We start from the raw sequence: 200236 nt of genomic DNA, 5'->3' as shown, positions 1-200236 counted from the left end.
GTACCGACCCCCGCACCGGCAGAGGCTTCCACGCCCTGGTCCGGCACGCCGACGTGGTCGCCGCCAGCCGTACGCCCGAGGTCTTCGTCAGCGCCCCCGGCGTCACCACCCCCGAACCGGCCCGCTGGGTCCGCGCGCTGTTCGGCGACTCCATGGTCAACCTGGACGATCCGCGCCACGCCGACCTGCGCCGGATCGTCTCCCGGGCCTTCACCCCGCGCCTGATCGCCAGGGTCGAGGACGACATCCGGCAGGTGGCCACCCGGATCGTGGACGAGGTACTGGCCCGCCGCCCGGAGGATTTCGTCGGTGCCGTCGCCGCCGAACTGCCCTACCAGGTCACCTGCAACATGATGGGCATCCCGGAGCAGCAGCGCCGCGAGATCCTCCGGCAGGTCAACCACGCCTCCGAGCACACCGGCGTCGCCCGCAGCCGCCTGCGCGTCCCCGGGCGCGGGCTGCGCGCCCTGGCCCGGATGCAGGCCGTGATCGCCGCCCTCGGCCGGGAACGCCGGCGGCGGCCCACCGACGACCTGATCTCCGCACTGGTCACCGCCGATGTCGACGGCAAGCACCTCAACTCCCGTGAGCTGGGCGCCTTCTTCTCCCTGCTGCTGGTGGCCGGCGCCGAGACCACCCGCAACGCGCTCGCACACGGGCTCCACCTGCTGACCGACCATCTCGACCAGCGTGAACTGCTGCTCTCCGACCTCGATGCCCACCTCGGGAACGCGGTCGAGGAGATCGTCCGGTACTCGACCCCGATCATCCAGTTCCGCCGCACCCTGGCCGCCGACCACGAACTGGGCGGTCCCGGCGGCCCGCTGCTGGCCAAGGGCGACAAGGCGGTCCTCTTCTTCGGCTCGGCCAACCGCGACGAGGCCGTCTTCACCGACCCCGACACCTTCGACATCACCCGCTCGCCCAACCCGCACCTGGGGTTCGGCGGCGGCGGACCGCACTTCTGCCTCGGCGCCTACCTCGCCCGCCAGGAGATGAAGGTCCTGCTGCGCGAGCTCTACACCCGCCTGCCGGACCTGCGCTCGGTCGGCGAACCGGAGCTGATCCCGTCCAACTTCGACAACCGGGTCAGGTCGCTGCGCTTCACCTTCACGCCGCCGGGCCGCTGAGCCAGCAGCGTTTCGTACGGTTTGCCCGCGCCGGTTGTCCGTTCCGGCGCGGGCTGCGGGCCGCCGCCGCCGCTTAACGTTCCGGCACCGCCACGGGAGCAGCCGACAGTCGGCAGCAGCCGTGGCGAACGACGTCCGGAACCACCCCGTACGCGGGGGAGAGGCGGCCACGGTGCACCTGTCCACGCCTGACAGCCATGACTGGCTGATCCGCTGGTGCACCTGCCGTTGCGGACCAATCCGCTTCCGGTGGATGGGTGGCCGCAGGACAGGATGCGTCGGCTCGACCTGGTGCTGCTGCACCACTCGCTGCAGTTCGCGCCCGCGCGCTGGAAGGAGCTGCGCGGCCGGCTCGGCCGGGGCCGTCGGCAGAGCGTGCAGCTGCCCGACCCGGACCACCCGCACGACCTGCCCGTCGACCACCGGGCACGCCACTACCGGGAGAACCGGGACCTGTTCCACGAGCACCTGCACGCCGGGACGCTCTTCATGACCGGCAGCGCGAAGGCGTTCAGGGAGACCACCCGGAACTTCCTCGACATCGCCAGGCACGGCCCCGGCCATGTCCGCAGCCACCCGAACCACCCGCACTTCTGCACGGAGTTCCACTCCAACGACGGCATCCTCGGCCGGGCCCGCGAGATCCACGTCGAGTACTGCGACCGGTGGGACCCGCCGCGCTGAGACCGACCGGCCGCCGGTGGGTGCGGTCAGGCGGGCCGGCTGCCGACCGCGTCCCGGATCTGCTCGCCGAGGCCGCCGTCGCGGCGGGCGCAGTTTGCACAGCAGAAGAACTTGCCCGAGACCTCGACGCCGTGCCCGACGATCCGCACCTGGCAGTACTCGCAGCGGGGCGCCAGCTTCTCCATGGCGCACTCGAAGCTGTCGAACACGTAGCTGTCGCCGGTGACCGTCCGGATCTCGAAGGCCAGCCAGTAGTCGTTGTTGCACACCACGCAGACCGCCATGGGGGGTGTCCTCTTCCCTGCCTCGCTCGGGTTCCCGGTCCGGACTCGGCCGGTCGGTCCGAGTCTCGGGCGCCCCCGCAGGGGCGGCAATCGGCGCGCGGCCGAACGGATATCCGTCCGCCCGCTGCCGGGCCCGCCGGGTCTGCCCGCCGCCCGCCGGGGCGGAGGTGTCGGACCCCGGCGGTAGCGTCTGAAGGTATGGGCGACGTCTTCGAGCTTTCGATCGCGATGGATCTGCGTGGCGACCTCTCGGCGGGGGAGGTCGCCGAGCTCCGCTGGCACCTCGGGCTGGGGCCGATGCCGGAGAGCCCGAGCATCGTGCCCGAGTTCCCGTCCGTGGTGGCGGACGACGCCGGCGGGCCCGTCGTCGAGGACCGCCCCGGGCCCCTCCTGGGCCGGCAGGGCGAGGGGCTGAAGGTGCCCGGAGCGCTCGTCTCCGTGCTGCTCTCGCGCGAGGCGGCCCCGAACGGGGGCTGGGTGATGACCGCCCGGCAGGAGGTCCACCCGGACGAGTTCGACCGGGTCGGTGGGCTGCTGAGCTGGCTGGCGACCAGGGCCGGCGAGGGCCATCGGCGGTCCGACGGCAGTGTCCACGTGGGCTGGATCAGGTACTACGAGTCGGACCGGCCCGAACCGCTGACCGTCCGGGACGGCGAGGTCGGCTGGCCGTAGCGAGACCTGAACCGGTATCGGTGCGAACGCAAGTGCGATCGGTTACCCGCAAGCCACCCGTCGGACCGCTTCGATCAGTAGAATCCGACGATGACTCAAGAGGGGCGGGGGCCCGACCCGGTCGAGCAGTTCGCCAACCACTATGTGGTGTGCGGGGGGAACGCGCTCGCGCACCGGCTGATCCGTGAGCTCATCGAGCAGTACGACGTCCCGGTGGTGGCCCTGGTGCCGAACCTCGCCCGGGACCACGGCCCGCAGATCCTTCAACTCCAGGGCGTCAGCGCCGTCCTGGAGTACGCGACCATCACGGACGAGGCGCTGCGCGCCGCCCGGGTGGAGAGTGCCCGGGGGGTCGCACTGGTGGACGCCTCGGACCAGGAGAACATCCACGCCGCGCTGAACGCCCAGGGGCTCAACCCCGGGATCCGCGTGGTGTTACGGATGTTCAACCAGCGGTTGGGCGAGCACATCGAGCGGCTGCTGCACAACGGTTCGGCGCTGTCCGGTTCGGCCACCGCCGCGCCCGCCTTCGCCAACGGTGCGCTCGGGCGGCCCAACTCGGTCCGGGTGGGTGACCGTTACCTCTACGTCGCGTACGACGAGGACATCCACGCCAGCCAGATCTGCGTGGTGGCGGACGGGATCGACCGGCAGGACCTGGGCCGGCTGCGGCTGCTGCCCGACACGGCCGGACGGGCGGCCGAATTCATCGCGCTGGCCCGCCGGTTCGGCGAGGAGGGGCCGATAGAGCTGGGCGCCCGTCCCGGCGGCCCCGAGCCACAGACCGCCGGGGGGATCGCCGCCCTCCAGACGCTGACCAGCGAACCACCGCTGGCCATCCCGTGGTTGACCAGGCTGCGCTGGGGCGTGCTGGACGCGCTTCGGTTCTTCACCAGCGCCCGGCTGCGGCTGGTGCTGATCACCGCCATGGTGGCGGTGCTGGTCGGCGCGATGGTGATCTGGTACTTCAACGGGCACCTCGGCTGGGCGCTCTACTTCACCCTGCTGGACATGGCGGGTGCCGCGCAGCCGGACCAGCCGGGGGTGGCCGAGGCGGGGGCGCTCTGGCAGCGGGCGGCCCAGGTGGTCATCACCTTCTGCGGGATCACCTTCGTCCCGGTGCTCACCGCGATCGTGGTGGACGCGCTCTCCACCGGGCGGCGCGGCCTGCCGAGGGCTCCCGGCGCGGGAACCCGGGACCACGTCATCGTGGTCGGCCTCGGCAACGTCGGCACCCGGGTGGCGACCCTGGTCCGGGAGGCCGGGGTGCCGGTGGTCTGCATCGAGCGGGACCCGCAGGCGCGGGGCATCGCGGCCGCCAGGGCGCTGGGCATCCCGGTGGTGGTGGGCGACGGCCCGCTGGAGAGCCAACTGCGGCGCGCCCGGGCCAGGTCCAGCCGCGCGGTGGTGGCGGTCACCGACGACGACGCGACCAATCTGGAGGCGGCGCTGGAGGCGCGGGCGGTCCGCAGCGAGGTACGGATCGTGGTCCGGCTCTTCGGCGACGACTTCGCCCACCACGTCTACGCCACCCTGGGCAACGTGGTGTCCCGCTCGGTCTCCTACCTCTCCGCGCCGGCCTTCGCCGCCTCCCTGATGGGCCGCGACGTGCTGGGCACCCTCTCGGTCTACCGGCACGTGCTGCTGATCGCCGAACTCACCGCCGAGGACGGCACCGGGCTGGTCGGCCGGAACCTGCACGACATCGAGGAGCCGGGCGGCGTACGGGTGATCGCCGTACGGCTCGCCCGGCGGCCCGAGGACTACCAGTGGAACTACGCGGACCGGGTGCGGCAGCTGGCACCCGGTGACCGGATCGTGGTCGCGGCCACCAGGGCCGGGCTGGCCCGCATCAACGCCGTGGTACCCCAGGAAACCGCTCTGGAGCAAGGACAGAGCCGGTAGGGGCGCGGGGAACTGCGCAACCAGCCATGCACGGAGGTGAATGGTTTCTCGCGCAGTTCCCCGCGCCCCTCAGGGTTCACCCTTGTCCCTGGTGAGGGCTCGCTGCTGCGGCTGAGCTACCGGTGCTGGAAGGACGGCTTGCGCTTCTCGGCGAAGGCGGCCATGCCCTCCTTCTGGTCGGCCGTGGCGAAGGCGGCGTGGAAGAGCCGGCGCTCGAAGCGGACGCCCTCGGCGAGGGTGGTCTCGAAGGCCCGGTTCACGCTCTCCTTCATCATCACGGCCGCCGGGGTGGACATCGCGGCGACCTTCTCGGCGGTGGCCAGCGCCTCGGTGAGCAGGTCGGCGGCGGGGACGATGCGGGAGACCAGGCCGGCCCGCTCGGCCTCCTCGGCGCCCATCATCCGGCCGGTCAGGCAGAGTTCCATCGCCTTGGCCTTGCCGATCGCCCGGGTGAGCCGCTGCGAGCCGCCGATGCCGGGGATGACGCCCAGCTTGATCTCCGGCTGGCCGAACTGCGCGGTGTCGGCGGCCAGCAGGATGTCACAGAGCATCGCCAACTCGCAGCCGCCGCCCAGCGCGTAGCCGGCCACGGCCGCGATCACCGGCTTGCGCAGCCGGCCGAGCTCGTCCCAGGGCGCGAGCCAGTCGTCCAGGTAGACCTCGGGGAAGTGGTTGTCCTGCATCTCCTTGATGTCCGCACCGGCCGCGAAGGCCTTGGCCGAACCGGTGACCACCAGCGCGCCGATCTCCGGGTCGCGGTCGAAGGCCTTCGCGGCGTCCACGACCTCGTTCATCAGCCGGCTGTTCAGCGCGTTCAGCGCCTCGGGCCGGTTGAGCGTGATCTGCCCGACCCGGCCCTTGCGCTCCACCAGGATCGTCTCGTACTCGGTCATCGCCTCTGACTCCCACTACAGCTCGACGGCATCCGCCCTGACGAGCCAACAATCCCGGACCGGGCCACCGGGCGCCAGTCTCGACAGGCGAGATGATGGTCACCCGGGGGCCCCGATGGCCGGCCCGGCCAGCCAGTGGGGCCGGTCAGCCGAGCCGGGCGGTGAGCCCCAGACCGCCGTCCGCCTGCGGGGTGAAGAAGTGCCCGACCTCCTCGGCGGTGACCTCGGCGAGGGTGGCGGGGTGCCAGCACGGGTTGCGGTCCTTGTCGACCACCTGGGCGCGGATGCCCTCGACCAGGTCGTGGGTACTGAGCGCGGCGCAGGAGACGCGGTACTCCTGCTCCAGGGTCTCGGCCAGCGTGGCGTGCGCGCGGGCCCGGCGCAGCGCGGCCAGGGTCGCCTTGAGCGCGGTCGGGGACTTGGCCCCGATCTGCTCGGCGGCCTCCTTGGCCTCCGGCACGCCGCTGGCGAGCAGCCGGTCGAGGATCTCCTCCACCGTGTCGGCGGCGTAGCAGCTGTCGATCCACTCCCGCTGTTCGGCGATCTCCGCGGCCGGGGCCTCGGCGGCGTACGCGTGCACGGCCTCGGCGGCGTCGCGATCGGCCAGTGCGGCGGTGAAGGCGGCCAGCGACCCGGTGGGGACGAAGGTGTCCGCGAAGCCGAGCAGGACGGCGTCGCCGGGGCCCATCGAGGCGGCGGTCAGGCCGAAGTGGGTGCCCAGTTCGCCGGGGGCGTGGGCGAGCAGGTGGCTGCCGCCGACGTCCGGGACCAGCCCGATCCTGGTCTCCGGCATGGCCACCTGGGAGCGCTCGGTGACCACCCGGATGCCGCCGTGCGCGGAGAGGCCGACGCCGCCGCCCATGGTGATGCCGTCCATCACCGCGACGTACGGCTTGGCGTACCCGGCGATGGCGGAGTTCAGCAGGTACTCGTCCCGGAAGAACTGCCGGGCCCCGGAGCCGCCGAGCTTGGCGTCGTCGTGCAGGGCACGGATGTCCGCCCCGGCACAGAGTCCGCGCTCGCCCGCGCCGGTCAGCACGACGGTGGCGACGCGCCCGTCCTCGGCCCAGGCGTCGAGCGCCTGGTGGATCCGCAGCAGCATGTCGTGGGTGAGGGCGTTCAGGGCCCTCGGCCGGTTGAGCACGATGTGGGCGGCGCGGCCGTCGGTGTGCAGTAGTACGTCCGTGGTCATGGCGCGTCCGTCTCCTCGCTGTCCGGGCAGGATCACAGGGCTGTGCAAGATCCACGGACACCGTACTCACCGCGGGCGGCGCACACTATCCGGGGGCGCGGCAGGCGTCCGCGCCCCCGGGGCGGGCCGGCTAGGCGTAGGTGAACGGCCGGTAGGCGGTGAGCCGTTCGAAGTCCCTGGCCAGGGCGTCGAAGTCGTGGTTCCAGACCAGGAAGGTGCCGCCGACCGTCAGCAGGTCCGCGGTCTGCTCGACCCGCTGGCCGGGTGCCACCGTCCAGCGCATCTCGTAGGAGCTCTCCAGCTCCGGTTCGACCAGTGTGCTCACCACCCCGGCCTGCAAGGGGAGGCAGGCGTCGAAGCAGTACGCCTGCTCGCCCTCGTACGGGCGGCTGGGCACCCCGCTCTCGATCTCGAACGCCAGGTTGACCAGGGCCCTGCCGTAGTGGCGCTGCATCGCGGCGAGGCCGGACATGCCCTTGAAGCGGGCGCCGACCTCCAGGAAGACCAGCTCGTCCGCCTCGGTACGGAACAGCTCCAGGTGGGAGGCACCGTCGGGGCGGCCGAGGGCGTCCAGCGCGCGGTCGGCGAAGGCGACCATCCGGGCCACCCGGGGGTCCTCGTCGAGCAGGTTGATGTCGGCGTTGACCCGCCCGCCCGCCACCTCGGCCGAGTTGACCAGGTACTCGGTGACGCCGCCGAAGACCGTCCGGCCCCGGGCGGAGACGATGTTGACGCTGTAGATGGTGCCGGCGATGTACTCCTCGTACTCGTAGGGCCGCCCCAGCTCGCCGTCGGCGGGCAGCGCCGCGAAGTCCTGGTAGGAGTGGACGAACAGGACGCCGTTGGAGCCCGCCGAGTCGGTCGGCTTGAGGACGAACGGCAGCCCGACGAGCGCGGTGAGCTCGGCGAAGTACCGCTCGGCGCCAGCCCGGTGGCGCTCGGCCTCCCACGGCCCGTACACCGGCACCCGGACGCCCGCCGCCGCGACCCGCTGCTTCATCACCAGCTTGTCCAGGAACGGCACGATGTCCGCCGGACGCGGTCCGGCGAGGCCGAGGCGCTCGCGGACCCGCGCGGCGCCGAGCAGGTTCTGCTCCAGGTAGCAGTGCACGGTCAGCTCCGCCGCCGGGGTGTCGCGCAGCAGCTCGGCGACGACCGCGGTCGCCGCGTCGGCGTCGACCTGGGCGGCCAGCAGCGGCTCGGGCTCGGGCTGGGAGGCGGCTACCACGTGGACGCTCTCGAACCAGCCGCGCTGGTCTTCGGTGAGATGCGGCTCGTCCAGCGCGGTGCAGACCAGGATCAGCCGGACCGACTCCCGGTCCTCGAACAGACCGGGGTCGAAGGCCTCCAGGCCACGGGTGCCGACGATCACTGCGGTGTGCGGCGCGCGCCGCTCACGGGGGGTCATGCGGGTACTCCTTGCAGGGTCCTCAGCTGACGAGGAGCGGTCAGGTCGTTGTTGGGGTTGTCGCCGAGCGGCTCGCCGTTGACGACGGTGCGGCGGCGGGCGTCGAGCACGGCCCGGTGCAGCTGCTCGGGTGTCCCGGCGGTCACCACGAACATCGCCACCGCGTCCAGCTGGTCCGAGCGGCCGCTCAGCGGCTTGCCCAACTCCTTGGTGACCCGGACGAATCGGGCCGTGTCGGGGAAGGAGATGTCGCGCAGCTCGGTGGTGCCGGGCCGGGGCAGCACCAGGCACTCGGCGGTCCAGCGGACGTTGCGGCCGAGTGCGGAGGTGTCCGGGGCCAGACCGCAGCCGAGGTCGGTCAGCAGTTCCTGGTACCGGATGTCGTGGGCGAGCCCGAAGGTCACCGTGGCGGCCACCCCCGCCGCCCTGAGGTTGAAGTCGATCAGCTCGATCGGCCCCTCCTCGGGCACCATCACCTCCAGGTGGGTCGGCCCGTGGGTGATCCCCAGGAAGCGGTGGAACGCCACCGCCGCCTCGGCGATCTCGGCGTACCTGGGGTGCTGGTAGGGGAAGATGGTGCCCTGCTCGACCACCGGGTCGGCGGCCAGGACGTACCGGCCCATCAGCCCGACCACCCGCACCTCGCCGCCGAAGACCAGCGACTCGACCGACAGCAGCTCGCCCTCGGCCTTCTGCTCCAGCACGAAGGCCGCCGCCCGCCCCAGCACGTAGTCGCGGGTCACCCCGCCGGCCAGCGTGGCGCGCCCGATCTCCTCGGCGGCGGCCCGCAGTTCGGGCAGCGAGGAGACGGTGAAGCAGAGCGCGCTGCCGGTGCCGTGCACGGGCTTGAGGATCGCCGGGCCCGGGAAGCCCCAGCTCTCCCAGCCCAGCGCGGTGGCCAGGTCGGTGGAGCCCAGCCGGGAGAGCCCGGCACCGTGCAGCCGGCTGCGCACCGCGCCCTTGTCCAGGGCGTCGCGGATCACCGCCGCCCCGCTGGTGGGCAGGCCGACCCGCTCGCGCAGTTCGGCGTCGAAGGGCAGCGCGCCCTCGAAGGCGGCGTAGCTGCCCGCGATCTCGTAGCGGGCGCAGATCTCGTCCAGGACCGCCCGGATCTGCTCCTCGTCCGACCAGGAGTCGACCGGGAACAGCTCGTCGACCAGGCCGTCAGGAACCCTGAACGGCCCGCTGTGCGGCAGCGGGCTCCGGTTGACCACGACGACCTCCAGGCCGCGCGCCTTGGCCGCGGCGGCCACCAGCGAGACGTGGTTGACCAGTTCCAGCAGGACGAACGCTTTCTTCACGGGGACTCCCTTGTCGACTGGTGCGCTGGGACAGCTCCCAGCCGGTGACGGTCAGCGCGATGAGCAGCAGGTCGAGGCCGATCGCCCAGCCGCTGCCGAGCCGGTCCATCGCCCAGGAGAAGACGAAGCCGAGGACGGCCATCAGGCTGTAGCCCGCGGCGGAGAGCAGTCCGACCACCGAGGAGACCTTGGCGTCGGGCGTGTGGGCGATCAGCCGCTTGTACTGGTGGGCCCAGATGACCTCGCAGCCCAGGACCATCCCGACGAACACGGCCAGCGTCAGCGCGAGGCTGCCGCGGGACAGCGGCAGCGCTGCGTACAGCAGGGTGGCGGCGGTGGCCACGGCGAGGTTGAGCCCGCGCTGCCGGGCCTCCGGCACCAGGCCGCGCCGGCTCAGGTACTGGTACAGGAAGAGGCCCGCGATGACCGCCAGCGACTCCGCGGTGAAGAACAGCGCCGTTCCCGACTCGCCCATCGAGAACCAGAGTTGCGGCGCGGCGGTGATCAGCACCTCGTAGGTGGCCTGGAAGGCGCTCACCGACAGCACGATGTAGAAGACGGCGGAGGAGACCACCGGGCTGCGGGCGATGATCCGGGCGGCGGCCTTGACGCCCTGGACGACGCCCTCCCGTTCGCCCGCCGCGCTCCTGGCCTCCGCCATCCTGGCCGTGTTGGGCCTGACCAGGGCGAACAGCGCCGCGGCGATCAGGAAGGTGGACAGGTCGATCACCACCACCGTCGTCATCCCGACGAAGTGCAGGATGAAGGTGCCGACCGCGCCGGCCACCGCGATGGCGATGAACAGGCTGGAGTTGAAGACCGCCGAGTACAGGTTGGTCTGCTCCCGGTCGAAGAACTGCACCAGCGCCTTGACCCGAGCGGTGTTGACGGCACTGTTGAGCAGGGCCCGGGTGAAGATGACGCCGACTGCGACGGGGAACCGGTCCGGTGACAGGCAGGCCAGGAACAGCGCGGTGACCGCTGCCGCCGTCAGGTTCAGCCACAGCAGCAGCTTCCTGGCGTCGGAGCGGTCGATGCGGTGCGAGGCGAGCAGGCCGACGAACAGATTGGCGATCCAGTCGGCGGCGAAGACGGCGGAGGCGAGCGTGGCGCTGCCGGTCTCGCCGAACACGAAGGCCACGTACGAGATCATCAGCAGCTTCGAACCGAACAGCGAGATGAACGAAGCCGCGTAGCTCAACAGGAAGTTGCGGTTGAGGTAGACGCCCATGGGTGTGCCCTCCTTGGCGGGCGGGGCTCGGCGGGGGAGTGCGGCCGGGGCCCGCCGCCCGGGCAGGGCGGCGGACCCCCGAGCCACGGCGAGGGTTACGGGCGGTGGACGCTCTCCGGCCACTTCAGGTCCTCGTTCACCCGGGACACCAGCGGGATGTCGCGGATGTCGTGGTGGTTGAGGACCCACATCAGGAAGCGCTCCAGGCCCATCCCGAAGCCGGAGGTGCGCATCGGGAGTTCCTCCTTCATCTCGGCGTACCAGGCGTAGTCCCGCTCGGGGACCTTGTGCATGGTCAGCGCCTGGCGCATCTGCTCGGCGTTGCTGTGGCGCTCGCCGGAGCCGACGACCTCGCCCATGCCGAAGTACAGGTCGGCGTTGGCCGCAGTGCGCCCCTCCGGGTCGCCGAAGGCCTGGTAGAACGGCACCGACAGGTGGTCGAAGTGGGTGACCCACATGAACTCGTTGACCATCTCCATCAGCCGGTGCTCGCCCTTGCGGGTGAGGGTGCGCCAGCTGCCCTCGTCCCGGACGGTGCCCTCCTCGCCGTCGAGCAGACTCACGGCCTCCTCGAAGGTGATCCGGGCGAACGGGCCGCGGTGCTCGGCCATCCGGCTGAGGTGCGAGGTGTCGCCGGCGGCCAGCGCGATCCGGTCGCCGTAGGTCTCCAGGCAGGCCTTGGCGAGCGCCTTCACATAGCCCTCGACGTAGTCGATCAGGTCGTCGATGCCGCCGGGGATCTCGGCCTCGCTGTGGCTGTACTGGCCGAGGTGGGTCTCGTCCGGCTCCTCACCGCGCCACGAGGGCATGATGTTGTAGCAGCCGCCGGGGGCCAGGCGGGTGCCGTACTCCAGCATGAACTGGTTGGAGTCGGGCAGGTAGGTGTCCACCCCGCTGACGGTGACCGGCACCGGCTCGGAGTCGCTGCCCAGGCCGCTCGGGCAGGTGATGGTACGGACCGTCAGGGGCAGGTACAGGGCCTTCAGACCGCGCGAGCGGGCGTACTCGACCGTGGTCGAGAGCATCAGGTCCTGCAGGTCGGCGACCAGGGTGTACCAGGGCGAGCGCAGCGACTTCAGAAAGGCGCCCGGCTCGTTCCCCCAGCTGACGGGGGGGCGGATGGCGGTCTGGGAAAGGGCGCTGAAATTGTCTATCGTGGTCATGCTTCGACTCCGAATCATGGGGTCCGATGGCACGCTCATCGCGACGGCCGCCTGACGCGGCCGGGTGAGCGCCAAATAGTCCTCGGTGTTCAAGGCGATGGAGAGATCGAGCCGGGCGGCGTTGAAGAAGATCTCGTCGTGGCCGAGCAGGTCGGGGTCGACCACCAGTTCCAGGTCCTCGTGGAACGTGAACGGTGTGATCGATCCGCAGACGGCTCCGGCGAGCTGTTCCGCGGTCCCGCGGTGGGCGAAGGAGGCTTCCTTGCCGTCGTACAGTCGCCTGATCCCCTCCAGGTCCACCAGCCGGTCCCCGGGGACGACCGCGAGGACGTAGCGGGAGGTCCGTTTGGAGAGTTTGACCCGGATCACCATGCACTTGGCCGCCTGCTCCAGCGGGTGCCCGCGGAGCTTGCTCGCGATCTCGGTCCTGCCCTCGGGCGGGTGGGGGATCAGCCGGTAGCGGGCGCCCTCGGATTCGAGGAGTTCCAGAAGTCGCCCGCAGAGTCCGGTGGTTTTCTCGTGCTCCAGTAGTTCCAGGGACGGCCTCATCGTCAATTGCCCCTCATCCATGCGCGGTTCACTGACCCGGACGGAATTGTGGGGGTAATTCCGCTGGGCGGCACCGGTGTTGAGTTGTGCGCGACTACGTGGAAGACCGTACGTGCTGGCGCGGGGAGCGGAAATGCGGGCCGGGGGACTTCATCAGGTCACCCGACAACCTCCCGGTCGGTGGGGAACTCCATCAACTCCCTTGGCCGGGGCTTGAATCTGACGGAGCCGGCATGGCAGCGCCCCCGGCCTGCGGATTGCTCCACGCAGGACGGGGGCGGGACGGGGCGGGACAGGCGTCGGGCTCGCGCGGCCGCGCCGCTCAGCGGGCCGGGTCGGGGAGGGTGAAGGTGTACCCGGCGTCGATCAGGCGCGGCAGGTAGGTCTTGAGGGCGGCCACCGTCTCGGAGCGGTCGGCGAAGCCGCCGACCTCGCTCTCCCCGGGGGAGAGCAGGGCACCGTCGTGGTTGAGGATGATCGATCCGGGCTTGGCCGCGCTCAGCACCCGGTCGACGATGGCCTGGGTGCCAGGTCTCGACCAGTCCACCGGGTCGACGGACCAGGCCACCGGGTTCAGCCCGAGGGACGCGCACACGGCCATCGAGGTACGGGTGAAGTGGCCGCCGGGCGCGCGGAACAGGGTCGGGGGCCGCACCCGGCCGACCCGGGTGATGATCTCGCTGGTGCGCTCGATCTCGCTGCGGACCTGCGCCTCGGAGAGCGTGCCGAGGTCGGGATGGGACCAGGTGTGGTTGCCCACCCGGTGTCCGGCCGCGACGACCTGGCGCAGGATGTCCGGGTTCTTCTCGACATTGGCGCCGATCACGAAGAACGTGGCGGTGATGCCGTACTGCCGCAGGACGGCCAGCACCTGCGGGGTGTAGGTGGGACTGGGGCCGTCGTCGAGTGTCAGGGCCAGCTCCTTGGGCCCCGCGTGCACGTAGTACTCCGGCTCCTCCGGGATCGCGGCGAGCGGCGCGGGCGAGGGGAAGGAGGGCGCGGCCGCCGTGGACGCCGCGGCGGCGGGTGTCGGCTGCGCCGGGGCCCCGCCCGGGGCGCTCGTCCCCGGTGCGGCGGGCGGCGTGGCGTTCTCCTGGGCGGCCGAACCGCAGGCGGTGAGCAGGGACGCTCCGCCGAGCGAGAGCAACAGCCGCCGGGAGACGACAATCTGACGATCACTCATCAACGCAGTATCATCCGCGCCCCGGGGCAGGTGCGTTCGACCCGCCCCTGCCCGACCGGCTGTCCACCGCGTGGCGCAGCCCTCTTGGACCACCCGAGGGCGGTCCAAGAGGGCTGTCCGGGGCTCTGCGGCAGCGGCCTACGGGACGATCCGGCCGGTGACCTCGCCGAAGCCGATCCTGGTGCCGTCGGGGCCGGGCGCGGTGGCGGTGATGGTCACCTCGTCGCCGTTCTCCAGGAAGGTGCGGGTGGTCCCGTCCGGCAGCTTGACCGGGTTCTCGCCGTTCCAGGTGAGCTCGATCAGGGCGCCCCGGCTGTCGACCTCGGGGCCGCTGACGGTACCCGAGGCGAACAGGTCGCCCGGACGCAGCGAGGCACCGTTGACGGTCAGGTGCGCGAGCTGCTGCGCCGCTGTCCAGTACATCGCGGCGAACGGCGGCCGCGAGATCGGGTGCCCGTTGAGCCTGACCTCCAGGGCGAGGTCGAGGCCCCAGGGCTCGGCCTCCCGGTCGTCCAGGTAGGGCAGCGGTTCGACGTCGCGGGCCGGCGGCGCCACCCGGGCGCGCTCCAGGGCGTCCAGCGGCACCACCCAGGGGGAGACCGAGGTGGCGAAGGACTTGCCGAGGAACGGGCCGAGCGGGACGTACTCCCAGGCCTGAATGTCCCGCGCCGACCAGTCGTTGAGCAGCAGCACACCGAAGACGTGCTCGCGGAACGCCGCCAGCGGCACCGGGCTGCCCAGCTCGGTGCCGGCGCCGACCACGAAACCGACCTCGGCCTCGATGTCGAGCCGCCGGGTCGGCCCGAAGGACGGCAGCGGGTCGGCGGGCGCCTTGCGCTGGCCGTGCGGACGGACCACCGGCGTACCGGAGACCACCACGGTGCCGGCCCGGCCGTGGTAGCCGATCGGCAGGTGCTTCCAGTTCGGCGTGAGCGGCTCGGAGCCGGGACGGAAGATCCGGCCCAGGTTGGTCGCGTGGTGCTCGGAGGCGTAGAAGTCGACGTAGTCGGCGACCTCGAACGGCAGGTGCAGGTCGACCTCGCCGCGGGCCAGCAGGCAGGGGCTGACGGCGGTGCGGTAGGACTCCTCGCTCAGCCAGGCGGTGAGCGCGGCGCGGACCTCGGTCCAGGCCGAACGGCCCGCCGCGAGCAGCGGGTTGAGCGAGTCGGCGTCCAGCAGTACCGAGGGCTCGCCGACCGCGCGCGCGGCGGCGCCCGCGTCCAGCACGAACTCGCCGACGGCGACACCGATCCGCCGCCGACCGGGCTGGTCGGGCGCGGTGAAGACGCCGTACGGCAGGTTGTGCAGGCCGAACGGCGAATCCTGCGGCACGGCGAGCCAGGTGGTGGTCAACGGTTCTCCAAGGGGTGTTCCAGCAGGCCGAGTGCGGCCAGATCGGCGAGCGGGTCGACGATGCTGCAGGTGCCGAAGGCGGTGAACGAGCTGCGGATGCCGTCGATCTGACAGTCCGTCAGTTCACCGGCGACCGCGGCGAGGGCCTTCCCCGAGCGCTCCGCGAGCAGCTCCCCGGCGCGCTCCGGCGCCCCGGCGGCCAGCAGGACGTTCAGGAAGCCGTGGTACTCGGAGCCGGTCGCCGCGTCGGTGTGCCGCACCGCGTTGTGCAGTCCCGCCGTGCACTTGTACGCCAGCTTGCGCTCGGCGCAGCCGGACACGAAGGCCGCCAGCTCCGCCTCGCTCGGGAACGCCTGGGGCGTCAGCCCGCCGGTGCGGAACTTCGCCCGGTATGGCGTCCCGACCAGCGCATCCAGCGAGCGCGCCAGGTCGCCGCCGTCACGCAGGATCTCGACCGCCGCCGTGACGCCGTCCGGCAGGAGCCGGTCGAGGGCGGCCACCACCTCCGGGACGGGCGTGGTGGCGGCGATCTCGACGGAGACCAGGTCGACGCCGGACGCCCGGCTCGCCGCCAGGGCCGGGCCGAGCTGCCCGACACCGCCCGGCAGCACCAGCACGACCTGCACCCCGGCGAGGTCCAGCGTGGTCAGCTCGTCCAGCCGGGCCGCCCCGCAGAGGAACGGGCCGACCGCCTCGGCGTACCACGCGGCCCGGTGCACCCGGTGGGCGGGCACCGCCTCGGGCAGCGACAGGTCCCCCGGGGGGAAGACGGCCGCGTCGTCGAACAGCCCCCGGAACAGCGAAGGGATACCGGTCACTGGGCCGGCCCCCGTCCGCCCGACCAGGTCCAGGCGTACTTCGGGTCCTCGCTCGCCGTCGCGCCCTCGCCGAGCTCCAGCGGACGGAAGGTGTCCACCATCACCGCGAGCTCGTCGAAGAACTCCGCGCCGATGCTGCGCTCGTACGCGCCGGGCTGCGGCCCGTGGGTGTGGCCGCCGGGATGCAGCGAGATCGAGCCCTGGCCGATCCCCGAGCCCTTGCGGGCCTCGTAGCTGCCGCCGCAGTAGAACATGACCTCGTCGCTGTCCACGTTGGAGTGGTAGTACGGCACCGGGATGGACAGCGGGTGGTAGTCCACCTTGCGCGGCACGAAGTTGCAGATCACGAAGTTCTCGCCCTCGAAGACCTGGTGGGCCGGCGGCGGCTGGTGGATCCGCCCGGTGATCGGCTCGTAGTCGCCGACGTTGAACGCGTACGGGTAGAGGCAGCCATCCCAGCCGACCACGTCGAACGGGTGGTGCGGGACCACGTACCGGGTGCCGGCCACCCCGTTCGGACCCCGGTGCTTGACCAGGATCTCCACGTCCGTGCCCTCGGTGAGCAGCGGCCCGACCGGTCCGCGCAGGTCGCGCTCGCAGTACGGCGCGTGCTCCAGCAGCTGGCCGTACTTCGACAGGTAGCGCCTGGCCGGGGTGATGTGGCTGTTGGCCTCGATGCAGTACGCGCGCAGCGGGGCGTCGCCGGTCGGCACCCAGCGGTGGGTGGTGGCCCGCGGGATGATCACGTAGTCGCCCTCGCCGACCTTCAGCGAGCCGAAGACCGTCTCCAGCGTGGCCGTCCCCGACTCCACGTACACGCACTCGTCGCCGAGCCCGTTGCGGTAGAGCGCGCTCGGCGCACCGGCGGCCACGTACCCGATCCGCACGTCGCCGTTGCCGAGCACCAGGCGGCGGCCGGTGACGGCGTCGGTGTTCTTCCACTCCTCGCCCGGGAACAGCTCGTGCAGCTTCAGGTGGCGGGGCTTGAGCGGCAGGTTCGGGGTGGTGGCGAGGCCGGGCAGCTCCCACGGCGTGGCGTCCACCATCGCGGAGGGGATGCCCTTGTGGTAGAGCAGCGAGGAGTCCGAGAAGAACCCTTCCTCGCCCATCAACTCCTCGTAGTACAGCCCGCCTTCGGGCGTACGGTGCTGGGTGTGCCGCTTGCGCGGGATGCTCCCCAGCTGCCGGTAGTGCGCCATGGTCCGGATCTCCCTCGAATATTGCAGCTCAGAGGTTGCCGCGCTTGTCCTGCTCGCGCTCCAGGGACTCGAAGAGCGCCTTGAAGTTGCCCTTCCCGAAGCCCAGCGAACCATGCCGCTCGATGAACTCGAAGAACACCGTCGGCCGGTCGCCCTGGGGCTTGGTGAAGATCTGCAGCAGGTAGCCGTCCTCGTCGCGGTCGACCAGGATGTGGCGCTTCTTGAGCTCCTCGACCGGGACGCGCACCTTGCCGATCCGGGCCCGCAGCTCCGGGTCGTCGTAGTAGGAGTCGGGGGTGGCGAGGAACTCAACGCCGTTGGCGCGCAGGACGTCCACCGTGGTCAGGATGTCGTTGGTGGCGAGTGCCAGGTGCTGGCAGCCCGGGCCGCCGTAGAACTCCAGGTACTCGTCGATCTGCGACTTCTTCTTGGCGATGGCCGGCTCGTTCAGCGGGAACTTCACCCGGTGGTTGCCGCTGGCGACGACCTTGCTCATCAGGGCGGAGTAGTCGGTGGCGATGTCGTCGCCGACGAACTCGGCCATGTTCACGAAGCCCATGACCCGGTTGTAGAAGCCGACCCAGTCGTCCATCCTGCCGAGCTCGACGTTGCCCACCGCGTGGTCGAGCGCCTGGAACAGCCGCTTGGGGGCGCCCTCGCGGCGCGCCACCCTGGTCTCGGCGGCGACGAAGCCCGGCAGGTAGGGGCCGTGGTAGCGGGAGCGGTCGATCAGGGTGTGCCGGGTCTCGCCGTAGGTGGCGATGGCGGCGCGGCGGACGGTGCCGTTCTCGTCCGAGACGTCGTTCGGCTCCTCCAGGATCGTCGCGCCCTGGGCGCGGGCGTGCTCGATGCACTTGTCCACGTCCGGGACCTCCAGCGACAGGTCGACCACGCCGTCGCCGTGGCGGCGGTGGTGGTCCAGCAGCGGGCTGTCCGGGGAGACCCCGCCCTGGATCACGAAGCGGCAGGAGCCCGAGCGCAGGACGAACGCCTTGCGGTCCCGGTGGCCGGTCTCCGGGCCCGAGTACGCGACCAGGTCCATACCGAAAACAGCCTGGTAGTAGTGGGCCGTCTGGGTCGCGTTGCCGACCACGAAGACGACCGCGTCCTGTGCGATGACCGGGAACGGGTCGCCGGCCGGGTCGTGCTCGACCAGACCCACCAGACGGCGCAGCTGAGCGGCGTCGAGGCCCGCGTCCAGCTCCTCGGGAGTGAGTTCAACGGCGTTGGCGGTCATCGGTGTTCCTCCACGTTGAGGCTTCCGCAGATCAGGGGTGGTGTCTGCGGCTGTGCGCAGAGCTTGCTCCTGACAGAGTCGCTGGGCAACAGTGGGACGTTCGGCTGTTCAATCTGTGCAAGATGAGCAGGTCGGCGGCGTAGCCGCTGGGCATATTGCCCAGCAGAATCGCGGAGTCTTGCCCTCCGCTACCGGCGTGCGCTATCGGGCCCGCCGGCCCGCCACCTCCACGGTACGGCGGTGCGCGGCGGCGCGCGGTGATCACCGGGACCGGGGGAATCGTCCGGGTGTCCGGGTTCCGAGGAGTCTCATGGCTCGATGGCGTACGCCTGCTCCGGCGTGCACCGGGAGCACGCGCTGTGGCCCGTCCGGAACGGCGGTGAGGCCGTCCTGGTCTGCTGAGCCTTCCTCGCCATCGCCGTGACCGGTCCGGGCGGGCTCGCCGTCGACCGGCTCCGCCCGCAGCTGCTCGGCCGGACGTCCAGGGTCGCCGGGCCCGTGGACTGGTGGAGCGTCAGAAGGCAAGTGTGGCCGGTCCGGAGCCTTTCGGCGGCTCCGGATCGGCCACAGCTCTTGACGGGAGCTTTACCCAACCCTAATCATCATGGTCGCGTCAACTCTTCGCGCCCCTCCCCAGGGTGGCGGCGGGTCGGGCGCTGTCCTCCTTGCCCGTCCCCCCTTGCCCGTCCCGTTCTGCCCCACCAGAATGGAGCACCCCTTGCTTCAGCATGCCCTGCGCCGATCGGCCTTCGCGGCCGGAGCTGCCCTGGCCGTCACCGCGGCCCTGGTCGGCCCGGTCGCCGCGAGCGCCGACACGCGTGATGTGACGTCCAGTCAGACAGTCCCGGGTGCACCGGACATCCCGGTCGCCAACGTCAAGGCGCACCTCGCCCAGCTCCAGTCGATCGCCAACGCCAACGGTGGCAACCGGGCCCACGGCAGGTCCGGCTACAAGGCCTCGATCGACTACGTGAAGGGCAAGTTGGACGCCGCGGGCTTCACCACCACGCTGCAGTCCTTCAGTTACGGCGGATCCACCGGCTGGAACCTGATCGCCGACTGGCCCGGCGGCGACGCCTCGCACGTCGTGATGGTCGGCGCGCACCTCGACTCGGTGAGCGCGGGCCCCGGCATCAACGACGACGGCTCCGGATCGGCCGGCATCCTGGAGACCGCGCTCGCCGTCTCCCGCGCGGGCCTCAAGCCCGCCAAGCACCTGCGGTTCGGCTGGTGGGGCGCCGAGGAGTACGGCATGGTCGGCTCCCAGAAGTACCTCAACAGCCTGTCGGCCGCCGACCGTTCGAAGATCGACGGCTACCTCAACTTCGACATGATCGGCTCGCCCAACCCCGGCTACTTCGTCTACGACGACGACGCCAAGCTGGACGCGCTCTTCCGCACCTACTTCTCCGGCCTGGGCGTCGCGACCGAGCCGGAGACCGAGGGCGACGGCCGCTCGGACCACGCGCCGTTCAAGAACGCGGGCATCCCGGTCGGCGGCCTGTTCAGCGGCGCCGACTACATCAAGACCAGCGCCCAGGCGGGCAAGTGGGGCGGAACGGCGGGCGTCGCCTTCGACCGGTGCTACCACTCCTCCTGCGACACCTCGGCCAACATCGACGACACCGCGCTGGACCGGATGACCGACGCCATCGCGTACGCGGTCTGGACGCTGTCGGGCGAGAGCACCCCGCCGCCCGGCGGGACGGTCTTCGAGAACACCGCGGACGTCGCCATCCCGGACGCGGGCGCGGCCGTGGAGTCCCCGATCACGGTCACCGGGCGGACCGGCAACGCCCCCGCCGCCCTCCAGGTCGCCGTGGCCGTCAAGCACAGCTGGCGCGGCGACCTGGTGATCGACCTGATCGCCCCGAACGGCACCGCCTACCGGCTGAAGAACTCCGGCAACGACTCCGCCCCCGATGTCGACGCCACCTACACGGTGAACGCCTCGGCGGTGGCGGCCAACGGCACCTGGAAGCTGCGGGTCCAGGACGTGGGCCCGCAGGACACCGGCTACATCGACAGCTGGAAGCTCACCTTCTGACCGGTACGCGACTGCGGGGGCGGCCGGAACGGACCGCCCCCGCAGTGCTGTCGGCTGCTACGGCTGCATCTCGTAGCTGCCGGAGAGCGCGGCGACCGTCTGCCAGACCCGCTCCGCTCGGTCGGCGTCCGCGACCGGGCGGCGCACGTGCGCCAGCGCCCAGGCGGCCTGCGCCTCGGTGGTCGAGCTCTTGCCGTGCAGCTCGGTGGCGTGGGCGGAGAAGTCACGGACCAGGAAGTCGAAGATCCCGTCCAGCAGGTCCGCCTCCAGCCCGGTCAACTCGGCCTGCTCCAGCACCAGGTGGCCGTAGACCACCAGGGCGAACAGCTGGCCGATCTCCAGCAGGAAGTCCAGGTCCTGCTGCTGGGCCGCGTCCGGCGCGTGGGCGGCCAGCAGCGCGCACAGGCCGTCCGCCTGCTCGCGGAACCGCGCCACGTTCGGGATGTGCGCGTGCGCGTCGTAGGCGGTGCGCCAGTCGTGGAACCGGATCGCGCCCAGGCCCCGGGCCGGGCCCTGCTGGAACAGGAAGGCGTCGTCGGCGGCGTCCAGCCGGGTCGGCACGGCCGGGTAGTCGGCCGGGTTGAACAGGTAGTTGGCCATGAACTTGAGGATCAGGGCCAGGTTCACGTGGACCGTGCCCTCCAGCTTCGGCAGGCCCCGGATGTCGCGGGCGGCCTTGTCGAAGTAGGTGTCCGCCTCGAAGCCCTTGGCCGCGATGACGTCCCACATCAGGTCGATGACCTTCTCGCCCTCGGTGGTGACCTTCATCTTGGTCATCGGGTTGAACAGCAGGTACCGGCGGTCCTCGGGCGAGGCCGAGCGGAAGTAGTCCACCGCGCGGTCGCTGAACAGCTTCATCGCCACCAGACGGGCGTAGGCATCGGTCAACTCCCGGCGCACGTGCGGGAAGTCGGTGACCTTCTTGCCGTACAGCACCCGGTTCTGGGCGTGCGTCACGGCCTCGTACATCGCGTGCTCGCAGATGCCGATGGAGGCCGTGCAGAGGTTGAACTTGCCGACGTTCACGGTGTTCAGTGCGGCGTCGAAGGCGGCCTTGCCGGTGTGCAGCACGTCCTCGGCCCGCACCGGGTAGTCCGCCAGGCGGAACTCGCTGACGTACATCTGCGCGTTCACCACGTTCTTTACCAGGTGGTACGCCTCGTGCCGGCTGTCGGCGGCGAAGAAGACGTACCCCTCGGGCCCCTCGACGTCGGAACGGCGGCCGAAGACCGAGACCAGGCCCGCCACATTGCCGTTGCCGATGTAGTACTTGGAGCCGCTCGCGGTGAAACCGCCCTCGCCGTCGGGGGTGAGGATCATGTCGGTCGAGTAGATGTCGGCGCCGTGGGTGCGCTCGGACAGACCGAAGGCCATCACATGACCCTCCGACAGGAGCTGCGCCGCACGTGCCCGGACGGCCTCGTTCTCGCTCTGCCACACCGGGCCCAGGCCCAGGATGGTGACCTGCCAGGTGTACCAGTAGCCCAGGCCGTAGAAGCCGAGGATCTCGTTCAGCTCGGCGATCCGCGCGGTGTCCCAGCGCTTGTCGCCGTCGGCCGACGAGGGCGTCAGGAACTCCGCGAACAGGCCCTCCTTCGCGGCGAACTCGAGGAAGTCCCCGTACCAGGCACGGTCGACGTAGGTGTCGATCAGCGCCTTCTTGCCGCGCGACTCGAACCAGTCCACGGTCGCGCGCAGCAGGCGGCGGGTGGTGTCGTCGAACTGCGCGGGGTCGTAGGTGCGCGGGTTGAACAGCATGGTTCCGTCCCTGGGGAGTCGAGGGTTCAGTCGGCGTGGCGGTGCAGGCGGTGCAGGGTGGCGAGGACGTCGTCCAGCCAGGCGAGGGTCATCCGCTCGTACTCGATGCCGCCGCGCAGCACCACGTGCTGGAGCTGCTGCTGGGCATCGAGCGCGGACGGGTCGGGGAAGTCGCGCTGCTCGCCGGTCAGATACCGGGCCAGCAGGGCGGCATGGCCCTCCCGGTGCCGCTCGACCTCCGGAATCAGCGCGGACGGATCCTCGAAGGCGGCCGCACGGATCTTCACGGCCAGCTCGTGGCGGACCGTCTCCGGCTCCACGGGCTCGCGCAGCCAGGCGCCCAGCGCGGACCGGCCGGCCTCGGCGGCCGAGTACACCTTCTTGTCCGGCCGGCCGTCCTGGGTCACCGCCTGGGCGGCGATCCAGCCGTCCGTCTCCATCCGCCGCAGCACCCGGTAGATCTGCTGGTGGGTGGCGGTCCAGAAGCGCCCGATCGACCGGTCGAAACGCCTGGCCAGCTCATAGCCCGAGCCGGGCTGCTCCAGCAGCGAGACGAGGATCGCGTGCTCCAGTGCCATGACCCCATCCTGCAATAGAGCGAGCCCGCTATGCAACGAGTTGCATAGACATTGGTGCCGCCCGGGGTGAGACGCCGCTCACGCCCGAGCCGGGCCGCCACCGGCCCCGCCCGGGGGTCAGTCGCCGAGCAGAGCGGCGCGCAGCGCGGGATCGGTCCACTCGGCGTACTCGACGCGGGTGCCGTCGCTGCCGCGCACCATCGCGTAAACGGGCGACCGGCCCGGCCACCGGACCGAAGGTCACCAGACCGCCCGAGGCGATGGCCCGGGCCGACGACTGCTCCCCCGTCCTGCAGGCGTTCTTGGCCGTGGTGGCGGAACTCTGCCCCAGTCCGAGCACCGCACTGGCCCGGTGAACTCCACTGCGTCATGAAGGACTTCGGTGGCCATCGGGCAGGTGGGCGAGTCCGTGGGCGCCTGCCCCGTTCGGCACGCCGTTGGCTTGGCCGCCCAACTGCGAGTGCCCGCCCGCCCGGAGGCCCAGCTCGCCGGTCAGGATCAGGCCCCCGCTGGCGGTGTGCGCCGGCAGGGCCGCGCCCTCGGTCGGCAGGACCCGCTCGATCCGGCCGGTGGCGGTGTCGATGTCCGCGGGAGCTCGGGGGTGCCCGCCTTCCCCGCCCGCCGGACCTGCCCGCGCCGGCCGTCGGGATGGCCTGGCACCCGCGGAACCACGCGGACGGCGCCCGGTGGTGGCTGCGCGACCGGGTCCGCGAGGTGTTCGGCCGACCGGCCGATGCGGACGGGAGTGCGGGTATGCCGGGGCGCGGGCGGGGCTGACCCGATCGGCTGGCAAATAGGGACAAACCGTTATTTCTACCTCAGAATGGGTAGTGGCCAGGCGGTTGCCAAGGCCTCAGAACTAGGAGGTGGTCCCGGTGTCAACCCAGTTGCCGATGGGCATGGAGCACCATCCGGACATCCTGGAAATGCGTGAGCAGTACGAACGTGTCGCGGCGACACCGCGAGCACAGGGCGTCGAGGCGCTGGCGATGCTGGCCGGCCTCTTCCTGGCGGTCTCGCCGTGGGTGGTCGGGTTCACCGGCCTGTCCGCGCTCACCGTCAACAACCTGGTGCTCGGCCTCGCCTTCACGGTGCTGATTTCGGGCTTCGGCTCGGCCTACGAGCGGACCCATGCACGGGCCTGGGCCGCCACGGCGATCGGGATCTGGACGATCATCGCTCCCTGGGCGACGGCCGGCAACGAGTCGATCCGGCGGACGATCCTCACCAACGTGATCACCGGCGGACTGATGACCTGCCTCGCCCTCGCCGCCATCGGCGGCGTGCTCGCGCTGGCCGGTCCGGTGGCTGCCCGCCGCAGCCGGTCGGCCGATCGGACGGCTGCCGCCCGGCGGCCGAGGGGCGACGTCAAGTGACCGCACGGGGGTAGCGGCCCCGGCGCGTCCGGCACCGAGCAGAGCATCCGGCACCGAGCAGGGCAGGAGGGAACAAGGGGAAGGGCAAGGGGACAAGGCGCAGGTACGGGCCGGTCGCTCGGGTGACCGGCCCGCACGCTGCGGCCGGCGGGGCTCAGGGGCGGGTCATCCGCAGGACGTCCAGGGCCTCGTCCAGTTGAGCCTCGGTCAGCTTGCCCTCGGTCAGGTAGCCGCGCTCCACCACGACCTGCCGGATGGTCTTGCGCTCGGCCAGCGCCTGCTTGGCCACCTTGGCGGCCTCCTCGTAGCCGATGTAGCGGTTGAGCGGGGTCACCACGGACGGTGAGGACTCGGCGAACTCCCGGGCCCGCTCGACGTTGGCGGTGATGCCGTCCACCGTCCGGTCGGCCAGCAGCCGGGCGCTGTTGGCCAGCAGGCGGACCGACTCCAGCAGGTTGCGGGCGATCACCGGGAGCATCACGTTCAGCTCGAAGTTCCCGCTCGCCCCGGCCACCGTCACGGTGGTGTCGTTGCCGATCACCTGGGCGGCGACCATCAGCACCACCTCGGGCAGCACCGGGTTGACCTTGCCCGGCATGATCGAGGAGCCCGGCTGGAGATCCGGCAGGTTGATCTCGCCGAGACCGGTGCGCGGGCCCGAGCCCATCCAGCGCAGATCGTTGGCGATCTTCGTGAAGCCGACCGCGATGGTGCGCAGCTGCCCGCTGAGCTCCACCAGGCCGTCCCGGGCGCCCTGGGCCTCGAAGTGGTTACGCGCCTCGGTCAGCGGCAGGCCGCTGGCCCGGCCGACCTCGGCGATCACGGCGGCGGCGAAGCCGGGCGGGGTGTTGATGCCGGTACCGACGGCCGTGCCGCCGAGCGGGAGTTCGGCCACCCGGGGGAGGGACGCGGACAGCCGCTCGATCCCGTACCGCACGTGCGCCGCGTACCCGCCGAACTCCTGGCCGAGGGTGACCGGGGTGGCGTCCATCAGGTGCGTCCGGCCCGACTTGACCACCTCGGCGAACTCGGCGGACTTGCGCTCCAGCGCCGCCGCGAGCTGCTCCAGGGCCGGGATCAGCTCGCCGGTGACGGCCGCCGTCGCGGCGATGTGGACCGAGGACGGGAACACGTCGTTGGACGACTGGCTGGCGTTGACGTGGTCGTTGGGGTGCACCGGGCGGCCGAGGCGCTCGGTGGCCAGGGTGGCGATCACCTCGTTGGTGTTCATGTTGGACGACGTACCGGACCCGGTCTGGAACACGTCCACCGGGAACTGGTCGTCCCAGCGCCCGGCGGCGACCTCCCCGGCCGCCTCCTGGATCGCCGTCGCGGTCGCCAGGTCCAGCACGCCGAGCTCCGCGTTGACCTTGGCGGCCGCCGCCTTGATCAGTGCCAGGGCCTCGATGTGCGCGCGCTCCAGGTGCTGGCCGGACACCGGGAAGTTCTCCACCGCCCGCTGCGTCTGCGCCTGCCACTTCGCCGCCGCGGGGACCCGGACCTCACCCATCGAGTCGTGCTCGACCCGGTACTCCTGCTCGCCGCCCATGGTGCGACACCTCCCTGATTGCCGACATCTGATCATCAGAGCTCCCGGGCGGCCCCAGGTATTTCCGGGAGCCTGCCGCGGGTTCCCCGGGCGTGTGGAGAGCGCCCGGTCAGCCGAGTACGGCGGAGCTGCGGCGGGCGGGCGGGGCGTGCAGCGGGGGCTGGACCAGGACCGGGTCCTCGGCGCGGGCGCGGGCCAGCACCTCAGGGTCCAGGGTGGTGGTGGCCAGGCCGGGGTCGGCTTCGCCCGCGTCGGCGAGCAGGGTGCCGTCCGGGCCCCAGACGGCACTGTGGCCCCAGCCGACGTACGGGCCCGAGGGGCCGATGTGGTTGGCCAGCACGGTGTAGAGGGTGTTGTCCATGGCGCGGGCGGGGAAGAGCGTGCGGACCTGGCGCGCGCCGGAGCCCGTACCGAAGAGTGCGCCGACCAGGTAGGCGTGGGCACCGTCGAGCGCGGCGGCACGGGCGTGCTCGGGGAAGCCGGAGTCCCAGCAGATGCCCAGGCCGAGCCGCCAGTCGCGGAGCCGGACCGTGCAGCCGCCGCCCTCGCTGGGCGCGAAGCCCGCCGCGCGCTCGTTGGGCGTGGTGAACTGCTTGCGGTAGACGGTGGCCAGGGCTCCCGAGCCGTCCAGGACCAGGGCCGCGATGTGCAGCAGACCGGTGTCCGCGGCCCGTACCGGTGCGCCCACCACGACGGGGACACCGGTCTGTGCGCAGGCTGCGGCGAGCGGGTCCAGACGCGGGTCGTCGGGTGCGACGGTGAGCCGGTCGGGGTCGGCGGCGATACCGGCGAGCTCGTAGCCGGTGAGGAACAACTCGGCGAGCAGCAGCAGCTGCGCGCCCTCGTCGGCGGCGCGGCGGACCAGGGCGGCGGCGGTGGCGGCGTTCGCCGCCACGTCGAGCGGGGCGAGCGCGGCCTGCGCGGTGGCAACGGTCAGCGGCGCGATGGGAAGCGACTCGGTGGGCAGCGGTGCGGTGGGCAGCGGTGCGTCCGACGGTGTCTGTGCGGTGCTCTGTACGGTGGTGGTCACGGACTCCAATCCTTACCTATCGACCCCCGTCGACTCAAGATCCATGCGCGGCCGAAAGCCGACCGGGGGTGCCCGGCCGGGTTTCGGCCGTGACGTGAGGCAGAGCGGGCCCGCGCGGTGCAGCATGGCGGCATGACCGACGCAACCGATGCAACCGACGCAACCGACGTGACCGACCCGGCGGCCCGCTACGAGGAGATCGCCGAGGGGCTCGTACCGCACGGAGCCATGCGCTCCCAGATGTTCGGCATGCCGTGCCTGAAGGACGCCGGCGGCAAGGCCTTCGCCGGCCTTCACCAGGGCGAACTGGTCTGCAGGTTGGGCCGTGACACGTCCGCGCACGCCGAGGCGCTGCACCTGCCGGGGGCGCACCTCTTCGACCCGGCGGGCGGCCGTCCGATGCGGGACTGGGTGTGCATCCCGCTCGCCTCGGCCGGGCACTGGGAGAACTTCGCCGAGGCGGCCCTCGGCGCCCCGCGCTGAACGCGAGGGCGGCCGAGCTCGGGCCGGTGGCCGTGCGGTCACCGGCCCGAGCCGGCGCTCAGCCGTGGTACTTGGCGACGATCTTCGTGAAGGCGTACGGCGACTGACCGATCCCGCTGCACGAGTCGCCCGCGGAGGTGCCGGAGGCGCAGGCGCGGTCGCGGTTGACGGCCCAGAAGGTGAACCGGGCCAGATGGTGGGCGGTCGCGTAGTCGTAGATGGTCGTGAAGTCGCCCGTGGAGAGGGTCTCGTCGGCCTCGTCCGTCTTCCCGTTCATGGACGAGATCCCGATGTGCCGGTAGGCGGTGGCGGAGTCGTACCCGTAGGCGCTCGCCACGGCGCTCTTCAGGCCGTCCGCCGCCTTCGTGGTGACCGTGCCCATCGAGCCGCTGTGGCTGCCGAAGTCGAACGGCATGATGGTCCAGCCGTCCACCGCCAGCCCGGCCGCCGCGCCCTTCCTGATCAGGTCGAGCCCGTCGGAGTCGGGTCCGGTCGGGGTGGTGCCGAAGGTGACGTACTCCTTGAGGCCGGGGTTGGCGGACTTGACCTTCTTGAGCGCGTCGACCACCCGCTGCCGCACGGTCCCGTTGGAGACCTCGGTGTTCTCGATGTCGATGTCGATCGCCTTGAGCCGGTAGGCGTCGACGACCTTCTGGTAGGCCGCCGCCAGTGCGCTCGCCGAACCGCACTTCTCGCCCAGCTTGTTACCGCTCCAGCCGCCGAAGGAGACCACCACGTCGCCGCCGGCCGACCGGATGCCGTTGACGGCACTCTGGTCGCTGCCGCCGGTGAGCGCCCGGGTGCCGTCCCACTTGGGATTGCAGCCGCCGTCGCTGAGCATGAAGGCGAGCGTGAACTGCTTGACGCCGGTCGCCGCCATCACTTCGGTCGGCTTCTGCGGGCTTCCCCAACCCAGGTACTCGTAGGGGGCGTTGAGGCCGACCGGATCGGTGGCGGCCGCCGGTGTCGCAGCCGATCCGACCGGCGCGAGGGCGAGAGCGCCGCCGGCCAGCGCGGCCGTGGTCGCGAGGGTGAGGAGCGGGCGGAGCAGGGTTCGCGAACGCATGGGTCACCATCCCGGGAGTCCGACACATTAGGAAAGTTTCCTGACAGGGAAAGGAAGCGAACCAGTCGGGCGTGGCCGCGTCAAGATGCTGTACCGGAACGGTCGGTGACGGAAGACGGCGGTGTGGGCAGCGTCTCGTACCCCACCCGCGTCCCCGTACGCGATACTCGTCGCCGTGGCCCACCCCGCCGCGCCCGCCGCACCGTCCCGAGGAGCCCGAATGGCAACGACCCCTGCCCGCCTCGACCCGGCCGACCTGCTCGCCGTGGGGGAGCTGCTGACCGACGAGGAACGGCTGATCCGGGACACCGTACGGAAGTTCGCCGACGAGCAGATCCGCCCCTACGTGGGCGACTGGTTCGAACGCGGGGTCTTCCCGGCCCGTGAACTCGCCCCCGAACTGGGCCGCCTGGGCGTCCTCGGAATGCATCTGGACGGCTACGGCTGCACCGGCTCCTCGGCGGTCGCGTACGGCGTCGCCTGCATGGAGCTGGAGGCCGCCGACTCGGGACTGCGCAGCTTCGTCTCCGTCCAGGGCTCGCTCGCCATGCGCTCCATCCACGCCTTCGGCTCGGAGGAGCAGAAGCAGCAGTGGCTGCCGGACCTGGCCGCCGGCCGGGCGATCGGCTGCTTCGGGCTCACCGAACCGGACTTCGGCTCCGACCCCGCCAACATGCGCACCCGGGCCCGCCGCAAGGGCACCGACTGGGTGCTCTCCGGCAGCAAGATGTGGATCACCAACGGCAGCATCTCGGACGTCGCCGTCGTCTGGGCGCAGACCGAGGAGGGTGTCCGGGGCTTCCTGGTCCCGCAGGGCACCCCCGGGTTCACCGCCACCGACGTGCACGGCAAGCTCTCGCTGCGCGCCTCGGTCACCAGCGAACTGGTACTGGACGAGGTGGTGTTGCCCGCCGACGCGGTGCTGCCCGGGGTGCAGGGGCTGCGCGGCCCGCTCTCCTCCCTCGGCGAGGCCCGGTACGGCATCCTCTGGGGCACCGTCGGCGCGGCCCGCGACTGCTACACCACCGCGCTGGACTACGCGAAGAGCCGGATCCAGTTCGAGCGGCCCATCGCGGGCTTCCAACTCACCCAGCAGAAGCTGGTCGAGATGATGCTGGAGGTCGAGAAGGCGTACCTGGTCGCGGTCCGGATCGGCCGCCTCAAGGACGCCGGGCAGTGCCGGCCGGCGCACATCAGCTTCGGCAAGCTCAACAACGTCCGCACCGCACTGGAGATCGCCCGCAGCGCCCGGACCATCCTGGGCGCCAACGGCATCACCGTCGAGTACCCGGTGCTCCGGCACGCCAACAACCTGGAGTCCGTGCTGACGTACGAGGGCACCGCGGAGATCCACACCCTGGTGCTCGGCGAGGCGATCACCGGCGAGTCGGCCTACCGCTGACGCAGGGTCGGCCCACGGGTGCAGGCCCTGACCGAAAAGCGGAGGAACTGCCCGAGTTCAACCGGCACATCGTCGGCCCGATCGAGGTCGTCCACGAGTTCCGGCCCGCTGCCTGAGGCGCCGTCCGCTGTACCGGACCCTGCTACCGGAACCAGGCCGGACCCCGGTGCAGGACCCTGGTACCGGAGCCGGGGGGCCGACCGGCGGGTCGTCTCACGGGCGGGTACGCCCGTGGGTGGAGGGCGTTCGGTACCTGGTGCCTATCGCCGGGCGCGTTACCAGCCGTCAGGATGGAGGGGAAGCGCAGGCCGGAACGAGAGCCGAGGGTCGTCATCATGGGTAACGCGGGCAGGGCCTTCGCGGGCGTCGTGGCTGTCGGAGGGGTGGCGCTCGGGGCTGTCGCGATGGTCCCGAAGACCGCCGACCTCCTGGAGAGCAGGCATCGCGAGGCCGCCACGTACGCCACCGGCAGCGCTGCCAAGGCCGCTCGCGAGTCCGTGCCCGGTTGGCTGCCGGACGACGCGACCAAGGTGTCGTACCTGATGTCCACCACCGGCGACGACCGGCTGCTGAAGGCCTCCCTCCCGGACCGGAAGCTGCCCGAGGGATGCAGCAAGGGCACCCCCCAGGGTGCGGTGCACCTCAAGGCGTCCTGGTTCCCCGGTGACATCCCCGCCAAGGCCACCGCCCGGTGCGGCTACTACAACGTCGCCCTGGTCGGCAACGAGCTGTACGGCTGGCAGGACAACGCGGTCGTGATCGCGGCCCGCAAGGCGGGCGGCACCGCCGGCTGACCGGGCGGCCCAGAGCGGTGCGACCTGACACAGTACGGCCCGGCAGGGCGGGACTTGGCAGAGTGCGACTGGGAACAGTATCGGGTCCGGGTATCGGAGGACCCGCCCGCTGCGGTAGGACGGACGTACCCGACCAACCCGCAGAGGAGCCCCATGCCAGGCCCGACCCTGGGCGCCACCGGTGACCAGTCGTCCGACACGGCCGCCACCGGTGACCAGCCGTCCGACGCTGCCGCCACCGCCGCGAGCAAGACCGTCCTGACCGAGCCCCAGGGCGGACCGCCGAGCCGCGCCACCGTGGCCGTGCTCGGCGGCCTGGCCGCACTGGGCCCGCTCACCACGGACCTCTACCTGCCCGCGCTGCCAACCCTGACCACCGACCTCGGGTCCACCGCGGCCACCGCCCAACTCACCCTCACCGGCTCGATGTTCGGCATGGCCTTCGGCCAGCTCCTGTTCGGTCCGCTCAGCGACCGGCTCGGCCGCCGGTCCCCGCTGCTCGTCGGCATGACCCTCTACACCCTGGCCACCGTGGTCTGCGCGCTGGCCGGCTCGGTCCCGCTGCTGATCGCCGGACGCTGCCTGCAGGGCTTCGCCGGGGCCGCCGGTCTGGTGATCGCCCGTGCCATCGCCCGCGACCGGTACGAGGGCGTGGCGATGATCCGCTTCATGGCCTCACTGGGCGTGATATCCGGGCTCGCTCCGATCCTCGCACCCGTCCTCGGCGCCCAGCTGCTGCACCTCACCTCCTGGCGCGGCACCTTCGTCGCCCTCGCCCTGCTCGGTGCGCTGCTCACCGTCGGCGCCAGGCTCGCGCTGCGCGAGTCGCTGCCGCCCGGGCGGCGCCACGCCGACGGCATCGGCAGCACCGTCCACGCCATCGGCGACCTGCTGCGCGACCGGCGCTTCCTCGGCTACACGCTCACCAGCACCTTCGGCTTCGGCGCGCTCTTCGCCTACGTCAGCGGCTCCTCCTCGGTGCTGCAGACCGAGTACGCCATCTCGCCGCAGCTGTACAGCCTGGTCTTCGCCACCAACTCCATTGCGGTGGTGGGCTTCACCCAGCTCAACGGCCGACTGCTGATCCAGAAGCTCCCGGCGCCCACCCTGATGCTGATCGGTCTGGGCGGCGCCGGGATCGCGGGAGCCGCGGTCGTCCTCGTCACCACCGTCTGGCACCCGGGCCTGCCCGGGGTCTGGCCCGCGCTCTTCCTGCTGATGGCGAGCATGGGCATCGTGCTGCCCAACTCCGCGGCGCAGGCGCTGACCATGGCCCCGCACGCCGCAGGGTCGGCCTCCGCACTGATCGGCACCGGCACCTTCCTGTGCGGCGCGATCGTCGCCCCGCTCAGCAGCGCGGGAGGCAGCCCCTCGGCGACGCTGCTCGGTGCCGTGGTGCTGGGCTGCGCGGTGCTCGCCGTCGTCACCTTCACCACGCTCTGCCGTCCGTGGCGCAGGGAAATCTGATACATCATCAATCTATTGTGCTGCCACGGGCGTTCTCACCAGTGGTCACCGGGGGCTGCCCGGCCGGGGGCCTGCGCGGGCGTCCGGCCGCTGGTGTCCAGCGTCCGGGATGCCGGAGCGGCGCGCGGGGCGCTGATCCGGCCGTGTGTGCGGTCGGCCGATCAGCGCCCCGTGGCCCGGGGTGGTGGTGCGGTCAGGCGATCGAGAAGTCGTCGCCGTAGACGTCGCCCTGGCCGTACCAGCCGTGCAGGTAGACGGTCACCGTGCCGTTGGCGCCGGTGGTGAACGGGACGGTCAGCTTGGTCCAGCCGCTCGCCGAGGCCCAGGTGCTCGCGGTGGCACCGCCGTTGACGCCGAGGTAGGCGTAGTTGCCCTGCACCCAGCCGGTCAGCGTGTAGTTGGTGTTGGGGGCCAGCGTGACGGTCTGGTCGCACTCGCCGGTCCGGCTCGGACCGGCCGCCGCCGACAGCGCGTAACTGCCGGAGTGCACCGGGGTGGTGACCACGGCGCCACCGCTCTGGCAGGTCCACGGGCTGAGGCTGCCGCTCTCGAGGCCGCCGTTGGCCAGGGACTTCGCTCCGCCGCCGGATCCGGTCACGGTCAGCGTGTAGGTGGTGCTGTGGCTGCCCGAGGTCGCGCTGCCGGTGACGGTGAGCGGGTAGGTCCCGGGTGCCGCGGCGGAGGTGGTGGAGATGTTCAGCGTCGCGCTGCCCCCGGCGTTCACCGATCCGGGGCTGACGGCGGCGGTGACCCCGGCGGGCGCACCGCTCACGCTGAGGGCGACGGGCTGCGCCGAGCCCGCCGTGACGGCGGTCGCGATGCTGCTGCGCAGGCTGCTGCCCGGCGGGACCGAACCGGCGGCGGGGGAGGCGCTCACCGAGAAGTCGTCGGTGACCGGACCGGGTCCGCTGCCACCACCGCTGAACGGCTCGAAGACGTGGGTGAAGTCCCAGGTGTTCTGGCTGATCCCGGAGCAGCTGTCACTGCCCGCCGTGCCGACGCAGCCGCCGTTGTCGCGCTGCAGTGCCCAGAACGAGAGGGTGTTGATGCCCTTGCCGACGGCCCAGTCGTAGACGTTGCCGGCGTCGGCGACGGTGAAGGTCTCGGCCGCGCCGAAGTCGTCGATCCCGAGCATGTCGGTGACCCCGATGGAGCCCCACAGCTGCGCGGCCGTCCTGCCCGGGTCGAGCTTGGCGAGCTGGTTGTAGAGGCCGGTCGCCGCGTTCTGGGTGTCGTTGCCCATGTTGTGCGAGGCGTTGTCGTAGTAGTCGAACGTCATGATGTTGACGACGTCGATCCGTGCGTTGTTCTGCACGGCGTTCTTCAGTACGTCGAGTCCGCTGTCGGCCAGCCCGCCGGTGGTGGTCGGCAGGGTGTAGGAGAACTGGATGCTGCGGCCGTTGGCGGTGGCCCAGTCCTCGACCAGCTTGATCGCCTTGTTGCGGCGGTCGATCCCGGCGGTGTTGGTCAGCGAGTTGTCCTCGACGTCGAGGTCGATCCGGCTGATGCCGTACGTGGTGATGACGGACTCGAAGGCACTGGCGATCGCGTTCACGTCGGTGCAGCTGTCGGCGAGTTCGGTGCCGGTGTTGTCGGCCGTGTAGCCGCCGAAGGACGGGATCACATCGCCGCCCGCCGCCCGGATGGTGGCGATGTCCGCGCCGAACTGGGCCGAGGAGACGGGCATTCCGGTGTCGCCGTTCCAGTACGGCGTGCAGGTGCCCTTGCTCGCAGTCTGGATGAACGCCATGGTCAGGTACTTGGCACCGGACTGGCTCGCCAGCGCTGCCGGGCTCTGGCCGGTCCACGCCTCGAAGTACGGGGCGAAGACGTGCTGCGGCAGCGGGGTTGCGGCCGGGGTGACAGCGTGGGCGGCGGTGCCGCCCATGACGGTCAGCCCGACCGAGGTGGCCAGGGCGGCGCCGCCGGCCAGTAGCGCACGGATGGATCTGTGCAGGCGCATGGATGCTCCAACAGACGTGAAGGTGAAGACCGTTCGCCCGGACATGGGCATGACGGTGCCTGACGCGGGCCCAGCAGGGGTGGTACGGCGTGCGGGAAACAGCGCACAGCCGGCCGGTGTTCACACCCCCACAGTGCATCCCGGTCGGAACTACACCGCCTATGGTTGGTCTGGACCACTCGGCTGTCAAGCAATCTGACAGTTCGTCAACGATACGGCCGGGTCGGCGCGGTGCGGGTCGCCCCGCCCGGTGCCGGTCACGACTCGGCCCCGCAGCTCGGGAGTTCGAGGTGCGGGGCCGTCGTGAGGTGCCGTCGGGACGTGCTCCGGGGTCAGCCGAGGCCGTTGGACTTGAGCCAGTCCTTGGCCACCGCCGACGGGTCCTCCTTGTCGACGGAGACCCGCTTCATGAGCTGGGTCAGGCCCGGCGTGTCCAGCTTCGCCGAGACGGCGTTGAGGGCGCCGGCCGCCGTCGCGTCCACGCCGGTCTTGTTGATCAGCGGGGTGACGTTCTGCGAGCTGAAGAGGTTCTTCGGGTCGGTCAGCGGAACCAGCTTGAACTGGACGATCTTCGGGTCGGTGGTGAAGACGTTGCCGACCTGGATCGAGCCGTCCTTCAGGGCGTTCGCGGTGGTGTCACCGGTGGGCTTCCACTCCTTGAAGGCGAGCCCGTAGATGTCCTTGAGCTGCTGCTCGCGGCGGGACTTGAACTCCGGCGGCCCGCCGATGGCGAACTCGCCCGCCTTGGCGGAGAGGTCGGCGATGCTCTTCAGCTGGTACTTGTCGGCCGTCTCCTGGGTGACGCTCAGCGAGTCCTTGTCCTCGGCCGGGGCCGAGTCCAGGAGCCCCAGCGAGGACGGCAGGGCCTTCTGCAGCGCGGCGTTGACCGCCTCGGTGCCGGTGGCGGTGTTCTTGGCGTCCAGGTAGGCGAGCAGGGCGCCGTTGTACTCCGGCAGCACGGACAGACTGCCGTTCTGCAGCTGGCCGTAGAGCACCTCGCGGCTGCCGATGTTGAACTTCTCCTCGACCTTGACGCCCTTGGCCTTGAGGGCCTGCGAGTAGATCGAGGCCAGCAGGACGTTCTCCGGGAAGTTCGCCGAGCCGACCACGACGGTCTTCCCGCCGGTACTTCCGCTTCCGCCCGACGAGCCCGACGTGGCGTCCAACGGGTTGCTGCTGCCGGAGGAGGAGCAGGCCGCCGCTCCGAGCAGCAGGCCAACGGCGGTGACGGTCCTGAGCAGACGGGTGGTCATTGGGTTCCCTTTCGTGGCCCCGCGGCCGGGAGCGGCGCGGGAGGTGGTCATGCGGGCGGGCGCGGGAGGGCGGGCGCGGGAGGGCGGGTGACGGAGGGCGGGTGCGCCCGGTTCACGAGCTGCGGGCGGTCTCGGCGCCCGCCGCCCGCTGGGCGCGCACGCCGCGCGGCAGCGCGTACCGGATCAGTCCGGCGAAGAGCAGCTGGGTGGCGACGGCGAGCAGCACCACCAGCAGTGCACCGCCCAGCGTCGCCGGGAAGTCGCGGGTGGCCAGCCCGTCGATGACGTACCGGCCGAGTCCGCCGAGGCCGACGTAGGCGGCGACCGTGGCGGTGGCGATCACCTGGACGGCCGCCGTCCGCAGCCCGGAGAGGATGGTGGGCAGGGCGTTCGGCAGGCAGACCTGCCAGAGGACCTGGCGGTTCGTCAGGCCGATGCCCAGCGCGGCGTCCCGCAGGTCGGGGTCGGTGCCCCGGACGCCCTCGACCGTCGCCACCAGCACCGGGGGCGCGGCGAGTGCGACCAGTGGCAGCAGGATGGCGGTGTCGGTGACGCCGCCCACCAGCACCGCGAGCGTGACGAGTCCGAGGGTTGGCAGTGCGCGTGCGACGCCGGTGAGCGCGGTCACCGCGACCGCGCCGCGCCCGGTGTAGCCGATCAGCAGGCCGAGCGGGACCGCCAGCAGCGCCGCGTAGAACAGGGCCTCACCGGAGAGGGCGAGGTGCTCGGTGACCCGGTGCGTGATCGCGTCCGGTCCGCTCTGCCGGGCCGGCGCGGTGAAGAAGGTGTTGAGCCAGTTGATCCAGTTCATCGGGCGGCCTCCGGGCGGACGGCCCAGGGGGCGAGCAGTCGCCGCGCCAGGATCAGCAGCAGGTCCGTGACCAGGGCGAGCGCGGCGACCAGCACGATGCCCGCCACGATCGGGGTCGGGAAGGTGCGCTGGAAGCCGTCGATGAACAGGTAGCCGAGGCCGCCCCTGCCGATCAGAGCGCCGACCGCCGCCAGCGAGATGCTGGACACCGCGGCGACCCGCAGCCCGGAGACCAGGTACGGGACGGCGGCCGGGAGTTCGACGGCGGACAGCCGGTGCCAGGGCCCGTAGCCCATCGCGGTCGCCGCCTGCCGCACGGAGTCCGGCACCGAGCGCAGCCCGTCCACGGTGGTGGGCAGCAGCACGGCGAGGGCGTAGAAGGTGAGCGGCACCATCACGGTGGCGCGGGTGGCCAGCCCGGTGTACGGGATCAGCACGACGAAGACCGCGAGCGAGGGCAGTGCGTACACCACGTTGAAGACGGCGGAGAGCGGCTGGTAGAGCCGGGGGAAGCGGGCGCAGGCGAGGCCCAGCGGCACGGCGATCAGCAGGGCGATCAGGACCGGGACGAGGGCGATCACCGCGTGGTCGAGGGTGAGGTCGCGCAGGTAGGCGAGGTGGTCCCCGATCCAGTACCAGCGGACCAGCGGCTCACCGTCCATCGGTGCTCACCGGCCGTTCGTCCAGGCCGTCCGGGCGCTGCGGGTCCGGGCGTCGTGCTTCCGGCCGCTGGGGCTCCGGGTGCTGTGGGTCCGGGCGTTGTGGGCCCGGGTCTGCCGTGGCCGGGCCGGTGGGCCGGGTGCCGGTCAGGGCCGCGAGGACCGCCTCCCGGGTGGCGGTGCCGACGGCCCTGCCGTCCGCGTCGACGGCGACGACCGCACCGGCGGGGGAGAGCACGGCCGCGTCCAGGGCGCTGCGCAGGGTGTCGACCTCGGGGTGGAAGACCGGTGCGGGGTGCGGCTCGGCCGGTCCGCCGAGGTCGACCCAGCCGGTGGGCCGGCCGCCCGGGTCCAGCCGGAGCTCCCACCCGTTGTACCGGCTGCCCTCGGTGAGCGGGCGGACGGCGACGTCGCGGGCCGGGAGCAGGCCGAGGCCGCGCAGGCCGCGGTCGCGGCCCAGGAACGCGGCGACGCCCTCGTCGGCGGGGGCGGTCAGCAGGGTGTGCGGGTCGGCGAGTTGGGCGATGTGGCCGTGCTCGCGGAGCACGGCGACCTGGTCGCCGAGCCGGACGGCTTCTTCGATGTCGTGCGTGACGAAGAGTACGGTCTTGTTCAACTCGGCCTGAAGGCGCAGCAGTTCGTCCTGGAGCCCGGCGCGGACCACGGGGTCGACCGCACTGAAGGGCTCGTCCATCAGCAGCACCGGCGGGTCGGCCGCCAGCGCCCGTGCCACGCCGACCCGCTGCTGCTGGCCGCCGGACAGCTGGAAGGGGTACCGCTTGGCCAGCTCGGGTGCCAGGCCGACGAGTTCGAGCAGTTCGGCGGCGCGGGCACGGGCCTTCTTGCGGTCCCAGCCGAGCAGATAGGGGACGGTGGCGATGTTGTCGATGACCCGGCGGTGCGGGAAGAGCCCGGCCTGCTGGATCACGTAGCCGATCCCCCGGCGCAGCTTGGCGGCGGGCAGTTCGGAGACGTCGGTACCGTCCAGCAGTACCCGGCCGGCGGTCGGCTCGACCATGCGGTTGACCATCCGCAGGATGGTCGTTTTGCCGCAGCCGGACGGGCCGACCAGCACGGTGGTACGACCGGCAGGTATGTCCAGGTCGAGACCCTCGACGGCGATCGTGCCGTCGGGGTGGCGCTTGGCGGCGCCGTCGAATCTGATCACGGAAGGGATCCTAGCTTCGGCGCTCGAGCGCCGTTCGGTTCTTGGAGCGGATGTCGGGTCACAGCGAATCACACCCGACTCGAACTGATCTTCGGATCGTGACGGCTTTCCCCGTCCTCGGCGGGTGCAAACCTTCCCATTCCGTGCCTTGCGCTACGAATCGCCGTCTGTGCCGTCCACGGTCGGGAGGCCCGCCGCCGCCCAGGCGACGAAGCCGCCGTCCAGATCCGTCGCCCGGTGCAGTCCCAGCTCGCGCAGGCTCGCGGCGGCCAGGCTGGAGGCGTAGCCCTCCGAGCAGACCACGATCACCGCCAGCTCGTGCCCGGTCGCCTCCGGGATGCGGTGACTGCCCGTCGGATCGAGCCGCCACTCCAGCACATTGCGTTCGATGATCAGGGCACCGGGGACACCGCCCTCACGCGCCCGCTGCGCCGCCGGGCGGATGTCCACCAGCAGCGCGCCCTCCGCCGCCGCCCGGTACGCCTCCGCCGGTCCCGGCCGGTGCACCCCGGCCCGCGACCGCTCGACCAGCTCCTCGATCGTCATCACCACTGTTCCGGTCCTTCCAGCGCGGTGCGCACCAGGCCCTCGGCGCGCAGTTCGTAACGGGACATCGACTCCAGCGGCGGTGAGTACGCGTGGATGGTAACCGCCGGACCGCCGCCCGTGTTCCGGACATCGTGCAGGTACTCGGGTCCGAAGGCGCGGGCGGTGCCCGAGGTCAGCCGCCGGATCAGCAGCCCCTGCCCGGGGCCGCCCAGCGACAGCTCCTCCAACTCGCCCAGCGTCACCATGAAGGCGCCGCGCGAACCGCCGTGGTCGTGGAACCCGGTGGACTGGCCCGGCAGCCAGCTGATCAGCCAGATCTCGTGCTCCTCGCTACGCTCCAGCCGTTCGTACCAGCGGTCCTCGGCGGCGAGCCGGACCCGGGGCAGCCACCGGTCGGGCTGCTCGGCCAGCTCGCGGACGATGCTGCGCAGGGCGTTCGGCGAGAGCGGGGCGGACCGCGCCGCCCCGGAGGCGGCAGGGGCAGGGGCGAGATCAGGGCTCACGAGATCAAGGCTCATGGGGCATCCTCGGGAAGGCCGAAGGAGGCTGCCGGACGCGGATGCACGGGGAGCGCAGGAGCGTACGACAGGCGGGACGACGTGAAGAAGGGGGACGCGAGAGCGCGGCTCAGACCCTGGCAGACGTCACAGGGAGAGAAGAACCGTCAGCAGGCACACATATCGCTCGCCTGGCGTCGCAGATCGACGTGCAGGCGGCAGACCAGGGTGGTGCCGGTGTCCATGAGCTGATCGTTGCGGAGGCAAGCCCGGCACGTCAAGCGCGGACCGCCTGTCGGTCACCTTGCCGCTGTCCGGTACTGCCATGCAGTGCTGCCCGATTGCCGCCATCCGGTGCCGCTATCCGGTACCGCCCGAGTGGCCGAGTGTGGGCCCGCCCAGCACAGCAGACCGGCCTGCCCCGGGGGAGACGGGGCAGGCCGGTCGAAGGAAGGGCGGCGGCCTGCGACGCCCCGGTGGGCCGGATTCGGTCGGCGGGCCGGGTCGTGGGCCGGGTCAGTTGTCCTTGGCCGCGTCCGAGTCCGCCTGGGCGGCGGCGCTGTCGGCGGCATCCACCTTCTGCTGCATGTCCTTCAGTTGGGCGTCGTCGCTGCCGCCCGCCGCCTGCGTCGCAGGTGCCGCAGGAGTGGCCGAACTCGCGGGGTTCGCCGGCGCGGGCGCGGCGCTGGTCGGTCCGCAGGCCGTGAGCAGCGGAGCCGCGCCGAGGAGCGCCGCAGCGAGCAGGACGGCAGTCGCGGAACGGCGTACGGTCACTTGGCCGCCGCCGTGCCCTCGCCCTGCGCGCCGCACCAGGTCGCCACGGACTTCAGGTCGGCCTGCCGGGTCTGCAGGGTCGGCAGCAGGCTCTTGCGGAAGGTGAGCCGGTCGTTGAGGTACTTCTCGATCTCGGTGTGGCCGGCCGTCTTGGCGTTGGCCACCCGCTGCTCCAGGCGGGCGATCGAGCCGGGAACGGTGGCGTCGCCGTTCAGCCGGGTGATCGAGTCGGCGACCCGCTTCTCGGTCTTGGGCAGGCGCTTGCAGATGGCGGCAGCACCGTCGCCCTTCGGGGCCGTCCTGGTCGCCGCCTCAGCGGGAGCGGCGGCGAACAGGGCGCCGGCCAGGGTGAGTGCGCCGAGCGCGGCGGTGGCCTTGCGGTTCGGGAACATGGCTGAATCTCCTCCAGTGCCACGGGATGCCGACCCTTGGGCGAGTCGACGTGGCTGGAAGGTAGCGGGCGTTCTTGTGGATTCCCTGTGACTGGATTCCCTGGACTGGATTCCCTGTGATCCGGAGCCGGGCCGCTGCACGGGTGGCTCACGGGTCGGACCGGTCAGCCGTCCTACGGGTGCTGCCGCACCTTCGGGCCGCGCTCCTGGCCGGAGAGCCAGTCGCGCCGGGCGGGCAGTTGCGCGGGCGGGGCGTCGGTGGCCGACAGCGGCAGGCGGACCTCGAACCTGCAACCCACTCCGTCCGGAGGAGTCCCGACCGTCACCGTGCCCCGGTGCAGTGCCACCTGCTGGGCGACGAGGGTCAGGCCGAGCCCCGAACCCGGACTGCCCGGCCGGCGGTGGAAGCGGGCGAAGACCTTCTCGCGCTCGCCCGGTGAGATCCCCGGTCCGCCGTCGTCAACCGTGAGCACCGCGAACCCGCCCTCGGCCCGCAGCCGCACCGCGATCCGCGCCGTCGCCCCGGCCGGACGCGCACCCGCAGTGTCGGTCGGCCCTGTTGGTGCTGGTGCCGGGGTTGAACGGCCGTGCACCACGGCGTTGTTGAGCAGGTTCACCAGCAGGATCCGCAGGCCCGCCTCCCAGCCGAAGAACCGGAGCTCGGCGGGCAGCTCGGTGGTCAGTACCGCCTCGGGGCTCCGCCGTGCCGTCCCGCCCGCCACCGAGTCCGTCAACTCGGCCAGATCCAGCGGGTCGAAGGCCGTCAGCTCGACCAGGTCGCCCTGGGCCAGCGTGCGCAGCGCGGTCAGCAGATCCAGCAGCCGGGCGTGCTCGCTCCGCAGGTCCGCCGTCACCTCCGCCCGTTCCCCGGCCGGGAGATCGGGGTGTGCGGCCAGCACGTCCAGGTTGGTGCGCATGCTCATCAGCGGAGTGCGCAACTCGTGCGAGGCTGCCGAGGAGAACGACCGTGCGGTGTCCAGCGCCTGCGCGGTGCGCCCGGCCTGCTCCTCGTAGCGGGCGAGCAACCCGGCGATCGAGGCCGCGAGTTCGTCCACCTCGGCGACGTTGGCCCGCTCGGTGGCGAAGCCGGCCGCACCGGCTCCGGGGTCCAGCTCGTGCGCGCGGCGGCTGAGCCGGCGCAGCGAGGCGGTGGCCCGGTCGGCCAGGGCATAGGCCAGCAGTCCCGAGACGGGTGCGGTGAGCAGGGCCACCAGCAGCACTCGCCGCCGTACCGCGGCGAGCTCCGGCTCGGTGGCCGAGGCCGGGGCGAGCAGCCAGAGCGTTCCGGGCGCCTGGCCGTCCAGTGGTACCGCCAGAACCCGCCAGGCGTGGCCCTTGTCCCGGACGGTGGCCGGGCCGTCCGGGGTCGCCGCGGGCAGCCGCGCCGGGTCGGTGGGCTGCGGACCGCCGGTCAGGACCACCGTGCCGTCCGCCGCCACCACCCGGATCCCCGCGTCGAGGGAGTCGGCAAGCACCTTGCGATGCTGGCTCTGCTCGACCCGGGGGCGCCCGCCCCGGTCGGCCGTCAGCAGCGCCCGGACGTCGGTTCGGACGAGCGAGGCCCGGTCCTGGAGCCGGGTGTCCTGCTGATGCCGCAGGTCGCGGCCGACCAGTCCCAGCACCAGCAGCCCGGCGGCCAGCACCAGCAGCGGTACCAGGACGGTCACCGAGAGCGCGATCCGGGTCGAGAGTCTCATCGGCCGCGCGCCTCTCCGGCTCTGCGCCGCTGCGGCTGGACCGGACGGCCGGGCGGCTCCGGGACGACTCGGGTGCCGGCGGGCTCCTGGGCAACCCGGGGGCTGGGCGGGCGCAGCACGAAGCCGACGCCGCGGACGGTGTGGATCAGCCGGGGGCGTCCGCCCTCCTCCAGCTTGCGCCGGAGATAGCTGATGAACGTGTCGACGGCGTCGGTCCGCACCTCGAAGTCGTAGCCCCAGACCCGGTCGAGCAACTGGTCCCGGGTGAGCACCAGGCCGACGTTTCTGACCAGCTGCACCAGCAGCTCGAACTCCCTTCTGGTGAGCTGGAGTTCCAGGCCGTCGAGATGTGCCTGGCGGGTGGCGGGGTCGATCTCCAGCGGTCCGGCGCGCAGGACCGGGGAGGGCGGCGGATCGGCAGCTCCGGCTGCGGGCGGGGGTGTCCGGCGGCGGAGCAGCGCCCTGATCCGCAGCACGAGTTCCTCCAGGGCGAACGGCTTGACCAGGTAGTCGTCGGCCCCGGCCTGGAGCCCGGCGACCCGGTCCGCGACCTCGTCCAGTGCCGAGAGCATCAGCACCGGCGTGTCGTCGCCCTTCGCCCGCAGGGTTCGGCACACCTCGGTGCCGCTCAGGCCCGGCATCGAGACATCGAGCACCACGACGTCGGGCGCGGCTCCGACCGTGGCTCCGGTCGCGGCCCCGGTGCCGCTCCTGTTACCGCTCCCGGTGAGCAGTCGTAGTGCGCCGGGACCGTCCTCGGCGAGCAGCACGGTGAACCCGCTCAGCCGCAGCCCGCGCTCCAGCGAGCGACGGATGGCGGCGTCGTCGTCCGCGATCAGTACGCGTCCCGTGGTCATGGCTCTGCTTCCTTCGTCCTCGTGCCCTTGGCTCCGGCTGCTCCCGCGACGGCTGCTCCTTTGGGGGCTGGAGACCTGCGATGCCGCGCTCGTCGCGCAGGGCTCGGGGTGCCGGGACCGCCCGACCCTCTCATGACTTCATGAAGCCCCCGGATCCGGGCCCGCTGCTCGGGGATCGGGGTCATCGGCCACGGCGATGCTCGGGAGTCCTACCCCGGTCGGCTGCGGGCTGGAACCGATCCGGCAGCGGTACGCGTCCTCGGTGGCAGTACGGTTGCGCTCGGCAGCGCGGCGAAGGGTTGGAGAGACGTATGGGATTCATCAGCTGGATCATCCTCGGCGTGCTGGCCGGGGCAATCGCGAAAATCCTGCTGCCCGGACGTGACCCGGGCGGCCTCATCGGCACCACCCTGATCGGTATCGCCGGTTCCTTCGTGGGGGGCTGGCTCTCGGCGACCTTCCTGCACCGGTCGGTGGCCAAGCACTTCTACGACCCCGCCACCTGGGGCGCGGCAATAGTCGGCTCGCTGGTGCTCCTGATCGCCTACCGGCTGATCTTCGGCAACTCCCGCGACTGACAAGGCCGGTGGGTCCGCCGCGACGCGGACCCACCGTCCCTGCCGTTCGGGTACGGGCTCACACCCCGGCGACCCAGCCGGGCAGATCCTCCTGTGCGGCGGTCCAGCTCGACGGCACCTCGGCGCAGCCGGTGCGGGCGGCGACGACCCCCGCCGCGATGGCGCAGGTGGTGTCCATGTCGCCCCAGCCGCCGAGGGTGTCCCAGATCGCCTCCGGCAGTGAGTCCAACTGCCCTGCCGCGCACCAGAGGGCGAACGGCACGGTGTCCGGCGCGGAGATCTGCAACCCGGACCCGAGCACGGCTGCCGCATGCCGGACGGACGTACCCTCCGGGAACCGGGCCGCCACCCGTAGACCCGACCGTACGTCGGAGTCCGGCAGCGACTCGGCGATCCGGGTGAGCAACTCCACCCGGCCGGGAGCGGATTGGCCCCGGCTGCGGGCCGCGACCGCCGCCGCGAGCGCGACCGCCACCGCCCCGGCGACCGCCTCGGGGTTGAAGTGCGTGGTGAGCGCGGAGAGTTCGGCCTGCTCGGCGACCCGGTCGAGATCGTCGGCGAACCAGGCGCCGAGCGGTGCGACCCGCATCGCCGCCCCGTTCCCGTACGAGCCCTGGCCGTTGAACATCCCCGAGGTGACGGCCTGCCAGTCGCCGCCCTCGTGGATCGCCCGCAGCACCTGGTGCATGGACGGCCCGTACTTGCGCGCGGGGTCGGCGGTGTAGGCGTCGGCGAACGCCCGCGCCAGCTCCGCCTGCCTGATCTCGCCGTGCCGGAGCAGGTGTTGGAAGAGGACCAGCGCCATCGCCGTGTCGTCCGTCCAGTGCCACGGCGCCCGGCGTGGAATACGGGCGGCGAGTCGGGCGTCGGCCTCGCTGTTGTCGACGCTGAACCAGCGGTCGCCGAAGGCGTCGCCGAGGGCGAGACCCCGCAGACTGTCGAGGGCCGACCGGGGAGTGCGCACGTCATCCTCCGTTTGGGAGCAGCATCCGAGAGCTGCTGGAGCACGACATCGTGCCCGCTCGCGGCGGCTGCGCGCGAACGTATTTCCCGCTTTCTCCTCTCCGCGCCCCGCTGGTCCGCCTCGGCCGTGGTGGGCGGCCTCGGCGCGGCCGAGGTGTCAGCGGGAGCGGAGGCCGGCGAGGAGGAGGTTCCAGAGGGCCTCGAAGTCGGCCTCGGACTTCGGGTCGGTCCACTCGGCGGCGTGGGCCGGGTCGTGGAAGTGCGCGGTGGCCTGGAAGACGGCGCGTGCGGCGGTGGCCACGTGGGTCGGGTGGAACTCGCCCTGGTGGATGCCGTCCTGGATGATCGTGGCGATCTGGGCGGTCAGGGTCTCGATGTGCGCCTCGACGGCGGCCGAGAGCTCGTTGACCAGCGTCATGTAGGTGGCGAACATCTCGGGGTCGTCCAGTGCCTTCTTGCGCTTGGCGGCGAAGAGCGTCGCCAGCCACCGGTGCAGGCGCTCGGCGGCCGGGCCGCGCTCCACGGTGATCGCGGCGAGGGCGTGGTGCGCCTGGTCGAGCCACCGCTGGGTGACGGCCTCGCGGAGCGCGGCCTTGCTGGGGAAGTGGCGGTAGACGCTGCCGTGGCTGACGCCGAGCGCGCGGGCGATGTCCACCACGGTGGCCTTGGCCGGTCCGAACCGCCGCAGGACGTCCTCCGCCGCGCTCAGGATCTGCTCGGGAGTGAGTGTGCTGTCCGTGGTCACGGCGGGGTACGTCCTTCGGTGCGGTTACGGGCCGGCGGTCGGGTCGGTACTGGCGCCTCGCGGTGCGGTCCGACCGGTGTCAGTGCTCGCTGTCGAGGTGGGCCATCTGTGCCGCAGCGTACCTGTCGCCTGCGGCGGCGCCTGCCGGGACCGCTGCCTCGATGGCCCCGAGGTCGGCCGGGGTGAGGGCGACGTCCAGGGCGCCGAGAGCCTCGGCCAGGCGGTCGCGGCGGCGGGCGCCGACCAGCGGCACGATGTCCGAGCCGCGCGAGGCGACCCAGGCGATGGCGACCTGGGCGACGCTGGCGCCCTTGGCCCCGGCGATCGCGCGCAGGGCCTCGACCAGCCGGAGGTTGTGGGTGAGGTTCTCGCCCTGGAAGCGCGGGCTGTGGCCGCGGAAGTCGGTCGCGTTCATCTCGCGGCTGCTGGTCCAGTGACCGCTCAGCAGACCGCGGGAGAGCACGCCGTACGCGGTGATCCCGATGTTCAGGGCACGCGCGGTGGGCAGCACCTCGGCCTCCAGGCTGCGGGAGAGCAGTGAGTACTCGATCTGCAGGTCGCTGATCGGGTGGACCGCGGCGGCACGGCGCAGGGTCTCCGCACCCACCTCGGACAGGCCGATGTGGCGGACGTAGCCGGCCTTGACCAGCTCGGCGATGGTGCCGACGGTCTCCTCGATCGGGACCTTCGGGTCCAGCCGGGCCGGGCGGTAGACGTCGATGTGGTCGGTGCCCAGGCGGCGCAGCGTGTACGCGAGCGCGGTCTTGGTGGCGGCGGGACTGGCGTCGTAGCCGACCCAGCTGCCGTCCGGGCCGCGCTGGGCGCCGAACTTGACGCTGATCTCGACGCTCTCGCGGTTGCGGCCGCGCAGCGCCTCACGGATCAGCAGCTCGTTGTGGCCCATGCCGTAGAAGTCACCGGTGTCGAGCAGGGTGACCCCGGCGTCCATAGCGGCGTGGATGGTGGCGATGCTCTCGGCCTCGTCGGCCGGGCCGTAGAGGTCTGACATGCCCATGAGGCCAAGGCCGAGGGCGGAGGTGGTGAAGGCGCTGGCGCCGAGCGTGGCGCGGGCGGGGGTGGTGCTCACGGTGTGTGCTCCCTGGTGGCGGACGGTCGTCGGGTCGTGCTGGGCGGGGCGCCCTGGCGGTATCGACTATGGCATGTCGGATGACAGATTTCAATATCTGTCATCCGAAATCTGACATCTGATCTCCGCCGTCCGCCAGCTGCCAGCCGCCAGCCGTCATCCGCCGTCGGCCGGCTCCCGGCTGGTGCGCCTGGCGCCCGTGATTCCTGCGGTCCCCGTGGGTCCTGGTCGCGCCCGGCTCGAAGTCCCCAGGTCGCGTGAAGCGGTGCGCGCCGGTCGTCCTTCCCTCGATCGCCAATCTGGTACCAAACGCTGAGCGTTCATCACCCATCGGGCGTGGATCGGCCGGGTGTTGCGGCTTCGCGATGCAGTGATGCCGATGGAGGTCCATCGTGGAAGTGGGCGCGATCCCGGGACCGCGCTCGTGCGTTGCCCCAGGCCCGAGCTCTGTGCCCGACCGGGAACCGTCCCGCCGGGCCGCCGCCCTCGCCCGCCGGTCGACGCGACGTAGTACATGGGCCACCTCGCAGGGGAATGAACCAATCTTCTAGGCTCACTTCTCGGCTTCCCCTGCGCCGGTGCCTCAAGCGCGCCGATGGATCAGGAGGCTGCCGTCCACGGGGCCCCGGGTCCAGCCGGGGCCGCCGGACCGAGCGAGGAGGACCCAGTGTTGCCCAGCCCGAGGTCGCACCAACTGGCGTTGCCGGACCGAATCTGCGGCTGCCGGTGCAGGTATACCAGCGGTGGCCGGGGAGGCGTCCGATGAGTCCTGGTACCGGCCCGAGTCCCAGTCCTGTCCCCAGTCCCAGCTCCGTTCCCGGCGCTGCTCCCGGTCCCGTGTCCAGTTCCGGGCCCCGGCCCGCGAGTTCCCGTCCCGGCGGCCCGCAGACTGTGAGCGCGTACGCCGCAGCGAGCGCACGGGCGGTTGGTGTCCGTACTGTCCACGCCGACGGTGCCAACGCCGTTGGGGTGCACGTCGCCACCCGGCAGCCCGCGAGTTCGAGCAAGATCGTGTCCCGTACTGCGTCGAAAGCATCATCGACGTCGGCCTCGGCAGCAACGGCGTCGGCGCCGGCGTCGTCCGCCCGAGCGGCGGCCGCACGCCCGTCGGCGGCCGAGGCCGTAGTTGGAGCCGGGCCCGGGGCTGGAGCGGGGGCCGGGGCGGGGTTCGACGGTGCGGCCGAGGGCGGGGAGGCCGCCGGCACGGCCGCGCTGCCGGGGTTGCCGCAGGCGTTGAGCGCTCGTGCCCGCACGCTGGCCGGTGCCGTCCGCCGCCGCTGCGCCGACCTGGCCCGGATGGAGTCGCCGTCCGGGGACGCGCCCCGGCTGGACGCGCTGGCCGAGGAGTTGGCCGCCGGGTTCCGCGCCACCGGTGCCGAGGTGCGCCGCGAGCCGGGGCCTGCGGGGGACCACCTGCTGCTCACCTGGCCCGGCCGGGACGAGACCCTCCCGCACCTCCTGGTGGTGGGCCACCACGACACGGTCTGGCCGGTCGGGACGCTCCAGGACTGGCCGGTCCAGGAGCAGGACGGCCTGCTCAGCGGCCCCGGTGTGCTGGACATGAAGGCCGGGCTGGCGCTGCTGGAAGGTGCGTTCGCACTGCTCGCCGACCTGGGGGAGCGGCCGCATCGGCCGGTCCGGCTGGTGGTGGTCGCGGACGAGGAGATCGGCAGTCCCGACGGCCGACGGCTGGTGGAACGCCAACTTCCGGGCGCAGCAGCCGTCCTGGGCCTCGAACCGCCGCACCCGGACGGTCGGCTCAAGACCGCGCGGCGCGGCAGCACCAGAGTCCGGCTGACCGTCACCGGTCGTGAGGCGCACGCGGGCAACCACGCGGCCCAGGGCGTGTCGGCCGTGGACGAACTGGTCGACCAGCTGGTCGCCGTACGCAGTCTGGCCAGGCTGCCCGGCACCGAGCTCAACGCCGGCCGGATCACCGGCGGCACCAGGGCCAACGTGGTGGCCGGGCGGGCCGAGGCCGAGCTCGGCCTGCGCTTCGCCACGGCGGAGGCCGAGCGGAACACCCTCGACAACCTCGCGCACCTGACCGCTCTGCGACCCGGCGCCCGGGTCCGCACGGAGGTCCTCTCCAGCCGGCCGGCCTGGCCGGAGCGTTCGGGCAACCCGCTGCTGCGGCACGTCCGGTCGCTGGCGGCGGTTCTCGGCCAGAAGCTGGACGGCGCCCCGGCGGGCGGTGCGGGCGACACCAACCTGGCGGGTGCACGCGGCCTGCCCACCCTGGACGGTCTGGGCGCGGTCGGGGCCGGCCCGCACGCACGCGAGGAGCACATCCAGGTGGACCAACTCGCCCCGCGCATCGCCCTCCTGGCCGCCCTGCTCGCCGTCCCGCTGCCCCGACTGCGCGAGCGCCCGTAGGCCCCGGGCGGCCGCCCGGGGCCCTGTCCCGAGTCCCGCGCCCCGGAGTCCCGTGCCCGGGGCGCGCAGCGGGCGTGGAGGAGAACCACGCCTGGCTGATCGCGCCCCCGGGGTCCGCCGGACGGAGTCCCGGTGCCATGTCCCGCCCCGCCCCGCCCGGCGCCCGTGACCGCGACGGCTCGGGTGCGGGGCTCGGTGCGGTGAGACCGACGGCTCGGCGCTGCCGCCCGCTGCCGCTGCCGGGCGGAGCCGCCGAGCGTCGGACGGCCGAGAGCCGGAGATCGCGATCTCTTGTCATTCCACGCCTCGCCGCACACAATGGTACCGACCGAACGGTCAGTCGGGAGGTGGGTGCAGTGTCGGCATCGCAGATGGTCGATCAGCCCCTGGAGGGGCACTTCGAGACGGTGGTGGCCGCCGAACAGCGGATCGAGCCACGGGACTGGATGCCGGACGCCTACCGGGCGACCCTCGTCCGGCAGATCGCGCAGCACGCGCACTCCGAGATCATCGGGATGCAGCCGGAGGGCAACTGGCTGACCAGGGCGCCGTCGCTGCGCCGCAAGGCGATCCTGCTGGCCAAGGCGCAGGACGAGGCGGGCCACGGGCTGTACCTCTACGCCGCCGCCGAGACCCTCGGGGTGGACCGGGCGGAGCTCACCGAGAAGCTGGTCTCCGGCCGCCAGAAGTACTCGTCGATCTTCAACTACCCCACGCTCACGTTCGCCGACGTCGGCGTGATCGGCTGGCTGGTGGACGGTGCGGCGATCTGCAACCAGGTGCCGCTCTGCCGTTGCAGCTACGGTCCCTACGCCCGCGCGATGGTGCGGATCTGCAAGGAGGAGTCCTTCCACCAGCGGCAGGGCTACGAGCTGCTGATGACCCTGATGCGTGGCACCGACGCCCAGCGCCGCATGGTGCAGGACGCGGTGGACCGGTGGTGGTGGCCGTCGCTGATGATGTTCGGCCCGCCGGACGACGACTCGCCGAACACCGCCCAGTCGATGGCCTGGCGGATCAAGCGCCACACCAACGACGAACTGCGGCAGCGATTTGTCGACATGACCGTTCCGCAGGCCCAGCACCTGGGCGTCACCCTCCCCGATCCGGCCCTGAACTGGAACGAGGATCGCGGCAGCTGGGACTTCGGCGAGCCCGACTGGTCGGAGCTCAAGCAGGTGATCAAGGGGCAGGGCCCGTGCAACGCCCAGCGCGTCGAGCGCCGCCGTGCCGCCCACGAGGACGGGGCCTGGGTGCGCGAGGCAGCCGTCGCCTACGCCGCCAAGCGCAGAGCCGAGGGCGACCTGGCCGCCGGCGGCAGCGCAGCCGACGAGCACGCAGCCGACGAGCCCAAGGGCAAGGACGAGCCCAAGGAAAAGGGGACAGGACGATGACCGGGACCAAGGCCGACTGGCCGCTGTACGAGGTGTTCGTGCGCCCCAGGCGCGGCCTCAACCATGTGCACGTCGGCTCGTTGCACGCCTCCGACGACCGGATGGCGCTGCTCGCCGCCCGGGACCTCTACACCCGCCGCAACGAAGGCGTCAGCCTCTGGGTGGTCCGCTCGGACGCCATCACCGCCTCCGCTCCGGACGAGCAGGACCCGTTCTTCGCCCCCAGCGGCGACAAGGTCTACCGCCACCCGACCTTCTACGACATCCCCGAGGATGTCCCGCACATCTGACGGGGAGTACACGTCATGACCGACGCGACCACTGACGCGACCGCCGGTACCACCGCCGATCCGAGAACGGACGACGACCACGTCTACCTGACTCTCTCGGAGGCGTCCCCCGGACCGGAGGGCGAGGCCCGCTGGGCGTACGGGACGGGGTTCGCCGACCCGCTGCTCGGCGTGGACACCGACCTGCCGCCGGGCGTCGACGGCCCTGACCTCGGTGCCTACTGCCTGATGCTCGGCGACGACGCCCTGGTCCTGTCCCAGCGACTGATCGAGTGGTGCACCCGCGCGCCCGAGCTGGAGGAGGAGGTGGCGCTCGCCAACCTCGGGCTCGACCTGCTCGGCCAAGCCCGCCAACTGCTCACCCGCGCAGGCCAGGCGGACGGCACCGGGCGCAGCGAGGACGAGTACGCGTACTGGCGCGAGGAGCACGACTTCCGCAACGTCCGCCTGGTCGAGACCCCGAACGGCGACTTCGCGCACTGCGTCGCCCGACTGCTGCTCTTCTCGACCGCCCGCCTCGCGCTGTACCGGCGGCTCACCGGCTACGCCGACCCGGTGCTGGCGGCGGTCGCCGCGCGCGGCACCAAGGAGCTGGCGTACCACCGCGAGTACGCCACCGCCTGGACGCTCCGGCTCGGCGACGGCACCGACTACTCGGCGCAGCGGATGCAGGCGGCGCTGGACGGCCTCTGGCCGCTGCTGGACGAACTGTTCACCGCGCATCCCGTGGAGCTCCGGCTCGGCGTGGACCCGGCAGAACTGCGCGAACCCGTCCTGCGGGAGCTCGGCGAGGTGATCGCCGAGGCGGGGCTGACCGTGTCGCAGGCCGCGCCGCTCGCGTACGTCGGCGGGCGGGCCGGCCGCGACGGCGTGCACACCGAGGCGCTCGGGCCGCTGCTCGCCGAACTGCAGGTGGTGGCCCGCGCGCACCCGGGGGCGACCTGGTGATGGCCGGAACCGCACCCGCAGGAACCGCACCCGAGACCGGCGCAGGTGCACACACCGCGTCCGCACATCCCGCGTCCGCAGCCGTGCCGGCCGCCGATGGCGCGCGCCCGGGTGGAGCCTGGGAGATCGCGGCGGCGGTGCCGGATCCGGAGCTGCCGATGCTCACGCTGGCCGACCTCGGGGTGCTGGCCGAGGTCGAACAGGACGGCGGCGCCGTCACGGCCTGGCTCACGCCGACCTACTCGGGCTGCCCGGCGGTCGCCGAGATGGCGGCCGACGTCGACGCCCGGCTGCGCGCGGCCGGCTACTCGGAGGTGCGGGTACGGCTGCGCCTCGACCCGCCGTGGTCCACCGACCTGATCACCGAGGCCGGCCGTCGCAAGCTGGCCGAGGCGGGTATCGCCCCGCCGCAGCACGGGCCCGCAGGTCCGGGGGTGCTGCAGCTCGGGCCGATCCGGCGGGTCGTCCACTGCCCGCAGTGCGGTTCCGCCGACACCGAGGAGCTGTCCCGTTTCGGCTCCACCGCCTGCAAGGCGCTCTGGCGCTGCCGCAGTTGCCGCGAGCCCTTCGACCGGATCAAGGAGATCTGAATGTCCGTCCGTCGACCGGCCTTTCACGAGCTGTCCATTGGGACGGTGGAACCGCTCTGCGAGGACGCGGTCGCGGTCACCTTCGAGGTGCCGCCGGAGCTGGCCGCCGAGTTCACGTTCCGCCCCGGCCAGACGCTGACCCTCCGTCGGATGGTGGACGGCGCGGACGAGCGCCGCTCGTACTCGATCTGTTCGCCGGTCGGCGGTCCGCTGCGGATCGCGGTCCGGGAGGTGCCCGGCGGGCTGTTCTCGCGCTGGCTGGTCCGCGCGGCGGCGGCGGGCGACCGGGTCGAGGTGCTGCCGCCGTCGGGCCTGTTCAGCCCCGAACTGGGCGTCTCAGCCCGGCATGTGCTGCTCGCCGCCGGTTCGGGAATCACGCCGATGGTGTCCATCGCGGGGTCGGTCCTGGCCGCCGACGAGGGCTCGGAGGTCACCCTGCTCTACGGGAACCGGCGCAGCGACACGGTGATGTTCGCCGACGAGCTGGCCGACCTGAAGGACCGCCACCTCGGACGCTTCCAACTGCTGCACGTGCTCTCCCGGGAGACCCGTGACGCCGAACTGCTCAGCGGCCGGCTCGACCCGGAGCGGGTCAGGGCCCTGGTCGAGGCTCTGGTGGACGTCGAGCAGACCGATCACTGGTGGCTCTGCGGCCCGTACGGCATGGTCGAGGGGGCGAAGGAGCTGCTCGCCGGCCTGGGCGTGCCCGCCGAGCGGGTGCACCAGGAACTGTTCCACGCGGAGGACGAACCGGTTGCCGAGCGCCCCGAGGAGGGCGGCGCGGCGGACGGCGCGTCGAGCGAGGTGACGGTGGTCCTCGACGGCCGCTCGGGCACCCTCACCCTCCCGCGCGACCGCTCGATCCTGGACGGCGCCCAGCGGGCCAGGCCCGACCTGCCCTTCGCCTGCAAGGGCGGTGTCTGCGGCACCTGCCGGGCACTGGTCACCGAGGGCGAGGTCACCATGCGCCGCAACTTCGCCCTGGAGGAGAAGGAGGTGGCGGCCGGCTACGTCCTGACCTGCCAGGCCCGCCCGGTCTCCGACCGCGTCACGGTCGACTACGACCGCTGAACGCCCTGAACGCCGGGGCTGCCGTACTCATCGGACCGGGGCTCTCCACAGGTCCTGGTGATCACTGAGGTTCCGCCGTGACCGACCGCGTGCCCGGCGGGCCGTCCAAGTGATCACCACGGCTGCGCGGGGACCTGGGCCTCGGACGGTTCGCCGAGCAGCTTCACGATCGCGTTGACGGCGGCCCGGCCGGCCCGGTTGGCGCCGACGGTGCTGGCGGAGGGGCCGTATCCGACCAGGTGGATGGTGATGGACCGGATGGGCGGGGCAGACCGTCACTCCGAGGTCCCGGCAACCCCTTGAGCTCGCCGATGTCCTGGATGCCCGGTGCCCCTGGTCGACACGACGATGCCCCGACGGCTTGGGCTGCGGCAGGCTCCCGCCCGCGAAGGCCGCGTCCCTGGTCGTCCTGTCCCTCGGACAGCGGAGCCAGAACGGCCGGCATTGCCACCATCCGGGTGCTGGACGTCTTGAGCAGAGTGGCCCCGCACCTCGCTGCGCGCGTCCTGCGCGACAGCTGAGGCGCGGTCGAGCCGACGCCGGCCCGGGATGACTGTTCCTGCCAGACGGCGGCAGACACGCCGATGGTGCTTACGGGTGTTGGCTGGGCGTCGCGGTGGGCGAAGGGCTGGGTTGCGCCACCCAGGGCTGATCGACCGGATCGGAATAGGTGAGGGTGCAGGCCCGGCCGGCTGGTTGGACACCGCACACCTGCAGCGTCGTCTTCGGGTCGCTCGCGTCCAGCATGGTGGAGTAGTTGTCGAACCCCTGGTGGATCAGGGCCGTCTGCTGCTGTCCGGTACCCGTGGTGATGGTGGCGGTATCGCCCGGTTCACCGTCGGTGAGGGAGGACCAGGCGGCCTGGCACCTCGGGCTGTAGTGCAGGTACAGCACCACCTTGCCGTTGTTGGTCGTCAGGAGCGTGTGGTCGTCTGCCTCGCAGCCGGTCTGCGCCGGGTCCTTGCCGTTGCAGCCCACACCCCGGCACGGTGCGGGCTGTCCGGCGCCGGCGGTACTGACCGACTGGTGGGGCTCCGCCGGACGAAGCAGCAGCAGGGTGCACACCAGGACGACCAGGGCCGCCGCAGCGGTGGCGATCACGACCGGACGCCGCCGCCAGACGGGCAGTGTTCCCGAGGGCTCGGCGGGCAGGACGGACGTCTGTGAGGGCTCGGCGGTGACCGGGACGGTGGGCGGCTCGCTCGGCATGAGCTCCGCCGCCGATGGAGACGGCTCCTCGGCCTGGCCGACCGGCGCGGTCGTCGTGAAGACGATGCGCGCCCTCGAGTGCAATTCGAGCAGCTTCTGGAGATCGCGGTCCGTGACGGCGCCAAGGCTCTTCAATGCCTCCGGCGTAATAAGCCTCTTGCCGTTGAGCCATCGTTCCCACGATGCCTTGCTGTAATGCGTTTTTGCCGCCATCTCAGACAGTGAAAGGCCGGTTTCATCTTTCACGGCACGGAGCTGCTCCGTCAGCTGGAACGCCTCATTTGGCATGTCGGCCGGCAGTGCTCTCCAGGTGGTGCCCATCAGACCTCGCAAGACTTGGGAAATGACGGATCCGGTTCGGGGAATGGCGACTCCGGACGCAGGCGTCCGGAGTCGTCCGACAGCGCGCGACAGCGCCAGCGAGTAAACCCCGTTGTTCTCCGTGGCTTCCCACCCCCCGACCACTCGTCTCAAATGCCCGGTCAGGGCTTTGAGACGGGTCCGATTGTGTCATACGCCCGCTCCAGTGGGACCGGGTGAGCGTCTCACGCTCATCCCTCGGTTGTCTGCAAAACACCAGGTCACAGGTGTGAGACGGACCAGAGTCGATTGTGGGGACCTGAGACGCTCGAAACTCCGGGCCCGGCCACCCCAGAGTTGTCCGGGGCACAGCGGGCGGCCCAGGGCTTTGTCGAAGGCCGGCATGGAGGCACGGATCCGGACAAACCGGCCTTGTCCGCCAGAAGCATGACCGACCCGGGAAAACCTGGCCGGCTGCCTCGCGGTAGGCGGTCGATCGGACCTCCAGGTCGGATTCGAGCAGGTCGGATTCGAGGTCTTCTCGTGCCCGGATTGTTCCCGATGGAAAACCATTTCCACCGTGCCGTAGCAAGTAGTAGCGGAGATCAGGTCGATCAATCATGGACAACACGTTGATCAGGTTCGGAAGCCCTCGCAGGCTGGGCCGCCCACTGTGGCGTTCGGCGGTCCTGACGGCCCGGGCGGTCGGTGCGGCCGTCCTTGTCGTGGCCCCTGAGGACCAGGAGCTGCGGGATGAGCTGGAAGGCGTCGGCGTCGCCGGACAGTGGCTGGCGCCGGAGGCGGCCGAGTCCATCGGCGGGGCCCTGCTGGGGGAGTCCGTCCCGGCCGAGAGCGGTGTCGTGATGACGTCGGACCCCGACTCGGCGACACTGCGGGCCGCGTTGATGGCCGAAGCGGCGGGCCGCTACGACGCGTCGGCCCTGCGTCTGCTGCTGGACAAGGCGGCTACTCGTGAGCTTGCCGCCCAGGCCGGCGTGTCCACCGCACCCGGCGCGGTCTGGCACCCCACGGCAGCGGTACCGGCGGCGGTCCGGCAACTGGCCGACACCTCACCGGGAGGAGTGGTTCTCAAGGGGGCTCTCGCCTGGGCGGGCCACGAGCAGGCGAGGGCCACGACCGGTAGCGAGGCCATCGCCGCAGCCGAGGCACTCGCCGGGAAGTGCGGCACCCACATCGTGATCGAGGCCTTCGTGCCCGGCATCGAGTGCTCCCTGGAGCTGGTCCGGTTCCCGGACGGCAGCTGCCGGGCGACCGGCTGGAGCGTCAAGGGACGTACCGACGACGAGCGCCATCCGCTCTACCGGCCTCGGATCGCGCCGGCCGGCGAGCCGCCGGAGGCGCTGCTGCACGCTGCGGAGGCCGTGCTCCGCGAGGCGGGCTACCACGGGATCGCCGACTTCGATCTGGTCTGTACGGACGACGGTGACGTGGTCGTCCTCGAGTGCAACCCGCGTACGTCCTGGGCGACGCTGCTGCACTGGACGAGCCGCGGCTACTCCTCCGTCGACTGCGCGCTGGCCGCCGACCGGGACCTGGCAGGTGGCCGCGAGTCGCTGCTGGCCGCCGAGTTCCTGCTGCCCGACGACGCACGTGCGGCGCGCGCGGTGGCAGCGGTGGCCGAAGCCGACGGTTGGGTGCACCCGGTGGTCGAGGGCTTGCGGGCGCGCGGCTTCGTCCGAGCGCGCGATCTTGACGGCCTTGCCGCGGTAGCGGGCTTTCTGGAGCGCGCCTGCGGTGTCTCGCTCGCCTCCCACCTCGAGTTCGCCGAAGCCGCAGTGAAACTCGAGGCCGAGTTCGGCACCTTGTCGGCTCGACGACTGGCGGGCGCCGCGTGAAGGCCTCCACGGTTTCGAGCCTGGACGACGTCGCCGAGAGCGAGTGGGACCGGCTGGCGGCCGGAGCGGAGGCCGGGTTCTACCTCAGCCACCGCTGGCTGCGGAACGAGGAGAACAGCGCCACCGCCACTGCCGGGTACATCCTGATCACCGACGACGCCTCCCGGCTGGTCGGCGCGGCGCCGGTGTACCTGGTCCGTGAGGAGCCGAACGCGGGCTACCGCCCGCATGAGGCCCTGGCGGGTGTCCGCCCGGCGGACCGACTGCTGATCGCCGGAGCCCGGCGCGGATACCTGAACGCCCCGCTGCTCGACCCCGGCCTCGACGCCGGCACCCGGGAGGAGTGTCTGCGGCTGCTGGTCGCGGGAGTCGCCCAGGCCGCCCGGGAGTTGCGTGCGGACCAGGCCTGGTGGCTGTACGTGCACGACGGCGCCGTCGCCGAGCTGGCTGCGGCGACCGGTAGCCGGGTGCCACAACTCCAGGGACTGGACGCGGCCATCCAGCTTCCGGGCAGCAGCTTCGAGGACTACCTCGGTACCTTCCCGGTCAGGCGCCGGTACGCCATCCGCAAGGAGCTCAACAGCTTCCAGGCCGCCGGGTACGAGCTGCGTCAGCTGAAGCTGTCGGAGTGCTGGTCCGAGGCCGGCGACCTGTTGGCCCAACTGCAGGGCAAGTACGGTCACCCGGCCGATCCCGAACCGCTGAAGCAACTGCTGCGGCGCCAGGCGGACGGGCTGAGGGACAGCGGCACCGTGCTGAGCTGCTTCCGGGACGACCGGATGGTCGGCTTCGCCCTCATCTACGACTTCGCCGGCACCACCTGGCTGCGCGCCACCGGCTTCGACTATGACCGACTCGTGGGCGCGGCCGAGTACTTCGCGCTCAGCTGCTACCAACCGATCGAGCACGCCTACCGCTCGACCGACCTGCGGCGAATGCACCTGGGGAAGGGAACCGCCGAGGCCAAGGCCCGGCGCGGCGCACAGCTCAGCCCGCTCTGGGCGGTGCCGAACGACGACTCCTACGCCGACGCCGACGCCGTCGTCGCGGCGAATCACCGGCTGGCCGACGCCTGGCAAGCCGAACTGGGCCAGCGTGCCCCCTCGTTCAACTGACGATTCAGGAGATGACCCACATGACCATTGTCGATGACGCACGTCCTGCCGAAGCTCAGGCCGCCTCTCAGGTTCGGGCCCGCGTACACGTCCCGCTCAAGACGCCGCTCGGGCAGTGGCTGAAGGCCGACGTCTTCAGCTTCCGGGGGCTGGCCGACGACGGCGAGCACCTGGCCATCGGGCTCGGCGACTACGCGAACAGCGCCGAGCCGCTGGTCCGGGTCCACTCGGAGTGCCTGACCGGCGATGTCCTGGGCTCCGCGCGGTGCGACTGCGGACCGCAGTTGCAGGAAGCCCTCTGCGAGATCGAGGCGGCCGGTGGTGTGCTGCTCTACCTGCGCCAGGAGGGGCGCGGTATCGGTCTCTACAACAAGATCGACACCTATGTCCTGCAGGACAAGGGCCTGGACACCTACGAGGCGAACGAGCACCTCGACCTGAAGGCGGACTCCCGCGACTACCAGGTGGCGGCCGACATGCTCACCGCCCTCGGCATCACCCGGATCCGCCTGCTGACCAACAACCCGGAGAAGGTCGCCCAGCTGCGGCGGTGCGGCATCGAGGTCGTCGAGCGCGTCTCCACGGGCGTGTTCGTCACCCCGTACAACCGCCACTACCTCGAGACCAAGGCGCGGAAGACCAACCACGCCATCGATGTCCCACAGCACGCCGGCTGACCGACCGTCCACGTCGAGAGAGAGTCCGAACCGCCCAATGAGAGCTCTGCTCATCACCGGAAGTCCAAGTTTTCCCTCGGCCACCGCCGCCCTCGCCGCAGTCGCGGCGGACGCCCTGCGGGCCGCCGGTGCCGAGGCCGACACTCTTGACCTCGCACGCTACGGCCTCAGCCCGGTTCCCGGGCCGGACACGGCCGCCAAGGTGGCCGCCCTGCGCGAAGCCGTGGAGGCCGCCGAGGCCGTCGTCCTCGCGTCGCCCGTCTACCACGCGGGGTACTCGGCCGTTCTCAAGACCGCCCTGGACCACCTCCCCGGTGGCTCCTTCGACGACAAGGCGATCGCCGTCCTCGCCCACGGCAGCGGCCCGCGCAGCGGCAACGTGGTCTGTGAGCAACTGCGCACCGTGGCCAAGGCCCTGGGCGGCTGGCTGATCCCCACGCAGATCGCCAGTTGCCCGGACGACTTCGTCGCGACCGTGACGGGCGGGAACTCGCCGGCGGACGAGATCGTACAGCGGTGCGAGCAGCTCGCGGCCGAACTGTCCCGATGCGTCCACATGCTGCGCGGTTCGGTGACCCTGTGACCGGGGCGAAGGAGGCGTCCCCGGCAGAGCTGGAGGCCATGCGCCAGGCGATTCACCTGGCGTCCGAGCGGCTGGGCCGCACCACGCCCAACCCCTCGGTGGGTTGCGTGATCCTGGATCGCCACGGAAACGCGGTGGCCGAAGGCGCGCACGAGTTCCCCGGCGGGCCCCACGCCGAGGTGATCGCGCTGCGCCGGGCGGGGGAGGCCGCAGTCGGTGGATCGGCCGTGGTCACGCTGGAGCCCTGCGCCCACACCGGCCGGACCGGCCCGTGCGCGACGGCACTGCGTGAGGCCGGGATCGCCCGTGTCGTCTACGCGGTGGCCGACCCCAATCCGGTGGCGGCCGGCGGCCACAGCCGGCTGAGCGCTGCGGGCGTCGAGGTCGTGGGCGGCGTACTCGAACAGGAGGCACGGCGCGCCAACCGGTTCTGGCTGCACGCGACCACCCGCCACCGGCCGTACGTCACCTGGAAGTTCGGCACCACGCTGGACGGACGGGTGGCCGCCGCCGACGGCACCTCGCGCTGGATCACCGGGCCGGAGTCCCGCCGGGACGCGCACGAGTTGCGCGCCATGCACGATGCGGTGCTGGTGGGATCGGGCACCGTCCGGACCGACGACCCCCACCTCGGCCTGCGGCACGGTGTCACAGGCCGGGCGCCGGTCCGGGTGGTGCTGGCGAGTTCCGCGAACGACCTGCCGTCCACGGCTCGGATCTGGGACGAGTCCGCGCCCACGCTGCTCGCCCTGGCCGACCCCGGCGCGGCGGTGCACCTCCCGGAGCGGGTGGAGCGTGTCAGCGTGCCGACCGCCGCAGGGCGGGGAGTCGACCTCGAGGCGGTACTGAAGGAGCTCCACGCCCGGGACATCCACTCCGTGCTCGTCGAGGGCGGCCCCCGGATCGCCGGGTCCCTGCTCGCGGCAGGGTTGGTCGACGAGGTGATCGGCTACCTCGCCCCCGTGCTGCTGGGCGACGGCCCGTCGGCCGTCGCGGACACCGGTATCGCGACCCTCGCCGACCGGATCCGCCTCGACGTGCTCGACGTCCGGTCGCTCGGCCAGGACGTCCGGATCACCGGCACACCTGAGAGGACAGCGGTATGCGAATGAGAACCGGTCTCGTACTGCCCCTCTACGACGACCCGTGGACCGATCCGGTGGGTCGGATCCTGCATCTCGCGGACCTCGGCGTGCCGGGGATCTGGGTCCGGGACATCCCCCTGCTGCAGAACGACGGTGTCGACCGGGGAGCCGGATTCGACCCGGTGGCGCTGCTCGGCAACGCCCTTGGCCGCGGCGTGCCGTTCGATGAGGTCGGCACCGCCGTGCTCTGCCTGAGCTACCGTCAGCCTCTCACCCTGGCGAACGCGGTGGCCACGTTGCAGGCCCTCTCCGGCAACCGGCTCGTCGTCGGCGTCGGGGCCGGAGTGCGTACTCCGGTCAACGAGGTCTACGGGCTGGACCCCGAGCTCCGGCGCCGTCATTTCATCCAGGCGGTGCGGGTGCTGGACGACCTGCTGCGTCGCGGCGGAGTCGACCTCCCGGAGACGGTGCGATTCGAGCCGGCACCGGACACGAGTCCGCCCGCGCTGCTGCTGGCCTCCAACGACCCGGTCGCGCTGAGGGAGCTGACCGCGCTGGCCGACGGCTGGATGACGAACTACGTCACGCCCGAGCGGGTCGCGACCGAGCTCCTCGCGATCTGTCCGGAGGCGTCACCGCTGCCGTGCACCATGCAGCTCACCCTGGCGGTGAGCACCGCCGACCGGGACCTGCCGCCCACGCCCAGGCCGCACGGCCGGCTGACCCTGCTGGAGGTCGGTGCCCGGCAGCTGCCCGGGCTGCTGGAGCAGTACGACGAGGCCGGGCTGGACCGCGTGCTGGTCCACCTGCCGCTGGACGACGGTTCGGGCGACCAGCTCGCGATCCTCGGCTCGGCACTCCGGGCTACCGACCTCGCCGCCACCGGCGCGTAGCCGGGCCCGGGCGCCGGCTTCCTCGCGAACCGGCCGCCTGACACTTCATTCCCTGGAGGCACTACCCATGGCACCTACCCGACTCCTCGTGCTCGGCGCGGGGGACGGCCATCAGACGGCGTTCGCGACCTGGATCCGCGAGGGCATCCGCATCACCCTCGTCGACGGCTTCTCCAAGCCGCGCTACGAGTTCCTCGCCGACGAGTTCCAGGCGTTGGACGTCCGCCGGGCCGACGCCCGCCACCCCCGGTACGACTCCGAGCTCGCCGACCACCTGGTGCGGCTCGCCAAGGAGCACGACGGTGTGGTCACCCTCACCGAGGAGTGTGCGGCGGTGGCCGCGCTGATCGCGGAGCGTGCCGGATTGCCGAGCGTCGGCACCGACGCCACGAAGGTCGCCCGGGACAAGTACCTGCAACGTGCCTCGCTCGCGCGAGCCGGGTTGCGAGTGCCTCGGTATGCCGAACTCCGTTCTCCGGCAGACTTCCTGGACTTCCTGGCGGCTGCCGAAGGGCCGGTCGTGATCAAGCCGGTGGACAGTGGCGGGAGCGCCTCCGTCCGGTTGGTCCGGCATCCCGAGGTCGCGGCGGACGCCTGGGAGCGCGCGGTCGCCTACAGCGGATCGGGCCGGTGCATCGCCGAGGAGTTCATCGAGGGCCCGGAGATCAGCGTGGAAGCCGCCGTCCAGGACGGCCGGGTCAAACGGGTCGCCGTGACCCGCAAGGAGCTGGCCGGCCCGGAGTTCTTCCTGGAGCGGGGCCACATGGTCTCCCCGGCCGACGAACTCGACGGCCACAGCATGCTGGCCGTGCAGCGACTGGTCGACGCACACGGTATCCGGGATGCCTTCGTGCATGCCGAATACCGCATCAGCAACGGCGAATTGGTCAACATCGAGTTCGCGGCGCGGCCCGGCGGCGGTCACATCATGGATCTGGTGCTCAGGTCGCGCGGCTGGAACCCCTATGCCGTGCAGGCGTGGCTCGCCCTCGGCATACCAGTGGGGGACGCCGAGGACACCGACGTCCGGGAACACCACGCCGCCGTCCACTTCCTCATCGCCACCGGCTTCGTGCGCAGCTACGCGGAGCAGGCACCGCTGGTCGCGGGTCTGCCCCGGGTGGAGACCGTGCTCCAGAGCGTCCGCGAGGGACGCACCCTGCCGTTCCCGGAGGCCGGTTGGCACCGGGCCGGTATGGCACTCGGCTCCGGGCCGGACCCGGTCGAGCTGCGGGACCAGCTGCGGACCGCCGTGGGCCGGCTCGCCGAGACCATGGGGGTCACCGAGATCGGCGACCGGCGCATCTCGGAATTTCCCGCCGACGCCGAGCGGTCGGCGTGATGACGGTCGATCCGACACTTCGGCACTCCGGCTGGTCCGAGGACGACGGACCAGCCACGACTCTCCTGCTGCTCAGGCACGGCCAGACCGCCCTCACCCCGGAGAAGAGGTTCTCCGGTTCCGGCGCAGACCCGGTGCTCAGCGAGCACGGTCGCTGGGAGGCCGGGGCCGCCGCCCGTCGCCTGGCCACGCTGCCCGGCGCACACGGTCCGGTGCAGGCGGTCGTCTCCTCGCCGCTGCTGCGGGCCCGCGCGACCGCCGAGGTCTTCGCCTCGGCGGCCGACCTGCCCGTCCACCTCGACGTACGGCTCCGCGAGATGGACTTCGGCGCCTGGGAGGGCCACACCTATGCCCAGGTGAAGCACCACTGGCCGACCGAACTCGTGGCGTGGAGAGAGGACGAGCAGGAGGCCCCGCCCTCGGGCGAGAGCTTCGCCGCCATGACCGACCGGGTCCTCGCGGCACGCGACGCAATCCTCGACCTGCACCGAGGACGGACGGTGCTGGTGGTCAGCCATGTCGGCCCGATCAAGGCATTGATCCGCTCGGCCCTCGGTGCTCCGGCGGATGCCCTGTTCCGGATGGAACTCGGGCCCGCCTCCCTTTCCGCGATCCGCTACAACGCATCGGGTACCGCCTCCCTGCGTGTCTTCAACGACTCCTGCCATCTGTCCGACCCACACCACAGCTGAACCGGGGACCGAACCATGGCCATGTACACCAGTCAGAAGCAGCCGCGCTCATCGCGCGCAGACCTGGCGGATCGGCTGGGGTTGCCGGATCTCCGTGGCAGCGGCCGGTTCGTCACGGCCAACGTGATCGACAGCTTCGGCAACGGCATGATGATGTCCTTCGTGGTGGTGTTCTTCGCCCGCACCACCAGGGTGCCGCTGATCGAGGTCGGCGCCGCGCTCACCCTCGGCCAACTGTTCGCCGTACCGGCTCCGGCACTGATCGGTGCGCTCGTCGACCGGTACGGTCCCAGGCGCGTCGTCGTGACCGGGAACCTCGTCTCAGCCGCAGGGTTCGGTGCCTACCTGCTGGCGGAGTCCACCTGGCAGATCGTGCTGGCCGCGCTGGTGGTCCAGTTGGGTGCGAACGCCTACTGGACCTCCAGCAGTGCCCTTGTGGTGCTCGCCGCGAAGGAGGGCGAGCGCCCCCGCTGGTTCGCCTTCCTCCGAGCGCTGCGCAACATCGGCTCCGGCGCCGGTGGTGCGGGAGCCGCGCTCGCCGTCAGCATCGCCAGCTCGGCGGGCCTTCGGGCGGTGGTGACCGTCAACGCCGTGACGTTCCTCCTCGCGGCCTGGCTCATCGGCACTTGGCGCCCGCGGAAGGACCCCACCGATGGCGCGGCGGGCTCGCGCGCCACCAGGCCGGAGAGTCCGACCGGCTACCTCGGGGTGCTCCGCGATCGCGCCTACCTCCGGCTGGTCGCGGTGAATCTGGTCTTCGTCCTTGCGGCGATGGCGCCCACTGTTCTCCTCGCGGTCTACCTCACCGAGAACCTCCGGGCCGGCGCCTGGCTGGTCGGCGTCCTGGTCGTGATCAACACTGCGCTCGTCGCGTCCCTGCAGACCATCTCGGCCCGCTGGACGGGCCACCGACGGGCCGGCCGCCTGCTCGTCCTCGGAACCCTGCTCAACGCCCTCGCCTTCCTTGTCTTCGCCTCGCTCATCGGCCTGCCCGGCTGGGCGGTCACGGCCGGGGCGGTCCTGGCCATGGTCGTCTTCACCGCTGCGGAGATCCTCCGGACCGCGCCCGTCAGTGAGCTCAGTGTCGCCATGGCATCGGAGCGTGCCCTGGGGCGATACCTGGCGGTGTTCCAACTGTCCTGGACCATCGGCGGTGCCGTAGCACCGCTGCTCTTCACCTCACTCCTGTCCCACGGGCCGACCTGGCCGTGGATCTTCCTGGCTGTGATCTCCGTCCTCGCGGTGCCGGCCATGTCCGGTTTCGACCGGAACACGAGGTGACCCGGCAGCCATGCGTCAGGCTCGGGGCGCAGCCCGACGAAGTGGGCCGACGACGGTCCCGTCGGCGAAGGTCTCTGCCCAGCGGCCGAAGGGCTTGTCCGACGTGACGATCAGCGGGGCGGCGTGATCCAGGGCGTCTCGCTCTCCTTCTCGAACGCGGCCATCCTGCGCGCCCTCGCTTTTCGCGGCTTCGCCCGCAAGGACGTGCTGTCGCAACGGTCAGGGCCGAGACGGGGTTGCCGTCGGGCCCGACGGTGATGACGCCGCATGGCGAGCGCCACCCGCACGAGGTGATGCCGGACAAGCTCAAGGCATCGGAGAAGCTCCAGGACGAGCAGATGGGCGAGAACCTACGTCGAACGCCGCACCAAGGAAGGCCTGTCCAACCCCATGACATCGGGCCGACCGGAATCGTTCCCACCGGCGGAGGCAGGCAGGAGGGGGGTGCTCCCGCAACGGGAGCACCCCCCTCCTGGACGCTGGTTCAGGAAGCCGGGGCGATCACCACGGCCGTGCCGTAGGCGCAGATCTCCGTCCCGAGATCGGCCGCCTCGGTGACGTCGAACCGCATCATCAGCACCGCGTTTCCGCCGCGCGCCTTGGTCTGCTCGATCAACCGCTCCATCGCCTGGTTGCGGCTGTCCACCAGAGTCTTCGTCAGGCCCTTCAGCTCGCCGCCCATCAGGGACTTCAGCGAGGCGCCGATCTGGGTACCGATGTGGCGGCTGCGGACGGTCAGGCCGAAGACCTCGCCGATCACCCGCTCGACCCGGAAGCCCGGTACGTCGTTGGTGGTGACCACCAGGACGCCCGAGTTCTGCTCCTGCCCACCGCCATACTCTCCAAGAGTGCTCATACCGCCATCCTGTATGACCGGAGGGCCGCCACGCCGCAGACACGGCCGAACGGGCAGAAGATCCTCTCACGGCACCGGTGAACCGCCACCCGAAAAGGCCGTACGGTAGCCCCATGGGCGAGCGAAGCGATCATCCACAGGGGCCGGGTGCGGCGGAGGACTCCGAGGCACGGGAGATCGAGGCCACCGTGGTTCTCGGCATCCGAATCACCGACTGGCCCGCCCTGCGCGCTGCCGCGCGGGCGGTCGTCGAGGACCTGGTCTTCGAGGGCATCAACCCCGGGGAACAGCGTGAGGCACTGCTGCGCGAGGTGTCCGAGGACCCCAACGCCGCACTCGGTGCGCTGCTCCATCCGGACCGCCTGGTGTCCGCCATCCCCGGGGTGGAGGCGCTCGGCGGCACGCTGGAGATCAGCGCCACCGAGGACTTCGCCCCCGACTTCGCGGAACTCTTCCCGCTCGACCTGGAGGCGGAGGAGGGCGGCGGCAGCGTCGGCGACTGGACCCTCACCCCCCGTACCGCCTGCCTCCTGCACACCCAGCTGATCACGCTGGCCGACGCTGCCTACGATGACCTGGAGGAGCACGAGGGCGAGCCGGTCACCGACGAGGAGGAGCAGGACTTCGCCGTTTTCGGCCGCCTCCCGAGCCGGACCTGGGGCATGCACCGCAGCTGGCGCCGCGCGCTGGCCCGGACCTTCGACGACCTCGCCGAGGACCTGACGCTCGGGGAGTGGCCGCTGCCGCGCTGCCTCGCCGAGGACCTGGCCCTGCGGCTGGCCCTGGTCGACGCCCGCGAGCTGCTCGGCGCCCAGCCGCAGGCCGTCGCCGACATGATGGGCGACCTGCCGGTCGACCTGTACGACTACGACTGGGACGGCTGCGCGGACGAGCTCTTCGGCGTCTACGGCCCCGACGACGGCGACCCGGAGATGGACGCCGCCGACCGGACCGACCAACTCCTGGCCGCCACCCACCCGGAGGGGTGGTTCCTGCCGTACGAGGATGCCGAGGAGCGCGACCCGGCACGCGGCTACCGGCGCTGACGGCCCGGCGGAGCTCGCCGGAAGCGGAGCCGCGCACTGTCCCGGGACGGTGCGCGGCCGACCGCGCACCGGAGGGCCGAACGGGCCCCCGGAGGGGGCGCAGGGGCGGCCTGGCATCCTGGTGAGGTGATCTCAGCCAACGCCACGAACGCCACCGACACCGGCGATGCCACGGGCACCGACACCGGCGACACCGTCACTGCCGTGAACGGCTCCGGCCCTGCCGACACCCCCGAGCCGCAGCAGGCCGCAGCCGATCCCCGCGACGATCTCCCGCAGTACGTGCTGCCGCTGCTGGTCCGGATGGAGCGGGCCACCCCGCCGGCCCGTACCGATGCGCTGGAGACCTCGGCGCGCGCGGTGCTGACGCTGCTCGCCGACGAGCGGGTGACGGCCGCCGACGGGGAGTGGGCCGAGCGGGTCGCGGCCTGGGAGGACGCCCGGATCCGCAAGGTGGTCCGGCGGGCGCGGGGCGGTGAGTGGCGCAAGGCGGGTGAGCTGCCGGGCATCACGGTGACCGGGGAGAGCGCCGAGGTGCGGGTCTTCCCGCCGATCCCGCTGGACGGCTGGCCGAAGGAGCTGGCCAAGCTCCAGGTGTCGGGCACCGATCTGGAGGACGTCGAACCGGCTGCCGAACCGGCGCCGGGGATCCCGGTCCTGTGGCTCAACCCCGAGCTGGAGATGAGCGCGGGCAAGACCATGGCGCAGACCGGCCACGCCGCCCAGCTGGCCTGGTGGCGGCTGGACGACACCCGGCGCAAGGAGTGGGCCGAGGCCGGATTCCCGCTCGCCGTCCGTACCGCGAGCCCCGCAGCCTGGGGCGAGTTGGCCAACGGCGATCTGCCCGTGGTGCGTGACGCGGGCTTCACGGAGATCGCTCCGGGCAGCTGCACCGTCGTCGCCGACCATCCGGCACTGCGGGCGGGCTGACCGAGGGTCAGTCAGGGTCAAGGCGGGGTGACGGATGGTCAACTCCGGCTAAAAAACTTCGCAACCTATGCCCTTGCCAACCCGTCTCTGTGAGGGACAGTTGCTCACATCCTTATTCGGGAGACGGAACATGCGACGTTGGACGACAGTGCCGATGGTGCTCGCCCTCGCGGTGGCGGGGACGGCGGCGGTACCGGCGATGGCCTCTGCGGCAACCCGGTCGGCGGCCGTCGCCGACTGCTCGAACGGCTGGGGAAGTCTGCCGAAGAACGACCGCTCCTACCCCTCCGTCCAGTTGGAGAACATCCGGACCGGCCAGAACGCCTGCTACGACCGGCTGGTCTTCGACATCCCCGGCGCCTCCGAGACCAACCGGCTCGGCTACCACGTCAACTACGTGGACGTACTGCGCCAGGACGCCTCCGGGACCGTGATACCGGTCAACGGCGGCGCGATCCTGGAGGTCGTCGTCACGGCGCACACCTATGACTGGACGGCCGGCAAGTACACCTACCCGGCCAGTGCCGGTGACGCCCTGCCCGGGGTGGACCTCACCGGCTACCGCACCTTCGTGGACGCCAGGTTCGCCGGCAGCAACGAGGGCTACACCCAGGTCGGGCTCGGGGTGCGGGCCAAGCTGCCGTTCCGGGTCTTCCAGCTCGACAACCGACTCGTCGTCGACGTGGCGCACACCTGGGGTGCCGGCAGCTGACCCGCGCTGACCCCGCCGGGGCCGGTCCGGAGACGGTCCGGTCCGGCCCCTACGCTTGGGGCTGTGACGATCAAGATCCTGCCGGTGGACGACGAGTAACCGGTCCGAGTCGGACTCCGAGCCGTCCTGGCGGCCCAGGACGGGATGACGGTGGTCGGCGAGGCGGGGGACCGCACGCAGGCGGTGATCGCGGTGTACGAGTCGGGGTTCGTCTCGGCGGACGGGGTCCCCGACCGGTGCGGCTGAGCTCACAAGCTCACGTGCTCAGGCCGGGTAGGCGCGGGTCTGGGCGGCTTTGACGGAGGCCCAGACCATGGTGCCCGGGGCCAGGTCGAGTTCGGCGGCGGCGGCCGGGGTGAGGTCGGCGGTGAGCGGGAGTTCGCCGGTCAGGTCGACCCGGATCTGGTCGCCGTGCAGGTCGAGGCCGGCCACCTCCAGCTGCCAGGCGTTGCGGGCGCTGGACTCGGGGCGGGTGCGGTGCAGCGCCACCGCGGCGGGCGGGAACGCGACGAAGGCGGGCCCGGTCAACTCGTCGGTGGTGGCGAGCTTCTGGCCGTCCGCGAGGGTGACGGTGTGCCCGTCCGCCGTGCCCTGGTAGAGGTTGAGCCCGACCAGCCGGGCGATGTAGTCGGTCCGCGGATGGCGGGCGATCTCGGACGGCGTCCCGGTCTGCACCACCTGGCCGCCCTCGATCACCACGAGCCGGTCGGCCAGCACCATCGCGTCCAGCGGATCGTGGGTGACCAGCACCGCCACCGCCTCGAACTCGGCGAGGTGGCGGCGCAGTTGTGCCCGCACCTCCAGCCGGGTGCGGGCGTCCAGCGCGGCCAGCGGCTCGTCCAGCAGCAGCAGGCGCGGGCGGACGGCCAGTGCGCGGGCGAGCGCGACCCGCTGGGCCTGGCCGCCGGAGAGCGCGCGGGGCTTGCTCTCGGTGTACTCGGCCAGGCCCAGCCGCTCCAGCCAGGGCCGGGCCTGCGCCCGCGAGGTCTTCTTGTCGGCGCCCCGGCAGCGCAGGCCGAAGGCGACGTTGTCGAGCGCGCTCAGGTGCGGGAAGAGCAGGTAGTCCTGGAAGACCACGCCGACCGGCCGGGACTCGGCCGGGGTGTGCAGGCCGGTGGCCGGGTCCTCCAGTGCGGTGCCGTCGAGGTGCAGATGGCCCTCGGTGAGGGGGAGCAGCCCGGCCAGGGCGCGCAGGGCGGTGGACTTGCCGGCTCCGTTGGGTCCGAGCAGGGCGACGACCTCGCCCGGGGCGGCGGTCAGGGGCAGGTCCAGGCGGAAGGTGCCGCGGTCGATCCGCAGGTGGGCGTCGAGGGCGTGGGGCGGCGTCATGGGCTGCTCTCTCCCAGGTGTGCGGGCTCAGAGGTGCGGGCTCACTGATGTGCGGGTGGCCGATCGTGCACCACCGGAGCGCGGGGAGACCACGGGACCGGCTCTCTCGTGATGGTGCATGGTCTGTCGCGCGGTTCCCCGCGCCGCTAGGGAGTTGACATCCAGCGGTCGCGCAGACCCGCGAGGACGGTGATCGAGACCGCGAGCAGGACCAGGCTGAGCGCGATGGCCGCCTCCGGGTCGGACTCCATGGCCAGGTAGACCGCGAGCGGCATGGTCTGGGTCTGGCCGGGGAAGTTGCCGGCGAAGGTGATGGTGGCCCCGAACTCGCCCAGCGCCCGCGCCCAGGCGAGTACCGCACCAGCCCCGATGCCGGGGGCGATCAGCGGCAGGGTGACCCGGCGGAACGCGGTCAGCCGGGAGGCGCCCAGGGTGGCGGCGGCCTCCTCGTAGCGCGGGTCGGCGGCGCGCAGGGCGCCCTCGACGCTGATCACCAGGAAGGGCATCGCGACGAAGGCCTCGGCCAGCACCACGCCCGAGGTGTGGAACGGCAGGGTGATCCCGAAGGCGCTGTCCAGCCAGCGCCCGATGATGCCGTTGCGTCCGAGGACCAGCAGCAGGGCAACACCGCCGACCACCGGCGGCAGCACCAGCGGCAGGGTGACCAGCGCCCGGATGAACCGGCGCCCGGGGAAGTCGGTCCGGGCCAGCAGCCACGCCAGCGGCACCCCGACCAGCAGGGACAGGCCGGTCGCGGCGGTGGCGCAGATCAGGGAGAGGCGCAGCGCCTCCCAGACCTCGGTGCTGGAGAGCTGCCCCGGCAGTGAGCTCCACGGCGCGCGGACGAGCAGCCCGGCCAGCGGCAGGACGAGGAAGGCGAGCCCGAGCAGGGCGGGCAGCAGCAGGGCGTACGGGATGCGCGCGGAGCGCCGCCGCGCCCGAGTCCGTGAGGAGACGGCCGTATCGGGCGCGGCGGCAGTGGGAGGGGCGGGACTCACGGGGCCTGGAAGCCCGCCGCGGTGAGCACCTGCCTGGCCTCGGCGGACTGGATGTAGGCCACGAAGGCCGCCGCGCCGTTGGTGTTGGGCGCCTTGGCGAGGGCGGCGATCGGGTAGTCGTTCACGGCCTTGGCGGCCTCGGGGAAGTCCACACCGTCGATCTTGCCGGAGTCGGCCTGCACATCGGTCCTGTAGACCAGCGACGCGTCCACCTCGCCCAGCTCGACCTTGGTGAGCGCGGCCTTGACGTCCTGTTCGAGGGTGACGGGGGTGAGGTTGACGTCGCCCGTCTTGAGCGCGGTCGCGGCCGCCGAGCCGCACGGCACCTCCTTGGCGCACAGCGCGACCTTCAGGCCGGAGCCGGCCAGGTCCTTGAGCGAGGCGATGTGCTTGGGGTTGCCCTTGGGGACCGCGATCTCCAGGGTGTTGCGGACGAAGACCTTCGGGTCCCCGGCGGCGTCCTTGGCGTCGGTGACGGTCTTCATGGTCGCCGGACTGGCCGCCGCGAAGACGTCGGCCGGGGCGCCGGAGACGATGGACTGGGCGAGCGAGGAGCTGCCGCCGAAGTTGAACTTGACCTTGACGCCCGGGTAGGCGGCCTCGAACTTCTTGCCGAGGTCGGTGAAGGTGCCCTGGAGGGAGGCCGCGGCGAAGACCGTGACGGTCCCGGAGAGCTTGGGGGCGGCGGCGGAGGAGGACGCGGAGGCCGACGCGCTGCTGGAACTGCCACTGCTGCAGGCGCCGAGCCCGGTGGCGAGCGCGAGAGCGGCGACGGCGGAGATCGCGGTACGGCGCATGGTGCTGGTCATTCGATGGTCCCCTCTGCCGCGCCACGGCCGACGCGGGAGCTCATACGGTGAGGCGATCATAGTGTCGCAGTTGCGGCCTGGAAATCCTCTGTCTCATTGCACAGGCCAAGCTCGACCGCAGGTAGTGCCCGCATGTGCGAAGAGTCAAACCCACCGGTCGGAAAACCCTTCGCGCCGGACCGTGCCGTCCCGACAGAGTGGTACCCGGTCGATTTGCGGACAGTGCGGACAGCGCGGCGAATCATTTCCACCGATTCCGAGCATGCCCGAACGGGGAGGACGAGACTGCCATGTCGACACTGCGGGTCACCGCCGAGCGCCTGACCATCCTGGAGCATCCGAACGCCGATGCCCTGGAGCTGGCGCAGATCGGTCTCTACCGGGCTGTCGTGGCCAAGGGGGCTTATCGGACCGGGGACTTCGCGTGCTACATCCCGGAGCAGTCCGTGCTGCCGCCCGCGCTGATCGAGGAGCTCGGGCTGACCGGCCGGCTCGCGGGCTCGAAGGCCGACCGGGTCAAGGCGGTACGGCTGCGCGGTGAGCTCTCGCAGGGCATCGTCTGCCGCCCCGGCGCGCTGGCCGGGGTCGACCTGGCGCGAGCGGCCGGGCAGGGCGCGGACTTCGCGGAGCTGCTCGGCATCGTCAAGTGGTCGCCGCCGGTGCCGACCACGATGAGCGGCGAGGTCGAGGCGGCGCCCGACCTGCTGCCCTGGGTGGACATCGAGAACCTCAAGCGCTTCCCCGAGGCCTTCGCGCCGGGCGAGCCGGTGGTGGTCACCGAGAAGCTGCACGGCAGCTGCTGCCTGCTCACCTTCCACGCCGACACCGGTGCCGTACAGGTCTCCTCGAAGGGGATCGGGGCGCAGGGGCTCGCGCTGAAGGAGGACGAGCGGAACCTGTACTGGCGGGCGGTCCGGGCGTACGGCATCCCGGCGCTGGCGGCCGCGCTGGCCGAGCGGTTGGGGGCGAGCCGGGTCGGGATCTTCGGCGAGGTGTTCGGGGAGGGCGTTCAGGACCTCGGCTACGGGGCTTCCGGCCGGGCCGAACAGCCGCCCGGGTACGCGGCGTTCGACGTCTCGGCGGTCATCGACGGGCAGCTCCGCTGGCTGGACGCGGCCCGACTGCTCGCGGGCGAGCTGCCGCTGGTGCCCGAGCTGTGGCGCGGCCCGTTCGACCCGGCGACCGTGCTGGAGCTGGCCGAGGGGCGGGAGACGGTCTCCGGGCGCCGACTGCACACCCGGGAGGGCGTGGTGGTCCGCCCGGTGGTCGAGCGCCACAGCCCGGTGCTGGGCGGCCGGGCGATCGTCAAGGCGGTCGGCGGCGGCTACCTGACGCGCAAGGGCGGCACCGAGTACGAGTGAGCGCGACGGGCCGTGCCCGTGGGCGGGGCGCCGTGGGAGAGGCGCCCCGCCCACGGCCGCAGCCCGGTCGGTCAGGGGGCGACGGAGAGGACGATCTTTCCGCTGGTGCGTCCGGTCTCGCCGCGCTCGTGGGCCCTGGCGGCGTCCGCCAGCGGTACGACCGTGTCGAGCTCGACCCGGAGCCGGCCGCTCTCCACCAGCGCGGCGATCTCGCGCAGTGCGGCCCGGTCGGGCTCGACCAGCATGAACACGGCCCTGATGCCGGCCTCGCGGGCCTGCTCGGCGGGGAAGTCCGGGGCCAGCGGCAGGATGGAGACCAGCGTGCCGCCCGGGCGCAGGGTGCGCAGCGAGCGGGCGCCGTACTCGCCGCCGACGGTCTCCAGGACGACGTCCACGTCCTTGACGGCCTCGGTGAAGTCCTGCCGCGTGTAGTCGAGGACCTCGTCCGCGCCGAGGCCGCGTACGAAGGCGTGCTTGGCTTCCCGGGCGGTGCCGATGACGTACGCGCCGAGGGACTTGGCGATCTGTACGGCCAGGTGCCTGACCCCGCCCGCCGCCGCGTGGCTGCGCCAGCACCTGCACGCCGCCGTCGGGGTCTCCCCGCTGACGTACCGGCGGACCTTCGGTGCCCGTGGGGCCGTCGTCTGAGCTGAGACCTTCCGGGGCCGGGCGGCTGCGCGCGCGGCTGACGGTGGGCGGGGCCGACGGGCATGGGTGGCGCACCATTCGAGCACAGTCGTGAGTCTCTGTGGGCAGCTTTTCACATCTTCGGGTGACCAATTGCGGGCGCTGGATAGCGTCCAGCGCATCCGAGATCGAAAGCGCTTATGCGAAAGGCATATGACCGATCGTCAGACGATCGTCGGTCCCATGCTTCGGAGGCCCCGATGGGAACCCTGCACCACTTCAGCTTCGGCTGGCTCACACCGACCCTCGCGTACCTGATGGCGTGTGTGGGCGCGGCACTCGGCCTGCGCTGCACGCTCCGGGCGCTGTCCGCCACCGGCGCCTCCCGGCGCAACTGGCTGCTCACCGCCGCCGCCGCACTCGGCTCGGGCATCTGGACCATGCACTTCATCGCGATGTTCGGGTTCAGCGTCGGCGGCACCGAGCTGCGCTACAACGTCCCGATCACCATCCTCAGCCTGCTGGTCGCCGTCCTGGTGACCGGCGCCGGGGTCTTCGTGGTCGCCCACAGCACGCACCGGAGCCGGGCGCTGGTGCTCGGCGGACTCATCACCGGCCTCGGCGTGGCGGCCATGCACTACCTCGGCATGGCCGCCGTCCGCATCCACGGCGCCATCGGCTACGACCTCGCCACCGTGGGCCTGTCCGTCCTCATCGGGGTGGGCGCCGCCACCATCGCGCTCTGGGCCGCCGTCACCATCCGCAACGTGTACGCGGCCGGAGCCGCCTCGCTGGTCATGGGCATCGCGGTGAGCTGCATGCACTACACCGGCATGGCCGCCGTGCAGGTCCATATGCACCCCGCCCGCACCGACCTCGACGGCGCCACCCCCATGCAGTTCGTCTTCCCGCTCGCGGTCGGGCTCGGCTCCTTCCTCTTCCTCAGCTCGGCCTTCGTCGCGCTCTCCCCGACCGCCCAGGATCGGGCCGCCTACCGCAAGGCCGGCGAACTCACCGTGGAGGACCTCCGCACCTCCGAACTCGACCGCGCCGCCTGACCCACCGCCCCCTCCGGCGCCCCACCGCCCCTGAGCGCCGAGTATCAGCACCGAAAGGCCCTCACCCATGCGAGTACGCCGCGGCAGCTCCCGCAGCGCACCGGCAGCCACCACCCCGGGCAGCACCGCGCCCGGCCCCGTCCGTCCCGGCGGCGCCGGGCAGCGCCGGGGCGCCCACGCCGGCCCGCCCGCCCGCGAGGCCGTACCCGTCCCGCCGCCCCCGCCGGACCCGACCGGGGCCGACGCCGCAGCCGCACCCGGGCTGCGGCTGCGCCCGCGCACCGTACGCGCCAGGATCGTCGCCCTGCTGATGGTCCCGGTGGTCTCCGTGATGGCCCTGTGGGCCTTCGCCACCGTCACCACCGCGCAGAACGTCTGGGACCTGCTCCGGCTGCAACAGGTCCACCGCGGCCTGCTCGACCCGGTCGAGGCCACCGTCACCGCGCTGCAGGCCGAACGCTCCGCCGCCGGACAGCTGCTGGCCGCCCCCGGGGGCACCGCCCGGGAGAGCGCGCTGCGCGACGCGGCCGGGGCCACCGACCGGGCCGTCGCCCCGCTCGACCTCGGCGACCACTACAACCCCGCCGACGCCCAGGGGCTCGGCACCGAGGCGGCCACCCGGGTGGACGCGTTCCGCGCCGCCGTCGCCGCGCTCGGCTCGCTGCGCAGCCGGGTGTTCACCCACTCGGTCGGCTGGGACGAGACCTACGCCGCCTACACCGCCGCCATCGACCGAGCCTTCGACGTCACCGGCGCCACCACCGGGCTCCAGGACCACCAGGTCGCCTCCGACGCCCGGGTCCTGCTGGAGTTCGCCCGCTCCCGCGAGCTGCTCGCCCGCGAGGACGCCCTGCTGCGGAACGGCCAGATCGCCGGCACCCTGACGGACGGTCAGCTGCGCGAGTTCGACGACGCCGTCTACGCCCGCCGGCTGTTCGCCCAGGGCGCCGGGGCCGACCTGCGCCCGGCCGACCGCAGCGCGCTCACCGCCGTGACCGACGGCACCGCGCCCGTCTCCGGCGGCGACTACCGCGACCTCACCCGCAACGAGGACGCCGTCCGCGCCGCCGCCGACGGCCGGGCCGCCGCCTCCGCGGTGAGCCCCGACCAGTGGGCCCTGGCCACCGACAGCGTCAGCCGCGCGCTGCTCGCCGTCGAGACCGGCGCGGGCAGCGCGGCCGCCGAGCGCGCCAACCCGTACGCGCTCGGCCTGTTCACGCCCTCCGGCGCCGCCGTCCTGCTCGGCCTGATCGCCGTGATCGCCTCGCTGCTGATCTCGGTGCAGATCGGCAGCGGCCTGGTCGCCGAACTGATCGGCCTGCGCAACTCCGCCCTCGAACTCGCCGCCCGCAAACTCCCCGCCACCATGCGGAGGCTGCGCGCCGGCGAGGAGGTCGACATCGAGGCCGAGGCACCGCTGCGGCCGCACGGCGAGGACGAGATCGGCCAGGTGCACGGCGCCCTCGGCAGTGTCCAGCGGGCGGCGGTCACGGCGGCGGTCGAACGGGCGGAGGTGCTGAGCGGCGTCTCCGGCGTCTTCGTCAACCTCGCCCGGCGCAGCCAGGTGCTGGTGCACCGGCAGCTGACCCTGCTGGACGCGATGGAGCGCCGCACCGAGGACCCGGCCGAACTGGAGGACCTGTTCCGCCTCGACCACCTCACCACCCGGATGCGGCGGCACGCGGAGGGCCTGATCATCCTCTCCGGCGCAGCCCCCGGCCGCGCCTGGCGCAGGCCCGTACCGCTGATGGACGTGGTCCGCGCGGCCGTCGCGGAGGTCGAGGAGTACGCCAGGGTCGAGGTGCACCGGTTCCCGCCCGCGGCGCTCGCCGGACCGGCCGTCGCCGACCTCACCCACCTGGTCGCCGAACTGGTCGAGAACGCCACCGGGTTCTCGCCCCCGCACACCAAGGTGCACATCCGGGGCGAGCAGGTCGGCAACGGCTACGCGCTGGAGGTCGAGGACCGCGGCCTCGGCATGGGCCCCGAGGCGCTCGCCGACGCCAACCGCCGGATCGAGGCCGCCGAGCAGGTCGACCTCTTCGACAGCGACCGCCTCGGGCTCTTCGTGGTCAGCCGGCTGGCGAAGCGGCAGGGGGTCAAGGTCGCGCTGCGGCCCTCGGCCTACGGGGGGACCACGGCGGTGGTGCTGCTGCCGAAGGCGCTGCTGGAGGACTCGGCCGAGCAGGAGGACCGGTCGGCCGGACCGCTCGACCCGGGTGAAGTTCCCCTGGAGCAGCCACAGTTGGACCCGAAGCTGCAGGTCGGGGCGCAGCTGCCGGTGGCGGAGGCCGGGCCCCGGGCGTCGGTGCTCGCGCCTGCACCACCGCCACCGCCGAGCACGCCACCGAGTGCGACGCCGAGCGCGCCGCCGTCGGCAGCGTCCGTGGCGGTGCCGTCCGCCTCGGCCGGTCCGGTGCAGCCGTTCGGTGTGAACGGGAGCCACCCGGGGGTGCTGCGACCGACCCCGTTCGGCGCCGACGCCGTCCGTCCGTCCCGGTTCCCCGCGCCGACCGGCCCCAACCCGCCGGTCCGCCCGACCGTCGTCCGACCGCTCACCGTCCACCAGGCCCAGTCGGCCGAGCCTTCGACGGTGCCCGCCGCCCGGCCGCAGCCCGCCCGGACACCGCCCGCCGCCCAGGTGCCGCAGCCCGCCCAGCTCGGAGGGGAGGAGGAGCTCCCGCGCCGAGTCCGCCAGGCCAGCCTGGCCCCGCAGCTGCGCGAGGCCCCGCCCCGGCCGCAGCCCGCCGCCCGCATCGGCGGCCAGGTCCCGCCGGGCCGCAACCCGGAGGAGGCGCGTGCCGCGATGTCCGCCTTCCAGCAGGGCTGGGCGCGCGGCCGGAGCCCGCTCCACCCCGGCGCTCCGACCCCCAACACCCCCACAGGTCCCACCGGCCTCTCAGGCCCCAGCAACGCGGAAGGACGGCCTCGATGATCGGCACCACCCACCACGCCGGAGAGCTGAACTGGCTGCTCGACGAACTGGTCTCCCGGGTCGCGCAGGTCAGATTCGCCGTGATCCTCTCCGCCGACGGTCTGGCCATGGGCACCTCCACCGGACTGGGCCGCGAGGACGGCGAGCACCTGGCCGCCGTCGCCTCCGGTTTCCACAGCCTGGCCAAGGGCGCCGGACGGCACTTCGGTGCGGGCGAAGTACGCCAGACCATGGTCGAGTTGGAGCACGGCTTCCTCTTCGTCGCGGCGGCCGGCGAGGGCAGCTGCCTGGCCGTCTTCTCCACCGCCGAGGCCGACCTCGGCCTGGTCGCGTACGAGATGGCCCGTCTGGTCCGCCGGGTCGGCGAGCACCTCTACACCCCGCCGCGCAGCGCGGTCGGGGGGTGAGCGCGATGGCCTACCCGCCGCGCCGCTACCTGCCCGAGTCGTCGTTCGGCTATCCGACACCGCCCCAGCACCCCACCAGGTGGTACGACGACGCGGCCGGTCCGATGGTCCGCCCGTACGCGATGACCAAGGGCCGCACCCGGCCGGCCGGGCGGGAGTTCGACCTGATCGCCCTGGTGGTCAGCGACGTCCCGGACGCCATGGAGCTGCCGGTCGGCCCCGAGGCGGGCCTGATTCTGGACCTCTGCCAGAACAACGCCCTGTCCGTCGCCGAGATCGCCGCCGAGATCGACCTGCCGCTCGGTGTGGTGCGGGTCCTGCTGGGCGACCTGCTGGCCGCCGAGTACATCCGGGTCAGCCGTCCCGTACCGCCCGCCCTGCTCCCCGACGAGCACATCCTCCAGGAGGTCATCAATGGACTCCGCGCTCTCTGACGCCGCGGTGCAGGAGACACCCGTCCTCGCTCTCAAGATCCTGGTGGCCGGCGGGTTCGGGGTGGGCAAGACCACGCTGGTCGGCTCGGTCAGCGAGATCCGGCCGTTGCGCACCGAGGAGCAGCTGACCGCCGCGGGCCGGGGGGTCGACGACCTCGGCGGGGTGGAGCAGAAGCGCACCACCACCGTGGCGATGGACTTCGGCCGGATCACCATCAGGGACGACCTGTCGGTCTATCTCTTCGGCACCCCGGGACAGGACCGCTTCTGGTTCCTCTGGGACGAGCTGGCGCAGGGCGCGCTCGGCGCCGTGGTGCTGGCCGACACCCGCCGGCTGACCGACTGCTTCCCGGCGGTGGACTTCTTCGAGCACCGGGGCATCCCGTTCGTGGTCGCGGTCAACCGGTTCGCGGGCACCCGCGGCTTCCGGCCCGAGGAGGTGTCCCGAGCCCTCGACCTGGACGGGGACACCCCGGTCGTGATGTGCGATGCCAGGCACCGGAGTTCGGGCAAGGAGGTGCTGATCAACCTGGTCGAGTACGCCGGCCGGGTGCACGCGGCCCGGCTGCTCGCGGAGGTGGGGTGACGACGCGTGACCGACGGGCCATCAGCCGAACGGTTGTTCAGACTTGGCCAGACAACATGGTGTTCCACTCCCGTCCTCCTGCCGTTCGCGTGGAGTCCGCCGGGCCTTGTGCGGCCCGGGCTTGGGTGAGCTTCGGCTGTGGACTTCCGCCCGGCCGGGAGACCAGGAGGACACACCATGACGAGGCGATCCGGGTTGTCGGCGAGACGGCTCCCGGACGAGGGGCGGCCCGGCGAGGGGCCGGCCCCGGCCGGTTCCGCACGCCGCCGGACCGGGGCGCTGGCCGCCGCGCTGGTCGTGCTCCCGGGGCTGCTGGCCACCTCGGCCTGCGGCGGTTCGGCGCCGGCCGGGACCGGTGACAGCGGTGACTACACGGTGATGACCTGGGCCCCGTCCGGCAGCGGTTCGGCCGACCGGCACGGGGTGACCGCCGTCGCCGCCGCGATCGGGAAGTCCGTCGACGCCGCCGGCGGCCTCGGCGGCCGGAAGCTGCAGGTGCTCACCTGCGACGAGCAGAACACCCCGGACGGTGCCACGGCCTGCGCCCGGAAGGCGGCGGACGCCCACGCGGTGGCCGTGATCGGCTCCTACAGCCAGTACGCCGACATCTTCATGCCCACGCTGGAGGCCGCCGGGATCCCGTACCTGGGCGGATTCGGGCTCTCCGGCGCCGAGTTCAGCAGCCCGTACTCGTACCCCGTGGCCGGCGGCACGCCCACCCTGGTCGCCGGCAGCGGACGTCAGCTGGCGGCGGCCGGCTGCCGCAACGTCACGCTGATCCGTCCCGACACCAGAGCCGGGGACACCCTGACCCGCTACCTGAGCGGAGCGCTCCAGCCCTCGGGGGCCAAGCTGACCGACGTCAAGGTCGGCGAGAAGACCACCGACCTGGGCGGTCCAGCGACGCGGGCGATCGGCGACGACAAGGCGGGCTCCTGCGTGATCGATGCGCTCGGCCCCGACCAGACCCTCGGCCTGATCGACGCCTACCGCCGGCTGGGCCCCAAGCGCACCCTGCTGGCCTCACTGCTCGGCGGTGTGCAGCAGTCCGCGATCGACGCCACCGGCGGAGCCGCCAGCCCGCTCAACGAGAGCCTCGCGACCGGCTGGTACCCGCCGGAGGGTTCCAGGGTCTGGGACGACCTGCGAGCCACCGTCCGGGCCGGGGGCGACGAGCACATCGACACCTCCGACCTGGGCGTGCAGAACACCTGGGTGGCGTACCAGGTCTTCCTCCAGGCCGCCCAGCGCATCAGCTCGGCCGGCCGGCCGCTCACCGCCAAGACCCTGCGGGCCCAGCTGGACAGCGGCGACTCGCTCGACACCGGCGGCGCCACCCCGGCGCTCAACTGGGGTCAGACCGACATGCTTCCGAGCGCCGAGTCGCCCCGCCTGGTCAACACCTGGGTCACCTTCCAGCAGGTCAAGGACGGCCGCCTGGCGGAGCAGCAGCGCGGCTTCTCCGACGTCCGCTGGGTCCTGACCGGCGGCAAGCCGCCGCAGTAGGAGGACCGGCCGGCAGAACCGGCGGCCGCAGGCCGCCCCCGGTCTGCGGAACCACGGTCTGCGGGACCACGGCCCGGGGCCCGCGCGACGCACCGGACTGACGATGTGTCAGGTCATGCCGGGCTGCCGGACGTACGCTGAAAAACGTGATCACGTTCGAGGAGCGCAGACTGCGCACCCTGGCCGACCAGGGCCGTTGGCCGGAGCTGCTCGGCCTGTACCGGCGCACTCGGGCCGAGGCGGCGGCCCGGTGCGGTGAGGCGGGTGCGGCGGTCGAGGCCGCGCCGCTGGGGCACCTCGTCGCGTACGGTGCGCCGCCGGAGCTCGCGGCGCGGCTCTTCGACCAGGACGGCGGGCCCGGTACCGCCGCCGGGGCGGGGGATCACGATGCCGGACCGCTGTGGGAGGTGCTGGCCACACGCCACTCCTGGCGCCGGCTGGCCCCGCTGCTCGGGCCGCCTGCGGTGCGGCGGCTGGTCGCGCACACCAGGGTGCTGCTCGGCGAGGACCTCTCCCACGGGGCGGAGCCCGACCCGGACGGGGTGCCGCTGATGCTGGAGTCGTGGGAGGTGCCCGGCTGGGACGAGCGGTGCCGGGTCCGCGAGTACCTGCCCACCGGCGGCGCACGCCGGGCGCTGGTGGCCCTGCCCGCCACCCGTGAGGGGCTCGGGCCGGTCTTCCTGCCACCGCCCGGCCGGCAGGCGGTCGGACTGACGGCCACCCGGCTGCTCGGCGGGCTCGCGCCCTGGCTGGACGTGGCGTGCGTGCGCGGTTCGGCGGTGGACGCGGCGGCGCAGCTGGCGCCGGGTGGCCGGCCGCCCGGCCATGCCGTGGACCTGCCCGGATGGGAGCGGCTCGGACCCGGGCTGTGGGACACCGGACGCCGGCTGTCCGGCCGGCTCGCACCGGACCGGACCGCCATGGACCGGGCTGCTATGGATCGGACCGCCATGGATCGGGTCGCGGCGGGGCGGTCCGCGCGCGAGGGTACGGCCGGCCGGCCCGGTGCCGACGGAAGCCGGGGGCCCGGGCGGGGGGTGACCGGGGGGCACATCCCGTTCGTCGTCGCGTACCCGGCGCTGGTCCAGGCCGCCAGCGACGGTCCGGCCCTGGGCGCGGCGAACGGGCGGCTCGCGCTCTGGCGGGTGCTGGCCGCGATGACCGGCGAGACCCGGCTTTCGGTGCCCGAGGTCAACGAGCTGATCGCGCGCCTGCGTTGCTTCACCTGGTGCGAGCCGACGGACGAGGTCTGGTACGTCCACCTGGCCGTCGAGGACCCCGCGACCGGCCTCGCCTGGGCCGTCAGCGGCGCCGAACTCGACCTCCCCGCACCGGAACTGCCCTCGCAGGGCTGACCGGGCCGAGGTGTGCGCGGTGATGCGGGCGCTGCCGCCGAGCGGTTCGCCGGGTGCGCGGCTGATCCGGCGCGCGATTGACAGGGCGCCCGCACGATCGGGTCGCGCCCCGCGCTCCCGGGATCGCGCCCCCGGTGGGAAGGCTCTCCGAGTGTCCGGTCGCTCCGTGTGCGAATTCCGTCACCATCTGTGATAAGGCTGTCGCCACACGCCTCCGGAACGGACCCGCCCATGCGACCAGCCGCCTTGCCCGCCTTCGCCGTTGCCGCCGATCCGCAGCAGTGCTGCGGCGACTGCGGAGTCTGGGCGCCGTGAACCTCGACGACATCGCCACCGTCCGGATCCACCCGGCCATCGGCATCGCCCGGGTGGGCAACAGTCCGGACGGATGGTTCCTCGGGCCGGAGCGGCCCGGCGTCCATCCCACCCCGGAGCACGGGGAGTTCAAGGACGAGGCGGGCCGGGTGAAGCGGCAGGCGGTGCGGTTCCGCTGCTTCGGCTTCAACCGGAACGGGGATCAGTGGCTGGAGCTGACGCACAGCCCCGATGCCGCCATCGAGTGGACCGTGCACGTGGCGAACCGCAAGGCCGCCGCGCTGCGGTTCGTGGCGGACACCCCGCGCAACAAGGGGATGAACCGCGAGGACATGGTCATCGACCCCGGCCCGCGCACGCTGGCCGGTCCGGGCGGGAGGGCGCGGTTCGACGGCGGCCGGTTCGCGCTCAACCCCGTCGACCGCGAACAGAAGCCCGGCGTCGAGGTGCCGCTGGGTGAGATGTGGACCGAGCCCAGCGGCCATCTGATGGTGCTCGGCGCCTTGGGGTACGCGGCCTCCCCGGCCGGCCGGGACTGTACCGACTTCGCCGACAACGACGGCTGGTACGACGACAGTTGCGACGGTCCGGTGGATGCGGTGGTCCGGCTGAAGGGCCGTGCGGAGCCGCTGTTCGCCGAGCGCGCCTGGCTGATCACGGCGCCGCCGAAGTACGCCCCGCAGCTGGAGGACGTGGTCACCCTCTGGGACCAGCTGGTCGACCTCTTCGCGGACGGCCGGGACACCGAGCTCCCGCCGTCCTACACCGAGGACATCCAGCCCATCCTCCGGCGCGCCGGGACGATGGGGGCGGTCAACCAGGCCGCCGGCGGCCGCATCCACGCCGGCTGGCCGGAGCCGCTCTACGGCTACTACGGCCGCCGCAAGGTCACCGGCTGGCTGCGCCCGCTCGGCTTCGAGAACCCCAAGGGCGAGGTCGGCGAGGGGATGCCCAAACTGGCCGGAAACCCGAGGCCGCACCTGACCGGCGTCCAGTACGCGGCGATGATGCGGTGGCGGGACGGCGACTTCGAGCGGGACTGGGCGCCGAGCTCCGGGCCCGAGCAGGCCGAACCCGGGCCGGCAGGCTCCGGGGGGCCGGTGACGCCGGACGGCCTGGACCGGTCCGCGCTGGAGGCTGCGGTGGGCACGGTGTTCGAGCCGGGCATCGAGGCCGGTCGGTTCTTCCTCAACAAGGACAACTGGGCGCAGCCGCACGGGAGTCTGCGGTTCGACCGGAAGATCGGCCCGGGTGACGTCAGCGCGCGGATGGCCGTCCCGTGGCAGGCCGACTTCTTCGCCTGCGGCGAGTTCTGGTGGCCGGTGTCGCGGCCCAACCAGGTGCTGCCGAAGGCGGGTTCGGACTACCTGGCGTGGGACCGGGGCATCGGGAACATCCGCCGGATGGTCGACTTCTGGGATCACCCGGGCTTCGTGGTGGCCGTCGGCTCGGCCGGGTACCTGGAGCGGCAGCGCCGCCAGCCGCCCGTGCCGGAGCCGTGGGTGCCGGCCGCCGGGCAGTGGACGACCGCCGTCGCCGGTCCCGGGCCGGGCGGCGACGGGCATGCCGGGGTGTGGCAGCACCCGGGGCAGCTGGCCGGTGCGGACCTGGCGGCCTACGGGCGCGGCGAGCCGTTCTCCGGGCAGGTGCACCGCTGGCCGTTCCGGCTGACCGAGTCGGACCGGGCCGTCACCGTACGGCTGCGCGCCGCCGATCCGGGCGGGCTGGCGGTCGTGGTGCGGACGCCGTACGGGGTCGTCCTGACGCCCGACGACGCGCGCCGGACGCAGGCCGGTGCGGGCCTGGCGGTCACCCGGCAGGGGCATGAGCTGACGCTGCGGATCGAGCTCCCGGTGGAGGTCGCGCCGCAGCGGTTCACGCGGGAAGGGGAGTGGGAGGTCGAGGTCCGCGCCCCCGGCCGGGGCGCCGGATCGCCCTACCAGCTCACGGTGGAGCCGGAGTCGGAGCTGTGGGACGGATCGGGTGACGCCCGCCGGACCCCGGACGGCTCGGTCGCGGTGACCGTGGGCCTCGGCGGCGCGCGGGTCGCCACGGCCGCCGCCCGATTGCTGGCCCGCCGCGCCGAACAGGTCTACCCGGCGCTGGCGCTGGCCGACAGCGGCGGAGGTGTGTTCGGTGGCGCCGCGCCCTTCGCGCCGGACGCGGTGGCGGTGCGGCTGACCGTCACCGGGACGTCGGCGCTCGGGTACCCGTTCGACCGGGAGCGGTTCCTGTCGATCGTCAACTTCCTGTGACGGCGTTCCGCCGAGCGGGTCGTCCGGGTCGTGGTGCGTATGCAGAGGCAAATGCGGTGCGCAATAGTGGTCGAGGTGGCCCGAGTGTCGTCCGACAGTAGTTGATGCATCGTCAATCCACTCTTTTCATAGCGCAGTTGGCGGAAGCCACGGCGCTGTTCACCCGGCGGCCGTCCCCGCTGCCGGAGGAGGAGTCGCACATGAGCGTGACCACCGTGCCCGGAGTCACCATCGCGTCCCTGCTGCAGGAGCCGGAAGGGAGCTGTACCAAGGACTGGCTCCGCACCTCCCTCCAGGTGGCCGTCCAGCTGGAGTTCGCCACCATCCCGCCGTACCTCTACGCGTACTGGTCGGTCGTGGACCCGGCCGCGGAGCTCGCGGACGCCCTGCTCGGCATCGCCTGGCAGGAGATGCTGCACATGGGGCTGGCGTGCAACATGCTCACGGCTGCGGGCGGCAAGCCGAAGATCAAGGGCGAGGCGGCGCCGAAGTACCCCGGCGGGCTGCCGGGCGATGTGCGCAGGGGTCTGGTGATCCCCCTGCAGGGCGTCTCCACCGTGGTGAAGGACCCGGAGGACGCCCTGAAGACCTTCGTGGACATCGAACAGCCCGAGAAGACCGTGCTCATGGCCATCGACGGGCCGACGATCGGCCAGTTCTACGCCCGGATCGCCAAGGAGCTTCCCGGTATCGCCGCACGGGAGGGCTTCGGCGGCCGGCGGCAGCTCACCGGGCGCATCGGCGGGGACAAGCTGGAGCCGATCCACACGGTGGACGACGCCCTCAAGGCCATCAAGCTGATCTGTGAACAGGGCGAGGGCACCAGCCAGTCACCGAGCGGCGGCGTCGATCCGGCCGAGCTCGCGCACTTCTACCGGTTCGCCGAGCACTGGGAGGGGCGGCGGCTGGAGCGGAGGAAGCCGCCGCACGAGGACAAGTGGGCCTTCACCGGCGAGGAGATCAAGCGGCCGGCGCTGCACCTGCTCGCCAAGGTCCCCAAGGGCGGCTGGACGGGGGTCGGCGGCGACCTGGGCGACGCTCTCGCCAAGTGCAACACCGAGTACCGGCAGGTACTGGCCGACCTGGAGTCGGGCTGGGACGGGCCGGACGGCGTCGCGGACGTCAATCCGTACGTCGGTGCGATGTTCGGGCTCAACGCGGCCGTCAAGCACCTCATCGGCATCCAGTCCGAACCGACCTGCGGCCCGGACTTCCGTGCCTGAACTGCCCGCCCCCGCGACCACCTTGGGAGAGTCATGACCGAGCTCGCACTCAAGGACATCCACCATGTCCGCATCCACCCGGCCATCGGCTTCGCCCGGGTGGGCAACAGCACCAGTTCGCAGGGCCACTTCATCGGCCCCGAGATCCCGGGCGTCTTCGCCGGCCCGGAGCGCAAGGAGTACAAGGACGAGGACGGCCGGGTGAAGCGCCAGGCGGCCCGGTTCCGCTGCTTCGGCTACAACGAGGCCGGGGACCGCTGGGTGGAGCTGAAGGTCGGCACCGACGTCAAGATCGACTGGACCGTCCACCTGGTGAACAAGAAGGCCTGCTCGCAGGAGTCCCCGATCGGGCTGGGCGACGGCTGGCGCAACAGGAAGGACAGGAAGAAGCCGCCCACCCCGGAGGAGCGGAGGAAGCTCACCATCGACCCCGGACCGGTGACGGTCTCCGGCCCGTCCAAGTCGACCCCGCCCGCGTACGACCAGATCATCCTGGACGGCATGGCGGTGCCGGTCGTCCTGGGTGAGCTCAGGACGGACGCCGACGGGCACGTGCTGGTGCTCGGCGGCAGCGGTGCGGCCGGCTCCCCGAAGAACTGCCCCGTCGACGACCCCTTCAACAACAACGGCTGGTGGGACGACACCTCCGACGGCTCGGTCGACGCCCTGGTGCACCTCGCGGGACGGCAGCAGCCGCTGAAGGCCGAACGGGCCTGGGCGGTCGTCACTCCGCCCAAGTACGCGCCCGAGCTGGACACCGTGGTCACCCTCTGGGACCGGCTGACGGACTTCTTCGCCTCGTCGGAGGAGATCGAGTCCCACATCCCCTCGTACACCCTGGACATCCAGCCGATCTTCCACCGCGCGAGGATGATCCAGGCGGTGCACATGGGGGCCGCGGGGATGCACATCGGGTGGCCGGAGCCGATGTACGAGTACTACCTCCGCCGCAAGATCCACAGTTGGCTGCGCAGGGGGCCCGAGTACGATCCGAAACTGATGCCCAGGATGAGCACCCTGAGCATCGACGACGGGCGGTTGACCGAGCGCCAGCTGCACTTCCTGGACAAGTGGCGGGACGGGAACTTCATCCGCGACTGGAACCCGGCCGGCTCCCCGCCGAAGCCCGGGATCACACCCGAGGGTCTGGACCGGGCCGCACTCGAGGCCTGTGTGGGCAAGTCCTTCTGCCCGGGCATCGAGGCGGGGCGGTTCTTCCTCGAACCGGCGAACTGGGCGACCCCGCAGCGGCACTTCCGGTTCGCCAAGAAGGTCGAGCCCGGTGACGTCACCGGCCGGATGGCTCTCCCCTGGCAGGCGGACTTCCGGGCCTGCGCCACCGAGTGGTGGCCGGTCCCGCGGCCGAACCAGGTGATCCCGCAAGGCGATGACAGGTACCTGGACTGGCACCGCTTCTGGGCCGAGGACCTCCTGGGCATGGCCGAGAACTGGTCCAAGCTCGGGTTCGTCCTCTCCGATGCGCAGGGCAACCACCGTGAAGTGGGACGGGTCACCGAGGACTGGGTGCTCCGGCTCACGCCCGGAGGGCCGTTCCCCCGGCCGCTCCCGCCGGGCCAGTGGACGTCCCTGTCCGCCGAGGGCCCCGACTCCGCCGTCTGGCAGGCACCCGAGCAGCTCACCGGCGTCGACCTCGCCTGCTACGGCCGGGGCGAGCTCCCGCCCGGCGAGGAGCACAGCTGGCCGCTCATGCTGACCGACGAGGACCGGAGCCTGGAGATCACCGTCCGCTGCGCCGACCCGAAGGCGCTGTCGGTGCGCTTCGCCACCCCGATCGGTCCGGAGGTGGCGGAGGACGACACCCACCGGACCGGAGTGATCGGCTCGGACGCGCAGGTGCTGCGGCTCGATCTGCCGGTGGAGGTGATGCCGGACCGGTTCGCGCATGACGGACTCTGGGCACTGCGGATCAGTGCGCCCGGTGCGGCGGCTGCGGTCGCCTACCAGCTGACCGTGGCCACCGAGTCCGGGGTGCGGATCGGCGAGGCGGCGGTGCGGCGTGCTCCCGGTGGGGCGCTGACCGTCACCACCGAACTGGGCGACCGCCGGGTGCACCGGGTCGAGGTGCTGGCGGCCGACGGATCGGCGGTGCGGCTGGAGCCCACGACCGGGTCCGCCGCCGGTCGGTTCGCGGTGGCGGACCCGGCCGGGCTCGGCGCTGCGGAGTCCACCGTGCGGCTGCGGGTGGCCGGTGCCTCCGCGCTCGGGCACCCCTTCGTGCGGGAGCGGTTCCTGACGGTCGGCCGGTGAGCAGCCGGTGAGCCGTACCGACGTGGTGGTGGTCGGCGGCGGCCCGGCCGGTGCCGTGGTCGCCGCGCTGCTGGCCGCCGCCGATGCGGCCGTCGTCCTGGTGGACGACGGCCGCGCGCCGTGGCGGGCGGTGGGACAGCAGCTGGCGCCGTCCGCGCTGAACGTCCTCCGGCGCCTCGGCGTGGAGCGGCGGCTGGCCGCCGTCTCGATGCCCGTCCAGGAGGCCCGCAGCGCCTGGGCGGACCACGAGCTGGACCACCGCCCGGCGCTGCTCAACCCGTACGGCCCGGCACTGGCGGTCGACCGCACCGCGCTGGACGCGCTGCTGCGCACGGCGGCCCGGGAGGCGGGCGCCAGGGTGGTCCATGGCCACGCCAGGGCGGCGGGCGATCCGGTCGGTCGGGTCGGGTCGAGAGTGGACGGCGGCGTGGACGGCCGGCGGCTGGCCGGGGTGCCGGGGCTCACGGGGCCGGTGCCCGTGGTCGTCGACGCCACCGGTGCGGCCCGGGGTCTCACCCGGGGGCGGCTCGGCTGGCTGGGCGTGGACCGGCTGCGCTGCACCGTCTGGCAGGCCCGGTCGGCGCGAGCGGGCCGGCAGCCCTGGTCGCTGGTGGAGTCGACGGCGGACGGCTGGTGGTACAGCGCGCCCGCTGCCGGGAGCGAGCGGTTGACGGTGATGCAGGTGCGAGAACTCGGCGACACGTCCCGGGCCCAGTCCCCGACGCTGCCGCCCCGGACCGCCGAGCGCCTGGCGGCGCTCCCGTTGCCCCGGCCGGCGGCGCACCGCCTCGCCGTGGTGGGGTGCGCCGACCCGCCGTGGGGGCCGGGCCTGGTGGCGGTGGGCGACGCCGCGCTGTCGGTCGACCCGCTCTCCTCGTCCGGGCTGCGGCACGCCCTGGAGCTGGCAGAGCCTGCGGCCGAGGCGGTGCTGGGCCTGCTGACCGGTGACGACCGGCCTGCGGTGCGGTACACGGGCCTGGTGCGGGCGGCGTTCGTGCGGCATCTGGCGGACCGGCAGTACGTCCACGCGGCTGCGGTGCGCTACCGGGACGAGTCCTTCTGGCGGCAGCGGGCGGGGGACAGCGGGGCGTTCGCGGCCCTGTAGCGGCTCCGGCTCCGGCAACGGGCCCGGTGCGGGCGTACGGCGGGACCAGGCCCCGGCCCGGGGCCGTGCCGGGGCCTGGTCCCGGGCCGGGCCGTACAGGGGTGCCGGTCAGGCGACGGGCTGTTCGGCTTCCCGGGTGCCGGCGGGGGCGTCCGGCTGGGCGGGGACGGTCTCGCCGTGGGTGCCGCTGTCGACCAGGGTGGTCTCGTCGAAGGGCAGCCGGCCGGCCAGGACCTCGCCGAGGCGGTCGTGGTCGAGCTCCTTGGTCCAGTGGCCGATCAGGACCGTGGCCACCGCGTTGCCCGCGAAGTTGGTCAGGGCGCGGGCCTCGGACATGAAGCGGTCGATGCCCACGATCAGGCCGACGCCGTCGACCAGTTCAGGCCGGTGCGACTGGAGGCCGCCCGCCAGGGTGGCCAGGCCCGCGCCGGTGACTCCGGCGGCACCCTTGCTGGCGATCACCATGAAGACCAGCAGGGAGAGCTGCTGGGCGATCGACATCGGCTTGTCCATCGCCTCGGAGATGAAGATCGAGGCCATGGTCAGGTAGATCGCGGTGCCGTCCAGGTTGAAGGAGTAGCCGGTCGGCACGGTGATGCCGACCACCGGGCGGCTGACGCCCAGGTGCTCCATCTTGGCGATCAGCCGGGGCAGCGCGCTCTCCGAGGAGGAGGTGGAGAGGATGAGCAGGAACTCCCGGCCGAGGTAGCTCAGCAGGGCGAGGATGTTCACCCCGGCGAGCAGGCGCAGCATCAGCCCGAGCACCACCACCACGAAGAGCACACAGGTCAGGTAGAACCCGATCATGATGACCGCGAGGCTCTTGAGCGCGGCGGTCCCGGTCGCCCCGACCACCGCCGCCATCGCGCCGAAGGCCCCGATCGGCGCCACCCACATGATCATCGACATGATCCGGAAGACCAGGCGCTGAAGGTGCTCGATCCCGCGCAGCACGGGTGCGCCGGCCGGGCCCATCGCCTGGAGCGCGAAGCCCGCGAGCAGGGCGACCAGCAGGGTCTGCAGCACCTGGCCCTGGGTGAGGGCGGAGAAGGCGGTGGTGGGGATGATGCCGAGCAGGAAGTCCGCCGTGCCCTGCGAGCCGCCGGCGACCTGGGCGTGACCGGTCTTGGCGAGCGCCTGGGTGAGGTGCAGCCCGGAACCGGGGTCCAGCAGGTTGCCGACCAGCAGGCCGATGGCGAGGGCGACGGTCGACATCACCAGGAAGTAGCCGAGGGCGAGTCCGCCGACCCGGCCCACCTTGGCGGCCTTGGAGACCGAACCGATGCCCAGCACGATGGTGCAGAAGATCACCGGGCTGATCATCATCTTGATCAGATTGACGAAGCCCGTCCCGATCGGCTTCAGCTCCACTGCCACGCCCGGCGCGGCCAGTCCGAGCACGATGCCCGCGACCACCGCGACGATCACGGCCAGATAGAGCCGGTGGGTGCGGTCGGCGGGTCTCTTCGCCGCTGCTCCCGTGGTCGGTGCTGCTCCTGTGGTCGCCATCGATGGCTCCTCTGCCCTGTCGTCCCTGACGGCCCGGGTGGTGGGCCGTACCGACTATGGGCGCCGGGCGTGACGGCCGTCACGTTTGCGTTCATAGAGTTCACGCACGTCCGGTCCGCCGCGCGGGCGGTGCACACTGTCGGCATGCACCCGCCCTCCGGCACGCACCGGCGTCCGCACCCCTCGCCGCGCCGCCGCCTGCGCAGTCTGGCCGGGCAGCTGTTCGCGGTGCAGATCGTGATCGTGGCGGCCGTGGTCGCGGGCGGCGCGGTCCTCGCGTACCTGCTCACCGCCGGGCGCGCCGAGGACTCCGCCCGCCACCAGGTCACCGCCGCCGCATGGGCGGTCGCCGATTCGCCGACCGTACGCGAGGCCGTCGCTGGCCCTGACCCCTCGCGCCTGCTCCAGCCGTACGCGGCACAGGTCCAGCGCGACACCGGCGTGGACTTCGTGACGGTCATGGACACCCATGGCATCCGCTGGGCCCACCGCGACCCCGCGCAGATCGGCCGGCTCTTCCTCGGCCACATCGACCAGGCCCTCGCCGGGGGTACCGTCACCGAGACCTACACCGGCACCCTGGGGCCCTCGGTCCGCGTCGTGGTGCCCGTACTCGACGGACAGCACCGGGTGATCGCCCTGGTCAGCGCGGGCATCAAGGTCGAGTCGATCAGCGAACGGCTGCGCGGGCCGCTGCTCGCCCTGGTCGGCGTCGCACTCGCCGCGCTCGCCGTCGGCGGAGTCGGCACCTACCTGGCCAACGCCCGGCTGCGCCGCCACACCCACGGCATGGGCGCCGCCGAACTGAGCCACCTCTACGACTACCACCAGGCGACCCTGCACTCGGTGCGCGAAGGGCTGGTCCTGCTGGACGGCGCCCAGCGGGTGGTGCTCTGCAACGACGCGGCCCACGAACTGCTCGGTCTGTCGGGGGAGTTGGAGGGGCTGGCGGTGTCCGACCTGGGCCTGCCCGAGTCACTCACCCTGGCGCTGCTGGGCCCCGCGCCGGTCCGGGACGAGGTCCACCTCGCGGCGGAACGGGTGGTCGTCCTCAACACCTCGGCCGTCGGCCCCGGTCTCGGCGCCGTGGTGACGCTCCGGGATCACACCGAACTCCAGTCCCTGAGTGGCGAGTTGGACTCCGTCCGGGGCTTTGCCGACGCGCTCAGCGCACAGGCGCACGAGGCGTCCAACCGGCTGCACGCCGTCGTCTCGCTGATCGAACTCGGCCGCCACCGCGAGGCGGTGGAGTTCGCCACCGCCGAACTCGCCCTCGCCCAGCAGCTCACCGACCGGGTGGTCGCCGCAGTCGGCGAACCGGTGCTGGCGGCACTGCTGTTGGGCAAGGCCGCGCAGGCGGCGGAACGCGGTGTCGAGCTCACCCTCACCGAGGACAGCCGGATCGACGACGGGGTCCTGCCGGCCGCGCTCAGCCCGCGCGACCTGGTCACCGTCCTCGGTAACCTGATCGACAACGCGGTGGACGCGGCGATCGAGGGCGCCGCCGCGACCGTCGGCCCGCCCGAGGTCACCGTCACCGCGCGGGCGGACGGCGGTGAACTCCTCCTCCGCATCTCCGACACCGGCCCCGGCATCGACCCGCAGGCCGCCACCGAGGTGTTCCGCCGGGGCTGGAGCACCAAGAGCGGCGGGCGGGGCCTCGGCCTGGCGCTGGTCGCCCAGACCGCCCGGCGCAACGGCGGCACCGTCGAGGTCGGGCGCGAGCGCGGCGCCGTGCTCACGGTCCGGCTGCCGCTGCGGCGGGCGGACGCCGAGGCACCGTCCTTCGGCCGCGACGGCCGCGACGGCAGCGAGTTGGAGCGAGTCGGATGATCGACGTGCTGGTGGTCGAGGACGACCCGGTGGCCGCCGCCGCCCACACCCTGTACGTGCAGCGCACGCCCGGCTTCCGGGTGGCCGCCACCGTCCACACCTGCGCGGACGCGCTGCGCCGGCTGGACCGCGCCCGCGCCGCCGGCACCCCGGTCGACCTGGTCCTGCTGGACCTCTACCTGCCCGACGGGCACGGCCTCCAGCTCTGCCGCACGCTGCGCGCCGCCGGGCACGGCAGCGACATCATCGCCGTCACCTCGGCGCGCGACCTGGCGATGGTCCGGCAGGCGGTCTCGGCCGGAGTCGTCCAGTACCTGCTGAAGCCCTTCAGCAGCGCCGCCCTGCACGACCGGCTGGAGCGCTACGCCCGCTACCGCGACACCCTCGCGCGCACCGGCGAGGCCACCGGGCAGGACGAGGTGGACCAGGCCTTCGCCGCACTCCGGGCCACCCCCGAACGCAGCGCCCTGCCCAAGGGGCTCAGTGCCCCGACCCTGGAGGCGGTCGCGGCCGTGCTCCGCAACGCAGAGTCGGGCCTCTCCTCCGCAGCGGCGGGGGCCGCCGCCGGAGTCTCCCGGATCACCGCCCGCCGCTACCTGGAACACCTGGTCGACATCGGCCTGGCCGTCCGCGAACCCCAGTACGGACAGGTCGGCCGCCCCGAACTCTGCTACCGGATCAACCCGCAGCGCTCCACCTCCTGACCGCTCGCGGGCGCACGGGTGGGCGCACGGGCGGATCGGGTTGCCCAGCGGCCGGTGTCAACCAGCCATCTCACGTTGCTGTGCCGTCAGGTTCTCGGGACGGCCCCCGGATGCCTGCGCGGTCGTAGAGCCGCTGATGCCACTCGCCGGCGTCCGGTCCGGGCTCGGGGACTGGGAAACCCTCATCACGACCCCGGGCCTCTCACCTCACGTGATCAGCCGGAGAGGCTAATCGGATAGTCCATCCGATTGTGTGCTACGGTCGCGCCAAGCGGATGAAGTATCCGAATGCCTGTTGGGGTGGATGAGCCATGAAGAAGACTGCTGTGGTGACGGCCGGAACGGCCGGCATCGGCCTGGAGACGGCGCTGGGGCTGGCTGCTGCCGGCTTCGCGGTCACCGTGGTCGGGCGCAACGCCGACCGGGGCGCCCGGGCGGTCGACCGAATCAACGCGACGAGCCCGGCACACCCTGCCCGGTTCCTGCCGGCCGACCTCGCCTCGCTCGACGAAGTGCGCGCGCTCGCCCACCGGATCGCCGGCGACCACGCCGCCTCGGGCGAACCGCTGACCGTGCTGGTCAACAACGTCGGGGCGATGTTCGCGGATCGACGGGACCTGGGCGGCGTCGAGGCATCGTTCGTCGTCAACCACCTCTCGCCGTACCTGCTGACCGAGCTGCTGCTGCCCACACTGACGGCCGGTGCGCCGAGCAGGATCGTGAACGTGACCTCGGGAGCGGTCGGGGTCGCTAAGCGGGTGTTCGACGGCGTCGAGCCGCCCGGCGGCTACTACGGCTTCCACTGGTACGGCCGCGCCAAGCTCGCCAACCTCGCCTACACGCTCGACCTGGCCGCCCGGCTGGACGGTACGGGCGTATCGGTCTTCGCCGCCGACCCCGGAGGCGCGGCGACCGACATGACCAACGGCACCCTGACCGACCCGAAGATCGTCTCGCCCGCCCTGCGGCTGCTGTGGCCGCTGGTGCGCCGCAGGTTCGAACGCTCGACCTCCGGTCCGGCGTCCGTGGCGGCCAGGCCCTCGATCGTCGCCGCCACCGACGGCGCCCTGACGGGGCGGACCGGCATCGTCATCGGCGCCCAGGCGCGCCCGGTGGCGCCCTTCCGCGCGGCGACCGACCCCCGCGTCGCCGAGGCCGTGCGCCGACTCGGCGAACAGCACGCGCCTCTTGCGGCCGCCTGACCTGCCATGCAGTGTCCGCACGGGCGGCGGGGCCATCCGGATGGTCGATCCGATTAACATGTCCCCATGACGACGACACCACTGCGCAAGGACGCGGCCCGCAACTGGGACCAGATCGTCGCCGTCGCCCGTGCCCTGGCCGACCAGGGCACACCGTTGCAGCTCAACGACGTCGCCCGCCGCGCCGGACTCGGCGTCGGCACCGTCTACCGCCACTTCGCCACGCCCGAGGCGCTGCTGGAGACCATCGCCACCCCCTGCCTGGAAGCCCTGGCCGCCCACGGCGAGCAGGCGATGGCCGACACCGACCCCTGGCGCGCGCTGGAGGGCTTCCTGACCCGCACCGTCGAAGCGCAGGTCACCGACGCCTCCCTGGCCCCGGTCGCCGCCGCAGCCGCAGACACCCTGCCGCGCACCACGGAACTCAAGACATCGATGTGGTCGGCCGGCGCCACACTCCTCGACCGCGCGCGCGAGGCCGGGGCAGTCCGCCCCGACCTGGCCTCGGCCGACCTGGTCCCGCTCATGTGCGGCATCGCCTACGCCGTCAACGTCCACGGCGGCACCCCCGCCGACCGGATCGACACCGCCCGTCGCTACCTGGCCACCCTGCTCGGGGGCCTGCGCGCCACACCGACGAACGCGTGAGCTACGTCCCGCGTCACGATTGAAACGCTGTCGCGTGATCGACCGTGAGCGGATCGTAGCCAACGGCGGGTGGGCCGGTCTGCAGTGCGGTCAGCCGGAGACGTCGGTGGCGATGCGGGCCACGACGGTGGCCAGGGGAGCTGGGCCGGTCGGCAGGACACCCAGTCGTCCTCGCCGAACCCGTCGTCCGGAAGGGTCTCGAACTCGTCCTCTTCGGGCAGTTCGGCAGCGGGGGGCGAGACTCGGCAGCACCTGGGCGAGAAGGTTTCGCGGACGCCCGCCTCGGCTGACCCCGGCGGGCGGATCGCGGCTGGTGGATCCGGCGGGCCGGGGGCTGGCCGACGGGGTGTGCTGCGCCCGGGAGGTCGCGGGGGCGTCCCGGGTTGACTTCAAGTGCGGTTGAACTGCCAGCCTGCGCGCATGATCCTTCGAGGGCCGGTCCGGCTCGTACCCAGGCAGTACCGGGAGCTGCTCGTGCACCGTCCGTTCCGGCGTCTGCTGCCGACGCTGGCGGCGTCCGATCTGGGGGACGGCATGAGCGTGGTGGCCGTGGTGTGGCTCGCCGTGCAGATCGCGCCGCCCGGTGCGGCCGGGCCGGAGCTCGGCATCGCCGTCGCCGCCTTCGCGCTGCCGGGGGCGGTCGGGGCGCTGCTGTTCGGACGGTGGGTCCGGCGGCTACCCGCCCGGCGGCTGCTGCGGGCGGACAGCTGGACCCGGGCGGTGTTCCTGGGCTGTGTGCCGGTGGCCTGGGCGGCCGGGCTGCTGGACCCGGTGCTTTACCCGGTCCTGCTCGCCTGTTCGTCGCTGCTGCATGCCTGGGGAGGTGCCGCCAAGTACGCGCTGGTCGCCGAAGTGACGCCGCCGGAGCGGCGGTTGGCGGCGAACGCGCTGCTGAGCACCAGTGCCTGGGTGTCCACGATCGCCGGGCCGGCGTTCGCCGGAGTCCTGACCCCGGTGATCGGACCCGCCTGGATCATCGGTCTGGACGCCCTGAGCTTCGCCGTGCTGGCGGTCCAGACCACCCGCCTGGGCGCCCCGGCCTCGGAGCGGGGCACGCCGCAGCCGGCCGACGCGCCCGCCGGGCGGGCCCTGCAGCTGCTGCGCCGACGGCCCGAACTGCTCGGACTGCTCGTCGTCACCTGGTTCTTCAACGCCTGCTACGGACCGGTGGAGGTGGCGCTGCCGCTCTTCGTCAAGGGCGATCTCGGGGCCGGGGCGGGCCTGCTCGGGCTGTACTGGGCGGTCTTCGGCGCCGGCGCGATCGTCGGAGCGCTGACCTTCGGCGGTCTGCGCAGGCTGCCGCTGTGGCCGGTGGTCCTGGGTGTCGTCGCGGGCCACGGTGTCATCCTGCTGCCGTTCGCGCTCGACGCACCGGCCGCCGTCTCGCTCGCGGCGTTCGCGCTGGGCGGGGTGATCTACGGTCCGTACAGCGCGCTGTCCCTCAGCCTGTTCCAGAACCGCACCCCCTCGGCCTGGTTGACCACGGTGCTCGCGTTCCGGGGCGCGGTGCTGCTGACCGCCTCCCCGCTGGGTGCCGCCCTCGGCGGCCCGCTCAGCGCGGTGCTCGGCCCCCGGCGCACGTTGGCGGGTGCGGGTGTCGGCATGGTTCTCGTCGCGGTGATCGCGGCCTCGGTGCGGATGCTCCGACGGCGCCCGGCCGTCGCCGGGTCGGAGGACCGCACCGGGCCGTCCCCGGCCTGAACGTTCCTTCAGGACGAGCGGGTTGCGAGCGCGAGGTAGCGGTCGTCGGTGTCGGTGTAGTGGGTGAGGCGCCAGCCTGCGGCGGCCAGCTGGGGGCGGAGGTTGGGTTCGGCCCGGAGGTCGTCGGGGGTGAGCTCGCGGCCGTGGCGGGCGGCGAGGGCGGCGCGGCCGATCGGGTGGAAGAGCGCGAGCACGCCGCCGGGGCGGGTGACGCGGGCGAGTTCGCGCAGATCGGCCGGCGGGTCGGGCAGGTGCGAGATCAGACCGGCGCCGAAGACGGCGTCCAACGTGCCGTCGCGCAGCGGGAGATGGCAGACATCGCCGTTGACCAGTCCGGCCTCGGCGCGGTGGGCGAGGGCCTCGCGGAGCATCTCGGGGGTCAGGTCCAGTCCGAGGACGGTGCCCTCCGGGCCCACGGCGGCCCGCAGACGGGGCAGTGCCCGGCCGGTGCCGCAGCCCGCGTCGAGCACGAAGTCGCCCGAGGCGAGCCCGAGTGCGGCGACGGCTTCGGCGTAGCGCGGACCGTCGTCGGGGAACCGGCTGTCCCAGTCGGCGGCGCGGACGGCGAAGAACTCGCGGGCCTGTTCCCGCTCGGCCCGTTCGTCCCGCCCGACGTTCCCGGTCAGCCCGGCCCGTCCGACCCGTCCGACCCGCTCGGCCCGCTCCGCCTCGCCGGTCCGGGAGTGGTTCGGCTGCTCGGCTCGGTACGTCATCGGCGGCTCCTCGCGCTCCGGGCTCCGGGGTCTCACGGCGGCAGCGTACGTGACCTCGAGCGGTGTCCGGTCGTTGGGGGAGGTGAGGGTGCATCACCCGATCGGGTGGAGTTCGGGGTGACGGGCGGACCGGGCAGGCCAGGAGAGTAAAGTTAGCCTAACCTAACTTCACTTGGGAGCTCTCCTTGACGCTGACCGCCCACACCGCCGGGTCGACCGCTCACACCCCTGGGCCCGGGGCCGGCGACGGGATCCTGCGCCGCCAGCGCATCCGCGAGTCGGCCGCCCGTACGTACGCGCGCTCGTTCCCCATCGTGCCGGTGCGCGCCAACGGCATGACGGTGGAGGGTGCGGACGGGCGGCGCTACCTCGACTGCCTCTCCGGCGCGGGCACGCTGGCGCTCGGTCACAACCACCCGGTGGTGCTGGAAGCGATCCGCCGCACCCTGGACAGCGGCGCCCCGCTGCACCTGCTCGACCTCGCCACCGCGGAGAAGGACGACTTCACCACCACCCTGTTCGAGAGCCTGCCGCAGGAGTTCGCCGAGCAGGGCCGGGTGCACTTCTGCGGCCCCGCCGGGACGGACGCGGTCGAGGCCGCGCTCAAGCTGATGCAGACCGCCACCGGGCGGCGCGGTGCGCTCGCCTTCACCGGGGCGTACCACGGCATGACGGCCGGCGCGCTGGCGGTCACCGGCAACGTCGGCATCAAGTCCCCGCTGCCCAGCGGGGGAGAGGTCACCAGGCTGCCGTACCCGTACGCCTACCGCTGCCCGTTCGGGCTCGGCGAGCAGGGTGCGGGGCTCGGCGCGACCTACATCGAGCGGCTGCTCGACGACCCCGCCGGGGGCGTGCTGCCGCCCGCCGCGATGATCCTGGAGGCGGTGCAGGGCGAGGGCGGAGTGGTGCCCGCCCCCGACGGCTGGCTGCGCGAGATGCGGCGGATCACCGCCGAGCGCGGCATCCCGCTGATCGTGGACGAGGTGCAGACCGGGGTGGGCCGGACCGGCGCGATGTGGGCGGTCGAGCACAGCGGCATCGTCCCGGACGCCATGGTGCTCTCCAAGGCGATCGGCGGCAGCCTGCCGCTCGCGGTCGTCGTCTACCGCGAGGAGTACGACGGCTGGCACCCCGGCGCGCACACCGGCACCTTCCGGGGCAACACGCTCGCGATGGCCGCCGGCGCCGCCACCCTGCGCTTCGTGGCCGCCAACGGACTGGCCGAACGGGCCGCACTGGTGGGCGTCCGGATCGCGGACCGGCTGCGAGGACTCAGCGGCCGCCTGCCCGTGATCGGGGACGTCCGGGGGCGCGGGCTGATGCTCGGCGTCGAACTGGTCGACCCGAGCGGCGAGCCGGACACCTGCGGCGCGTACCCGGCCGACCCGCAGCTGGCCGTCCGGGTCCGTGCCGCCTGCCTCCAGCGGGGCCTGATCGTGGAACTCGGCGGACGCCACGACGCGGTACTGCGCCTGCTGCCGCCGCTGACCATCACCGACGAGCAGGCCGAGGCGGTCCTCGACCGGCTCGCGGACGCGATCGAGTCCGCCTCGGCCGAGTCCGCCGCAGTCGAGGGCCCCGCGGGCCAGGCGTGAACGGCGGGGAGTCGAGCGGAAGGGAACGGGATCGCGGCATGGAGCCCTCCGGCGAGCAGGTCCCCCTGTCCGGCGGGGTGCACGGCCCGGCGGCCCTGCGCGAACTGGTCGAACTGGCGCTGACCGCCATGGAAGTGGGGGCCGAGCGCCGGGGCGGCCCGATCCCGGCCGGTGAACCGGAGGCGCTCGCCCGGCAGTTCGAAGGCGCCTTCGGATACGTCTGGGACAGCACCGAGTCGGGCGAGAAGGCCGACGAGGACGCGCTGCTGCGCCTGACCGAACTGCTCGCGTACGGCAGCGCCGACCCCGCCGACCCGTCCTGCGCCGCGCACCTGCACGGCCCGCCGCTGGCCGTCGCGGTCGCCGCCGACCTCGCCGTCTCCGCCCTCAACCCCTCGCTGGACTCCTGGGACCAGGCGCCCGCCGCCACCGCCCTGGAGACGGCCCTGATCGGCGAGCTCGCCGAACTGGTCGGCTACCGGCCGGAGTCGGCCGCCGGCGTCCTCACCTCCGGCGGCACCGAGTCCAATCTGATGGGCCTGATGCTGGCGCGCGACCAGGTCCTCGGCGGCGGCCGCAGCGTGGAACTGGACGGCCTGCCCGCGGGCGCACGTCCCAGGATCTTCGCCTCCGAGGCGGCGCACTTCTCCGTCCAGCGCGCCGCCGCCCTGCTCGGCCTCGGCGAGCGCGCGGTGGTCACCGTCCCGGTCGACCGCGAACTGCGGATGGACCCCGACCGCCTCGCCGACTCGCTGGCCGCGTCGGTGGCCGACGGGGCGACGCCGATCGCCGTGGTCGCCACCGCCGGGACCACCGACACCGGCGGGATCGACCCGCTGCACGCGATCGCCGACCTGGCCGCCGAGTACGACGCCTGGCTGCACGCGGACGCGGCGTACGGCGGCGGCGCACTGCTCTCCGACCGCCTCGCCCCGCTGCTCGACGGCATCGCCCGCGCCGACTCGGTCGCGCTCGACTGGCACAAACTGGGCTGGCAGCCCGCCGCCGCCGGGGTCTTCCTGGTCCGCCGGGCACAGACCTACGCCTCGCTCGCCCGGCGCGCCGTCTACCTCAACCCCGCCGACGACGAGCAGGCCGGCTACCCGAGCCTGCTCGGCCTCTCGCTGCGCACCACCCGCCGGGCCGACGCCTTCAAGATCGCCGTCACGCTCCGGACCTTCGGCCGCCGCGGCCTGGGCCGACTTGTCGACACCTGTCACGAACTGGCCTGCTCCGCCGCGGCGGCGATCCGTGCCGAACCGGCCCTCGACCTGCACTGCGAGCCGATCCTGAGCACCGTGGTGTTCCGCTACCTGCCGACCTGCCCCGTTCCGCCGGGCCCGCTCGGCCCGGCGGCGGCCGACCGGTCCGCCGATCAGTTCGCCGACCGGTTCAACGCCGAGCTGCGCCGGGTGCTGCTCCGCGAGGGCCGGGCCGTGGTGGGCCGGACCGAGCTGCCGGGCACGGGCCCGGGGCGGGTCCGGCTGAAGCTGACCCTGCTCAATCCGAACACCTCGGCGGCCGAAGTCGCTGCGCTGCTCGACACCGTGGTCCGGACCGGAAGGGAGCTGGAGCGGAATATCTGACGATACGTCAGTAGTGTTGCCGGTCGCCAGACTTTGCGCGGCTTCGGGCCCGTCGCCTGGAGGAACGCACACTGGCGGCAGGTGCCGCCGACCGGTAGCGGGCCGGCGCCGAAGCATCCGTGAACATACGGTTCGGCGCCTTGTCCAGCCGGATCAGGCCATAGCGGGGCCACATCCGGCCATCGGCCCGACCGGGCTTGCGGATCCGGTGATCACCGGCGGTAACTTCTTGTAGCCGCCGCCACACCAGGAGCACACGGCTCCTCGGGACTCGCGGCGCAAGGGGGATTCGCCTTGCGCGACCTCGAACCCGCGGTCCCTGCGGCCTGTCGACCCGAAGAACCCGGGCCGGCGGCACCGGCGCCGTTCTCGTAGGACCGCCGGCACGTCCCTCTCGTAGTCGGTCCGGCCCCCCAGCTCGACCCGTCCGGCGCGGCACCCTGCCCCGGACCGGCCGGCAGAGCCGCCTGCCCGGAGTCACCCCAACCCGGTGATCCGGTGTGCCCGTCGGCAGCCGGACCCGCGCCGAACGCCCCCACGCGCCAGTGCCGGCTCCACCCTGCCCGAACCCACTTCAGTGCACTCAGTCCTGCGACGCGGAGGCCGCGGTATGAGCAACACGCTCCTGAGCACCACACGTCCGAGTACCACGCCGCCGCTCTTCGAAGCCCGGCCCTTCTCCGACCGCTGCCGGGCGGTCTGGGACCGCGGCGACCACCTGCTGATCGGCGTCAGCCCGGGGAACAGCTACTTCAGCCACCGGCGGATCACCGAACTGCTGCTCTGGTCGCGGCAGTCCTTCGACGCGGTGGACATCGTCTACGCCGATCTCCATGTGGACGCCCAGTTCACGGTCTGCGGCTATCCGGCCGAACACGCCCTGCGGCGGGCCGACAAGGAGGTCAAGGCCACCCGCCGGCGGGTCCGGCGCGGCGTCGAGGAGTCCGGCCGCAGCGGCGTCGGTATCCACGCGCTCTCCGAGTTCGGCACCGCGCCGGCGTACCTGCGCCTGCGCCGCGCCGTGCAGGACGCGCTGGAGACCGACCAACTCCTGCGGGACGCCGCCGAGTCCATGGCCCGGTCCTTCCTGGCCGCCCGACTGCCCGGGGACGGGGCGCCGTCCTCGGCCCAACTGGCCGCCGGGGTCGCGTACATCACGGCCGAGCTGCCGTTCTTCCTGGACACCCCGAGCCTGCTCGGCGTGCCCTCCTCGGTCTCCTGCTACCACGCCGAACTGCCGCTCACCCCGGTGCTGTTCGGGCGAGACGAGGGCCTGCGGGCGGTGGCCGGGCAGGCGTACGCCGTGGTCCGGCCGCACCTGGGCCCGCAGACCGATGCCGCCTAGCCGGGCGGCCGCGCCACCCGATCCGCGCCACCCGATCCGCACCAACCACCGAGGAGAACACCAGAGATGACCACGAGTGTGCCGTACGAGTCCGTCTTCCCGCTCTCCCGCCGCGGCGACGTGCTGCCCGAGGAGGCCGTCCGGCTGCGGGAGAAGCATCCGGTGGCCAAGGTCCGCACCATGACGGGCGACGACGCCTGGCTGGTCAGCAGCTACGCGCTGGCCAGGCAGGTGCTGGAGGACGACCGGTTCAGCCTCAAGGACACCGCCAACCCCGGCGTGCCGCGCCAGTACGCGCTGACCATCCCGCCCGAGGTGGTCGACAACATGGGCCGCATCAACAGCGCCGGGCTGCGGAACGCCGTCATGAAGACCCTCTCCCCACGCGCCGACCCGGAGCTGGGCGGTTGGCTGGAGGCCGAGGCGCACCGGCTGATCGACCGCCTGGTGGCCCAGGGCGCACCGGCCGACCTGCGCGACGGCTTCGCCGAGCCGTACTCCGCCGCACTGCACTGCCGACTGCTCGGCATACCGGCCGACGACTGGCGACGGCTGACGTCCGGGATCGACCTCGCCTTCGTGACCAGCCCCGAGCCCTTCGAGGGCTCGACGCCCAACTGGTACAAGGACCTCGGCTACCTGCTGGACCGGCTGAACGCCGACCCCGCGCCCACGGACGGCCTGCTCGGCCGGTTCGTCGAACTGCGCCGCTCGCCGGACGTCTCGGACCGGGTCGACGACGACCTGCTCGCCACCGTCGCCCTCTCGCTCTTCGGCGCCGGTACGGTCTCCACCTCGGCCTTCCTGTTGCACGCCGTCATCGCGCTGCTCCAGCGGCCCGAACTGGCCGACCGGCTGCGAAGCGAGCCGACCGTGATCGCCCCCGCCGTGGAGGAGCTGCTGCGCTACAACCTGTCGATCGGGGACGCGCTGCCCCGGCTCGCAACGGCCGATGTGCAGCTGGGGGAGGTGCTGGTCCGGGCGGGCGAGCTGGTGCTGGTGCTGATCGAGGGCGCCAACCACGACCCCGAGGTGTTCCCGGAGCCGGAGCGGATCGACTTCGACCGCGCGTCCAACCCGCACCTCGCCTTCGGCGCGGGGCGGCACTTCTGCCCGGCCTCCGCGCTGGGCCGCACACACGCCGAGATCGCGCTCCAGGCGCTGGTGGAACGGCTGCCCGAGCTGCGTCCGGCGCTGCCGATCGAGCAGCTGGCGTGGCGTCCGGGGTTCATCAAGCGGCTACCGGAGCGGCTGCCGGTGCTCTGGTGACTCCGGTGCTCCGGTGCTCCGCTGACCGCTGGTGGCCGGCACGGCGGCCGGCCGCCGGGTCAGCGGCCGAGCAGGATCTCGCGGGTGTGCTCCCAGACCGCGGGGTCGGCCGCGACCAGCAGGCCGTCCTCGCCGCCGGGCGGGTCGGGGCGGTACGGGGAGCCGCTCAGCCGGGCGGAGACGCCGCCGGACTCGGTGATCAGCAGCGAGCCGGGGGCGTGGTCCCAGGGCAGGGTGCGCCAGTAGAGGATGAACTCCTGCTCGCCCTCGGCGATCAGCGGGTACTCCATCCCGGCCGAGCGCAGGCCCCCGGAGACCTGGCCGAAGACGCGGGCGCTGGTCAGCATCCGGTGGTGCTCGGCCGGGTCGAGGTAGCGGCTCTTGAGCGTGCCGCGCCACTTCTCCGGGGCGTCGTCGGTGGGGCGGCGGACCAGCCGGTGCCCGTCCCGCCAGGCGCCCGCGCCGAGTTCGGCGCTGTAGGCGGTCTGGGACATCGGCTGCCAGATCCAGGCGGCGACGGCCTGGCCGGCGCGGACCAGCGAGGCCATCACGGCGAAGTCGGGACGGCCCGCGACGAAGTTGGAGGTCCCGTCCACCGGGTCGACCAGCCAGACCGCCGGCTCCTCGACCAGGGCCCGCGCCAGCGAGGGGTCGGCGGCCACCGCCTCCTCGCCGACCACCGGGACGGGGAGCAGCTCGCGCAGCCGCCGGGAGATGATCACCTCGGCCTCCCGGTCGGCTATGGTCACCAGGTCCCCGGGGGCCTTCTCCATGACCTCGCCGTCGGCCAGTGCCCGGAAGCGGGGCTCGACCACCTCGGCCGACACCTCGGCGAGGATCTCCGCCACCTTCTCCATCAGCACCTGCGCACTCCCTTCCGCTGCTACCACTCTCGCACGTCCGTGCGATCAGGGTTCGCGCCGGGCCCGGCAGCGTGCCCCGCACCGGCAGCCCTGCGGCGCGCCCGGGTGCGGTCCGGCTACCCGAGGAAGTGGAAGTCCGGTCGCGGGTGCATCAGGAACTCGTGGTGCGAGATGTTCCAGGCGTAGGCGCCCGCCATGGCGAACAGGACGCGGTCCCCGGCCCGCAGCCGGTCGACGGGGGCCTGCTGGGCCAGCACGTCCTTCGGGGTGCAGAGCTGGCCGGAGAGGGTGGCGCGGCCGGTGCCGACGGCGGGGCGCGGCCACGGGTGCGGCCAGCCGGTGACCGGCAGGACGGTGAAGGGCTGGCTGTGGCCCCGGGTGGCCGGGGTGCGCAGGTGGTGGGTGCCGCCGCGGACGATGGCGAAGTCCTCGCCGTGGCTCTGCTTCACGTCGAGCACCTCGGTCGCGTACCAGCCGCAGTACGCGGTGAGCGCGCGGCCGGGCTCGATCCGCAGGGTCAGCCCGGGGTGGCGGGCCAGCAGCTTGGCGAGGCCGGTGCCGAAGGCCGTCCAGTCGAACCGGGCGGTGGGGTCGGCGTAGTCCACGGCCATGCCGCCGCCGACGTTGACCTCGGTGATCGGCAGGCCGTGCCGGGCGGCGAGGTCCACCGACCAGTCGACGATCTGCTCGGCGACGGTCAGCTGGTCCTCCGCGTCAAGTCCGCTGGCCAGGTGCGCGTGGATGCCGCGCAGGCGCAGCAGCTCGAAGCCGGGTTCGGCCAGCAGGCGCAGGCAGTCGGCGATCCGGTCGGGGTCCAGGCCGAAGGAGGTGGGACGGCCGCCCATCGCCAGCGCGACGCCGTCGAGTGCGTCGGAGTGGACCGCCAGGTTCGCCCGGAGCAGGACGTCCACCGGGCCGGTGGCCCGGGCGGCGAGCTGCCGCAGCTCGTGCTCGCTCTCCACGTGCCAGCGGTGCACGCCGATCCGCAGTGCTTCGGCGATCTCGGCCGGGGTCTTGCCGGGGCCGCCGAAGGCGAGCGGGCGGTCCGGTACGGCCTGCCGGACGTGGGCCAGCTCGCCGCCGGAGGACACCTCGTAGCCGTCCACCGCGTCGCGCAGTGCGGCCAGCAGCTGCGGTTCCGGATTGGCCTTGGCCGCGTAGTACAGCTCGACCCCATCGGGCAGCGCGGCCCGCACGGCCGCAGCGTGCTCGCGCAGGACGCCGAGGTCGTAGAGGTAGCAGGGGAGATGACTGTCCGTCAGGTCTGCCAGGCGTCCGAGTGCGAGGTCGCTCATCGGGCACCGTCCCAGCTGCGGGCGGCCTGGGCCAGCAGGTCCTCGGCCAGCGGTGAGGGCAGCGGGACGTAGCCGGCGGCGCGGTCGGCGCGGCGCTCCCAGCGGGTGAGCAGGTTGGCCTTGGCGGGCAGCGGGACACCGGCCAGCAGTGCGGCCAGCCTGGGCGGGCAGCCGTGCCGATCGCCGTGCTCGGCCAGCACGTGGCGGACCTCCTGCCACAACTCGGCCTCCAGCGGCGGGTGCTGGTCGGCCACGGCGGCCAGCATCTCGGAGAGGTGGTTGACCAGCAGGCAGTAGACCACCCGGTCCCAGCCGCGCTGGGCGTCGTAGCTCATCGGCCGCGCGACCTCCGGCGGCAGGGCCGCCAGCAGCCCGGCGTTGCGTTCGGGCAGCAGCTTGGTGCCCTCCAGGTCGCGGAAGAGCACCTGGGCCGGGCGGCCTTCGGCGTCCACGCCGAGCAGCACGTTCTGCAGGTGCGGCTCCAGTACCACGCCGTGGTCGAAGTACGCGGCGAGCACCGGCGGCACCACCAGCCGCAGGTAGGCGCCCCACCACGCGAGTGCCTCCTGCGGTCCGGCACCGTCCAGCAGCACCGAGATGTGCGCCGAGCTGGTCGGGTACTCGTCGGCGACGGCGGCCGCGAGCAGCGGGGTGACCCCGGGGCGCAGCACGTTCTCCAGGCCCTCGCGGACGATCAGCCCGAAGCCCTCGAAGAGCGCGAGGTCCGGGGTGCCGTCCGCGCCGGGCAGTGCGAGCGTACGGAAGGCGGGCTCGCGCAGCATCGCCGAGTCGGGGAAGCGGTCGGCCAGTTCGGCGAGCGGTTCGGCCAGCACCCGGGTCAGCGCGACGGCGCCGGTGAGCTCGTAGGCGGCGTTCTTGCGCAGGCAGTTGGTGATCCGGACGTTCAGGCTGAACTTGAGGAACGCGCCGGCTCCGTGCAGGGTGCGGACCGAGGCGGTGGCGGTGAAGGGCTCGCCGCCGAGGCCGAGGTCCAGGATGTCGCCGCGCTCAAGGGCCTCCCGGAGCAGCGGGTTGTCGCGCAGCAGCTCGTACTGCCAGGGGTGGGCGGGCAGCAGGGTGTAGCCGTCCGGGACGGTGGCGAGCGAGTCCAGCAGGGCGAGCGCGGCCGGGTCGGCGGTGTCCTGGGCGATCAGGTGGCTGCGGACGGCGAGGTGGCGCAGCTGGAAGGCGGCGCGGGCCTCGGGCGCGTAGGCGTCCCAGGCCTCCGGTCCGGCCGAGCGGGCCGAGCGGGCCTTCGGTGCGGGGTGGAAGCGGTGGCCGAGCAGCAGTGCCTGCTCCGACTCCAGGTAGCGGCCGGTGCCGCTGTTCCCGTGGCCGCTGCCGCTCTCCCCGTGGCCGGTGTCGGCCGCCCGGCGGCCGGCGAGCGAGGAGACGACCCCGTCGTGGCTGGAGGCGAGCTGTTCCAGGAACTCCTCGTTGCCGAGGCCGCTGCGCAGGGTCAGCTCGGCCTGGACGTGTTCGGCCAGCTCGCGCCAGTCCAGCTCGCGCCAGCCGTCGGAGTTCTCCTCGAAGGCGGGGCCGGTGAAGCGGTGTGCGCCGATCAGCGAGGTGCGGCGCAGCGCGATCCGCAGCACCACGCCCCGGCGGGGCAGCCGCAGCCGCAGGTGGCCGTCGGCGATCGCGGTCTGGTGCTCGGGGGCGGAGACCTCGCGGAGCAGGCAGTTGAGCAGGGTGTGGGTCACCGCGTGTGCTGCGGTGGGCAGTTCGCTCGGTGGTGTGCCGACGGGCTGGACGGCGTGCAGGCGAGAGGGCATCAGTTGCTCCGACGGAAGAGGAGGGTGAGGGCGGCTGCGACGATCGCGGCGACGGTGCCGGTGACGATCGGGGCAGCCGCGCCGTAGGCGCTGTTGGCCACCGCCGCGACCGCTCCGGCCGCGACGGCGCCGCCCTTGGAGACGAATTCGAGGGTGCCGAACATCCGGCCGGGTGCCCGCCCGTGGGCGGCTTCGGCGGCGAGCACGGAGAGGCTGACCAGGCCGAGGGTGAGCCCGGCGCCGAGCACCACGCGGGCCAGCACGAAGGCGGCCAGCGAGTGGGCGACGCCGTGCGCGGCGAGGCCGAGTGCGACGAAGCAGAACCCGAGTGCGACGCCGGTCCTCGGCCGGTCCAGGAGGGCGGTGTGGACGCGGCCGGCGAACAGCAGGTAGCACAGGTGCGGCAGGGCGAAGAGCACTCCGGCCACGGTGCCGTTGACGCCGGGGAGGCGCTGCTCGACCAGGGTGATCAGGTAGGGGAAGGAGATGATGGTGGAGAAGACGAAGGCGAACTCCACGGTGTAGAGCAGCCGGAGCGGTCCTGGCGCCTGCGCGCCCGCGCCCGGGGTGTCGCTCTTCGCGGTCGCCACCGGGTCCGGCCGGGACGGCTCCGGCAGCAGGGCCAGCAGTCCGGCCGCGGCGAGCGGCAGTACCGCCATCACCAGGTACTGCCGGTGCGGTGAGAGCCACGGCGAGAGCGCGCCGACCAGGATCGGTGCGGCGACCAGGGCGGCGCGGGCACTGCCCTGCATCAGGGTGAGCGCCCTGGAGAGCTGCGAGCCCTCCAGGGCGGCGGCGAGGTAGCCGTTGGTGGCGGCGAAGGTGCCGCCGAGGAACCCCTGCAGGACCAGTGCCACGGTGAAGGCGGGCAGGCTGTTCGCGGCCCCGGCGAGCAGGAAGGAGACGGTGAGCCCGAGTTGGGCGCGCAGCAGCAGCCGCTTGCGGCCGAACCGGTCGGCCAGCCGGCCCCAGAGCGGCGCCCCGAGCGCGCTGAAGACGGTGGGCACGATGTAGAGCACACCGGCCCAGTGGCCCTCGCGGTCGCCGAGGGCGGGCAGGATCGCGGTGAGGTACGGCGGCAGGCCCAGCGCGGCGAAGGAGGCGACGAAGTAGCAGGCCGCGACGGCGTGCACCTGGCGGCGGCTCAGTCCGCGTGCGGCGGCCGGGCTCTCGACGAGCCGGCCGGGTGCCTCGATGGTGGTCACCGGGCCACGGTCCGCAGGTAGTTGGGGCCGTCGGTGTAGTGCTTGTTGACGTCCCGGGCGCCCGAGCGCTCCTTGCTCAGCAGGCTCCCCGCCGTGACCATCGCCTTGACCGGCAGCCGGTCGGCGTCCAGCAGCGCGGCCCGCAGCGACCACCCGGCCGGGCCGATCCGCCGGATCGCGGTGTCGAGTTCGGTGCGCAGCAGGTCCAGGGTCTCCGTCAGTGGCACCCGGCCGTGCGCGGCCAGGCCGAAGGCGAGCGAGGCGGTGCAGAGGTGGCCGGTGATGGTGGTGAACAGGTCGGTGAGCGCGCGGTCGTCCTCGCCGAAGGTCCGGGGGTCGTCGAACTCCGCTGCGAAGTCGCCGAGTTCGCCGAGCCGGGCGGGGTTGATCCGGGGGCCGTCGTTGTCCTTGTAGAGCAGCCGCAGACCGTTCTCGTCCAGCACCAGCGAGGTGTTCTGCTGGTGGGACTCCAGGGCGATGCCGTACCCGAAGAGCGTGGTCTGCCAGTCGAGCAGCAGCTCCAGGAACTCCCGGTACAGCTGCCGGATCGAGCCGCCGTAGAAGCGGTCGGCGAGGTGGTCGATCACCAGCCGGCCGCCGGGCGCGGTGGCCAGCAGGGCGGCCAGCGGGACGGTCACGGACTCCGCCAGCCCGGCCGGGTAGCGGCGCAGCAGCACGGCCAGCAGTTCGTGGTCGGCCCGCGCGAAGCACTGCTCGTCGGCGTGCAGGATGCGGCCGGCGAAGCGCGGCTCGCGCTCGATCACCGCCTCCAGCAGGCGCTGCCCGGCAGCGCCGTCCTCCAGCACGCCCTGCTTGATGGTGCGCCGGTTGCGCAGGCCCAGGGTGGCGGTGGCGAGCGGCAGTTTGAGGTGGCAGGCGGGATCCTGGACCACGGCGACGGTCCGCATCGACAGCGTCGGCGTCACGCGCAGGTACGGTCGCTCGGCCAGTACGGCGCCGGGCAGCAGCTTCTCCGGCTCGGCGTCGACGGTCAGCGGGTGCACCGGGATGGTCAGGTAGTCGCCGCTCAGGCCGAGGTCGGCCGCGGTGGGCCACCAGGCGGGCAGCGGGCCGCGGCCCGCCACGGTCAGTTCGCGCTCCGGCACGGCGAGCCAGCGCAGCTCGAAGGAGGGGGCGAACTCGGGTGCGTACGAGCGCAGTTGCCGCTCGTCGAGGCCGGACCGGCCGCGGGCGGTGGGGTAGACCGGGTGGTCGAGGTAGGCGGCCAGGGCGTCGAAGCCCAGGGTGGCCGTGAGGCCGCCCCAGTGCGCGGGGTCGGCCCCGAAGCGGTCGGCGAGGGCATCCAGTACGGCCGGCTGGGCACTGCCGTGCAGCCGCATGGTGTCCAGGGTCTGGCGGCACTCCTCGGCGAAGGCCAGGTAGCCGTCCCGGTCCTGCGGATCGGCGAAGCCGCGCAGTTCGGCCAGGATCTCCTCCAGCCCGGTCAGCGGGGTGCCGTAGACCTCCAGCAGCGGCAGCCGGACGGCGTACTCGCTCTGGAAGCCCTCCTCGGCCACCGGCAGCGCGAGGGCGCCGTCGGTCAGCCACGGTCCGTCGGGACGCGACTCGACCAGACCGCCGCTGCGCAGTCCGAGGACGTCCTCGCGCAGCAGGGCGCTCAGCACCCGCAGCGTCAACTGCTCCTGCTCGCTCACGGCTTGATCTCCCAGGTGTGGTCGGCGATGAACCGGGCGACGGCCGCGTCCACGGTCTCCTGGTCCGGCCCCACGGCCCAGACCACGCCGAGGAAGTCCCGGTTGGTGCGGTAGTGCTCGTGCCGCTCGCCGACGGCCCGCGAGGGGCGGTAGGACAGCCGCACCCCGTCGGCGTCCAGGTCGAACGGCCCGGGGGCGGCGGTGAGGGTGCCGGCCCGGTCCGCGCAGACGGCCTCGTTGCGGGCCCGCAGGTCGGTCCGGACGCCGAGGTCGGCGGGCAGCTCCTGGCCGAGGTGCGCGCGCAGGATCTGCTCGAAGTACGGGATCTGCAGGGTGTGCGCCAGCATCAGGTCGCAACCGTCGCCGATGGCACGGTAGTTGACCTCGATCAGGCGGACCCGGCCGTCCGGCTGCAGGATGAACTCGGTGTGGCAGGCGCCGAGGCCCACGCCGACGGCGTCCAGCTGGGCGAGGACCTGCTCGGTCACCGGCCGCGGGTGCTCGGGGACGTAGACGAGCATCTCCTCGATGAAGTCCGGCGGCGGGGAGAGCCTGGTGCGGAAGCCGCCGAGGACGTGCCGGGTGCGCCGGTCCCCGAGGGTCTCCAGCGTGCACAGCTCGCCGATCAGGAACTCCTCCACCACCAGCACGGATTCGGGCCTGCGGTGCTGGATCTCCTTGCAGCGCAGGGCGAGTTCGGCGGCGTCGTGGACCAGGACGACGTCCTCGCTGGCGACCCCCTCGCGGGGCTTGACCACGCAGGGGAACGGCGCGTCGAGCCCGTCCGGACTCGCACCGGGCGCCAGCTCGGCCGACCAGACGGTGTCGAGGCCGGTGGCGGCGAGGTGGCGGCGCAGCTGGCCCTTGTTCTTGGCGCGCAGTGCGGCCTTCCAGTCCTTGCCCGCCAGGCCGAAGTACTCGGCGGCCAGGGCGGTCTGGGTCTGCAGGTGGTCGCTGTTGCTGAACACCGCGTCGGGCACCTGGCGTTGCGAGATGGTGCCGATCACCTCGCGGAAGTCCTGCACCTCGCACTGCACCACCTCGGGTGCGAACTCCGAGCCGGCGTAGGCGCGCCGGTGGGTCTCCGCGTTGTCGGTGAGCACGGTGACGTCGAGGCCGAGCCGGGCGGCGGCGGGCAGGAAGCCCTCGGTGACCGAGTCGGTGGGGTTCAGTGCGAGCAGATACAACCGCATGGGGAGGAGTCCTCGGGTGTGGTGGGACGGAGGCGTGGGGGCGGTCCGGTGGATCCCGCCCCCACACGGAGGGCCCTGCTTCGGGCGGGTGCTACTTCGGCGCGTCCACGCCGGCAGCCTTGGCGATGTCGGCCAGCATCTCGTCGGCGGCCTGGACGCCGATGCCCGACATCCAGGTCTCGTCCGGGACGGTGAAGACCTTGTTGTTCCTCACCGCGGTCAGCCCCTGCCAGACGCTGGTCTGCTGCATCTCGCTCTCCTTCGTCTTGCTCGGGTCGTCCGAGGTGGTGACGAAGACCAGGTCGGCGTCGGCCTGGTTGAGCTGCTCGGGGCTGACGTCCAGCATCGCCTTGTCGACGTCCTGGGAGGCCGGGCGGCGCAGGCCGATGTCGTTCAGCACCACACCGCTGAAGGAGGCCTTCTGGTAGAGCCGGGTCGGTCCGGCCACGAAGCGGACCACCGAGGCGGTCGGCATGGTGCCGTTGTACTTGGCCTTGAGCTCCTCGCCCAGCTTGGCGGCGCGGGCCTGGTAGTCGGCCAGCGCCTTCTTGGCCTCGGCCTCCTTGCCCAGGGCCTGGGCGTAGAGGGCCAGGTTCTCCTTCCACGGCTGGCCGGTGGTCTCGGCCAGCACGGTCGGGGCGATGGCGTCGAGCTTGTCGTAGACCTTCTCGTGGCGGACTTTGGAGGTCAGGATCAGGTCCGGCTTGAGCGAGGCGATCAGTTCGAGGTTGGGCTCGCCCATCGGACCGACGTCCTTGGTGCCGTCGACCTTGCCCTTGAGATAGGCCGGGAAGCCGCCCTCGGTCTTCAGGTGCGGGGCGACCGCGCCGACCGGGGTGATGTCGAGCAGGGTGACGTCGTCCAGCTCGCCGCTGTCCAGGACCACGACCCGCTTCGGCCGGCTCTTGATCTGGGCGGTGCCCATGGCGTGCTTGACGCTGCGCGGGAAGGCAGCACTCGACTCACCGGCGGCCTGGGAGGAGCCCGCGGAGGCGGACTTGGTGTCCTCGGGGCCGTTGCTGCCGCAGGCCGCGAGCAGGGTGGTGGAGAGCGCCACGGTGAGGACGGCGGCGGGCAGTCTGCGCAGGCGGGTCGCGGTGGCGGTGGAGCGCTGGGTCATGATCAGTCCTTGCGAGGTGTTCCGGGTGTTCACGGGGTACGGCGAGCTGTGTGCGGGCGTGCCCGGGGGTGGTTCCGGGTGTTCCCGGGCAGGGCGAAGCAGCCGGCGTGGCGGCTGGGCCGGGCCGGATGTTCTTCTGAGTGATCGTCAGATACGTTTTCTGGCGCGGGGGATGACCAAGGGGGTGCCGGTCTCGGGGTCGGGGATCACCTGGCAGGGCACCTGGAAGACCTCCTCGACCAGCTCGGCGGTCAGGATGTCGGCGGGTGCCCCGGTGGCGGCGGGGCGGCCGTCCTTGAGGACGACCAGGTGGTCGGCGTACCGGGCGGCCTGGCCCAGGTCGTGCAGCACCATGACCACCGTGCGGCCGGCCTCGGCGTGCAGATCGGCGACCAGGTCGAGCACTTCGAGCTGGTGCCGCAGGTCCAGGAAGGTGGTCGGCTCGTCCAGCAGTAGCAGTTCGGTGTCCTGGGCGAGGGCGAGCGCGATCCAGGCGCGCTGGCGCTGACCGCCGGAGAGCCGGTCCACCGGCTGGTCGCGGAGCTCGGCGGTGCCGGTCCGGGCCAGCGCGTCCTCGACGGCGGTCTGATCGGCGGCCGACCAGGGGCTGAGCATCCGCTGGTGCGGGTAGCGGCCGAGCCGCACCAGCGACTCCACGGTGATGGCCTCCGGGGTGACGGGCTGCTGCGGCAGCAGGCCCATCCGCTTGGCGAGCGTCCGGGCGGACATCCGGTGGATGTCGGAGCCGTCCAGGGTGACCGTGCCGGCGGACGGCGCCAGCAGCCGGACCAGGCCGCGCAGCAGCGTCGACTTGCCGCAGGCGTTCGGACCGACGATCGCGGTGACCGCGCCGCCCGGCAGGTCGAGGTCGAGGCTGCTGACCACCGTCCGGTCGCCGTAGCGCAGGTCGAGCCCGCGGGCGGCCAGCTGGTTGGCGGCGGACGTCGACACGGCGGTGGTGGTGGTCATGACTCACTCCTCTGGGGCAGCCGACCCTGACGGATCATCAGGAAGAGCAGCCAGGGCGCCCCGAGCGTCGCGGTGGCGGCGCCCACGGGCAGACCCTGGACGGGCAGCAGGTGCAGGACGATGTGGTCGGCGCCCAGCAGCAGGACCGCACCCGCCAGGGCGGTCAGTGCCAGGGTGCCGGGGGTCGGCGGACCGGCCAGGAGGCGCACCAGGTGCGGCACGGCCAGCGCCACGAAGGCGACCGGTCCGCTCAGCCCCGCCGACAGCGAGGCCAGCACGATGGCGAGCAGCAGCAGGCCGAGCCTGGCCCGGTCGGGGTCGAGTCCGAGCCCGCCCGCCGAGTCGTCGCCGAGGTCGAGCACCGAGAGCCGACGGTGCGCCAGGAAGGCGGCGGCGACGGCGAGGGCGATGGCCGCACCGCCGAACCGGACCTCCGTCCAGGTCCGCCCGTACAGCGACCCGGTGGTCCACTGGAGCGCGGAGTCGGCGAGCTCGGCCGGGAATCGGACGATCATCAGGTTGACCGCCGCGGCCAGCCCGGACTGCACCGCGAGACCGACCAGCACCAGCCGGGTGACCGCCATCCTGGAGCGCCAGGCGAAGGCGCCGAGCAGCGCCGCGGCGAGGATGCCGCCGCCGAGCGCGGCCAGCGGGATCAGCAGCTGGCTCGCCCCGGCGGCCAGCATGGCGACGGCACCGAAGGAGGCGCCGCCGGTCACGCCGATCACGTCGGGCGAGGCCAGCGGGTTGCGGAAGAGCCGTTGCAGCAGCGAACCGGAGACGGCCAGCCCGGCGCCCGCGATCAGCGCGGACAGCACGCGCGGTGCACGGAACTCCTGCACCACCAGGACGTCACCCGCATCGCCGAGACCGACCAGCGCGCGCAGCGCGTCCATCAGCGGCATCTCGACCTGACCGGTGCTCAGAGCGAGGCCGGTGAGCAGCACCAGGGCCACGGCGAAGCCGGCGCAGAGCAGCAGGGTCCGGCGCCGCTGCCGGGTGAGGGCACCGCCGGGCGGCGTCGCGGGCGCGGTACGGGGCTGCGCCGACGGGGCCTTCAGGAGCGTCTCGTTCACCGGGCGACCTTCCGGGCCAGCACGGCGAGCAGCGGCGCGCCGAGGAAGGCCGTGATGATGCCGACCTCGATCTCGGACGGGCGGGCCACCAGCCGGCCCAGCACATCGGCGGCCAGCAGCAGGATCGGACCGCAGATCAGGCTGCCCGGCACCAGCCAGCGGTGGTCGTTGCCGAGCAGCGGCCGGACCAGATGCGGAGCGGCCAGGCCGATGAAGACGACGGGCCCGGCGACGGCCACGGAGCCTGCGGCCAGCAGGACGACGGCGAATCCGCCGACCACCCGGATCCGCGCCACCGGCACGCCGAGCGACTGAGCGGCGTCGTCGCCCAGGGCGAGCGCGTTGAGCGCGGGGGAGACGAGCAGGGCCAGCAGCAGCCCGACCGCGATCAACGGCAGGACCTGGTAGAGGACTTCGAGGCTGCGGCCGGCCAGCGAACCGGCCAGCCAGAAGCGGGCCTCGTCCAGGGTGCGGCGGCTGGCGAGCATCAGGGTGGAGGTCCAGGACAGCAGGACCGCGGTGAGCACCGTGCCGCCGAGCGCCAGCCGGACCGGGTCGAGATCGCCCGAGCGGCGCGCCATCGAGTACGCCAGCACGGCCGCGCCGGCCGCGCCGAGGACGGCGAACCAGACGTACTGCAGCGGGTGCGTCAGGTGCAGCACGAAGATCGCGGTGACCACGGCGAAGCCGGCTCCGGAGTTGATGCCGAGCGTGGTCGGGGACGCCAGCGGATTGCGGGTCACCCCCTGGGCGACGGCTCCGGCCGCGCCGAGCGCGGCTCCGACCACCAGGCCGATCACCGTACGCGGCACGCGCAGACCGGTGACCACGTCGGCGTCACTGCCGTGGGCGTGACCCGACAGTGCGTCGACGACGGTCGAGAGCGGGATCGCTCGCGCCCCGAGGGCAAGGCTCAGCGCCGCACAGACCGTCAGCACGCCGACACCCGCGAGCAGCAGCAGACTCCGCTGCGCGGCACGGTGCCGTGGTGCCGGGGCTGTGGACGCCGGCGGTTCGGTGGTAAGCACAGGAAAGATCTTAGGTTAGGCAAGCCTAAGAAAGTCAAGCGCAGGCAATGCTTTTCTAGGATCGACGCCAGTGTATAAGGTGAGGCTCACCTTAATTGACAGGCGGGAGGTCAGGAGTGGGAATGCTCCAGCCGGCGACGCGCGACCGTGCGTGCGACGGTCCGTCCGGCGGCCGATCCGGCGCTGGGCCCGACCGTGCGGCCGCGAGCCTGCGGCGGGTGGTCGACATCTGCGGGACGCTCCGGGTCGACATCCTGACGCCTGGTCGGCCCGCGCCGATGCCCGGTCGGGAACTTCTGGGCGTCGCCGGACTGTCGGATGGCGGTGTCCGGGTGCTGGTCGCCGCGGAGGCCGCCCGGATCGAGGCCGAGCACGGGCGCGCCCCGCGCACGCACGTCGCCGCCTCCCGGCTGCTGCACCACCTCCTCTGGTCCGCCGCGCTGCTGTTCAGCGGCCCCTGGTACCTGACCGGCGAGGTGCCCCGGCTGGGCGCACGAGACTGCTGGATCGACGCCGCGACCGGTGGCCTGACGGTCCGTCCGGCCACCGGCGCCCTCGGCGGGGAGGCCGAACTGCGGGACGCCGTCGCCGCGTTCGTCGGGCCGCTGCTGGACGCCTTCGCGCCGTACGTCAAGCGCGGGCAGCGTGCGCTGTGGGGGATGGCGGCGGACGATCTGCTCTCCGGGATCTGGTACCTGGGCCGGATGCTCGGCGAGGAGGAGCACGCGATCCGGGTGGCCGGCGCGGTCCTCCCGGGGGACACCCGGCCCTTCCCCGGCGCCGCCGACTTCCGTCTCCTGCACGGTACTTCGGGCCGCACCCACCCGACCAGGACCCGCCTGGGCTGCTGCCTCTACTACGCGATCCGCCCGGCCGAGGCCTGCATCACCTGCCCGCGCACCTGCGACGAGGAACGGGTCCGGCGGCTGGAGCTGTGAGCACGGCCGGCCCGCCGGGGGGCGTCACCCCTGGTGTCCAACCGACGTTGGCCGCAAGGCCGTTCGGTAGCTCGGTCCGGTGGCGGTCAGGGCGGCGAGCAACAGGGCGGCCGCGGCGGCGGAGCAGGTGACCAGGAACGGTGCGGCCGGCCCGGACCGTTCGGCGGCCCAGCCGGCCCGGACCGTTCGGCGGCCCAGCCGGCTGTCAGGGTGCCCGCGGACTGGGCCAGAGTGATGCTGCCGACCAGCGCCGCCATCGCCTCGCCGAGCCGGGTGGCCGGGACGGTCCGCTCCACCAGCCCGAACGCGGTGATCAGTTGGGGTGCGACGGCGATGCCCAGGCCGCCGATCGCGACGGCCAGCGTGGCCACGCCGGTCGGAGCAGCCCGCCGCCCGTCCACCGGCCCGTCCAGGTGATCCGGTTGCGGGCGGACCTCGAAACTACCGGGGCGCGCCGACGGGCCGGGACCGTGCGATCACCCGGCACGCCGCCGGGATCCGCCCGCCGTGGTTTGGAGGACCGCCCAACGGTCACCGCCCGCCCGGGACTTGCCGCACCGGGATCGCCTGGGGAGGCCCGGACGCGCGGCGCCGGGTCAGGTCTCCCGGCATGTCTCCTGGCACCTCTCCCGGCGCAGCAGTGCGTCGTACTCGGCGTGCACCCGCCGGTCCATGGCCAGGGTGAACTGGGCGTCCGCGACGGTGCGGGCGAGCGGGCGGATGCGTCGGATCTGCCCGGTCAGCCGGGCCGCCTCGCCGGGCGCCAGGTCCCCGGCGTGGCTGAGGGCGCCGAGCAGTTCGTCCCTGATGAGCGCCGTGAAGACCTCGGCGACGGCGTCCGCGTAGTCCTGCGCCCTGCGGCTGGCGGCGAGCACGGCGGAGAGCGGTACGCCCTCCTCGACCAGGGAGACGGTGGCGTCCATCAGGCGGTGGCTGATGTGCACGATGCCGTCGTCCTGGACGGTGATGTAGCCCTGGGCGATGGCATCGGCGGTGTTGGCCTCGGTCAGCTGGTCGCCGAAGGCGGCGGCCAGGTCCGCCCAGCCGAGGTGGACCGGGCTCTCGTCCGACCAGGGCTCGGTGATGGCGGCCTGCAGCCCGATCAGCTCCGCGACGTCCCGGCCGCTCTCGCCGGCGCCGATCAGCTCGGCGATGCCGCCGAGGGTGTGTCCGCGTTCCAGCAGTTCGGCGATCATGCGCAGCCGGGCCAGGTGTTCCTCGCCGTACCAGGCGATCCTGCCCTCCTTGCGCGGCGGCGGCAGCAGCTTGCGTTCGCGGTAGAAGCGCAGGGTGCGCGTGGTGATACCGGCAGCCTCGGCGAGTTCCCCGACCCGGTACTCGCGCGGGGTGCCGCTGCCTGTGCTCTCGATCTCCGCCACGCGGCTCAGCATAGGGCGGCGGTGCGGCGAACCGATGCGGTCCGCCGTCTTCCAAGAACCGTCGGCACGGGCTACCCTGCCAATCGTGCCAGTGATTGCTGGCGCGGTTCACCTCGGCTTCGACAGTCCAACGGCCCAGTCCAACCGCCGGTCCAGCGGACCGGGTCGCCGGCGCGGAGCACCGGCCCGGCGGCACGGCTCGTTCGACGGCCCGGTTCAATGGTTCCGCACTCCCGCCGCCCCACAGCTCCAGGAGGCCGCCGCATGGCATCCAGCCCCAAGCGCACCAAGCAGCCGTCCGCGCTCGACGATCCGCCCGCCACCCGGCACGTCCGGGTCGCCGTGATCGGCTCCGGCTTCGGCGGTCTCGGCGCCGGAGTGCGCCTGCGCCGCGCCGGGATCACCGACTTCGTCATCCTGGAGCGGGCCGACTCGCTCGGCGGCACCTGGCGCGACAACAGCTACCCGGGCTGCGCCTGCGACGTGCCCTCGCACCTGTACTCCTTCTCGTTCGCGCCGAACCCCGAGTGGCCGCGCAGCTTCTCCCACCAGCCGGACATCCGCGCCTACCTGGAGCGGGTCGCCGACACCTTCGGTCTCCGCCCGCACCTGCGGTTCAACACCGAGGTGACCGAACTGCGCTGGGAGCAGGAGCACACCCGCTGGCGGGTCAGCACGGGCGCCGGGGTCTGGACCGCCGACGCCGTGGTCTCCGCCTCCGGGCCGCTGGCCGACCCGCAGATGCCCGACCTGCCCGGACTCGCCGAGTTCCCCGGCCGGGTCTTCCACTCCTCGCGCTGGGACCACGACTTCGACCTCCGGGGCAAGCGGGTCGCGATGGTGGGGACCGGCGCCTCGGCGGCCCAGATCGTCCCCGCGATCCAGCCCGTGGTCGGCAGGCTGACGGTCTTCCAGCGCACCCCCGCCTGGGTCCTGCCGCGCGCTGACCGGGAGATCTCGGTCCTGGAGAAGTGGCTGCACAGCAAGGTCCCGCCGACCGGAATGCTGCGCCGGGCCTCGGTCTTCGCGATGCGCGAACTCCAGGTCGGCGCCTTCACCCGCCGTCCCGGCGCGCTGCGCGTGGTCCAGCAGATGGCCGTGCGCAACCTCGAACGGGGCATCGCCGACCCGCAGTTGCGGGCCCGGCTGACCCCGGACTACCGGATCGGCTGCAAGCGCATCCTGCTCAGCAACACCTTCTACCCGGCGCTCGCCGCGCCCAACGCCGAGGTGATCACCTCCCCTCTCGCCGAGGTGCGCGGCTCCACCCTGGTTGCCGCGGACGGCAGCGAGGCCGAGGCCGACGCGATCGTCTTCGGCACCGGCTTCCACGTGACCGATCTCCCCATCGCCGAGCGGGTGTTCGGGATCGGCGGGCACAGCCTCGCCGAGGAGTGGAAGGGCGGAATGGAGGCGCTGCGGGGATCCACCGTGCACGGCTTCCCCAACCTCTTCTTCGTCATCGGCCCCAACACCGGCCTCGGCAACAGCTCGATGATCCTCATGATCGAGTCCCAACTCAACTACATAGTCGATGCGTTGAAGACCCTGGAGGCGGTCGGCGCCACCGCGATGCAGCCCACCGTGCGGGCGCAGCGGCACTGGAACCTGGAGGTCCAGCACCGGATGCAGCGCACCGTCTGGCTCACCGGCGGCTGCCGCAGCTGGTACCTCGATTCCGAGGGCCGCAACAGCGTCGCGTGGCCGGGCAGCACCAGCGCCTTCCGCCGCGCCACCCGCCGGGTGGACCTCGCCGAGTACGAACTCCTCAAGCGCACCGCCCCCGTGGCCCAGGAGGTCGCCGCATGAAGTCCGCACCCGCAGGCGCCCACAGCCGGTCCGGCCGGATGGTGGCCGCCGACTGCGTGCTTCCGACACCCGCCGAGGAGTACCGCATCCGCTCCGCCGACGGCCACTGGATCCACGCCGAGGCACACGGCCCCGAGGGCGCGCCGCTGGTGGTCCTCGCCCACGGCTGGACCTGCTCGACCGTCTTCTGGGCCCCGGTGATCCACCAACTCTCGGCCGACCACCGGGTGGTGGCGTACGACCAGCGCGGCCACGGCCGCAGCGACATCCCGCCGACCGCCGTCGGCTACTCCACCGCCAGGCTCGCCGACGACCTGGAGGCGGTGCTCACCCGGCTCGTCCCGGAGGGGGAGCGGGCGGTGCTGGCCGGACACAGCATGGGCGGGATGACCATCATGGCCGCGGCCGACCGGGGCGAGGTGGCGAGCAGGACCGCCGCGGCCGTCCTGATCAGCACCGGGCCGAGCGACCTGCTCGCCGAGCTGAACGTCGTCCCGTCCACCGTCCGCCCGCCCGGCCTGCGGCGCTTCCTGCACCGCCGGATCCTGCAGTCCAGGCTGCCGCTCGGCCCGGTGACCGCCGTCAGCAGGGCGATGCTCAAGTACAGCACCATGGGCCCGGCCACCCCGGGCGGACGGGTCGAGGCGACCGCCCGGGTGGTGCACGCCTGCCCGACCGGGGTGCGCCGCCAATGGGCCACGGTGCTGGGCGAGTTGGACGTCCGGGAGCAGCTGGCCAAGCTGGCCGCGCCGACCGTCGTGGTCGTCGGCACGCACGACCGGCTCACCCCGCCCGTGCACGCCCGCCGCATGCTGGCCGCACTGCCGGATCCGCAGGGGCTGCTGGAACTCCCCGGGATCGGCCACATGTCGCCCGTGGAGCGCCCGGTCGAGGTCGCCGCCGAGATCCGACGGGCCGTCAAACTCAGTGCCGAGGAAGCCAGGAGCGTGAGCGCATGAGTACGACTCCGCCGATCGCGGGACAGGTCGTGGTCGTCACCGGGGCCGCCCGCGGGGTCGGCGCGCTGCTGGCCCGCAGGCTGGCCCAGCGCGGCGCCGAGGTGGCCCTGGTCGGCCTGGAGCCCGAGGAGTTGAAGGCCGTCGCCGCCCAGTGCGGCCCCACCGCCACCTCCTGGGAGGCGGACGTCACCGACCTGGAGGCGCTGACCGCCGTAGCCCGGCAGATCCAGGACCGCCACGGCCGGATCGACACCGTGGTCGCCAACGCCGGTATCGCCATCGGCGGCCCGCTGCTGGACAGCGACCCGCGCGCCTTCGACCGGGTCATCGAGGTCAACCTGCTCGGCAGCGTGGCCACCGCCCGCGCCTTCCTGCCCGCGCTGGTCGAGAGCGGCGGCTACCTGCTGCAGATCGCCTCACTGGCCGCGATCACCCCGGCGCCGCTGATGGCCGCCTACTGCGCCAGCAAGGCGGGCGTCGAGGCGTTCGCCCACTCGCTCCGCGCCGAGGTCGCCTACCAGGGCGTCAAGGTGGGCGTCGGCTACCTGAGTTGGACCGACACCGATATGGTGCGCGGCGCCGACCAGGACACCGTGCTGGCCCAGATGCGGGCCCGCCTGCCCTGGCCGGCCAACAAGACGTACCCGCTGGCCCCGGCGGTGGAGCGGCTGGTCGCCGGGATCGGCCGCCGCTCCCCGCACGTGTACGCCCAGGCGTGGCTGCGCGGCATCCAGCCGGTCCGCTGGGTCCTGCCGAGCCTGGTCGCCACCGTGGGGGCCCGCGACATCGCCCGGCTGGCCCCGCAGTTGAGGGCCACCGCGGCCTCCCGCCTGCGCGCCGTCGGCGCGGGCGGCGCCGCCGACACGGCGAACCGTCGCGCCCCGGCCGAGTAGCGGCCACCTCGCGAGCACGCGGAGCCATCCAGCCGCAGCCGCAACCACGTCCGGTGACGGCTGGTCAGCCCGGCTGTCGGTTCGCCGAACGCCAGCGCCACCGCCCGGTCGGACACGTCCGCGCGTGACCTCGCGTCGCGCGCGGACGGCGACCGGGCGGGGCCGTTCCGCCGAACTGTCGCGGGGTGCTTACCACCGAGTACGGTCTGCACATGACGACTGCCCTCATCACCGGCGCCACCGCCGGCATCGGCGCGGCCTTCGCCCGCCGCCTCGCCAAGGACGGCCGCGACCTGGTCCTGGTCGCCCGCAACACCGAACGGCTGGAGGCCGCCGCCGCCGAGCTCGGCAAGCGCTACGGCGTCCAGGTGGAGACCCTGACCGCGGACCTGGCCACCGAGGAGGGGATCGCCGCGGTCGAGGAGCGGCTGCGGGACTCCGAGCGGGCGGTCGACATCCTGATCAACAACGCCGGGTTCGGCAACAAGGGGAGGTTCCTCTCCGTCCCGCTCCAGGCCGAGCTGGACATGGTCAAGGTGCACATCGAGGCGGTGCTGCGGCTGACCATGGCGGCCGTCCCGGGCATGCGGGAACGCGGCTTCGGCGGGATCGTCAACGTGGCCTCGGTCGCGGCCTTCGTGCCGCGCGGCACCTACGGCGCCAGCAAGGCGTGGATGGTCAGCTTCACCCAGGGCATCGCCCGCGACCTCGGTGGCACCGGAGTACGCCTGCTCGCGCTCTGCCCCGGCTTCACCCGGACCGAGTTCCACGAGCGCGCGGGCATGGGCACCTCGAACATCCCCTCCTGGGCCTGGCTCTCCGCCGAGCGCGTGGTGGACGAGGCGCTGCGCGACCTCGCGCGCGGCCGGACGCTCTCGGTGCCGAGCAAGCGCTACAAGGCGGCCGTGACACTCGGCCGGATGCTGCCCGCGGGCACGTTCGGCGGTGTCTCCTCCAAGGCGGCCCGCAGCTACGGGCCCAACTAGGCCCTGGGCCGATCCTGCCGGGCAGGGCCCGGTTAGGGGCGCGGGGGAACTGCGCGAGTCGGAAGACGCCGACGTTCAGCCGGGCCCGGTGAGCACCTTGCACCTCGGATCCTGCCGTTTCGCGCAGTTCCCCGCGCCCCTGAAGTCCACGCTCCTGGAGTCCGCGCCCTGGAAGATCGGCCGGGCAGGCTGCCGGCGGAGACGGGAATAGAAGCAACCTCATTATTAGCTTGGCTAACTATGAGCTCTTCTCTGTATGCTGGCAGCGTGCCCGCATCCGCCCTGCCCGGAGGTAGCCCTTGAAGCCCGACAGACTCGACTGGACCCCACCGCCGCGCGCCAAGGGCGAACCCGGCCCGCCGGCCCAGGTGCGCCGGATCCTGGCCCTCTTCCGCCCCTACGCGGGTCGCCTGGCCGTGGTCGGCCTGCTGGTCGCGGCCTCGGCCGTGGTCTCCGTCGCGACCCCGTTCCTGCTCCGCGCGGTGCTCGACACCGCCATCCCGCAGGGCCGCACCGGGCTGCTGAGCCTCCTGGTGCTCGGCATGATCGCGGCGGCCGTGGTCAACAGCATCTTCAACGTCCTGCAGACGCTGATCTCCACCACCGTCGGCCAGCGCGTGATGCACGACCTGCGGACCGCCGTCTACAGCCACCTCCAGCGGATGTCGCTGGCCTTCTTCACCCGGACCCGCACCGGCGAGGTGCAGTCCCGGATCGCCAACGACATCGGCGGGATGCAGTCCACCGTCACCTCCACCGCGACCTCGCTGGTCTCCAACCTGACCGCCGTGATCGCCAGCGTGGTCGCCATGGTGGCCCTGGACTGGCGGCTGACCGTCGTCTCGCTGCTCCTGCTCCCCGTGTTCGTCTGGATCAGCCGCCGGGTCGGCAACGAGCGCAAGCGGATCACCGGCGAGCGGCAGAAGCAGCTCGCCGTGCTGAGCTCGGCCGTCCAGGAGTCGCTCTCGGTGAGCGGAGTGCTGCTCGGCCGCACCATGGGCCGCTCGGACTCGCTCTCCCGGGAGTTCACCGACCAGTCCGCCGAGCTGGCCCAGCTGGAGGTGCGCTCCAGCATGGCCGGGCGCTGGCGGATGTCCACCATCGGGATCGTGATGGCCGCGATGCCGGCCGTGATCTACTGGGCCGCCGGCCTGGCCAGTGCGAGCGGAGCACCGATCGTCTCGATCGGCACCCTGGTGGCCTTCGTCTCGCTCCAGCAGGGCCTGTTCCGGCCGACCGTGAGCCTGCTGTCGACCGGCGTGGACGTCCAGACCTCGCTGGCGCTGTTCCAGCGGATCTTCGAGTACCTCGATCTGCCGGTGGATATCCAGGAGCCGGCGCACCCCGTCCGGCTCGGCCGGGCGCGCGGTGACGTCGGTTTCGAGAACGTCGAGTTCCGCTACCACCCCGAGCAGCCGCAGCCCACCCTGACCGGTATCGACCTCAAGGTGCCCGCGGGCAGCTCACTCGCGGTGGTCGGCGAGACCGGCTCCGGCAAGACCTCGCTCAGCTACCTGGTGCCCAGGCTCTACGACGTCACCGGCGGCCGGGTCACCCTGGACGGCGCCGACGTCCGCGAACTCTCCTTCGAGACCCTGGCCGAGACCATCGGCGTGGTGTCCCAGGAGACCTACCTCTTCCACGCCTCGGTCGCCGACAACCTGCGCTTCGCCAAACCGGACGCCACCGACGCCGAACTGGTCGCCGCCGCCGAGGCGGCCCAGATCCACCACATGATCGCCGACCTCCCGGAGGGCTACGACACCGTGGTCGGCGAGCGCGGCTACCGCTTCTCCGGCGGTGAGAAGCAGCGGCTGGCCATCGCCAGGACCATCCTGCGCAACCCGCCCGTCCTGATCCTCGACGAGGCCACCAGCGCCCTGGACAACCAGACCGAGCGTGCCGTCCAGCAGGCCATCGACGCGCTCGCCGCCGGCCGGACCACCATCACCATCGCGCACCGGCTCTCCACCGTCCGCCACGCCGACCAGATCGCCGTCCTCGACCACGGCCGGATCGCCGAGCTGGGCACCCACGAGCAGCTGCTCGCGCTGGGTGGACGCTACGCGGCCCTGCTGCGGCGGGAGCAGCCGGCGGGCGGTCAGCACCGAGGCGGTGCGCAGGCGAACGATGTCCCGGCGGAGGTCCGGACGGTGAACGGGTCCGTACGGGACGCCCACCCGGCGAACGGCCGGGCGGCGCTCAACGGCCGACCGGTGCAGGGCCGGCCGCTGAACGGTCAGGCGGCGATCGGCCGCTCGTTGTAGGTCTCGGCCAGCTCCTGCCCGGAGAGCTCGTGGATCGCCGCCATCACCTCGTCGGTGACCTGGCGGCGGGCCTTGGCACTGCGGGCCTGGCCGTGCAGCTCGGAGAAGTCCAGCGGCTCGCCGAAACGGACCGTCACCTTCCGCAGCCGGGGAATCCGCTTGCCGACCGGCAGGATGTCCGCCGGGCCCTCCAGCGCCACCGGGACAACGGGCACACCCGCTGTCAGGGCCAGCCAGGCCACGCCGGTCTTGCCCCGGTAGAGGCGGCCGTCCAGCGAGCGGGTGCCCTCGGGGTAGATGCCGAAGGCCTTGCCCTGTTGCAGGATGTCCAGCGCCTGCTCCAGTGAGGCCGCCGCCGAGCGGTAGGTGCCGCGCTCGACGGGTACCGCGTTGATGACGCTGGTGAAGAAGGAGCGGGAGATCGCGCCCTTGAGGCCGGTGCCGGTGAAGTACTCGGCCTTGGCCAGGAAGTAGACCTGACGCGGTGCGGTCAACGGGATGACCACGCTGTCGATGAAGGACAGGTGGTTGCTGGCCAGGATCACCCCACCCTTGCGCGGCACGTGCTCCAGCCCCTCGATGACGGGGCGGTAGAGCGCCTTCGCCACGGGCTTGAGCACGAGCTTGGTGATGAGGTTGAGCATGGGCCCTCCCTGGCCGACCGACATCCCCGGACTCGTGACTGGGCCGAGGTCAGACCGCAGATTACGTCATGAACCCCGTCGGGCGTCCACCGAACCGGTCTGCGGACCCCTGCGATCCTCGTCACGGACTGCGTATGGTTGTACGCGAAACCGATGATCAGCGGGGTGACGCCACGTCGACACCCCGCCTGCCCGAGCCCGGAGGCCCGCTCAGGTGAGTCTGCGAGTCGTCAGAGCAGAGTGCAGCGCAGAGCTCAGACCGGAGATCAGGCCGGCGACCGCCCAGGGGACCGGAACCGGCCACCGGGAGAGCGTCCGATGAGCGGGATCACGACCGTCCTGCTGCTGGTGGTACTGGCCACGGCGGTGGCCACCGGGGCCCGCCGGTGGAGCATCCCCGCGCCGTCCTTGCTGGTCGTGGCGGGAGTGCTGGTCGGGACCCTGCCGTTCGTGCCGAGCATCCGGGTGCCCCCCGAGGTGATCAGCGTCGCCGTGCTCCCGCCGCTGCTCTACGCCTCGGCGGAGGAGATCTCCTGGCGCGAGCTGCGCGCCGTCTGGCAGCCCGTCACGGTGCTTGCCCTCGGCCTGGTGCTGGCCTCCGCGTTCAGCGTCAGTGCCATCGCGGGGGCGCTCACTCCGCTCCCGCCGGCCATGGCCTTCGTACTGGGCGCCGTGCTGGCCTCCACCGACCCGGTGGCGGTCACCGCGCTGGGGCGGCGGCTGGCCCTGCCGCCCCGGCTCCAGACCCTGGTGCAGTCCGAGAGCCTGTTCAACGACGCCACCAGCCTGGTGCTGTTCAAGGTGGCGGTCTCGATGGCGGTGGCGGCGGGGTCGGTCTCCCTGCCGTCCGCCGCAGGGGAGTTCGTGCTGCTGGCGGGCGGCGGTGCGCTGGTGGGCGGTGCGGTGGCGGCCGTGGTGGCGTACATCCGCAGCCGGACCGAGGACCCGGTCCTGGAGACCGTCACCGCGCTCGTCACCCCGTACGCGGCCTATGTGATCGGTGAGGACCTGCACACCTCCGGCGTCACGGCCGTGGTGGTGGCCGGGGTCGCCCTCGGCGCGCAGAGCCACCGGCTGACCAACGCCCGGATCCGGCTCCAGGTCCACGCCGTCTACGGGACGGTCGTGTTCGTGCTGGAGAGCGTGGTCTTCGCCCTGATCGGCCTCGAACTGCCCGGCATGATCGACCGGCTCGGGACGGCGGGTGATCCGGGTGGTCAGAAGTGGGGCTGGATCTGGCAGGCGCTGCTGATCGCCCTCGCCCTGATCGTCATCCGGCTGCTTTGGATCGGCCCGACCGCCTGGTTCATGCACCGGCAGCGGATCCAGCAGACGCAGTTGGCGGGGCCGCTGAACTGGCGGGTGCCGGCGGTGATGACCTGGGCCGGCACCCGTGGCGTGATGCCGCTGGCGGCGGCGCTCACCATCCCGCTGGTCGCCGTCGACGGGACGCGCCTGCCCTACCGGGAGTTGGTGCTGGTGCTCACCACCTCGGTGGTCGCCTTCACGCTGGTGGTCCAGGGCTTCACGCTGGCACCGGTGGTCCGGGCCTCGGGCATCGCCCTGGAGCCGGAGGACACCGCGCGTGAGGAAGCCCGGACGGTCAACCGGATCCTGGTCGCGGCGCTCGACCGGCTGGAGGAGATGACCGAGACCGACGGTGTCCCGCCGGTGGTCGCCGACCGGATGCGGCGCGACCTCCAGTCCAGGATCGACCAGGCCCAACTCGCCATCACCGGACAGGAGGCCGACACCGACACGGTGACCGTCACCGCCTACCGCCGGCTGCGCCGCGACCTGATCGCCGTCGAGTCCCAGGAACTTCAGCGCCTCTACACCGAACACAAGGTCGGCGACGCCGTCCGGGGCAAGCTCCAGCACGCCCTCGACCTGGAGGAAGCCGGCCTCGGCCCGCTCTGAAGGGCGGATCAACGGACAACGGTGGTCCGTCGATTCCGCCGGTCCGGTGGGTGGTGCGGCTCAGCCGCCGGAGGCCAGTGCGGCCTGCTGTCCTCCGCTTCGTGCGGTGTCCCGCGCCGTCGAATACGCCGAACTCCCGTCGGCAGGCGCCGTGACCGGGAAGATCCGGCGGACCACGCGCTCGGCGGCCCGGCCGTCGTCCCAGGGGCAGAACCGCTCGCGGAAGGCCGCCCGGGCGCCCGGCTGCGGATCACCGGCCAGCAGGGCGTCGGCGACCTCGGCGGTCTCGGTGGCGACGGCGCCCGGCGGCGTGGCGAGCAGGTCGAAGTAGACGCCCCGCACCCGGCAGTACTCGGCCCAGTCCGGCGCGAAGACCACCATCGGACGGTCCAGCACCGCATAGTCGAACATCACCGAGGAGTAGTCGGTGACCAGCGCGTCGGCGGCCAGGCAGAGCTCCTCGACGGACGGGTGCGCCGAGACGTCCACGATCCGCGCGGCCCCGGCCCCGGCCGCCGGCTCCCCGGCGCCGCCGGTGTGGAAGTAGTGGGTGCGGACCAGCAGCGTGTACCCGGGGCCGAGCCGCTCGGCCAGCTCGCCGACGTCCAGCAGCGGCAGGTAACCGCCCTGGCCCTCACGGTGGGTCGGCGCGTACAGCACCACCCGCTGACCCTCCGCCAGGCCGAGGAGCCTGCGCACTGCCGCCACCTTGGCGGCCGTCGCCTCGGCGAGCAGGTCGTTGCGCGGGTAGCCGGTCTCCAGCAGTTCGTACCGGCCGGGGAAGGCGCGGCTGAAGTGCTCGCTGGTGTGCGGGTTGGGCGAGACCAGGAAGTCCCAGCGGTCCACGGCCTCGCGCAGCCGGTCGAAGTCCATGCCGTCGGCCGCGATCGGATACTGCCGCAGATCCATGCCCATGCTCTTGAGCGGAGTGCCGTGCTGGGTCTGCACGTGCACCGTGCCGGGCCGCTTGGCCATGGTGTGCGGGAAGTTGACATTGTTGACGAAGTATTTGGCGGTCGCCATCGCCCGCAGATAGGCCGGGGTGTTCACCACGACGTACGGCACCCCGGCGGGCAGCCCGGCCGCCTGCGCCCTGGTCTCCACCACCCAGACCCCGCGCACCTGCGGCGCCAGCTCCCGGGCCTTCTCGTAGATCGCGGCCGGATTGCAGGCGTAACCCCGGTGCCAGTACGCGGCGTAGACCGCGAGGTTCTCGTCCAGCGGAAGCCGCCGGAAGGTGTTGTACGCCGCGTACCTGGCTCCGCTGCGCACCCCCTTGCGGACGGTCGGCGCCATCGCCCTGGCCCGGCGGCGCAGGGAGCGCGGAATCCGCTTGGTGCGCCGCAGTTCGCTGTAGGTGCGCCGGGAGCCGGTGGCCACCAGCCGGTACTGGATGCCGCGCAGCCCGGCGGGGTAGCGGTAGCCGGCCGGGCGGTGGCGGTCGAAGTGCCGGCCGATCCGGTGGAAGAAGTCGCCGCGCAGTCCGGTCGGGACCAGTCCGGGGGTGTCGTAGATGGTCAGGGCCTGCTTCACGGTGCGGTCGAAGACCAGGTTGCGCAGGGCGTCCTGGCCGGCGGTGCCGATCCCCTTGCGGTCGAGGAAGGTGAAGATCGCATCGTACTGGGCGAAGGCGTCCGCGTGCTTGGGCGAGGCGGTGTTGGTGATCGCGCCGGGGCGGCCGCGCCGGTAGGTGTAGCAGGACCGGTCGAGGTAGCGCAGGCGGCGGGCGGTGACCATCGCCGGGTAGGTGACGGAGATGTCCTCGTAGTAGCCGCGCCCGAAGGAGACGTCCAGGTCCAGCAGGAACTCCCGGCGGAAGACCTTGTTCCAGACCGCCATCACCGTCTGCATCAGACCCGGCTGCTCGCGCGCGGTGCAGCCCTCGGCGAGCGGGGAGCCGGTCAGCAGGTGGCGCCACGGGTTGGGCTCGGTGGCACCGTCGGGGTAGACGTGGGTGAAGTCGGTGAGCAGCACGTCCACCGGCCGGTCGCTGTCGTGCTCGCGGCGCAGCTCGGCGACGACCGCGGCCAGCGCGCCGGCGGGCAGCCAGTCGTCGCTGTCCACGAACCAGACGTACCGGCCGCGCGCCTCGGCCAGACCTGCCGTCCGGGCGCCGCCGAGCCCCTGGTTCTCGGCCAGGTGCAGGACTTGAAGGCGGGGGTCGCGGGCCGCGTACTCGTCCAGGATCGCGCCGCAGCCGTCGGGGGAGCGGTCGTCCACCGCGATCACCTCGACCTCGGCGCCGACCGCCCGGTCCGCCGCCTCGGCCTCGGCGTCCGGGGCGGTGCCGTCCGTGGTCGGTCTGGCGGCACCCAAGCCGAGCGAGTCGAGGCAGCGGGGGAGGAAGGGCTCCACCCCGTGCACTGGCAGCACGATGCTCAGGAGGGGACTCACGCTGGCTTCACTCCGCTATGGGCGCTGGGCTGTCGGTAGGGCGCTCGGTACCGCTCGTTTCACTGTAGTGAGCTGCGATGCACGCACAGTGGGTATTCGGTGACGTACAGGCAACGGAAGAGTGGCGTAGAGGCTCAGTCCCGGCTCGGTCCCGGCGCGCTACCGGCGGAAAAAGCGACCGCCGGTGCCGCGCCGTTCGAGCGGCGGCACCGGCAGTCCGGTGGCGGCCCGACCGACCCTCAACGGTCGGCCGCCGGTCCGTACACCATCCGTAGCCGGGTCGCCGCAGCGTTGAGGCGGCCGGGCAGTGACTCACGGCTGGTGTCGGAAGTTCTTCATCTGTCGAACTCTGCCGGGTCGGGGTGAATTCATCCGACCGGGGGACACCGGGAGTGTGGTCCGGGTGTCCGCGTTGCTAGAGATACTGCTTGTAAGGAGCGAGGGCGTCAATCCCCCGGATGTGTTCATTTCCTGAACCCACTGCGCGAGCCATTGCCGGGCTTGGGATCGACTCCTATATTGACGGGAAGTCTCACAAGGCTGCCGTCGGTGTCCCCGGTCCTGCGCGCCGCCGCCTGCCGTCGTCCCCTGCCTGCCGTCTCGCTCCCGCCGTGCCCTTCCCGCCGTCTCCTCCTGCCCCCGGGAGCCGCCCGTGAGCCCGCAGTCGAACCCGAGCCCAGTGGTCAGCGGAGTGCTGCGGGGGCTGCTGCTGGCGCCGCTGCTCGTGGGCGCCGGGTACCTCTTCCTCGGCCTCACCCTGTTCAGCGGCGGCACCGGCGACCTGTTCGCCTGGCGGATGTCGCCCGTCACCGCGACCCTGCTCGGCGCCGCGTACGGCGGCAGCAGCGTGATGCTCGCCATGGCCCTGTGCACCGAGCAGTGGGTGAAGGTACGGGTGGCCGTGGCGGCCAGTTCGCTCCTCATGCTGCTGATGCTCGGCGCCTGCCTGCTCGGACGCGGCACGCTCCAGCTGACCAAGGGCAGCGCCATCGCCGTCCTCTCCGCCTGGGCCTGGCTCGGCGTGCACACCGCCGCGCCGGTCGTCGGGCTGATCGCGCTCGGCGCGCAGTGGCGCCGGAACGAGCGCTGGCGGGCGCGGAGCGGGCAGCCCGCGCCCCGGCCGCCCCGGCTGCCCTGGTGGGTCGCCGGGCCGATCGCCGGCAACGGGCTGGCCGCCACCGCCACCGGCCTCCTCCTCTACACCGTGCCGGACGTCCTCGCCCGGTACTGGCCCTGGCGGGTCAGCGCCCTCGACGTGCGGGTGATCGGCGCATGGTGCCTCGCCTTCGGCGTGGCCCTGCTGCTCAGCCTGCGCGAGGCCGAGCTGCGCCGGGTGCGCAACGGGATGGCGGCCCTGGTCGGCACCGGGGTGCTCGGGCTGGTCGGCCTGCTCCGCTACGCCCACCTGGTGCGCTGGGCCTCGCCGGGATCCTGGCTGGTCGTCCTCGCCCTGGTCACCTTCACCGGGCTCGGCCTGTGCGGGGTCGGGGTCTCCGGGCTGCTCGACCCGCCACGGCCCGGCGGCGGTCCGGGCGGAGGGCCGGTGGTGCGCCTGGCGCGGCTCGGCTGACCCGCACGCCGGGGGTTCTGCCTTCACCTCAGGTCGCTGCCGTGCTGGGGTCGGTCGGCGATCGGCAGGTTGACCTGGTGGCATTCCCCCCGGCGGTACGTCAGGTTGATGCGCAGTCGTGACCGAGCCCACGGGTACCTGGTGAAGCGTCAGTTCGCTGCGCACGATACGGTGGCAGAACACCAGGACGGTTGCGCGAAGGCCGTCTCTCACGGATAGTCTTCGCCACGGCCCTGGCGCCTCGTAGGGGTGGGAAACAGATGGAACAGATGCAAGTACGGAGTCGGCCCCGGGTGCCGGCGATCCAGTGCGGTGTCGGTGCGACCGGCCGCCGGATCGACCGCCACCTGTCGGTGCTGGGGGCTCCGGCGCTCTCGGCGGTGGACACGGCGGAGGCGCTGGGTCTGATAAGAGAGCTGACGCCGCGCGGCGCGGCCAGTCCGGCCTCGCGGCGCCGCACCACGCGGGTGCTGCTGCTGGCCCCGCTCCGCAGGCTGAAGCGGAGCCTGTTCGGCAGCCGGGGCTGAGACTCAAGGCCCGCTCCCTGCGGGTCCCGGTCGACCCGACGGACCGGACGGTCTGTCGGGTCCTCGTGCTGACCGGACGCGGTTCCGCCCCACCGGCCCGACGCCAACTCCCCGGCCGGCCAAGCCCGTCGGGCCCCCTCGGGGCCGTCGCGGGACGACCGCCCGGCGGCCCCGACCTGACGTACGGCGAGCCCTGTCGTCCACGGCGACGCGGGGTGGGCAAGGATGGCCCCATGGCGGACAACTTCCACTCCATCACCTTCGAGATCACCACCGGCACCGCTGAGGTCGCCCTGGACATCACCGACCGCTGCGCGGCCTTCCTGGACACCACCGCCCCCGGGCGGGACGGGCTGCTGAACGTCTTCGTCCCGCATGCCACCGCCGGGGTCGCGGTGATCGAGACCGGCGCCGGAAGCGACGAGGACCTGCTCGCGGCCCTGCGTGACCTGCTCCCCTCCGACAGCCGCTGGCGCCATCGCCACGGCAGCCCGGGCCACGGCCGCGACCACGTCCTCCCTGGACTGGTCGCCCCGCACGCCACCCTGCCGGTCATCGGCGGCCAACTCGCCCTGGGCGTCTGGCAGTCGATCGTGCTGGTCGACACCAACCGGGACAACCCGCGCCGTACGGTCCGGCTGTCCTTCCTCGGCTAGCCGGCTCCCCGGGGGAGCGAGGCCCGGCTCGGCAGAGTCCCGCTCCCCGGGGGACGTCGCACGGCTGCGGTCGCGTTGCTCGGCCGCCGTCCCGCTGTCCGGCTGCTGTCCCGCCGTTGTCCCGCCGTTGTTTGCCGGAGGGCGGGCGGAGGGGGTAGGAAGGGCGGTATGACGGACGACACCCAGCAGTGCGCCCTCGCCCCGGACGGCGACGCCGTCCGGGCCCTCGCCCACGACCCGGCACTCACCGGGCCGCGCGCCGACTGCGTCCGGTGCGGCGACCCGACCGAACTGCCCGCGGACCACCCCGGGATCACCCTGTGCCCGGTCTGCACCTGGCAGGAGGCCCAGCGCATCGCCTGCTCGGGCTGAGGCCGCCCGGGCCGAGGTCCTGCCCGGGTGTGCCCCCCGCTACCCGCCGCTACCCGTCGGTGCGGGTGGCCAGGTGCAGGCTGGAGCCGTGGCGGCCCTTGCGGACCAGCAGCTGACTGGGGATCCGGGACCGCAGATCGGCGACATGGCTCACGATGCCGACCGCCCGATCCCGCTCACGCAGGCCGTCCAGGACGTCCATCACCTCCTCCAGCGAGTTCTCGTCCAGGCTGCCGAAGCCCTCGTCGATGAAGAGCGTGTCCAGCGGCATGCCGCCCGCCTCGTCCGTCACCACGTCGGCCAGACCGAGCGCCAGGGCGAGCGAGGCGAAGAAGCTCTCCCCGCCGGAGAGCGTCGCGGTGTCCCGGGCGATGCCCGTCCAGGCGTCCACCACCCGCAGGGCGAGACCGGACCGCCGGTTGCCCGCCACCCGGTCGTCGCTGTGGACGAGCGTGTACCGGCCGCCGGACATCCGCACCAGCCGATCGCTCGCCCGCTGCGCCACCTGCTCCAGCCGGGCCGCCAGGACGTACGACTCCAGGCGCATCCGCAGGGTGTTCTCCGACGACGTACCAGCGGCGAGCCCGGCCAGCCGGCTGATCCGCCCGTGGAGCTCCAGCGCCGGGGCGAGACCCTCGGCCAGCTCGGTGAGCTCACGGCCGAGCCGGGCCAGCGCCGCGCACCGCTCCGCAGCCGCGCTCTCGGCGGCCGAGGCCGACCTGAGCCGGGCCGTGGCCGACTGGAGCCGCGCCTCCGCAGCAGCCTGGTCGACCGCCGGATGCGCCGCCGCCGCGACCAACTCGGGGTCGGCCAGCCGGCGTTCGACCGCGTCCAGGGCCGCGCGCTGCTCGTCCAGGTGCGACTTCAGGGCGCTCCGCTCGGCGGCGGGCAGCATGGCGGTCCGGGCCGTCTCGGGGTCGGCGAAACCCGCCGCCAGGCTGGTCCGGGCCAGCTCCTGCTCGGCCTCCGCCAGCCGGGCCGCCGCCGCGACCGAGCTCCGGACGGCGGCCAGCGTGCCGACCACGGCCTCCGCCGACGCCGAGATCGCGTCGGCCCGTGCGGCGACCGACGGCGCGTCGGCCCGCGCGACGCGGACCCGCTGGGCCAGCTCCTGCTGCTCCTCGGCGAGCTTCTTCAGCTGCCCGGCGAGGGCCGCAGCGTCCTCACCCGCCTGCCGCAACTGGGCCTGCTGCCGGGCCTGCTCACCCGTCAGCAGGCCGATCCGCTGCTCCACCGCCCCGAGGCCCTCGGCCGCCCGCACGGCCGCGCGGCGATCACGCTCGGCCTCCGCCAGCGCCGCCCGGACCTCGCCGGCCCGCTGCGCACCGGCGGCGCCGGACGCCTCCGCCTCGTCCACCCGCAGCGCCGTCAGGGCCGCGTCGGCCACCGACAGCGCCCGCTCGGCCCGGGTCTGCGCGGCCCGGGCAGCCTCCTCGTCCGCAGCACTCACCTGTGCGGCCGACGGCTGCGCGGGGGCGGGGTGCACCTCGGACCCGCAGACCCGGCAGGCCGCGCCCTCGTGCAGTTGGCCCGCCAGCTCGGCCGCCATGCCGGTGAGCCGGCGCTCCCGGAGATCCAGACCGTGCTCGCGGGCGTCCTGCGCCGCGGCGCGCAGCACGGACAGCTCGGCCTCCGCGCCGACGATCCTGCCGCGCAGCTCGTCCCGCCGGACGGCGGCCGCCAGGCGGCTGTCCAAGTCGGCACAGCGGGCGTCCAGTTGCTCGACCCTGGCCCCGGCGGCGCGGGTGGCCTCCCGCTCCTCCTGAAGGGCGGCGAGCCTGTCGTCGAAGTCCCGCAGCCAGTCCCTGGCCTCCTCGGCGAGTTCGTCCGCCCGCTCCCGGTCGGCGGTGAGCCGGTGGTGCTCGTGGCTCAGCCCGGCCTGCCGCCGCTCGTCGGCCCGGGCCGCCTCCAACAGCCCGAGCTGTGCCTGCAACAGCCTTTCGGCCTCGGCCAGTTCGGCCTCACCGGCTTCGGCTTCGGCGTCGGGGCGCTGGCCAGGGGCGACGGAACCGGGACCGCCGTCGACCGGGGCGGCCGGGGCTTCGGGGAAGTGCACATCGCCCGGCGGCAGCGCGCGAGACCGGGTGGACCCGCCTGGGGTGGCACTCTGCGGACTGCCGTCGGGGGCGGCGCAGGGGGTGCCGAGCCGTGCCAGGGCGGCTCTGCGGTCACGTTCGGTCTGCCGCGCGGCCTGGAGCGCGGCAGCCGCGCTGTCGCGCAGGCGCAGCACGGACTCCACACCCAGGGCGGCCTGGGCGGCGGCCAGTCTCCGCTCGTCGTGGGCCAGGCGGTCGGCCGAGTCGCGGAGCCGGGACGCCTCCAGCGCGGCCGCCCGGTGGCGGCGCTGGCGGTCGGCCAGCTCGGCCGCCCACTGCCGCTCCCGCTGGGCCGCCGCATGAGCCGCCTCGGACTGGGCCGCGGCGGAGCGCGCCACGGCCGACTGCTCGGCGGCACCGCTGCGCAGGATCGCCGCCCAGCCGAGCACCCCCGCCGTCTGCCCCACAGGCCCGGCAGCGGAGGCCGCGCCTGCGGTGTCCTCGGCCGGCACCCAGTCCTCCGGCGGCTCGGCACCCGGGCCGGCCGCCTGCTGCGTCCGGCCCACGAGGTCGCGCAGCCGCAGCCGCCCGCCCTGGACCGCCGCCTCGTGCCTGCGCCGCTGCTCGCCGAGCCAGCGCTCGACCAGGTCGAACCGGCCGGTGTCGAAGAGCTGGCGCAGCAGCGCCGCGCGGTCCCCGGCATCGGCCCGCAGGAAGCGGGCGAAGTCCCCCTGCGGGAGCAGCACCACCTGGCAGAACTGCTCTCGGCTCATCCCGACCAGCCGCCGGATCTCCTCCCCGGCCTCCTGGTGCGACCGGCTCACGGCCTGCCAGCCCGGCGTCCCGTCGCCGAGGTCGGCGGACCACTCGCGCAGCAGCGTCTGCGGCTTCTCGACCGTGGTGCCGGTGCCCCGGCGCTTGGGGCGCCGCTGCTCGGGACTGCGGGTGATCTCCAGGCGGCGCCCGCCGAGAGTCAGCTCCAGACGGACCTCGGTGGGCAGCAGCGGCTGGGCGTGGTCGCTGCGCAGCGGATTGCCCCGCCGGGCGCCGGGCACCTCGCCGTACAGCGCGAAGCAGACGGCGTCCAGAACGCTGCTCTTGCCGGCCCCGGTGGCGCCGCGCAGCAGGAAGAGGCCGCCCGAAGCGAGGTGGTCGAAGTCCACCTGCTCCGTCCCGGCGAACGGGCCGAAGGCCGTGAGCGTCAGCTGGTGCAGTCTCATCGGGGCAGCTCCTGCTCGCGCTCGGTGGCCAGCCGGACGGCCTCGAAGGCCTCCTGCAGCCAGCCCTGCTCCAGCTCGTCCACCTCACCGCCGCCGCGGACGTGCCGGACGAAGCCCTCGGCGATCTCCAGGTCCGCGCGGCCGCTGACCCGGTCCGCGTACGAGACGTGCTCCTCGCCGGGGGTGGGCTCGGGCTCGAAGAGCAGTTGGAGGGTGTGCGGGAAGCGCCCTCGCAGCTCCTCCATCGGATTGGCCGGGCGGAGCGGATCGGTGAGAGTGGCCTGGACCCAGGACTCCTCGTGGACCGCGAGCCCGGGGTCGGTCAGCAGCTCGGCCAGCCGGCCCCCGAGCCGGGCCAGCGGACGGGGCTGCGGGCAGTCGAGCCGCTCGGCCGCCACCGAACCGTCGGCGGCGAGATCGACCAGCCACATGGTCTTGCGGTGGTGCGCCTCGGAGAACGAGTAGGCCAGCGGGGAGCCGCTGTAGCGCAGGTGCGGGGCGAGGGTCTGGCAGCCGTGCAGATGACCCAGCGCCGCGTAGTGCACACCGTCGAACACCGAGGCCGGGACGCTCGCCACACCGCCGACCGTGATGTCCCGCTCGCTGTCGCTCGGCTCGCCGCCCGTCACGAAGGCGTGCGCGAGCACCACTGCCCTGGTCCCTTCGGGACGTTCCGCCAGATCGGCCCTGACCTGCGCCATCGCCGCGCGGAGCACCTCGGCGTGCCCGCCGCTCGCCAGCCCGAACCGCTCACGGGTGAGCGCCGGCTCCAGGTACGGCAGTCCGTAGACGGCCACCGGACCGTGCTCGTCGGCCAGCAGCACGGGGGCGGCACAGCCGTCCGGGTCGGTGCGCAGATGGATACCGGCCCTCCCGATCAGACCGGCGCCCACCCCGAGCCTGCGCGCGGAGTCGTGGTTGCCGCTGATGAAGACCGTCGGCACACCGAGATCGGCCAGCCGGTGCAGCACGTCGTCGAAGAGCGCCACCGCCCCAAGCCCCGGCAGTGCCCGGTCGTACACATCACCCGCGACCAGCACCGCCTCGACCCGGTGCTCCTCCACCACCGCCACCAGGTGGTCGAGGAACGCGCGCTGGGCATCCTGCAGGCTCTCCCGGTGGAACGAGCGGCCCAAGTGCCAGTCGGAGGTATGGAGCAGTCTCACAGCACCGCCCTCACCTGCATGTTCGCCACTTCCGGTCCCTCCGAGTCGGCACACGGCCAGCAGGGGTGGGGCTGGCCACCACCGAGTATCACAGCTACCTCTGACAACGCCCGCCCAGCACCGTCCTCACCCCCTCACCCGCATCGGGGCGCAGGTGACCGCAGCTGCCCGCAGTGATCATGGCGGAGCCGCGCCCGAGCCACCGGTCGACCTTCGGCAGCGGCACACCACAGTGGCCGACCAGGTGGCCAACGTGACTGATAGCGGTCGGAATACCCCGGAGCAGGCCGGATGGGTGGGCAGTCGAGGCTGTCGGCCCGACCGCGTATTGACGATGTTTCAGCTCGCGATGTCCGCAGGCAGATTGGCTTCGGCCAGTGCGCGTCGTAGCCGCCGGCGGCGTACCCGCTTGCCGACGGTTCCGCGTTCCTCCGGCACTGTGCCCTCCCTGCTGCGTCGGTGACTGGGACGGCAGCCCGTTGCAACGGTGCTCTGTCGTTGTGGCCGGGCCGCGTCTGGATATGGCAGTCGCGTGATCCCCGACCGTAACGGGAGCTGCTGACAGCGCGGGGTATCCGCACTCCGAGACGATGCGGAGAGTGGATTGTCAGTGACGCTCTGTATGGTCGCCGGTGTCGGTGGCCCGCCGTCGGTGGGTGGTCCGGCAGCCGTTGCGAGGGAGGGTCCATGTCGTCCACGAACAGGCCGTCGAAGTCGAGGCCGTCGAGGTTGAAGAAGAGGTCTGGGCCGAGGCGGCCGGAGCCGGGGGGCTCCGGGCTGAGGGGGCCGGAATCCAGGAGGCCGGAGCCGGGGAAGCCGAAGGTGGGGAGCCGCACGGCCGGGGGCCGGGATGCGGGGGATGCGGGGGAGGCCGGGGCGTCCCGGGGCGGGCGAGGTCGGGGGCGGCGCCTGCGAGGGGCGGGAGGGGCGCTGCGGCAGCCGGTGGCGCTCGCGGTGGCCGCGGACCCGGCCGACTTCGCCCGGCTGCGCGGGCACGGCCTGTTCGCCGGGGTCGACTACGGGCACTACCTGCGCCGCACCGAGAGCCAGCTGCGCGCCCTGCGGAGCGAGGGGGTGGACGTGCACCTGCGGGTCCTGGAGCCGGTCGACTACACCGACTTCTGCGAGCAGCACCTGCTGGCCCCGGACGACCCGGTGGCCAGGGTCGCGTACGCGGCTGACCCGGAGCTGGCCGGCGAGCCGTTCGTCTACCGGGGCGAGTGCCTGGTCGAGCTGCTCCCGGTCCTGCTGGCGGACCACCTGGCCCGGGTGCGGATCTCCGTGGGCTGCTCCGCGCTGCTGGTGGCCGTCGGCTGGGAGGACCACCCCGAGGAGCGGCTCGCCGCCGTGCTGCACTACGCGTCCGAGGTCTACCTGGAGCTCGGCGCCGGTGCGGGGGAGGGGCGTCACCTGCTCACGCTGCGCTCGGTCGGTCTGATGGACGGGCAGCAGCTGGCGGCGCACGCTGAGCTGGATGTGGCGTCCGGGGCGTTCACGGCCTCCGGGCGGGAGGTGGAGGCGCTCTGCGTCACGCTCGCGGCGGCGGTCGCCGGGTACGGGGCCGGAGAGCTGCTGCTGTACCGCCGGGTCGGGCCGGGTGGCGAGCGGGACGCGCCGGGGCGGCATGAGCCGGGTGAGCGCCAGGTGCTGGGCTGGGTGCTGGTGGACGGCTGGCTGCGGCCGATGTCGGCGCTAGAGACCGCCGCCACGCTGGTGGCCGTGGAGCCGGAGGGCTCGCCGGAGCGGCTGGTGGCCTGCGCGGGGTTCCCGTTGCCGTTCCGTGAGGCGGCGCGGGCGGCCCGTCCGCCCGAGCGGACGGAGGAGTCGAAGGAGCCTGGGGAGTCGAAGGAGCCCGAGGGGCCGGAGGGGTCGGTGGCGCCGGACGAGCCGGTGGACACGTGTGGGGAGCAGCACGGTCCGGCCGCCGGGGAGACGGGTGAGGCCGGGCGCTGATGGTGGACAGCACCGCGCGGGGCGGCGGCCGGAGGGGGGTCGGTTGAGCTGCCGTTCGCCTGCTGTCGACTCCCGGTTCGTCCTCCGTTGTCCATTTCCGCAAGGCTGTGCGGCATGCCCCGTGCGGCGGTCAGGACTGTTCATCGACCGCATGTTCGGGGAAGATCAACAGGTCGGAGCGCGCCGCGGCACCGCCCTGCCCGGTCGTCCCCCGACCCGAACCGACCACGCACCGCACAGCGCGCGGGCCCGACCACCGGAGGGGGGGACGAGTGAGCCGTATCGAGTACAGCGCGGAGATTGCCGAGCTGCTGGGCCGGGTGCGGCGCCGTCCCAACGCGGGCTGGCCGTGGCGGCCGGGCGAGGCGGTGCCCGGCGGGCTTCCGGTGAAGCAGTCCTGGGGGTGGCTCTTCGTCCCGGACGGGCGGGTGCTGACGCTGGTGAACCCGAGGGACGGTGTGGTCAGCCTGCCGGGCGGTTCGCTGGAGCCCGAGGACGACGGGGACCCGGGCGTCGCGCTGGCGCGCGAGGCGGGTGAGGAGGCGCAGGCAGTGATCGGTCCGCCGCACTACCTCGGCTACCTCTACGATCGGGTCGGTTCGGCCAACGGCGGCCACGAGTGCGCCCGGGTCAGGATGGCTGCGGCCCTCCATGCCGTCGGGCCGACCGCGCCCGACCCGGCCTCCGGTCGGCACTACCGGCGGCTGCTGGTCGCGCCCGGCCTGGCGGTCGAACTGCTCGGCTGGGGCGAGGCCGGGCTGCGGCAGGCGCACACGGCGGTGGCGGCCGCCGTGGTCGAGCTGGGAGTGCCGGCCGCCGCCAACGAGACGATCGAGGAACTCCCGTCGTCCGGTTCGCTCTTCCTGCGCTGAGCCGAGGCGGAGGCGGCACCGGGGCGGCACCGGGGCAGAGCGGGGCGAGGAAGAGGGTGTGTGCGACGTGGGGCTGATCCATCACGTGGAACTCTGGGTGGACGACCTCGGCCAGGCCGAACGGCAGTGGGGGCCGGTGCTGGTGGCGCTCGGCTGCGAGCCGTTCCAGCACTGGGAGCATGGGCGCAGCTGGCGGCTCGGCGACAGCTATGTGGTGCTGGAGCAGTCGCCCGCGCTGCTGCCGGGCGGTCATCAGCGCCTGCGTGCCGGGCTGAACCACCTGGCGGTGCACGGCTCGCGGGACGCGGTGGCGGCGGCGCTCGGAGCCGGCTGGCAGGTGCGCGTGGACACCGGAGAGGCCGTGCACCTGATCGATGCTCAGGGTTTCGAGCTGGAAGTGGTCTGCGGGAGCTGAGCCACCGCTGCCGGGATGCGGGGGTGCCGCAATACCGGGAGGGAGGGCCGGGAAGCGACCGGGAGCGACCAGGATCGACCGGGGGAGTTGACGTCCCGTTCATCTGACGATGTCACAAGGGTTCTGGCAATCAACAATTCTGGCATGAGCACTGTTCGAGGTAGCTACTGCCTGGTATCACAAATGTGACCCCCGTCACCTTTGTGGAGGTGCTCAATGCGCCCTGCTCGTGCCGTGTCCGCAGCCGCTCTGGCCGGTTTCCTCGCGCTGACCACTCTGGTCGGTGCGACCGCCGCCCACGCCGCAACCGTCAACTACGTCGCGCTGGGGGACTCGTACTCCTCCGGCGTCGGCGCAGGCAGCTACACCAGTGAGAGTGGCAGCTGCAAGCGCAGCACCAACGCCTACCCGTACCTCTGGAAGAACGCCCACTCGACGTCCTCGTTCACCTTCGCGGCCTGTTCCGGCGCGCGGACCGGCGATGTGTTGAACAGTCAGCTCTCCGGACTCAACTCGGCCACCACGCTGGTGAGCATCACCATCGGCGGCAACGACGCGGGCTTCGCCAGCACGATGCAGACCTGCGTGCTGAACACCGACAGCGCCTGCCTGGACGCGGTGGCGACGGCGAAGTCGTACGCGACCGGCACCCTGCCGGGGCTGCTCGACCAGGTCTACTCGACGATCCAGGGCAAGGCGCCCAACGCCCATGTGGTGGTGCTCGGCTACCCGCACCTCTACAAGATCGGCGGCAGCTGCATATTCGGCATCGGCGACACCAAGCGCGCCGCCATCAACAGCGCGGCGGACGTGCTCGACGACGTCATCGCCAAGAGAGCCGCCAACGCGGGCTTCACCTACGAGGACGTCCGCGGTCTGTTCACCGGTCACGAGATCTGCGCCAGTGGCACGGTGTGGCTCAACAGCACCACGCTCCCGATCGACGAGAGCTACCACCCCAAGGCCGCCGGCCAGGCCGGGGGCTACCTGCCCGCCTTCTCCGCCGGAGTCTGACGGACGGTGTGAACGGACAGCGGCCGCGCTCCGCCCCCGGCCCGGGGCGGAGCGCGGCGACTGCTTCGCGGAAGGGATGGGTCAGGGCAGGTAGCCGGTCAGGCCGGCCGGCGTGAGTCCGGCGGCTTCGGCGGCGGTGAGGGCACGTTGCAGGTCGCTCGCGAGGGTGTCGGTGAAGTGCAGGAGGACGACGTCGCCGGGCCGGAGGGCGCCGCCGTGGTAGATGTTCGACCGACCCCAGCTGAAGTCGGCCGTGGCGGTGAGCACGGTGCTGATCCCGCAGTCGGCGGCGGCCTGCAGGGTGTCGGCGTTCCAGGTGAGTAGGGCGGGCGGAACACCGTCGGGGCGGAGCCGTACAGCCTGAGATCGGTGTCCCGGGCGCTGCAGATCTCGGCCTGCTGCTCGGCGGCCGAGAGAGTGGTCGGGTCGCGGTGCGAGACGCTGTGGTCCTGGATCGAGGAGCCGGGCACGGCGGTGACGCCCCGGAAGTAGTCGGGGTCCTGTCCCGAGGGCATCGGCAGCGGGAAGGCCGTGATCGGCAGGTGGTGGTGAGGTTGACCGTCTCGACGGCCGGGTCGCCGGTGGCGGCATGGGCGGCATGGGCGGCATGAGCGGAGGGCACGGCGGCGCCGAGGACCGTGAGCGCCGAGCTCGCGGCGCAGGCGGCGAGCCGCCGCAGGGTCGTGGACACGAGAGGACTCCTGTGTGGGGAAAGGACAGGGGAACCCCCTGATGGGGAGAGAGGATTCGGCATGCCGCACACAGGCCGGAGCCATACATTGGACTGGACCAGGCGGCCGTCAAGGGTTGGGCCCGGCAGTCGGAGCACCTCTGTCGAGTCCCCCCACCGCCCTGGCCCCCCCGGCCGCCCCAGCGGGCGCGGCAGCCGTGGACCGTCCGGTGGCTACGGGGCGTACAGCTCCTCGATGTCGGCTGCGTGCAGCTGGAGGATGGCCTGGCGGCGCAGCTTCAGGGAGGGGGTCAGCAGGCCCTGTTCGATGCTGAACTGCTCCGGCAGCAGGCGGAAGGCGCGGATCGACTCGGCGCGGGAGACGGTGGTGTTGGCGGCGGCGATGGCGCGCTGGATCTCGGTGTGCAGCTCCGGGTCGGCCAGGACGGCCCAGATGTCCAGCTGTTCGCGGCCGTGGCTCTTGAGCCAGTGTGCGAGGGCGGGCGGGTCGAGGGTGACCAGGGCGGTGAGGTGGGGGCGGTTGTCGCCGACGACCAGACACTGGGAGATCAGCGGGTGGGCCCGGACGCGGTCCTCCAGGGCGGCGGGGGCGACGTTCTTGCCGCTGCTGGTGACGATCAGGTCCTTCTTGCGGCCGGTGATGCTCAGGTAGCCGTCCTCGTCGAGGCTGCCGAGGTCGCCGGTGGCCAACCAGCCCTCCTGGAGGGCCTGCCGGGTGCAGCGCGGGTGGTTGAGGTAGCCCGCGAAGACCGTGTCGCCGCGCACCCACACCTCGCCGTCCCCGGCGATCGCCACCGAGGCGCCGGGCAGCGGACGGCCGACCGTACCCGCCTTCGTCCTGCGCGGCGGGTTGGCGGTGATCGCGGCGCTGCTCTCGGTCAGCCCGTATCCCTCGTACACCGTCGTGCCGATGCCCGCGAAGAAGAGGGCCAGCTCACGTCCCAGGGTGGATCCGCCGCTGATCAGGTTGCGGACCCGCCCGCCCAGGACGGCGCGCAGCCGCTGGTACACCAGCCGGTCGTACGCGTGGTGGCGCAGGCGCAGCGCGGCGCTCGGGCCGGGGCCGTCGCCGAAGGTGCGCTGCTCCCGGGCGGCGGCCCACTGGATCGCCACCTCGCCCGCCTGGGCGAAGAGCTCGCCGCGGCCGGCCTCCTCGGCGGCCTCCCGGGCCCGCTGGTGGATCCGTTCGAAGACGTACGGGACCGCGTGGAGGTAGGTGGGGCGGAAGGAGGTGAGGGCGGGCAGCAGGGTGTCGGTGGAGAGGGTGCCGTGGTGGCCGATCCGGATCGCGCCGCGTACCGCCGTGATCTGCACCATCCGGCCGTAGATGTGGGCCAGCGGCAGGAACATCAGGGTCGCGGGCGGGACTCCGCCGGTGTCCCGGAACACCTCGTGCCAGCCGGCCAGTTGGGCGTCCGCCCCGGCGGCGAGGTGGCCGTGGGTCAGCAGGCAGCCCTTGGGGTGGCCGGTGGTGCCGGAGGTGTAGACGACGGTGGCGACCGCGTCGGGGGTGACGCCCAGCCGCTGGCGGTGCACCAGGCCGTCGGGCACGCTCCGCCCGTCCTCGACCAGCTCCGGCACGCAGCCCCGGTCCAGCTGCCAGATGCCGGCGAGGTCGGGCAGTGCGTCGCAGACCGCGCCGACCGTCATGGCGTGGTCCTCGTTCTCCACCACGCAGGCGACGGCGCGGGTCTCGGCCAGGATCCAGCGCACCTGCTCGGCGGCGGAACTGGGGTACACGGGTACGGGGATGGCGCCGATCGCCCACAGCGCGTAGTCGAAGAGCGTCCACTCGTACCGGGTGCAGGACATCAGCGCCACCCGGTCGCCGTACCGGACGCCCCTGGCGAGCAGGCCCTTCGCCAGGGCGGTGACCTCGTCGCGGAACTGGACGGCGGTCACGTCCAGCCACTCGACGGGCGACCGGTCGCCCGGCGGGCCTCCGGCGGGTGCCCGGCGGGACAACTGGACCAGGCCGGGAGTGCGTTCGGCCGTGTCGTACACCGAGTCGGCCAGTCCACCGGTGGCCGGGGCGGCGAGCGGTGGGCTGCTGAACTCGCGCACCGTGCCCCCGATCCCCGTCGTCCCCTGCGCTGATCCTGATGTCCGGCCCCGGTGTCCGGTCCTGGTGTCCGGATCCGGTGTCCGGTCCCGGCCTGCGGTCCCGGCGATCCGGCCGCCGGGCGCGTGCTCCGGTCTGCGTCCGGCAGGTCCGGCGCGCGGTTGGCTTGCGAAGCTACCCGATCGTCGCAGCGCTGCCCAGGGGTGTGACGGTCCATGGTCGGAACCGGCACATGCCAGAGCCGGCAGTGCCGCCCCATCAGGCAGGACATACCACCTGTTGACGGTCAAATCCGGACGATCACGGCGACCGGCTCAGGACAATGGATTCGACCCTTCGAACGGAAGGTCAGTGAGTAGTAAGCTCGCGCAGATCGCACATGGCCCGGCGTGCGGCCCGTACGTGGTCCGGCATGTGTCTTGACGTCCGGCATGGCGCACGCCATGGCTGACGCTCCGACCGACTCCCCGACCGCAGCCGAAGTACCGCCCCTGTCCACGCCCGAGAGCCATCCCGACCGAGGACTCCATGCGTCTGCGCCGCAGCTCGATCCGCGCGAAGATCATCGCGCTGCTCATGGTGCCCATCGTCGCCCTCACCGGCCTCTGGGTCTACGCGACCCTGGTCACCACCGGCGGCGTCTGGCACCAGCTGGACGTCGCCTCCGCCTACCGTTCGTTCGGCAGCGCCACCGACCAGTACGCGCGGGACGTCCAGTCGGAGCGCCGGGCGGCCGTGCTCAGGCTCGCCGCCCCCGACTCCGACCTCATCGCGGACGCCTACCGCAAGGCCCAGGTCGTCACCGACCGGGACTTCACGGCGCTGCGCGCCAAGGCGGGCGGCTCGGACGCGGAGCGACTCGACTCCGGCCAGCGAAGGCGGCTCCAGGACATCCTGGCCGGCGGCGACCAACTCGTCCCGATCCGGGGGCAGGTGGCCCGCCAGGCCAACGGCTGGGCGTACGTCCTGGACCAGTACAGCGCGCTGATCGACCCGGTCTTCAGCTTCCGCTCCGCCTTCGTGAGCCGACAGAGCGGCCAACTGCCCCGGCAGGGGACCATCCTGACGGAGCTCATGCGGGCCCGCGAGTACCTGTCCCGGGAGGACGCGGCGATGGAGGGCCTGCGGCTCTCCCTCGACCCCGACGCCTCGATGCTCCAGCAGGCGCTGGACGGCCTGCACAACCAGCGGGCGCTGTTCGACGTCTACATCGACGAGCTGGACCCGCAGGACCAGACCGGCTACCGCAACGTGCGCAGCGGGAACAACTGGATGGCGCTGGTCAGCGCGGAGGCCTTCTTCGAGGACTCGCCCGACCGCATCCAGGCGGTGAAGCGGCTGTCCGACAACTCCTGGCGCGAGGCCGCCGACCAGGCCCTGACCTCCCTCTCCGACGTCAACAACCGGCTGGACGCCACGCTCGGCGACCGCGCCCGCTCGTCCGCGACCGACCAGCTGGTGCGCGGCGGCATCGCCGGTGCGATCGGCCTGATCGCGGTGGTGCTCTCGATCGCGATCTCGTACCGGATCGGCCGGGGGCTGGCGCGTGAACTGATCGCGCTGCGCAACGCCGCCCGGGAGCTGTCCGACACCCGGCTGCCGTCCGTGATGCTCCGGCTGCGCCGGGGCGAGGCCGTGGACGTGGCGGCGGAGGCGCCCGCGCTCGACTTCGGACCGGCCGAGATGGGCCAGGTCGGCCGGGCCTTCAACGCGGTCCAGCGCGCGGCCGTCGAGGCCGCCGTGGAACAGGCCGAGCTGCGCCGGGGCGTGTCGGCGGTCTTCGTCAACCTGGCCCGTCGCAACCAGGTGCTGCTGCACCGTCAGCTGACCCTGCTGGACGCCATGGAGCGCCGGGCGGAGAACCCCACCGAGCTGGAGGACCTGTTCCGCCTGGACCACATGACCACCAGGATGCGGCGGCACGCCGAGGGCCTGATCATCCTGGCCGGCGGCTCGCCCGGCCGGGCCTGGCGCAAGCCCGTCCGGATGGTGGACGTGGTCCGGGCGGCGGTCAGCGAGGTCGAGGACTACGCGCGGGTGGTCGTCCGGCCGTTCCCCGGCACCGGACTGCTCGGCAGCACGGTCGCGGACGTCACCCACCTGGTCGCCGAACTGGTCGAGAACGCCACGCTGTACTCGCCGCCGAACACCCAGATCACGGTCCGGGGCGAGGTGGTGGCCCACGGCTTCTGCCTGGAGATCGACGACCGGGGTCTCGGGCTGAGCGAGTCGGCCCTCGCGGACATCAACCAACGCCTTGCCGAGGAGCAGGAGTTCGACCTCGCCGACACCGACCGGCTCGGCCTGTTCGTGGTCAGCCGGCTCGCCCTGCGGCACGGCATCCGGGTGCACCTGCGGCCCTCTCCGTACGGCGGGACCTCGGCCGTGGTGCTGATCCCGCGCGAGCTCCTGGCGGAGGCGCCGGACCCGGCGGGCGAGGCGATGTCCGCCGGCGGGGGACGGCCGTCCGGGGGCGGTGGTGCGGCCGGTACGCCGGCCGGCGCAGCCGCCTCGGCGGCGGGGGGCGCGCGGCGCGGCCAGCGTGAGCTGGTCGCCGTACCGCCGCTTCCCGAGGAGGGCGGACACCGGCGCAGCGCCGGGGCGCCCGCCGAGGACGACGAGCCGGTACGCGCCGTCGAGCGGCTGTCCGGTGGCCCGCGCCCCTCGGTACCCGAACCCGCCCGTACGCCCGGCGGGCTGCCGCGCCGCCGCACCGGTGCCGCGAACTCGGGCGGGCCGACCCTGGTACCCGTGGACGCGCTGCCCGCCGAGGACGGCGCCGGCACCGGGCGGCACCGCCGAGTGGGCGGGTCGGCCGAGCACGAGGCCGCCGAGGGAGTGCCCGGCGTCCGCAGCACGCCCCCGGCGCACGCCGCGCCGGCCCAGCCGGAGGCGGCGGCCGTCCCGCCCCCTGCGCCCGTCGCTGTCTCCTCGGTGCCCGGTGCCGAGCCCTCGGAGTCCGGTGATCGGCCGCCCGTGCAGAGTGCGCCGCCGTCGGCGGCCGGCGGCCGACTGCCCCGGCGCGTACGGCAGGCCAGCCTCGCGCCCCAGCTCAAGGCCGCTGCCGCGGCGGCTGCCGCAGCCGCCGCGGCCGGGGAGCCGGCGCCGGGGACGCGCGAGCCGGTGCGGGAGCGCTCGCCCGAGGAGGCCAGGTCGACCTTCGCCTCGTTCCAGCGCGGCTACAAGCGCGGCCGGGGCGACCGGATCCAGCCCGCCTCGCTGACCGTGGTACCGAACCCGAACCCGAACCCGACCGTGTCTGACGCGACGTCCGGTCCCGCCGCCACCTCCGGGCCCGCTGCGGCGGCCACCGGGCCGGGCGGTGCGTCGCCCGCCGACTCGACCGCCGGTGGATCCGCGTCGGCCGGACCGGCTCGTCGATCCGGCGTCCTGTGGGGAGCCGGCCGCCGCCGGGCGGCGCTGCCGTCCGCGCCGGTACCGGCAGCGCTCCCCGCGCCGCAGGCCCGGCCCGCCCTGACTGCCAAGCCCGCGCCGTACGTCCCACCCGCACAGCCGGTGGCACCACCCGCACCACCCGCACCACCCGCACCGTCCGAGTCACCCGAGGCCCCCGAGCAGCCGCTGCGGTCCACCCGGCCCACCGCACCTGCCCGGTCGGCGACATCCGCACGGTCCGGATCGTCGGAACCGTTCGCACCGTCCCAGCAGTCCGTATCACCTGCACGACAAGCTCAGCCTGCACCAACGGAAGGAACCGAATCATGACCGCAACGACACAGCCGGCCGGAGAACTCAACTGGCTCCTGGACGACCTGGTGGGACGAGTCGCGGCCCTGCGGCATGCGGTCATCCTGTCCAGCGACGGGTTGGCCACCGGCATGTCCGGCGGGCTGGAGCGTGAGGATGCCGAGCACCTGGCGGCGGTCGCGGCGGGCTTCCACAGCCTGGCCAAGGGGACCGGCCGACACTTCCAGGTGGGTGGGGTCCGGCAGACGATGGTCGAGCTGGACGAGGCGTTCCTGTTCATCACGGCTGCGGGTGACGGGAGTTGCCTCGCCGTGCTGAGCGAGGCGGAGTCCGACGTGGGCCAGATCGCCTACGAGATGGCACTGCTGGTCAAGCGGGTCGGCGAGCACCTGTCGTCCGAGCCGCGCGCCGAGGCCACTCCGCCGGGGAGATGAGTGAGTCGATGAGCATCGAGGACACCGCACCCGAGCCGCTCGCCGTGTCGGCGGCGGAGCCGTCCGGGCTGCGCCCGCCCGAAGAGGAGCGCTGGTTCGACGACGAAGCCGGCCCGGTGGTGCGGCTGTTCTCGATGACGCGGGGCCGGGTCCGACCGGCGGAGGAGGGCTTGTTCGACCTGATCTCGCTGATCAGGGCGGTCGACCAGGTCGAACTGTTCGGCGCGGAACACGCGTTGGAGCCGGAGCAGCACGCCATTCTGCGGCTCTGTCGCGACGAACCGCTGAGCGTGGCGGAGTTGGGCTCGTACACCGACCTGCCGGTCAGCGTGGTGCGGGTACTGCTCGGTGATCTGCACGAGACCGGGCTGATCAGTGTCATCCGACCCGTTCCGCTCGCCCAACTCCCGGACGAGCGCCTGCTGCGAGACGTGATCAATGGCCTCCGTGCACTCTGACACACCGTCATGCGGCGATCCGGACAAGGCCGGTGGCCTGCGCTCCGCCGCCGGATCCCCCTGGGGCGCGGTCGCGCTGAAGATCCTGGTGGCGGGCGGCTTCGGGGCCGGCAAGACCACGCTGGTCGGTGCGGTGAGCGAGATCCGGCCGCTGCGGACCGAGGAGCAACTCAGCGAACTGGGCCGCCCGGTGGACGACACCGCGGGCATCGAGGCGAAGCGGACCACCACGGTGGCGATGGACTTCGGCCGGATCGACCTGCGCCCCGGGCTCGCCCTCTATCTCTTCGGCACCCCGGGGCAGGACCGGTTCTGGTTCGTCTGGGACGAGCTCGCGCAGGGGGCGCTGGGCGCGCTGGTGCTGGCGGACACCCGGCGGCTGGCCGACTGCTTCCCCTCGGTGGACTTCTTCGAGCAGCGCGGCATCCCGTTCGTGATCGCGGTGAACTGCTTCGAGGGCACCGAGACGTACGCCCCCGAGGACGTCCGGGAGGCGCTCGACCTGGACCCCGGGGTGCCGGTGCTGCTCTGTGACGCGCGTCGCCGCGAGGACGGCAAGGAACTGCTCATCCGGCTGGTCGAGCACGTGGCGACCCGTCGCTGACGGGCGCTCCGGACCCGCCGGGAACAGGCGCCCGCGACTCGCCGGTAGCAGGCGCTTTTGGGCTGGTCGGGTGGCCTGTGGCCGGTGTTCACCGCACTGCTGTCCCGAATGCCGAGATCACAGTCCGTATACCGGAACAATCGCCCGATCCGGGTTGCCTCGGGTGCCCCGGCCGTGGAACGCTCTTTACCGACAGGCCGCCGGGCACCACGCCCGCACACGTCGGGCACAGTGCCCGCACCATCCGGGGGGAGGGCAGTGCAGTGACCGCAGTACGCAGGTCCCGGGCCGTCCCCGCCCCTGCCCCGGCCGGGTCGATGCTGACGGTCCGCCGGTACATCGACCTTGCGCTCAGCTCCAGCGCCCGCTGTCGCAGCACCCGCTGTCGCTGACCTCACGCTTCGCGCCGCACTGCACGGCACTGCATCGCGCGGCAGCCACACCCCTGTTCTCGCACCCGGCTTCCAGCCGCACCGGCCGTCCTGCCCGCGCACCCACCCCCGCGCGGACGTCCGGCGTCCGGTGGCACTCTGGCCACACGCACCGCACATCGACACTCTCCCGGATCGGGCGACATGAGCCGTACTCGAACACCCCGCCTGACGCTGCGCCAAGGGACCGGGCGCAGCCGCCAGTTCAGCTGGTTCAATGACGGCATGCACCGTGCCGTGGACAGCAGCGCCGAGGGCCGCTCCGATCTGGAGCCCTTCTGGCCGTCCCGGCAGCCGCACCTCTTCGACCAGACGTGTCCGGGCTCGCCCCGCGCGTCCCGGTCCTCCGCCCGCTGACCCACCTCAGCTGCGGCAGTCCGATCCGGTGGACGCGCAGACGAACCCTTCATCCGTCACGCGCGAAAAGAGCGGCACCATGTCCTCCTCCTCCACTGCCACCCTGTCCGTCCCGGCCACCACCCCGCATCTGCGGGCGGTCCGCTCCGTCCCGTCGACGGCCGAGCGATGGCACTCCACGGCACCTCAGTACGCCACTCCTGCCCAGTACCCCACTCCTGCCCAGCGGCCTGCGGCCCCGCAGCGCCCCGCAGTTCCGCAGCACCCGGCCGCCGCGCCGCACCCCGCCGTGCCGCACCCCGCCGCGCACACCGTCGCGCCGCAGGCGCTGCTGAAGGCGCTCCCCGAGGGCGCGGCCGTCGTCGCGGCCCTGCCGCAGTCGGCGCTCCCGCAGGGCCTCCTCGCCCAGTACGGCGCGCAGTTCGGTACGACCGCCGCCGGCCAGCCGCTGGTCGGGTACCTGGTGCTGGTCCCCGTCGAGTCGGCCGACTCGCCGCTGGGGCAGTCGATCGCAGGCTCGCAGGCTGTCGGGCAGGCCACCCCTGCTTCGGCCCCGGCCGCTGCGGCGTCCCTGGCCGGACCGGTCCCCGGGTCCCGGCCCGCCGCACGCGGCATCAGCGTGGACACCGAGCGGCGCAGCGCCCACGTGGACGGCAAGCTGCTCGATCTCACCTACCTGGAGTTCGAGCTGCTGGCCCACCTCACCGAGCACCCGCAGCGGGTGCACACCCGCGACCACCTGGTGTCCGCCGTCTGGGGTTACGGCCACGTCGGCGACGGCCGGACCGTGGACGTGCACGTGGCCCGGCTGCGCCGCAAGCTCGGCGCCGCCTACCGGGACAGCATCGTGACGGTCCGCCGGGTCGGCTACAAGTACACACCGGTGGCGTGACGCACCGGAGTTCGCGCACGGGCCGGTCCGCCGCTGCGGCGGACCGGCCCGCTCCGCCACCGGTTCGGGCTGCCCGGTGCCTGCCGCCCGCAGCCGCCGTTCAGGCGCGTTGTTCCGGTGGCAGCAGCAGGACGCCCAGCGCGGCCGCGCAGGCCCGCGCCTGGTCGAGGGTCCGGCTCAACTGGCGGTCCGTCAGCCGGTCTGGTGTGGACCGGGCGGTGAGCGCGAAGCGCGCCTGTGCGGAGTGGTCGAGCACGGGCACGGCCACCGTCCGTACCCCGACGGCGGATTCGCCGTCGTTCAGCGCGTACCCGGCGGCCCTGACCTTGGCCAACTCGGCCACGAGCAGGGCCGGTTCGGTGATCGTGCGCGGCGTGAAGGCGGTGAGCAGCCCCAGTCCCGCCACCTCGTCGGCGTGCGAGTGCGAGTGCGAGGACGCGTGTGCGTGCGCGTGTGAGTCGATGTCGGCGTGGTTCCTCGGGCCCGGCCAGGCCAGCAGGACCTTCCCGAGCGCGGTGGAGTGCAGCGGACGCCGCAGTCCGAGACCGGTTCCCCGGCGGACCGAGCCGCCGACCAGGATCACGGCGTGCGGCCCGCTGCGGATCGCCAGGTCGACGATGGCCCCGGTGCGGCGGGTGAGCAGGTCCAGTTCGGGGCCGGCCAGGTGCAGCCCGCGCTGGTGGAAGGTCAGTTGGCCGAGTTCGGCGACCGCCGGGCCGAGCCGGTAGCGGGCGGTCCTGGCGTCCTGTTCAAGAAAGCCGGTACTGACCAGGGTGCGGGCCAGCCGGTGGGCGGTGGAGACCGACAGGCCGGTACGCCGGGCCAGGTCCGAGGCGCTGTGGTCGGGACCGTTGTCGTGGAAGCAGTGCAGCAGCCCGAGTGCTCGCTGGACCGCCTGCGCCCCGGCGGGCGCGGTCTGGATGGTTGCGGCCTCGGCCATGTGCCCTCGCGTCGTCCGGATGGCTGGGGAGCCGGGGCCCGGGCCCTCTCAACTCCGCTGTGGTTCCCAGGATATGGCAGGCTCTGCTACAGCCGTGTGTCCGCAGTGTTGCAATGGCACGGCCTTGATGAACAGGTGCTCCCAGGATCTGGGAAGCCGAGACGCGAGACCCGGCAGCGGTTGCCGGTCCGCACCCGGCACCTCCGCCCGATTGCCATCGGTGCGCCCCGGGCAGTGCGGCTCGCAAGCCGCACCACCCGAGGCCCGCCGACCCCTCGCCGGCTCAGCGGCTCAGCCGGTCGATCTCCGCCAGCTCCTCGGCCGAGAGCGGAGCACCGCCCAACGCGTCCAGGTTCTGGTCGAGTTGGGCGACGCCGCTGGCCCCGATGATCACCGAGACGACCCGGGGGTCCCGCAGCACCCAGCTGAGGGCGAGCTGCGCCAGGGTCTGCCCGCGCTGCTCCGCGACCTTCGCGAGCGCGCGCAGCTGCTCCAGCTTGGCGCCGGTCAGTGCCTCCTCGCGCAGGAAGTGGCCCACCGACATCCGTGACCCGGCGGGCACCTGGCCACTGAGGTAGCGGTCCGTCAACAGGCCCTGGGCAAGCGGGGAGTAGGCGATCAGAGCGGTCTGGGTGTCGCCGACGGCGTCGAGCAGGCCGCCGTCCTCCGGCTCCCGGTTGAGGATCGAGTACGAGGCCTGGTTCAGCAGTACCGGCGTACCCATCTCCCGCAGGATCGCCACCGCCTCCCGGTGCTGCTCGGCGGGGTAGTTGGAGATCGCGGCGTAGAGGGCCTTGCCGGAGCGGACCGCGGAGTCCAGCGCCCCCATGGTCTCCTCCAGCGGGGTGTCCGGGTCGTGGCGGTGCGAGTAGAACACGTCCACGTACTCCAGGCCCATCCGCTCCAGCGACTGGTCCAGGCTCGCCAGCAGGTACTTGCGCGAGCCGCCGTCCCCGTACGGGCCCGGCCACATGTCCCAGCCGGCCTTGGAGGCGATGAACAGCTCGTCCCGGTACGGGCGGAAGTCCTGGGCGAACAGCGTGCCGAAGTTCCGCTCCGCACTGCCGTACGGCGGACCGTAGTTGTTGGCCAGGTCGAAGTGCGTGACGCCGCGGTCGAAGGCGCGGCGCAGCACCGCGCGCTGGACCTCCAGCGGCTGGGTGTCGCCGAAGTTGTGCCACAGGCCGAGCGAGACGGCGGGCAGCTGCACGCCGCTGCGGCCGGCGCGGCGGTAGGTCATCGAGGAGTAGCGGTCGTCGGAGGGGAGGTACGTCATGCCAGCATCCTGCCAGTTCGCCACCGGTGCACGGGCCCTGTGGCCGTCCGGGAGCGGGACAGGTACCCGGGTGAACCGGCCGCAGGGCACCGCGCCGTCGACCGGGTTGCCCCTTGCCCGCCGGACCGGGCGGGTCATAAGCTCGCCGGAGGATCGTCTGTGTGCGGCCGGGCCGCGCCGAGCCGAGGGGGAGCCGGAGATGCACCGCAGTGCCGCCACCCCTCGCCGCTGTTGTCGCACTCGCGGCACCTCGCGCTGACCCGGGTCCGGACCGAACCGAACCCGCCGTCACGTCGATTCCCTTCCGGTGCCGCCCCCGAGCGAGCGCCGACGACCTGAGGCCGCGACGCCGGGGTGCGGCCAGTCCCGCCTCGCTCGCAAGGAGACCGCCATGCGGTTCACCGTCTCGTCCCTGGTCTCGAACGGCCCCGACCCCGTCACCGGCCACCAGCGCACCGCGCGGGAGAAGCTGGAGAACGTCATCGACCAGGCCGTCACCGCCGAACGGCTCGGCTTCGACGGCTTCGGCGTGGGGGAGCGGCACGGCGAACCGTTCCTGTCCCCGGCCCCGCCCGTGCTGCTCAGTGCGATCGCCGCCCGCACCAGGACGATCCGGCTGTTCACCACCGTCACGGTGCTCTCGATCCTGGATCCGGTCCGGGTGGCCGAGGACTACGCGCTGCTCGACCAACTCTCCGGCGGTCGGGTCGAGTTGATCATCGGCAAGGGCAACGACCCGCGCCACTTCGGCCTGTTCGGCCTGGACGAGGACCACCAGTGGGACTACCTGGCGGAGAACTACGGTCTGCTGCACCGGCTCTGGCGTGAGGAGAAGGTCAGCTGGCAGGGACGGTTCCGCGCACCGCTCACCGAGGTCACCACCTACCCCCGCCCGCTCCAGGACCCGATCCCGGTCTGGCACGGCAGTGCCACCAGCGAGCAGTCCACCGATCTGGCCGCCCGCTTCGGAGATCCGCTGTTCTCCGCCAACAGCTTCCACCCGTTGGCCAAGTACCAGGCGCTGGTCGACCACTACCGCGAGCGCTGGGAGCACCACGGCCGCGACCCGAAGGACGCGAGGGTCGGTACGAGCTTCGGCGGGCTGTTCGTCGCCAGGCGTTCGCAGGACGCGGTCGAGGGCTTCCGGCCGTACTGGAACGCGCTGTTCGACTCCGCCGCGGGCAAGCACAACAACTCGCCGTTCGACTCGCTGGAGGACGCCCTGGAGCGCGGCTCGGCACTGGTCGGCAGCCCGCAGCAGGTGATCGAGAAGATCCACCGCTACCACGAGGCGTTCGGCAACGAGGTGGTCGGCATCGGCGTCGACTCGCTCACCGAGTCCGTCCAGCACGAGCAGCTGGAGCTCTTCGCCACCGAGGTGGCACCCGTCATCCGCCGCGAACTGCCCTGACCCGAGACCGCCAAGGAGCCGGACGCCGCCATCGTCATGCCCCCTCGGCGGTGAGCCGGCCGATGGCCCGGATGACCTGCCGTCGGGTGGCCAGGCGGCGGGCGAGAAAGGCCATCACCCGATTCACGCGTCCCGCGATGACGCTGGGCGGCGGGTTCCTGCGGTCCAGGGCGGCCAGCGCGGTGCGGACGACGTCGACGGGTGAGGCGAGCCTGGTCCCTCCGGCGGCCTGCTCCGTGCCCGCCACGTCGAAGAACTCGGTCCGGGTGGCGCCGGGGGACAGGGCCAGCACCCGCAGACCGGTGTCGCGCGACTCCTCCCACAGCGCCTCGGTGAGGCTCAGCACGAACGCCTTGGTCGCCCCGTAGAGCGCCATGCGCGGGTTGGGCTGGTAGGCGGCCATGCTCGCCACGTTGACCAGTACCCCGCGCCCCGCCGTGCGCAGCTGCTCGATGAAGGCGCGGCTGATGTCGGCCACCGCGGTCACGTCGACGGCGATCTCCCGGCGCAGCCGTCCCGGATCCGCCTGGTGGAAGGGGCCGAAGGTGGCGAACCCGGCGTTGTTGATCACGCTGGTGACGTGCAGGCCGAGCTGCTCCACCTGCGCGGCCAGCGCCTGCCCGGGGTCGCCCGTGGCCAGGTCCATCTCCACCACGTGGACCTGGATCCGGTGCCGTGCGCGCAGCTCGGCGGCCAGCTCCTCCAGGCGTTCCCTGCGGCGGGCGACCAGCACCAGGTCGGAGCCGCGGGTGGCGAGCTGGCGGGCGAACTCGGCGCCGAGGCCCGCGCTGGCGCCGGTGATCAGTGTGGTCTGTCCGTGGTAGTCGACGGCTGTCATGGCTGCCTTCTTTCAGTCGCTGTCTTCCTGGCAGTTAATGCCAACTAGTCGGTCGCTGTCTAGAGGGGGTAGCCTTACGTCCATGACAACCTTGTGGGACCGTTCGCGGCAGGTCGCCGTCCAGGCGATCCTGGACACGGCGATTCGCCTGTTCGCCGAGCAGGGCTACGAGCAGACGACGGTCGCGCAGATCGCGCGGGAGGCGGGGATCTCGCAGCGCTCCCTTTTCCGCTACTTCGGGACCAAGGAGGACCTGGTCTGCGGGGACCAGGAGGCGCTGGGCGAGCTGCTGAAGCAGACCGTGGAGCAGCAGCCGGCCGAGGTGTCCGCGTGGGATGCCCTGCGTGCCGGACTCGAGGTCATCCTGACCGCCAACCACACCCCGGAGCGGGTGCTGGAGCTGTCCCGCCTCATTTTCGACACCCCCTCCCTTCAGGCCCGCTACATCGAGAAGCGGCTGCGCTGGCAGGCCGAACTCGTCCCGGTCATCCAGGCGCGGCTGGGCACCGGCATCGGCATCGGCACCGGCATCCGCCCCGGCCCGGCCCCCGACCCGCGCGCCAAGGCGATCGTCGCGACGGTCTTCGCCTGTGTCGACACGGCAACCGAGCTCTGGGCCAGACACGACGGACGACTCGACCTGGCCGACCTCTACGACCAGTGCCTCGCAGCGGTGCGGGGCCGCGGCTGAGGCGCGCGCCCCCCTGCGAGATCCTCGGAACCATCCGCCCACAGGCGACGGCGACGCACGAAACCTCAACCAGCTTCCCGGCGTTGCCGGTGGGGCACCCCCCCGGTCGTGGGTCGAGCGGATCGCGGACTCGGCACGCCGACCAGCTGCCCCAGGTCGAGCCGCTTGTCCATGTCGAGACGGAAGGTGCCGTACGGGTTGATGTTCGACCAGAACAGAGCGGTCGATCCGCGCCGGTCCGCGCCGGTCCTCGTCGGTCGGTTTCTGCGCCCGTACCGGTCCGGCGAGGACCTGCCGCACCAGCAGGGTGTTTACCTGTGCACGAGCGCGGACTGGAGCAGGTGCAGCGCGAGCGTGTAGGTCTCGGCGTGTTCCTCGTCCGGCCCGGTCAGCGCGCCGTCCTTGCCGTAGTGGAGCACGGTGTTCGCGCTGTTCCGGTTCTCCACGACCTGGAGCCCGCCATGGATAGGGATACATCTTGATCGCCCGCGCCCGCCAGGCGGCCACCTGCTGTCGCAGGCGCGGTCGGGGACGTCGGCAACAGTACGGGCACAGGTCCTGGTGATCATGGAGTTGCGACGCTCTGTGATCACTGGGGAGACCTGTGCCCGCGCTTCGAGGATGCGGCCGGATGGCGGGACCGCCTGTCGACCGTGACGGCCGCCCCTGCGGACCGCGGCGATCTGTCGGCCGCGCTCATCCGCCCCGACGGCATCGTCGCCTGGGCCGCCGCCCCGGGCTGCCCGCGGACACCGCAGCTCTGGAGACCGCGCTGCGCACCTGGCTCGGAGAACCGCACACACGTATGACGAACGGCCAACGAGGTGAACCTGGTCAACCTGAAGGCAGGAAAAGCACCGGACAACGCAGAGGGGAGGTCTGATTGTGTGCGATCCACTCTGACGGTCGATTCGGCACAGATCTGCCCTGATCCTGCCGAAAGGCCGTCCCGCCTCCGCACCGGCAGAACATCCGAGGAGCAGGAACGACGATGGCATCCGATCCGACAATCGCCCAGGTGACCATGACCCTGGCTGCCCTTGCAGCCACCGGAGCCACCCCGCGTCCGTCCGGGGAAACCCCGGAGCATCAGACCGAACGAATCATCACCGGCATCGACGCGCAACTGAGCGATCCCAGCCTTGCGACGCAGGGCGCGTGGCAGCTGGTGTGGCTCGCCCTGAGCGAGGCCAACGCCAATATGGCCTACATCGCACGGAGCACCAACGGCTCGAACGAGTTCGCCGTGGTCGCTCGCGGAACGGACGCTGATCTGACCGATGTCCTCGAGGACCTCGAGGTCGGCACAGTCGTCCCGTTCCCCGAAAGCGGATCGCCGAAGCCCATCGCCGTTTCCAAGGGGGCGATGGATGCGTTCAAACGGGTTGTCAACGCCCGCTCGATCGCCTCCCCCTCCCCGAACGTCACGCTCGCTCAGGCGCTCGCCGCCGCGCTCAAGTCGGCGCCCTCCTCGCCGCAGCCGACCGTCTATCTGACCGGTCACAGCCTGGGCGGTTGCATCGCCACCATGCTCGCGCCGTACCTGCAGGCACAGACCTGGCCGAAACAGCCGAAGTTCGCGGTGATCACCTATGCCGCTCCCACCGCCGGCGTGCAGAGCTTCGTCGACTACTTCGACTCCGTGCCGTGGGTCATCGACGAGCGCCAGAACAACGCCTACGATCTGGTACCGCACGCGTGGGCCGATCTCGACACCACCGCCGGCTGGTACCCGAGCCCGGGACCGCAGGCGACCGAAGAAGTGAAGCTGCTCATCGCGGCGATCTCCAAGCGCACCAACGGCAACGTCTACGTCCAGCCCGGCACGCTCTGCCTGATGAACACCGGATACACGAGCCTTGCCAAGAACCTGGTCAACAAGACCACCCAGGACTTCCTCGGCCAGGTCGCCTTCCAGCACGCCAACTCCACCTACCTGGACCTGGTGGGGGCGCCTGCCGTCCCTTCCGGGCCGGTGGTGACCGGCGTGACCCCCACCTTCGGCGCACCAGGCGCCACGGTGACCATCAACGGCACCGGGTTCAGTCCGGACAGCATGGTCGACTTCGGCCACTTCGCCTGCACCAAGCGCGACATCGACCCCTCCGGCATCAGGATCACCGCTCAGGTCCCCAACGGAACCGGCGTCGTCCACGTCCGCGTCACCAACACCCTCGGCACTTCCCCGGCCATCGCGATGGGGCAGTTCGCCTATGGCGGACCCGCACCTGTAGTGGTCAGTGCGGTGAGCCCGACCAGCGGAAAGGTCGGCACCCCGGTCACCATCAGCGGCTCGGGCTTCGCCGATGGCGCCACCGTGCACTTCAAGGACAAGGCATCCGATTCGGTCAAGTTCGTCTCCACCGGCCAGATCACCGCAACCGCGCCCGGTCAGCTCGACGACCACCAGACGGTGAACATCACCGTGACGGTCGGCAAGGCCACCTCTCCCACCAGCCCGGCCGACGAGTTCACCTACACCGGACGGTAGCGTCCGCACGCCGCGTTCCCGGGGTGGCCCTTCGAGCAGTCCCGGACCCTTGCCCGCCGACCGGTCGAACCGTGCCCGGGCGAGGGATCGCCGCAGGGCCGTTCGCCCTGCGGCGAGCAGGCCACGGAGCTGTGCGGCCGAGCACCCGCTCCACGTAGCCCGCAACCAGCCGCTCGTCGTCCCACCCCGCCGAGACGTCCATTGGTCCCAGACCGGTTCGGTCAGCCATGATGGAAGCGTGGGCACAGGTCTCCCCGGTGATCACAGAGCGTCGCAACTCCATGATCACCGGGACCTGTGCCCGTACTGTTGCCGACGTCCCCAACCGCGCCCATCCGCGCGACCTCAAGTTCCCTCGCACCAGGAAACGGCCCTCGGAACCTAGCGGCGGGCTACTTGCTCCCTGGTGTCCGAGCTGGGACTACCGGGCCTGGACTTCGAGTCAACTCGACGTCGTGGTGGTCCTGGGCCCAGCCGTCCCAGGCGAACAGCAACTCGTCCGCCGTCATCGACCCTTGATCGGCAGTAGCCCGCAGGAGAACCATCAGCAACCCGAGAAGGCTGTGCTCACGTCGCAACCGGGCGGGCACGACATCCCATCAGCGACTTCGCTCCTGGCCGACCGGCAGGGCCACGATCTGTCGACAGGTCGGACGGTTCGACGGTTATGCCGGCCGACGATCCGAACGGTCCGTTGTATTCCACAAGGGCGGGTGCAGCACAGCGGGTCAAAGACGTGTCGCTACGCGGATCAGGTCGGCGACTGCGCGAAGTCGGCTCTGCGTGGGCCAAGCGAGCACCGTTGTCACTGGCGGAGCATCCAGGACCGGCACGGCGGCGAGATCCCGGCGCAGGTCGGTGCCGGCGGACTCGGGGATGATCACGGTGGCACGGCCGAGCGCGATCAGCTGGAAGAGCTGTGTCAGGTTCCGTACCTCTGCCCCTGGTCCTTCCGGGTAGTTGCCGTCAGGACCGGGCCAGCGAGCCATCGGGAGTTCCGCCAGTGCGGCGACCTCGGCCACCCGAATCTGTGAGCGGCCGGCAAGTGAGTGAGAGGTGGGCAGGATCGCCACCTGCCGCTCGGTGCACAGGATTTCGGTGTCGAGTCCGACCGCCGAATCGAATGGCAAGTGCAGCAGGGCCACATCGGCTTGCCCGTTCTGAAGCAATTTCTGTTGTTGATGCGCCTCGCAGAGCAACAGATCGACGGTGGCCGCGCCGGGCTCCGCGCGGTAGGCATCGAGGAGTTCGGCCAGCAACTCGCCGGCGGTGCCGGACTTGACGGCGAGGACGAGGCGGGGGCGCCTTCGCGCAGCCTGCTGGGTACGCCGCTCGGCTGCGGCTACCGCGCCGAGGATCGCGCGCCCCTCGGACAGCAGCACGGCCCCGGCCTCGGTGAGCGTGACCCTGCGGCTGGTGCGCTCCAGCAGCGTGACCCCGAGCTGTCGTTCGAGCCGGGCGATGGCGCGGGACAGGGGCGGCCGGGCCATCTCCAGACGCTGGGCGGCCTTGCCGAAGTGCAGTTCCTCGGCGATGGCGACGAAGTACCGCAGCTCGCGTATCTCCATGCAGTCACAGTAACTTCGGCGGACGGCCGATCGATGTCGCTCGGGTATCGCTGCCTGGCCGAGACGGTGTTGGTGCCTGGTCGAAGCGCAGCCATGCTCGCTGTCATGAGTGAGAAGACGATCGCGCTGGTCACCGGCGCGAACAAGGGAATCGGGTACGAGATCGCGGCCGGGCTGGGCGCATTGGGCTGGAGTGTCGGTGTCGGCGCCCGAGACGAGCAGCGCAGGATGGACGCCGTGGCGAGACTGCGCGCGGCGGGTGCCGACGCGTTCGGCGTGCCCCTGGACGTGACCGACGACGAGAGCGTGACCGCCGCAGCGGAGTTGATCGAGGAGCGAGCGGGCCGCCTTGACGTGCTGGTCAACAACGCCGGCGTCGCAGGCGGCTGGCCGGAGGAGCCCACAACCATCGACCTGGAGACCGTGCGGCGGCTGGTGGAGACCAACGTCATCGGCGTCATCCGGGTCACCAACGCGATGCTGCCGCTGCTGCGCCGCTCGGCGCACCCGCGGATCGTCAACCAGTCCAGTCATGTCGGCTCTTTGGCCCTGCAGACCACGCCCGGTGTCGACCTCGGAGGGATCAGCGGGGCTTACGCGCCGACGAAGACCTACCTCAACGCCGTCACCATCCAGTACGCCAAGGAGCTGAGCGGCACCAACATTCTGATCAACAACGCCTGCCCCGGCTACGTGGCTACCGACCTCAATGGGTTCAGCGGTACTCAGACCCCCGAGCAGGGCGCGGCGATCGCGATCCGGCTGGCGGCTCTGCCCGACGACGGCCCCACCGGTCAGCTGTTCGACGACAACGGAGTCGTGCCATGGTGATGTTCTAGGCCGGTGGGACCAGGGGACTGCCTGGTCCCACCGGGCTCATGCACTCGCCGTCCGACTCTCCAGCTCATGGGAGGTCCGTCCCCGGTTCTTTAATCTCTGGCGTTCTGTACCTACTGGTATGTACAGTGAAGCCATGGCCACCAGTGAACGACTGATCGAGACCACCCAGGAGCTCCTCTGGGAGCGCGGGTACGTCGGCACCAGCCCCAAGGCGATCCAGCAGCGCTCCGGCGTCGGGCAGGGCAGCATGTACCACCACTTCAGCGGCAAGAGCGACCTCGCCGCCGCCGCGCTGGGCCGCAGCGCCGAGCAGCTCAGGGCCCTCGCCGAGGAGCAGTTCTCGGGCCCCGGCACGGCGTACGAGCGCATCGAGGCGTACCTGCTGCGCGACCGCGAGGTGCTGCGCGGCTGCCGGATCGGACGGATGGCCCAGGACCCGGACGTGATCGCCGAACCGCAGCTGCGCCGTCCGGTCGGGGAGACCTTCGACTGGCTGCGTGGACGGCTCGCCGACCTCGTCGCGGAGGGCCAGGCCGCAGGCGAGTTCGCGACCGGACCGGACCCGGCCGAGGTCGCGGCTGCCATCGCCGCCGTGGTCCAGGGCGGCTATGTGCTGGCCCGCGCCGCCGACTCGCCCGAGCCCTTCCTCCGGGCGGTCCGCGGCGCCCTGGCGCTACTGCGGGCCCACTGAGGGTCCCGCGCCCACTGAGGCCCGCGCCCACCGGCCTCGCGCATCCACTGACGGAACATCCGGAGGAAGCACCCCGTGCAAGCGATGCAGTACGAAATCACCCTGCCCGCCGGCTACGACATGCGGATCATCAGAGAGCGCGTCGCCGCCAAGGGCCACCTGCTGGACCGGCTGCCCGGCCTAGGCCTCAAGGCGTACCTGATCCGTGAACGAGGCCATGGCGGGCACGCGGGCGGCGCCCCCGTCGGGCCCGGGGCCGACGGCGGCTCGCCCGTGAACCAGTACGCGCCGTTCTATCTCTGGCGCTCCACCGAGGCGATGGCCGGCTTCCTGCGCGGCCCCGGCTTCGCCGGCCTCAGCGCGGACTTCGGCCGCCCGCCCGTCCGGCACTGGATCGGCACCGGCCTGCGGCTCGGGCCGGACCGCGAGCTGACACCCCGTACGGCCACCCGCCGCACCGTACGGCTCGCCGAGGGGGCCGACCCCGACGAGGCGGTCGCCCGCGCGCTCGCCGAACTCTCCGACCGGCCCGGCCTGCACTCCGTCGCCGTCGCCCTCGACCCGTACCGCTGGGAGCTGCTCCGCTTCGCCCTGTGGCGCCAGGAGACCGCCCCGGCGGACGGGGACGACACCACCTGCACCGCCTACCGGGTGCTGCACCTGTCCCGCCCCGAGCTCGACGCCCTCCCGGCCACCGAGAAGGACTGATCCCGTGCACACCTTCGCCCCCGCCGACCTCGACCGCGAGCGCGGCTACCGGATGCTCGACGACCTGGTGGACGGGCCCACCCAGCGCGCCACCCTGCCGGGGCTGGAGGCACTCGCCCCCGGCTTCCCCGACTGGATCGTCACCAGCCTCTTCGGCGGCACCTACCAGCGTGAGGGCCTGGCCCTGCGCGATCGCCAGCTGCTCAACCTCGCGGCACTCGCCGCCCTCGGCGGGGTCGAGCCCCAGCTGCACGGCCATGTCCGCAGCAGCCTGCGGGTCGGCCTGACAGCCGAGCAGATCGTCGAGGTCTTCGTGCACCTCGCCCCGTACATCGGTGTCCCGAAGGCACTGGCCGGCCTCCGGGTGGCTGCCGCCGCTCTGGCGGAGGTCGGCGGCGAAGACGGCGGCGAGGCCGAGGACGGCGACGGGACCGGGACCGGGACCGGGACGGCGGAGGCGATTCGATGAGCGGCGGCGGCAGCGGTGGCAGTCCGGCCGTCCGTACCGTCCTCGGCGATCTCGACCCCGCCGAACTCGGCGTCTGCGACGCGCACGACCACCTCTTCATGCGCAGTCGGCTGCTCCCCGGCCAGGAGCTGGACGACGTGGCGGCCGCCGAGAGCGAGCTGCGCGCCTTCGCCGCTCTCGGCGGACAGGCCGTGGTCCAGTGGACGCCGCACGGGATGGGCCGTCGGCGCCCCGACCTGATCGCGCTCTCCCGCGCCACCGAGGTCCACCTGGTCGCCGCGACCGGTCTGCACCAGGCCGCCCACTACGCCCCGGAGCAGCTCCGCGACCTGGACTTGGCCCAGCTCTTCGTCACCGAACTCACCGAGCCCGCCGAACTCACTGAGCCCGCCGGTCCTGCCCAGCCCGCCGGGCGGGCCGGGCTGATCAAGGTGGCGGGCGGCTTCCACGGCCTGGACCGGCACGCCCGCCGGACCATGACGGCAGCGGCCGAGGCCCACCACGCCACCGGTGCGCCGATCGCGGTCCACCACGAACTGGGCACCGGCGCCCTCGACGTCCTGGGCCTGCTCTGCGACCGCCTCGGCGTCCCGCCGCACCGCGTGATCCTCGGCCACCTGAACCGCTTCCCGGACCTGCGCCTCCAGCGCCAGGCCGCCGAATCCGGAGCGTACGTCGCCCTGGACGGGCCGTCACGGGCCAACCACGCCACCGACCACCACCTCTTCGACACCCTGGCCGCGCTCCTCGAAGCGGGACACGCCGAGCGGCTGCTGCTCGGTGGCGACACCACCACCTCGGCGGCTCGTGGTGCGCCGGGCATGCCGTACCTGCTGGCCACGCTGCGCCCGCGCCTGGTACGGGAGTTCGGGGCCGATCTGCCCGACCTGGTGTTCCGTACCAACCCCGCCCGGGCCCTGGCCTTCGCCTGAGCCGCGCACCGCGACGTGCACACGTCCCGGGCCGGGCGCGCGGGAGCCGCCGCCCGGCCCGGAGCCGCCGCCGGACGGGGAGTCCGGCCGGGTCCCCCTGGCGGGCGCGGCGATGCATCCTGGTACCAGGGCCCTGTGGGACGGCCCGAACCGGAGAAGGTGTGGAACGGGCCGGGCGCAAGGCGTGGAGCGTTCCGGGAGCCGAGTATGAACAGCAGATCCCCCGCAGGCATCGTCGCCGGGGTGGACGGTTCGCCGCAGGCGACGGCCGCCGCCGAGTGGGCCGCCCAGGAGGCCGAGCGGCGGGGCTGCGCCCTGCACCTGGTCCACGCGGTCAACACCGGTACCGTCACGCTCTCCCCACGGGCGAGCGAGGCTGTCACCGACCTCATCCTCAAGAACGCCCAGAGTGTCCTGGACGAGGCGACCGGCAAGCTGGCCGCCGCCCATCCCGGCCTGCGGCTGACCGGTGACGTCGTTCCCCGGGACGCGGCGCTGGCCGTACTCACCGCCGCCGAACACGCCGAACTCGCCGTCGTCGGCAGCCGGGGCCACGGGGGCTTCGCCTCCCTGCTGCTCGGCTCGGTCAGCCTGCGGATCTGCGCCCACTCCAGCTGTCCGACCGTCGTGGTGCGGCAGACGGCCTCCTCGGGTGACCACATCCTGGTGGCGATCCGGGACGAACGGGACGGCGAGGCCCTGCGGTTCGGGCTCCGCGAGGCCGAGACCTTCGGGCTGCCGGTACGTGCCGTGCACGTCTGGTCGCCGGTGGTCGCCGACGTCGCGCACGCGGCGCCGATGATCGACGAACTGGGGGAGGAGGCCCACCAGCACAAGCAGTTGCTGGACCACACCTGCGACCCCGTCCGGGAGGACTACCCCGACATCCCCGTCCGCACGGATCACCTGACGGGCGCCACCGCCGGCACTCTGGTCGAAGCCTCCCGGAACGCCGCTCTGCTGGTGATCGCCCGCCACCAGCCGGCACCCCACTTCGGACTGCGCCTCGGCGGCGCCGTCCATGCCGTCCTCCACCACGCGCACTGCCCGGTGGCCGTGGTCCCCGTGTAGCCGCGCGGGTCCCACGCACGCGGCCGGGGGCGGTGGTCGCCTGCGGTCAGTCCGTCCAGAGCCGGAGGCCCGCCGTCAGCTCGCTGATGCACCGCGCCGCGAGCCCTGCGGCCTCCCCCGGCGGCGCCTCGGAAGCGGCCCAGGACTCCATGGCCACCCGCATGCCCGTATTGGCCGCCGCCGCCACCAGCCGGAGCTCCAGCGGGTCCGCGTCCGTCCCGGCCAGGTCGGCCAGCACCCGGGCGAGTTCCAGCTCGGAGTCGTGGTGCACCCGGTGCCAGACGGCGAGCAGGTCGGGGTCGTGCCGGGCGGTACGCAGGATTCCGCGCACCAGGTCCAGCGCGACGGCCGGACGCCCGGGGGCGGCGGTGAGCGCGATCCTCGCGGAGCGCTCCAGTGCCTGCGGCACGGGCAGCTCGCGCGGGCCGTCGGCCAGCTCGTCCAGCCAGTGCCGGACGCCGTTCGCGAGGAGCGGTGCGACGGCGTCCTCCTTGGTGCGGAAGTACCGGTAGAAGGTCCGCAGTGAGACACCCGAGGCGCGGGCGATCTCCTCGGCGGTGATCCCCTCGGCGCCTGCGGCGTCCGGGGTTCCCTCCGCCCCCTCCGCCCCGTGTTCGGCGAAGAGTCTGGCGGCGGCCAGCGCGATCTCGTTCAGCGTGGCGGCCTTGCGGCGTTCGGTCAGCGACGGTCGAGGAGTGGTCACGGCCGCAGTCTACCGGCAGCAGGGCGCAGTGTGCGGACATGGCACAACGTGCCAACAAGGCGTATCGTGAAGCCGTAACCAATCGCACCATCCCCCACAGGGAGAGCTCCATGAACCGCTTCGAGGGCCGTCGCGCGCTGATCACCGGCGCGGGCTCGGGCATCGGCCAGGCCACCGCCCGCCGGATCCTGCAGGAGGGCGGCACCGTCGTGGCCGCCGACGTCGCCGAGGCCGGGCTGGCCGCCACCCGGGAGCTGGCCGCCGCCGACGGCACGGCCGGCCGGCTGATCACCAAGGCGCTCGACATCTCCGACGAGGGCTCGGTCACGTCCGTGGTCGCCGAGGCGATCGGCGAACTGGGCGGTTTGGACGCGCTGGTGAACGCGGCCGGGATCCTGCGCTCCGCGCACACCGAGCAGACCACCCTGGAGTTCTGGAACCGGGTGCTGGCCGTCAACCTCACCGGCACCTTCCTGGTGACCCGCGAGGCGCTGCCCGCACTGCTGGCCACCGGCCGTGGCGCGGTGGTCAACTTCAGCTCCACGTCGGCGACTTTCGCCCACCCGTACATGGCGGCGTACGCGGCGAGCAAGGGCGGCATCCAGTCGTTCACCCACGCCATCGCGCTCGAGTACGCGAAGCAGGGCCTGCGTGCCGTGTGTGTCGCACCCGGCTCGATCAGCAGCGGGATGACCGACGCCTCCGGCGCCAGCGGCCAGAACCGTGGCCCCGGCATCCCGGAGGACGCCGACATGTCGCTGTTCGCCAAGCTCAGCCCGGCTCTCCAGGCCGGCAACGCGTACGGCTTCGCGGGTCCGGAGACGGTGGCCGCCGTGGTCGCGATGCTGGCCTCGGACGACGGCGCCTTCGTCACCGGTACCGAGATTCGGATCGACGGCGGCACCCACGCCTGACCCCGGCGGCACCCGGCGGCACGCGCTGTACGGGCTCGGCCGCCAGCTTGCGCCCCACCCGGTCGACTGAGCCGACCGGGTGGGGCGTCCGGTGCACCGGCAGGTGCGGAAGGCGTAGGTTCGGACGTAGGGCCACAGAGTTCGGGCACAGGGCCATCCGGAGCGCACGGGAGCAGCAGGCGATGGGGCTGACGAGCCACAAGGTGCTGGCGCTGGCGATTCTCGCCGCGGTACTGGTGACGGCCGCGACGGTGTGGCTGTGGCCGAGGCTGGCCAGGACGAGCTGGCGGTCGGTGCTCGGCCGGATCGGAGCGCTGCTGGTCACCCAGCTGACGGTGCTCTGTGCACTCGCCCTGGTCGCCAACAACTACTTTTCCTTCTACAGCAGTTGGGACGACCTGCTGGGCAGAGGGAACCAGGGGCCGGTGACCGTGCAGAGCGGGACGGGCGCCGGCGGCGACAACCGGAAGACGGCGGGTGCCGTGGTGGTCCAGGTGCTCGGCCAGGAGGCCGTCCAGGGCGGCGGGGTGGTCGGCCGCGACCCCGGGCGGGTCGGGCGGATCGACTCCGTGCGCATCCCGGGCCCGGCCAGCGGGCTGAGCACGGACGGCTATGTCTACCTGCCCCCGCAGTACTTCCACCCCGACCGGCAGCACAGCAGGTTCCCGGCCGCGATCGTGCTGACCGGATTCCCCGGCGACGCCAGGAACCTGATCACCAGGCTCAACTACCCTGGCGCGGCGCTGAACCTGATGGCGACCGGCAGGATGCAGCCGACCGTGCTGGTCCTGATGCGCCCCTCACCGGCGATGCCCGCCGACACCGAGTGCGAGGACATCCCGGGCGGCCCGCAGTCCGAGACGTACTTCGCCAAGGACGTGCCCAGGGTGGTGGAGGGCAGCTACCGGGTGGCCGCCGACCCGCACGCCTGGGGTGTGGTGGGCGACTCGACCGGCGGGTACTGCGCGCTCAAGCTGACGATGCGCGACCCGGGGGCGTTCCTGACCGGGGTCTCGCTCTCCGGCTACTACAAGGCGGCCGAGGACGCCACCACCGGTGACCTGTTCAAGGGCAGCGAGCAGCGCCGCAACGAGGCGGACCTGCTGTGGCGGCTGAAGAACCTGCCGAACCCGGCGGTCTCGGTGATGGTGGCCGGAACGGCCGAGGGGGACGGTGGCTACCGGCAGCAGACCGACGCCTTCGTGGCCGCGGTCCGGCCGCCGATGACCGTCGCGACCGCCACACTGCCCAGCGGCGGCCACAACTTCAGGACCTGGGGCCGACTGCTGCCCCCGGCGCTGGAGTTCCTCTCCCAGCACCTCAAGGTGCCGCCGGGTTAGGGCAGTCGGGAACGCCATCAGGGGCGCGGGGAATTGCGCGAAACGGAAGACCTCGGCCTGTACTCGTCCTCCGAAGGCCCCCCGGAGAGGGGCTCAGACGACCTGCTCCAGCGTGCCGGTGTGCAGTTCGCCGACCCGGCCGCCCTCGCCCTCGTAGGTCCAGAACGCGCGGACCGTCAGCTTGGCGAGGTCCATCACATGGCTGACGGTGAGGCCGCTCGACTCCGTCCAGCTGACGAAGTACAGCTGCGGGCCGACCTCGGCGACGTGCAGCGCGACGTCGTCCCACTGGCCGGCGGACTCGCCGAGACCCTCCCAGCGCAGGCGCGTCCCGTCGGCCGAGTAGGCATTGCGGAAGGCGGCACCGTTGTCGACCTGGAACAGGTAGGTGTGTCCGGCGAAGCCTGGCAGGGGCGCGGTCATCGTGTGGGTGATCCTCTGGCGAGTCGGTCGGTGGGTGCGGCCGGGGCGTCGGCCGCACCCACCAACCTAGCCGACGCGCCGCCGGAATCCCCGTTTCGTTTTCGAACGGGGGCACCGCGCCGGTGCTGTGGCGCCGGGTCAGCGCCGGGTCAGTGCTGTCGGGTCAGCAGCTGAAGTCGATCAGGCGGAACGTCGTGTAGTGGTCGGAGGTGTAGTAGTCCTCCTGGTACCCCTCCCCGGTGATGATCCGCCGGGTGCCTCTGGTGGGGGCGCCGGGAGTGATCACGGTGTACTCGTGGTAGTAGCCGTAGGACTCCGAGGGCAGCACGTTCTCCCGGTTCTGGAAGACGACGCCGTCCTGCGAGTACGGGAACGGCCCGCCGTTGTCGATCAGGGAGAGGGTGTCGTCGGCCTGGCTCGGCAGCGCGGTCAGGCAGACGCTGCCGCTGACGTCGGCGTGAGCGGCGGTGGCGGAGACTGCGGTGGGCGCCAGGGTCAGCAGGGCGACGGTGGCGACGGAGGCGGCGCGGGTCTTCCACGCGCGTAGAGTGTTTGCCATGGCAGCAGTGTGAAGGTGTGTCAGGTTGGCGCGGAAGGGGCCATGACAAGGCTTTGCCGGAAGATCACCGGCGCAAAACCGGCCGGACCCTTGCCGTACCGCCACCCGTTGCCGCCGCTTTGCGGTAGGCCGGGCAGCCAGCCGGCCATTGACGTGTATTCGCTGGTCGGAGCCCGGTAGCAGGCGGGTGTCCCGTCCGCCGTTCGGACCTGGCTGCCCGGCCGGAGGCTCGGCAGACATCCCGGGCGTCCTCGACGAGAGCCGGGGGCCGAGCGGCGGTATCGTCTTGACCGCCAGCGCCCTGGACAGCACCGGCATCGCCACGGTCGGCGGGAGCAGGCTGCTGGCCGGACCGAACCATCTCGAACCGGCCTGGTCCCCGGACGCCTGCGCGCAGATCGACAGCTGGCTGTCGTAGCGCCGGCACGGAGGCCGCCTTGCCCGGCCCGGACCTGACGAGCCGCCCGGCTCGGCCCCGGCCCGCCGGGTCTCCCGCCGATCGGCCCCATCGGGCCGGGACCCGGTGGACCGTCTCGCAGGCTCAACACCGCCAACGTCGGCGTCGCCGACGGCGTGGCGACCTTCACGGCCAGGCCCTCCACCCGGCGCCTGGAGAACGGCAGCCAGGCGTGGGAGACCGGCCTCCTCACCACCGAGGGCTCCACCGAGAGCTTCCGATGATCTGCCCCTCGGCCCTGGTGCCGGGCGGCACGCCCGGGTCCACCCGGACGGGGATCAGCGCGGTCGCAAGGCGGCCGTGCCGCAGGCCGGGCGGGAAGGTGCAGCGCACCAGGTGGCCGACGGCCGCGACCGTGCAGGAGGACGGGAAGTACGGGCCGTGCGCGGTGAGCCCGGCGGGCAGCCCGACCACGACGGTGATCGGCGAGGCCGTCCGGTCGGGTCCGCCGTCGGCGACCAGGGCGTGCACCGTGGTGTCGCCGCCGGATCCGGGTCCAGTCGGACCAGCAGCAGATCGGAGTCGGGCGGCGCAGCGGCCGTTGCCGCCGGGCCGCCCGCCGTCAGCGCTGCGACCGCCGCCGTGGCGATCGTCCAGTGAGCTGTCCTGATCAGGGCCACCAGTACCCACCTCGTCCGCGCAGAGTGCCGAGCCGGGCACCCAATGTAGCGGCGTAGCCTGGATCTGCGGAGGTGATAGCGATGTCCGGACGGGTGTTGAGCGAGGTCAGCGCGGTGGTGGCGGCCGAGCGGGAGACCGAGTTGGTGGACTCCTACCGGGAGTTGGTGGCCGGTCCGCTGCCGGACGGGCTGATCAGGACCGAGCTGCTGCGAGGTCCCGGCGGTCGCTGGCGGGTGCAGTCCCTCTGGCGGGACCGGATCGCGCTGGAGGCGGTGCGCTCCAACCCCAGGCTGGCCGCCGCGCCCCGGCTCTTCGCCATGATCGGCGCCGAACCGGAGTTGACGGTCTTTCAGGTCTCGGTCGAGCAGGTCGGTGCGCCGGTGCTGGACTGAGCCGGCGGGGCGACGTCCCGAGGGGCACCCCTCGGGACGCGGGAAGCCGTGTGACCGGCGCGGGGTGAACTCGCGCGGCCGCCCGGGCCGTTCCCCGCATCCCGAGGGGCGCTCAGGAAGGGGCGCTCAGCAGGGGTCGCTCAGGGTGCGAGGACCTGACCGAGTCGGGCCGAGATCTGGAGCATCACCGGGACCAGTGAGGTGTCGCCCGCCTGCGCCTCCAGCGCCCGGATCCGGGCCTCGGGGCCGGAGACCGAGAGGGCGGTGGGCGTCGGCGCGCCCGGCACCGCCACCGCGATGCAGCGGACCCCGATCTCCTGCTCCTGGTCGTCCACCACGTAGCCGCGCTCGCGCGCGATGGCCAGCTGCTCGAAGAGCCGCGCCGGGTCGGTCACCGTGTAGGGGGTGTGCGACTGCAGCGGCTGGGTGCCCAGGACGGCGCGGGCCTCCTCCTCGGGCAGCTGCGCCAGCAGCGCCTTGCCGACGCCGGTGCAGTGCGGCTGGACCCGCCGCCCGACCTCGGTGAACATCCGCATCGAGCGCCGCGACTGGACCTGCCCGACGTAGACCACCTCGCCGCCCTCCAGCACCGCCAGGTTGGCGGTCTCGCCGGTGGCCTCCATCAGTTCGGCCAGGTAGGGGCGGGCCCAACTGCCCAGCAGGCGCCCGGCGGTCTCGCCGAGCCGGATCAGCCGGGGGCCCAGGGTGTAGCGGCGGGCGGTGTCCTGCCGCACATATCCGTGCTGGACGAGGGTACGGATCAGACGGTGGATGGTCGGCATCGGCAGACCGGAGGTGGTGGAGAGCTCGCTCAGGGTGGCGATGCCGCCCGAGTCGGCCAGCGCCTCCAGCAGTTGGAAGGCGCGCTCGACGGACTGTACGCCGCCGGCCGCGCGGTCGGTCCCTGTGGGTGCTGTGGCGGGGGTGCTGGCCACCGGCGTTCCCTTCGCTGTCGGAGGAGGAGTAGAGTCCCAGCGATCTCTCAACAAAGCGTTGAAATTCTGTATCGCGGAAACTAGTCTCCACCTTACAGAACGGAACCCATCGGTAGGTGGGTTCAGATCAAGGAAGTTCCCACCGGAGCTCCCTTCGCTGGCTCAACCGTCCAAGGAGTGTCCTGCCCATGGCTGCAGATCAGGGGTCCGTCGGCGCATCCCCCGCCGCCCCGGTCGTCACTGTCGCCGGTCCGCGCGTCCCGCGCGCAGAGGAGGTGCTCACCCCGGAGGCGGTCGCCTTCGTGGTCGGGCTCCACCGCGCATTCGAAGGTCGCCGCCAGGAACTCCTGACCCGACGAAAGACCCGCCGTGCCGAGACCGCCCGGGCCGGCACCCTGGACTTCCTCCCCGAGACCGCCGCGATCCGCGCGGGCGACTGGAAGGTCGCCGAGGCCCCGCGCGCGCTGCAGGACCGCCGGGTCGAGATCACCGGACCGACCGACCGCAAGATGGTCATCAACGCGCTCAACTCCGGCGCCAAGGTCTGGCTCGCCGACTTCGAGGACGCCACCGCCCCCACCTGGGAGAACGCGGTCACCGGCCAGGTCAACCTGATCGACGCCTTCGAGGGCCGGATCGACTTCACCGCCCCCGGCGGCAAGGCGTACGCGCTCAGGCCCGCCGCCGAGCTCGCCACCGTCGTGGTCCGCCCGCGCGGCTGGCACCTCAACGAGAACCACCTGCTGGTCGACGGCATCCCGGTGGCCGGCGCCTTCTTCGACTTCGGCCTGTACTTCTTCCACAACGCCCGACGGCTGCTGGCCAAGGGCGCCGAGGACCCCAACTCGGGCCCGTACTTCTACCTTCCGAAGACCGAGAGCCACCTCGAGGCCCGGCTCTGGAACGACGTCTTCACCCACGCGCAGGCCGCACTCGGCATCCCCTACGGCACCATCCGGGCCACCGTCCTGATCGAGACCATCACGGCCTCCTTCGAGATGGAGGAGATCCTCTACGAGCTGCGCGACCACGCCGCCGGTCTCAATGCGGGCCGCTGGGATTACCTCTTCTCGATCGTCAAGAACTTCCGCGATGCGGGCGAGCACTACATCCTGCCGGACCGCAACAGCGTCACCATGGCCTCGCCGTTCATGGCCGCCTACACCCGGCTGCTGGTGCAGACCTGCCACCGGCGCGGCGCCCACGCCATCGGCGGCATGGCCGCCTTCATCCCCTCCCGCAAGGACCCCGACGTCAACGCGGCGGCGCTGGAGAAGGTCAAGGCCGACAAGGACCGCGAGGCGGCCAGCGGCTTCGACGGCTCCTGGGTCGCCCACCCCGACCTCGTGCCGGTCGCCCGCGCCTCCTTCGACGCCGTGCTCGGTGAGCGCCCCAACCAGAAGGAGAACCCCGGCTCCGCCGAGACCGTGACGGCGGCTCAGCTGCTCGACATCGCGGGCGCCGGCGGCAGTTGCACCCGCGCCGGGCTGCACAACGCCGTCCAGGTCGGCATCCGCTACATCGAGGCCTGGCTGCGCGGCCTCGGCGCGGTCGGCATCTTCAACATGATGGAGGACGCCGCCACCGCCGAGATCTCCCGCTCGCAGATCTGGCAGTGGATCAACAACGGCGTCATCCTCGCCGACACCGGTGAGAAGGCCACCGCAGAGCTGGTCCACCGGCTCGTGGCCGAGGAACTCGCCGCCCTGCACTCCGAGTTGGGCGATGCCGCCTACGCCGGTGGGCGCTGGGCCGAGGCCGCCAAGCTCTTCGAGCAGCTGTCGCTGGCCGAGGAGTTCGTCGACTTCCTCACCCTTCCGGCGTACGAGCTGCTCGGCTGAGGCCCAATCTATCCGCCCGCCGCCCGCCGCCCCTCTGACAGGTCGGCGAATCCACGGCGCCGATTGCTCCGTTCCGTACGGCGCGCCCCAGCGGCCGTCCGGAAGCTGCCGCACGGAAGCGGCTGTACGGAACGGAGACCCCGGACGGCTGCGGCCGGGAACACCTGGGGAGGTCAGCCCCGGCCGCAGCCGTCGTACCCCGCGCATCCCCCAAGGAGACACCCCAGATGGCCCGCATCTTCTTCAACGGCCAGGCCATGGTCGGCGGACCCTTCCACCACTCGGTCGCCGACGCGCTGATCGGCCCCGTCACCACCGCTCCCGGCTACCGCTTCTTCTCCATCCGCGACGAGTGCCCCGGGCTGCTGCCCGCCCCCGAGGTGGACACCGCCATCGAGGGCGAGCTCTACGACGTCTCCCTGGAGCACCTGCGCGACGTCATCCTCCCCGGCGAGCCGCTCGAACTCGAGCTCGGCATCATCGAGCTGGCCGACGGCTCCCCCTGCCTCTCCATGGTCCTCGCCCGCGGTGAACTGGAGCGCGGCGTCCACAAGGAGATCACCGAGTTCGGCGGCTGGCGCGCCTACCTCGCCACGCTGGGCCGCACCGCCTGAGTACGCCGTCTCCTGATCCTGCACCGACACCGCCGCCCTCCTGAGAGCGGCGGTGTCGGCGTTCCCGGACTCCTGGAGAACTCCGGCCCCGCCCGGGCAACTCTGCTCCCGGCTGGGCCAGTTCGTACGGTCGGCCGCCGGGCGGACCGGCCGTGGACCACCCGGGAGCGCACACGTCACAGCCCCGGACCCTCGCCGTGGGTCCGGGGCTGTGCCCCGCCCGGCGGTGGGCCGGGCGGGGTCCGGGTGGCACGCCGTCCCTGGCGCGGCCCGGAGTCCGAGGGGGGATCAGGCGCGGGAGGCGAGCTCCTTGGCGGCGCGGGCGCAGGCCAGCGCGATCTGGTCCTCGTTCACGGTGGTCAGGTTGCCCTTCTCGACCACGGCGTTGCCGTTGACGAAGAGGGTGGCCAGCGGAGGCAGGGCGCCCAGGGTGAGGGCGGCGACCGGGTCGGCGATCGAGGAGTGCATGATGCCGTCGACCTTCCAGAGCGCCAGGTCGGCGAGCTTGCCGACCTCGATGGAGCCGATCTCGTCCTGCCGGCCGAGTACCCGGGCGCCGCCCATGGTGCCCAGGCGCAGCGCCGACCGGGCGGTCAGCGCGTCGGGGCGCCCGTGCAGGCGGTTGATCAGCAGTGCGTTGCGCAGCTCGGTGCCGAGCTCACCGGACTCGTTGGAGGCGGTGCCGTCCACGCCCAGGCCGACCGGGACGCCCGCCGTGAGCATGTCGGGCACCCGGGCGATACCGGCCGCCAGGCGGGCGTTGGAGGACGGGCAGTGCGCGACGCCGGTGCCCGTCTCGGCGAACTTGGCGATGTCGGAGTCGTTCATGTGGACGCAGTGCGCCATCCACACGTCCTCGCCCAGCCAGCCGACCGACTCGAAGTAGTCGGTCGGGCCCATGCCGAACAGCTCCTTGCAGAACTGCTCCTCCTCGGCGGTCTCCGAGCCGTGCGTGTGCAGCCGTACGCCCTTGCGGCGGGCGAGCAGCGCGGCCTCGCGCATCAGCTCGGTGGAGACCGAGAACGGCGAGCAGGGCGCGATGGCGATGTGCAGCATCGAGCCGAAGGAGGAGTCGTGGTAGCGGTCCACGGCGGCCTCGGACGCGATCAGGATGTCCTCGGTCCGCTCGACGGCGTGGTCCGGCGGCAGGCCGCCGTCCTTCTTGCTGCGGTCCATCGAGCCGCGCAGCGCGGTGAAGCGCATGCCGAGCTCCTGCACGGCCTCGATGGAGGCGCCGAGGATGTCGCCGCCGCCCTGCGGGAAGACGTAGTGGTGGTCGGAGGCCGTGGTACAGCCGGACTTGAGCAGCGCGGCCGCGGAGCCCTGCGAGGCGGCGTGGACGAGCCTGTCGTCGATCCGGGCCCAGGTCGGGTAGAGGGCGACCAGCCAGTCGAAGAGGATGTTGTCCTGGGCCAGGCCCCGGGTGATCCACTGGTAGAAGTGGTGGTGGGTGTTGACCAGACCGGGGGTGATGAGGTGGCCCTCGCCGTTGATCCGGCGCACCACGTTGTCCAGCCACTGCGGGGCGGGGCCGTTGCCGACCGACTCGATCCTGTTGCCGAGGATGACCACGTGGCCGCGGGCGTACTCGGTGTCGTTGGCGTCGACCGTGGCGACGGCGACGTTCTCGATCACGATCCGCTGGTCTGCGGGGGGAGGCTGGACTGCCATGGTGTGACTCCTATGGGGGAGGGCGGGGGCGTGCGGGTGAGCGGTGCACGCCCCCCGCCGATCAGGACGGTGTCGCCGTTGGCACCGTCGCGCCGGGTGTCTCGCCGGTTGGGGTACGGCGGCCGACACCGACATGGTGGAAGAGCAGGTTGAGCAGGACGGCCATCACGCAGCCGGCCGAGATCCCGGAGTGCATCAGGGTGCGGACGGCCTCCGGGAAGGGGTTGTAGAAGTCGGGCGAGGCGATCGGGATGATGCCGACCCCGAGGGACACCGACACCAGGATGGTGTTGGCGCTGGAGTCCATCCCGGCCTCCGCCAGGGTGCGGATCCCGCTCGCCGCGACCGTGCCGAAGAGCACGATCCCGGCGCCGCCGAGCACCGGCTGCGGTACCAGCGAGACCATCGAGCCGAGCACCGGGAACAGCCCGAGCAGGATCAGGATGCCGCCGCCGGCCGCGACCACGAAGCGGCTGCGGATCTTCGTCAGCGCCACCAGGCCGATGTTCTGGGCGAAGGCACTGCACGCGAACCCGTTGAAGACCGGGCTGAGCGCGGTGGCCAGGCCGTCGGCCCGCAGCCCCGCCGTCAGGGTCCGCTCGTCGGCCTGGCGGCCCACGATCCGGCCGAGCGCCAGCATGTCGGCGGTGGACTCGGTCATCGAGACCACCATGACGATGCAGAGCGAGACGGTCGCCGTGACGTCGAAGACCGGCGCGCCGAAGTGGAACGGCGACGGGAGCGCGAAGACCTTCGCGTCCTTGACCGCGCCGAAGTCGGTGAGCCCGAGCGGGAAGGCGGCCAGGGTGCCGATCGCCAGCCCGACGAGGAGCGAGAGCTGCTGCCAGAAGCCGCGCAGCAGACGGTTGCACAGGACCACCGCGGCGAGGGTGAAGGCGGCGAGTCCGATGGCCTTGGCGGAGCCGTAGCCGGGTGCGCCGGCCGAGCCGCCGCGAGCCCAGTTGACGGCCACCGGAAGCAGGGACACCCCGATGAGGGTGATCACGGTGCCCTGGACGACCGGGGGGAAGAACCGGATGAGCTTGCTGAAGTACGGTGCCGCGAGGAAGCACAGGAGCCCCGCGACGATCACCGCCCCGAAGATGACCGGAAGGGCGTCCTTCGGGCCGTGCTCCTTGGCGATGGCGAGCATCGGTGCGACACCGGCGAACGAGACGCCGTTCACGAACGGCAGTCTGGCGCCGATGCGCGCCCACTCCGTGTGCTGGAAGAGTCCCAGCGTCTGGAGCAGGGTGGCCAGTCCGGCGGTGAACAGGCTGGCCGAGATCAGCAGGGCGAGCTCGGCGGGGGTCAGACCCACACCGGCGCCGACGATGAGCGGGGGCGCGACCACGCCCGCGTACATCGCGGCGACGTGCTGCAGGCCGGTGGTGAAGAGTTTCGCCGGCGGGAGCAGCTCGTCCACCGGGTGGACCGCGCGGCTCGGAGCGTCGGGGTGGCCGGTCGACACCCCGTCCGGCCGCGCAGGTCTGTCAGGGGTGGAACCGCCGTCAGTGGTTCGGGTGGAGCGGAGTGCCATGTCGAGCCCCTCTTGTGCCCGTGGCCTCCGGCGCGCCCGTGGCGCTGGAGACAACCCGAGGGCGGGACGGCGGTACAAGAGTCCCTCGGGCGGCTTCTCCAGCGCCCCGGGCCGGCCGCCGCGAGGCGAGCACGATCTCCGGTGGGTGGGGGTGGAGAAACAGGTGGTGCAACTGTCGGTACTGCTCGGGGAGTTGCAGGCCGTCCGGGACCGGCCGGCGGGGTGGTGCCGGAGGGTGCAGCGGTGCCGGATGGCGTCCATCGTGGGGGAGGTCAGACGACCGGGATGACCGGGACGACGCCCTCGCGGTGCACGGTGCCCTCGATGAGGCCGTACATGCGGTCGGCGGCGTAGTAGACCTCGTTCTCGTTCTTGAGGCCGAACGGCTCCAGGTCGACGAGGAAGTGGTGCTTGTTCGGCAGCTCCAGGCGGACCTCGTCCACCTCGGCGCGGTTGTTGAGCACCCGGGTGCCCATCGCGTGCAGGGTCTGCTGCAGCGAGTAGGAGTAGGTCTCGGCGAACGCCTCCAGCATGTGGCGCCGCACGTGGGCGTAGGAGCGGTTCCAGTTGGGCTGGGCCTCGCCCTCCGCGCCGCTGTAGGAGTACTTCCAACGGGCCGTCACCTGGGTGGCCAGGATGCGGTCGTAGGCCTCCTGCAGGGTGGTGTACTTGTCCTTGATGTAGCCCCAGAACTCCGAGTTGGTGGAGTTCATCACGATCAGGTCCTTGAGACCGGAGATCACCTGGACGGTCTCGCCGTCGTAGACGATCTCGGTGGTGCGGGTCTCCTGGCCGTTGCGGACGAAGGAGTGGCCGACCTCCTCCGAGCCGATGAAGCGCGAGGAGCTGTCCGGGGTCCTGATCCGGTCCCAGGCGTACTCCTCGATCCGGATCCGGGCGCGGCGGACCGGCTCGGTGCTGTCGACGAAGTGGCGGGCCAGCGTGATGCCGAAGGCCTCCGCCGACTCGATGCCGTACTCCTTGGCGAAGGCGTAGACGGTGTTCTTGGTGGTGTCGGTGGGCAGGCAGTTGGCGTTCGAGCCGGTGAGGTGGACGTCCTCGAAGTCACCGGAGAGGGCGACCGAGACGTTCAGGTCCTTGATCTCGTGACGGGTGCTGTCGCGGTAGATCCGGACGATGCGGTTCTCCGCCTTGCCGTACTGGTTCTGACCGAGCACGTGGGCCATGACAGGCTCCTAAGCAGGTTGCGGTCTAGCTTCCGCGGTAGACCGAGTAGCCGAACGGGTTGAGCAGCAGCGGCACGTGGTAGTGGTGCTGCGCGGGCGCGACCGTGAAGACGATCGAGACCTCGGGGAAGAACGGCGCCTGGTCCGACGCCCGGGCGTAGTAGGCCGCGGTGTCGAACTGGAGCCGGACGACCGAGCCCGCCTCCACGGCCGGCAGGTCCTTGGCCCGGCCGTCGGAGTCCGTGGCGGAGGCGCCGAGCACCTTCCAGCCACCCTCGGTGTGCAGTGCGAGCTCGACCGGGACACCTTCGGCCGGGCGGCCGAGGCTGGTGTCGAGCACATGCGTGGAGATGCCAGTCATGGGTGAAGTGACCTTACTGATGGCAGAATTGACGAACCGTCGGACAAGTCTAGGGCTCGTCCAGCAGTCGATTGATGCGAATGTCGTTGATCTTGCGCAGCTCGCCCCGGACGATCTCCGCCTCGGTGGCGGCGTCGTTGGGGAAGCGTTCGCGCAGCGACGCGAGCATGGTGGCGGCGGTGCGGCCGGTGGCGCAGATCAGGAACACGTGGCCGAACTTCGCCTCGTAGGCGGCGTTCGCCAGGTGCAGTTCATCGAGGAGTGCGGAGTCCACACCCTGGATGCCGGCCTGCTCGCGCTCGGAGGTGGCGTCGCCCGCCTTGGGCTTGCCGATCCGGGCGTGGCCGGCCATCGCGTCGTTCAGGTCCCGGGCGGTGAGCGCCGCCATGGCCGCCGCGTTGGCGGCCAGCAGTGCGTCCCGGTCGGCCCAGGGCCGGGCGGCCGCGACGGCCTCGGCCCAGCCGGGGCTGGAGCAGATCTCCAGCAGGGTCTCCGTCAGCTCGGCGGCGGGAGCCTGTGCGAGCGCCTTGAGGGCGCCGGCCGCGTCGGGGGACGCTTGGGGGTGGTTGGTCACGGGTGGACCTCCTGAAGAGTGGTGCCACTCGCAAAAGCTAGATCCACCACCCCCGAGCGTCAACACTTTGTTGAACGGTTGGTGGTTACGTTTTGGGACGGGCCCGCTCATCGGCCCTTTTGGTGTGCGATTCGCCAAGTGCGCCTGCTGTCACGGGTGGGACAGACTGGGCAAACCCGGCGGACGGCAGCTCCGGTCAACTGGTCTTGGCGCTGTCCTGCTGTCGGTTCAGATAGTTGTACACCGTGAACCGGCTGACGCCGAGGGCCGAGGCCACCGTCTCCACCCCGTGGCGGACGGTGAACGCGCCGCGCTCCTCCAGGAGGGCGACCACGCGCTGCTTCTCCCAGCGGTCCAGCTCGGCCAGCGGGCGCCCGTCGAACTGGCGGGCCATGTCGGCCAGCAGGCGGTCCAGTGCGCTGCTGAGGTGCGGGAGGCGGACGGCCACGGCCGGTACGCCCTCCCACTCCAGGACGACGTCGTCGGGGCGGGCCTCGGCCACCTCGACCTGGGTCGCGCCGACGGCTTCCAGCAGCGGCTTTATCGCCGAGGCGAGCGGGTGCTCCAGGGCATTGCTCACTGCGTACCCACTCCTTCCGGGCTCTCGCCCGCGTCCTTGTCCAGGACGCTGACCTGTACGGAGATCCGGGTGGCCCCGGCCTTCAGGGTCTCCCGCAGCAGCTCGGAGACGGCGGACAGGACCTGCTCCGCCTCACCCTCCGCGCCGGTGCCGAACGGGCCGACTGCAACGGCCAGGCCGGCCTCGTCCACCACCCGTCGGGCGGCCGCCGCATGCTCCGGGAATGTGTCCAGCTCGAACGGTTCTGTCGTGAACTCCACCATCAATCGCACCTGCTCACTCTATCGAGCGGCGCTGTCGGGGGGAGGGGTCCGGGAGGGCTTCCGGGCCGGGTGGGACCGGGGCCGGTGCCGGTGCGGTGCTGCAGGCGGGGGAGTCGGCTGATCGGACAGTACGGGCCCCGGGTGGTCCGAAGGTTTCGGCCGCTTCAACAAAATGTTGTGACGGTCTTGACACCCCGGAGCATCCCCGGACATGCTTCCACCAAGCAGAATCCCTCTTCCGGATCGTGGAAGTTGCGGATACGGAAGAGAGTGAGAGGTGATTGACGTGACTGCCGCTTCCAAGCACAGCTACACGGTCAACCTGTCGATCCTGTTCAGCGAGCTTCCGCTCCTGGAGCGCCCGGCCGCCGCCGCGGCCGCCGGCTTCACCGCTGCCGAGCTCTGGTGGCCCTTCGGCCTCGACCACACCCCCGCCCAGGCCGAGCTGGACAAGCTCCGCAAGGCCTTCACCGACGCGGGTGTGCAGCTCACCGGTCTCAACTTCCTGGACGACCTCGCCACCGGGGTCGCCAAGGGCACCCTCTCGGTGCCGGCCGAGAGCGAGCGGTTCCGGGAGAACATCCCGGTGGCGGTCTCGCTCGCCGAGTCGCTGGGCACCAAGGCGCTCAACGCCCTCTACGGCAACCGGATCGAGGGCGTGGACCCGGCCGGGCAGGACGAGCTCGCCCTGGAGAACCTCGCGCTGGCCGCCCGGGCCGCGCACTCCATCGGCGCGATCCTGCTGATCGAGGCCCTCAACAAGCCCGAGGCGCCCGACTACGCGCTGCTCTCGGCGGCCGCCGCCGTGGAGGTCGTGGACAAGGTGAACGCGGCCACCGGCCTCGGCAACGCCAAGTTCCTCTGCGACTTCTACCACCTGGCCAGGAACGGCGAGGACCTGGCCGCGGTCATCGACGCCTACGCCGACCGTTTCGGCCATGTACAGATCGCCGACAACCCGGGCCGCAACGAGCCGGGCACCGGCGAGCTGGACTTCGAGGACCTCTTCGCCCGGCTGACCGCCGCGGGCTACAGCGGCCGGATCGGGCTGGAGTACCGCCCGTCCACCGGTGTCAGCGCCGACAGCTTCGAGTGGCTGCCCCGCGAGCTGCGCCCGTCGCACTGAGCACGCGCGGCCCCACGGGTCGCACGGCCGGGCGCGCCACGCCCTCCCCACCCCCCTCCACGTACGAAGGAACGCGAAGCGATGAGCCGCAAGATCGCCTTTATCGGCCTCGGCATCATGGGCAGCCCGATGGCTGCCAACCTGGTCAAGGCCGGCCACCACGTCACCGGCTTCAACCTCACCCAGCCCCCGATCGACGCCCTGGTGGCGGCCGGTGGCCACGGTGCCACCAGCATCGCCGAAGCGGTGCGGGACGCCGAGGTCGTCATCACCATGGTGCCGGCCGACCCGCACGTCGAACAGGTCATCCTGGGCGAGGGCGGTGTGCTGGAGAACGCCGAGGCCGGCACCCTCGTGATCGACATGTCCTCGATCACCCCGCAGACCTCGATCAAGGTGGAGGCCGCCGCCAAGGAGAAGGGCATCCGCACCCTGGACGCCCCGGTCTCCGGCGGTGAGGCCGGTGCCGTCGAGGCCGTGCTGTCCATCATGGTCGGTGGCGCGGCCTCGGACTTCGCCGAGGCGAAGCCGCTCTTCGACGCGCTCGGCACCACGGTCATCCACGTCGGCCCGGCCGGTGCCGGCCAGACCGTGAAGGCCGCCAACCAGCTGATCGTGGCCGTCAACATCCAGGTCCTGGCCGAGGCCGTGGTCTTCCTGGAGAACGCGGGCGTCGACCTCGCCGCCGCGCTGGACGTGCTCGGCGGCGGCCTGGCCGGCTCGACGGTGCTGAACCGCAAGAAGGGCAACATGCTGAACCGCGAGTTCGCTCCCGGCTTCCGCATCGACCTGCACCACAAGGACATGGGCATCGTGACCGACGCGGCCCGCGCCGTCGGCGCGGCGCTGCCGGTGGGCGCGGTCGTCGCCCAGCTGGTCGCCTCGGCCCGCGCCAACGGCGACGGCTCGCTGGACCACTCGGCCCTGCTCCGCGGCGTCGAGCGGCTCTCGGGCCGCGAGGTCAAGTAACCGCCCTCGAGTAACCGTGAGGCCGAGTAACGCAGTACTTCGTGCCGGGGGCGCGCCCTGACAGTCCGCCCCCGGCACGGGAACCGCTTGGCGCAGTACCCACAGACTCCTCCTGGTGGCGTGTACCTGTCCGGTCGTGCCCGCGCCGCCAGGAGGGCAGTTCCGGCCGGCAGGAAGGCTGGCTCATCCGCCTCCTGCCGGTCGCTCCAAGCCGGCGGCGCGCGCCACCCTCCCGGGGGCACTTCGGTCGTGCCTGCGCGCTCCGCCCGGCCCCCTCCTTCGCCGAGGGGAGCCTCTCGTACGTCGGAAGCGGGACGAGAGGAACGGCGGGGAGGGGGTTCTTCTTCACGGGCGGCTTTCTTTACGGGCTCGGGCGGGTTGCACTGTCCAGGGGGCTCGGGCGGTGTCCCGGTAACGGGTAGCCGTTCGTGGACAGGTGGCCGTGTCCGGGGATGCCCCCGCCGTTCCCCGAGCCCCTGAACAGCGCAACAGTGCCAGTCAGATGATCGGAAGAGAGGCCCACGCCATGCCCGCCACCCCCACCCAGGGCCATGTGGTCGTTGCTCCCGACAAGTTCAAGGGCACCCTGGAGGGCGCCGAGGTCGCCGCCAGGATCGCCGCCGGCATCCGCCGCACCGCTCCCGGTGTCGAGGTCCGCGAACTGCCCGTCGCCGACGGCGGCGAGGGCACCCTGGCCGCCGCGCTGGCGGCCGGATTCACCCGGGTGCCCGCGAAGGTCGCCGGTCCGACCGGGCTCCCGGTGGACGCCGCCATCGCCGTCAGGGGCGACACCGCCGTGGTCGAGCTGGCGCAGTCCTCCGGACTCGCCCGGCTCCCCGGCGGCCGTACCGCGCCGCTCGCGGCCGGCTCCTTCGGCGTCGGCCAGCTGATCGGCCGGGCGGTGGCGCTGGGCGCCAAGCGGGTCGTGGTCGGCCTCGGCGGCAGCGCCTGCACCGACGGTGGCGCCGGGATGGTCCAGGCGCTCGGCGTGGGCCTGCGCGACGGCGAGGGCGCCGAGCTCGCCCCCGGTGGCGCGGCGCTGCGCAGGCTGGCCGCGATCGACCTCGGCCCGCTCGCCGACGCGCTCGGGGGTGTCGAGATCGTCGTCGCCTGCGACGTGGACAACCCGCTGCTCGGCCCGCGCGGCGCGACCGCCGTGTACGGCCCGCAGAAGGGTGCGGAGGGCGAGGACCTGGCGGTCCTGGAGGCGGGCCTGACCCGCTGGGCGGACGTGGTCCGCGAGGCCACCGGCCGGGACTTCCGCGACGCCCCCGGCGCCGGGGCTGCGGGCGGGGTCGGCTTCGCCGCCCTCGCGCTGCTCGGCGCCACCATGCGACCCGGCATCGAGCTTCTCCTCGAGTTGCTGGGTTTCGACGAGGCTGTGCGTGGGGCGCGTCTCGTCGTGACGGGCGAGGGCTGCCTGGATGCTCAGACGCTCCATGGCAAGGCTCCCGCCGGCGTTGCCGCGGCGGCCACTCGGGCGGGGGTTCGGGTGGCCGCTGTGGCAGGGCGGGTGGAGCTGGCGGAGGACGAGTGGCGCAAGGCCGGTTTCGTCTCCGCGATCGCCCTCACCGATCTGGCCGAACAGCCCGGCGACAGCATGACCAAGGCCGCCGAACTGGCCGAGGTGGCGGGCCAGCGGCTGGCGACCGGACTGCTGACCTGAGGCCGACCGGCTGACCCCGGCGCCTCGTAGCTTTCTCCATTGACGTTTTGTTGAAGGCGGGCCTAGGCTCCGAGCCATCGCAGCAGCCAGTCCGACGATCGGACTATCAACTGCCGTACCGGCACTGCCTGCCCGCTCTCAGCGACCCCCACTCGTACTTTCCAGCACGGAGGTCCAGATGCCCCTCAGCGAGACGCCACCCACCACCGTGGTGATCCGCTCCCGCCGTGTGGTCCTGCCGGACGGCGAGCGTCCCGCTGATGTGCTGATCCAGGACGGCCGGATCGAGCGGATCGCCGACCACGGCGTGCTCCCGGCCGACGGCCGCACCCTGACCGACCTCGGCGAGACCGTTCTGCTGCCCGGCCTGGTCGACACCCACGTCCACGTGAACGAGCCCGGACGCACCGAGTGGGAGGGCTTCGCCACCGCCACCAGGGCCGCCGCGGCCGGCGGTGTCACCACGATCATCGACATGCCGCTGAACTCCATCCCGCCCACCACCACGGTGGACGGCCTGGCGGCCAAGCGGAAGACCGCCGACGGGCAGGCCTGGGTCGACCTGGGCTTCTGGGGCGGGGCCGTCCCCGGCAACCTGGCCGACCTCGAACCGCTGCACCGGGCCGGGGTGTTCGGCTTCAAGAGCTTCCTCGCGCCGTCCGGCGTGGACGAGTTCCCGCACGTCGAGCAGGCCGACCTGGAGGCCGCCCTGGCCGAGCAGGCCAGGATCGGCGCGCTGGCCATCATCCACGCCGAGGACCCGGCCGTGCTGGCCGCCGCCCCGCAGCAACCGGGCGTCCACTACCGGGACTTCCTCGCCTCCCGGCCCGCCGACGCCGAAACCGCCGCGGTCGCGAGGCTGCTGGACACCGCCCGGCGCACCGGCGCCCGGGTGCACATCCTGCACGTCTCCTCCGCCGCCGTACTGCCGTTGCTGCGCCAGGCCCGCGCGGACGGCGTCCAGGTGACCGCCGAGACCTGCCCGCACTACCTCACCCTCGCGGCCGAGGAGGTGCCGGACGGCGACACCGCCTTCAAGTGCTGCCCGCCGATCCGCGACGAGTCCAACCGCGACCTGCTCTGGGAGGCCCTGGCGGCCGGCGAGTTCATCGCGGTGGTCTCCGACCACTCGCCGTCCACGCCGGACCTCAAGGAGCTCCGGCGCTACGGCGGCAGCGGCGACTTCGCCGCCGCCTGGGGCGGTATCGCCTCCCTCCAGCTCGGCCTGCCGGCCGTCTGGACCGAGGCCCGCAAGCGCGGCCACGGCCTGGCGGACGTGGTCCGCTGGATGTCCGCAGGACCCGCCTCGCTGGTCGGCCTGACCGGCACCAAGGGCGCCATCGCGGTCGGGAACGACGCCGACCTGGTCGCCTTCGACCCCGACGCCCGGTTCGCGGTGCACGCCGAGGAACTGCACCACCGCAACCCCGTGACCCCGTACGCCGGCCGGACGCTCACCGGTGTGGTCCGCACGACCTGGCTGCGCGGCCGGGTCGTCGACGTGGCGGACGCGACCGCCGAGCCGTTCGGCCGCCAGATCACTCGTAACTAGGAGCCTTGAGTTGAGCACCGTCAATCCCCCCAGCGCTCCCTTCACCGAGCTGGTCAACCTGGCCTCCCGCCTGCTGGGCGCGGGCATCGTCGCCACCAACGAGGACACCTTCGCGGACGCGGAGAACCTGCTGGTCGCGGCACCTGCCGAGTTCCGTCCGCACACCTTCGGGCACAAGGGCCAGATCATGGACGGCTGGGAGAGCCGCCGTCGCCGCGGCGTCTCGGCCGGGCAGCCGCACCCCACCGACGAGGACCACGACTGGGCGATCGTCCGGCTGGGCGTGGCCGGGGTGATCCGCGGCGTGGTGGTCGACACCGCGCACTTCACCGGCAACTACCCCGAGACGGGCTCGGTCCAGGGCGCCTCCGTCCCCGGCCACCCGTCCCCCGCCGAGGTCGAGGCCGCCGAGTGGGTGGACCTGGTACCCCGTACCCCGCTCCAGGGCGACACCGCCCACGAGTTCGAGGTCACCGGTGAGCAGCGCTTCACCCACGTCCGCCTGAACATCTGGCCGGACGGCGGCGTGGCCCGGCTGCGGGTGTACGGCGAGGTCCGCCCCGACCCGCGCGACCTGGACGGGCTCACCTTCGACCTCGCCGCGCAGGAGTACGGCGGCGTCGCCGAGGCCGCCTCGGACCGCTACTTCTCCTCCCCGCACAACCTGAACGCTCCCGGTCGCGCCTCCGTCATGGGCGAGGGCTGGGAGACCCGGCGTCGGCGCGACAAGGCCAACGACTGGGTGCAGATCGCCCTGGCCGGGGGCGGCGAGGTCCTGGCCGCCGAGGTGGACACCACCCACTTCGTCGCCAACGCCCCCGGCTGGGCCGACCTGGTCGGCTACGACGCCTCCCAGGGCGGAGACCCGGCGGGCGACGCCGACGGCTGGTTCGAGATCCTGCCCCGCACCCGCCTGCAGCCCGACACCCGGCACCGCTTCCGGCTCACCGCGGACCGTCCGGTCACCCACGTCCGGATCAACGTCTACCCCGACGGCGGCCTCGCCCGGCTGCGCCTCACCGGCCGGCTCACCGAGGCCGGCCGCGCCGCCCTCGCCCTGCGCTGGTTCAACGCGCTGCCGGCCGCCGAGTCCGAGGCCGCGCTCACCGGGGCCGGACTGGACGAGGCCGAGGCCACCGCGCTGACCGCCGCCCGCCCGCTCGCGGACGCCGCCGCGACCACCGCCGCCGTCGCTGCCCTGCAGCCGACCGACGGCCCCGACGGTGAGCAGTCCTCCCGCCGCCGCTCGGCCATCTGGCGCCTGCTCGGCGTCTGAACCCGAAACACCTCCGCACCGCCGCTATGTGAAGGACCCTCATGTCGAAGATCTTGACCACCGAGTCCGGCGCCCCGATCGCCGACAACCAGAACTCCGCCTCGGCCGGTGAGTACGGCCCGCTGCTGATCCAGGACCAGCAGCTGCTGGAGAAGCTGGCCCGCTTCAACCGCGAGCGCATCCCGGAGCGCGTGGTGCACGCCCGTGGCTCCGGCGCGTACGGCTACTTCGAGGTGACCGACGAGGTCTCGCAGTTCACCAGGGCCGCCTTCCTCGCCGAGGTCGGCAAGCGCACCGAGGTCTTCCTGCGCTTCTCGACCGTGGCCGGCAACCTCGGTGCCAACGACGCGGTCCGCGACCCGCGCGGTTTCGCGCTGAAGTTCTACACCGAGCAGGGCAACTACGACCTGGTCGGCAACAACACCCCGGTGTTCTTCATCAAGGACCCGCTGAAGTTCCCCGACTTCATCCACTCGCAGAAGCGCGACCCCTTCACCGGCACCACCGAGGCCGACAACGTCTGGGACTTCTGGGCGCACGCCCCCGAGGCCACCCACCAGATCACCTGGCTCTTCGGCGACCGCGGCATCCCGGCCTCGTACCGGCACATGAACGGCTACGGCTCGCACACCTACCAGTGGGTCAACGGGCAGGGCGACGCGTTCTGGGTGAAGTACCACTTCAAGACCAACCAGGGCGTGCGCTCCCTGGACGGTGCCCAGGCCGCCGAGCTCGTCGGCGGTGACGCCGACAGCCACCAGCGCGACCTGCACCAGGCCATCGAGCGGGGCGTGTTCCCGTCCTGGACCCTGTACGTCCAGCTGATGCCGGTGGCCGAGGCGGCCGAGTACCGCTTCAACCCGTTCGACCTCACCAAGGTGTGGCCGCACGCCGACTACCCGCTGCAGAAGGTCGGCCGCCTGGTCCTCAACCGGAACCCGGAGAACGTCTTCGCCGAGGTCGAGCAGGCCGCCTTCTCGCCGAACAACTTCGTTCCCGGCATCGGCCCGTCCCCGGACAAGATGCTCCAGGGCCGCCTGTTCGCCTACGCGGACGCCCAGCGCTACCGCCTCGGCGTCAACCACACCCTGCTCGCGGTGAACGCCCCCAAGGCCACCGAGGCGAACAACTACGGCCGCGACGGCTTCTCGGCCGTCAACGAGTCCGGCCGCGGCAAGAACTACGAGCCCAACTCGTACGACGGCCCGCGCCAGACCGACGACGCCCTCGCCGCCCCGGTCGCCCTCTCCGGCTACACCGGCACCTACACCACCCCGGCGCACACCAAGGACGACGACTTCTTCCAGGCCGGTGAGCTCTACCGGCTGATGTCGGACGGCGAGAAGGAGCGGCTGATCAACAACCTGGCCGGCTTCCTCGCCCAGGTCTCCCGCGACGACGTCATCGAGAAGAACCTCGCCCACTTCCACGCGGCCGACGAGGAGTACGGCGCCCGCCTGGAGGCCGCGGTCGCCAAGCTCCGGGCTGGCGACGAGGGCTGAGGCCCGACCTGACCAACCCTCAACGGTCGCCCGAGCCCGCACTCGGATGACCGCCGACGGGCCCCTTCCCCGGGCAGTGGGGAGGGGCCCGTCCGGCGTGCGCGGAACCCGGCGGGACCGGGCGGCCCCTGCGGGGTCCGCACGTTTCCCCGGAGCAGGCGCCCGGTTGAGCGCGGGTGAACGACGTGCGGCATATGCCAGTCAAGGGGACCTGGCCCCGTACCGGCGAATTCGCCTCGGTGTGGGGTCTGCCGCGCCCGGCGTGGCTAGGCTGGGGGGATCGCGGCAGGTCCGCGCGGATGGGTGGGATTGTTCGTGAAGGGGGCCTCATGTCGGCACGGAGCCGGGGCGACCGGACCACACTCGACCAGGGCGGTCCGAGTCCGTTCGGGGCGCTCCAACGGGCCCTGCGGCTGCTGGAGGCGGTCGACCGCCACGGCGGCGGCGTCACCCCCGCGGTCCTCGCCCGGGAGCTGTCGCTGCCCTTCACCGCGGTCCAGGAGCTGGCCGAAGTCCTGGAGCTGGAGGGCTACCTGACCAACCAGGAGGGCTGCTGGGTGCTCGGCGGCGCCTTCGCCCTGCTCGGCCAGGCGAACCGCAGGCAGCTGCTGCGCACCAGGCTGGACCGCACCCTGGCCGAACTGCGCGACGAACTGGGTGCCGCCGTCTACTTCGGCCGGTACCACGACGGCGAGTTGACGGTGGAGGCGGTGGCCTCCGCCGACTACGCCCCGCCGGTCGAGGAGTGGGTGGACTTCCGCGCCTCGGCGCACGCCAGCGCGCTGGGCAAGTGCCTGCTGAGCCAGCTCGACCACGACGCCCGCCGCGACCACCTGTCCCGGCACCCGGTCGCCCGGCTCACCTCGCGCACCGTCACCGACGCCGAGCAGTTGATGCACCGTCTGGAGCGCCAGCCCGCCACCGTCCCGGTGCTGGACATCCAGGAGTACGCCATGGGCACCGTCTGCGCCGCCGTCCCGGTCACCGCGGGCAGCACGGTCGGCTGCCTGGCCACCTCGCTGCCGGTCTCCGACGTCCACCGGCTGCGCGCTGCCGCCGAACTCCTGGCCGAGCGGGCCGCCCCGCTGATGATCGCGATGGCGGTCTGACCCCGGTCGTCCGGCGCCGTCAGGACGGGCCGCCCCAGGAGGAGAGGAAGACGGCGCCCTGGAAGACGGTGACCCGGTGGGCGGCAGGGCTCTCGGCCTGCCGCACGGCGTCAGGTTCGCGCTGTACCGCAGGGTGATCGAGATCCATGACGCCCAGTTGGCGCTGCGCCCGTACCGGCACCCCGACGCCGCCGCCTGGGTCTGCGAGCTCGATCCCGGCTGCCGTCCCGAGACCGTCGAGGCGGCGGCCATCGCGGCGGCCGTCGAGTCCGTCCGCGCGGGGCGGCGGCACGCGGCCTGGACGGCCCCCGGGGCGGGTGCACCGGCGGCCGGGTCCACCGCCGTGACGGAGACGGACTGGCTGGTCCGGGTCGCCCGCGCCTACCGGTCCGCCGCCGTGGTGGCGGCCGTCCGCAACCGGGTCCGCGCGGAGCTCGGCACGCCCGCCCGATGAGCGCTCCGGGCGGGCGCCGGCGTACCACCGGGGCTCGGGCGTACGCCCCGGGAGGCTCAGGCGTACGGCCCGGAGCTTATTAGACTTGATGTCGATAAGAATGCCCGAAACCCTTGTAGGGCGCTCTACTCGCGGGTAGGTTGCCGGTAACCGCCGCGTCACCCGCAGGTCAGGAGGCTCCCCATGCCCCGCCCCACCGCGCCCTCCACCGCCCCGCCCGCCGTGCACGACAGCCTGGTGCTCGAACCCAGGGACGTCCGGTTCGACTGGTCGCAGCTGCCGCTGCACTGGATCCCCGACGAGCCGATGGCCACGCACACCATCAACGTGCTGCACCTGCTGCTGCCCGAGGGCGAGCGCTGGTTCATCCGGGTCTTCAAGGACGCGCTGCCGATGATCAGGGACGAGCAGCTGCGCGAGGAGGTGCTCGGTTTCATCGGGCAGGAGTCGATCCACGCCGAGGCCCACCAGGAGGTGCTCGACCACCTGCTCACCCAGGGCCTCGACCCGCGCCCCTACGTCCGCCAGGTCAGCTGGCTGTTCCACCGCATCCTGGGTGAGAAGACCGGACTGACGGCCCGCCAGCGCCGCGAGAACATCATCGAGCGGGTCGCCTTCGTCGCCGCGATCGAGCACTTCACCGCCTTCCTCGGCAACTGGGCGCTCAACTCGCCCGGGCTGGACCGGGCCAAGGCCCACCCGACCATGCTCGACCTGCTGCGCTGGCACGGTGCCGAGGAGGTCGAGCACCGCAGCGTCGCCTTCGACCTGATGGTCCACCTCGACCCGGGCTACCTGCGGCGGGTCCGGGGCATGGCGGTGTCCGGGCCGCTGCTGGTCCACCTCTGGGTGCGCGGGGTCCGCTTCCTGCTGGCCGCCGACCCCGTCCTCCAGGGGCGGATCCGGCCCACCTGGCGCGAGGCCGGGCTGAACTCCCGGCGCGGCCTGCTGCCCGACCCGGTGCGGTCGATCCGCTCCGGCCTGCGCTACCTGCGGCCCGGCTACCACCCCACCCAGGAGGGCTCCTCCAGCCAGGCCCTCAGCTACCTCGCCACCTCCCCGGCCGCCCGCAGCGCCGCCACGCGCTGAACGTGCTTCCGGGGGTGGGGCGTTGCCCGGTCGGGTGCGGGTGACCGGCTGTGCGGGGTGTTTCGCGCAGTTCCCCGCGCCCCTGGAAAGCTGTATCGCTCGCGTCCCCTGGAAAGCTGCTGTATCGCTTGCGCTCCTGGGGTGCTGCATTGCCCGTGTCCCTGATGAGTTGTCCCTGTCTGCCCGTCTGCCTGCCTCGACCCGGAGCCGCCCGGATGGATCTCAGTACACCGCCACCCGACCTCTACGGCCGTCCGCGGCCGGACCGTTACATCCAGCGGATCACCGCCTTCGGCGACCGCTACACCCCGGCGATGGGCAGCCCGCTGTTCCGCCGGAACCCCCGCCGTGCCGAGCCCGGCCCCACCCCACTGCTCCAGCTGGTGGTCACCCGGCACGAGACGATCGCCACCGGGGTGGTCGAACTGCACCTCGCCGACCCCTCCGGCACCCCGCTGCCCGGCTGGCAGCCCGGCGCCCGGCTGCTGCTCACCCTCCCCTCCGGCCGCGAGCGGCACTACTCCCTCTGCGGGGACCCGACCGAGGATCGGGTGTACCGGATCGCGGTCCGCAGGATCGCCGACGGTGGCGGCGGCTCGGTGGAGATCCACGAAGAACTGCACGTCGGTGCCCGCCTGACGGCCCGCCGCCCGCGCAACGGCTTCGCCTTCTGCGCCGAGCCCGCCGTGCTGTTCCTGGCCGGCGGCATCGGGATCACCCCGCTGCTCCCGATGGCCCGCGAGGCCGCCCGGCTCGGCCTCGACTGGCGGTTGGTCCACACCGGACGCAGCGCCGACGCGATGCCGTTCGCGGACGAGCTGCGCGCCCTCGGCCCGCGCCGGGTCACGCTGCTCACCGACGAGCAGCACGGAGTCCCCACGGCGGACGCCCTGCTCGCTCACGCCCCGGCCCGCGCCGCCGTCTACTGCTGCGGCCCCGCGCCGATGCTCGCCGCGGTGCAGCGGGCACTCGACGCCTCGCCCGCGCGGTCCCTGCACTTCGAGCGCTTCGGTGCCGCACCCATCGTCGACGGCCGGCCCTTCTCGGTCCGGCTCGGCGCTGAGGGGCCCGAACTGCCAGTCCCCGCCGACCGATCGGCGCTCGACGTGGTCCGCGAGGTCCGTCCCGAACTGCCGTACTCCTGCCACCAGGGCTTCTGCGGCACCTGCCGGGTGCAGCTGCTCTCCGGTGCACCTGCTCACCGCGACCGCCGCCTCACCGAGGAGGAGCGGGCCGCCGGTGCCCTGCTGCCCTGTGTCTCCCGAGCCGCCGAGGGCGAGACACTCGTCCTCGATCTGTGAGGAGCCCGACCATGCCGCGCTTCCCCTACGACGACCGTGATTTGGACCGCTTCCGGGAGACCCAGCAACTCGCGTACCACTGCGCCGAGCAGGTGGCCGCCTGGATCGAGCCCGGAGTCACGGAGCGCCAGGCCACCGCCGAGCTGCGCCGCTGCCTGGTCGCGGCGGGCGTCCAGGACTTCTTCCACGTCCCGTTCGCCTGGTTCGGCGACCGTACGGCCTTCCGGCACTTCCACACCCCGCTGCAGTTCTTCGCCGGCAACCGCCGGCTGGCCGAGGGCATGCCCTACGTCCTCGACTGCGCCCCGATCGTGGACGGTTACACCGCCGACATCGGCTATGGCGGCAAGGTCGGCGACAACCCGATCTGGGACCGGCTCGCCGCCGACCTCCAGGTCTACCGGGAGCTGATCCTGCGCGAGGTGCGGGCCCGCCGGCCGCTCGACGAGGTCTACGCCGCCGTGGACGCCCAGATCGCCGCGCACGGCTACGACAACCGCCACCGGGTCTACCCGGGCCGGGTGATCGGCCACCAGGTGACCAGGACGAGTGCGCGCGGCCCGGCCGGGGTGAACGTCTTCGGCTTCGGCGTACGCACCCTGCAGACCCTCGGCCGGGAGCTGATCAGCGAGCGCCTGCACGGCCGTTCACCACTCTGGGCGGACGGCCGCTCCTCCCGGCACGCCCCGACTCCCGGGCTGTGGGCGGTGGAACCGCACATCGGCTTCCGCGAGGTGGGCATCAAGTTCGAGGAGCTGCTGGTGGTCACCGAGGACGACGCCTACTGGCTCGACGACGACCTGCCGCACGTACGCCGGTGGACCCGGCAGAAGGAGACCGCCCGATGAGGAACCGCCGGATTCGCCGGGCCGCTCCTTCACCGCACCCGCACCCGCACCCGCACCCGTCGTCCTCGGTACCGGAGCGCCGCCGGACCGTCCACTCCGGCGGCCTCCCGCTGGCCGTCTTCGAGCAGGGCGACCCGGCCGACCCCACCGTGATCCTGGTGCACGGTTACCCGGACACCCATGTGGTCTGGGACGACGTCGCCGCCGAGCTGGCCGCCGACCACCACGTCGTCCGCTACGACGTCCGGGGCGCGGGGGAGTCCGGTGTGCCGCACTCCCGTGCCGGGTACCGGCTGGAGCTGCTCGGCGCGGATCTGTTCGCGGTCGCCGACGCCGTCAGCCCGGACGCGCCCGTGCACGTGGTGGCGCACGACTGGGGCTCGGTGCAGTCCTGGGAGGCCGTCACCGCACCCGGCGCCGAGCAGCGGATCGTCTCCTACACCACCATGTCCGGGCCCTCGCTCGACCACCTGGGCCACTGGATCCGCCACCGGATGCGCCGGCCCACGCCCCGGCACGTCAAGCAACTCCTGGTCCAGGGCGCCCACTCCTGGTACATCACCGCCTTCCACCTGCCCTTCCTCGCCCCCGCGACCTGGCGGCTCTGGCTGGCCCGCGCCTGGCCGCGGGTGCTGCGCGACCTGGAGGAGGTCACGGAGCGCCCCGGCCACCCGCAGGCCACCCTCAAGCAGGACGCGGTGCGCGGTATCGAGCTGTACCGGGCCAACATGCGGCCCACCCTGCGCAACCCGCGCGAGAGGCCCACCGAGGTGCCCGTCCAGCTCGTCACGCTGGCCCGCGACCACTACGTCGGGGAGTTCCTCTCCGAGGGGCTGGAGCGCTGGGTGCCCAGGCTCACCCGCCGGACCGTCAACGCCACCCACTGGTCCGCGCTGCTGGAACAGGGGCCCGTGGTGGCCGGGCTGGTCCGCGACTTCGTCGCCCGCACCGCCGCCGGGGAGGTCCAGGGACCGCCGGACGACGGCCGGCTGGTGGTGATCACCGGCGCGGGCAGCGGCATCGGCCGCGCCACCGCGCTCGCCTTCGCCGAACGGGGCGCCGCCCTCGCGCTCGCCGACCTCGACCTGCCCTCCGCCCAACGCACCGCCGAACTGTGCGAGTTGGTGGGCGGGCGGGCCACCGCCTACCTGCTCGACGTCAGTGACGGCGCCGCCGTGGACGCCTTCGCCCAGCAGGTGGCGGCCGCGCACGGCGTACCGGACGTGGTGGTCAACAACGCGGGCATCGGCCACTCCGGGACCTTCCTGCAGACCACCGAGAAGGAGTGGCAGCGCGTCCTGGACGTCAACCTCTGGGGCGTCATCCACGGCTGCCGGGCCTTCGGCACCCTGATGACCGAGCGCGGCCAGGGCGGCCACATCGTCAACCTGGCCTCGGCCGCCGCCTATCTGCCCTCCAAGGTGCTCGCCGCGTACGCCACCAGCAAGGCCGCCGTGCTGATGCTCTCCGAGTGCCTCGGCGCCGAACTGGCCCCGCACGGCATCCGGGTCTCCGCCATCTGCCCCGGCATCGTCAACACCAACATCACCCGCACGTCCACCTTCTCCGGCCTCACCCCGGCCGAGCAGGCCGCGAAGCAGCAGCGGGTCTCCCGGATGTACGCCCGCCGGGGCTTCCCGCCCGAGAAGGTCGCCGCCGAGATCCTCCGCGCGGTCCGCACCGGCAAGCCGGTCGTCCCGGTCACCTTCGAGGCCAAGGCGGCCCGGCTGCTCGGCCGGCTCTCCCCGGCCCTGCTCCGCCGCGCCGCCCGCCTGAACGTGGGCTGACACGGCGTCGGCCACCCGCGGGTCCGGCCCTGTGGCACGGGCCGGCCCCGCCCGGCCGGGCCCGCGACGGGGCGGCGCCCCGAGGGCCCGTCTCCCAACTCCCGTCGTCCGCCCGAAGGGCGGCCCGGAGCTCTTGACTGCCCCGTACCCGAAGCGCGGGCAGCAACGGTGCCTTCGCCTCCGGGCCCGGCTTCGACGCCTGCACCGGCTTCGGCAGCCCCGGCGGCCGGGAACTGCTGGCGGGCCTCAAGGCCCTGTGATCCACCCACCCGCAGGGGTGGCCCGGAGGGGAAGCGCCGGGCCGCCCCCGCTCCGCCGACTCCGAGCGGGGTCCGTGGCTGCGAAGGGGTGCGTGCTCGCGCCTACGCGGCGTGGGGCCGGGGCCTGGTCCGCCGGTTGCCGTCGGTGTGCGTCAGGTCGTGGTGGATGGGGCCGTTGCCGGTGGAGAGCGGGAGGCAGCTGCCGCCCCGGCGGTGGGCGATGATCTCGGCGGCGACCGAGACGGCGGTCTCCTCGGGGGTGCGGGCACCGAGGTCCAGGCCGATGGGGGAGCGCAGCCGGCCGATCTCGGCCTCGGTGAGGCCGACCTCGCGGAGCTTCGCGTTGCGGTCGCGGTGGGTCCGGCGCGAGCCCATCGCGCCGACGTAGCCGACCGGCAGCCGCAGGGCGCGCTCCAGCAGCGGGATGTCGAACTTGGCGTCGTGGGTGAGGACGCACAGCACGGTACGGCCGTCGATCTTCTCCAGCTGCGAGTCCAGGTAGCGGTGCGGCCAGTCGACCACGACCTCGTCGGCGTCCGGGAAGCGGCGCCTGGTGGCGAAGACCGGCCGGGCGTCGCAGACGGTCACGTGGTAGCCGAGGAACCTGCCGATCCGGACCACCGCCGCGGCGAAGTCGATCGCGCCGAAGACGATCATCCGGGGGGCGGGGACGTAGGACTCGACGAAGAAGGTGACGGTGCCCTGCTCGTCCTCGTCGCAGGGACGGCCGTCCAGGGCGAGGACCACCCTGCCGGTGCGTCCGGCGTCCAGCATGGCCCTGGCCTCGGCCACCACGGCGCGTTCCAGGGCGGCGGTGGTCGAGGGGGCGGGGGAGAGCGAGCCGTGGTGGGTGTCGGCGGTGACGGCGACGGTGGCGCCGAGCAGTGCGGCGGGCCCGTCGATCACCCGGGCGAGCGAGACGGGGGTACCGGAGGCGACGTAGGTGATCCCGGCGTCCAGCGCGGCGTCGGCGCCGGGGGTGATCGGCTGGACGAAGACGTCCAGGACGCCGCCGCAGGTCAGGCCGACCGCGAAGGCGTCCTCGTCGCTGTAGCCGAAGCGTTCGAGCACCGGCTCGCCGGAGGCGATGGCCCGCTGGCACAGCTCGTACACCGCACCCTCGACGCAGCCGCCGGAGACCGAGCCGATCGCCTCGCCGGAGGCGTCCACGGCGAGTGCGGCCCCCGGGTCGCGCGGTGCGCTGCCGGAGACCCCGACCACGGTGGCGACGGCGAAGGAGCGCCCGGATGCGTGCCAGCTCTGCAACTGCTCGGCGATGTCCTGCATGTCGGGGGCTCCTCACACGGGTCGGGGATGGGGGATCGCCGTGGTGCGGGAGCCTCGGCCCCCGCACCACGGCGGGTGGTACTAGTGGACGCCCAGCCAGGACTTGATCGGGCTGAGCGCGAAGTACACCACGAAGACGGCGGTCAGGACCCACATCAGCGGGCCGGGCTCACGCCACTTGCCGGTACCGGCCTTGATGACCGTGTACGAGATGGCACCGGCCGCCACACCGGCGGTGATGTTGTACGTGAAGGGCATCAGGACGCAGGTGAGGAAGGCCGGGATGGCCACCTCGCGGTCGGCCCAGTCGATGTGCCTGGCCTGGCTCATCATCATCGAGCCGATCACGACCAGGGCGGCCGAGGCGACCTCGACCGGGACGATGCCGGCCAGCGGGGAGAAGAACAGCATCAGGGCGAAGAACCCACCGGTGACCACGGAGGCGAGCCCGGTACGGGCCCCGTCACCGACACCGGTGGCGGACTCGACGAAGACCGTCTGGCCGGAGGCCCCGGACACACCGCCGATGGCGCCGCCGGCACCGTCGATGAACAGCGCCTTGGACAGACCGGGCATCCGGCCCTGCCTGTCGGCGAGGCCCGCCTCGGTGCCGACGCCGATGATGGTGGCCATCGCGTCGAAGAAGCCGGCCAGCACCAGGGTGAAGACCGCGACGGTCGCGCTGATCGCACCCATGCCGTTGCTGCCGAAGGCGCCGAACAGGTCGAGGTGGCCGAAGAGCCCGAAGTCGGGCGTGGAGACCGGGCTGCCCGGCCAGGTCGGGACGGAGCTGCTCCAGGTCTTCGCCGGCAGGTCGGCGACCGCGTTCACGACGAACGCGACCACGGTGCCGCCGGCGATGCCGATCAGGATGGCGCCGCGGACCTTGCGGGCCAGCAGGACGAAGATCGTCAGCAGCGTGAGGGAGAAGATCAGGACCGGCCAGCCGGACAGCTCGCTGTTGGGGCCGAGCGACACCGGCGGACCGAACGGGTCCGGACCGTGGTGCACGAAGCCGGCCTTGAACAGGCCGATCAGGGTGACGAACAGGCCGATGCCTATGGTGATCGCGTGCTTGAGCGGCAGCGGGATGCCATTCATGATCTTCTCGCGCAGACCGGAGACCACCAGCAGCACGATCAGCAGGCCGTAGATCACACACAGGCCCATGGCCTGCGGCCAGGTGGTGTGCGGGGCGACCATCGCGGAGAGCGCGCTGGACACCGAGAGCCCGGCGGCGACGGCCAGCGGTACGTTGCCGACCACGCCCATCAGGATGGTGGTGACCGCGGCGGCGAGCGCGGTCGCGGTGGTCAGCTGTGCGTGGTCCATGTGGGCGCCGGTCCTGTCGGCGCCGCCCAGCAGGATCGGGTTGAGCAGGATGATGTAGGCCATCGCCATGAACGTGGTGAGGCCACCGCGCAGCTCGTTGCCGAAGGTCGAGCCGCGTGCCGAGATCTTGAAGTAGGCGTCCAGCGCGTTCTTCGGTGGGGGTGCCACTGACGACGTGAGGGAGTCGTCGGTGGCGGGTCTGTCGTCTTCAGTGGTGCCGGTCTCCGTGGGGATCCGGGTCATGTCCACTCCCAAGTGTCAAAGGGGGTTGGGGTGGGCGAGCCGACCTGACTGCCAGTTGAGGGTCTGGCGCAGGGGGACTGCTCGACTCACGAGGGCACTCTTCGGTGCCTGCGGTGCGAGGGTGGTGCGCACCGCTGCAGAACCCCGGCGTGGGAGAGGCAGCGGATAAGGGGTGTGGCAGGCATTGCGTGTTCCCGGAGAAATGGGTGGTGCACCCCCGGGGCGGCGGGGAAGACGGTCGCCGCCCCGGGGAGGTCTGTCGTCAGAGCGTGTCGGTCAGGTGCTCGGGGCGGACCGGGATCCGGTTGAGCGCCAGACCGGTCGCGGCGCGGATCGCGGCGACGATGGACGGCGTGGCGGAGACGGTGGGGGCCTCGCCGACGCCGCGCAGCCCGTACGGGGCGTGCGGGTCCGGCCGCTCCAGGACGTCCACCGGGATCGGCGGGGTGTCCAGGATGGTGGGGATCAGGTAGTCGGTGAAGGAGGCGTTGCGCACCTTCCCGTCCTTGACGATGATCTCCTCCATCACGGCCAGGCCGAGGGCCTGGGTGCAGCCGCCCTGGATCTGGCCGACCACCGAGAGCGGGTTGAGCGCCCTGCCGACGTCCTGGGCGGCGGTCAGCTCGACCACCTTCACCAGGCCGAGCTCCACGTCCACGTCGACCACCGCGCGGTTGGCGCAGAAGGTGTACTGGACGTGGCCGAAGCCCTGTCCGGTCTCCTTGTCGAACGGGACGGTCGGACGGTGGTGGTGCTCACGGGTGAGGTCGATCGCCTCGTCACCGAGCAGGTCGACGACGGAGATCAGCGCGCCCTGGGACTCCGAGACCACCTTGCCGCCGATCAGCGTCAGGTCGCTCTGGGTCCAGCCGTAGCGGCGGCGGCCCTTGTCGATCACGGCCTGCTTGACCGCCTCGGCGGCCAGCTTCACCGCGCCGCCGGTCATGTAGGTCTGGCGCGAGGCGGAGGTGGAACCGGCCGAGCCGACCTCGGTGTTGGCCGGGTGGATGGTGACCTGCTCGACGCCGAGCTCGGTGCGCACGATCTGGGCGTGCACGGTGACGCCGCCCTGGCCGACCTCGGCCATCGCGGTGTGCACCATGGCGACCGGCTCGCCGCCGATGACCTCGATCCGCACCCGGGCGGTGGAGTAGTCGTCGAAGCCCTCGGAGAAGCCGACGTTCTTGATGCCGACCGAGTAGCCGATGCCGCGGACGATGCCCTCACCGTGCGAGGTGTTGGACAGCGCGCCCGGGATCTGCCGGATGTCGAGGTTGTCGAGGTCCAGCGGCGGCGGCAGCGGCATGTCCTTGACCCGCTGGAGCAGCTCGGCGACCGGGGCCGGTGAGTCGATCTGCTGCCCGGTGGGCATGTAGTCGCCCTCGGCCATCGCGTTCAGCTGGCGCAGCTCGACCGGGTCCATGTCGAGGGCGGCGGCCAGCTTGTCCATCTGCGACTCGTAGGCGAAGGCCGCCTGCACCGCGCCGAAGCCGCGCATGGCGCCGCAGGACGGGTTGTTGCTGTAGAGGGCGATGGCCTCCATCCGCACGTTCGGGATGACGTACGGGCCGTGGCCCAGCGAGGCCGCGTTGCCGACGACGGCGGGGGAGGCGGAGGCGTACGCGCCGCCGTCCAGCACGATCCGGGCGTCGGCGAAGACCAGCCTGCCGTCGCGGGTGGCACCGTGCTCGTAGGTCATCTTCGCCGGGTGGCGGTGCACGTGGCCGAAGAAGGACTCGTCCCGGGCGTAGACGATCTTGACGGGCTTGCCGGTGTGCTGGGCCAGCAGGCAGGCGTGGATCTGCATCGACAGGTCCTCGCGGCCGCCGAAGGCGCCGCCGACCCCGGCGAGGGTGAGGCGGACCTTCTCCTCCGGCAGGGCGAGCACGGGGGCCATCTGCTGGCGGTCCACGTGCAGCCACTGGGTGGCGATGTAGAGGTCGATGCCGCCGTCCTCGGCGGGCACCGCGAGGCCGGACTCCGGGCCGAGGAAGGCCTGGTCCTGCATGCCGACCTCGTAGTCGGACTTGATGATCACGTCGGCCAGGGCGCGGATCTCGTCGGTGACACCGCCGCCGGAGACCAGCTTCTGCGAGTGCACGATGTTGCCGGAGCCGTGCGACTTGTACTCGTGCGGCTCGTGCACGTAGCCGTACACCTCGGGGTTGAGGCACTGCTCCTCGGTGACGATCGGGGTGAGCACCTCGTACTCGACCTTGATCTTCTTCACCGCGCGGCGGGCCGTCTCCGGGTGGTCCGCCGCGACCAGTGCGATGGCCTCACCGTGGTAGCGGACCTTGTCGATGGCCAGGGCCGGCTGGTCCTGGATCTCCAGGCCGTAGTACTTGGTGCCCGGGATGTCGTCGTGGGTCAGCACCGCGTAGACGCCGGGGACCTTGAGCGCGTCGGAGATGTCCACCGAGAGGATGTTGGCCCGGGGGTGCGGCGAGCGCAGCGCCATGCCCCAGAGCATGTCCTCGTGCCACATGTCGGACGAGTACGCGAACTCGCCCTTGACCTTCAGCGTGCCGTCGGGGCGCAGCGGCGAGCCGCCGATGCCGTCCTTGCTGGCCTGCCGGATGTCCTGCAGGTTCTTCTGGCCCTGGATGGTGCGAGTGCTCAGTCCTCCCGCCCTCGCTTCGCTCGTGCGGTGGCTTCGCCAAGCGCTGTGCTGGATGATTCGCTCGCTACGCTCGTTCATTCGGAGGCCGCCTTAGCGCACTTGCGGGCGGAAGCGAGCCGCACCGCGTCCATGATCTTCTCGTAGCCGGTGCAGCGGCACAGGTTGCCCGACAGCGCCTCGCGGATGTCGGAGTCGCTCGGCTGGGCGTCCGTCTCCAGCAGCGCGTCGGTCTGCACCAGCAGGCCGGGGGTGCAGAAGCCGCACTGCACCGCGCCGGCGTCGATGAACGCCTGCTGGACCAGGCCCAGCTCGCCGTTCTCCTCGGCCAGGCCCTCGACGGTGCGGACCTCGCGGTCCTGCACCTGGCCGGCCGCGACCAGACACGAGCAGACCGGGGTGCCGTCCAGGTAGACGGTGCAGGAGCCGCACTCGCCCTGCTCGCAGGCGTTCTTCGAGCCCGGCAGGCCGACCCGCTCGCGCAGCACGTACAGGAGGCTCTCGCCCTCCCAGACGTCGTCGGCCTCCACCGGCTTGCCGTTGGCGGTGAAAGTGACCCTCATGCCGCGCTCCTGATCTGCTTGCTGTAGTCGTTCCACGTCCAGGTGAGGGTGCGGCGGGCCATCACGGCCAGCGCGTGCCGCCGGTAGTCGGCGGTGCCCCGGACGTCGTCGATCGGGGACGCGGCGGCCTTGACCAGCTCGCCGAACTTCTGGATCACCTCGGTGCCGAGCAGGTCACCCGACTCCCAGAGCCCGCGCTCGGCGAGCACGCCCTGCAGGTACTGCTCGGCCTCGACGGCGCGGCGCGGGGTGGGGGCGGCCGAGCCGATACCGGTGCCGACCGTGCCGTTCTTGGGGTGCAGCGCGAAGCCGAAGGCGCAGACCGCGATGACCATCGCGTTGCGGGTGCCGATCTTCGAGAACTGCTGCGGGCCGTCCGCGACCGGGATGTGCACCGCGCGGATCAGCTCGTCCTGCTCCATCGAGTTGCGCTTCACCCCGACGTAGAAGTCGTCGATGGCGATCATCCGGGTGCCGCGGACCGAGGCGACCTCGACGAACACGTCACGTCCGGCGGCGAGCAGCGCGGGGTGCGAGTCGCCGGCGGGCGAGGCCGCGCCGAGGTTGCCGCCGACACCGCCACGGTTGCGGATCTGCGGGGAGCCGACGGTGTGCGCCGCCAGCGCCAGGCCGGGGAGGGGACCCGACAGCTCGTTGATGATCCGGGAGTACGGAACGGAGGCGCCGAGCCTCACCACGTCGCCGTCGATCGACCACTCGGTGAGCTCGGTGATGCGGTTCAGGTCGAGAATCGCGGATGGCCGGTGCACGTCGAAGTTCATCTCGACCATCACGTCCGTACCACCCGAGATGGGCAGCGCGGTCGGGTACTCAGCCTTCGCCGCGAGCGCCTCGTCCCAGGTAGCGGGCCGAAGGAA

At 72.5% G+C, this 200236-nt stretch carries 178 protein-coding genes and 1 pseudogene (1 of these 179 running past the window's edge); 99 read left to right on the top strand and 80 right to left on the bottom strand.

The features are described 5' to 3' along the window. Both UK12_RS01360 and UK12_RS01355 read left to right on the top strand, forming a co-directional pair. Positions 1-1130: cytochrome P450 (locus UK12_RS01360; protein WP_045298399.1), on the top strand; the 1130-nt coding region annotated here is incomplete at its 5' end. 273 nt (positions 1131-1403) lie between these two features. Then, positions 1404-1814 (top strand): hypothetical protein, encoded by a 411-nt coding sequence (locus UK12_RS01355; protein ID WP_052681326.1) that lies wholly within the window; start codon positions 1404-1406, stop codon positions 1812-1814. A gap of 26 nt (positions 1815-1840) precedes the next feature. Here UK12_RS01355 and UK12_RS01350 read toward each other — a convergent pair whose 3' ends face one another. Further along, a complete protein-coding gene (locus UK12_RS01350; RefSeq protein WP_045298398.1) occupies positions 1841-2098 on the bottom strand; it encodes a hypothetical protein in 258 nt (85 codons plus the stop codon). A gap of 198 nt (positions 2099-2296) precedes the next feature. On the opposite strand from UK12_RS01350, the gene UK12_RS01345 reads away from it, so the two are divergent. Continuing rightward, positions 2297-2770, top strand: a complete 474-nt coding sequence (locus UK12_RS01345; protein WP_045298396.1) for a hypothetical protein — start codon at positions 2297-2299, stop codon at positions 2768-2770. Positions 2771-2860: 90 nt separating this feature from the next. Continuing rightward, positions 2861-4675, top strand: a complete 1815-nt coding sequence (locus UK12_RS01340) for an NAD-binding protein (RefSeq protein ID WP_045298394.1) — start codon at positions 2861-2863, stop codon at positions 4673-4675. A gap of 116 nt (positions 4676-4791) precedes the next feature. Here UK12_RS01340 and UK12_RS01335 read toward each other — a convergent pair whose 3' ends face one another. From UK12_RS01335 to hppD, 11 genes are all read right to left on the bottom strand, one after another. Continuing rightward, positions 4792-5568 (bottom strand): enoyl-CoA hydratase, encoded by a 777-nt coding sequence (locus UK12_RS01335; RefSeq protein WP_045298393.1) that lies wholly within the window; start codon positions 5566-5568, stop codon positions 4792-4794. Positions 5569-5713: 145 nt separating this feature from the next. Continuing rightward, on the bottom strand, positions 5714-6760 hold the full coding sequence (locus UK12_RS01330; protein WP_045298391.1) for an enoyl-CoA hydratase/isomerase family protein: 1047 nt from the start codon (positions 6758-6760) through the stop codon (positions 5714-5716). 130 nt (positions 6761-6890) lie between these two features. After that, the gene (locus tag UK12_RS01325) at positions 6891-8168 is read right to left on the bottom strand and encodes an ATP-grasp domain-containing protein (RefSeq protein ID WP_045298389.1); all 1278 of its coding nucleotides are present in this window, start codon (positions 8166-8168) and stop codon (positions 6891-6893) included. Then, the gene (locus UK12_RS01320; protein WP_231590990.1) at positions 8165-9382 is read right to left on the bottom strand and encodes an ATP-grasp domain-containing protein; all 1218 of its coding nucleotides are present in this window, start codon (positions 9380-9382) and stop codon (positions 8165-8167) included. The genes UK12_RS01325 and UK12_RS01320 overlap by 4 nt, the downstream gene beginning before the upstream one ends. Beyond that, on the bottom strand, positions 9333-10700 hold the full coding sequence (locus UK12_RS42905; RefSeq protein WP_045298385.1) for an MFS transporter: 1368 nt from the start codon (positions 10698-10700) through the stop codon (positions 9333-9335). The genes UK12_RS01320 and UK12_RS42905 overlap by 50 nt, the downstream gene beginning before the upstream one ends. Positions 10701-10795: 95 nt before the next feature. Beyond that, positions 10796-12412 (bottom strand): amino acid--tRNA ligase-related protein, encoded by a 1617-nt coding sequence (locus tag UK12_RS01310; protein WP_231590982.1) that lies wholly within the window; start codon positions 12410-12412, stop codon positions 10796-10798. A 322-nt stretch (positions 12413-12734) separates the two neighbouring features. Further along, positions 12735-13595 carry a polysaccharide deacetylase family protein gene (locus UK12_RS01305; RefSeq protein WP_045298383.1) on the bottom strand — a complete coding sequence of 287 codons (861 nt, stop codon included), beginning with the start codon at positions 13593-13595 and terminating at the stop codon, positions 12735-12737. A 138-nt stretch (positions 13596-13733) separates the two neighbouring features. Further along, positions 13734-14948 (bottom strand): fumarylacetoacetase, encoded by a 1215-nt coding sequence (gene fahA / locus UK12_RS01300; protein WP_045298382.1) that lies wholly within the window; start codon positions 14946-14948, stop codon positions 13734-13736. Continuing rightward, entirely contained in the window at positions 14945-15766 is an 822-nt protein-coding gene (locus tag UK12_RS01295; protein WP_045298381.1) for a hypothetical protein, read from the bottom strand. The genes fahA and UK12_RS01295 overlap by 4 nt, the downstream gene beginning before the upstream one ends. After that, positions 15763-16965: a homogentisate 1,2-dioxygenase gene (locus UK12_RS01290; RefSeq protein ID WP_045298380.1), complete on the bottom strand. Its 1203-nt coding sequence runs from the start codon at positions 16963-16965 to the stop codon at positions 15763-15765. The genes UK12_RS01295 and UK12_RS01290 overlap by 4 nt, the downstream gene beginning before the upstream one ends. A 28-nt stretch (positions 16966-16993) precedes the next feature. After that, the gene (hppD, locus tag UK12_RS01285; protein WP_045298379.1) at positions 16994-18202 is read right to left on the bottom strand and encodes a 4-hydroxyphenylpyruvate dioxygenase; all 1209 of its coding nucleotides are present in this window, start codon (positions 18200-18202) and stop codon (positions 16994-16996) included. Positions 18203-18920: 718 nt separating this feature from the next. Between hppD and UK12_RS01280 the strand changes: the two genes are divergently transcribed. Beyond that, the gene (locus UK12_RS01280; RefSeq protein WP_231590981.1) at positions 18921-20249 is read left to right on the top strand and encodes a M28 family metallopeptidase; all 1329 of its coding nucleotides are present in this window, start codon (positions 18921-18923) and stop codon (positions 20247-20249) included. 57 nt (positions 20250-20306) lie between these two features. Here the strand turns inward: UK12_RS01280 and UK12_RS01275 are convergent, their stop codons facing one another. After that, entirely contained in the window at positions 20307-22007 is a 1701-nt protein-coding gene (locus tag UK12_RS01275; RefSeq protein WP_045298377.1) for an acyl-CoA dehydrogenase, read from the bottom strand. Positions 22008-22033: 26 nt separating this feature from the next. Beyond that, positions 22034-22585 carry a PadR family transcriptional regulator gene (locus tag UK12_RS01270; protein WP_045298376.1) on the bottom strand — a complete coding sequence of 184 codons (552 nt, stop codon included), beginning with the start codon at positions 22583-22585 and terminating at the stop codon, positions 22034-22036. 875 nt (positions 22586-23460) lie between these two features. On the opposite strand from UK12_RS01270, the gene UK12_RS01265 reads away from it, so the two are divergent. Continuing rightward, the gene (locus tag UK12_RS01265) at positions 23461-23961 is read left to right on the top strand and encodes an SPW repeat protein (protein ID WP_063838188.1); all 501 of its coding nucleotides are present in this window, start codon (positions 23461-23463) and stop codon (positions 23959-23961) included. Positions 23962-24115: 154 nt separating this feature from the next. Here the strand turns inward: UK12_RS01265 and UK12_RS01260 are convergent, their stop codons facing one another. Both UK12_RS01260 and UK12_RS01255 read right to left on the bottom strand, forming a co-directional pair. Next, positions 24116-25510, bottom strand: a complete 1395-nt coding sequence (locus UK12_RS01260; protein WP_045298374.1) for a class II fumarate hydratase — start codon at positions 25508-25510, stop codon at positions 24116-24118. Between the two features lie 109 nt (positions 25511-25619). Beyond that, entirely contained in the window at positions 25620-26540 is a 921-nt protein-coding gene (locus UK12_RS01255) for a carbon-nitrogen hydrolase family protein (protein ID WP_052681319.1), read from the bottom strand. Positions 26541-26672: 132 nt separating this feature from the next. On the opposite strand from UK12_RS01255, the gene UK12_RS01250 reads away from it, so the two are divergent. Beyond that, on the top strand, positions 26673-27023 hold the full coding sequence (locus UK12_RS01250; protein WP_052681318.1) for a hypothetical protein: 351 nt from the start codon (positions 26673-26675) through the stop codon (positions 27021-27023). 58 nt (positions 27024-27081) lie between these two features. Here UK12_RS01250 and UK12_RS01245 read toward each other — a convergent pair whose 3' ends face one another. Beyond that, a complete protein-coding gene (locus UK12_RS01245) occupies positions 27082-28089 on the bottom strand; it encodes a chitinase (RefSeq protein ID WP_045298372.1) in 1008 nt (335 codons plus the stop codon). A 220-nt stretch (positions 28090-28309) separates the two neighbouring features. Here UK12_RS01245 and UK12_RS01240 point away from each other — a divergent pair, with 220 nt between their 5' ends. The 3 genes from UK12_RS01240 (at position 28310) to UK12_RS01230 (ending at position 31752) form a co-directional block, all read left to right on the top strand. Next, positions 28310-29491, top strand: a complete 1182-nt coding sequence (locus tag UK12_RS01240) for an acyl-CoA dehydrogenase family protein (RefSeq protein ID WP_045298370.1) — start codon at positions 28310-28312, stop codon at positions 29489-29491. Positions 29492-29826: 335 nt separating this feature from the next. Beyond that, positions 29827-30285, top strand: a complete 459-nt coding sequence (locus UK12_RS01235) for a hypothetical protein (protein WP_045298368.1) — start codon at positions 29827-29829, stop codon at positions 30283-30285. 153 nt (positions 30286-30438) lie between these two features. Further along, a complete protein-coding gene (locus tag UK12_RS01230; protein WP_045298366.1) occupies positions 30439-31752 on the top strand; it encodes a multidrug effflux MFS transporter in 1314 nt (437 codons plus the stop codon). Positions 31753-31945: 193 nt separating this feature from the next. Here UK12_RS01230 and UK12_RS01225 read toward each other — a convergent pair whose 3' ends face one another. From UK12_RS01225 to UK12_RS01175, 11 genes are all read right to left on the bottom strand, one after another. Continuing rightward, a complete protein-coding gene (locus UK12_RS01225) occupies positions 31946-33715 on the bottom strand; it encodes a glycosyl hydrolase family 18 protein (RefSeq protein ID WP_045298364.1) in 1770 nt (589 codons plus the stop codon). 332 nt (positions 33716-34047) lie between these two features. Then, positions 34048-34968 (bottom strand): ABC transporter substrate-binding protein, encoded by a 921-nt coding sequence (locus UK12_RS01220; RefSeq protein WP_045298362.1) that lies wholly within the window; start codon positions 34966-34968, stop codon positions 34048-34050. A gap of 112 nt (positions 34969-35080) precedes the next feature. Beyond that, a complete protein-coding gene (locus UK12_RS01215) occupies positions 35081-35779 on the bottom strand; it encodes an ABC transporter permease (RefSeq protein WP_045298360.1) in 699 nt (232 codons plus the stop codon). Beyond that, a complete protein-coding gene (locus tag UK12_RS01210; protein WP_045298358.1) occupies positions 35776-36441 on the bottom strand; it encodes an ABC transporter permease in 666 nt (221 codons plus the stop codon). The genes UK12_RS01215 and UK12_RS01210 overlap by 4 nt, the downstream gene beginning before the upstream one ends. Next, a complete protein-coding gene (locus UK12_RS01205; protein WP_082119201.1) occupies positions 36431-37606 on the bottom strand; it encodes an ABC transporter ATP-binding protein in 1176 nt (391 codons plus the stop codon). Before UK12_RS01205 ends, UK12_RS01210 begins: the two co-directional genes overlap by 11 nt. 153 nt (positions 37607-37759) lie before the next feature. Next, positions 37760-38152 (bottom strand): rhodanese-like domain-containing protein, encoded by a 393-nt coding sequence (locus UK12_RS01200; protein ID WP_045298530.1) that lies wholly within the window; start codon positions 38150-38152, stop codon positions 37760-37762. Further along, entirely contained in the window at positions 38152-38673 is a 522-nt protein-coding gene (locus UK12_RS01195; RefSeq protein WP_045298356.1) for a cysteine dioxygenase, read from the bottom strand. The genes UK12_RS01200 and UK12_RS01195 overlap by 1 nt, the downstream gene beginning before the upstream one ends. Positions 38674-39168: 495 nt before the next feature. Beyond that, positions 39169-39426 carry a hypothetical protein gene (locus tag UK12_RS01190; RefSeq protein ID WP_045298354.1) on the bottom strand — a complete coding sequence of 86 codons (258 nt, stop codon included), beginning with the start codon at positions 39424-39426 and terminating at the stop codon, positions 39169-39171. Further along, a complete protein-coding gene (locus UK12_RS01185; RefSeq protein WP_045298352.1) occupies positions 39423-39818 on the bottom strand; it encodes a hypothetical protein in 396 nt (131 codons plus the stop codon). Before UK12_RS01185 ends, UK12_RS01190 begins: the two co-directional genes overlap by 4 nt. A gap of 173 nt (positions 39819-39991) precedes the next feature. Further along, complete coding sequence (locus tag UK12_RS01180) at positions 39992-41515, bottom strand: sensor histidine kinase (protein WP_045298350.1); 1524 nt, start codon at positions 41513-41515, stop codon at positions 39992-39994. After that, the gene (locus UK12_RS01175) at positions 41512-42372 is read right to left on the bottom strand and encodes a response regulator transcription factor (protein WP_082119200.1); all 861 of its coding nucleotides are present in this window, start codon (positions 42370-42372) and stop codon (positions 41512-41514) included. Before UK12_RS01175 ends, UK12_RS01180 begins: the two co-directional genes overlap by 4 nt. A 311-nt stretch (positions 42373-42683) precedes the next feature. On the opposite strand from UK12_RS01175, the gene UK12_RS01170 reads away from it, so the two are divergent. Next, the gene (locus tag UK12_RS01170) at positions 42684-42950 is read left to right on the top strand and encodes a GlsB/YeaQ/YmgE family stress response membrane protein (RefSeq protein WP_045298348.1); all 267 of its coding nucleotides are present in this window, start codon (positions 42684-42686) and stop codon (positions 42948-42950) included. Positions 42951-43008: 58 nt separating this feature from the next. On the opposite strand, the gene UK12_RS01165 is transcribed toward UK12_RS01170, so the two are convergent. From UK12_RS01165 to UK12_RS01155, 3 genes are all read right to left on the bottom strand, one after another. Beyond that, positions 43009-43914, bottom strand: a complete 906-nt coding sequence (locus UK12_RS01165; protein WP_045298346.1) for an ADP-ribosylglycohydrolase family protein — start codon at positions 43912-43914, stop codon at positions 43009-43011. A gap of 156 nt (positions 43915-44070) precedes the next feature. Further along, positions 44071-44658, bottom strand: a complete 588-nt coding sequence (locus tag UK12_RS01160; RefSeq protein WP_045298344.1) for a TetR family transcriptional regulator — start codon at positions 44656-44658, stop codon at positions 44071-44073. A gap of 79 nt (positions 44659-44737) precedes the next feature. Then, positions 44738-45745, bottom strand: a complete 1008-nt coding sequence (locus UK12_RS01155; RefSeq protein ID WP_045298342.1) for an aldo/keto reductase — start codon at positions 45743-45745, stop codon at positions 44738-44740. 1233 nt (positions 45746-46978) lie between these two features. Here UK12_RS01155 and UK12_RS01150 point away from each other — a divergent pair. From UK12_RS01150 to paaE, 6 genes are all read left to right on the top strand, one after another. After that, positions 46979-48121, top strand: coding sequence for a M20 family metallopeptidase (locus UK12_RS01150; protein ID WP_231590980.1), 1143 nt, complete (start codon positions 46979-46981; stop codon positions 48119-48121). A 371-nt stretch (positions 48122-48492) separates the two neighbouring features. Then, the gene (gene paaA / locus UK12_RS01145; RefSeq protein WP_082119199.1) at positions 48493-49515 is read left to right on the top strand and encodes a 1,2-phenylacetyl-CoA epoxidase subunit PaaA; all 1023 of its coding nucleotides are present in this window, start codon (positions 48493-48495) and stop codon (positions 49513-49515) included. Next, positions 49512-49805, top strand: coding sequence for a 1,2-phenylacetyl-CoA epoxidase subunit PaaB (gene paaB, locus UK12_RS01140; RefSeq protein WP_045298340.1), 294 nt, complete (start codon positions 49512-49514; stop codon positions 49803-49805). Before paaA ends, paaB begins: the two co-directional genes overlap by 4 nt. Positions 49806-49820: 15 nt before the next feature. Next, positions 49821-50753: a 1,2-phenylacetyl-CoA epoxidase subunit PaaC gene (paaC, locus tag UK12_RS01135; RefSeq protein WP_082119198.1), complete on the top strand. Its 933-nt coding sequence runs from the start codon at positions 49821-49823 to the stop codon at positions 50751-50753. An 83-nt stretch (positions 50754-50836) separates the two neighbouring features. After that, entirely contained in the window at positions 50837-51343 is a 507-nt protein-coding gene (paaD, locus tag UK12_RS01130) for a 1,2-phenylacetyl-CoA epoxidase subunit PaaD (RefSeq protein WP_045298521.1), read from the top strand. Then, the gene (gene paaE / locus UK12_RS01125; RefSeq protein ID WP_045298338.1) at positions 51344-52414 is read left to right on the top strand and encodes a 1,2-phenylacetyl-CoA epoxidase subunit PaaE; all 1071 of its coding nucleotides are present in this window, start codon (positions 51344-51346) and stop codon (positions 52412-52414) included. It begins immediately after the preceding gene. A 591-nt stretch (positions 52415-53005) separates the two neighbouring features. On the opposite strand, the gene UK12_RS01120 is transcribed toward paaE, so the two are convergent. After that, positions 53006-53944, bottom strand: coding sequence for a DUF2690 domain-containing protein (locus UK12_RS01120; RefSeq protein WP_082119196.1), 939 nt, complete (start codon positions 53942-53944; stop codon positions 53006-53008). 599 nt (positions 53945-54543) lie between these two features. Here UK12_RS01120 and UK12_RS01115 point away from each other — a divergent pair. From UK12_RS01115 to UK12_RS01075, 9 genes are all read left to right on the top strand, one after another. Beyond that, positions 54544-55779, top strand: coding sequence for an ATP-grasp domain-containing protein (locus UK12_RS01115; RefSeq protein WP_045298334.1), 1236 nt, complete (start codon positions 54544-54546; stop codon positions 55777-55779). Beyond that, complete coding sequence (locus tag UK12_RS01110) at positions 55776-56894, top strand: peptidogalycan biosysnthesis protein (protein ID WP_063838187.1); 1119 nt, start codon at positions 55776-55778, stop codon at positions 56892-56894. The genes UK12_RS01115 and UK12_RS01110 overlap by 4 nt, the downstream gene beginning before the upstream one ends. Before the next feature lie 20 nt (positions 56895-56914). Beyond that, on the top strand, positions 56915-57571 hold the full coding sequence (gene ribA, locus UK12_RS01105; RefSeq protein ID WP_045298332.1) for a GTP cyclohydrolase II: 657 nt from the start codon (positions 56915-56917) through the stop codon (positions 57569-57571). A gap of 37 nt (positions 57572-57608) precedes the next feature. Then, on the top strand, positions 57609-58154 hold the full coding sequence (locus UK12_RS36255; RefSeq protein WP_052681315.1) for an NADPH-dependent FMN reductase: 546 nt from the start codon (positions 57609-57611) through the stop codon (positions 58152-58154). Next, positions 58151-59266: a bifunctional diaminohydroxyphosphoribosylaminopyrimidine deaminase/5-amino-6-(5-phosphoribosylamino)uracil reductase RibD gene (gene ribD / locus UK12_RS01095; protein ID WP_231590979.1), complete on the top strand. Its 1116-nt coding sequence runs from the start codon at positions 58151-58153 to the stop codon at positions 59264-59266. The genes UK12_RS36255 and ribD overlap by 4 nt, the downstream gene beginning before the upstream one ends. Next, positions 59257-60132, top strand: a complete 876-nt coding sequence (locus tag UK12_RS36250; protein WP_082119193.1) for an LLM class flavin-dependent oxidoreductase — start codon at positions 59257-59259, stop codon at positions 60130-60132. Before ribD ends, UK12_RS36250 begins: the two co-directional genes overlap by 10 nt. 67 nt (positions 60133-60199) lie before the next feature. After that, positions 60200-61474 carry an ATP-grasp domain-containing protein gene (locus UK12_RS01085; protein ID WP_082119192.1) on the top strand — a complete coding sequence of 425 codons (1275 nt, stop codon included), beginning with the start codon at positions 60200-60202 and terminating at the stop codon, positions 61472-61474. Continuing rightward, on the top strand, positions 61474-62166 hold the full coding sequence (locus tag UK12_RS01080; RefSeq protein ID WP_052681311.1) for a histidine phosphatase family protein: 693 nt from the start codon (positions 61474-61476) through the stop codon (positions 62164-62166). The genes UK12_RS01085 and UK12_RS01080 overlap by 1 nt, the downstream gene beginning before the upstream one ends. Before the next feature lie 81 nt (positions 62167-62247). Continuing rightward, complete coding sequence (locus UK12_RS01075; protein WP_052681309.1) at positions 62248-63447, top strand: MFS transporter; 1200 nt, start codon at positions 62248-62250, stop codon at positions 63445-63447. A 484-nt stretch (positions 63448-63931) separates the two neighbouring features. On the opposite strand, the gene UK12_RS01070 is transcribed toward UK12_RS01075, so the two are convergent. Continuing rightward, positions 63932-64303: a YbjQ family protein gene (locus UK12_RS01070; RefSeq protein ID WP_045298327.1), complete on the bottom strand. Its 372-nt coding sequence runs from the start codon at positions 64301-64303 to the stop codon at positions 63932-63934. A 113-nt stretch (positions 64304-64416) separates the two neighbouring features. Here UK12_RS01070 and UK12_RS01065 point away from each other — a divergent pair, with 113 nt between their 5' ends. The 3 genes from UK12_RS01065 (at position 64417) to UK12_RS01055 (ending at position 66991) form a co-directional block, all read left to right on the top strand. Then, complete coding sequence (locus UK12_RS01065) at positions 64417-65349, top strand: hypothetical protein (protein ID WP_045298325.1); 933 nt, start codon at positions 64417-64419, stop codon at positions 65347-65349. Positions 65350-65475: 126 nt separating this feature from the next. Further along, complete coding sequence (locus UK12_RS01060; RefSeq protein WP_197084445.1) at positions 65476-66279, top strand: aminoacyl-tRNA hydrolase; 804 nt, start codon at positions 65476-65478, stop codon at positions 66277-66279. 130 nt (positions 66280-66409) lie between these two features. Beyond that, positions 66410-66991 carry an AMIN-like domain-containing (lipo)protein gene (locus UK12_RS01055; protein WP_197084444.1) on the top strand — a complete coding sequence of 194 codons (582 nt, stop codon included), beginning with the start codon at positions 66410-66412 and terminating at the stop codon, positions 66989-66991. A 264-nt stretch (positions 66992-67255) separates the two neighbouring features. On the opposite strand, the gene UK12_RS01050 is transcribed toward UK12_RS01055, so the two are convergent. The 3 genes from UK12_RS01050 to modA all read right to left on the bottom strand — a co-directional run bounded on the left by UK12_RS01050 (position 67256) and on the right by modA (position 70127). Next, positions 67256-68320 carry an ABC transporter ATP-binding protein gene (locus UK12_RS01050; RefSeq protein ID WP_045298323.1) on the bottom strand — a complete coding sequence of 355 codons (1065 nt, stop codon included), beginning with the start codon at positions 68318-68320 and terminating at the stop codon, positions 67256-67258. Positions 68321-68466: 146 nt separating this feature from the next. Next, positions 68467-69318 carry an ABC transporter permease gene (locus UK12_RS01045; RefSeq protein WP_045298321.1) on the bottom strand — a complete coding sequence of 284 codons (852 nt, stop codon included), beginning with the start codon at positions 69316-69318 and terminating at the stop codon, positions 68467-68469. Continuing rightward, positions 69315-70127, bottom strand: a complete 813-nt coding sequence (modA, locus tag UK12_RS01040; protein WP_045298319.1) for a molybdate ABC transporter substrate-binding protein — start codon at positions 70125-70127, stop codon at positions 69315-69317. Before modA ends, UK12_RS01045 begins: the two co-directional genes overlap by 4 nt. 290 nt (positions 70128-70417) lie before the next feature. Between modA and UK12_RS01035 the strand changes: the two genes are divergently transcribed. Next, positions 70418-71488 carry an RNA ligase (ATP) gene (locus UK12_RS01035; protein WP_045298317.1) on the top strand — a complete coding sequence of 357 codons (1071 nt, stop codon included), beginning with the start codon at positions 70418-70420 and terminating at the stop codon, positions 71486-71488. Between the two features lie 71 nt (positions 71489-71559). Here the strand turns inward: UK12_RS01035 and UK12_RS01030 are convergent, their stop codons facing one another. Continuing rightward, the gene (locus UK12_RS01030; RefSeq protein WP_197084443.1) at positions 71560-72222 is read right to left on the bottom strand and encodes an NADP-dependent oxidoreductase; all 663 of its coding nucleotides are present in this window, start codon (positions 72220-72222) and stop codon (positions 71560-71562) included. A gap of 153 nt (positions 72223-72375) precedes the next feature. On the opposite strand from UK12_RS01030, the gene UK12_RS01025 reads away from it, so the two are divergent. The 11 genes from UK12_RS01025 (at position 72376) to UK12_RS00975 (ending at position 87562) form a co-directional block, all read left to right on the top strand. Then, positions 72376-73173 carry an MHYT domain-containing protein gene (locus UK12_RS01025; protein WP_045298315.1) on the top strand — a complete coding sequence of 266 codons (798 nt, stop codon included), beginning with the start codon at positions 72376-72378 and terminating at the stop codon, positions 73171-73173. Between the two features lie 67 nt (positions 73174-73240). Beyond that, positions 73241-76108, top strand: a complete 2868-nt coding sequence (locus UK12_RS01020) for a sensor histidine kinase (protein ID WP_082119189.1) — start codon at positions 73241-73243, stop codon at positions 76106-76108. Beyond that, positions 76105-76515 carry a roadblock/LC7 domain-containing protein gene (locus UK12_RS01015; RefSeq protein WP_045298313.1) on the top strand — a complete coding sequence of 137 codons (411 nt, stop codon included), beginning with the start codon at positions 76105-76107 and terminating at the stop codon, positions 76513-76515. The genes UK12_RS01020 and UK12_RS01015 overlap by 4 nt, the downstream gene beginning before the upstream one ends. Positions 76516-76520: 5 nt before the next feature. Further along, a complete protein-coding gene (locus UK12_RS01010) occupies positions 76521-76949 on the top strand; it encodes a DUF742 domain-containing protein (RefSeq protein ID WP_045298312.1) in 429 nt (142 codons plus the stop codon). Continuing rightward, entirely contained in the window at positions 76930-77535 is a 606-nt protein-coding gene (locus tag UK12_RS01005) for a GTP-binding protein (protein ID WP_045298310.1), read from the top strand. Before UK12_RS01010 ends, UK12_RS01005 begins: the two co-directional genes overlap by 20 nt. Positions 77536-77712: 177 nt before the next feature. Beyond that, a complete protein-coding gene (locus UK12_RS01000; protein WP_082119188.1) occupies positions 77713-79041 on the top strand; it encodes an ABC transporter substrate-binding protein in 1329 nt (442 codons plus the stop codon). A 146-nt stretch (positions 79042-79187) separates the two neighbouring features. Next, positions 79188-80396: a hypothetical protein gene (locus UK12_RS00995; protein ID WP_045298307.1), complete on the top strand. Its 1209-nt coding sequence runs from the start codon at positions 79188-79190 to the stop codon at positions 80394-80396. A 311-nt stretch (positions 80397-80707) separates the two neighbouring features. Then, positions 80708-82966: a LodA/GoxA family CTQ-dependent oxidase gene (locus UK12_RS36245; protein WP_052681305.1), complete on the top strand. Its 2259-nt coding sequence runs from the start codon at positions 80708-80710 to the stop codon at positions 82964-82966. A 137-nt stretch (positions 82967-83103) separates the two neighbouring features. Then, positions 83104-84189: a ferritin-like domain-containing protein gene (locus UK12_RS00985; RefSeq protein ID WP_197084442.1), complete on the top strand. Its 1086-nt coding sequence runs from the start codon at positions 83104-83106 to the stop codon at positions 84187-84189. 33 nt (positions 84190-84222) lie between these two features. Beyond that, positions 84223-86457, top strand: a complete 2235-nt coding sequence (locus tag UK12_RS00980) for a LodA/GoxA family CTQ-dependent oxidase (protein WP_045298305.1) — start codon at positions 84223-84225, stop codon at positions 86455-86457. A gap of 7 nt (positions 86458-86464) precedes the next feature. Beyond that, the gene (locus UK12_RS00975) at positions 86465-87562 is read left to right on the top strand and encodes an NAD(P)/FAD-dependent oxidoreductase (RefSeq protein ID WP_045298303.1); all 1098 of its coding nucleotides are present in this window, start codon (positions 86465-86467) and stop codon (positions 87560-87562) included. Positions 87563-87670: 108 nt separating this feature from the next. Here UK12_RS00975 and UK12_RS00970 read toward each other — a convergent pair whose 3' ends face one another. Then, complete coding sequence (locus UK12_RS00970; RefSeq protein ID WP_045298301.1) at positions 87671-89071, bottom strand: cation:dicarboxylate symporter family transporter; 1401 nt, start codon at positions 89069-89071, stop codon at positions 87671-87673. Between the two features lie 144 nt (positions 89072-89215). Between UK12_RS00970 and UK12_RS00965 the strand changes: the two genes are divergently transcribed. The 5 genes from UK12_RS00965 (at position 89216) to UK12_RS00945 (ending at position 95159) form a co-directional block, all read left to right on the top strand. Continuing rightward, the gene (locus tag UK12_RS00965; RefSeq protein ID WP_045298299.1) at positions 89216-90904 is read left to right on the top strand and encodes a sensor histidine kinase; all 1689 of its coding nucleotides are present in this window, start codon (positions 89216-89218) and stop codon (positions 90902-90904) included. Beyond that, positions 90901-91608, top strand: a complete 708-nt coding sequence (locus tag UK12_RS00960; protein WP_045298297.1) for a response regulator — start codon at positions 90901-90903, stop codon at positions 91606-91608. Before UK12_RS00965 ends, UK12_RS00960 begins: the two co-directional genes overlap by 4 nt. Positions 91609-91919: 311 nt before the next feature. Further along, positions 91920-92810: an SDR family NAD(P)-dependent oxidoreductase gene (locus tag UK12_RS00955; RefSeq protein ID WP_045298295.1), complete on the top strand. Its 891-nt coding sequence runs from the start codon at positions 91920-91922 to the stop codon at positions 92808-92810. 66 nt (positions 92811-92876) lie between these two features. Further along, a complete protein-coding gene (locus tag UK12_RS00950) occupies positions 92877-93458 on the top strand; it encodes a TetR/AcrR family transcriptional regulator (protein WP_045298293.1) in 582 nt (193 codons plus the stop codon). Positions 93459-93878: 420 nt separating this feature from the next. After that, positions 93879-95159 carry an MFS transporter gene (locus tag UK12_RS00945; RefSeq protein WP_045298291.1) on the top strand — a complete coding sequence of 427 codons (1281 nt, stop codon included), beginning with the start codon at positions 93879-93881 and terminating at the stop codon, positions 95157-95159. 8 nt (positions 95160-95167) lie between these two features. Here the strand turns inward: UK12_RS00945 and UK12_RS00940 are convergent, their stop codons facing one another. Then, complete coding sequence (locus UK12_RS00940) at positions 95168-95872, bottom strand: class I SAM-dependent methyltransferase (protein ID WP_082119186.1); 705 nt, start codon at positions 95870-95872, stop codon at positions 95168-95170. 185 nt (positions 95873-96057) lie between these two features. On the opposite strand from UK12_RS00940, the gene UK12_RS00935 reads away from it, so the two are divergent. From UK12_RS00935 to UK12_RS00920, 4 genes are all read left to right on the top strand, one after another. After that, positions 96058-97467 (top strand): diaminobutyrate--2-oxoglutarate transaminase family protein, encoded by a 1410-nt coding sequence (locus tag UK12_RS00935; RefSeq protein ID WP_197084441.1) that lies wholly within the window; start codon positions 96058-96060, stop codon positions 97465-97467. A gap of 38 nt (positions 97468-97505) precedes the next feature. After that, complete coding sequence (locus tag UK12_RS00930; RefSeq protein ID WP_045298289.1) at positions 97506-99053, top strand: pyridoxal phosphate-dependent decarboxylase family protein; 1548 nt, start codon at positions 97506-97508, stop codon at positions 99051-99053. A 610-nt stretch (positions 99054-99663) separates the two neighbouring features. Beyond that, positions 99664-100398, top strand: coding sequence for a tRNA-dependent cyclodipeptide synthase (locus tag UK12_RS00925; RefSeq protein WP_045298287.1), 735 nt, complete (start codon positions 99664-99666; stop codon positions 100396-100398). A 66-nt stretch (positions 100399-100464) separates the two neighbouring features. Beyond that, positions 100465-101667 (top strand): cytochrome P450, encoded by a 1203-nt coding sequence (locus UK12_RS00920; protein WP_045298286.1) that lies wholly within the window; start codon positions 100465-100467, stop codon positions 101665-101667. 59 nt (positions 101668-101726) lie between these two features. Here UK12_RS00920 and UK12_RS00915 read toward each other — a convergent pair whose 3' ends face one another. The 10 genes from UK12_RS00915 to UK12_RS00870 form a co-directional block, all read right to left on the bottom strand. Further along, a complete protein-coding gene (locus tag UK12_RS00915; protein WP_045298494.1) occupies positions 101727-102524 on the bottom strand; it encodes an inositol monophosphatase family protein in 798 nt (265 codons plus the stop codon). Positions 102525-102646: 122 nt separating this feature from the next. Next, the gene (locus UK12_RS00910; RefSeq protein WP_045298284.1) at positions 102647-103825 is read right to left on the bottom strand and encodes a type III PLP-dependent enzyme; all 1179 of its coding nucleotides are present in this window, start codon (positions 103823-103825) and stop codon (positions 102647-102649) included. Beyond that, a complete protein-coding gene (locus UK12_RS00905) occupies positions 103822-105600 on the bottom strand; it encodes an IucA/IucC family protein (protein ID WP_045298282.1) in 1779 nt (592 codons plus the stop codon). The genes UK12_RS00910 and UK12_RS00905 overlap by 4 nt, the downstream gene beginning before the upstream one ends. Beyond that, positions 105600-106805 (bottom strand): MFS transporter, encoded by a 1206-nt coding sequence (locus UK12_RS00900; RefSeq protein WP_082119184.1) that lies wholly within the window; start codon positions 106803-106805, stop codon positions 105600-105602. The genes UK12_RS00905 and UK12_RS00900 overlap by 1 nt, the downstream gene beginning before the upstream one ends. After that, positions 106802-108460, bottom strand: a complete 1659-nt coding sequence (locus UK12_RS00895; RefSeq protein ID WP_197084440.1) for an IucA/IucC family protein — start codon at positions 108458-108460, stop codon at positions 106802-106804. The genes UK12_RS00900 and UK12_RS00895 overlap by 4 nt, the downstream gene beginning before the upstream one ends. Then, a complete protein-coding gene (locus UK12_RS00890) occupies positions 108457-109653 on the bottom strand; it encodes an ATP-grasp domain-containing protein (protein WP_045298280.1) in 1197 nt (398 codons plus the stop codon). The genes UK12_RS00895 and UK12_RS00890 overlap by 4 nt, the downstream gene beginning before the upstream one ends. 91 nt (positions 109654-109744) lie before the next feature. Further along, a complete protein-coding gene (locus UK12_RS00885) occupies positions 109745-110773 on the bottom strand; it encodes an ABC transporter substrate-binding protein (protein WP_045298276.1) in 1029 nt (342 codons plus the stop codon). Positions 110774-110920: 147 nt separating this feature from the next. Further along, on the bottom strand, positions 110921-111742 hold the full coding sequence (locus UK12_RS00880; protein WP_045298274.1) for an ABC transporter ATP-binding protein: 822 nt from the start codon (positions 111740-111742) through the stop codon (positions 110921-110923). Then, the gene (locus UK12_RS00875; protein WP_045298272.1) at positions 111739-112818 is read right to left on the bottom strand and encodes a FecCD family ABC transporter permease; all 1080 of its coding nucleotides are present in this window, start codon (positions 112816-112818) and stop codon (positions 111739-111741) included. Before UK12_RS00875 ends, UK12_RS00880 begins: the two co-directional genes overlap by 4 nt. After that, positions 112815-113846, bottom strand: coding sequence for a FecCD family ABC transporter permease (locus UK12_RS00870; protein WP_045298270.1), 1032 nt, complete (start codon positions 113844-113846; stop codon positions 112815-112817). The genes UK12_RS00875 and UK12_RS00870 overlap by 4 nt, the downstream gene beginning before the upstream one ends. Positions 113847-114064: 218 nt before the next feature. Between UK12_RS00870 and UK12_RS00865 the strand changes: the two genes are divergently transcribed. Beyond that, positions 114065-114784 (top strand): (2Fe-2S)-binding protein, encoded by a 720-nt coding sequence (locus UK12_RS00865; protein ID WP_197084439.1) that lies wholly within the window; start codon positions 114065-114067, stop codon positions 114782-114784. Between the two features lie 86 nt (positions 114785-114870). Here the strand turns inward: UK12_RS00865 and UK12_RS00860 are convergent, their stop codons facing one another. Beyond that, entirely contained in the window at positions 114871-115185 is a 315-nt protein-coding gene (locus UK12_RS00860) for a hypothetical protein (RefSeq protein WP_045298268.1), read from the bottom strand. A gap of 195 nt (positions 115186-115380) precedes the next feature. Continuing rightward, positions 115381-116163: a MerR family transcriptional regulator gene (locus UK12_RS00855; protein ID WP_197084438.1), complete on the bottom strand. Its 783-nt coding sequence runs from the start codon at positions 116161-116163 to the stop codon at positions 115381-115383. Positions 116164-116427: 264 nt separating this feature from the next. Here UK12_RS00855 and UK12_RS00850 point away from each other — a divergent pair, with 264 nt between their 5' ends. From UK12_RS00850 to UK12_RS00830, 5 genes are all read left to right on the top strand, one after another. Next, positions 116428-117972 (top strand): flavin-containing monooxygenase, encoded by a 1545-nt coding sequence (locus UK12_RS00850; protein WP_197084437.1) that lies wholly within the window; start codon positions 116428-116430, stop codon positions 117970-117972. Then, positions 117969-118931, top strand: coding sequence for an alpha/beta fold hydrolase (locus tag UK12_RS00845; RefSeq protein ID WP_082119182.1), 963 nt, complete (start codon positions 117969-117971; stop codon positions 118929-118931). The genes UK12_RS00850 and UK12_RS00845 overlap by 4 nt, the downstream gene beginning before the upstream one ends. After that, a complete protein-coding gene (locus UK12_RS00840) occupies positions 118928-119824 on the top strand; it encodes an SDR family oxidoreductase (protein WP_045298265.1) in 897 nt (298 codons plus the stop codon). The genes UK12_RS00845 and UK12_RS00840 overlap by 4 nt, the downstream gene beginning before the upstream one ends. A gap of 212 nt (positions 119825-120036) precedes the next feature. Next, positions 120037-120810 (top strand): SDR family NAD(P)-dependent oxidoreductase, encoded by a 774-nt coding sequence (locus UK12_RS00835; RefSeq protein ID WP_045298483.1) that lies wholly within the window; start codon positions 120037-120039, stop codon positions 120808-120810. Positions 120811-121109: 299 nt separating this feature from the next. Continuing rightward, positions 121110-123077, top strand: a complete 1968-nt coding sequence (locus UK12_RS00830; protein ID WP_082119181.1) for an ABC transporter ATP-binding protein — start codon at positions 121110-121112, stop codon at positions 123075-123077. Here the strand turns inward: UK12_RS00830 and UK12_RS00825 are convergent. Further along, positions 123050-123721, bottom strand: coding sequence for a lysophospholipid acyltransferase family protein (locus UK12_RS00825; RefSeq protein WP_052681298.1), 672 nt, complete (start codon positions 123719-123721; stop codon positions 123050-123052). The genes UK12_RS00830 and UK12_RS00825 overlap by 28 nt on opposite strands. 318 nt (positions 123722-124039) lie before the next feature. Here UK12_RS00825 and UK12_RS00820 point away from each other — a divergent pair, with 318 nt between their 5' ends. After that, a complete protein-coding gene (locus UK12_RS00820) occupies positions 124040-125641 on the top strand; it encodes a Na+/H+ antiporter (protein ID WP_045298263.1) in 1602 nt (533 codons plus the stop codon). 60 nt (positions 125642-125701) lie between these two features. Here the strand turns inward: UK12_RS00820 and UK12_RS00815 are convergent, their stop codons facing one another. Then, complete coding sequence (locus UK12_RS00815) at positions 125702-128035, bottom strand: bifunctional glycosyltransferase/CDP-glycerol:glycerophosphate glycerophosphotransferase (RefSeq protein ID WP_052681295.1); 2334 nt, start codon at positions 128033-128035, stop codon at positions 125702-125704. Between the two features lie 652 nt (positions 128036-128687). Here UK12_RS00815 and UK12_RS00810 point away from each other — a divergent pair. From UK12_RS00810 to UK12_RS00795, 4 genes are all read left to right on the top strand, one after another. Further along, positions 128688-129605, top strand: a complete 918-nt coding sequence (locus UK12_RS00810) for a hypothetical protein (RefSeq protein ID WP_156178477.1) — start codon at positions 128688-128690, stop codon at positions 129603-129605. A gap of 293 nt (positions 129606-129898) precedes the next feature. Continuing rightward, complete coding sequence (locus tag UK12_RS00805; RefSeq protein WP_045298261.1) at positions 129899-130132, top strand: hypothetical protein; 234 nt, start codon at positions 129899-129901, stop codon at positions 130130-130132. Between the two features lie 233 nt (positions 130133-130365). Continuing rightward, entirely contained in the window at positions 130366-130788 is a 423-nt protein-coding gene (locus UK12_RS00800) for a YjbQ family protein (RefSeq protein ID WP_045298259.1), read from the top strand. Between the two features lie 168 nt (positions 130789-130956). Further along, positions 130957-131160: a hypothetical protein gene (locus UK12_RS00795; RefSeq protein ID WP_045298256.1), complete on the top strand. Its 204-nt coding sequence runs from the start codon at positions 130957-130959 to the stop codon at positions 131158-131160. A 49-nt stretch (positions 131161-131209) separates the two neighbouring features. Here the strand turns inward: UK12_RS00795 and UK12_RS00790 are convergent, their stop codons facing one another. Both UK12_RS00790 and UK12_RS00785 read right to left on the bottom strand, forming a co-directional pair. Further along, positions 131210-134416 (bottom strand): AAA family ATPase, encoded by a 3207-nt coding sequence (locus tag UK12_RS00790; RefSeq protein WP_045298254.1) that lies wholly within the window; start codon positions 134414-134416, stop codon positions 131210-131212. Further along, complete coding sequence (locus tag UK12_RS00785) at positions 134413-135582, bottom strand: exonuclease SbcCD subunit D (RefSeq protein ID WP_045298252.1); 1170 nt, start codon at positions 135580-135582, stop codon at positions 134413-134415. Before UK12_RS00785 ends, UK12_RS00790 begins: the two co-directional genes overlap by 4 nt. 942 nt (positions 135583-136524) lie before the next feature. Between UK12_RS00785 and UK12_RS00780 the strand changes: the two genes are divergently transcribed. The 4 genes from UK12_RS00780 to UK12_RS00765 all read left to right on the top strand — a co-directional run bounded on the left by UK12_RS00780 (position 136525) and on the right by UK12_RS00765 (position 139836). Continuing rightward, complete coding sequence (locus UK12_RS00780) at positions 136525-137535, top strand: hypothetical protein (protein ID WP_045298250.1); 1011 nt, start codon at positions 136525-136527, stop codon at positions 137533-137535. A 272-nt stretch (positions 137536-137807) separates the two neighbouring features. Next, positions 137808-138407 carry a hypothetical protein gene (locus UK12_RS00775; RefSeq protein WP_231590978.1) on the top strand — a complete coding sequence of 200 codons (600 nt, stop codon included), beginning with the start codon at positions 137808-137810 and terminating at the stop codon, positions 138405-138407. A gap of 67 nt (positions 138408-138474) precedes the next feature. Beyond that, complete coding sequence (locus tag UK12_RS00770) at positions 138475-138822, top strand: glyoxalase (protein ID WP_197084436.1); 348 nt, start codon at positions 138475-138477, stop codon at positions 138820-138822. A gap of 216 nt (positions 138823-139038) precedes the next feature. Beyond that, positions 139039-139836 (top strand): SGNH/GDSL hydrolase family protein, encoded by a 798-nt coding sequence (locus UK12_RS00765; protein ID WP_045298248.1) that lies wholly within the window; start codon positions 139039-139041, stop codon positions 139834-139836. 81 nt (positions 139837-139917) lie between these two features. Here UK12_RS00765 and UK12_RS42900 read toward each other — a convergent pair whose 3' ends face one another. From UK12_RS42900 to UK12_RS00755, 3 genes and pseudogenes are all read right to left on the bottom strand, one after another. Beyond that, on the bottom strand, positions 139918-140103 hold the full coding sequence (locus UK12_RS42900) for a hypothetical protein (RefSeq protein ID WP_052681286.1): 186 nt from the start codon (positions 140101-140103) through the stop codon (positions 139918-139920). Positions 140104-140165: 62 nt separating this feature from the next. Further along, positions 140166-140612 (bottom strand): annotated as a pseudogene (locus UK12_RS44905) (polysaccharide deacetylase family protein); the annotation flags it as partial. Positions 140613-140740: 128 nt separating this feature from the next. Next, positions 140741-142591, bottom strand: coding sequence for an AMP-dependent synthetase/ligase (locus UK12_RS00755; protein ID WP_045298246.1), 1851 nt, complete (start codon positions 142589-142591; stop codon positions 140741-140743). 526 nt (positions 142592-143117) lie between these two features. Here UK12_RS00755 and UK12_RS00750 point away from each other — a divergent pair. From UK12_RS00750 to UK12_RS37205, 6 genes are all read left to right on the top strand, one after another. Next, entirely contained in the window at positions 143118-146315 is a 3198-nt protein-coding gene (locus tag UK12_RS00750) for a sensor histidine kinase (RefSeq protein WP_052681283.1), read from the top strand. Further along, complete coding sequence (locus UK12_RS00745; RefSeq protein WP_045298245.1) at positions 146312-146731, top strand: roadblock/LC7 domain-containing protein; 420 nt, start codon at positions 146312-146314, stop codon at positions 146729-146731. The genes UK12_RS00750 and UK12_RS00745 overlap by 4 nt, the downstream gene beginning before the upstream one ends. Before the next feature lie 8 nt (positions 146732-146739). Next, positions 146740-147189 (top strand): DUF742 domain-containing protein, encoded by a 450-nt coding sequence (locus UK12_RS00740; RefSeq protein WP_156178475.1) that lies wholly within the window; start codon positions 146740-146742, stop codon positions 147187-147189. A 76-nt stretch (positions 147190-147265) separates the two neighbouring features. Further along, positions 147266-147793, top strand: coding sequence for a GTP-binding protein (locus tag UK12_RS00735; RefSeq protein ID WP_231590987.1), 528 nt, complete (start codon positions 147266-147268; stop codon positions 147791-147793). A 575-nt stretch (positions 147794-148368) separates the two neighbouring features. Then, the gene (locus UK12_RS39305; protein WP_156178474.1) at positions 148369-148581 is read left to right on the top strand and encodes a hypothetical protein; all 213 of its coding nucleotides are present in this window, start codon (positions 148369-148371) and stop codon (positions 148579-148581) included. A 79-nt stretch (positions 148582-148660) separates the two neighbouring features. Continuing rightward, on the top strand, positions 148661-149473 hold the full coding sequence (locus UK12_RS37205; protein ID WP_082119177.1) for a winged helix-turn-helix domain-containing protein: 813 nt from the start codon (positions 148661-148663) through the stop codon (positions 149471-149473). 100 nt (positions 149474-149573) lie between these two features. Here UK12_RS37205 and UK12_RS00725 read toward each other — a convergent pair whose 3' ends face one another. Both UK12_RS00725 and UK12_RS00720 read right to left on the bottom strand, forming a co-directional pair. Then, positions 149574-150413, bottom strand: a complete 840-nt coding sequence (locus UK12_RS00725) for an IclR family transcriptional regulator (protein WP_045298241.1) — start codon at positions 150411-150413, stop codon at positions 149574-149576. 283 nt (positions 150414-150696) lie between these two features. After that, entirely contained in the window at positions 150697-151689 is a 993-nt protein-coding gene (locus UK12_RS00720) for an aldo/keto reductase (RefSeq protein WP_045298239.1), read from the bottom strand. Positions 151690-152080: 391 nt separating this feature from the next. On the opposite strand from UK12_RS00720, the gene UK12_RS00715 reads away from it, so the two are divergent. After that, positions 152081-153100 (top strand): LLM class flavin-dependent oxidoreductase, encoded by a 1020-nt coding sequence (locus UK12_RS00715; protein ID WP_045298237.1) that lies wholly within the window; start codon positions 152081-152083, stop codon positions 153098-153100. A gap of 34 nt (positions 153101-153134) precedes the next feature. Here the strand turns inward: UK12_RS00715 and UK12_RS00710 are convergent, their stop codons facing one another. Beyond that, positions 153135-153938, bottom strand: a complete 804-nt coding sequence (locus UK12_RS00710; RefSeq protein WP_045298234.1) for an SDR family NAD(P)-dependent oxidoreductase — start codon at positions 153936-153938, stop codon at positions 153135-153137. Between the two features lie 82 nt (positions 153939-154020). Between UK12_RS00710 and UK12_RS00705 the strand changes: the two genes are divergently transcribed. After that, a complete protein-coding gene (locus UK12_RS00705) occupies positions 154021-154629 on the top strand; it encodes a TetR/AcrR family transcriptional regulator (RefSeq protein ID WP_045298233.1) in 609 nt (202 codons plus the stop codon). Positions 154630-154940: 311 nt separating this feature from the next. On the opposite strand, the gene UK12_RS44270 is transcribed toward UK12_RS00705, so the two are convergent. Beyond that, the gene (locus UK12_RS44270) at positions 154941-155075 is read right to left on the bottom strand and encodes a hypothetical protein (RefSeq protein ID WP_197084434.1); all 135 of its coding nucleotides are present in this window, start codon (positions 155073-155075) and stop codon (positions 154941-154943) included. A gap of 156 nt (positions 155076-155231) precedes the next feature. Between UK12_RS44270 and UK12_RS44900 the strand changes: the two genes are divergently transcribed. Together UK12_RS44900 and UK12_RS00695 are read left to right on the top strand one after the other, a co-directional pair. Beyond that, positions 155232-155438: an aromatic-ring hydroxylase C-terminal domain-containing protein gene (locus UK12_RS44900; RefSeq protein ID WP_442973769.1), complete on the top strand. Its 207-nt coding sequence runs from the start codon at positions 155232-155234 to the stop codon at positions 155436-155438. Positions 155439-155653: 215 nt separating this feature from the next. Then, the gene (locus UK12_RS00695) at positions 155654-157120 is read left to right on the top strand and encodes an IPT/TIG domain-containing protein (RefSeq protein WP_231590986.1); all 1467 of its coding nucleotides are present in this window, start codon (positions 155654-155656) and stop codon (positions 157118-157120) included. Positions 157121-157848: 728 nt separating this feature from the next. Here UK12_RS00695 and UK12_RS00690 read toward each other — a convergent pair. After that, positions 157849-158688, bottom strand: a complete 840-nt coding sequence (locus UK12_RS00690) for a LysR family transcriptional regulator (RefSeq protein WP_045298229.1) — start codon at positions 158686-158688, stop codon at positions 157849-157851. 105 nt (positions 158689-158793) lie between these two features. Between UK12_RS00690 and UK12_RS00685 the strand changes: the two genes are divergently transcribed. The 6 genes from UK12_RS00685 (at position 158794) to UK12_RS00660 (ending at position 163399) form a co-directional block, all read left to right on the top strand. Continuing rightward, entirely contained in the window at positions 158794-159519 is a 726-nt protein-coding gene (locus tag UK12_RS00685) for an SDR family NAD(P)-dependent oxidoreductase (protein WP_197084432.1), read from the top strand. 142 nt (positions 159520-159661) lie between these two features. After that, entirely contained in the window at positions 159662-160219 is a 558-nt protein-coding gene (locus UK12_RS00680; RefSeq protein WP_045298225.1) for a TetR/AcrR family transcriptional regulator, read from the top strand. 84 nt (positions 160220-160303) lie between these two features. Continuing rightward, positions 160304-160927 (top strand): DUF4865 family protein, encoded by a 624-nt coding sequence (locus UK12_RS00675; RefSeq protein ID WP_231590977.1) that lies wholly within the window; start codon positions 160304-160306, stop codon positions 160925-160927. A 4-nt stretch (positions 160928-160931) separates the two neighbouring features. After that, on the top strand, positions 160932-161396 hold the full coding sequence (locus UK12_RS00670; RefSeq protein WP_231590976.1) for a carboxymuconolactone decarboxylase family protein: 465 nt from the start codon (positions 160932-160934) through the stop codon (positions 161394-161396). Further along, complete coding sequence (locus UK12_RS00665; protein ID WP_045298221.1) at positions 161393-162328, top strand: phosphotriesterase family protein; 936 nt, start codon at positions 161393-161395, stop codon at positions 162326-162328. Before UK12_RS00670 ends, UK12_RS00665 begins: the two co-directional genes overlap by 4 nt. 207 nt (positions 162329-162535) lie before the next feature. Further along, entirely contained in the window at positions 162536-163399 is an 864-nt protein-coding gene (locus UK12_RS00660) for a universal stress protein (protein WP_045298219.1), read from the top strand. Positions 163400-163445: 46 nt separating this feature from the next. Here the strand turns inward: UK12_RS00660 and UK12_RS00655 are convergent, their stop codons facing one another. After that, positions 163446-164102: a TetR/AcrR family transcriptional regulator gene (locus UK12_RS00655; protein WP_045298217.1), complete on the bottom strand. Its 657-nt coding sequence runs from the start codon at positions 164100-164102 to the stop codon at positions 163446-163448. 110 nt (positions 164103-164212) lie between these two features. On the opposite strand from UK12_RS00655, the gene UK12_RS00650 reads away from it, so the two are divergent. Both UK12_RS00650 and UK12_RS00645 read left to right on the top strand, forming a co-directional pair. Then, on the top strand, positions 164213-165016 hold the full coding sequence (locus UK12_RS00650) for an SDR family NAD(P)-dependent oxidoreductase (protein WP_045298215.1): 804 nt from the start codon (positions 164213-164215) through the stop codon (positions 165014-165016). A gap of 182 nt (positions 165017-165198) precedes the next feature. Continuing rightward, positions 165199-166356 (top strand): alpha/beta hydrolase, encoded by a 1158-nt coding sequence (locus UK12_RS00645; protein WP_045298213.1) that lies wholly within the window; start codon positions 165199-165201, stop codon positions 166354-166356. A gap of 93 nt (positions 166357-166449) precedes the next feature. Here UK12_RS00645 and UK12_RS00640 read toward each other — a convergent pair whose 3' ends face one another. Beyond that, entirely contained in the window at positions 166450-166779 is a 330-nt protein-coding gene (locus UK12_RS00640) for a MoaF-related domain-containing protein (RefSeq protein ID WP_045298211.1), read from the bottom strand. A gap of 163 nt (positions 166780-166942) precedes the next feature. Beyond that, positions 166943-167338: a ribonuclease gene (locus tag UK12_RS00635; RefSeq protein ID WP_045298209.1), complete on the bottom strand. Its 396-nt coding sequence runs from the start codon at positions 167336-167338 to the stop codon at positions 166943-166945. Between the two features lie 286 nt (positions 167339-167624). On the opposite strand from UK12_RS00635, the gene UK12_RS44265 reads away from it, so the two are divergent. Next, positions 167625-167756: a hypothetical protein gene (locus UK12_RS44265; RefSeq protein WP_269431981.1), complete on the top strand. Its 132-nt coding sequence runs from the start codon at positions 167625-167627 to the stop codon at positions 167754-167756. Between the two features lie 228 nt (positions 167757-167984). On the opposite strand, the gene UK12_RS00630 is transcribed toward UK12_RS44265, so the two are convergent. Continuing rightward, on the bottom strand, positions 167985-168266 hold the full coding sequence (locus UK12_RS00630; protein WP_045298208.1) for a hypothetical protein: 282 nt from the start codon (positions 168264-168266) through the stop codon (positions 167985-167987). Positions 168267-168496: 230 nt separating this feature from the next. Here UK12_RS00630 and UK12_RS00625 point away from each other — a divergent pair, with 230 nt between their 5' ends. Further along, a complete protein-coding gene (locus UK12_RS00625) occupies positions 168497-168808 on the top strand; it encodes an antibiotic biosynthesis monooxygenase (RefSeq protein ID WP_045298206.1) in 312 nt (103 codons plus the stop codon). 140 nt (positions 168809-168948) lie between these two features. On the opposite strand, the gene UK12_RS00620 is transcribed toward UK12_RS00625, so the two are convergent. Beyond that, positions 168949-169743 carry an IclR family transcriptional regulator gene (locus tag UK12_RS00620; protein WP_045298204.1) on the bottom strand — a complete coding sequence of 265 codons (795 nt, stop codon included), beginning with the start codon at positions 169741-169743 and terminating at the stop codon, positions 168949-168951. A 188-nt stretch (positions 169744-169931) separates the two neighbouring features. On the opposite strand from UK12_RS00620, the gene aceB reads away from it, so the two are divergent. Continuing rightward, positions 169932-171584: a malate synthase A gene (aceB, locus tag UK12_RS00615; protein WP_045298203.1), complete on the top strand. Its 1653-nt coding sequence runs from the start codon at positions 169932-169934 to the stop codon at positions 171582-171584. Between the two features lie 227 nt (positions 171585-171811). Further along, positions 171812-172198 carry an allophanate hydrolase-related protein gene (locus UK12_RS00610; protein WP_045298201.1) on the top strand — a complete coding sequence of 129 codons (387 nt, stop codon included), beginning with the start codon at positions 171812-171814 and terminating at the stop codon, positions 172196-172198. A 288-nt stretch (positions 172199-172486) separates the two neighbouring features. On the opposite strand, the gene UK12_RS00605 is transcribed toward UK12_RS00610, so the two are convergent. The 7 genes from UK12_RS00605 to UK12_RS00575 form a co-directional block, all read right to left on the bottom strand. Beyond that, the gene (locus UK12_RS00605; RefSeq protein ID WP_045298196.1) at positions 172487-173869 is read right to left on the bottom strand and encodes an 8-oxoguanine deaminase; all 1383 of its coding nucleotides are present in this window, start codon (positions 173867-173869) and stop codon (positions 172487-172489) included. A 61-nt stretch (positions 173870-173930) separates the two neighbouring features. After that, positions 173931-175409, bottom strand: a complete 1479-nt coding sequence (locus UK12_RS00600; protein ID WP_082119176.1) for a nucleobase:cation symporter-2 family protein — start codon at positions 175407-175409, stop codon at positions 173931-173933. A gap of 272 nt (positions 175410-175681) precedes the next feature. Next, positions 175682-176596: a factor-independent urate hydroxylase gene (gene pucL / locus UK12_RS00595; protein ID WP_045298192.1), complete on the bottom strand. Its 915-nt coding sequence runs from the start codon at positions 176594-176596 to the stop codon at positions 175682-175684. 25 nt (positions 176597-176621) lie between these two features. After that, the gene (uraH, locus tag UK12_RS00590; RefSeq protein ID WP_045298190.1) at positions 176622-176957 is read right to left on the bottom strand and encodes a hydroxyisourate hydrolase; all 336 of its coding nucleotides are present in this window, start codon (positions 176955-176957) and stop codon (positions 176622-176624) included. Between the two features lie 49 nt (positions 176958-177006). Next, positions 177007-177531: a 2-oxo-4-hydroxy-4-carboxy-5-ureidoimidazoline decarboxylase gene (gene uraD / locus UK12_RS00585; protein WP_197084431.1), complete on the bottom strand. Its 525-nt coding sequence runs from the start codon at positions 177529-177531 to the stop codon at positions 177007-177009. A 196-nt stretch (positions 177532-177727) separates the two neighbouring features. Further along, the gene (locus UK12_RS00580; RefSeq protein WP_045298189.1) at positions 177728-178111 is read right to left on the bottom strand and encodes a helix-turn-helix domain-containing protein; all 384 of its coding nucleotides are present in this window, start codon (positions 178109-178111) and stop codon (positions 177728-177730) included. Next, a complete protein-coding gene (locus tag UK12_RS00575; RefSeq protein ID WP_231590975.1) occupies positions 178108-178374 on the bottom strand; it encodes a thiamine-binding protein in 267 nt (88 codons plus the stop codon). Before UK12_RS00575 ends, UK12_RS00580 begins: the two co-directional genes overlap by 4 nt. Before the next feature lie 286 nt (positions 178375-178660). Here UK12_RS00575 and UK12_RS00570 point away from each other — a divergent pair, with 286 nt between their 5' ends. The 12 genes from UK12_RS00570 (at position 178661) to UK12_RS00515 (ending at position 193053) form a co-directional block, all read left to right on the top strand. After that, the gene (locus UK12_RS00570) at positions 178661-179500 is read left to right on the top strand and encodes a TIM barrel protein (protein ID WP_197084430.1); all 840 of its coding nucleotides are present in this window, start codon (positions 178661-178663) and stop codon (positions 179498-179500) included. An 81-nt stretch (positions 179501-179581) separates the two neighbouring features. Further along, positions 179582-180469: a 2-hydroxy-3-oxopropionate reductase gene (locus tag UK12_RS00565; RefSeq protein WP_045298186.1), complete on the top strand. Its 888-nt coding sequence runs from the start codon at positions 179582-179584 to the stop codon at positions 180467-180469. A 526-nt stretch (positions 180470-180995) separates the two neighbouring features. Further along, positions 180996-182135 carry a glycerate kinase gene (locus tag UK12_RS00560; RefSeq protein WP_082119173.1) on the top strand — a complete coding sequence of 380 codons (1140 nt, stop codon included), beginning with the start codon at positions 180996-180998 and terminating at the stop codon, positions 182133-182135. 178 nt (positions 182136-182313) lie between these two features. Continuing rightward, on the top strand, positions 182314-183687 hold the full coding sequence (gene allB / locus UK12_RS00555; RefSeq protein WP_045298182.1) for an allantoinase AllB: 1374 nt from the start codon (positions 182314-182316) through the stop codon (positions 183685-183687). A gap of 10 nt (positions 183688-183697) precedes the next feature. Continuing rightward, the gene (gene alc / locus UK12_RS00550) at positions 183698-184963 is read left to right on the top strand and encodes an allantoicase (protein ID WP_082119172.1); all 1266 of its coding nucleotides are present in this window, start codon (positions 183698-183700) and stop codon (positions 184961-184963) included. A gap of 41 nt (positions 184964-185004) precedes the next feature. Further along, a complete protein-coding gene (locus tag UK12_RS00545) occupies positions 185005-186465 on the top strand; it encodes a catalase (RefSeq protein WP_045298180.1) in 1461 nt (486 codons plus the stop codon). A 329-nt stretch (positions 186466-186794) separates the two neighbouring features. After that, positions 186795-187574: an IclR family transcriptional regulator gene (locus tag UK12_RS00540; RefSeq protein WP_045298178.1), complete on the top strand. Its 780-nt coding sequence runs from the start codon at positions 186795-186797 to the stop codon at positions 187572-187574. A 76-nt stretch (positions 187575-187650) separates the two neighbouring features. Continuing rightward, positions 187651-188028, top strand: a complete 378-nt coding sequence (locus UK12_RS00535; RefSeq protein ID WP_045298176.1) for a DUF6545 domain-containing protein — start codon at positions 187651-187653, stop codon at positions 188026-188028. Positions 188029-188211: 183 nt separating this feature from the next. Next, on the top strand, positions 188212-189117 hold the full coding sequence (locus UK12_RS00530) for a metal-dependent hydrolase (protein ID WP_045298174.1): 906 nt from the start codon (positions 188212-188214) through the stop codon (positions 189115-189117). A 215-nt stretch (positions 189118-189332) separates the two neighbouring features. Next, positions 189333-190418 (top strand): PDR/VanB family oxidoreductase, encoded by a 1086-nt coding sequence (locus UK12_RS00525; RefSeq protein WP_045298172.1) that lies wholly within the window; start codon positions 189333-189335, stop codon positions 190416-190418. An 11-nt stretch (positions 190419-190429) separates the two neighbouring features. Continuing rightward, a complete protein-coding gene (locus tag UK12_RS00520; protein WP_045298171.1) occupies positions 190430-191266 on the top strand; it encodes a M24 family metallopeptidase in 837 nt (278 codons plus the stop codon). Then, on the top strand, positions 191263-193053 hold the full coding sequence (locus UK12_RS00515; RefSeq protein ID WP_082119171.1) for an SDR family oxidoreductase: 1791 nt from the start codon (positions 191263-191265) through the stop codon (positions 193051-193053). The genes UK12_RS00520 and UK12_RS00515 overlap by 4 nt, the downstream gene beginning before the upstream one ends. Positions 193054-193415: 362 nt before the next feature. Here UK12_RS00515 and UK12_RS00510 read toward each other — a convergent pair whose 3' ends face one another. From UK12_RS00510 to UK12_RS00490, 5 genes are all read right to left on the bottom strand, one after another. After that, positions 193416-194600 carry an XdhC family protein gene (locus UK12_RS00510; RefSeq protein WP_045298169.1) on the bottom strand — a complete coding sequence of 395 codons (1185 nt, stop codon included), beginning with the start codon at positions 194598-194600 and terminating at the stop codon, positions 193416-193418. An 81-nt stretch (positions 194601-194681) separates the two neighbouring features. Continuing rightward, positions 194682-196175 carry an NCS2 family permease gene (locus tag UK12_RS00505; protein ID WP_045298167.1) on the bottom strand — a complete coding sequence of 498 codons (1494 nt, stop codon included), beginning with the start codon at positions 196173-196175 and terminating at the stop codon, positions 194682-194684. Between the two features lie 262 nt (positions 196176-196437). Beyond that, positions 196438-198876 carry a xanthine dehydrogenase subunit D gene (gene pucD, locus UK12_RS00500; protein ID WP_082119170.1) on the bottom strand — a complete coding sequence of 813 codons (2439 nt, stop codon included), beginning with the start codon at positions 198874-198876 and terminating at the stop codon, positions 196438-196440. Beyond that, positions 198873-199358, bottom strand: coding sequence for a (2Fe-2S)-binding protein (locus tag UK12_RS00495; protein WP_045298165.1), 486 nt, complete (start codon positions 199356-199358; stop codon positions 198873-198875). Before UK12_RS00495 ends, pucD begins: the two co-directional genes overlap by 4 nt. Continuing rightward, positions 199355-200236: the 3' portion of an FAD binding domain-containing protein gene (locus UK12_RS00490; RefSeq protein WP_045298163.1), read on the bottom strand. The gene runs 6 nt beyond the window's last position; 882 of the gene's 888 nt are visible here — the last part of the coding sequence; its start codon lies beyond the right edge, outside the window; the stop codon is at positions 199355-199357. The genes UK12_RS00495 and UK12_RS00490 overlap by 4 nt, the downstream gene beginning before the upstream one ends.

Source organism: Saccharothrix sp. ST-888, from assembly GCF_000955975.1.
GTDB lineage: Bacteria > Actinomycetota > Actinomycetes > Streptomycetales > Streptomycetaceae > Kitasatospora.
This window is presented reverse-complemented; position numbering and strand designations above follow the sequence as displayed.

What these genes read in the sequence shown, in the direction of transcription:
- UK12_RS01355 (WP_052681326.1), top strand. Translation starts at nt 1,404, where the DNA reads ATGCGTCGGCTCGACCTGGTGCTGCTGCACCACTCGCTGCAGTTCGCG.
- UK12_RS01350 (WP_045298398.1), bottom strand. Translation starts at nt 2,098, where the DNA reads ATGGCGGTCTGCGTGGTGTGCAACAACGACTACTGGCTGGCCTTCGAG.
- UK12_RS01345 (WP_045298396.1), top strand. Translation starts at nt 2,297, where the DNA reads ATGGGCGACGTCTTCGAGCTTTCGATCGCGATGGATCTGCGTGGCGAC.
- UK12_RS01340 (WP_045298394.1), top strand. Translation starts at nt 2,861, where the DNA reads ATGACTCAAGAGGGGCGGGGGCCCGACCCGGTCGAGCAGTTCGCCAAC.
- UK12_RS01335 (WP_045298393.1), bottom strand. Translation starts at nt 5,568, where the DNA reads ATGACCGAGTACGAGACGATCCTGGTGGAGCGCAAGGGCCGGGTCGGG.
- UK12_RS01330 (WP_045298391.1), bottom strand. Translation starts at nt 6,760, where the DNA reads ATGACCACGGACGTACTACTGCACACCGACGGCCGCGCCGCCCACATC.
- UK12_RS01325 (WP_045298389.1), bottom strand. Translation starts at nt 8,168, where the DNA reads ATGACCCCCCGTGAGCGGCGCGCGCCGCACACCGCAGTGATCGTCGGC.
- UK12_RS42905 (WP_045298385.1), bottom strand. Translation starts at nt 10,700, where the DNA reads ATGGGCGTCTACCTCAACCGCAACTTCCTGTTGAGCTACGCGGCTTCG.
- UK12_RS01310 (WP_231590982.1), bottom strand. Translation starts at nt 12,412, where the DNA reads ATGAGGCCGTCCCTGGAACTACTGGAGCACGAGAAAACCACCGGACTC.
- UK12_RS01305 (WP_045298383.1), bottom strand. Translation starts at nt 13,595, where the DNA reads ATGAGTGATCGTCAGATTGTCGTCTCCCGGCGGCTGTTGCTCTCGCTC.
- UK12_RS01290 (WP_045298380.1), bottom strand. Translation starts at nt 16,965, where the DNA reads ATGGCGCACTACCGGCAGCTGGGGAGCATCCCGCGCAAGCGGCACACC.
- hppD (WP_045298379.1), bottom strand. Translation starts at nt 18,202, where the DNA reads ATGACCGCCAACGCCGTTGAACTCACTCCCGAGGAGCTGGACGCGGGC.
- UK12_RS01275 (WP_045298377.1), bottom strand. Translation starts at nt 22,007, where the DNA reads ATGCTGTTCAACCCGCGCACCTACGACCCCGCGCAGTTCGACGACACC.
- UK12_RS01270 (WP_045298376.1), bottom strand. Translation starts at nt 22,585, where the DNA reads ATGGCACTGGAGCACGCGATCCTCGTCTCGCTGCTGGAGCAGCCCGGC.
- UK12_RS01260 (WP_045298374.1), bottom strand. Translation starts at nt 25,510, where the DNA reads ATGGGCGGCGAGCAGGAGTACCGGGTCGAGCACGACTCGATGGGTGAG.
- UK12_RS01250 (WP_052681318.1), top strand. Translation starts at nt 26,673, where the DNA reads ATGACCGACGCAACCGATGCAACCGACGCAACCGACGTGACCGACCCG.
- UK12_RS01245 (WP_045298372.1), bottom strand. Translation starts at nt 28,089, where the DNA reads ATGCGTTCGCGAACCCTGCTCCGCCCGCTCCTCACCCTCGCGACCACG.
- UK12_RS01240 (WP_045298370.1), top strand. Translation starts at nt 28,310, where the DNA reads ATGGCAACGACCCCTGCCCGCCTCGACCCGGCCGACCTGCTCGCCGTG.
- UK12_RS01235 (WP_045298368.1), top strand. Translation starts at nt 29,827, where the DNA reads ATGGGTAACGCGGGCAGGGCCTTCGCGGGCGTCGTGGCTGTCGGAGGG.
- UK12_RS01230 (WP_045298366.1), top strand. Translation starts at nt 30,439, where the DNA reads ATGCCAGGCCCGACCCTGGGCGCCACCGGTGACCAGTCGTCCGACACG.
- UK12_RS01225 (WP_045298364.1), bottom strand. Translation starts at nt 33,715, where the DNA reads ATGCGCCTGCACAGATCCATCCGTGCGCTACTGGCCGGCGGCGCCGCC.
- UK12_RS01220 (WP_045298362.1), bottom strand. Translation starts at nt 34,968, where the DNA reads ATGACCACCCGTCTGCTCAGGACCGTCACCGCCGTTGGCCTGCTGCTC.
- UK12_RS01215 (WP_045298360.1), bottom strand. Translation starts at nt 35,779, where the DNA reads ATGAACTGGATCAACTGGCTCAACACCTTCTTCACCGCGCCGGCCCGG.
- UK12_RS01210 (WP_045298358.1), bottom strand. Translation starts at nt 36,441, where the DNA reads ATGGACGGTGAGCCGCTGGTCCGCTGGTACTGGATCGGGGACCACCTC.
- UK12_RS01200 (WP_045298530.1), bottom strand. Translation starts at nt 38,152, where the DNA reads ATGACGATCGAGGAGCTGGTCGAGCGGTCGCGGGCCGGGGTGCACCGG.
- UK12_RS01195 (WP_045298356.1), bottom strand. Translation starts at nt 38,673, where the DNA reads ATGAGCCTTGATCTCGTGAGCCCTGATCTCGCCCCTGCCCCTGCCGCC.
- UK12_RS01185 (WP_045298352.1), bottom strand. Translation starts at nt 39,818, where the DNA reads ATGTTCCCGAACCGCAAGGCCACCGCCGCGCTCGGCGCACTCACCCTG.
- UK12_RS01180 (WP_045298350.1), bottom strand. Translation starts at nt 41,515, where the DNA reads ATGAGACTCTCGACCCGGATCGCGCTCTCGGTGACCGTCCTGGTACCG.
- UK12_RS01175 (WP_082119200.1), bottom strand. Translation starts at nt 42,372, where the DNA reads ATGACCACGGGACGCGTACTGATCGCGGACGACGACGCCGCCATCCGT.
- UK12_RS01170 (WP_045298348.1), top strand. Translation starts at nt 42,684, where the DNA reads ATGGGATTCATCAGCTGGATCATCCTCGGCGTGCTGGCCGGGGCAATC.
- paaA (WP_082119199.1), top strand. Translation starts at nt 48,493, where the DNA reads ATGGTCGATCAGCCCCTGGAGGGGCACTTCGAGACGGTGGTGGCCGCC.
- paaB (WP_045298340.1), top strand. Translation starts at nt 49,512, where the DNA reads ATGACCGGGACCAAGGCCGACTGGCCGCTGTACGAGGTGTTCGTGCGC.
- paaC (WP_082119198.1), top strand. Translation starts at nt 49,821, where the DNA reads ATGACCGACGCGACCACTGACGCGACCGCCGGTACCACCGCCGATCCG.
- paaE (WP_045298338.1), top strand. Translation starts at nt 51,344, where the DNA reads ATGTCCGTCCGTCGACCGGCCTTTCACGAGCTGTCCATTGGGACGGTG.
- UK12_RS01120 (WP_082119196.1), bottom strand. Translation starts at nt 53,944, where the DNA reads ATGGGCACCACCTGGAGAGCACTGCCGGCCGACATGCCAAATGAGGCG.
- UK12_RS01115 (WP_045298334.1), top strand. Translation starts at nt 54,544, where the DNA reads ATGGACAACACGTTGATCAGGTTCGGAAGCCCTCGCAGGCTGGGCCGC.
- ribA (WP_045298332.1), top strand. Translation starts at nt 56,915, where the DNA reads ATGACCATTGTCGATGACGCACGTCCTGCCGAAGCTCAGGCCGCCTCT.
- UK12_RS36255 (WP_052681315.1), top strand. Translation starts at nt 57,609, where the DNA reads ATGAGAGCTCTGCTCATCACCGGAAGTCCAAGTTTTCCCTCGGCCACC.
- UK12_RS36250 (WP_082119193.1), top strand. Translation starts at nt 59,257, where the DNA reads ATGCGAATGAGAACCGGTCTCGTACTGCCCCTCTACGACGACCCGTGG.
- UK12_RS01085 (WP_082119192.1), top strand. Translation starts at nt 60,200, where the DNA reads ATGGCACCTACCCGACTCCTCGTGCTCGGCGCGGGGGACGGCCATCAG.
- UK12_RS01080 (WP_052681311.1), top strand. Translation starts at nt 61,474, where the DNA reads ATGACGGTCGATCCGACACTTCGGCACTCCGGCTGGTCCGAGGACGAC.
- UK12_RS01070 (WP_045298327.1), bottom strand. Translation starts at nt 64,303, where the DNA reads ATGAGCACTCTTGGAGAGTATGGCGGTGGGCAGGAGCAGAACTCGGGC.
- UK12_RS01065 (WP_045298325.1), top strand. Translation starts at nt 64,417, where the DNA reads ATGGGCGAGCGAAGCGATCATCCACAGGGGCCGGGTGCGGCGGAGGAC.
- UK12_RS01055 (WP_197084444.1), top strand. Translation starts at nt 66,410, where the DNA reads ATGCGACGTTGGACGACAGTGCCGATGGTGCTCGCCCTCGCGGTGGCG.
- UK12_RS01050 (WP_045298323.1), bottom strand. Translation starts at nt 68,320, where the DNA reads ATGACGCCGCCCCACGCCCTCGACGCCCACCTGCGGATCGACCGCGGC.
- modA (WP_045298319.1), bottom strand. Translation starts at nt 70,127, where the DNA reads ATGACCAGCACCATGCGCCGTACCGCGATCTCCGCCGTCGCCGCTCTC.
- UK12_RS01035 (WP_045298317.1), top strand. Translation starts at nt 70,418, where the DNA reads ATGTCGACACTGCGGGTCACCGCCGAGCGCCTGACCATCCTGGAGCAT.
- UK12_RS01025 (WP_045298315.1), top strand. Translation starts at nt 72,376, where the DNA reads ATGGGAACCCTGCACCACTTCAGCTTCGGCTGGCTCACACCGACCCTC.
- UK12_RS01020 (WP_082119189.1), top strand. Translation starts at nt 73,241, where the DNA reads ATGCGAGTACGCCGCGGCAGCTCCCGCAGCGCACCGGCAGCCACCACC.
- UK12_RS01015 (WP_045298313.1), top strand. Translation starts at nt 76,105, where the DNA reads ATGATCGGCACCACCCACCACGCCGGAGAGCTGAACTGGCTGCTCGAC.
- UK12_RS01010 (WP_045298312.1), top strand. Translation starts at nt 76,521, where the DNA reads ATGGCCTACCCGCCGCGCCGCTACCTGCCCGAGTCGTCGTTCGGCTAT.
- UK12_RS01005 (WP_045298310.1), top strand. Translation starts at nt 76,930, where the DNA reads ATGGACTCCGCGCTCTCTGACGCCGCGGTGCAGGAGACACCCGTCCTC.
- UK12_RS01000 (WP_082119188.1), top strand. Translation starts at nt 77,713, where the DNA reads ATGACGAGGCGATCCGGGTTGTCGGCGAGACGGCTCCCGGACGAGGGG.
- UK12_RS00980 (WP_045298305.1), top strand. Translation starts at nt 84,223, where the DNA reads ATGACCGAGCTCGCACTCAAGGACATCCACCATGTCCGCATCCACCCG.
- UK12_RS00970 (WP_045298301.1), bottom strand. Translation starts at nt 89,071, where the DNA reads ATGGCGACCACAGGAGCAGCACCGACCACGGGAGCAGCGGCGAAGAGA.
- UK12_RS00965 (WP_045298299.1), top strand. Translation starts at nt 89,216, where the DNA reads ATGCACCCGCCCTCCGGCACGCACCGGCGTCCGCACCCCTCGCCGCGC.
- UK12_RS00960 (WP_045298297.1), top strand. Translation starts at nt 90,901, where the DNA reads ATGATCGACGTGCTGGTGGTCGAGGACGACCCGGTGGCCGCCGCCGCC.
- UK12_RS00955 (WP_045298295.1), top strand. Translation starts at nt 91,920, where the DNA reads ATGAAGAAGACTGCTGTGGTGACGGCCGGAACGGCCGGCATCGGCCTG.
- UK12_RS00950 (WP_045298293.1), top strand. Translation starts at nt 92,877, where the DNA reads ATGACGACGACACCACTGCGCAAGGACGCGGCCCGCAACTGGGACCAG.
- UK12_RS00945 (WP_045298291.1), top strand. Translation starts at nt 93,879, where the DNA reads ATGATCCTTCGAGGGCCGGTCCGGCTCGTACCCAGGCAGTACCGGGAG.
- UK12_RS00940 (WP_082119186.1), bottom strand. Translation starts at nt 95,872, where the DNA reads ATGACGTACCGAGCCGAGCAGCCGAACCACTCCCGGACCGGCGAGGCG.
- UK12_RS00930 (WP_045298289.1), top strand. Translation starts at nt 97,506, where the DNA reads ATGGAGCCCTCCGGCGAGCAGGTCCCCCTGTCCGGCGGGGTGCACGGC.
- UK12_RS00925 (WP_045298287.1), top strand. Translation starts at nt 99,664, where the DNA reads ATGAGCAACACGCTCCTGAGCACCACACGTCCGAGTACCACGCCGCCG.
- UK12_RS00920 (WP_045298286.1), top strand. Translation starts at nt 100,465, where the DNA reads ATGACCACGAGTGTGCCGTACGAGTCCGTCTTCCCGCTCTCCCGCCGC.
- UK12_RS00915 (WP_045298494.1), bottom strand. Translation starts at nt 102,524, where the DNA reads ATGGAGAAGGTGGCGGAGATCCTCGCCGAGGTGTCGGCCGAGGTGGTC.
- UK12_RS00910 (WP_045298284.1), bottom strand. Translation starts at nt 103,825, where the DNA reads ATGAGCGACCTCGCACTCGGACGCCTGGCAGACCTGACGGACAGTCAT.
- UK12_RS00905 (WP_045298282.1), bottom strand. Translation starts at nt 105,600, where the DNA reads ATGCCCTCTCGCCTGCACGCCGTCCAGCCCGTCGGCACACCACCGAGC.
- UK12_RS00890 (WP_045298280.1), bottom strand. Translation starts at nt 109,653, where the DNA reads ATGCGGTTGTATCTGCTCGCACTGAACCCCACCGACTCGGTCACCGAG.
- UK12_RS00885 (WP_045298276.1), bottom strand. Translation starts at nt 110,773, where the DNA reads ATGACCCAGCGCTCCACCGCCACCGCGACCCGCCTGCGCAGACTGCCC.
- UK12_RS00880 (WP_045298274.1), bottom strand. Translation starts at nt 111,742, where the DNA reads ATGACCACCACCACCGCCGTGTCGACGTCCGCCGCCAACCAGCTGGCC.
- UK12_RS00850 (WP_197084437.1), top strand. Translation starts at nt 116,428, where the DNA reads ATGGCATCCAGCCCCAAGCGCACCAAGCAGCCGTCCGCGCTCGACGAT.
- UK12_RS00845 (WP_082119182.1), top strand. Translation starts at nt 117,969, where the DNA reads ATGAAGTCCGCACCCGCAGGCGCCCACAGCCGGTCCGGCCGGATGGTG.
- UK12_RS00840 (WP_045298265.1), top strand. Translation starts at nt 118,928, where the DNA reads ATGAGTACGACTCCGCCGATCGCGGGACAGGTCGTGGTCGTCACCGGG.
- UK12_RS00835 (WP_045298483.1), top strand. Translation starts at nt 120,037, where the DNA reads ATGACGACTGCCCTCATCACCGGCGCCACCGCCGGCATCGGCGCGGCC.
- UK12_RS00825 (WP_052681298.1), bottom strand. Translation starts at nt 123,721, where the DNA reads ATGCTCAACCTCATCACCAAGCTCGTGCTCAAGCCCGTGGCGAAGGCG.
- UK12_RS00820 (WP_045298263.1), top strand. Translation starts at nt 124,040, where the DNA reads ATGAGCGGGATCACGACCGTCCTGCTGCTGGTGGTACTGGCCACGGCG.
- UK12_RS00800 (WP_045298259.1), top strand. Translation starts at nt 130,366, where the DNA reads ATGGCGGACAACTTCCACTCCATCACCTTCGAGATCACCACCGGCACC.
- UK12_RS00795 (WP_045298256.1), top strand. Translation starts at nt 130,957, where the DNA reads ATGACGGACGACACCCAGCAGTGCGCCCTCGCCCCGGACGGCGACGCC.
- UK12_RS00790 (WP_045298254.1), bottom strand. Translation starts at nt 134,416, where the DNA reads ATGAGACTGCACCAGCTGACGCTCACGGCCTTCGGCCCGTTCGCCGGG.
- UK12_RS00765 (WP_045298248.1), top strand. Translation starts at nt 139,039, where the DNA reads ATGCGCCCTGCTCGTGCCGTGTCCGCAGCCGCTCTGGCCGGTTTCCTC.
- UK12_RS00750 (WP_052681283.1), top strand. Translation starts at nt 143,118, where the DNA reads ATGCGTCTGCGCCGCAGCTCGATCCGCGCGAAGATCATCGCGCTGCTC.
- UK12_RS00745 (WP_045298245.1), top strand. Translation starts at nt 146,312, where the DNA reads ATGACCGCAACGACACAGCCGGCCGGAGAACTCAACTGGCTCCTGGAC.
- UK12_RS00740 (WP_156178475.1), top strand. Translation starts at nt 146,740, where the DNA reads ATGAGCATCGAGGACACCGCACCCGAGCCGCTCGCCGTGTCGGCGGCG.
- UK12_RS39305 (WP_156178474.1), top strand. Translation starts at nt 148,369, where the DNA reads ATGAGCCGTACTCGAACACCCCGCCTGACGCTGCGCCAAGGGACCGGG.
- UK12_RS37205 (WP_082119177.1), top strand. Translation starts at nt 148,661, where the DNA reads ATGTCCTCCTCCTCCACTGCCACCCTGTCCGTCCCGGCCACCACCCCG.
- UK12_RS00725 (WP_045298241.1), bottom strand. Translation starts at nt 150,413, where the DNA reads ATGGCCGAGGCCGCAACCATCCAGACCGCGCCCGCCGGGGCGCAGGCG.
- UK12_RS00720 (WP_045298239.1), bottom strand. Translation starts at nt 151,689, where the DNA reads ATGACGTACCTCCCCTCCGACGACCGCTACTCCTCGATGACCTACCGC.
- UK12_RS00715 (WP_045298237.1), top strand. Translation starts at nt 152,081, where the DNA reads ATGCGGTTCACCGTCTCGTCCCTGGTCTCGAACGGCCCCGACCCCGTC.
- UK12_RS00710 (WP_045298234.1), bottom strand. Translation starts at nt 153,938, where the DNA reads ATGACAGCCGTCGACTACCACGGACAGACCACACTGATCACCGGCGCC.
- UK12_RS00705 (WP_045298233.1), top strand. Translation starts at nt 154,021, where the DNA reads ATGACAACCTTGTGGGACCGTTCGCGGCAGGTCGCCGTCCAGGCGATC.
- UK12_RS00695 (WP_231590986.1), top strand. Translation starts at nt 155,654, where the DNA reads ATGACCCTGGCTGCCCTTGCAGCCACCGGAGCCACCCCGCGTCCGTCC.
- UK12_RS00690 (WP_045298229.1), bottom strand. Translation starts at nt 158,688, where the DNA reads ATGGAGATACGCGAGCTGCGGTACTTCGTCGCCATCGCCGAGGAACTG.
- UK12_RS00685 (WP_197084432.1), top strand. Translation starts at nt 158,794, where the DNA reads ATGAGTGAGAAGACGATCGCGCTGGTCACCGGCGCGAACAAGGGAATC.
- UK12_RS00680 (WP_045298225.1), top strand. Translation starts at nt 159,662, where the DNA reads ATGGCCACCAGTGAACGACTGATCGAGACCACCCAGGAGCTCCTCTGG.
- UK12_RS00675 (WP_231590977.1), top strand. Translation starts at nt 160,304, where the DNA reads ATGCAGTACGAAATCACCCTGCCCGCCGGCTACGACATGCGGATCATC.
- UK12_RS00665 (WP_045298221.1), top strand. Translation starts at nt 161,393, where the DNA reads ATGAGCGGCGGCGGCAGCGGTGGCAGTCCGGCCGTCCGTACCGTCCTC.
- UK12_RS00660 (WP_045298219.1), top strand. Translation starts at nt 162,536, where the DNA reads ATGAACAGCAGATCCCCCGCAGGCATCGTCGCCGGGGTGGACGGTTCG.
- UK12_RS00650 (WP_045298215.1), top strand. Translation starts at nt 164,213, where the DNA reads ATGAACCGCTTCGAGGGCCGTCGCGCGCTGATCACCGGCGCGGGCTCG.
- UK12_RS00645 (WP_045298213.1), top strand. Translation starts at nt 165,199, where the DNA reads ATGGGGCTGACGAGCCACAAGGTGCTGGCGCTGGCGATTCTCGCCGCG.
- UK12_RS00640 (WP_045298211.1), bottom strand. Translation starts at nt 166,779, where the DNA reads ATGACCGCGCCCCTGCCAGGCTTCGCCGGACACACCTACCTGTTCCAG.
- UK12_RS00635 (WP_045298209.1), bottom strand. Translation starts at nt 167,338, where the DNA reads ATGGCAAACACTCTACGCGCGTGGAAGACCCGCGCCGCCTCCGTCGCC.
- UK12_RS00625 (WP_045298206.1), top strand. Translation starts at nt 168,497, where the DNA reads ATGTCCGGACGGGTGTTGAGCGAGGTCAGCGCGGTGGTGGCGGCCGAG.
- aceB (WP_045298203.1), top strand. Translation starts at nt 169,932, where the DNA reads ATGGCTGCAGATCAGGGGTCCGTCGGCGCATCCCCCGCCGCCCCGGTC.
- UK12_RS00610 (WP_045298201.1), top strand. Translation starts at nt 171,812, where the DNA reads ATGGCCCGCATCTTCTTCAACGGCCAGGCCATGGTCGGCGGACCCTTC.
- UK12_RS00605 (WP_045298196.1), bottom strand. Translation starts at nt 173,869, where the DNA reads ATGGCAGTCCAGCCTCCCCCCGCAGACCAGCGGATCGTGATCGAGAAC.
- UK12_RS00600 (WP_082119176.1), bottom strand. Translation starts at nt 175,409, where the DNA reads ATGGCACTCCGCTCCACCCGAACCACTGACGGCGGTTCCACCCCTGAC.
- pucL (WP_045298192.1), bottom strand. Translation starts at nt 176,596, where the DNA reads ATGGCCCACGTGCTCGGTCAGAACCAGTACGGCAAGGCGGAGAACCGC.
- uraH (WP_045298190.1), bottom strand. Translation starts at nt 176,957, where the DNA reads ATGACTGGCATCTCCACGCATGTGCTCGACACCAGCCTCGGCCGCCCG.
- UK12_RS00575 (WP_231590975.1), bottom strand. Translation starts at nt 178,374, where the DNA reads ATGGTGGAGTTCACGACAGAACCGTTCGAGCTGGACACATTCCCGGAG.
- UK12_RS00565 (WP_045298186.1), top strand. Translation starts at nt 179,582, where the DNA reads ATGAGCCGCAAGATCGCCTTTATCGGCCTCGGCATCATGGGCAGCCCG.
- UK12_RS00560 (WP_082119173.1), top strand. Translation starts at nt 180,996, where the DNA reads ATGCCCGCCACCCCCACCCAGGGCCATGTGGTCGTTGCTCCCGACAAG.
- allB (WP_045298182.1), top strand. Translation starts at nt 182,314, where the DNA reads ATGCCCCTCAGCGAGACGCCACCCACCACCGTGGTGATCCGCTCCCGC.
- UK12_RS00545 (WP_045298180.1), top strand. Translation starts at nt 185,005, where the DNA reads ATGTCGAAGATCTTGACCACCGAGTCCGGCGCCCCGATCGCCGACAAC.
- UK12_RS00540 (WP_045298178.1), top strand. Translation starts at nt 186,795, where the DNA reads ATGTCGGCACGGAGCCGGGGCGACCGGACCACACTCGACCAGGGCGGT.
- UK12_RS00530 (WP_045298174.1), top strand. Translation starts at nt 188,212, where the DNA reads ATGCCCCGCCCCACCGCGCCCTCCACCGCCCCGCCCGCCGTGCACGAC.
- UK12_RS00525 (WP_045298172.1), top strand. Translation starts at nt 189,333, where the DNA reads ATGGATCTCAGTACACCGCCACCCGACCTCTACGGCCGTCCGCGGCCG.
- UK12_RS00520 (WP_045298171.1), top strand. Translation starts at nt 190,430, where the DNA reads ATGCCGCGCTTCCCCTACGACGACCGTGATTTGGACCGCTTCCGGGAG.
- UK12_RS00515 (WP_082119171.1), top strand. Translation starts at nt 191,263, where the DNA reads ATGAGGAACCGCCGGATTCGCCGGGCCGCTCCTTCACCGCACCCGCAC.
- UK12_RS00510 (WP_045298169.1), bottom strand. Translation starts at nt 194,600, where the DNA reads ATGCAGGACATCGCCGAGCAGTTGCAGAGCTGGCACGCATCCGGGCGC.
- UK12_RS00505 (WP_045298167.1), bottom strand. Translation starts at nt 196,175, where the DNA reads ATGACCCGGATCCCCACGGAGACCGGCACCACTGAAGACGACAGACCC.
- pucD (WP_082119170.1), bottom strand. Translation starts at nt 198,876, where the DNA reads ATGAACGAGCGTAGCGAGCGAATCATCCAGCACAGCGCTTGGCGAAGC.
- UK12_RS00495 (WP_045298165.1), bottom strand. Translation starts at nt 199,358, where the DNA reads ATGAGGGTCACTTTCACCGCCAACGGCAAGCCGGTGGAGGCCGACGAC.